220 protein-coding genes, 1 tRNA gene, 1 pseudogene and 3 riboswitches (2 of these 225 running past the window's edge) are annotated in these 227,931 nt (G+C 62.2%); of the genes and pseudogenes, 103 read left to right on the top strand and 119 right to left on the bottom strand.

Going from position 1 to position 227,931, the window contains the following annotated elements:
* Together LDN90_RS21700 and LDN90_RS21695 are read left to right on the top strand one after the other, a co-directional pair.
* On the top strand, positions 1–103 hold the final stretch of the coding sequence (locus LDN90_RS21700; protein WP_223947087.1) for a helix-turn-helix domain-containing protein. 584 nt of this gene lie to the left of the window's left edge; 103 of the gene's 687 nt are visible here — the last part of the coding sequence; the start codon falls outside the window, past its left edge; it ends in the stop codon at positions 101–103.
* Complete coding sequence (locus LDN90_RS21695; protein ID WP_223947086.1) at positions 93–419, top strand: hypothetical protein; 327 nt, start codon at positions 93–95, stop codon at positions 417–419. Before LDN90_RS21700 ends, LDN90_RS21695 begins: the two co-directional genes overlap by 11 nt.
* Positions 420–489: 70 nt before the next feature.
* Here the strand turns inward: LDN90_RS21695 and LDN90_RS21690 are convergent, their stop codons facing one another.
* Together LDN90_RS21690 and LDN90_RS21685 are read right to left on the bottom strand one after the other, a co-directional pair.
* A complete protein-coding gene (locus LDN90_RS21690; RefSeq protein WP_223947085.1) occupies positions 490–1,263 on the bottom strand; it encodes a TIM barrel protein in 774 nt (257 codons plus the stop codon).
* Between the two features lie 173 nt (positions 1,264–1,436).
* Complete coding sequence (locus tag LDN90_RS21685) at positions 1,437–2,291, bottom strand: LysR substrate-binding domain-containing protein (protein WP_216927132.1); 855 nt, start codon at positions 2,289–2,291, stop codon at positions 1,437–1,439.
* A gap of 156 nt (positions 2,292–2,447) precedes the next feature.
* Between LDN90_RS21685 and LDN90_RS21680 the strand changes: the two genes are divergently transcribed.
* Positions 2,448–3,833 (top strand): MFS transporter, encoded by a 1,386-nt coding sequence (locus LDN90_RS21680; RefSeq protein WP_223947084.1) that lies wholly within the window; start codon positions 2,448–2,450, stop codon positions 3,831–3,833.
* A gap of 78 nt (positions 3,834–3,911) precedes the next feature.
* Here the strand turns inward: LDN90_RS21680 and LDN90_RS21675 are convergent, their stop codons facing one another.
* The 3 genes from LDN90_RS21675 to LDN90_RS21665 all read right to left on the bottom strand — a co-directional run bounded on the left by LDN90_RS21675 (position 3,912) and on the right by LDN90_RS21665 (position 6,303).
* Complete coding sequence (locus LDN90_RS21675) at positions 3,912–4,373, bottom strand: nuclear transport factor 2 family protein (protein WP_216927136.1); 462 nt, start codon at positions 4,371–4,373, stop codon at positions 3,912–3,914.
* Between the two features lie 260 nt (positions 4,374–4,633).
* A tRNA-Gly gene (locus tag LDN90_RS21670) sits at positions 4,634–4,704 on the bottom strand.
* A gap of 78 nt (positions 4,705–4,782) precedes the next feature.
* Positions 4,783–6,303 carry a M15 family metallopeptidase gene (locus LDN90_RS21665; RefSeq protein ID WP_223947083.1) on the bottom strand — a complete coding sequence of 507 codons (1,521 nt, stop codon included), beginning with the start codon at positions 6,301–6,303 and terminating at the stop codon, positions 4,783–4,785.
* A gap of 215 nt (positions 6,304–6,518) precedes the next feature.
* Here LDN90_RS21665 and LDN90_RS21660 point away from each other — a divergent pair, with 215 nt between their 5' ends.
* Complete coding sequence (locus LDN90_RS21660) at positions 6,519–6,962, top strand: SRPBCC family protein (protein WP_216927140.1); 444 nt, start codon at positions 6,519–6,521, stop codon at positions 6,960–6,962.
* A gap of 15 nt (positions 6,963–6,977) precedes the next feature.
* On the opposite strand, the gene LDN90_RS21655 is transcribed toward LDN90_RS21660, so the two are convergent.
* Both LDN90_RS21655 and LDN90_RS21650 read right to left on the bottom strand, forming a co-directional pair.
* Positions 6,978–8,204 (bottom strand): CAP domain-containing protein, encoded by a 1,227-nt coding sequence (locus LDN90_RS21655; protein ID WP_223949357.1) that lies wholly within the window; start codon positions 8,202–8,204, stop codon positions 6,978–6,980.
* A gap of 25 nt (positions 8,205–8,229) precedes the next feature.
* Complete coding sequence (locus LDN90_RS21650; RefSeq protein ID WP_223947082.1) at positions 8,230–8,625, bottom strand: hypothetical protein; 396 nt, start codon at positions 8,623–8,625, stop codon at positions 8,230–8,232.
* A gap of 444 nt (positions 8,626–9,069) precedes the next feature.
* Here LDN90_RS21650 and dcd point away from each other — a divergent pair, with 444 nt between their 5' ends.
* Positions 9,070–9,645 carry a dCTP deaminase gene (dcd, locus tag LDN90_RS21645; protein ID WP_216927188.1) on the top strand — a complete coding sequence of 192 codons (576 nt, stop codon included), beginning with the start codon at positions 9,070–9,072 and terminating at the stop codon, positions 9,643–9,645.
* A gap of 46 nt (positions 9,646–9,691) precedes the next feature.
* Here the strand turns inward: dcd and LDN90_RS21640 are convergent, their stop codons facing one another.
* The 3 genes from LDN90_RS21640 to LDN90_RS21630 all read right to left on the bottom strand — a co-directional run bounded on the left by LDN90_RS21640 (position 9,692) and on the right by LDN90_RS21630 (position 12,849).
* The gene (locus tag LDN90_RS21640) at positions 9,692–10,891 is read right to left on the bottom strand and encodes a cation:proton antiporter (protein ID WP_216927150.1); all 1,200 of its coding nucleotides are present in this window, start codon (positions 10,889–10,891) and stop codon (positions 9,692–9,694) included.
* A gap of 6 nt (positions 10,892–10,897) precedes the next feature.
* Positions 10,898–11,380 (bottom strand): cation:proton antiporter regulatory subunit, encoded by a 483-nt coding sequence (locus tag LDN90_RS21635; protein WP_223947081.1) that lies wholly within the window; start codon positions 11,378–11,380, stop codon positions 10,898–10,900.
* Positions 11,381–11,445: 65 nt separating this feature from the next.
* Positions 11,446–12,849, bottom strand: coding sequence for an MFS transporter (locus LDN90_RS21630; RefSeq protein ID WP_216927154.1), 1,404 nt, complete (start codon positions 12,847–12,849; stop codon positions 11,446–11,448).
* A gap of 203 nt (positions 12,850–13,052) precedes the next feature.
* Between LDN90_RS21630 and LDN90_RS21625 the strand changes: the two genes are divergently transcribed.
* From LDN90_RS21625 to mnhG, 6 genes are read left to right on the top strand one after another with little or no spacing between them, the layout of a single operon-like run.
* On the top strand, positions 13,053–16,055 hold the full coding sequence (locus LDN90_RS21625; protein WP_223947080.1) for a Na+/H+ antiporter subunit A: 3,003 nt from the start codon (positions 13,053–13,055) through the stop codon (positions 16,053–16,055).
* Positions 16,052–16,552 (top strand): Na(+)/H(+) antiporter subunit C, encoded by a 501-nt coding sequence (locus tag LDN90_RS21620; protein WP_216927158.1) that lies wholly within the window; start codon positions 16,052–16,054, stop codon positions 16,550–16,552. The genes LDN90_RS21625 and LDN90_RS21620 overlap by 4 nt, the downstream gene beginning before the upstream one ends.
* Entirely contained in the window at positions 16,549–18,117 is a 1,569-nt protein-coding gene (locus LDN90_RS21615; RefSeq protein WP_223947079.1) for a Na+/H+ antiporter subunit D, read from the top strand. Before LDN90_RS21620 ends, LDN90_RS21615 begins: the two co-directional genes overlap by 4 nt.
* Entirely contained in the window at positions 18,114–18,680 is a 567-nt protein-coding gene (locus tag LDN90_RS21610) for a Na+/H+ antiporter subunit E (protein WP_223947078.1), read from the top strand. Before LDN90_RS21615 ends, LDN90_RS21610 begins: the two co-directional genes overlap by 4 nt.
* Complete coding sequence (locus tag LDN90_RS21605) at positions 18,677–18,955, top strand: monovalent cation/H+ antiporter complex subunit F (protein ID WP_223947077.1); 279 nt, start codon at positions 18,677–18,679, stop codon at positions 18,953–18,955. Before LDN90_RS21610 ends, LDN90_RS21605 begins: the two co-directional genes overlap by 4 nt.
* A complete protein-coding gene (gene mnhG / locus LDN90_RS21600; RefSeq protein WP_216927171.1) occupies positions 18,945–19,334 on the top strand; it encodes a monovalent cation/H(+) antiporter subunit G in 390 nt (129 codons plus the stop codon). The genes LDN90_RS21605 and mnhG overlap by 11 nt, the downstream gene beginning before the upstream one ends.
* A gap of 92 nt (positions 19,335–19,426) precedes the next feature.
* On the opposite strand, the gene LDN90_RS21595 is transcribed toward mnhG, so the two are convergent.
* Together LDN90_RS21595 and LDN90_RS21590 are read right to left on the bottom strand one after the other, a co-directional pair.
* Positions 19,427–19,687 carry a DUF4235 domain-containing protein gene (locus LDN90_RS21595; protein ID WP_216926797.1) on the bottom strand — a complete coding sequence of 87 codons (261 nt, stop codon included), beginning with the start codon at positions 19,685–19,687 and terminating at the stop codon, positions 19,427–19,429.
* A gap of 36 nt (positions 19,688–19,723) precedes the next feature.
* On the bottom strand, positions 19,724–20,401 hold the full coding sequence (locus tag LDN90_RS21590; RefSeq protein ID WP_223947076.1) for an NUDIX hydrolase: 678 nt from the start codon (positions 20,399–20,401) through the stop codon (positions 19,724–19,726).
* Positions 20,402–20,602: 201 nt separating this feature from the next.
* Positions 20,603–20,739: riboswitch (TPP riboswitch) on the top strand.
* A gap of 78 nt (positions 20,740–20,817) precedes the next feature.
* On the opposite strand from LDN90_RS21590, the gene LDN90_RS21585 reads away from it, so the two are divergent.
* The 5 genes from LDN90_RS21585 (at position 20,818) to LDN90_RS21565 (ending at position 26,768) form a co-directional block, all read left to right on the top strand.
* On the top strand, positions 20,818–21,438 hold the full coding sequence (locus LDN90_RS21585) for an ECF transporter S component (protein WP_216926795.1): 621 nt from the start codon (positions 20,818–20,820) through the stop codon (positions 21,436–21,438).
* Positions 21,438–23,036, top strand: a complete 1,599-nt coding sequence (locus LDN90_RS21580; RefSeq protein ID WP_223947075.1) for an ABC transporter ATP-binding protein — start codon at positions 21,438–21,440, stop codon at positions 23,034–23,036. The genes LDN90_RS21585 and LDN90_RS21580 overlap by 1 nt, the downstream gene beginning before the upstream one ends.
* The gene (locus tag LDN90_RS21575) at positions 23,033–23,827 is read left to right on the top strand and encodes an energy-coupling factor transporter transmembrane component T (RefSeq protein WP_223947074.1); all 795 of its coding nucleotides are present in this window, start codon (positions 23,033–23,035) and stop codon (positions 23,825–23,827) included. Before LDN90_RS21580 ends, LDN90_RS21575 begins: the two co-directional genes overlap by 4 nt.
* 94 nt (positions 23,828–23,921) lie before the next feature.
* Positions 23,922–25,445, top strand: coding sequence for a UDP-N-acetylglucosamine 1-carboxyvinyltransferase (locus LDN90_RS21570; protein WP_223947073.1), 1,524 nt, complete (start codon positions 23,922–23,924; stop codon positions 25,443–25,445).
* 108 nt (positions 25,446–25,553) lie between these two features.
* Complete coding sequence (locus LDN90_RS21565) at positions 25,554–26,768, top strand: glutamate--cysteine ligase (protein ID WP_223949356.1); 1,215 nt, start codon at positions 25,554–25,556, stop codon at positions 26,766–26,768.
* Here LDN90_RS21565 and LDN90_RS21560 read toward each other — a convergent pair.
* Genes LDN90_RS21560 through LDN90_RS21545 form a run of 4 tightly spaced genes read right to left on the bottom strand, consistent with a single transcriptional unit; the run spans position 26,765 to position 29,254 of the window.
* Positions 26,765–27,361: a hypothetical protein gene (locus LDN90_RS21560; protein ID WP_223947072.1), complete on the bottom strand. Its 597-nt coding sequence runs from the start codon at positions 27,359–27,361 to the stop codon at positions 26,765–26,767. The two genes, LDN90_RS21565 and LDN90_RS21560, sit on opposite strands and share 4 nt — an antisense overlap.
* A 10-nt stretch (positions 27,362–27,371) precedes the next feature.
* A complete protein-coding gene (locus tag LDN90_RS21555) occupies positions 27,372–28,580 on the bottom strand; it encodes an O-succinylhomoserine sulfhydrylase (protein ID WP_216926790.1) in 1,209 nt (402 codons plus the stop codon).
* Positions 28,581–28,991, bottom strand: a complete 411-nt coding sequence (locus LDN90_RS21550; RefSeq protein ID WP_216926789.1) for a rhodanese-like domain-containing protein — start codon at positions 28,989–28,991, stop codon at positions 28,581–28,583.
* Positions 28,988–29,254: a DUF1737 domain-containing protein gene (locus LDN90_RS21545; RefSeq protein ID WP_216926788.1), complete on the bottom strand. Its 267-nt coding sequence runs from the start codon at positions 29,252–29,254 to the stop codon at positions 28,988–28,990. The genes LDN90_RS21550 and LDN90_RS21545 overlap by 4 nt, the downstream gene beginning before the upstream one ends.
* 14 nt (positions 29,255–29,268) lie before the next feature.
* Positions 29,269–29,380, bottom strand: a riboswitch (SAM riboswitch).
* Between the two features lie 166 nt (positions 29,381–29,546).
* Between LDN90_RS21545 and LDN90_RS21540 the strand changes: the two genes are divergently transcribed.
* From LDN90_RS21540 to LDN90_RS21525, 4 genes are all read left to right on the top strand, one after another.
* The gene (locus LDN90_RS21540) at positions 29,547–30,875 is read left to right on the top strand and encodes an NtaA/DmoA family FMN-dependent monooxygenase (RefSeq protein ID WP_346346994.1); all 1,329 of its coding nucleotides are present in this window, start codon (positions 29,547–29,549) and stop codon (positions 30,873–30,875) included.
* Positions 30,876–30,877: 2 nt separating this feature from the next.
* Positions 30,878–32,491, top strand: a complete 1,614-nt coding sequence (locus LDN90_RS21535; RefSeq protein WP_223947070.1) for an aromatic amino acid ammonia-lyase — start codon at positions 30,878–30,880, stop codon at positions 32,489–32,491.
* Complete coding sequence (locus LDN90_RS21530; protein WP_223947069.1) at positions 32,488–33,540, top strand: cysteine synthase family protein; 1,053 nt, start codon at positions 32,488–32,490, stop codon at positions 33,538–33,540. Before LDN90_RS21535 ends, LDN90_RS21530 begins: the two co-directional genes overlap by 4 nt.
* A gap of 184 nt (positions 33,541–33,724) precedes the next feature.
* The gene (locus LDN90_RS21525; RefSeq protein ID WP_223947068.1) at positions 33,725–34,213 is read left to right on the top strand and encodes a carboxymuconolactone decarboxylase family protein; all 489 of its coding nucleotides are present in this window, start codon (positions 33,725–33,727) and stop codon (positions 34,211–34,213) included.
* 249 nt (positions 34,214–34,462) lie between these two features.
* Here the strand turns inward: LDN90_RS21525 and LDN90_RS21520 are convergent, their stop codons facing one another.
* Entirely contained in the window at positions 34,463–35,911 is a 1,449-nt protein-coding gene (locus tag LDN90_RS21520) for an amino acid permease (protein ID WP_223947067.1), read from the bottom strand.
* Between the two features lie 251 nt (positions 35,912–36,162).
* Positions 36,163–37,104 (bottom strand): aminodeoxychorismate lyase, encoded by a 942-nt coding sequence (locus LDN90_RS21515; protein ID WP_216926782.1) that lies wholly within the window; start codon positions 37,102–37,104, stop codon positions 36,163–36,165.
* A gap of 83 nt (positions 37,105–37,187) precedes the next feature.
* Between LDN90_RS21515 and cls the strand changes: the two genes are divergently transcribed.
* The gene (gene cls / locus LDN90_RS21510) at positions 37,188–38,660 is read left to right on the top strand and encodes a cardiolipin synthase (protein WP_216926781.1); all 1,473 of its coding nucleotides are present in this window, start codon (positions 37,188–37,190) and stop codon (positions 38,658–38,660) included.
* A gap of 52 nt (positions 38,661–38,712) precedes the next feature.
* Here the strand turns inward: cls and pabB are convergent, their stop codons facing one another.
* From pabB to LDN90_RS21495, 3 genes are all read right to left on the bottom strand, one after another.
* The gene (gene pabB / locus LDN90_RS21505; protein ID WP_223947066.1) at positions 38,713–40,746 is read right to left on the bottom strand and encodes an aminodeoxychorismate synthase component I; all 2,034 of its coding nucleotides are present in this window, start codon (positions 40,744–40,746) and stop codon (positions 38,713–38,715) included.
* Positions 40,743–41,324, bottom strand: coding sequence for a low molecular weight protein-tyrosine-phosphatase (locus LDN90_RS21500; RefSeq protein WP_223947065.1), 582 nt, complete (start codon positions 41,322–41,324; stop codon positions 40,743–40,745). Before LDN90_RS21500 ends, pabB begins: the two co-directional genes overlap by 4 nt.
* Positions 41,325–41,434: 110 nt before the next feature.
* Complete coding sequence (locus LDN90_RS21495; protein ID WP_223947064.1) at positions 41,435–42,073, bottom strand: TetR/AcrR family transcriptional regulator; 639 nt, start codon at positions 42,071–42,073, stop codon at positions 41,435–41,437.
* 99 nt (positions 42,074–42,172) lie between these two features.
* Here LDN90_RS21495 and LDN90_RS21490 point away from each other — a divergent pair, with 99 nt between their 5' ends.
* Positions 42,173–42,526, top strand: a complete 354-nt coding sequence (locus LDN90_RS21490) for a hypothetical protein (protein WP_223947063.1) — start codon at positions 42,173–42,175, stop codon at positions 42,524–42,526.
* 82 nt (positions 42,527–42,608) lie between these two features.
* On the opposite strand, the gene LDN90_RS21485 is transcribed toward LDN90_RS21490, so the two are convergent.
* Genes LDN90_RS21485 through LDN90_RS21475 form a run of 3 tightly spaced genes read right to left on the bottom strand, consistent with a single transcriptional unit; the run spans position 42,609 to position 46,047 of the window.
* The gene (locus tag LDN90_RS21485; protein WP_223947062.1) at positions 42,609–43,580 is read right to left on the bottom strand and encodes a ribokinase; all 972 of its coding nucleotides are present in this window, start codon (positions 43,578–43,580) and stop codon (positions 42,609–42,611) included.
* A complete protein-coding gene (locus LDN90_RS21480; protein ID WP_223947061.1) occupies positions 43,577–45,031 on the bottom strand; it encodes an MFS transporter in 1,455 nt (484 codons plus the stop codon). Before LDN90_RS21480 ends, LDN90_RS21485 begins: the two co-directional genes overlap by 4 nt.
* Positions 45,031–46,047 (bottom strand): nucleoside hydrolase, encoded by a 1,017-nt coding sequence (locus LDN90_RS21475; protein WP_223947060.1) that lies wholly within the window; start codon positions 46,045–46,047, stop codon positions 45,031–45,033. The genes LDN90_RS21480 and LDN90_RS21475 overlap by 1 nt, the downstream gene beginning before the upstream one ends.
* 190 nt (positions 46,048–46,237) lie before the next feature.
* On the opposite strand from LDN90_RS21475, the gene LDN90_RS21470 reads away from it, so the two are divergent.
* A complete protein-coding gene (locus LDN90_RS21470; protein ID WP_223947059.1) occupies positions 46,238–47,272 on the top strand; it encodes a LacI family DNA-binding transcriptional regulator in 1,035 nt (344 codons plus the stop codon).
* 17 nt (positions 47,273–47,289) lie between these two features.
* Here the strand turns inward: LDN90_RS21470 and LDN90_RS21465 are convergent, their stop codons facing one another.
* Positions 47,290–47,916 carry a LysE family transporter gene (locus tag LDN90_RS21465; RefSeq protein ID WP_223947058.1) on the bottom strand — a complete coding sequence of 209 codons (627 nt, stop codon included), beginning with the start codon at positions 47,914–47,916 and terminating at the stop codon, positions 47,290–47,292.
* 167 nt (positions 47,917–48,083) lie between these two features.
* On the opposite strand from LDN90_RS21465, the gene LDN90_RS21460 reads away from it, so the two are divergent.
* Positions 48,084–49,157: a DNA polymerase IV gene (locus tag LDN90_RS21460; RefSeq protein WP_223947057.1), complete on the top strand. Its 1,074-nt coding sequence runs from the start codon at positions 48,084–48,086 to the stop codon at positions 49,155–49,157.
* 22 nt (positions 49,158–49,179) lie between these two features.
* Here the strand turns inward: LDN90_RS21460 and LDN90_RS21455 are convergent, their stop codons facing one another.
* From LDN90_RS21455 to LDN90_RS21435, 5 genes are all read right to left on the bottom strand, one after another.
* Entirely contained in the window at positions 49,180–50,163 is a 984-nt protein-coding gene (locus tag LDN90_RS21455) for an aldo/keto reductase (protein WP_223947056.1), read from the bottom strand.
* 18 nt (positions 50,164–50,181) lie between these two features.
* On the bottom strand, positions 50,182–51,402 hold the full coding sequence (locus LDN90_RS21450; protein WP_223947055.1) for a DUF6596 domain-containing protein: 1,221 nt from the start codon (positions 51,400–51,402) through the stop codon (positions 50,182–50,184).
* Between the two features lies 1 nt (position 51,403).
* Entirely contained in the window at positions 51,404–51,763 is a 360-nt protein-coding gene (locus tag LDN90_RS21445; RefSeq protein ID WP_216926769.1) for a YciI family protein, read from the bottom strand.
* 205 nt (positions 51,764–51,968) lie between these two features.
* A complete protein-coding gene (locus LDN90_RS21440) occupies positions 51,969–52,784 on the bottom strand; it encodes a class I SAM-dependent methyltransferase (protein WP_223947054.1) in 816 nt (271 codons plus the stop codon).
* 29 nt (positions 52,785–52,813) lie between these two features.
* Positions 52,814–53,323: a MarR family transcriptional regulator gene (locus LDN90_RS21435; RefSeq protein ID WP_223947053.1), complete on the bottom strand. Its 510-nt coding sequence runs from the start codon at positions 53,321–53,323 to the stop codon at positions 52,814–52,816.
* Between the two features lie 162 nt (positions 53,324–53,485).
* Here LDN90_RS21435 and LDN90_RS21430 point away from each other — a divergent pair, with 162 nt between their 5' ends.
* Positions 53,486–55,657, top strand: coding sequence for an MMPL family transporter (locus LDN90_RS21430; protein ID WP_223947052.1), 2,172 nt, complete (start codon positions 53,486–53,488; stop codon positions 55,655–55,657).
* Positions 55,658–55,661: 4 nt separating this feature from the next.
* Here LDN90_RS21430 and LDN90_RS21425 read toward each other — a convergent pair whose 3' ends face one another.
* The 4 genes from LDN90_RS21425 to LDN90_RS21410 all read right to left on the bottom strand — a co-directional run bounded on the left by LDN90_RS21425 (position 55,662) and on the right by LDN90_RS21410 (position 59,669).
* Positions 55,662–57,929, bottom strand: coding sequence for a PEP/pyruvate-binding domain-containing protein (locus LDN90_RS21425; RefSeq protein ID WP_223947051.1), 2,268 nt, complete (start codon positions 57,927–57,929; stop codon positions 55,662–55,664).
* A gap of 36 nt (positions 57,930–57,965) precedes the next feature.
* On the bottom strand, positions 57,966–58,448 hold the full coding sequence (locus tag LDN90_RS21420; protein WP_223949355.1) for a GNAT family N-acetyltransferase: 483 nt from the start codon (positions 58,446–58,448) through the stop codon (positions 57,966–57,968).
* A 74-nt stretch (positions 58,449–58,522) separates the two neighbouring features.
* The gene (locus LDN90_RS21415; RefSeq protein WP_223947050.1) at positions 58,523–58,870 is read right to left on the bottom strand and encodes a metalloregulator ArsR/SmtB family transcription factor; all 348 of its coding nucleotides are present in this window, start codon (positions 58,868–58,870) and stop codon (positions 58,523–58,525) included.
* 58 nt (positions 58,871–58,928) lie between these two features.
* A complete protein-coding gene (locus tag LDN90_RS21410) occupies positions 58,929–59,669 on the bottom strand; it encodes an MIP/aquaporin family protein (protein WP_223947049.1) in 741 nt (246 codons plus the stop codon).
* 45 nt (positions 59,670–59,714) lie between these two features.
* Between LDN90_RS21410 and LDN90_RS21405 the strand changes: the two genes are divergently transcribed.
* From LDN90_RS21405 to LDN90_RS21385, 5 genes are all read left to right on the top strand, one after another.
* Entirely contained in the window at positions 59,715–60,389 is a 675-nt protein-coding gene (locus LDN90_RS21405) for a metalloregulator ArsR/SmtB family transcription factor (protein ID WP_223947048.1), read from the top strand.
* Positions 60,390–60,560: 171 nt separating this feature from the next.
* Positions 60,561–60,983: an arsenate reductase ArsC gene (locus LDN90_RS21400; RefSeq protein WP_223947047.1), complete on the top strand. Its 423-nt coding sequence runs from the start codon at positions 60,561–60,563 to the stop codon at positions 60,981–60,983.
* A gap of 40 nt (positions 60,984–61,023) precedes the next feature.
* The gene (gene trxB, locus LDN90_RS21395) at positions 61,024–62,001 is read left to right on the top strand and encodes a thioredoxin-disulfide reductase (RefSeq protein WP_223949354.1); all 978 of its coding nucleotides are present in this window, start codon (positions 61,024–61,026) and stop codon (positions 61,999–62,001) included.
* Between the two features lie 26 nt (positions 62,002–62,027).
* Positions 62,028–63,404 (top strand): FAD-dependent oxidoreductase, encoded by a 1,377-nt coding sequence (locus tag LDN90_RS21390; RefSeq protein ID WP_223949353.1) that lies wholly within the window; start codon positions 62,028–62,030, stop codon positions 63,402–63,404.
* A gap of 99 nt (positions 63,405–63,503) precedes the next feature.
* The gene (locus LDN90_RS21385; protein WP_223947046.1) at positions 63,504–63,926 is read left to right on the top strand and encodes a low molecular weight phosphatase family protein; all 423 of its coding nucleotides are present in this window, start codon (positions 63,504–63,506) and stop codon (positions 63,924–63,926) included.
* Here LDN90_RS21385 and LDN90_RS21380 read toward each other — a convergent pair whose 3' ends face one another.
* Together LDN90_RS21380 and LDN90_RS21375 are read right to left on the bottom strand one after the other, a co-directional pair.
* A complete protein-coding gene (locus tag LDN90_RS21380) occupies positions 63,927–64,784 on the bottom strand; it encodes a prephenate dehydratase (RefSeq protein WP_223949352.1) in 858 nt (285 codons plus the stop codon).
* A 144-nt stretch (positions 64,785–64,928) separates the two neighbouring features.
* Entirely contained in the window at positions 64,929–66,341 is a 1,413-nt protein-coding gene (locus tag LDN90_RS21375) for an aldehyde dehydrogenase family protein (RefSeq protein WP_223949351.1), read from the bottom strand.
* 162 nt (positions 66,342–66,503) lie between these two features.
* Between LDN90_RS21375 and LDN90_RS21370 the strand changes: the two genes are divergently transcribed.
* Entirely contained in the window at positions 66,504–67,154 is a 651-nt protein-coding gene (locus LDN90_RS21370; protein WP_223947045.1) for a LysE family translocator, read from the top strand.
* A gap of 15 nt (positions 67,155–67,169) precedes the next feature.
* On the opposite strand, the gene LDN90_RS21365 is transcribed toward LDN90_RS21370, so the two are convergent.
* A complete protein-coding gene (locus LDN90_RS21365; protein WP_223947044.1) occupies positions 67,170–67,760 on the bottom strand; it encodes a TetR/AcrR family transcriptional regulator in 591 nt (196 codons plus the stop codon).
* Between the two features lie 124 nt (positions 67,761–67,884).
* On the opposite strand from LDN90_RS21365, the gene LDN90_RS21360 reads away from it, so the two are divergent.
* From LDN90_RS21360 to LDN90_RS21345, 4 genes are all read left to right on the top strand, one after another.
* Positions 67,885–69,861 (top strand): primary-amine oxidase, encoded by a 1,977-nt coding sequence (locus LDN90_RS21360; protein ID WP_223947043.1) that lies wholly within the window; start codon positions 67,885–67,887, stop codon positions 69,859–69,861.
* A gap of 16 nt (positions 69,862–69,877) precedes the next feature.
* Complete coding sequence (locus LDN90_RS21355; RefSeq protein ID WP_223947042.1) at positions 69,878–70,321, top strand: hypothetical protein; 444 nt, start codon at positions 69,878–69,880, stop codon at positions 70,319–70,321.
* 173 nt (positions 70,322–70,494) lie between these two features.
* Positions 70,495–71,799, top strand: a complete 1,305-nt coding sequence (locus tag LDN90_RS21350; RefSeq protein WP_223947041.1) for an amino acid permease — start codon at positions 70,495–70,497, stop codon at positions 71,797–71,799.
* Positions 71,774–72,586: a hypothetical protein gene (locus LDN90_RS21345; RefSeq protein ID WP_223947040.1), complete on the top strand. Its 813-nt coding sequence runs from the start codon at positions 71,774–71,776 to the stop codon at positions 72,584–72,586. The genes LDN90_RS21350 and LDN90_RS21345 overlap by 26 nt, the downstream gene beginning before the upstream one ends.
* A 94-nt stretch (positions 72,587–72,680) precedes the next feature.
* On the opposite strand, the gene LDN90_RS21340 is transcribed toward LDN90_RS21345, so the two are convergent.
* Both LDN90_RS21340 and LDN90_RS21335 read right to left on the bottom strand, forming a co-directional pair.
* Positions 72,681–73,589 carry a sigma-70 family RNA polymerase sigma factor gene (locus LDN90_RS21340; protein WP_216926756.1) on the bottom strand — a complete coding sequence of 303 codons (909 nt, stop codon included), beginning with the start codon at positions 73,587–73,589 and terminating at the stop codon, positions 72,681–72,683.
* 17 nt (positions 73,590–73,606) lie between these two features.
* Positions 73,607–74,065, bottom strand: a complete 459-nt coding sequence (locus LDN90_RS21335; protein WP_216926755.1) for a carboxymuconolactone decarboxylase family protein — start codon at positions 74,063–74,065, stop codon at positions 73,607–73,609.
* 93 nt (positions 74,066–74,158) lie between these two features.
* Between LDN90_RS21335 and LDN90_RS21330 the strand changes: the two genes are divergently transcribed.
* Positions 74,159–75,196 carry a zinc-dependent alcohol dehydrogenase family protein gene (locus LDN90_RS21330; protein ID WP_223947039.1) on the top strand — a complete coding sequence of 346 codons (1,038 nt, stop codon included), beginning with the start codon at positions 74,159–74,161 and terminating at the stop codon, positions 75,194–75,196.
* A 78-nt stretch (positions 75,197–75,274) separates the two neighbouring features.
* On the opposite strand, the gene LDN90_RS21325 is transcribed toward LDN90_RS21330, so the two are convergent.
* From LDN90_RS21325 to LDN90_RS21265, 13 genes are all read right to left on the bottom strand, one after another.
* A complete protein-coding gene (locus tag LDN90_RS21325; RefSeq protein WP_216926799.1) occupies positions 75,275–76,501 on the bottom strand; it encodes a pyridoxal phosphate-dependent aminotransferase in 1,227 nt (408 codons plus the stop codon).
* Positions 76,502–76,553: 52 nt separating this feature from the next.
* Positions 76,554–77,483 (bottom strand): PASTA domain-containing protein, encoded by a 930-nt coding sequence (locus tag LDN90_RS21320; protein WP_223947038.1) that lies wholly within the window; start codon positions 77,481–77,483, stop codon positions 76,554–76,556.
* A gap of 54 nt (positions 77,484–77,537) precedes the next feature.
* Positions 77,538–78,014: a hypothetical protein gene (locus LDN90_RS21315; RefSeq protein WP_223947037.1), complete on the bottom strand. Its 477-nt coding sequence runs from the start codon at positions 78,012–78,014 to the stop codon at positions 77,538–77,540.
* Between the two features lie 6 nt (positions 78,015–78,020).
* On the bottom strand, positions 78,021–78,626 hold the full coding sequence (locus tag LDN90_RS21310; protein ID WP_223947036.1) for a phage tail protein: 606 nt from the start codon (positions 78,624–78,626) through the stop codon (positions 78,021–78,023).
* Positions 78,619–81,252 (bottom strand): baseplate J/gp47 family protein, encoded by a 2,634-nt coding sequence (locus LDN90_RS21305; RefSeq protein ID WP_223947035.1) that lies wholly within the window; start codon positions 81,250–81,252, stop codon positions 78,619–78,621. The genes LDN90_RS21310 and LDN90_RS21305 overlap by 8 nt, the downstream gene beginning before the upstream one ends.
* Positions 81,249–81,683, bottom strand: a complete 435-nt coding sequence (locus LDN90_RS21300; RefSeq protein WP_223947034.1) for a GPW/gp25 family protein — start codon at positions 81,681–81,683, stop codon at positions 81,249–81,251. The genes LDN90_RS21305 and LDN90_RS21300 overlap by 4 nt, the downstream gene beginning before the upstream one ends.
* A 13-nt stretch (positions 81,684–81,696) precedes the next feature.
* Entirely contained in the window at positions 81,697–82,035 is a 339-nt protein-coding gene (locus tag LDN90_RS21295) for a hypothetical protein (RefSeq protein WP_223947033.1), read from the bottom strand.
* Positions 82,036–82,038: 3 nt separating this feature from the next.
* Entirely contained in the window at positions 82,039–83,559 is a 1,521-nt protein-coding gene (locus tag LDN90_RS21290; protein ID WP_223947032.1) for a phage baseplate assembly protein V, read from the bottom strand.
* 13 nt (positions 83,560–83,572) lie between these two features.
* Positions 83,573–84,331 carry a hypothetical protein gene (locus LDN90_RS21285; RefSeq protein ID WP_223947031.1) on the bottom strand — a complete coding sequence of 253 codons (759 nt, stop codon included), beginning with the start codon at positions 84,329–84,331 and terminating at the stop codon, positions 83,573–83,575.
* Between the two features lie 1,154 nt (positions 84,332–85,485).
* On the bottom strand, positions 85,486–85,965 hold the full coding sequence (locus LDN90_RS21280; protein WP_159708998.1) for a phage tail protein: 480 nt from the start codon (positions 85,963–85,965) through the stop codon (positions 85,486–85,488).
* A gap of 1 nt (position 85,966) precedes the next feature.
* Complete coding sequence (locus LDN90_RS21275; protein ID WP_223947030.1) at positions 85,967–87,421, bottom strand: phage tail sheath subtilisin-like domain-containing protein; 1,455 nt, start codon at positions 87,419–87,421, stop codon at positions 85,967–85,969.
* A gap of 34 nt (positions 87,422–87,455) precedes the next feature.
* Positions 87,456–88,109 carry a hypothetical protein gene (locus tag LDN90_RS21270; RefSeq protein ID WP_223947029.1) on the bottom strand — a complete coding sequence of 218 codons (654 nt, stop codon included), beginning with the start codon at positions 88,107–88,109 and terminating at the stop codon, positions 87,456–87,458.
* A 158-nt stretch (positions 88,110–88,267) separates the two neighbouring features.
* Complete coding sequence (locus LDN90_RS21265) at positions 88,268–89,200, bottom strand: NAD-dependent epimerase/dehydratase family protein (RefSeq protein ID WP_223947028.1); 933 nt, start codon at positions 89,198–89,200, stop codon at positions 88,268–88,270.
* A 137-nt stretch (positions 89,201–89,337) separates the two neighbouring features.
* On the opposite strand from LDN90_RS21265, the gene LDN90_RS21260 reads away from it, so the two are divergent.
* Genes LDN90_RS21260 through LDN90_RS21250 form a run of 3 tightly spaced genes read left to right on the top strand, consistent with a single transcriptional unit; the run spans position 89,338 to position 91,863 of the window.
* Positions 89,338–90,090: a TetR/AcrR family transcriptional regulator gene (locus tag LDN90_RS21260; RefSeq protein ID WP_223947027.1), complete on the top strand. Its 753-nt coding sequence runs from the start codon at positions 89,338–89,340 to the stop codon at positions 90,088–90,090.
* A 41-nt stretch (positions 90,091–90,131) separates the two neighbouring features.
* On the top strand, positions 90,132–90,938 hold the full coding sequence (locus tag LDN90_RS21255; RefSeq protein ID WP_223947026.1) for an oxygenase MpaB family protein: 807 nt from the start codon (positions 90,132–90,134) through the stop codon (positions 90,936–90,938).
* Complete coding sequence (locus LDN90_RS21250; RefSeq protein ID WP_223947025.1) at positions 90,931–91,863, top strand: DUF817 domain-containing protein; 933 nt, start codon at positions 90,931–90,933, stop codon at positions 91,861–91,863. Before LDN90_RS21255 ends, LDN90_RS21250 begins: the two co-directional genes overlap by 8 nt.
* A 21-nt stretch (positions 91,864–91,884) precedes the next feature.
* On the opposite strand, the gene LDN90_RS21245 is transcribed toward LDN90_RS21250, so the two are convergent.
* Entirely contained in the window at positions 91,885–92,451 is a 567-nt protein-coding gene (locus LDN90_RS21245; RefSeq protein ID WP_223947024.1) for a hypothetical protein, read from the bottom strand.
* 253 nt (positions 92,452–92,704) lie between these two features.
* On the opposite strand from LDN90_RS21245, the gene dnaK reads away from it, so the two are divergent.
* The 6 genes from dnaK (at position 92,705) to LDN90_RS21215 (ending at position 98,174) form a co-directional block, all read left to right on the top strand.
* A complete protein-coding gene (gene dnaK / locus LDN90_RS21240) occupies positions 92,705–94,570 on the top strand; it encodes a molecular chaperone DnaK (RefSeq protein WP_216926739.1) in 1,866 nt (621 codons plus the stop codon).
* Between the two features lie 2 nt (positions 94,571–94,572).
* Positions 94,573–95,232: a nucleotide exchange factor GrpE gene (locus tag LDN90_RS21235; protein WP_216926738.1), complete on the top strand. Its 660-nt coding sequence runs from the start codon at positions 94,573–94,575 to the stop codon at positions 95,230–95,232.
* Between the two features lie 178 nt (positions 95,233–95,410).
* Positions 95,411–96,388: a DnaJ C-terminal domain-containing protein gene (locus LDN90_RS21230; protein WP_223947023.1), complete on the top strand. Its 978-nt coding sequence runs from the start codon at positions 95,411–95,413 to the stop codon at positions 96,386–96,388.
* 10 nt (positions 96,389–96,398) lie between these two features.
* Complete coding sequence (locus LDN90_RS21225; RefSeq protein ID WP_223947022.1) at positions 96,399–96,821, top strand: helix-turn-helix transcriptional regulator; 423 nt, start codon at positions 96,399–96,401, stop codon at positions 96,819–96,821.
* A gap of 123 nt (positions 96,822–96,944) precedes the next feature.
* A complete protein-coding gene (locus LDN90_RS21220) occupies positions 96,945–97,712 on the top strand; it encodes a carboxymuconolactone decarboxylase family protein (protein WP_223947021.1) in 768 nt (255 codons plus the stop codon).
* A 159-nt stretch (positions 97,713–97,871) separates the two neighbouring features.
* Positions 97,872–98,174, top strand: coding sequence for a DUF3040 domain-containing protein (locus LDN90_RS21215; RefSeq protein WP_216926734.1), 303 nt, complete (start codon positions 97,872–97,874; stop codon positions 98,172–98,174).
* A gap of 42 nt (positions 98,175–98,216) precedes the next feature.
* On the opposite strand, the gene LDN90_RS21210 is transcribed toward LDN90_RS21215, so the two are convergent.
* The gene (locus LDN90_RS21210; RefSeq protein WP_223947020.1) at positions 98,217–98,675 is read right to left on the bottom strand and encodes a hypothetical protein; all 459 of its coding nucleotides are present in this window, start codon (positions 98,673–98,675) and stop codon (positions 98,217–98,219) included.
* Between the two features lie 86 nt (positions 98,676–98,761).
* Positions 98,762–99,382: a hypothetical protein gene (locus LDN90_RS21205; protein ID WP_223947019.1), complete on the bottom strand. Its 621-nt coding sequence runs from the start codon at positions 99,380–99,382 to the stop codon at positions 98,762–98,764.
* Positions 99,383–99,491: 109 nt separating this feature from the next.
* On the opposite strand from LDN90_RS21205, the gene LDN90_RS21200 reads away from it, so the two are divergent.
* Entirely contained in the window at positions 99,492–99,830 is a 339-nt protein-coding gene (locus LDN90_RS21200) for a hypothetical protein (protein ID WP_216926732.1), read from the top strand.
* Between the two features lie 236 nt (positions 99,831–100,066).
* Here LDN90_RS21200 and LDN90_RS21195 read toward each other — a convergent pair whose 3' ends face one another.
* The 5 genes from LDN90_RS21195 to LDN90_RS21175 form a co-directional block, all read right to left on the bottom strand.
* Positions 100,067–100,756: a hypothetical protein gene (locus tag LDN90_RS21195; RefSeq protein ID WP_223947018.1), complete on the bottom strand. Its 690-nt coding sequence runs from the start codon at positions 100,754–100,756 to the stop codon at positions 100,067–100,069.
* On the bottom strand, positions 100,753–101,685 hold the full coding sequence (locus LDN90_RS21190) for a carbohydrate ABC transporter permease (RefSeq protein WP_223947017.1): 933 nt from the start codon (positions 101,683–101,685) through the stop codon (positions 100,753–100,755). Before LDN90_RS21190 ends, LDN90_RS21195 begins: the two co-directional genes overlap by 4 nt.
* On the bottom strand, positions 101,685–102,611 hold the full coding sequence (locus LDN90_RS21185; protein ID WP_223947016.1) for a sugar ABC transporter permease: 927 nt from the start codon (positions 102,609–102,611) through the stop codon (positions 101,685–101,687). Before LDN90_RS21185 ends, LDN90_RS21190 begins: the two co-directional genes overlap by 1 nt.
* A gap of 103 nt (positions 102,612–102,714) precedes the next feature.
* Positions 102,715–103,998, bottom strand: coding sequence for a sugar ABC transporter substrate-binding protein (locus tag LDN90_RS21180; protein WP_216926729.1), 1,284 nt, complete (start codon positions 103,996–103,998; stop codon positions 102,715–102,717).
* Positions 103,999–104,059: 61 nt separating this feature from the next.
* Positions 104,060–105,073 (bottom strand): hydroxyacid dehydrogenase, encoded by a 1,014-nt coding sequence (locus LDN90_RS21175; RefSeq protein WP_223947015.1) that lies wholly within the window; start codon positions 105,071–105,073, stop codon positions 104,060–104,062.
* 165 nt (positions 105,074–105,238) lie between these two features.
* On the opposite strand from LDN90_RS21175, the gene LDN90_RS21170 reads away from it, so the two are divergent.
* The 4 genes and pseudogenes from LDN90_RS21170 to LDN90_RS21155 form a co-directional block, all read left to right on the top strand.
* A complete protein-coding gene (locus LDN90_RS21170) occupies positions 105,239–107,179 on the top strand; it encodes a heparinase II/III family protein (RefSeq protein ID WP_223947014.1) in 1,941 nt (646 codons plus the stop codon).
* Positions 107,176–108,327, top strand: a complete 1,152-nt coding sequence (locus LDN90_RS21165; RefSeq protein ID WP_223947013.1) for a LacI family DNA-binding transcriptional regulator — start codon at positions 107,176–107,178, stop codon at positions 108,325–108,327. The genes LDN90_RS21170 and LDN90_RS21165 overlap by 4 nt, the downstream gene beginning before the upstream one ends.
* A complete protein-coding gene (locus LDN90_RS21160) occupies positions 108,327–110,213 on the top strand; it encodes a DUF2264 domain-containing protein (RefSeq protein ID WP_223947012.1) in 1,887 nt (628 codons plus the stop codon). Before LDN90_RS21165 ends, LDN90_RS21160 begins: the two co-directional genes overlap by 1 nt.
* Before the next feature lie 67 nt (positions 110,214–110,280).
* Positions 110,281–110,505, top strand: a pseudogene (locus LDN90_RS21155) (GNAT family N-acetyltransferase); the annotation flags it as partial.
* 136 nt (positions 110,506–110,641) lie between these two features.
* Here the strand turns inward: LDN90_RS21155 and LDN90_RS21150 are convergent.
* A complete protein-coding gene (locus LDN90_RS21150) occupies positions 110,642–114,127 on the bottom strand; it encodes a glycoside hydrolase (RefSeq protein WP_223947011.1) in 3,486 nt (1,161 codons plus the stop codon).
* A 315-nt stretch (positions 114,128–114,442) separates the two neighbouring features.
* Between LDN90_RS21150 and LDN90_RS21145 the strand changes: the two genes are divergently transcribed.
* Together LDN90_RS21145 and LDN90_RS21140 are read left to right on the top strand one after the other, a co-directional pair.
* A complete protein-coding gene (locus tag LDN90_RS21145) occupies positions 114,443–115,108 on the top strand; it encodes a GntR family transcriptional regulator (RefSeq protein WP_223947010.1) in 666 nt (221 codons plus the stop codon).
* Positions 115,105–116,283 (top strand): MFS transporter, encoded by a 1,179-nt coding sequence (locus LDN90_RS21140; protein WP_223947009.1) that lies wholly within the window; start codon positions 115,105–115,107, stop codon positions 116,281–116,283. Before LDN90_RS21145 ends, LDN90_RS21140 begins: the two co-directional genes overlap by 4 nt.
* Positions 116,284–116,298: 15 nt before the next feature.
* Here the strand turns inward: LDN90_RS21140 and LDN90_RS21135 are convergent, their stop codons facing one another.
* The gene (locus tag LDN90_RS21135; RefSeq protein WP_223947008.1) at positions 116,299–118,383 is read right to left on the bottom strand and encodes an FG-GAP-like repeat-containing protein; all 2,085 of its coding nucleotides are present in this window, start codon (positions 118,381–118,383) and stop codon (positions 116,299–116,301) included.
* Between the two features lie 158 nt (positions 118,384–118,541).
* Positions 118,542–121,991: a DEAD/DEAH box helicase gene (locus LDN90_RS21130; RefSeq protein ID WP_223947007.1), complete on the bottom strand. Its 3,450-nt coding sequence runs from the start codon at positions 121,989–121,991 to the stop codon at positions 118,542–118,544.
* A 165-nt stretch (positions 121,992–122,156) separates the two neighbouring features.
* Between LDN90_RS21130 and LDN90_RS21125 the strand changes: the two genes are divergently transcribed.
* Positions 122,157–123,005 carry a hypothetical protein gene (locus LDN90_RS21125; protein WP_223947006.1) on the top strand — a complete coding sequence of 283 codons (849 nt, stop codon included), beginning with the start codon at positions 122,157–122,159 and terminating at the stop codon, positions 123,003–123,005.
* A gap of 217 nt (positions 123,006–123,222) precedes the next feature.
* A complete protein-coding gene (locus LDN90_RS21120; protein WP_223947005.1) occupies positions 123,223–124,188 on the top strand; it encodes a hypothetical protein in 966 nt (321 codons plus the stop codon).
* A gap of 144 nt (positions 124,189–124,332) precedes the next feature.
* Here the strand turns inward: LDN90_RS21120 and LDN90_RS21115 are convergent, their stop codons facing one another.
* Positions 124,333–124,881, bottom strand: a complete 549-nt coding sequence (locus tag LDN90_RS21115) for a hypothetical protein (protein ID WP_223947004.1) — start codon at positions 124,879–124,881, stop codon at positions 124,333–124,335.
* A gap of 161 nt (positions 124,882–125,042) precedes the next feature.
* On the opposite strand from LDN90_RS21115, the gene LDN90_RS21110 reads away from it, so the two are divergent.
* Positions 125,043–125,540, top strand: a complete 498-nt coding sequence (locus LDN90_RS21110) for a sigma-70 family RNA polymerase sigma factor (RefSeq protein WP_223947003.1) — start codon at positions 125,043–125,045, stop codon at positions 125,538–125,540.
* On the top strand, positions 125,537–126,211 hold the full coding sequence (locus LDN90_RS21105; protein WP_223947002.1) for a zf-HC2 domain-containing protein: 675 nt from the start codon (positions 125,537–125,539) through the stop codon (positions 126,209–126,211). The genes LDN90_RS21110 and LDN90_RS21105 overlap by 4 nt, the downstream gene beginning before the upstream one ends.
* Here LDN90_RS21105 and LDN90_RS21100 read toward each other — a convergent pair.
* The 4 genes from LDN90_RS21100 to LDN90_RS21085 all read right to left on the bottom strand — a co-directional run bounded on the left by LDN90_RS21100 (position 126,200) and on the right by LDN90_RS21085 (position 128,741).
* Positions 126,200–126,682, bottom strand: coding sequence for an SRPBCC family protein (locus LDN90_RS21100; RefSeq protein WP_223947001.1), 483 nt, complete (start codon positions 126,680–126,682; stop codon positions 126,200–126,202). The genes LDN90_RS21105 and LDN90_RS21100 overlap by 12 nt on opposite strands.
* The gene (locus tag LDN90_RS21095; RefSeq protein WP_223947000.1) at positions 126,683–127,066 is read right to left on the bottom strand and encodes a hypothetical protein; all 384 of its coding nucleotides are present in this window, start codon (positions 127,064–127,066) and stop codon (positions 126,683–126,685) included. It lies immediately after the preceding gene.
* A gap of 22 nt (positions 127,067–127,088) precedes the next feature.
* Positions 127,089–127,994 (bottom strand): tRNA (guanosine(46)-N7)-methyltransferase TrmB, encoded by a 906-nt coding sequence (trmB, locus tag LDN90_RS21090; RefSeq protein WP_223946999.1) that lies wholly within the window; start codon positions 127,992–127,994, stop codon positions 127,089–127,091.
* Between the two features lie 126 nt (positions 127,995–128,120).
* Positions 128,121–128,741, bottom strand: a complete 621-nt coding sequence (locus tag LDN90_RS21085) for a hypothetical protein (protein WP_223946998.1) — start codon at positions 128,739–128,741, stop codon at positions 128,121–128,123.
* A 563-nt stretch (positions 128,742–129,304) separates the two neighbouring features.
* On the opposite strand from LDN90_RS21085, the gene LDN90_RS21080 reads away from it, so the two are divergent.
* Positions 129,305–130,558: an MFS transporter gene (locus LDN90_RS21080; protein ID WP_223949350.1), complete on the top strand. Its 1,254-nt coding sequence runs from the start codon at positions 129,305–129,307 to the stop codon at positions 130,556–130,558.
* Positions 130,559–130,626: 68 nt separating this feature from the next.
* Here the strand turns inward: LDN90_RS21080 and LDN90_RS21075 are convergent, their stop codons facing one another.
* Together LDN90_RS21075 and LDN90_RS21070 are read right to left on the bottom strand one after the other, a co-directional pair.
* The gene (locus LDN90_RS21075; RefSeq protein WP_223946997.1) at positions 130,627–131,919 is read right to left on the bottom strand and encodes an MFS transporter; all 1,293 of its coding nucleotides are present in this window, start codon (positions 131,917–131,919) and stop codon (positions 130,627–130,629) included.
* 31 nt (positions 131,920–131,950) lie between these two features.
* Positions 131,951–133,168, bottom strand: a complete 1,218-nt coding sequence (locus LDN90_RS21070) for a M20 family metallopeptidase (protein WP_223946996.1) — start codon at positions 133,166–133,168, stop codon at positions 131,951–131,953.
* A gap of 140 nt (positions 133,169–133,308) precedes the next feature.
* On the opposite strand from LDN90_RS21070, the gene LDN90_RS21065 reads away from it, so the two are divergent.
* Positions 133,309–134,346 (top strand): Lrp/AsnC family transcriptional regulator, encoded by a 1,038-nt coding sequence (locus tag LDN90_RS21065; RefSeq protein WP_223946995.1) that lies wholly within the window; start codon positions 133,309–133,311, stop codon positions 134,344–134,346.
* A gap of 60 nt (positions 134,347–134,406) precedes the next feature.
* Here LDN90_RS21065 and LDN90_RS21060 read toward each other — a convergent pair whose 3' ends face one another.
* A complete protein-coding gene (locus LDN90_RS21060; RefSeq protein ID WP_223949349.1) occupies positions 134,407–135,195 on the bottom strand; it encodes a class I SAM-dependent methyltransferase in 789 nt (262 codons plus the stop codon).
* Positions 135,196–135,318: 123 nt separating this feature from the next.
* Between LDN90_RS21060 and LDN90_RS21055 the strand changes: the two genes are divergently transcribed.
* Complete coding sequence (locus LDN90_RS21055) at positions 135,319–137,298, top strand: FG-GAP-like repeat-containing protein (protein WP_223946994.1); 1,980 nt, start codon at positions 135,319–135,321, stop codon at positions 137,296–137,298.
* Here LDN90_RS21055 and soxR read toward each other — a convergent pair whose 3' ends face one another.
* On the bottom strand, positions 137,299–137,760 hold the full coding sequence (soxR, locus tag LDN90_RS21050) for a redox-sensitive transcriptional activator SoxR (RefSeq protein ID WP_223946993.1): 462 nt from the start codon (positions 137,758–137,760) through the stop codon (positions 137,299–137,301).
* A 68-nt stretch (positions 137,761–137,828) separates the two neighbouring features.
* On the opposite strand from soxR, the gene LDN90_RS21045 reads away from it, so the two are divergent.
* Both LDN90_RS21045 and LDN90_RS21040 read left to right on the top strand, forming a co-directional pair.
* Positions 137,829–139,223, top strand: a complete 1,395-nt coding sequence (locus LDN90_RS21045) for an MFS transporter (RefSeq protein WP_223946992.1) — start codon at positions 137,829–137,831, stop codon at positions 139,221–139,223.
* Between the two features lie 391 nt (positions 139,224–139,614).
* Positions 139,615–141,360 (top strand): DEAD/DEAH box helicase, encoded by a 1,746-nt coding sequence (locus LDN90_RS21040; RefSeq protein ID WP_223946991.1) that lies wholly within the window; start codon positions 139,615–139,617, stop codon positions 141,358–141,360.
* Between the two features lie 19 nt (positions 141,361–141,379).
* On the opposite strand, the gene LDN90_RS21035 is transcribed toward LDN90_RS21040, so the two are convergent.
* The 5 genes from LDN90_RS21035 to LDN90_RS21015 form a co-directional block, all read right to left on the bottom strand.
* Positions 141,380–142,030 (bottom strand): MBL fold metallo-hydrolase, encoded by a 651-nt coding sequence (locus tag LDN90_RS21035; RefSeq protein ID WP_223946990.1) that lies wholly within the window; start codon positions 142,028–142,030, stop codon positions 141,380–141,382.
* Positions 142,031–142,039: 9 nt separating this feature from the next.
* Complete coding sequence (locus tag LDN90_RS21030; protein WP_223946989.1) at positions 142,040–143,047, bottom strand: aldo/keto reductase; 1,008 nt, start codon at positions 143,045–143,047, stop codon at positions 142,040–142,042.
* A gap of 227 nt (positions 143,048–143,274) precedes the next feature.
* Positions 143,275–143,661 (bottom strand): multidrug efflux SMR transporter, encoded by a 387-nt coding sequence (locus tag LDN90_RS21025; protein WP_223946988.1) that lies wholly within the window; start codon positions 143,659–143,661, stop codon positions 143,275–143,277.
* Between the two features lie 2 nt (positions 143,662–143,663).
* On the bottom strand, positions 143,664–143,978 hold the full coding sequence (locus tag LDN90_RS21020; RefSeq protein WP_216927523.1) for a multidrug efflux SMR transporter: 315 nt from the start codon (positions 143,976–143,978) through the stop codon (positions 143,664–143,666).
* 9 nt (positions 143,979–143,987) lie between these two features.
* A riboswitch (guanidine-III (ykkC-III) riboswitch) is annotated at positions 143,988–144,053 on the bottom strand.
* 58 nt (positions 144,054–144,111) lie between these two features.
* Positions 144,112–144,741: a HutD family protein gene (locus tag LDN90_RS21015; protein WP_223946987.1), complete on the bottom strand. Its 630-nt coding sequence runs from the start codon at positions 144,739–144,741 to the stop codon at positions 144,112–144,114.
* Between the two features lie 97 nt (positions 144,742–144,838).
* On the opposite strand from LDN90_RS21015, the gene LDN90_RS21010 reads away from it, so the two are divergent.
* The 3 genes from LDN90_RS21010 (at position 144,839) to LDN90_RS21000 (ending at position 146,636) form a co-directional block, all read left to right on the top strand.
* Positions 144,839–145,435 (top strand): phosphoribosylanthranilate isomerase, encoded by a 597-nt coding sequence (locus tag LDN90_RS21010; RefSeq protein WP_223946986.1) that lies wholly within the window; start codon positions 144,839–144,841, stop codon positions 145,433–145,435.
* A 262-nt stretch (positions 145,436–145,697) separates the two neighbouring features.
* The gene (locus tag LDN90_RS21005) at positions 145,698–146,147 is read left to right on the top strand and encodes an SRPBCC domain-containing protein (RefSeq protein WP_216926601.1); all 450 of its coding nucleotides are present in this window, start codon (positions 145,698–145,700) and stop codon (positions 146,145–146,147) included.
* 87 nt (positions 146,148–146,234) lie between these two features.
* Positions 146,235–146,636 (top strand): YccF domain-containing protein, encoded by a 402-nt coding sequence (locus tag LDN90_RS21000; protein WP_216926600.1) that lies wholly within the window; start codon positions 146,235–146,237, stop codon positions 146,634–146,636.
* Positions 146,637–146,707: 71 nt separating this feature from the next.
* Here the strand turns inward: LDN90_RS21000 and LDN90_RS20995 are convergent, their stop codons facing one another.
* The 3 genes from LDN90_RS20995 to LDN90_RS20985 all read right to left on the bottom strand — a co-directional run bounded on the left by LDN90_RS20995 (position 146,708) and on the right by LDN90_RS20985 (position 149,804).
* Positions 146,708–147,472: a 2-phosphosulfolactate phosphatase gene (locus LDN90_RS20995; RefSeq protein ID WP_223946985.1), complete on the bottom strand. Its 765-nt coding sequence runs from the start codon at positions 147,470–147,472 to the stop codon at positions 146,708–146,710.
* A complete protein-coding gene (locus tag LDN90_RS20990; RefSeq protein WP_223946984.1) occupies positions 147,469–148,338 on the bottom strand; it encodes a DUF4031 domain-containing protein in 870 nt (289 codons plus the stop codon). Before LDN90_RS20990 ends, LDN90_RS20995 begins: the two co-directional genes overlap by 4 nt.
* A gap of 131 nt (positions 148,339–148,469) precedes the next feature.
* On the bottom strand, positions 148,470–149,804 hold the full coding sequence (locus tag LDN90_RS20985) for an FAD-binding oxidoreductase (RefSeq protein WP_223946983.1): 1,335 nt from the start codon (positions 149,802–149,804) through the stop codon (positions 148,470–148,472).
* Positions 149,805–149,991: 187 nt separating this feature from the next.
* Here LDN90_RS20985 and LDN90_RS20980 point away from each other — a divergent pair, with 187 nt between their 5' ends.
* From LDN90_RS20980 to LDN90_RS20965, 4 genes are read left to right on the top strand one after another with little or no spacing between them, the layout of a single operon-like run.
* Positions 149,992–150,402: a TOBE domain-containing protein gene (locus LDN90_RS20980; RefSeq protein ID WP_223946982.1), complete on the top strand. Its 411-nt coding sequence runs from the start codon at positions 149,992–149,994 to the stop codon at positions 150,400–150,402.
* Positions 150,399–151,223 carry a molybdate ABC transporter substrate-binding protein gene (gene modA, locus LDN90_RS20975; protein WP_223946981.1) on the top strand — a complete coding sequence of 275 codons (825 nt, stop codon included), beginning with the start codon at positions 150,399–150,401 and terminating at the stop codon, positions 151,221–151,223. The genes LDN90_RS20980 and modA overlap by 4 nt, the downstream gene beginning before the upstream one ends.
* A gap of 19 nt (positions 151,224–151,242) precedes the next feature.
* A complete protein-coding gene (locus LDN90_RS20970) occupies positions 151,243–152,061 on the top strand; it encodes an ABC transporter permease (RefSeq protein WP_223946980.1) in 819 nt (272 codons plus the stop codon).
* On the top strand, positions 152,058–153,137 hold the full coding sequence (locus tag LDN90_RS20965) for an ATP-binding cassette domain-containing protein (RefSeq protein ID WP_223946979.1): 1,080 nt from the start codon (positions 152,058–152,060) through the stop codon (positions 153,135–153,137). The genes LDN90_RS20970 and LDN90_RS20965 overlap by 4 nt, the downstream gene beginning before the upstream one ends.
* A 3-nt stretch (positions 153,138–153,140) precedes the next feature.
* Here the strand turns inward: LDN90_RS20965 and LDN90_RS20960 are convergent, their stop codons facing one another.
* Positions 153,141–153,758, bottom strand: a complete 618-nt coding sequence (locus LDN90_RS20960; RefSeq protein WP_223946978.1) for an MSMEG_1061 family FMN-dependent PPOX-type flavoprotein — start codon at positions 153,756–153,758, stop codon at positions 153,141–153,143.
* A 175-nt stretch (positions 153,759–153,933) separates the two neighbouring features.
* Between LDN90_RS20960 and clpB the strand changes: the two genes are divergently transcribed.
* Positions 153,934–156,591, top strand: a complete 2,658-nt coding sequence (gene clpB / locus LDN90_RS20955) for an ATP-dependent chaperone ClpB (RefSeq protein WP_216926589.1) — start codon at positions 153,934–153,936, stop codon at positions 156,589–156,591.
* 8 nt (positions 156,592–156,599) lie between these two features.
* Here clpB and LDN90_RS20950 read toward each other — a convergent pair whose 3' ends face one another.
* Positions 156,600–157,535: a hypothetical protein gene (locus LDN90_RS20950; RefSeq protein ID WP_223949382.1), complete on the bottom strand. Its 936-nt coding sequence runs from the start codon at positions 157,533–157,535 to the stop codon at positions 156,600–156,602.
* Positions 157,536–157,778: 243 nt separating this feature from the next.
* On the opposite strand from LDN90_RS20950, the gene LDN90_RS20945 reads away from it, so the two are divergent.
* From LDN90_RS20945 to LDN90_RS20935, 3 genes are all read left to right on the top strand, one after another.
* Positions 157,779–158,003: a DUF3073 domain-containing protein gene (locus LDN90_RS20945; protein WP_024818182.1), complete on the top strand. Its 225-nt coding sequence runs from the start codon at positions 157,779–157,781 to the stop codon at positions 158,001–158,003.
* 343 nt (positions 158,004–158,346) lie between these two features.
* Positions 158,347–159,129, top strand: coding sequence for a VOC family protein (locus LDN90_RS20940; RefSeq protein ID WP_223946977.1), 783 nt, complete (start codon positions 158,347–158,349; stop codon positions 159,127–159,129).
* On the top strand, positions 159,126–159,896 hold the full coding sequence (locus LDN90_RS20935) for a VOC family protein (protein ID WP_223946976.1): 771 nt from the start codon (positions 159,126–159,128) through the stop codon (positions 159,894–159,896). The genes LDN90_RS20940 and LDN90_RS20935 overlap by 4 nt, the downstream gene beginning before the upstream one ends.
* A gap of 232 nt (positions 159,897–160,128) precedes the next feature.
* On the opposite strand, the gene purM is transcribed toward LDN90_RS20935, so the two are convergent.
* From purM to LDN90_RS20905, 6 genes are all read right to left on the bottom strand, one after another.
* Positions 160,129–161,286 carry a phosphoribosylformylglycinamidine cyclo-ligase gene (gene purM, locus LDN90_RS20930; RefSeq protein WP_223946975.1) on the bottom strand — a complete coding sequence of 386 codons (1,158 nt, stop codon included), beginning with the start codon at positions 161,284–161,286 and terminating at the stop codon, positions 160,129–160,131.
* Complete coding sequence (purF, locus tag LDN90_RS20925; protein ID WP_223946974.1) at positions 161,283–162,908, bottom strand: amidophosphoribosyltransferase; 1,626 nt, start codon at positions 162,906–162,908, stop codon at positions 161,283–161,285. Before purF ends, purM begins: the two co-directional genes overlap by 4 nt.
* A gap of 134 nt (positions 162,909–163,042) precedes the next feature.
* The gene (locus tag LDN90_RS20920; protein ID WP_223946973.1) at positions 163,043–163,387 is read right to left on the bottom strand and encodes a hypothetical protein; all 345 of its coding nucleotides are present in this window, start codon (positions 163,385–163,387) and stop codon (positions 163,043–163,045) included.
* Between the two features lie 90 nt (positions 163,388–163,477).
* Positions 163,478–163,819: a hydroxyisourate hydrolase gene (uraH, locus tag LDN90_RS20915; RefSeq protein ID WP_223946972.1), complete on the bottom strand. Its 342-nt coding sequence runs from the start codon at positions 163,817–163,819 to the stop codon at positions 163,478–163,480.
* A complete protein-coding gene (gene uraD / locus LDN90_RS20910) occupies positions 163,816–164,325 on the bottom strand; it encodes a 2-oxo-4-hydroxy-4-carboxy-5-ureidoimidazoline decarboxylase (RefSeq protein ID WP_223946971.1) in 510 nt (169 codons plus the stop codon). Before uraD ends, uraH begins: the two co-directional genes overlap by 4 nt.
* 154 nt (positions 164,326–164,479) lie before the next feature.
* The gene (locus LDN90_RS20905; RefSeq protein ID WP_223946970.1) at positions 164,480–165,310 is read right to left on the bottom strand and encodes a phosphatase PAP2 family protein; all 831 of its coding nucleotides are present in this window, start codon (positions 165,308–165,310) and stop codon (positions 164,480–164,482) included.
* Between the two features lie 186 nt (positions 165,311–165,496).
* Here LDN90_RS20905 and LDN90_RS20900 point away from each other — a divergent pair, with 186 nt between their 5' ends.
* A complete protein-coding gene (locus LDN90_RS20900) occupies positions 165,497–166,591 on the top strand; it encodes an alanine--glyoxylate aminotransferase family protein (protein WP_223946969.1) in 1,095 nt (364 codons plus the stop codon).
* A 107-nt stretch (positions 166,592–166,698) separates the two neighbouring features.
* Here the strand turns inward: LDN90_RS20900 and LDN90_RS20895 are convergent, their stop codons facing one another.
* The 14 genes from LDN90_RS20895 to LDN90_RS20830 all read right to left on the bottom strand — a co-directional run bounded on the left by LDN90_RS20895 (position 166,699) and on the right by LDN90_RS20830 (position 180,480).
* Complete coding sequence (locus LDN90_RS20895) at positions 166,699–166,971, bottom strand: hypothetical protein (protein WP_223946968.1); 273 nt, start codon at positions 166,969–166,971, stop codon at positions 166,699–166,701.
* Positions 166,972–166,979: 8 nt separating this feature from the next.
* Entirely contained in the window at positions 166,980–167,984 is a 1,005-nt protein-coding gene (locus LDN90_RS20890) for a C2 family cysteine protease (RefSeq protein WP_223946967.1), read from the bottom strand.
* Between the two features lie 159 nt (positions 167,985–168,143).
* Positions 168,144–168,698, bottom strand: coding sequence for a hypothetical protein (locus LDN90_RS20885; protein ID WP_223946966.1), 555 nt, complete (start codon positions 168,696–168,698; stop codon positions 168,144–168,146).
* A 194-nt stretch (positions 168,699–168,892) separates the two neighbouring features.
* Positions 168,893–169,312, bottom strand: a complete 420-nt coding sequence (locus LDN90_RS20880) for an ATP-binding protein (protein WP_216926573.1) — start codon at positions 169,310–169,312, stop codon at positions 168,893–168,895.
* Positions 169,305–169,637, bottom strand: a complete 333-nt coding sequence (locus LDN90_RS20875; RefSeq protein ID WP_223946965.1) for an STAS domain-containing protein — start codon at positions 169,635–169,637, stop codon at positions 169,305–169,307. The genes LDN90_RS20880 and LDN90_RS20875 overlap by 8 nt, the downstream gene beginning before the upstream one ends.
* Positions 169,627–171,633, bottom strand: coding sequence for a glycosyltransferase family 2 protein (locus LDN90_RS20870; RefSeq protein ID WP_223946964.1), 2,007 nt, complete (start codon positions 171,631–171,633; stop codon positions 169,627–169,629). The genes LDN90_RS20875 and LDN90_RS20870 overlap by 11 nt, the downstream gene beginning before the upstream one ends.
* Before the next feature lie 18 nt (positions 171,634–171,651).
* Complete coding sequence (locus LDN90_RS20865; RefSeq protein ID WP_223946963.1) at positions 171,652–172,812, bottom strand: SpoIIE family protein phosphatase; 1,161 nt, start codon at positions 172,810–172,812, stop codon at positions 171,652–171,654.
* A gap of 178 nt (positions 172,813–172,990) precedes the next feature.
* Complete coding sequence (gene bcp, locus LDN90_RS20860) at positions 172,991–173,458, bottom strand: thioredoxin-dependent thiol peroxidase (RefSeq protein WP_216926569.1); 468 nt, start codon at positions 173,456–173,458, stop codon at positions 172,991–172,993.
* 99 nt (positions 173,459–173,557) lie between these two features.
* Positions 173,558–174,292 (bottom strand): winged helix-turn-helix domain-containing protein, encoded by a 735-nt coding sequence (locus LDN90_RS20855; protein ID WP_223946962.1) that lies wholly within the window; start codon positions 174,290–174,292, stop codon positions 173,558–173,560.
* A gap of 11 nt (positions 174,293–174,303) precedes the next feature.
* Complete coding sequence (allB, locus tag LDN90_RS20850; protein WP_223946961.1) at positions 174,304–175,653, bottom strand: allantoinase AllB; 1,350 nt, start codon at positions 175,651–175,653, stop codon at positions 174,304–174,306.
* A complete protein-coding gene (locus LDN90_RS20845; protein ID WP_223946960.1) occupies positions 175,646–176,821 on the bottom strand; it encodes a glycerate kinase in 1,176 nt (391 codons plus the stop codon). Before LDN90_RS20845 ends, allB begins: the two co-directional genes overlap by 8 nt.
* Positions 176,822–176,846: 25 nt before the next feature.
* Positions 176,847–178,622 carry a glyoxylate carboligase gene (gcl, locus tag LDN90_RS20840; RefSeq protein WP_223946959.1) on the bottom strand — a complete coding sequence of 592 codons (1,776 nt, stop codon included), beginning with the start codon at positions 178,620–178,622 and terminating at the stop codon, positions 176,847–176,849.
* A 128-nt stretch (positions 178,623–178,750) separates the two neighbouring features.
* Complete coding sequence (locus tag LDN90_RS20835) at positions 178,751–179,629, bottom strand: 2-hydroxy-3-oxopropionate reductase (protein WP_263426271.1); 879 nt, start codon at positions 179,627–179,629, stop codon at positions 178,751–178,753.
* Positions 179,630–179,676: 47 nt separating this feature from the next.
* Positions 179,677–180,480: a TIM barrel protein gene (locus LDN90_RS20830; RefSeq protein ID WP_223946958.1), complete on the bottom strand. Its 804-nt coding sequence runs from the start codon at positions 180,478–180,480 to the stop codon at positions 179,677–179,679.
* A 361-nt stretch (positions 180,481–180,841) separates the two neighbouring features.
* Between LDN90_RS20830 and LDN90_RS20825 the strand changes: the two genes are divergently transcribed.
* From LDN90_RS20825 to LDN90_RS20810, 4 genes are read left to right on the top strand one after another with little or no spacing between them, the layout of a single operon-like run.
* Positions 180,842–181,402, top strand: a complete 561-nt coding sequence (locus LDN90_RS20825) for a hypothetical protein (protein WP_223946957.1) — start codon at positions 180,842–180,844, stop codon at positions 181,400–181,402.
* Entirely contained in the window at positions 181,399–182,013 is a 615-nt protein-coding gene (locus tag LDN90_RS20820; RefSeq protein WP_223946956.1) for a hypothetical protein, read from the top strand. Before LDN90_RS20825 ends, LDN90_RS20820 begins: the two co-directional genes overlap by 4 nt.
* The gene (locus LDN90_RS20815) at positions 182,010–182,462 is read left to right on the top strand and encodes a hypothetical protein (RefSeq protein WP_223946955.1); all 453 of its coding nucleotides are present in this window, start codon (positions 182,010–182,012) and stop codon (positions 182,460–182,462) included. Before LDN90_RS20820 ends, LDN90_RS20815 begins: the two co-directional genes overlap by 4 nt.
* On the top strand, positions 182,455–183,678 hold the full coding sequence (locus LDN90_RS20810; RefSeq protein ID WP_223946954.1) for a hypothetical protein: 1,224 nt from the start codon (positions 182,455–182,457) through the stop codon (positions 183,676–183,678). The genes LDN90_RS20815 and LDN90_RS20810 overlap by 8 nt, the downstream gene beginning before the upstream one ends.
* A 200-nt stretch (positions 183,679–183,878) precedes the next feature.
* Here LDN90_RS20810 and aroA read toward each other — a convergent pair whose 3' ends face one another.
* The 6 genes from aroA to LDN90_RS20780 all read right to left on the bottom strand — a co-directional run bounded on the left by aroA (position 183,879) and on the right by LDN90_RS20780 (position 190,087).
* Positions 183,879–185,192, bottom strand: a complete 1,314-nt coding sequence (aroA, locus tag LDN90_RS20805) for a 3-phosphoshikimate 1-carboxyvinyltransferase (protein WP_223946953.1) — start codon at positions 185,190–185,192, stop codon at positions 183,879–183,881.
* Between the two features lie 157 nt (positions 185,193–185,349).
* Complete coding sequence (locus LDN90_RS20800; protein WP_223946952.1) at positions 185,350–186,417, bottom strand: Gfo/Idh/MocA family oxidoreductase; 1,068 nt, start codon at positions 186,415–186,417, stop codon at positions 185,350–185,352.
* Positions 186,414–187,535, bottom strand: coding sequence for an ROK family protein (locus LDN90_RS20795; protein ID WP_223946951.1), 1,122 nt, complete (start codon positions 187,533–187,535; stop codon positions 186,414–186,416). Before LDN90_RS20795 ends, LDN90_RS20800 begins: the two co-directional genes overlap by 4 nt.
* Complete coding sequence (locus LDN90_RS20790; RefSeq protein WP_223946950.1) at positions 187,532–187,981, bottom strand: type II 3-dehydroquinate dehydratase; 450 nt, start codon at positions 187,979–187,981, stop codon at positions 187,532–187,534. Before LDN90_RS20790 ends, LDN90_RS20795 begins: the two co-directional genes overlap by 4 nt.
* A gap of 34 nt (positions 187,982–188,015) precedes the next feature.
* Positions 188,016–188,666: an HAD family hydrolase gene (locus LDN90_RS20785; protein WP_223946949.1), complete on the bottom strand. Its 651-nt coding sequence runs from the start codon at positions 188,664–188,666 to the stop codon at positions 188,016–188,018.
* Positions 188,663–190,087, bottom strand: coding sequence for an FAD-dependent oxidoreductase (locus tag LDN90_RS20780; RefSeq protein ID WP_223946948.1), 1,425 nt, complete (start codon positions 190,085–190,087; stop codon positions 188,663–188,665). The genes LDN90_RS20785 and LDN90_RS20780 overlap by 4 nt, the downstream gene beginning before the upstream one ends.
* Positions 190,088–190,453: 366 nt before the next feature.
* Between LDN90_RS20780 and LDN90_RS20775 the strand changes: the two genes are divergently transcribed.
* From LDN90_RS20775 to LDN90_RS20730, 10 genes are all read left to right on the top strand, one after another.
* Complete coding sequence (locus tag LDN90_RS20775; RefSeq protein WP_223946947.1) at positions 190,454–192,091, top strand: nucleotidyltransferase family protein; 1,638 nt, start codon at positions 190,454–190,456, stop codon at positions 192,089–192,091.
* A gap of 245 nt (positions 192,092–192,336) precedes the next feature.
* Positions 192,337–193,959 (top strand): ABC transporter ATP-binding protein, encoded by a 1,623-nt coding sequence (locus tag LDN90_RS20770; RefSeq protein ID WP_223946946.1) that lies wholly within the window; start codon positions 192,337–192,339, stop codon positions 193,957–193,959.
* Positions 193,952–195,727 (top strand): ABC transporter ATP-binding protein, encoded by a 1,776-nt coding sequence (locus LDN90_RS20765; RefSeq protein ID WP_223946945.1) that lies wholly within the window; start codon positions 193,952–193,954, stop codon positions 195,725–195,727. Before LDN90_RS20770 ends, LDN90_RS20765 begins: the two co-directional genes overlap by 8 nt.
* Positions 195,728–196,343: 616 nt before the next feature.
* Complete coding sequence (locus tag LDN90_RS20760; protein WP_223946944.1) at positions 196,344–197,339, top strand: LacI family DNA-binding transcriptional regulator; 996 nt, start codon at positions 196,344–196,346, stop codon at positions 197,337–197,339.
* Between the two features lie 199 nt (positions 197,340–197,538).
* Positions 197,539–198,849 carry an ABC transporter substrate-binding protein gene (locus LDN90_RS20755; RefSeq protein ID WP_223946943.1) on the top strand — a complete coding sequence of 437 codons (1,311 nt, stop codon included), beginning with the start codon at positions 197,539–197,541 and terminating at the stop codon, positions 198,847–198,849.
* Between the two features lie 3 nt (positions 198,850–198,852).
* Positions 198,853–199,812 (top strand): sugar ABC transporter permease, encoded by a 960-nt coding sequence (locus tag LDN90_RS20750; protein ID WP_223946942.1) that lies wholly within the window; start codon positions 198,853–198,855, stop codon positions 199,810–199,812.
* Entirely contained in the window at positions 199,809–200,708 is a 900-nt protein-coding gene (locus LDN90_RS20745) for a carbohydrate ABC transporter permease (RefSeq protein ID WP_223946941.1), read from the top strand. The genes LDN90_RS20750 and LDN90_RS20745 overlap by 4 nt, the downstream gene beginning before the upstream one ends.
* A 42-nt stretch (positions 200,709–200,750) precedes the next feature.
* A complete protein-coding gene (locus tag LDN90_RS20740) occupies positions 200,751–201,854 on the top strand; it encodes a Gfo/Idh/MocA family oxidoreductase (RefSeq protein ID WP_223946940.1) in 1,104 nt (367 codons plus the stop codon).
* Between the two features lies 1 nt (position 201,855).
* Positions 201,856–202,602, top strand: a complete 747-nt coding sequence (locus LDN90_RS20735; protein WP_223946939.1) for a ThuA domain-containing protein — start codon at positions 201,856–201,858, stop codon at positions 202,600–202,602.
* A gap of 33 nt (positions 202,603–202,635) precedes the next feature.
* On the top strand, positions 202,636–203,877 hold the full coding sequence (locus tag LDN90_RS20730; RefSeq protein WP_223946938.1) for a Gfo/Idh/MocA family oxidoreductase: 1,242 nt from the start codon (positions 202,636–202,638) through the stop codon (positions 203,875–203,877).
* Between the two features lie 294 nt (positions 203,878–204,171).
* Here LDN90_RS20730 and LDN90_RS20725 read toward each other — a convergent pair whose 3' ends face one another.
* The 4 genes from LDN90_RS20725 to LDN90_RS20710 all read right to left on the bottom strand — a co-directional run bounded on the left by LDN90_RS20725 (position 204,172) and on the right by LDN90_RS20710 (position 206,927).
* Positions 204,172–205,068 carry a nucleotidyl transferase AbiEii/AbiGii toxin family protein gene (locus LDN90_RS20725; RefSeq protein WP_223946937.1) on the bottom strand — a complete coding sequence of 299 codons (897 nt, stop codon included), beginning with the start codon at positions 205,066–205,068 and terminating at the stop codon, positions 204,172–204,174.
* On the bottom strand, positions 205,065–205,601 hold the full coding sequence (locus tag LDN90_RS20720) for a hypothetical protein (protein ID WP_223946936.1): 537 nt from the start codon (positions 205,599–205,601) through the stop codon (positions 205,065–205,067). Before LDN90_RS20720 ends, LDN90_RS20725 begins: the two co-directional genes overlap by 4 nt.
* Before the next feature lie 158 nt (positions 205,602–205,759).
* On the bottom strand, positions 205,760–205,945 hold the full coding sequence (locus tag LDN90_RS20715; RefSeq protein ID WP_223946935.1) for a hypothetical protein: 186 nt from the start codon (positions 205,943–205,945) through the stop codon (positions 205,760–205,762).
* An 88-nt stretch (positions 205,946–206,033) separates the two neighbouring features.
* Positions 206,034–206,927, bottom strand: coding sequence for a LysR substrate-binding domain-containing protein (locus tag LDN90_RS20710; protein WP_223946934.1), 894 nt, complete (start codon positions 206,925–206,927; stop codon positions 206,034–206,036).
* A 113-nt stretch (positions 206,928–207,040) separates the two neighbouring features.
* Here LDN90_RS20710 and LDN90_RS20705 point away from each other — a divergent pair, with 113 nt between their 5' ends.
* Genes LDN90_RS20705 through LDN90_RS20695 form a run of 3 tightly spaced genes read left to right on the top strand, consistent with a single transcriptional unit; the run spans position 207,041 to position 210,758 of the window.
* On the top strand, positions 207,041–207,805 hold the full coding sequence (locus LDN90_RS20705) for an enoyl-CoA hydratase/isomerase family protein (protein ID WP_223946933.1): 765 nt from the start codon (positions 207,041–207,043) through the stop codon (positions 207,803–207,805).
* Positions 207,806–207,843: 38 nt separating this feature from the next.
* Positions 207,844–209,439, top strand: a complete 1,596-nt coding sequence (locus LDN90_RS20700; protein ID WP_223946932.1) for an AMP-binding protein — start codon at positions 207,844–207,846, stop codon at positions 209,437–209,439.
* Complete coding sequence (locus LDN90_RS20695) at positions 209,436–210,758, top strand: MFS transporter (RefSeq protein ID WP_223946931.1); 1,323 nt, start codon at positions 209,436–209,438, stop codon at positions 210,756–210,758. The genes LDN90_RS20700 and LDN90_RS20695 overlap by 4 nt, the downstream gene beginning before the upstream one ends.
* Positions 210,759–210,821: 63 nt before the next feature.
* Here LDN90_RS20695 and LDN90_RS20690 read toward each other — a convergent pair whose 3' ends face one another.
* Positions 210,822–211,178, bottom strand: coding sequence for a hypothetical protein (locus tag LDN90_RS20690; protein WP_223946930.1), 357 nt, complete (start codon positions 211,176–211,178; stop codon positions 210,822–210,824).
* A gap of 130 nt (positions 211,179–211,308) precedes the next feature.
* Here LDN90_RS20690 and LDN90_RS20685 point away from each other — a divergent pair, with 130 nt between their 5' ends.
* The 13 genes from LDN90_RS20685 (at position 211,309) to LDN90_RS20630 (ending at position 221,247) form a co-directional block, all read left to right on the top strand.
* The gene (locus LDN90_RS20685; protein WP_223946929.1) at positions 211,309–211,809 is read left to right on the top strand and encodes a hypothetical protein; all 501 of its coding nucleotides are present in this window, start codon (positions 211,309–211,311) and stop codon (positions 211,807–211,809) included.
* A gap of 144 nt (positions 211,810–211,953) precedes the next feature.
* On the top strand, positions 211,954–212,304 hold the full coding sequence (locus LDN90_RS20680; RefSeq protein WP_223946928.1) for a DUF5655 domain-containing protein: 351 nt from the start codon (positions 211,954–211,956) through the stop codon (positions 212,302–212,304).
* A 219-nt stretch (positions 212,305–212,523) separates the two neighbouring features.
* Complete coding sequence (mpaB, locus tag LDN90_RS20675; RefSeq protein ID WP_223946927.1) at positions 212,524–213,543, top strand: daptide biosynthesis RiPP recognition protein; 1,020 nt, start codon at positions 212,524–212,526, stop codon at positions 213,541–213,543.
* The gene (gene mpaD, locus LDN90_RS20670; RefSeq protein WP_223946926.1) at positions 213,540–214,820 is read left to right on the top strand and encodes a daptide-type RiPP biosynthesis aminotransferase; all 1,281 of its coding nucleotides are present in this window, start codon (positions 213,540–213,542) and stop codon (positions 214,818–214,820) included. Before mpaB ends, mpaD begins: the two co-directional genes overlap by 4 nt.
* Positions 214,817–216,040, top strand: a complete 1,224-nt coding sequence (gene mpaC / locus LDN90_RS20665; RefSeq protein WP_223946925.1) for a daptide-type RiPP biosynthesis dehydogenase — start codon at positions 214,817–214,819, stop codon at positions 216,038–216,040. The genes mpaD and mpaC overlap by 4 nt, the downstream gene beginning before the upstream one ends.
* Positions 216,037–216,180 (top strand): daptide-type RiPP, encoded by a 144-nt coding sequence (locus LDN90_RS20660; RefSeq protein ID WP_223946924.1) that lies wholly within the window; start codon positions 216,037–216,039, stop codon positions 216,178–216,180. Before mpaC ends, LDN90_RS20660 begins: the two co-directional genes overlap by 4 nt.
* Positions 216,181–216,229: 49 nt before the next feature.
* The gene (locus LDN90_RS24235; protein WP_256449754.1) at positions 216,230–216,355 is read left to right on the top strand and encodes a daptide-type RiPP; all 126 of its coding nucleotides are present in this window, start codon (positions 216,230–216,232) and stop codon (positions 216,353–216,355) included.
* 63 nt (positions 216,356–216,418) lie between these two features.
* Positions 216,419–216,556 carry a daptide-type RiPP gene (locus LDN90_RS20655; RefSeq protein ID WP_216926539.1) on the top strand — a complete coding sequence of 46 codons (138 nt, stop codon included), beginning with the start codon at positions 216,419–216,421 and terminating at the stop codon, positions 216,554–216,556.
* 82 nt (positions 216,557–216,638) lie between these two features.
* Positions 216,639–217,457, top strand: coding sequence for a daptide-type RiPP biosynthesis methyltransferase (mpaM, locus tag LDN90_RS20650; protein WP_223946923.1), 819 nt, complete (start codon positions 216,639–216,641; stop codon positions 217,455–217,457).
* Positions 217,454–218,671 carry a YcaO-like family protein gene (locus tag LDN90_RS20645; RefSeq protein WP_223946922.1) on the top strand — a complete coding sequence of 406 codons (1,218 nt, stop codon included), beginning with the start codon at positions 217,454–217,456 and terminating at the stop codon, positions 218,669–218,671. Before mpaM ends, LDN90_RS20645 begins: the two co-directional genes overlap by 4 nt.
* 11 nt (positions 218,672–218,682) lie before the next feature.
* Positions 218,683–220,380, top strand: a complete 1,698-nt coding sequence (mpaP, locus tag LDN90_RS20640; RefSeq protein WP_223946921.1) for a daptide biosynthesis intramembrane metalloprotease — start codon at positions 218,683–218,685, stop codon at positions 220,378–220,380.
* 55 nt (positions 220,381–220,435) lie between these two features.
* Positions 220,436–220,621, top strand: a complete 186-nt coding sequence (locus tag LDN90_RS20635; protein WP_216926535.1) for a hypothetical protein — start codon at positions 220,436–220,438, stop codon at positions 220,619–220,621.
* The gene (locus tag LDN90_RS20630) at positions 220,618–221,247 is read left to right on the top strand and encodes an NUDIX hydrolase (protein ID WP_223946920.1); all 630 of its coding nucleotides are present in this window, start codon (positions 220,618–220,620) and stop codon (positions 221,245–221,247) included. Before LDN90_RS20635 ends, LDN90_RS20630 begins: the two co-directional genes overlap by 4 nt.
* Before the next feature lie 8 nt (positions 221,248–221,255).
* On the opposite strand, the gene ggt is transcribed toward LDN90_RS20630, so the two are convergent.
* The 6 genes from ggt to LDN90_RS20600 all read right to left on the bottom strand — a co-directional run.
* Entirely contained in the window at positions 221,256–223,097 is a 1,842-nt protein-coding gene (gene ggt / locus LDN90_RS20625) for a gamma-glutamyltransferase (protein WP_223946919.1), read from the bottom strand.
* Positions 223,098–223,310: 213 nt separating this feature from the next.
* Positions 223,311–224,399, bottom strand: coding sequence for a type I restriction endonuclease (locus tag LDN90_RS20620; protein WP_223946918.1), 1,089 nt, complete (start codon positions 224,397–224,399; stop codon positions 223,311–223,313).
* Positions 224,400–224,474: 75 nt separating this feature from the next.
* The gene (locus tag LDN90_RS20615) at positions 224,475–225,056 is read right to left on the bottom strand and encodes a dTMP kinase (RefSeq protein WP_223946917.1); all 582 of its coding nucleotides are present in this window, start codon (positions 225,054–225,056) and stop codon (positions 224,475–224,477) included.
* A gap of 86 nt (positions 225,057–225,142) precedes the next feature.
* On the bottom strand, positions 225,143–225,979 hold the full coding sequence (locus LDN90_RS20610) for an enoyl-CoA hydratase/isomerase family protein (RefSeq protein ID WP_223946916.1): 837 nt from the start codon (positions 225,977–225,979) through the stop codon (positions 225,143–225,145).
* Positions 225,976–227,205 (bottom strand): CoA transferase, encoded by a 1,230-nt coding sequence (locus LDN90_RS20605; RefSeq protein ID WP_223946915.1) that lies wholly within the window; start codon positions 227,203–227,205, stop codon positions 225,976–225,978. The genes LDN90_RS20610 and LDN90_RS20605 overlap by 4 nt, the downstream gene beginning before the upstream one ends.
* A 43-nt stretch (positions 227,206–227,248) precedes the next feature.
* Positions 227,249–227,931, bottom strand: partial view of an SLC13 family permease gene (locus LDN90_RS20600; protein ID WP_223946914.1) — the final stretch only. The gene runs 697 nt beyond the window's last position; only the last 683 of its 1,380 coding nucleotides appear in the window; its start codon lies beyond the right edge, outside the window; its stop codon occupies positions 227,249–227,251.

The raw sequence follows: 227,931 nt of genomic DNA, 5'->3' as shown, positions 1-227,931 counted from the left end.
CGAACTTCCCCCACTGGTGGTGGCGGCAGACTTGGCCGAGCGGCCCGGTGTCCGTGAACAACAAGCCGCACGCGAAATCCTCAAGAGCGTCCATGCCCATTGAGCTTCCTGCAATGCTCGCCGAACAACAGGGGGCGTGGCAGGCTGTCTTCGAAATCCATAGTGCGATGCCGCAGGGTTGGGTTCTGGTCGGCGGCCAAGCGCTCTTCCTGCACCCCCTATGGCAGCGACACATCGATGACTTCCTTACCTTGGCCTCTGTTGTCCGGGCCTCCGACCTTCGTAACGTCACCTACAAGCGCGCTGAGCGGGACCACTTGGCGAACATGCTTGGTCGCCTTGCCAATGAACCGGAGCTCATGGAACAAGTGCCGGAAGGTGCCGAGGGCGTGGAACGTCTGCGAATCTCGCTGAACTAGGTGTCGACGGGACGGCGGGATTAGCCGGTCGGCGGTTACGCTCCCCAACGGCATTTGAATCGAAGTGGCGCTAGTCTTCCCCGAGCGTGATGCTGTGCAGGAATGCTGCGTCGTTGAGCACGTTGTCGGGCAGGTCGCCCTCAACGAACTCCAACATGATGTCCATGTCCTTGCCGTTTCCCCGCAGGGCGTCCGACACCGTCTGCCACAGCAGCTTCCTGTTCCGGAGCGGGAACCGTTCCGCTTTGGGTCCCCAGGAAAAGCAGTGGACGCCAACGACGTGGGGCAACACCCGGTGGAGCGACTCAAGTGCCTGTTGGTCGGAAAGCCCGACGGCGGGTTGCCAGTACGTGCCGACGTTGGAGTGGTTGACGCGTCGCAGGAGCTCAAGTGTTGTTTCGGGGGAGTCGGTGAGGGTGTTGCCGTGATACTCGAAGGTGACGGCTATTCCTCGCTCGGCCGCCAGGTCTGCCACCCGTTGCGTGTCCTTTACGACAGCATCCCAATGATTGTCTTGGGCGTCTGCCGAACCAAGCTCTCCAGCCCAGATGCGTATTCGAGGTGCGCCCAAGGTCGCCGCCAGCTCCAAAGTCGGGCCGAAATCGCCGAAGTCGCCAGCGCGGTAGTAAGAGCCAAGCGAAAGGACCGTGAGGCCAGCCGCTTCAGTGGCTTCCTTGGCGTGGGCAGCCGATGCGGCGTCACTGACGTGGACATCAGTGCCCCACTCGATGCCTGCCAAGCCTGCGTCGGCAGAAATACGGACGACGTCGTCAATCTCCGAATCCCGTAGGGTGACGGAACAAATGCCGGGCGTGAGGTCCGCCAACGTAGTGAGGTCGATCATTGGTTCAGGATAGCTGGAATGCGCTTACCCGATAAGGGCGTATCGCCTGTTGAACAGATATCCAAGGCCAAGAGGAACCGCTGCCACAACACTCATCCCGTGTTCGGGCGTGCCGGCGACATGCTCCCGGCTGGGCACCCGCGGCACTTCGGTACGGTGAAATCGAAACAGCGTTAGTTCGACTTACTCAGGGTCCTCCCCATGATCGCCTGTGTCAGGGCATCGATGACCTCAGCGTTGGCCAGGGGATTTCGGATCAAGGTGAAATCGACGTCGCCCACGGGCGGGAGGTCGAAGCGCTGGGTGATCACCTTGAGGTCTTCAGGAACCAGGGATGCGGGCATCACCGCAACGCCAATGCCCGCCCGCACTGCGGCCAGCACGCCGCTGATCTGTTTGGTGCTGCACGTGATGCGCCACGTGCGCCCTGCCGCTTCCAAAGCATCGATCGCCAACTTTCGGCTCAGGCTTGGCGCAGGGTAGGCAATCAGCGGCACCGGAGCACCCGGCTCAAGGAGTGTTTGCTCGACGCCAACCCACGCGAAGTTGTCATGCCGGACCACGGTGCCTTCCTTGGCGCCAGCCACCCACTTCACGAAGACGAGATCCAGCTGGCCGGCGTTGAGGCGTTTGTAGAGTTGGTCGCTTTGGCTGACGGTCAGTTCCAGGTTGATCTGCGGATACAGTTGCCGGAATTCGCGCAGGATCCGCGGGAGGCCTGTGATTGCGAGGTCGTCCGCAGTGCCGAACCGAAGACGGCCCCGCATTGCGGAACCGGAAAAGTATCGTGCGGCGGAGTCGTGGGCCGCAAGGATGCTGCGGGCGAAACCAGCCATGGCGTCACCGTTGTCCGTCAGCCGGACTTCCCGGGTGTCACGGGCCACCAGGACCCGCTTTGCGGCGGCTTCGAGCTTGCGGACGTGCTGGCTCACTGTTGGCTGGGCCAGCCCCAATCGCTCGGCTGCCTTGGTGAAACTCAGCGTCTCAGCGACGGCCAGGAAGGAACGGAGCTGGACAGGTTCAAACACGGAACTCCTCAAGCGCTGGGTCGAATTAGTGCGGAAGTACGGGCGCATCATTGCAATCCGCAATGCTAGTTATAGGCGCAATACGCTTCCATAATTGCTGCTGGCAACCATAGCGTTAAAGGCATCCCACCGAAACTCTCGATCCGAGGACTATCTTTGGCACCCCCACCGCCTTCAGCGGCAAATGTCAGCCAGCCCGTCATCGATTCCCTGTCCGCGCCGCAAACGCCGGACACCGTCACCCAGCCACTCGCCGTCGTAAGCGAAAAGCTGCCCTGGCGGCACACCTTTATCTCCCTGAAGGTACCCAACTTCAGGATTTTCGCAATCGGCCACTTTATTGCCGTGATTGCGATCTGGATGCAACGCATTGCCCAGGACTGGATGGTGCTGCAGCTCTCAGGCTCCGTCACCGCCGTCGGAATTACCGTGGCCCTGCAGTTCATGCCGTCGTTGTTCCTTGGCCCGTGGGGCGGCATGATGGCTGACCGCTTCGCGAAGCGAAAGATCCTCATCATCTGCCAGTCCGCGGCTGCCGTTCTTGCTGCGACATTGGCGGCGCTTTCCCTCAGCCACCGCGTAGAAGTCTGGCACGTCTACGCGATCGCCCTGGTCCTGGGCTTTGTAACCGTGCTGGACCAGCCGGCGCGGCAGGTATTCGTCAACGAACTCGTCGGTCCCAAGTACCTGCGCAACGCCATCAGCGTCAACTCAACAACCTTCCAGCTCGGTGGCCTGATCGGTCCGGCACTCGCGGGATGGCTGCTCACTGCTGTGGGCGCTGGTTGGGCGTTCGCGGCCAATGCAGTCGCATGTTGCTCGACCGTCGCTATGCTCCTGATCCTCCGCAAAGACCAGCTGCACCTTAGCCGGCCGACGCCTCGCAAGAAGGGCATGCTGCGCGAAGGCCTCCAGTACGCCCTCAGCAAACCCACTATCTACTGGCCATGGCTGATGGCCGGATTCATAGCTGTTTTCGCGATGAGCCTTCCGGTGCTGCTGGCCGCCTTTGCGGACCACGTGTACGACGCCGGGGCCGGAGGCTACGGCCTGCTGAACGCGATGGTTGCGCTCGGCGCACTGACGGGCGCTGTGACGTCCACTCGACGTCGTCAGCTCCGGTTGCGATCGGTGGTGCTCTCGGCCGGGCTGTATGGCTTGATGCTCTGCCTATCGTCAGTGATGCCGTCCATGGTCTGGTTCAGCGTCTCGATGGTCCTGGCTGGATTCTGGTGCCTCATGTTCCTGACAGCGGCAAACCAGATGGTGCAGACCAGTTCCAACATGAGCATTCGAGGCCGGGTCATGAGCCTGTACTTGGTGGTGCTCATCGGCGGCCAGGCAATTGGCGGCCCCGTCATGGGTTGGCTCGCCGAGCACCTGGGGCCGCACTTGGCCATCCTTGTGGCTGGCGGTGTGCCGGCAGCGGCGGCGGCTGTGGTCGCCGTCGTGCTGGCCCGGAAGGCTTCCCTGCACATCAAGGTGGACCTGCATGACCGGCGTCGCGTACTCCGGATCGTTGACCGGACCCAAGCGGCATAACCGGATCGGGGCCGGGCGTCAGCGTGGGCTGACGACCCCTGGCTCTGAACTCACTGGCTTGGATCTAGTGACCTGGACTCACTGGGCGGGCTCGACGGCGGGCCGGCCATGGGTTACCCGGTGGCTGACACGGTCCGCGGTGTCGTCAACGCGGACGAAGTGCTCCACAGGCTCCATGTAGAACCGGGCACTGTTGATGACGCCCTCTTCCACGCCGAAAATGATGACGCCCGTGAGCTCATGTGGCGTGCCATCCCGCCAAGCGCCCTGCATATGCAGCTCGGTCCAGGCCTGGTGGCCGGACACGCTGTGGGACACCATCCGAACCTTGATGTCCGGCACTCCCGTGAAGAGCTGTTCCCAGTTGCTACGGATAGCGTCCCTGCCCGTAAAGCCCCTGGTGGGGTGGGCAGGCGTCTCATTGACATAGCCAGGCGCGAAGCATTCGGCCAAGGCTTCAAGATCATGCTTGTTCGTGGCTTCCAGCAGGCGGTGGATGACGGCGAGTGGACCCGCCTCAGCATCGTCGGTGAGAGTCATTGGAGGACCTCCCGGATAGGTGGATGTATCTACGAGTTTAGGCTCGGTGGCCGCCCGGGTCGACGGGCGCAGGGCCTTATCTGGTGAGTGCCGCCGTCGTGATTCCCAGCTGCGTGGCTTCCTGACCGACTTTGAATTCGGCGACAACCACAATGCGTTGATTTGCCGGTATTTCGCCGGGGTTCGCCGCCAAAGAGGGTCAGGACCATACGGGTTCTTAACGAGATGACCCCCTGCCCGGAGGCAAGGGGTCATGAGTGAGCGGGCGACGGGAATCGAACCCGCGTATCGAGCTTGGGAAGCTAGCGCTCTACCATTGAGCTACGCCCGCGTCGCTCCGGGTATTCGCCGGAGCGAGTCCTAGCTTAGCGCAGTTCCGGCGGTCCTCATGACAGGCGCGCGACCATGTCTATTTGAAGAGCTTCAGGCCGTTCCAACCGGATCCAACCTGCGCGTAGGTGGTCCAGGAACCCCTGCCGAGGCCGTAGTTGTAGAGGTTGCCATCAGCAGTCTGCGCGGTGACGCCGCGAGCGCCCGCGCCGGTCAGCCCGAAGCTCGGCAGCAGCGTGCGCATGTACTGCCAACCCGTGCCCACGGTGGTGGCCGGGCCAAAGAAACCAGCCCAGCCGTCTCCGCGATAATTGATCAAGGAACCGGAAGCTGTCCTCGCCAGGATGTCATTGGCTCCGTCGCCCTCCCAGTCGGCCATGGTCAGTTCCAGGCCGTTCCAGCCCTTGCCGATGACCTGCGGAGCGCTCAGCGCACCGCCGAAAGTGTTGGGGTAGTAGCGCAGCACACCATCCGGAAAATACCCGACGACGCCGGGCCGGGGGTGCGCGTGCGTCCACTTGCCCACGGTGATGGTCATGCGATCCCAGCCGCCGTTCCCCACGACAACCTGACCGGCGAAGCCGCCGCCGGGAAGGCCGCGGTAAACGCCGAGGACGCCGTTGTTCCACTGCGCAAGGATGTCGTAAATGCCATCAATGTCCCAGTCCACCACGAACCCCTGCTTCAAGCCGGTCCAGCCCGAACCGATCTGGAGGGGTGCCCCATACCCGCCTGCCGCCGTCGCGGGGTAACGCAGCATCCGGCCTGAAGAGTCGGCGGCTACGAGGTCGGCTCCGGACTTGATGCTCGCGGCCGCCGCGGGGTTTCCAGCGAAGTAGTCCTCCAGCGTCGGGAATCCGCGCCGGTTCATATCAGTGGCCAGTGCGACGCCAACGTAGCGCAAGTGCCAAGGCTCGTAGCTGTACCCGGTGGTGCCCGTGTAGCCGTTTGGGTATCGGACGATGAAGCCGTACTTGTGGGCGTTGGCTGCCACCCACTTGCCGGCTGCTGTATCTCCGAAGCAGGTGCTCAGGCCACAGGAACCAGCAGCATTGCCGATGTCCATGGCGAGGCCCGTCTGGTGCTCGCTATACCCGGGACGTGCCGAGATGGTGTCCGCATAGGCCTGGCCGTAAATGCTGACGTAGTAGGCATACACTTCCTGCTGCTGGGCATACGAACGGTAGCCGCTCACGATCGACAGGCCGCCGGTACCAGCGTCGGCTGCCCCTTGGAAGAGGCCGTTGAGCCAGACGGCGGCTTCAGCCCGCATGTACTGGCCCGAGCCGCGGGCATTGATGAGATCGCTGGGGGCGTAGCTGACGGGATTCAGTGGCCGGGATTTGTTGACCAGGACAGAGAAGCTAGCAGGGTTCCCGATGGGATCCACGCTGGGCAGGGGATTCACGGTGGTGGGCGCTGCCATTTTGTTCGCGATTGCGGATGCCGCTGCCACGGGAGCCGTTGTTGGAAGCGGCGTTGCCGACGACGGCGCGGCGGTGATGACTCCGCCAGCCACAGCCATGGTGAGGAATGCTGCGCAAGCGGCCAGCCGTCGTCGTGCCTTGCCATGGACAGACGGATGTTTCAGTACTCGCATTACGCCCCCAATTTGGTTTTTGCCAGCGGCACGAACTCTACCCGGCCCGGGACTATGTGTCAGCTGTGTCTCAGATACACCGCCAGGTAACCATTCGGTCAAGGCTCGTTTGTCGTGTGTCGCAGGCAAGCGCGGCTGACTATTCTGAAGGTGTTAGCTGCAGTGTATGGGGAACCGGGCTACGACATTCGAACCGTACGCCGAAAGAGGTTTCCGTGGCATTTGCAGCTTATGAAGTGGTGATCAGCAGGGATGCCATGACCGTCTATGGATTCCTCATGGATGGTATGAACAACTCGCTCTGGCGTTCGGGCGTGCGCAGCATCTCGCTTCGATCCGGTGTCCGTGGCCAGAAGGGCGCGGTTTATCAGCAGACCCTTACTGGCCCGGGAGGACGGCCGATCGCCGCTGACTTCGAGATCACGGAGGCCCGGCCGGGCGCGGAAGTCCGCTTCGCCGTGGTGGCCGGACCCGCCCGGCCCACCGGCGGCTATTACCTCAGCACCGAAGGCAAGACCACCCGGCTCAGGTTCGCCCTGGAGTACCACCCCAAGGGCTTGCAAAAACTCATGAACAGCATGATCCAAAAAACCATGGAAAGTGAAGTTGCCCAGTTGGAGCAGCTCAAGACCGTGATTGAGTCCGGCCAGACGGTTTGATCGCTGGGTTGTTCACTACTGGGCGAGCTTGAAGCCGCTCCAACCGCCCCCGACGATGACCGGCGTCGTCAGTCCTCCCGAGGTGAGGTCCCAATACTCCAATACTCCATTGGTGCCAAGGCCCGCGACGCCCGTGGTGTTTGAGCCGGTCACTCCTTGAAGTGAACGCAAACCGGTGTAGTCGGTCCACTCCGCACCCACCACAGGCCTGGCCTCCTGCTTCGGGATGGCCAGCCCGCTGCCGCGGTACAGCCTCAGGTAACCATTGGGCTCGACCGTGAGGAGGTCCTGGAAACCATCGGCGTTGTAGTCCACCATGCTGAGCCGCACGGCCTTGTTGCCTGTTCCGATTGCTGCCTGGGTTCGTATGTACGTCATTCCGGAATTCTTGTAGAACCAGAGGCCGCCGGATGCATCCATGGCCACAATTTGCGGGAGACGGTTGTTTGCACACCAAGTACCCACGGCTATGTTCAGGGACTCCCACCCCTGGCCCAGGACTCCGGGCGATCCGAAGCCGCCTGACTGCCTGCCCGGGTACACCAGGAGCGCTCCGTCCAGGCGTTGGGCGATGAGGTCAAAGACGCCGTCGCGGTCCCAATCGGAAACGAACAACTCCTTCAACCCGGTGAAACCGATTCCGATCTTGCGGGCCGTGCCGTATTTGGCGTTACCCAGGGACGGGTAGGAATAGACCGTTCCGTCCGGGCTGATGGATACAAGGTCTGCAGCGCTGCGGATGGCCGCCGCACTCAGATCCACGGTAGGCGGCTGGTACTTGCCGCCGGGTTCGCACACACCCACAGGATCCGTGGGCGGCGTGACAGTCCCGCCTGGGCGCGTAGTGGTTCCGGCGGGCAGCGTGGTGTAGCCGAAGAAGTTCACCACGCCCCACAGTGTGTAGCGGTTGGGCGTTGTTTGCCAATTGCCGTCCGTGTACGTGATTCCGATGCCCATCACATTGAAGCGCGGATCGCGCAGCAAGGCGTCGTGACCGGGGGAGCCCTTCCACCACTCCACCAGTTGGGCAGCGTCACGATCCCATCGAACGGCAATGACCTCACCCGCACCGTTGGTCGGGTTAAGCGCGCGTGGGTCCGTCCAGAAGTTCGGCCTGTGCTGGATCACTTCGCGGCTGGCGATGCTGTTCGACCATTCCTGCGCCATGCTCGCCACGGTTGCGTGGTACTTCACCGGGGCCAGACCCAAAGAAGCGCGGTAGCTGTTGATGGCGTTGAACACGGTCAAGATAGCCGCGGTGTTGTCGTCAGGGAGAAGCGCGAGGGCACCGTTGTCCGGATCCGCATCGCTGTTCGGGGTCTTCCCGGGGAAGGGCGTGGGGGTTGGTGAGGGTGTGGGTGGGGCTGGCGTTGAAGATGGTGAGGGTGTCGGTGGGGTTGGCGTTGGTGACGGCGCGGAAGCCGTTTGTGACGGCGTAGATGTTGGAGTTGCTGAGGGTGTTGGCGGTGACGTGGTTTGAGTTGGTAGCGCTGTTGGCGTCGGTGACTCCGACGGGCCAGGTCCCGCGGCGGGTGCCGTCGGCGTTGGAACGGTGGGAGGAGCCGACGACGGTGCAGAGGCGGGAGGACTCGGGACGGCTGGTTCGTTGGCCTCCGGACTCGCGGAGGGAGTGCCGTACGAGGAAGGATCGTCCGGGCCCCATGAGGGCCCGATGTTCGGCACCGGAGGGGGCGTCTCAACCATCGGATCTACTGCGACCGGTCTGCTCGGCGCACCACTTTCGGAACCGGGAGCTGTCTCCGGGCCCGTTGTAGGGTCACCAGCTTCTTCGCTGGCGGCGGGGGTCGCGTCCAACGGTGCGGGGGCCGGCGTCGTACTCGTTTCAGGGGCCGTGAGGCCGGAAGGGACGCTGCCCGAAGAAGTAGTGCCGCCGCCCGGTAGGGCCTCTGTAGCTGGCAGGATTTGGCTGGACGCGGCTACCAATATGGCAAGCGCGCCAGCCAGCACGATAGCCGCAGGCGCTGACAATTTCCCCACAATAACCCCGCGAATGCTCGTGGCCCCCAAGTACGGGCGCGGCTTTACATGTCCGGGAACTATAGTCCCATGGGGCGGCGCGGACAATGCATGGGGTATTTTTGATGCTGTGCTGATCTCTGACCGCGATATTCGTGCCGAAATAGACTCCCAACGGATTGTCCTTGAACCGTACGATCCCGCGATGGTTCAGCCGTCTTCCGTGGACGTGCGGATCGACCGGTTTTTCCGGCTCTTCGACAACCACAAATATGCCCACATCGACCCCGCCGAGGAGCAGCCCGAACTGACCCGGCTGGTGGAGGTTGAAGGCAATGAGCCTTTCATCCTGCACCCGGGTGAATTCGTATTGGGGTCAACCTATGAGACCGTCAGCCTGCCTGATGACATCGCTGCCCGGCTTGAGGGTAAGTCTTCCCTCGGCCGGCTTGGTTTGTTGACGCACTCCACCGCCGGCTTCATCGATCCGGGGTTCTCCGGACACGTCACGCTGGAACTTTCCAACGTGGCGACGCTGCCCATTAAGCTATGGCCGGGCATGAAGATCGGCCAGTTGTGCTTCTTCCGCCTGACGTCCTCAGCGGAACACCCCTACGGTTCCGGTGAGTACGGCAACCGCTATCAGGGCCAGCGCGGACCGACCGCCAGCCGAAGCCACCAGAATTTCCACCGGACGGCGATCTAGCCGGAAACAGGCTGGGCGTCAGGCGCCAAGCGTTCAGCGCTACCCGTCAGGCGCTGGCGCGCTCGGCAGTCCGCGGCGGTGTGCGCGGGCTCCTGCGCAGTGCCTTGACCACAGGTTCCACGAAGCGAGCCGCCAGCGGACCCGTGATGGCCATGATAAGGACGTAAGCCGTAGCCAAGGCTGCGACCTCGTCCGGTACGGCTCCCGAGGCCACCGCCAAGCCAGCAATGACGATAGAGAATTCACCACGCGCAATCAGGGCCGCTCCCGCACGGAAGCGGCCCGGCATTGCGATGCCTGCGCGTTTGGCTGCCCAGAATCCCGTGAACATTTTCGTGGCAGTTGTCAGCAGGGCGAGGAGCAGCGCCCAGCCCAGGACCGGCGGGATGGACGTTGGGTCCGTATTGAGGCCGAAGGCAACGAAGAAGATTGCGGCAAACAAGTCCCTCAGGGGTTCAAGGATGCGGGTCGCATTGTGGGCCGTGGCGCCGGAGATGGCGATGCCCAACATGAATGCACCCACAGCGGCTGAGACCTGCAGGGCGGAGGCGATACCGGAAACCAGGAGGGCCAGGCCGAGCACGTTCAGCAGAAACACTTCCGAGTTCTCGCTGTGAACGGCTTGGGAGACGCGGTGCCCGTGTTTGAGCGCGATCATCAGGACTACCGTGACGACAGCCAGCGCGATGCCCACCGTCTGCAACCCACCCAGGAACCCAACACCGGCCAGGATGGCAGTGAGAATGGGTAGGTATATGGCCATGGCCAGGTCCTCGAAAACGAGGATGGAAAGCACCACGGGAGTTTCGCGGTTACCGATACGCCCTAGGTCCGTGATGACCTTCGCCGCGATTCCTGAGGACGAGATATAGGTAACGCCACCCATCACGATGGCGCCCACAAGACCCCAGCCCAGAAGAACGGCAATTCCGGCGCCGGGGAGGAAATTCAGGACGAAGTCCAGGACACCGGCCTGCCATGAGCGTCTGAGTCCGGTGACGAGTTCGGATGCGGTGTATTCCAATCCGAGCATCAACAGCAGCAGGATGACGCCGATTTCGCCCGAAAGATGGGCGAATTCATGCATGCCATCCAATTTGACGAAGCCGCCTGCACCGAAGGCCAAGCCACCCAGCAGGTAAAGCGGAATGGGGGACATGCCAATCCGGCCCGCTAGTCGAGCAAGGAGACCGAGGCAGAAGACGACGGCCCCCAGTTCAACGAGGGCTAGTGCGAGCGGATCCATGGTGGGTCAGCCGTTGCGGAGGATATCGGCCGCCGTGTCGAGGCCTTCCTGGGTGCCAACCGCAACGAGCAAATCACCCGTGTGAAGTACGACGTCGGGTGCGGGCGAGGGGACGACCTCGCCTTCGCGCATAATCGCGACGATCGAAACGCCACTGCGGGTGCGGACCTGGGCTTTGCCCATGGGCTGGTTCACGAACGGGGAGTCAGGGGTGATGGAGAACTGGCGGGTCACGATGCCTGGTATCTCCCGGTGGGCCTCTGCCAGGCGCATGGCGATGTGTTGCCCGCCCAGGAGGTTGCCCAGGGTTGCGGCTTCATCGGCCGTAAGGGGAATGGACGCCTGGCAGGTGTCCGGGTCATCCCAAGTGGACACGAAGAGCTCCGTCTCGCCCTCGCGAAGCTCCACGACACCGATGCGACGGCCAGAGGCCGTGACGAAATCCTTACGGACCCCAAGGCCCGGGAGTTCAGTCTCATCCACGTTCATATCTCCACCCTAACTCTGTTGGAACTGCACTGGTACGGCGTTCGCGCTCAGCTGTTGCAGTGAAGTCAGTGATCCGGTACCACGGCGATTTGGGTCTTGCTGGGCGGCTTCACTGGCAGGATCACCAGGAGGCCGGCAAGCAGGACAACCATAATGCCGAGGATGCCCCATCGCTGGGCTCCACCTTCTTCAACAATCGGAGCGGCAATTGTGATGCACAGGGTGAAGAGGGTGGGAGCCAGGAAGCTGACAGCCCGGCCCGTGGTGGCGTATAGCCCGAAGAGTTCTCCCGACTCGCCGTCCGGGGCTAGCCTGGCCAGGAAGGCCCTTGACGAAGACTGGGCTGGCCCAACAAAAAGGCACAGCAGCAGGCCGAAGATCCAGAACGTATTGGCGGCAGGCCAGCTGGTTCCAAAGAACACGTAGTTTCCGTTGCCAAGCACCAGGATAAACGTGCCCGCGATCAGCAGACCCACCAAGGAAAGCACGATGACTGCCTTGGGTCCGATCTTGTCGTCAAGGAAGCCACCGATGATGGCGCCAACCGCTGCCACGACGTTGCCGAAAATCGCGAAGAAGATAACTTCCTTGAGTTCGAAACCAAAGGTCCCGGCCGCGATCACCCCGCCGAACGTGAAGACTGCAGCAAGGCCGTCGCGGAAGATCGCGCTGGATAGCAGAAAGTAAATGGTGTGGGGACTGGTGCGATAGATGGCCGCGATGCGCCGGAGCAGCAGCTTGTACGACGCTATGAATCCCAAGGACGCAGAGTCCTTTTTCACGGAAACTTCCGGAACGGCGAACAGCACGGGAAGGGCGAAAATGAAGAACCACAGGGCCGAGAAAATGGCCACAAGCCGGATGTTCAGTGATTCTTCCGTGGATGCACCGAACCATTCGAAAGACGGCTGGACGAACAGTTGCAGGACCAGCAACAACGCCACGATCCCACCGAGGTATCCCATGCCCCAACCAAAGCCGCTGACCTTGCCGATGTTTTTGGGGGTGGAGATTTGGGCCAGCATGGCGTTGTAGTTCACGCCGGCAAACTCAAAGAAAATATTGGCAAGCGCAATCAGGCAGACACCTAGCAGGAGGAATCCTGGCTGCGGGAACACAAAGAAGCACAGGGCCGTGAGGACGGCTGTGGCCGCAGTGTTGACTCCGAGCCAGAGCTTGCGTCGGCCGCCCGCATCCGAACGTTGGCCCGTCACCGGTGCCAGCAACGCGATGGCCAGGCCCGCGACGGCCAAAGCGGCACCTAGCGCGGCAGATGCAGCGTCCTCGCCGCCGAAGGCAGAGGAGGTCAGGTACACCGTGAAGACGAACGTGGTCATGATCGCGTTAAAGGCAGCAGAGCCCCAGTCCCAAGACGCCCAGGCAAGGATTTGGCCCTTCTTGGAGGAAGCAGGTCCGGAGGCAAGCTCGGATGCTGGGTGGGAGGCTTCGGGAACTGCGGCCGCGTTCATAGCCTGAATGCTATCGGGACTCTGACAGCGACGGACAGATGACAGACCGCTATGTGAATAACGCAGGGGGAATTCATCCGCAGGCCCCATCGGCTCCGGCCAAAAACTGTCCGGGCCCCTTGATAAACTGGTCCAACTGAACCCAACGTATGACCGCCTGCTCCAACTTTTGACAATTCGTTTCTGACTTTGCGGAGAAAACAGTGATCACAGTTCTCGCCATCACCTTTGTAGCGGCAACTGTGGCGCCCTTGATCTTTGGCAAACTTGGTCGGAACGCCTTCTATGTCCTCGCAGCGGTTCCCGCGGTGGCCTTCATTTGGCTGGTCCTCCAGCACGCTCCCGTATATTCCGGCGCCGGCATAGAAGAAGTATTCCCCTGGATTCCGAACCTGAAGCTCGAGTTTGCCTTCAGGATGGATGCGCTCGCCTGGGTCATGTCACTGCTCATCCTCGGCGTTGGCTCTTTGGTGCTGGTCTATTGCGCCCGGTACTTCAAGAACAAGGACCCTGGGCTCGGTGGGTTCGGCGCCCAACTCCTGGCTTTTGCCGGTGCCATGTTCGGCCTGGTGACGTCCGACGACCTCCTCATGATGTTCATCTTCTGGGAGCTCACCACTGTCCTGTCCTACCTGCTCATCGGCTATGCCCGCACCCGCCTGGCCGCACGGCGTTCTGCACTGCAGGCGCTGATGGTGACGACGGCGGGCGGGTTGGCGATGTTGGTGGGTCTCATCATCCTGGGCCAAGCCGCAGGAAGCTACCGGATCTCCACCATCCTCGACCAAGCCGGGACGCTCGTTAACGGCACCACAAGCGGGATGGTGGGGGCCGCCGTCGTTCTCATCCTGGTGGGTGCCGTGACCAAATCGGCGCTGGTCCCCTTCCACTTCTGGCTTCCGGGTGCCATGGCGGCTCCAACGCCAGTAAGCGCCTACCTGCATGCCGCAGCCATGGTGAAGGCCGGTATCTACATCGTCGCGCGCCTGGCGCCGGGATTCGCCGAATCGCAGTTCTGGCTCCCCGTGGTCCTGGGCCTCGGCTTGGCCACTATGTTGGTGGGCGGATACAGGGCCCTCCGCCAGACCGATATCAAGCTCATCCTGGCCTACGGAACAGTGAGCCAACTGGGTTTCCTCACCATGGTGGTGGGCCTGGGCAGACCTGACGCCGCCCTTGCCGGGCTTGGGCTTCTGCTGGCCCACGGCTTGTTCAAGGCGGCGCTGTTCCTGGTGGTCGGCATCATCGACCACCAGTCCGGGACGCGCGATATCCGGAAACTCTCCGGCGTCTTCCGCTCCTCACGAGCCCTGGGGGTTGTGGCCGCGATTGCGGCTGCATCCATGGCGGGGGTGCCGCCGCTGGCGGGTTTCGTGGCCAAGGAATCCGTCTTTGAAGCCTTCGTGCACTATGGAAGTGGTCATGACGCACCGGGCTGGGGCATCTGGATCCTCATCGGTCTCGTGATCGGTTCCATCCTCACCTTCGCTTACAGCGCCCGCTTTATGTGGGGTGCCTTTGCCACGAAGCCGGGTATAGAGCGCACGCCCTTCAAAGCCATCAGGCCCGCCTTCCTGGCCGCGCCCGCGCTCCTGAGCTTCCTCACCATTGTTTACGGGCTGTGGCCCGCGCCGGTCGATAGTTGGATCCAGCCTTACGCAGCGCTGTTCGCGGATGGAGAGGAAGCCGTCGACGCCGGACATCTGGCTTTGTGGCATGGGCTCACGCCCGCCCTGGGACTGACCGCGATCACCTTTGTGGCCGGTGCCGCAATGTTCTACGGCCGTAACGTTGTTGCACGGGTGCAAAGCCTGGTTCCCGATTGGGTGGACGGCGACCGCGCCTACCGACACACGATTGGCGCTTTGGACGACGTCGCAGTGTGGGTCACGGGCCGCACCCAGCGTGGTTCACTGTATTTCTATCTGACGGTCATCCTCACGGTTGCCTTCGCAGTGCCGCTCGCGGCTCTGCTCCTGAACAACAAACCTTTGCCCGACGACGTCTATTTCATCGATCCGAACTCTCCGCTGCAGTTGATCGCGGGAGTGGGTATCGTGGTCGGCGCCCTGGCTGCTGTCCGCGCCAACAAGCGGTTCCTGGCGGTGCTCATGGTGTCTGTTACTGGTTACGGCATTGCGCTCATGTTTGCCCTGCAAGGTGCACCTGATCTCGCACTTACCCAGATGCTGGTGGAGACCATCGTGCTCGTGGCCTTCGTTTTGGCAATGCGCAGCCTACCCGCCGAACTACGGGACCGGACAGGTGGCCGCCTCCGGGTGATCCGCGTGATCATCGGCGCGGCGTTCGGTATCACTATGATCTTCGTGGCTATCTACGCCATGGGGGCCCGCGTCGCCCCTCCTGTCTCCCTTGAATTTCCACGGCTGGCCTACGAAGGCGGCGGCGGCTTGAACGTGGTCAACGTGACCCTCGTGGACATCCGCGCGTGGGATACCTTCGGCGAAATCTCGGTCCTAGCGGTTGCCGCTACGGGCGTTGCCAGCCTGATCTTCGTGCGTAGCCGCGGCGATCGCATCAGAACCTCAGAGGCAGTGCCGGAAGGCAGCGTGGGGCGCCGCACCGGCGTCGACCGTGACTCCCGCGACGGCGCCCGGCTGGCCCTGGCGAGAAAGTTCACGGACGTGACCCGTGATGCCTGGCTCGTTGCAGGCAGGACGCTGGCCCCCGAGCGGAGATCCATCATCTTCGAAGTGGTCACCCGGCTGATTTTCCACTCGATGATCGTCTTCTCCATCTATCTTCTCCTTGCGGGCCACAACCTGCCCGGGGGTGGCTTCGCTGGCGGCTTGACCGCAGGCCTCGCCCTCACTATCCGCTACCTTGCCGGTGGACGCTTCGAGTTGAGCGAGGCGGCGACAGTGAGTGCCGGAACGTTGTTGGGGACGGGACTTGCGACCGCCGCAGCGTCCGGTTTCGTGCCCCTTCTCCTCGGCGGACAGGTGTTCCAGAGCGCGATCATCGAGTTTTGGCTGCCCGTATTCGGGGACGTCAAGTTCGTCACGTCCACGATCTTCGATATCGGCGTCTACATAGTGGTGGTGGGCCTGGCGCTCGACGTTCTACGCAGCCTGGGCGCCGAAATCGACGAACATTTTGAAGAGAAGGGCGCGAAGGCCGGAAAGACCAGGGTCGCCGAGTCTGCGCCCGCTGAAACTGCCGCCTCCGGGAAGGGCAACCCATGAGCATCAACCTGACCCTCCTGATAGTCATGGGTGTGCTGTATGCCTGCGGCATCTACCTGATTTTGGAGCGGAGTCTGACGCGCGTCCTCCTTGGCTTGATGCTGCTTGCCAACGCCACCAACCTCCTGATCCTCAGTACGGGAGGGTACGCCGGCCTTGCTCCCCTGTTCGACAAGGAAACAGCCTCCACTCAGTACAACGACCCCCTGCCCCAGGCGTTGATCCTCACATCCATCGTCATATCATTCGCCGTCACTGCCTTCATGCTTGGCATCATCTACCGCACCTGGGCCTTGGCACGGCAAGACGAGATCCAGGATGACCTCGAAGACCGCCGCGTAGCCCGGACTCCCAGCTTCGACGCGGAAGACGACGCGATTGTCCCGCTGGAAACATCGGAGTTCGTGGTGACTGCGTCCACCCCCGAGGAACGGCTGCACCCAGAGGCGACGGAAACACCCAAAACGGCATCCAGCCGGGAAGGAGGCAGCGCGTGAATCTCGCAAACCTGTCGCCACTGGCTGTCCTCCTTCCGATCCTCGGAGCAGCCCTCGCGTTCGTGCTGATCAGGCACACGGCTGCGCAGCGGGTAGTCAGCATCGTGATACTCAGCGCGACACTCCTGCTCGAATGCCTGCTCCTGGCGTCCGTGTGGGAGGGAGGCACCACATCCGTCACGCTCGGTGGTTGGCTGCCGCCGTGGGGCGTGGTGTTGGTGGTGGACCAGTTCTCCTCGCTCATGCTGGTGGTTTCCACCGTGGTAAGCCTCGCGGTCCTGATCTACGCCACCGGTCAAGGCATGGCTGATGGCGACCAGGAAGCGCCCGTCTCGATCTTCCACCCCACCTATCTGATCCTGGTGGCGGGCGTCTCCAATGCCTTCCTGACAGGTGACCTTTTCAACCTGTACGTGGGTTTCGAAATCCTGCTGACGGCAAGCTACGTGCTGATGACCCTGGGTGGGACGGGGCCCCGCATTCGTGCCGGCGTCACTTACGTGGTGGTGTCCGTGGTGTCGTCGGTCCTGTTCCTCATCGCAATCGCCATGATTTACGGAGCTACAGGGACCATCACCATGGCGGACCTCGCCATCAAGCTGGCCGAGCTGGATCAAGGAACCCAGAATCTCCTACACGTGATGCTGCTGGTGGCCTTCGGAATCAAGGCGGCAGTATTCCCACTGTCGTTCTGGCTTCCCGACTCCTATCCAACCGCTCCGGCTCCTGTCACAGCCGTGTTTGCCGGTTTGCTGACCAAGGTTGGTGTTTACGCCATGGTCCGTACCGAGACACTCCTCTTTCCCGGCGACACCCTCAACGTGCCCTTAATGGTGGTGGCGCTGCTGACTATGGTGGTGGGCATCCTGGGTGCCTTGGCGCAGAGCGACATCAAACGTCTCCTGTCCTTCACCCTGGTCAGCCACATCGGTTACATGGTGTTCGGCCTGGCAATGTCCTCCATCACGGGCCTTGGCGCGGCCGTGTTCTACGTGGCGCACCACATCACCGTGCAGACAAGCTTGTTCCTGGTCACTGGTTTGATTGAGCGGCGGGGCGGTTCGTCGTCCATTGACCGCTTGGGTGGCCTAGCCAAGCTCTCGCCACTCCTTGCCCTGTTGTTCTTCGTCCCGGCAATGAACCTTGCGGGCATCCCGCCGTTCTCGGGTTTCCTGGGCAAGCTCGGGCTTCTCCAAGCAGGCGTGCAACTAGGTACGCCGCTGGCCATCGTTTTGGTGGTGGGTGGTGTGGTCACCAGCCTTCTCACCTTGTTGGCAATTGCCCGTGTTTGGAACAGGGCATTTTGGCGCAAGCCCGAGGACGCCGAGTACCCGGACCCGGTGCTTCAGACCCCAGGCAACGTGGGGGTACTTCCCCGGACAATGGTGGGCTCCACCGCTGGCCTTGTCGTTTTCGGTGTTGCGCTCACAGTCTTTGCGGGCCCACTCTTCCACCTGGCCGACGGTTCGGCGGAAATCATGTTGGACCGCACCGCCTACATTCATTCAGTCCTGGGAGACTCCGCGCAGGTACCGTCCGTAGGTCAGTCAGGGGCTGCCAGATGAGCCGAAAACCGATCTCCTTCCGCACTGAACTGCCGCTGCTGGTATGGCTGGTCATCGTCTGGGGCGCCCTGTGGCGGGACTTCAGCCCGGGCAACCTGCTGTTCGGTGCGCTCATCGCTGTGCTCGTGGCCAAGTTCTTCTATCTTCCGCCGGTGGAGCTCAGCGGCAGGTTCAATGTTCTCCGCGCTATTTCCTTCGCCCTGGTATTCCTGGGCAAAGTGGCGGCAGCGAGCTTCCTGGTCCTCTACCTGGCCGTAGTGAAGGGGCCAAAGGTGCGTAGCGCCGTCGTCGCTGTTCCGTTGCGCAGCCATTCGGACCTCATAGTGACGGCAACCGGGCACGTTATTTCGCTGATCCCGGGCTCGTTGGTGGTGGAAGTGGACCGCTCGACGTCCACGCTTTACCTACACGCGCTCAATATTTATGAGGAAGCCGGAATCGCCAAGATCCGTCAGGAAGTCCAGAACATCGAGGCCGCGCTGATCCGGATCATGGGAACGCGCGAGGAACTCGACGCGCTCCAGGATGAACCAACCCCGGGCCTGGAAGGAGCAGCTCTGTGAAAGAACTCGTTCTGCTGGTGACGGCTGTCACCCTCAGCTTGGCGGCGGTGGGAGCGATCATCCGTATCGCCATAGGCCCCTCCTTGTTGGATCGCGTGCTGGCATCGGATGTCCTGCTGGCCATTCTCGGCGCAGCGCTTGCGATCGATATGGCGATGAACCGGCACCTGAACAACCTGGTGTTGCTCGTGGCGCTCGCGGTGATCGGCTTCGTAGGCTCCGTAACTTTTGCCCGATTTGTAGCAGATCGGAGGGATCAGGGCAATGACTCCTGAAGCCACCGGTGTGGATGCCGTGATCGACGTAGTGACGGCAGTGTTTCTTGTGGTGGGTGCCCTCATGTCGCTCGGAGCCGCAATTGGCCTCCTGCGGTTCCCCGATCTCATGAGCCGCATGCACGCGGCAACCAAACCGCAGGTCCTGGGTCTTTTCCTCATGCTCGCGGCCATGGGCCTGCAAATGCGTACATGGTGGGTCTGGCCGGTTCTCGTGGTGGCCTGGATTTTCCAGCTACTCACTGCACCGGTCTCCGCACACATGGTGGGCCGCTCTGCTTACCGAACCAAGCATGGGCACCGCGAACTGCTCACCAAGGATGAGCTTGAAGCGGTTGTCCAAAGGGCGGCCGGCGACGGTTCCACCCCGGACGCTTAGAACAACCCGGAACAACGCGGGGTCACTTACGCGCCCTCCCGACGGCGGTGAGGGAGCCTAAGTGACCCCGCGTTGGAATGCCTATGCGCGGCCTAGACGATATCTTGCGTCTTGGCGAAGCGGGCGATGGCACGCTGGGTGCCACGGCTCGCGAAAACCTGGATGAGCGTGCTGACGAAGGCCGAAATCAGCGCGAACGACAAGGCAGAGCGGAGGCTCGTTTCCATATCGTCGTGGCCTGTGGGCGGCTTGTTACCCGTGGCCTTTTCCCAGCCCTTGTTGACCAACTTGGTGCCGACGAATCCGGCTGCAAGGCTTACTCCTGCACCCAGCAGCTTGAAAAAGAGGTTCATGCCCCCAGCCTAGCCTCACATCCCGGTGGGGTGGGACTAGCGACGGTTTTCCCGTTCTTTGAGGAAAGCTGCCATGGAACCGCGTGGTGCAAGGACAGGGACAACATCGTGTTCGGCTTCCCAGACGGCATCTACGGTTCCGAGACCGGCAATTTCCTTGAGCAGGTAATACGTGGGTGGCATCAGCTGCAATTGACCGGCTGCCTCGGCCGCCAGGATCCCATCCACCGGCATCCAGAGTGATTGCCACGCTTCCGTGGTTTGGTGCTGGGGTGCTGCTTCCGGAGCAGGCTTGGCTACATAGAAGTACGTGTCGAAGCGCTTGGGCATGTCCGTCGGCGTGACCCAGTTGGCCCAGGGACGAAGGTCTGAGGCATTAAGGCGAAGCCCGGCCTCCTCCCAAACCTCGCGCAGGGCTGCGGTGAGAACCATGCCTGACTTTGCCGGGGCTTGTTCGGGATCGACGGCGATCGAGCTGAGGTTCCAGTCTGCGGCATGCCGTTCCAGCAGCTCAGCCGGATATTCCCATCCATCCTGGTCGGCGGCATCAACCCGGCCTCCCGGAAAGACCACCATGCCGGCGGCGAAGTCCATGGTGGCAACCCTGTGCTGGACGAAGGCTTCGAGGCCGCCCGGAGTGTCGCGGAGCAGGATAACGCTCGCAGCCAGCCGCGGCTCGGGAACCGGGTTGTCCGTAGTGGGAAGGTCCGTCATGAAATGCCCCTTTGCCGCGTCGATTCTGCTGGATCATTGTCTCAGGTCTGGTTGCGGGGCCTGGTGTGCGAGCTAAGTCGTGAGAATCGGGCGCGGAGCGGACGCCACAACGCAGGGAAGGCCAGCCAACCGCTTTGTGACCAACCCCAGCGCGCACGAACACCGACAGGTGTAAACTGAACCACGCCCATAAGGGCAGATTAATAACGACAGGGGAGCGCCGCCGTCGGACCTTGCAGAGATGCAGGAGACGCGAGGGCGCTGAGAGTGCGGACAGCCGCAGACCCTCGAACCTGATCCGGTTAGTACCGGCGCAAGGGAGTCGAGCTTCTCAGAGTGTCCGGATCCGGGCGGCGAAGGCTGGCCGGGGGTTTCCGGGGAGCACTTTCCCCTCCTGTACCTCAGGAGGCAGAAAAATGACCACGGCAAGCGTGAAGAAAACCAGTTATAACTGGCGTGTTGTAGACATCGTGGTGGCAGCTTTGATTGCCATCGCCGGCGGCGTGATCTTTTGGGCCTGGTCCCAGGGCGCCGCAATCGTATCCATCCCCATGAACGCCACGTATCCTCCGCTCACCGGTTTGATCGCCGGTGGCTGGATGATCCCGGCCGTCCTGGGCATGCTCATCATCCGCAAGCCGGGCGCTGCCCTGTTCTGCGAAGCCGTCGCCGCAACCGGCGAACTCATCATGGGTTCCCAGTACGGCACCACCGTCCTCATATCCGGCATCCTCCAGGGACTGGGTGCGGAACTCGTCTTCGCTGCGTTCCGGTACAGGAAGTTCGACCTCTCCGCTGCACTCCTCGCGGGTGCGGGCTCGGGCCTCTTCTGCGGTCTCAACGATTCCTTCCTGCCTTGGGGCTGGAACATCGCCTACGAAGCAATCGACAAGCTGGCCTACATCGCCTTCACCACGCTCTCCGGTGCGATCATCGCCGGCGCGCTGTCCTGGGTTGCCACCCGCGGGCTGGCCAAGACCGGCGTCCTGAGCTCCTTCGCGTCGCGCAAGGCTGCTTCGGAGCCCGTCTTCAACTAATGCCTGCCACGCAAAGCAGCAACCACGTGCGGCCCGCCGCCATCACCGCCCAAGGGTGGGGATGGCGGCATGCCGGGCGTTCCACACCTGCCATCCAGGACCTCGACCTCCGGATCGAGCCCGGCGAGCGTGTGCTGTTGCTGGGTCCATCGGGCGCAGGGAAATCGACACTTCTCCATGCCCTCGCCGGTGTGCTGGGTGATGAGGAAGACGATTCCGACGAGACCGGCTCGCTGTTGATCGACGGCGTCGCTCCCCGCGAACAGCGCGGCCGCGCAGGTCTGATGCAGCAGGATCCAGAAACCCAAGTAGTGCTCTCCCGTGTGGGTGACGACGTCGCGTTTGGCGCCGAAAACCTTGCCGTTCCCCGGGATGAAATTTGGGCCCGCGTCCATGAAGCGCTCGACGACGTTGGGTTGCGCACCGCTGCAGGCGGCGGTTTGGCGCTGGATCACCCGACGGCGGCACTCTCCGGCGGGCAGAAGCAGCGCCTTGCGTTGGCCGGCATCCTGGCGATGCGGCCCGGGCTGATCCTGCTCGACGAACCTACGGCCAACCTGGATCCAGTGGGTGTGCTTGAGGTTCGGGACGCCGTGGAGCGATGCCTGGACAAGACCGGTGCCACTTTGGTTGTCGTGGAACACCGTGTGTCCGTGTGGAAGGACCTGGTGGACAGGATCGTGGTCCTCCAGCCCCCTTCGGCTGGGGGCGGCGTGCTCCTGGACGGCCCACCGGATCAGGTGCTCACAGAGGCCCGCACCATGTTGATGGCAGCGGGAGTATGGGTGCCCGGGTACGTTCCGGCTACTCGCGCCCGCAGGACCACAACTCAGGAAACGGGCGGCCATGAATCCACCGCCCAGTTCCTCCTCGTGGCACAGGACCTGGCTGTTTCCCGTGAGAAGCCTCGCCGTCGCCGGTTCAAAACCATCCCACCCGTTCCCGTGCAATCGGGTATCAGTGCACAAGTGCGGGCTGGCCAGGCACTTACCATCACGGGTCCGAACGGTGCAGGCAAGTCCACCTTTGCTCTCACATTGGCCGGACTTCTGGCGCCTGTGGACGGCAAGGTGAGTGCCGCCGTCGAGCTTTCCGAGGGCGCTGGAATCGACCCGTTCAAGTGGAAGGCGGATCAGCTGATTTCGCGCATTGGCACCGTGTTCCAGGAACCGGAGCACCAGTTTGTGACGGGCAAGGTCCTGGACGAGTTGATGTTCGGACCAAAGCATCTGGGGCACGGTGAAGAACGCGTGGATGAATTGGTGGAGCGTTTGCGGCTCACGCATTTGGTGGACGCGAACCCTTACACCTTGTCCGGTGGCGAGAAGCGCCGGTTGTCAGTGGCCACGGTCCTTGCGGCCCATCCTAAAGTGCTGGTGCTGGACGAACCAACGTTCGGCCAGGACGCCAACACCTGGGCAGAGTTGGCATCGTTCCTGTCCGAACTGCTCGACGCCGGAACGGCCGTTGTGTCCGTGACGCACGACGAAGAATTCAGTGCGGTCCTTGGCGGCACGGAGCTCCGGCTGGATCCGGCGACGCCGCGCGTGCCTGACTCACAGAGCGAGTCAGCCCGCCAGGAAGCCGGTGCCGCATGAGGGACGCCTTGAACCTGCGCGGCAACCAGGCCCTCCTCACGCGTGCCAACCCCTTGGTGAAGTTCGTGTCCGTGTTCCTTATTTCGCTGGTGCTGGCGTTGTCGATCGACTGGGTATCCGCTTCAACGGCCCTCGTCGCCGAGCTGGCCCTGTTCCCGCTGGCTGGCCTCACGCTGGGGCTTCTATGGCAGCGGGCCTGGCCGCTCATCATCGCTGCAGCGATTGGTGGCTGGAGCACCGCAATCGTGGCGGCTGACAGCGGCGCCGTACTGCTCGACGTCGGACTCTGGTCCATCAGCGAAGGTTCCCTTCAGCTGGGGCTGGGTTTCATGTTGCGCGGCTTGGCGATCGCACTGCCCGCGATCCTGCTGATGACCTGTACAGATCCAACCGATCTGGCTGATGCGCTGGCACAGAAGGCAAGGCTGCCACACCGCTTTGTCCTCGGTTCGCTGGCCGCGATGCGCTTGGTGGGTTTGATGGCTGAGGAATGGCAGACCATCGGCATGGCCAGGCGTGCCCGCGGAGTGGGTTCGCAGGGTAGCCCGCTGCAACGGCTGAAGGCAACGCTTGGACAGAGCTTCGGGCTGCTGGTCCAGGCGGTCCGGCGGGCCTCCCGGCTGGCCATCACCATGGAGGCACGGGGTTTCGGCGGCGCGCAGCGAACGTGGGCCCGGGAATCCACTTACTCCCTCCTGGACGTCTGGGTACTCCTCGGCGGTCTCGTCATCGCTGCCGCTGCGGTACTGACAGCAGTCGGCGCTGGAACGTGGAGTTTCGTCTGGCGTTAGCCAAGATATCGCACTATACGGGTACTCTGTGATCTTTGCCGCTGAATCGGCGATTTGTTCAGCGCTTCTAACTCATTTGTGATATTTCTTGAGTATGACGCAACCTACCGCCGAAAATGTGGGCCTCCTGCTCCGCGACGCACGAAGCGAAAAGGGCTGGACGCAGGGGCAGTTGGCTTCCGAGCTGGGAACCAGCCAGAGCGCTATCGCCCGGATGGAGCAAGGCAAGCAGAATCTCAGCCTCAGAATGATCGAACGGCTGGAGGCCATCTTCGGCCGTTCCATCGTCAAGGTAGGCAAGCCGCAGATGACCCACCTCCGGGTAGAGGGCGGCCACACGCTGTCCGGCGAAGTGGATGTCAACAGCAGCAAGAATGCCGGTGTCGCCCTGCTGTGTGCCAGCCTGATCAACCGGGGCACCACCACTTTGCGTCGTTTGGCGCGCATTGAGGAAGTCAACCGGATCGTTGAGGTGCTGACGTCCATCGGCGTCGAATGCACCTGGCTCAACGGCAGCGACCTCCGTATCCGCAGGCCCGAAGTCCTGGACCTTGAATCAATGGACGTGGAGGCAGCTCGGCGCACCCGCAGCGTCATCATGCTGCTCGGCCCGCTCCTGGACGAGACCGACGAATACCTGCTTCCCTATGCGGGTGGATGCGACCTCGGGACGCGCACCGTCGAACCACACATGCAGGCACTGCGCCAGTTCGGGCTCACGGTGGGCGCGAAGTCCGGCTTCTACTCCGTGGTGGCACCCCCGGCCGATGGGGACGACCGTTCCTTCGTGCTCTCCGAACGTGGCGACACTGTCACCGAGAACGCCATTATGGCTGCCGCACACCGCGAGGGCACCACGGTGATCCGCAACGCGAGCCCCAACTATATGGTCCAGGATCTTTGCTTCTACCTGCAGGGCTTGGGCGTGACCATCGAGGGCGTCGGGACCACGACGCTGAAGATCACTGGCCGGTCAGCCATAGACGTGGAGATCGAATACTTCCCGTCCGAGGATCCCATCGAAGCCATGAGCCTGATCACCGCAGGCATCGTAACGAACTCCGAGGTCACCATCCGCCGGGTTCCCATCGAATTCATGGAAATCGAGCTTGCCACCCTGGAACAGATGGGCCAGAAGCTCGAAATCTCAGGCGAATACATGGCCCGCAATGGGCGGACGCGTTTGGTGGATGTCACCACCAAGCCCTCCGAGCTCCACGCCCCACAGGACAAGATCCACCCCATGCCGTTCCCGGGGCTCAACATCGACAACCTGCCCTTCTTCGCCGTGATCGCGGGCAACGCCGAGGGCCAGACCATGATCCACGACTGGGTCTACGAGAACCGTGCCATCTACTTGACGGAACTCAACAAGCTGGGCGCCCAAGTCCAACTCCTGGACCCGCACCGGATTTACGTCAACGGACCCACCAAGTGGCGGGCCGCGGAGATCGGTTGCCCGCCGGCGCTGCGCCCGGCAGCGTGCCTGCTCCTGGCGATGCTGGCTGCCCGTGGAACCTCGGAGCTTCGCAACATCTACGTCATAGAACGCGGCTACGAGGACCTGGCCGAGCGACTGAACACCATTGGCGCCAAGGTGGAGTACTTCCAGGACTAGGCCCACCTGCAACGCGGGGTCACTTAGAGCCCATAATCGACCCTCACATGGGCCGTAAGTGACCCCGGGTTGCTGTATCCGGGATGCCGCATGAAGCAGAATGGTGCCATGCGGATTTTCGGGGTGGAGGAAGAGCTACTCATCGTCGATTCTGTGACGGGCGAGCCCTTGGCCCTCGCGGATGCGCTGCTCGCGGACGCGCTGCTGGCAGGACCGGAAGCGGCGCCTGAAACCGGGATGGGGCTCAGCCACGAACTGAAGCTGGAACAGATCGAAACCCAGACCCGTCCGTGCCATACCCACACCGAGCTCCTCCAGCAGATCCGGAGTGGCCGTGCCATGGCCAACGACGCCGCCAGGAAGCACAACGCCCGGGTGGCCGCGATTGCCACATCGCCCCTGGCCAAGAACACACATACCACCCCGGATCCCCGCTTCGCGGTGATGCTTGAACGCTTTGGGTTGACGGCCCATGAGCAACTGACCTGCGGTTTCCACGTGCACACCGCCGTGGAGTCACCTGAAGAGGGCGTGGTGGTCCTTGATCACATCCGCGACAAACTTGCTGTTTTGACGGCCCTCAGCGCCAATTCCCCCTACTGGCGTGGGCTGCCTACGGGTTTCGAAAGCTATCGGATCCAGGCCTGGAACCGATGGCCGACGTCCGGGCCTTCAGCCGTTTTTGGCTCGTTGACTGCCTACCGGCGCATGGTCCAGCGCCTCCTGGACACGGGAGTTCTCCTTGACGAGGGCATGATCTACTTCGACGCCCGCATCTCCCGCAACCATCCGACCGTGGAAGTCAGGGTGGCTGACGTCTGCCTCCGTTCGGAGGACGCAGCCGTAATTGCAGTGCTGGTGAGGGCATTGGTCGAGACCGCATCCCTGGAAATGCTCGACGGCGTTGAGCCCGCCTCGGTGCCGACGGCCCTGCTCCGGATGGCGAGTTGGCAAGCGAGCAATTCGGGCCTTGGCGGAGACCTCCTGGACTTTGGCGATTTTCGTCCCCAACCCGCAGCGGACGTGGTCTGGGCTTTGGTGGATTACCTGAGCCCTGTCCTGGACGACCAAGGTGAACTGGAGCTCGTGAAGGCCGGAATCTCGGACATTCTTGAGCGCGGAAACGGAGCCCGGGAGCAACGCGAAGCAGCGGAACGTTTCAACAACCGGCAACGTGACGCCCAAAATCCGCCGGGGAGTCCGCCCAGCAATGAGGCCTTGGGGGCGGTGGTTGGGCATGCCGTGAAGGCGACGATTCGTGGCGCTACCGCAGGCTCGGCCAAGGACCCGGTGCCCATCATGACCAGGGTCCGCAGGGCCTAAGCTTCTGCGGAGTCAGTCTCTTCCCACGTCATCAGGTACGCCCCCGCTAGGCCTTCCACGAGGTAAAACACGAAAGGCGGGATGTCCTTCTTGGCCACAAGGATGGCGCCGTAGATGGGCGCGCTGGCTGCAGCAGTCACTCCGATCCATCGTTTGGCGGGGGATGCCAGGAGGCTTCCGCCCAGCGCCGCCAAGGCAAGAACGTGGAGCCCAGAGTAGGCCAGGAATGGCGCATTGGATCCGCGGCCGTAGGCAAAGCGTTCCAGGTCCGAGGCCCGACGCGACAAACTGGATACAAAGAGCGGGGCACCTGCGAGCAAGGCGGCCGCGGCCGGAACAGCCCACCGCTTTGCCCGTCCGCCCGGAAGACGACGGGCAAAAGCTGCGAATCCCACCGGCACCGCGACGGTTCCAGCAGCAGCGAGGTGCTGCCCGATAACCCAGCCACGCTGCCCGGCCTCGAGCATACGAAGACGTTCGGCGGCATCGGGGGTGATGTAGACGCGGGAGACCGGTGAGATCCCTGCCAACCACACCGCCGTGCCGGCAACGATGACCGTTCCGGCACGGCGATAGGGATGCTTCACGCTCATGGCATGAAGGTTAGACCTGTTTGAGGGCCTTCTCCAGATCCAGGATGAGATCGTCCACGTCTTCAAGCCCCACGGACAAACGGACCACGCCGTCTGAAAGGCCGATTGCTGCGCGCCCTTCGGGCCCCATGGCCCTGTGCGTGGTGGTGGCCGGGTGCGTGATGAGGGACTTGGAGTCGCCCAGGTTGTTGGAAATGTCGATGACGCGCAGTCCGTCCAACAGCGCGAACGCGGCGTCCTTGGCGGAACGCCCGGACGAGGGCAGCAACTCGAATGTCAGCACGGTACCGCCGGCCTTCATTTGCTTGGCTGCGAGCTCGTACTGAGGGTGCGATTTCAGCAAGGGGTACTTGACCCAGTTGATGGCGGGTTGCTGCTCCAGCCATTCCGCGATTTTCAAAGCGGAGGCCGAACTGTGGTTCACGCGCAAGCCAATGGTTTCCAGGCCCTTGGTCAACACCCAGGCGTTGAACGCGGAGAGCGACGGACCGGTGTGGCGCATCAGCTGCTTGACCGGGCCATCGATGAATTCCTTGGTGCCCAGGATCGCACCGCCCAGGACACGCCCCTGGCCATCGATGTGCTTGGTGCCGGAGTACACGATCACGTCCGCGCCCAGCTCGCCGCAACGCTGCAGCAGGGGAGTGGCAAAGACATTGTCGACGACGACGGTGGCTCCCGCAGCATGCGCCAGCTCGCTGACGGCGGCGATGTCCACGATTTCCTGCATGGGGTTGGAGGGCGACTCGAAGAACACGGCGGTGGTCGGTTCTGAGAGGGCAGCACGCCACTGGTCGAGGTCGGGACCATCGACGAATACCGTCTCGACACCCCAGCGCGGCAGGATCTCGTTGAGGATCACGAAGCAGGAGCCGAACAAGGAACGGGCTGCGACCACGCGGTCCCCGGCTGCCAGCAGGGCACCCAAGGCGGTGAAGACCGCAGACATGCCGGACGCCGTCGCAAAGCATGCCTCGGTTCCTTCGAGCAGCCGCAACCGCTCCTGGAACGTGGCCACGGACGGGTTGCCGTAGCGGGAGTAAACGAAGCGTTCGTCCTCGCCGGTGAAGGCGCGTTCGGCGGCTGCAGCGGATTCGTAGACGAAGCCGGAGTTCAGGAAAACGGGTTCGGACGTCTCCTGGAAGTTGGTACGGTCAAGGCCACCGCGTACTGCCTGTGTGTCAGGGCTCCAGCTGGCGGCATCGGGATTGAAAGTCACTTAGTCGTTCCCCAGGTTCGTTGGCAGGCCGCGGTTTTTCCAGCCGTTGATGGTGCGTTCGCCGTAGCGGTCCGGGTCACCTTCGAAGCCCTCAAGCACGTTGTAGGCAGTGAACCCGGCCTGCGTCGCGGCGATGGCGGCGGAGATGGAGCGCTGGCCTGAGCGGCAGATGAAAACGAGTTCCACGCCCTCGCCCTCGGGTGCCTGCTGCTGCAGGTCCTCGATGAAGCGGGAGTTGGGGATGCCACCGGCAAGGTTCCACTGAATGAACAGGGGATCATTCTCTGTGGCCTTCGTGTCGGGAATGCCGATGTGGGCCCACTCGGCCTCGGTGCGGACGTCCACCAGGATGGCGCCTTCTTCAAGCTTGGCCCACGCGTCCTGCGGGGTCAGGTCACCTGCGTAACTCATGCGTGTCCCTCGAATGCTTCTTCGTCGTCGTCGTTCTCCAGCTGGTCAACGGCATTCGCGACGGCGGCGTCTGCGTTGGCGATGGCAGCGGGCAGGACGACCGCCTGCGCCACGATGACATCCGTGCCGTTGAACGTGGCTGCCGGGCTGCCATGGAGCACGTAGCCGTCGGCGAGGGCCGTGGTGATCCGCTCGCAGAATTCACGGGTGTCCGGGCCTGTAATCAGGCGGTAGGAGAGTTTTTCTTCAGTGGGTTCAGGCATTGGCTGGTGCTCCTCAGTCACGCTTGCAGTTCGAAGTGTCGATACGCCGAGTAGTCACCTGAGGCACCCCGCCGGAGAGAGGGTTGCCGACCAGCAAGTCAGGGCTTTGCGCTGGTGCTCATTACTCAAGAAAAAAGTAGCATCCCGCGGTGGCGGCCCGCACTTGCAGGCGGTTACGTGCTCGTCATGTTGCGTAACCGGCCGGTGCTGGAGTAGCGGCCCAAATATGACGCCCCGGGAGCATAATTGACGCAGTACGACCCCCTGTAACTTCGCAAGAAATCAGGTCGCGGTGAACGGACAAGGCAGTTCTACACTCAAGCCCATGCTGCATTTTGGATGGTTCGTGGGGCACGGTTTCGGTGTCCAGGGATGGGGAACTCCCGGCTACAGCCTGGGTTACGACTGGAAGAAACCTGCCCTGTATCAAGATGCCGTGCGCGCGTTTGAGCAATCCGGCCTTGACCTTTTCATTATCGAGGACTCCCTTACTGTTCCTGATACCTATGGCGGCTCCGCCGAGGTCTCGCTGGCCCACGCCTCCTTTGCGCCCAAGCATGATCCTTTGGCGCTGGTTCCGTACCTCCTTTCGGCCACCAAACACATTGGAATTGTGCCGACGGTCAGCGCATCGTTCTACCCGCCTTTCACGGCCGCCCGGCTCTTGGCCACGCTGCAGCACTTCTCGGAGGGGCAGCTCGGCTGGAACGTTGTCACCTCCGGCAGTGACCTCGCAGCACAGAATTACGGTTTGGATCAGCAGATTGAACACGACCTTCGGTATGAGAAGGCGGAAGAATTCGTCGACGTCGTCCGGCAGCTTTGGCGCAGCTGGGAACCCGACGCCGTGCTTGAGGACGCTGAGGCGGGCGTGTTCGCCGACCACACCAAAGTGCATCCGATTAACCACCAGGGCGACTTCTTCAAGGTCAGGGGTCCACTAAACACGGCGCCCCTGCCGGAGGAGCCCGTACTGGTGCAGGCCGGTGCTTCTCCTCGGGGCAAAGCGTTCGCAGGTGGGCATGCAGATGTGGCGATCGCCTTGGCGCGTGGCGTTGACGGCATGGAGGCTTACCGGGATTCCATCCGTGCCGAGGCTGCGAAGGCGGGCAGGAACCCCGACGACGTTAAGGTCCTTTTCGTGTTGAAGCCCACCGTGGTTGGTTCATCAGCGGAGGCCGAGGAGTTGCGTGCGCAGCGCCGTGAGCTTACCCAGCGTGATATCGACAGCCAGCTCAACTCGATCTCCTATCTGTCAGTGATCGACTTCAAGCAGTTCGACCTCGATGCGCCGTTGCCTGAATTGAGCACCAACAGCAACCAAGGCACGTTGGAGCACTTCGCCAAGGCAGCGCCTCCGGGGTCTACCCTGCGCCAGATCCTGCAGGCACGAAGCGGTGGTGCCGGCGATTCGATTATCGGCACGGTTACCGAGATCGCGGACTATCTTCAAGAAACCGGCGAGGCCGTGGGCGGCGACGGCTTCCTCTTCTCCGGCTTCGTAGACCCCGTGACTGTGCACGGCGTGTTGGACAAGCTCACCCCCGAACTGCGACGCCGTGGCCTGCTGAGGAAGAGTTACGGCGACGGTGGCTTCCGCCAGAATCTTCTGGACTTCTGACGATGTCCTCCGAACCCAGGACCCTGGTGATCGGCACATCGCCCGTGGACCCTGCAAGCGTGGCGCAGGCTGCCTTGAATCCGGCGTTTCACGTGAAACTCAACCACGATGCGTTGTCTTTGATCGGCCGCTCACGCGAAGTGCTGGAGCGTGCTGCGACCTCAGGTCAGAGAGTCTACGGCCTCAACACCCTCCTCGGATCCGGACGCGATACGGCTGTGGAGGAGAGGTCGGTCCTTGCCTATCAAATCCAAGTAGTCAGGTATCACAACAGTGGCGTGGGCGACTATCTGGACCGACCCTCCGCCCGCGCCGTGATCCTCTCCCGGCTCATCGGCTTCAGCCGCGGCGGCTCCGGTGTACGCCCGGAGACCGCCCAGTTCTATGCGGAACTACTCAACCGTGGAGTTCTTCCCGCCATCCCCCGCGAAGGCTCAGTCGGCTCATCGGACCTCACCCAGCTCGCCGCCGTCGCCGCCGTCGCCATCGGTGAAGGTGAAGCGATCGATGGGGACGGCACCCTGGTACCCGGGGCGAAAGCGCTCGCCGACGCCGGACTTCAGCCGCTGCGACTAGCTCCCGGTGAGGCCCTTGCAGTGGTCAGCGCCAACGCGTACTCCGTAGGCGCCGGCACCCTCGCCTTGGTGCGCCTGCAGCAGCTGGCGGAACTCGCCGACGTCGCGCTGTCCCTCTCGCTTGAGGCCATCGCAAGGTACGACGGCGGCGGGAACCTCAGCCCGTTTTCGCCGACTATCCAAGCGGGCAAGACGGTGGACGGGCAGAAGGACTCGGCCGCCGCGGTTCGTTACCTTTTGCGCGGCGGCTGGTTGGAGGACGTTCGTCCCGAGGTCTCGGTGCAGGATGCTTTGTCATTCCGTGCTGCGCCCCAGACGCATGGCGCTTTTCGCTCCTTAGTTTCGCAGCTCGGCGCTGCGCTGAACGTGGAGCTCAACGGACGTGGCGACAACCCTTTGGTTGATATTGAAACCGGGCAAATGGTGTCCGGCGGGAACTTCCAACCGATGCAGCTGGCTCTTTGCTTTGAGGGCATGCGGCTTGCGTTGGCGCACGTGGGGATTTCCAGCGAGCGGCGCATCGCCAAGCTGTATCCGCCACAACGGGTGATCCGGGCCAGGCATCTGGAGGCTGCCGCCGGACACCTAGAGGCTTCGTCGTCGGATGCAGTTTCTGAATCCGGACCGGCCGCAGGCCTTGTGCAGGAGGAATTGCCCGGGCTGCTTTGGTACTCGGCAGCGGGACTGCTGTCCGAACTGAAGTTCCTGGCAGCGCCGGCGACGCTCGGGGCACCCACCCTCTCGGCCGACGTCGAGGACCACTCCACTTTGGCGCCGCTGGCGTTGCAGCAACTCGAAAGGTCGTTGGAGGCCTTGGAGAAATTGCTTGCTATCGAGGCTCTCACGGCGTCGTATCTGCTGCTTGAAGCGGGAGCCGCGCAGCCGCTCGGGAAGGGGACGGGCGCCGTCGTGGGCCGGCTGGCTGATGTGCTGGCGGATCGGCCGTCGGCTCCGGACCTGGTGGAGCGCGCACGACGTGAATTGCGTGATGTGGTGGCGCTGGAATTGCCGCCTATGGCGGAAAGGGAGGGGACCAAATGAGTACTGCAATCCGCAAACACGGCGCACACTCGGCGGCAGGGCTGCCGGACGGCCTGGATGCCTCCGTCCTGGACAAAGTGGGCAACACTCCACTGGTGAAATTGGAGACCCTGGGCCGTGGATTGCGCAGCACCATCCACATCAAGCTTGAGTCCGAGAACCCCGGCGGATCCATCAAGGACCGCACAGCGCTGAGCATGGTCCGGGCGGCCGAGCGCTCAGGGGAGTTACAGCCGGGCGCAACCATTGTGGAGAGCACATCCGGCAACACCGGGATCGGGCTGGCGCTTATTGGCCGGCTGACTGGGCATCCCGTCGTGGTGGTTACCGGCGACACCATCTCCCAGGAGAAGCTCGCCGCGCTCCACAGCTATGGTGCGCGCGTGGTCCTGACGGACTGGAGCGCGCCCTCGGAATCGCCTGAGAACGCCCGCGCCGTGGCAGCGCGAATCACGGCGGAGACGCCTGGTGCTTGGCGGCCCATGCAGTTCGACAACCCTGCCAATCCCGCGGCGCACTACCAAACCACCGGACCGGAGATCTGGGAGCAGACCCACGGCCTTGTGACGCATTTCGTGGCCGGGATCGGAACCGGCGGGACCATCAGCGGCAATGGCCGGTTCCTGAAAGAGAAGGTTGCAGCATCGCGGCCGGGCGGGCACCTTGAAGTTGTGGGTGCCGACCCCTACGGCTCCGCCTACAGCGGTGGACACCCCGGGGAGATCCTGGTGGACGGGGTGGGTAACTCCTGGCCCCAGGCTGAATGGCCCAAGGCCTTTGACCGCTCCATTGTTGACCGTTTCCTGCGCATCCCCAACGACGAGGTCTACTCCACAGTGCATCGGCTCCTCGACGAAGAAGGGCTTGCGCTGGGTCCATCATCCGGGCTCGCTGTAGCCGCCGCCCTGCGGGTAGCCCGGGCCGCACCCCACGGTTCGGTGGTGGTGGCCATAGCGCCCGACGCCGGAACGAACTACCTGAGCAAGGCTTTCAACCCGGTGTGGCTGGCAGAGAACGGAATCCACCTGACCCGCGACGCCACCGAATAGGTTCCTCTCTCACGTCCCGCGGTGTTTTGGCGCTTCCTCTCTCACGTCCGGCGGCGTTTTGGGGGTCCCTCTCTCACGTCCGGCGGCGTTTTGGGGGTCCCTCTCTCACGTCCGGCGGCGTTTTGGTGGTCCCTCTCTCACGTCCCGCGGTGTTTGGCCTGATGTCCTGCGCTAGGCTCCAAGCATGCCTGAACAGGAAACAAAAGGACGTCTCGCCGGCTATCTGGATAAGCAGCAGCCCGAGCTCTACGCAACACTGAGCCACTATGCCCAACAGGTGGTTGGAGAAGCCGACCGCACAGGTGTGCCGCGGCGGACCATCGAACTTCTGAACTACCTTGCGTCGCAGATCAATGGCTGCGCATTCTGCCTGGACCTCCACCATCGCCGCGCCTTGGGGTACGGCGAAACGGAACAACGCCTGTCCTTGGTAGCCGTCTACAAGGAAGTGACGCTGTTTGAGCCGGCTGAGCGGGTGGCCATGGAAATCACTGAGCAGATCACCCGGATGAGCACGTCACGGCCGAGCCCCGAACTCTTCGAGCGGGCCCGGGAACACTACAACGACGAGCAAATCAGTGTCCTCTGCATGGCCGCGATTGGGATCAACGCCTTCAACCGGCTGTCCATCCTGAGCGAGCACCCTGTCAGGACGGCCAAGCCGAAGTCGTGAATTTGGTGGGCCGTGTGGGGTCCTGACCTACTTTCAAACAACATCAGCCCCTGGGCAACCCGAAATGGTTGCGCAGGGGCTGATTTGTCGCCAAAGAGGGTCAGGAAGCCACGGCCGCTGGACGCCGGGGTGAGTGCCGCCGTCGTGAATTTGGGTGGGCCGTGTGGGGTCCTGACCTGCTTTGAAACGAGATCAGCCCCTGGGCAACCCGGAATGGTTGCGCAGGGGCTGATCTGCAGGCAAAGAAGGTCAGGAAGCCACGAGAATCTTGGACCGTCGTCCGTACTTGAAGTAGAAGAACGCGTAGCACGCCCCCACAAACGGAACGCCGAACAGCAGCGCCGCCACCTGGTTGGGGTCGAACGCTATGCCGATCAAGGACACAACGCACAGTGCGAACGCCAGGATCGGAACCAGCGGGAAGAGCGGCGCTTTGTACGGGAGCGTGCTGAGGTCGCCGCCGTTCTTGATAAACGTGCGCCTGTACACGAAATGCGAGGCCACAATGGACATCCATACGCCCACAGTTGCAAACCCGGCGATCGAAACGAGCACCAGGTACACGGTTGCCGGTGCCACAATGCTGCTGATGAGCGAAGCCAGGCCGCCGAGCATGCTCACGCACAGGGCAATCATCGGGATCCCACGCTTGGTCAGCTTCCTGAAAGCCTTGGGTGCGTGTCCTTCGTCGGCCAGCGAGAAGAGCATGCGGGCGCAGGAGAAGAGTCCGCAGTTTCCAGCAGACAACAGCGCAGTAATGATCACGAAGTTCATGATGTCGGCGGCGAACGGAATGCCGAGCATCGAGAAGACGGTGACGAACGGGCTCTCGTCCACGCTGACCTTCTCATAGGGGATGGTGGCCGCGATGACGGTAATCGCGCCGACAAAGAAGATCATGAGACGGATGACCGTGGTCCTCATGGCCTTGGGGATGTTGGCGCCCGGATTGGATGTTTCGCCGGCGGCGACACCGATCAGTTCGGAACCGGAGAAGGCGTAGAAGACTGCCAGGCAGGTGACGAAGACGCCCGTGAAGCCGTTGGGGAACAGCCCTTCGGGTGTGCTGAAGTTGCTAGTGAGCGACGGGTATTCGCCTGCGGCGAGCGGGTGGAAGCCCATCAATGCGGCGCCGCCCAGGATAATCAGGCCGACGACGGCGGCAACCTTGATGAGCGCGAACCAGAACTCTGATTCACCGAAGACGCGCGATGAAATGGCATTCAGTGTGAACAGGACGCTGGCGAAGATGAAGCACCAGATCCAGACGTCGACGCCAGGGAACCAACGTTGCATGAGCAGGCCGGCGGCAGTGAATTCCGAACCCAACGCCACCGCCCAGCAAAGCCAGTAGAGCCAGGCCGTGGCGAAGCCGGTGGCAGGTCCGATGGTCCTGGCGGCGTAGATGTGGAAGGCACCTGAAACGGGGAACGCAACGGCGAGTTCCCCGAGGCATGCCATCACCAGATAGACCACCACGGCTCCGATAAGGAACGCGAGAACGGCGCCCAAAGGGCCCGCGGTGGCAATGGTGTAGCCCGAGCTGACGAACAGGCCTGAGCCGATGACGCCGCCCATGGCAATCATCACCAGGTGCCGGGCCTCCATGGACCGGCGAAGTCCTGTCTGCGAGGTGCCAGTCGGCGACTGTACCTCCGGTGCCGACGCCTCGGCTGTTGTGGGGGAGCTGTGTCCCATATTCCCTCCGGGAAGTTAGCCAGCAAAGTTTGAAGTGGCATCAGTTGGACGTGATCCAACTAACACGAGAACAAGATTCATCACATGACGAACACCCAGTGCAAGGAGGATAAGGAACGCGATTGGACCCCTAGGGAGCTCGATGCTGAGGCCAAGAATTCCTTATCAATGAGTCATGCGAGCAATTACTCTACTTGTCATCTGCTAAGTTCCAAGCGGAGCAGAGTAGCCCTCAGTCTGGCCGGCCGGAATTACTCGATTCCGGCGAACAACTCATTCAGTTCTTCGGTGAGCTGCTTCCGGACAGCGGGAGTACCGATCTCGTGGCCGTTAATGTGGTTCACGGGCGCGATCAAGCGGATGCTCGAAATGAGCCAAACGGCGTCTGCGTCGAACAGGTCCTGCGGCACCAGCGGCCCGTATCCGAGCTCCCACCCTGCAGCCTTCGCGGCGGCGAAGAGCGCGCCCTGCGATGTCCCGGGAAGGATCCCGCTATCGTGCTGCGGCGTGATGAGCCGGCGAACCGTCCTAACGGAACCGTCGCCGTCGTCGACGGTGTCAAGGTGGGCGAGCAAGACAGTGGACGTCGGCCCTTCAAGGACACGGCCATCTGTTGAGGTGAAGATGGCGTCATCGGCACCCTGCTTGTGCGCGTAACGCAACGCCGCCATGTTGACGGCATAAGACAGTGTCTTGGCTCCCAACAGCAGCCACGGCGCACGCTCGCCTGCTTCGGTGTCAAAACCGCGGTCCAGAAGCACGACGTCGATGCCCGTCTCGCGCTGCCGGCGGCTGCCCGCGGGTGAGGGCGAGGCCTGTACCCAGCATGTGGGGCTCGCCGCACCTTCAATGCCACGGGTCACGATCAGCTTCACCACGACTTCGTCCTCCTCGGGCGTTGGCGCCGGGTGGACTGTGCGGAACTCCGCGATGGCGGTGTCGATTGCTTTTCGCCAAACATCCTGCTCCGGGATCGCCAAATCCAAGGCCGCTGCGGAAGTGCCCAGCCGGTTCAGGTGCGCCTGTACTTTTCGGGCCCTGCCCTGGACTGCCAAAAGGGACTCGAACACGCCATCCCCACGGGTGGCACCGAGGTCAGTGGCCATGAGTTGGGGCTGGCTGGAATCGGCAATGCGGCCGTTTTCGAAGGCGGGGTCCAAGAAAACAAGGACCGTGGGGGCAGGAGAAGTCATGTTCCCAGCTTAGTGCGGCCCTCCAAACGGGCGGGCGGATAGGCTGTGGTGACCGTTAGTTCTTGAACCGTGGGGGTTGTGGAGTGCTTTTTCCTTTTCCGATAGGCGCGGAATGGACCTGGCTCCTGGGTGCTTGGGTCATTGCGGAAGTCATCATGCGCATCGTGCTGCTGGGCATCATCCCTGGCAACCGTCGCCCCACTACGGCCATGGCCTGGCTTCTGGCTGTTTTCCTCGTCCCGACCGTTGGATTCGTGCTCTTCCTGCTTTTTGGCAATTTCCGCTTGTCCAAGCGGCGGCGTGAGCAGCAGGAACAAGTTAATCATCGCGTTCGCGCCGTCACCTCTGACCTGGCCGATCCCGTGAGCACTTATCCCGGCCCGGAGTGGGTGAAGTCAGCGGGCGAGCTGAACCACCGCCTTGGCTCGCTGCCCATGGTCGACGGCAACAAGGTGGAGCTCATTCCCGGCTACAAGGAGTCCATCAAAGCCATGGCCGAGGCGGTCCGGGGCGCTACGGACTACGTCAACGCGGAGTTCTACATCATGAGCAGCGACTTCGTGACGGACGAGTTGCTCACCGAACTCGAGAAGGCTGCCGAGCGCGGAGTCACCGTCAGATTGCTCTTCGACCACATTGGAACGCTGCGCATCAAGGGCTACCGCCGGCTGGTCCGCCGGCTCAAGGCAGGCCAGATCCAGTGGAAGCGAATGTTGCCGCTGTTGCCTATCCACGGCCAATGGCGCCGCCCGGATCTCAGGAACCACCGCAAGATCCTGGTCATCGACGGGACGTTGGCGTTCACGGGTTCGCAGAATCTGATCGAGCCGTCCTACAACAACCCGAAGCATCGCCGTGCGGGCCGTCAATGGGTTGAGCTCATGGCCCGGCTCGAGGGTCCCATTGTGGCCACCCTGAACGTGGTTTTCGCCACGGACTGGCTCAGCGAAACCGACGAGTCACTCGAAAGTCAGCTTCGTCTTCCCTCCCAGCCCTCCCCGGGACACGTCACGGCCCAGGTGGTCCCGAGTGGTCCGGGGTTCGCCACGGAGAACAACCTGCGCTTGTTCAATACCTTGATCTACTCGGCGCAGCACAGGATCTCCATTTGCAGCCCGTACTTCGTGCCTGATGACTCCCTGCTCTATGCGATCACCACTGCTGCCCAGCGGGGAGTGGATGTGGAACTCTTCGTCTCCGAAAAGGGTGACCAATTCCTGGTCCACCACGCCCAACGCTCCTACTACGAAGCGCTCCTCGGGGCAGGTGTCCGCATCTACCTGTACCGCGCGCCGTACGTGCTCCATGCCAAGCACTTCACGATCGACGACGAGGTTGCGGTTCTTGGTTCCAGCAATATGGACATGCGCTCCTTCTCCCTGAACATGGAGGTCTCGGTGATGCTCCTGGGCGCCGAAACCGTGAACCTCATGCGAGCCGTGGAGTCCACGTACCGCGAGGTATCCCGTGAGCTTACGTTGGACGACTGGATGGACAGACCCCCGTTGGCCAAGTATGTGGATAACGTCGCGAGATTGACCGCGACGCTCCAATAACTTGCGTAACATGTGCGGCCCTCAAAGCGAGAGCCGATGGCTATACGCAAACTCAGCCCGGGAAGCCAGCCCCGAGCGTCGACAACACGCCAAACGCCTTGGTCCGGATCTCTTCGTACTCGTCGTCGGCCACGGAATCAGCGGTGATTGCCCCTCCGACCCCAAGGCTGAGCGTTCGCCCGCCGTCGCCGTCGGGATTCACCACGAGGGTACGGATCACCACCGCAAGGTCCGTGGCAGCGTTCAGCGAGAAGTAGCCAATTGCTCCTGAATAGATACCGCGGGGACCCGCCTCAAGCTGGTCAAGAATGTCCATGGTGCTGATCTTCGGCGCCCCGGTCATTGAACCAGCGGGGAAAGCGGCGGCCAAGGCTTCTGCCCGCGGAGCGCCCGGGCGAAGGTGCGCGTCCACTGTGCTCACCATTTGATGCACCGTGGCGTAGCTTTCGATCGCGCATAGCCTGCTGACCGTCACCGAGCCCGGAATGGCGAAATGGCTCAGATCATTGCGCAGCAAGTCCACGATCATGATGTTTTCCGCGCGGTCCTTCAGCGATGTTTCCAGGTCGCGGCGCAGTTCGGCGTCCTCCGTGGGATCGGCGGAACGCCCACGCGTCCCCTTGATCGGCTCGGCCCGCATGCCGCCGTCGGAGAGAATCCGCAGGAAGCGCTCGGGAGAAGTGCTCGCGACAACCAGCTCGCCGAACCGAAGATAACTGGCAAATGGTGCCGGATTGCGGCGGCGCAACGCCAGGTAGCTCTGCCACGGGTCAAGCCCGCCGGCAGGGGCTTCAAGCATGGTGGTCAGGCAAACCTCGTACGAGTTGCCTTCGCTGATTTCATGCTGGGCGTCGGCGATTTTGCGCTTATAGTCCGTCGCGCTGTCACGGCAAGTGAATTCCGGAGCCGCCTCGGAAACAGGCTCGACGGCGGAAGCAGGGGCGGCTGAAGCAGCCCCGACGGCGGTTCGAGCCTCGTGCAACCACTCATCGGCGTCGGGCGCGTCCAAGGCAAGCAGCCACACTGTTTGCTCGCGATGATCCAGCACCACGGCCCGCCCAGCGAACAGCAGGGCGGCGTCCGGAGTCCCGGCTTGGACGTCGTTCCCCCCGGTTTCCCGCTTGAGCTCGTAGCCCAGGTAGCCCAACCAACCGAGCGTGAACTGGCCATCGTAGCCGCGGGGTGCCCGCACGGCACGGCGTCCCCATACGGAATCGAGCCAGCGGAAGAAGGGTCCGGCGGTTTCCACCGTGGCTGTTCCGGCCGTCACTTGGGTGGTTCCCTGACGGTGCTGGACGGACTGTCCGAACGTGCCGCCGTCGTCCGCCAGGATGCTGAAGCGGCTGCGGGCAGCGGCCTGGGACGTCCCTGAAACCACGGATGCGTTGGAGGAATCGAGCCAAACAGCGTTGGTCGAGGAACCGTAGAGGTCCTGAAAGAGGGTCTCGGCGTCAGGAGCGGCGCTGATCTTTTCGGACCGGAGCTGCAGGCCGCGACGTGCGCTGAGTTCCGGCGAGAGGATCGCTGCCAGTGACGGCAGGTACCGCATGGCCTGCAGGACGTCATCCGGGGCGTTGCCATCCGCGAGGTTCTGGACGCGGATGTCTGCTGCGCCCATGACCGGGTCAGCTTCGAGCCAAACATCTTCCTGCGCGGCCCAGGTGTCCCAGTACGGTTCGTAGGTGTTTCCGTCACGAGCCAAAGCCCGGCGCCGGCGGTCCTCACCGGGGGATTCGACCCAGACGACGGCGTCCAACATGGGACGGGCGGCGTCCGCTGCGGCGCCAACGCCCTCCACGATCACGATTTCGGCTGGCAGCGTTACGTGCAGCGCGCCGTCGTAATGCCGTTCCCAATCCCAGCTGACCCACTCTGCTGCCTCGCCCTGGCTCAAAGGTGTGAGGACCGTTGCGATGTATCTTTCGATGCCTGTGGCAAGGCCGTTCCATCCGGGATAGATATCTTCCAGGTGGAAAAGGGAAACCTTGTGGTGCTCCCGAAGGCGGGCCGCCAGCTCAACGGCCAGCGTGGTCTTGCCCGCGCCGGACCGCCCGTCGACGGCGATGATCACGGGTGCAGGGGTCATGACATAGAGGTTACCTGCTGGTGCTCGGTGGCTCCGTCTCGGGAGTCGCTGGCGCTACTCCCGGAGTCTTCCGCAATTTCAGCGCTCACGTGGCGCACAATGCCTGGAATAGCGGCTTTGATAAGGGTCCAGGTGTTCTCGAAGTCGGTGTGGCCGCCATACCAAGGATCCTCGATGCCCAAATCCAGGGAACTGCGCCCAATCATCATGGGATCGAAGCTGCGCAGCATCCGGACTTTGGCCAGCGATTCGCGATCCGGCGCGCCCTCCTGAAGCCAGCCGAAATGATCGACGTCCAGTGCCAGGATGAGATCCCGCTCAGCGAACCACTCGCGCCGCCACTTGCGTGCGACGTGGTCCTCGGACGCGATGTGGTGGGCGGTTAGTTTGCGGGCCGCCCGGGGATCGATGGGGCGCCCCACCTCGTACCCGGTGGTGCCCGCTGAGTCGACCACTACCAGCTTGCCGAGCCCTTCCGCTTCGAAGGCTTCGGTAAGCATGAGCGCTGCCATGGGCGAGCGGCAGATGTTTCCGGTGCAGACCGTGATGATGCGGTATGGGCTCGTCGTTGAGTACATGCAGCAAGCATGGTTGATGGCACCCCTTCTTGGCTAGGGGCCACTTCACAACGAAGTCACTTTTCCTGTCAAAGCTGTCACAGGGTGTATGGGGCGGGCAGTGAATGTGGCTACGGGACCACTGGAGCAGGCGCAATTTCTGTGGCCGACGATCCGGAAGATGCTGCCTCGGTAGCCAGCGCGGAGGCGGCCAGGTAAACGGTACGTACGACGGCGGCGCGTCGCCTCTTGAGGCGGCCGGGATCGTTCCCAGCCATGAGTCCATCGAGTGCGGGCAGCACGGGGGCGGTATCGCAAAGACTCACGATGGTGATGAGGAGATCACCGGCATCTTCCCTTGATATTCCGGGAAGGGCTGCAATGGTGCTGTTGACCTTGGACGCACAGTTGGCCATCCGTTTGGGCAGGCCCACAACTTCCGTGCCGCGTTCCAAACCTTCCCAGAAGAGGAGCCGCGGTGCGGTGGCGTCCTCTTGATGATGATCGAACAGGCGGCCCGCATAGTTGGCCATGGCCTCTGGTCCCTCGCCGTGGATGGGAACTTCATCCATGAGGGAGCTGAGAGCGGCGACGATAACGGCGTCAAAAAGGCCGTTCTTGTTGCCGAAGTACTGGTAGATGCGTTCTTTGTTGACGCCCGCCTCTGCGGCGATGCGATCAATGCGGGCTCCGGCAAGTCCCCGCGTGCAAAACTCGGACGTCGCCGCCTCGAGCAGCAGTGACTTGGTGCGTTCTATGTCCCATGCCATAAATACAGATTACCATTTCCCAACTAAGTAGTTGTATTTGGTGTCGAGTGCGGTTATGGTGAAACCAAGCTAATTGCAACTATCTGGTTGGAGAATGCCATGACCACTCAAGCTGCTACCGAAATCGACGCTGCCGAGCCGGCGACTGCCCCGGAGACCATTGCTTCTGCGCGGCCTGAAGCGCCGTCGCAGGCGCGGCCCCAGGCGCCGTCCGTGCACATGCGCGCCCTGATCACATGGATCGCGATCTTCCCCTTGGTTTCCATCGGCATGCTCTTGCTCGGGCCGATCATGGAGCCATGGCACCCGGTGCTGCGCGCGCTCGTCCTGACGGCGTTCGTTGTTCCCACGGCGGTCTACTTCGTCGTCCCGAGGCTGTTCGCGGGCCACGGCGCGCTGAGCCGCAAGGCAGCGGAGCGCTCAGCCCAGCGCGCAGCGCGCAAGGCCGGCTAACCCAAGCCTTATCCAACCAGGGGACAACACCCGCTCCATTGACGCCTTAGCAGAACAGGTCCTGTCCCCTAATTGTGTGGGACTAAACCCCCCGCAACTGCTCTACCTGGGCAAGCGTCGGGTAGGCGGCCTGGGTGCCCTTCTTCGTGGCGGCCAACGCGGCAGCCACTGAGGCAAAGCCGGCAGCGTCCGCGAGGGATTCTCCGGCAGCCAGGCGTGCCGCGACGGCTCCCGTGAAGGCGTCGCCGGCACCGGTCGTGTCTACGGCGGAAACCCGGGTAGGGGCAATCCGGGTGATCTGGTCCTGTGTGCCCTGGGCCAACGAATCCAGCACAACAGATCCGTGGGCGCCCAGCGTCACAAGCACGCGCTGCAAACCCCTGTCAGCAAACTGGCTCCGTACCGGTTCCCAGGCTTCGGCCTTCGCGTCGGCGTCAGGAACGTCGGCTTCGCCACCAAGGAACAGTGAGGCCTCGTGCGCATTGACCAGCAGCACGTCGCTCAACTCGGCCAGAACCTCGGGTACCTCCGCATAAGGCGAGAGGTTCAACAAGACGGTAGCGCCGGCGTCGTGCCCTGCTTGCGCAGCGGCGATCACAGTATCGATCGCGACTTCAAGGCAGAGGCAGACCACCGCAGCATTCTTGATGGCGTCCGCTGCCGCGCGCACGTCTGCCGGGGTTAGGGTCCCGTTTGCCCCGGCCGAGATGATGATGCTGTTCTCGCCGCTGGCATCCACCGAGATGACCGCGACGCCGGTCGCGGCGTCCGAGCGCCTGACGCGGGTGACGTCCACGCCGGCGTCGGCGGTGGAGTCCAGGAGCATGCTGCCGTTGGCGTCATCGCCCACTGCGCCCACCAGGCTGACCTGGGCGCCGAGCTTGCTGGCCGCCACCGCCTGATTGGCGCTCTTGCCGCCGGGGTTTACGGCGAAGCCATTGCCGTGGACGGTCTCGCCGGGCTTGGGAAGGCGGTCGCAGTAGATGGTCAGATCGGCGTTCAGGGAGCCGACGACGACGATCCCCGCCGTTGGCGCGCTGGTATCGGTGCTCATTTGGCGATCTCAGCTTCGATCGGCTCTGCCTCTGTAACCTCTGCGTCGAGTGGTTTGGGGATCAGTAGCGAGGCGGCGAAGGCGGCAAGGGTGATGGCTAGACCCACCACCACAACGGTGAGGTACGACGCCTTTGCGTCACCCAGTGCGGACGTCGCAACGAGGACCGCGGGCAGTACCAGGAAGCTTAGGCCGGCACCAAGGTTGAAAGCGCCCGCGTTCATTCCGGGGAGGAAGCCCGGGTTGCCTTGGGGCGAGAGGACTACGCCCAGTCCGTTCAGCATGATGTTGACGGTACCGGCGTACATGATGCCCAGCAAGGCCGTGCCCACGATCATCATTGGCAGGTTGTTGAGGCCGAAGAACGCGATAATTCCCAAAGCCACGAGGCTGCCAAGCAGGCCGATGCGAAGGACCTTCGTGTAGCCGAGGACCGGGGCGAGCCTGCCGCTGATCGGGCCGAAGAGCCAACCCAGCAGTGCGTACGGGGTGAGGATCATGAGTGACATCTCGGTGGGGCCGACGCCGAAGCCCGGTTCGGCTGCCTGAACAAACGCCGGGACGATCCCATTGATGACCGCAAAGATGCCGGTCATGGTCAGTGTGGTGGTCAAAAGCGGTGCCCACGTGGAACGCTGCCGCAGGTGTACGGTTTCCACCATGGGCTGCTTGGCGCGCTTTTCAACGGTCCAGAAGGCGAAGAACGCGACGGCGGCAACCAGGATCAGGCCAATGGCCAGCGTTAATGTTCCCGCGTCGAAGGCCGTGGCCAGTTTGGAGCCTTCGTTCAAGGCTGTCAGGAGGGCGCCCACCGCGATCACGATGAAGAACACGCCCAGCCAGTCCATAGTGGTTCCGGCAGCAGGCTTGCTCTCGCCCGCAAGGACGGCAATCAGGACTGTTGCCACCAGGGCCAAGGCGACCATGAGCCAGAAAATGCTGCGGAATCCGAAGTTCTCGGCGAAGTAACCCCCCACGAAGGAGTCGACGCCGGCAACGCCACCGTTGACTGCTGTGATCAGGCCCATGAGGGTGCCGTATTTGCGCGGATTGCTCACTGCGGAGCGGAGCATGATGAGGCAGAGCGGGACAGTGGGACCGCTGACGCCCTGGATGATGCGGCCTACGAAGAGCCACGTGACATCGGGTGCGAGTGCCGCAACGACCGAACCGACCGCCATCAGGAGCATCATGCCCACAAGGATCTTCTTGCGGCCCACGATGTCGCTAAGGCGGGGGAGGAAGAGGGAGAACAGGGCTGCGGCGGTGAAGAACCAGGTCTGGGAGAGGCCGATGGTGGCTTGGTCAGTCTGGAGCTCGTTGCCCATGGTGACCAAGGCAGGGCTGAGCATGGAGGCGTTGAGCTGGAACGCAACGCAGGCTGCCAGCAGGGCGACCATGAGCGCGGTTACGTTGCCGCGGGAGGACTTGGTTTCTGCGAGCGAAGACATTACTTTGCCTCTCCTGCGAGTACACCGGCGGTTTCAGCAGCAGCGGTGGCTTCAGCTCCGCCGTCGTGCGTTGGTTCGCCAATCCTGACAATCGCGTCGGTGACCAGATCCCAGAACTTCTTGTGGTCCAGGTCAACCGCAACCGAGGTGTGGCAGTCTTCAGGAGCGGGTGCGCGGAAGTCGGCCACCGTCATCCCGAGAGTGAGCTTGCCCTGCAGTTCGATGTCCACCGGGACCTTGCGCGTGGTCATCACGGTGGGGTCGATGACGTAGGCCACCGCGCACGGATCGTGGACCGGCGGGAAATCGAAGCCTTGGGCGTCCTTGTAGGTCTTCTTGAAGAACTCCATCAGTTCAAGCACGAATTTGGCAGGCTTGGTTCCGATGGACGCGATCCTGTCCACTACCTCGTCCGTAGCCAGCGCTTGGTGCGTGAGGTCCAGGCCCACCATCACCACGGGCCACTTTTCGTTGAACACAATGTGGGCGGCCTCGGGGTCGATGATGATGTTGAACTCCGCCACGGCGCTCCAGTTGCCCACGTGGTAGCCGCCGCCCATGAGGACAACTTCCTTGACGCGCTCCACGATGCGTGGTTCCTTGCGGGCAGCCATGGCGATGTTGGTCAGCCCTGCGGTGGGGACCAGGGTGACTGTGCCGGGCTCATGTGCCATGACGGTTTCGATGATGAGGTCGACGGCGTGGCGCGGGTCCAGCTCGATTGCGGACTCGGGTTGCTCCGGACCATCCATGCCGGAGTCGCCGTGGATGCTGGGTGCCGTTTCGATGGTGCGGACCAGGGGACGGTCGCAGCCGGCGGCGAACGGGACGCCTGTGATGCCGGCAATGGTGGCTACCGAGAGGGCGTTGCGTGTGACCTTCTCCAGGGTCTGGTTTCCCACCACGGTTGTCACTGCCAGGAGCTCGATGTCCGGGTTGCCGTGGGCCAGAAGCAATGCCACGGCGTCGTCATGGCCAGGGTCGCAGTCAAGAATGATCTTCTTGCGTGCTGTCATGGGTTTAGGGTCCACGTTTTCTCTCCACGTCATTGGGGCCTGCCAGGTTCTTGCCGGAAGCAGGGCGGTAAGCATTCAGGGTGATTCTGGCACTGCATCATGAGTTACGTCAAACGCTTAACGTGGATTGCGTCAAGCGCTTGATGCCATGCGGCATTTGTGAGGGCTGCAACGACGCTACGATCGATGCATGGATACCTTGGACCGACGGAACGCCCGTGCGCCCCGTGTGACCGCTGCCATGGTGGCGGCACGGGCCGGCGTTTCAACCGCCACTGTGTCCTTGGTGGCCAACGGCAAGACGCAAGGACGGGTCTCCGAGGACAACATCTCCCGGGTCCGCTCCGCGATCGCCGAACTTGGCTATGTGGTTGACAGCATTGGAAGTTCGCTGGCTCGCGGAGTCAGCTCCATCGTTATTCTCGTGACGCCGGACGTGTCCAACCCCTTCTTCGCCAACGTCATCGCCGGAGTGCGGGAATCTCTCGGCCCGGAATACCAACTGCTGCTCTCGGTGACCGACGCCGGGGAGTCGCCGCAGGCCGAGGATGTCCGCAAGTTGTTGGCACTTCGTCCGGCTGGCCTGCTCGTGGGCGCCCCGAGTGCTAAGTTTCTTCAGGACCTGTCCGCGGCCGGACCACTTGTGCTCCTTGATGCCCCCGGCCTCGAGTCCTACGCCCCGTCCGTAAACCTCGACGTCGCGCAAGGCGCACGTGAGTTGGCACGGCACCTCGCAGCGTCTGGACATACCCGCGCCGCCTACGTGGACGGCATTACCGGCACCACCACTTTCCACCTGCGCAGGGAAGCCTTCCTTGAGGAGGCCGCCGCGTGCGGGCTTTCGGTAGCCGATGGGCACGTCATCAGTACCGCGATCGACGTCGGTGCTGCCGCCGCCGCGTTCGCCGACGCTTGGCCCACGTGGCAGCGTGAGGGGGTGACCGCCGTCGTCTGCGGTACCGACACCCATGCGTATGGCGTGCTGCAGGAAGCGCGCGTGGCGGGCGTACGGATTCCTGCCGAACTGGCTGTGGCGGGCTTTGATGACCTCCCGTATTCAGCCACCAGCAATCCCAGTCTCACAAGCGTGCACCTGCCCGCGACCCCGCTTGGACGAAAGGCCGGTGAGCAACTCCGCGGGCTGATGGAAGGCCGGGATTTGGTGGAGCCCCACGTGACGCTGGAGAGCTCACTGGTGGTTCGCGGTTCTACGTCGCTGGGCTAGCGCGCCTTTTGGTTCGGTTAGTGGATGGTTGCGAGCAGGATACCGACCAGCACGAACAGGCAACCAAAGATCCGGTTGAGGACCTTCTGGCCTCGCTGATCGTGGGTGAAGCGCTGGAAGGAACGGGCGGCTAAGGCAAAGAAGAACCACATGACCATGATGTCGATCGCCAGGACGGTGGCGGTCAGCACGGCGTATTGCTGAAGCAGGGGTTGGTCCGGGCGGATGAACTGCGGCATGAAAGCCAGGAAGAAGACGATTGCCTTGGGATTGAGCAGATTGACCCAAACACCCCTCTGGAACATGGACAGTGCGGGCTCGTTCTTCTTGTCATCGATCTGCTCTTTGTCCAGATCAGGCTTGTGCAGGAACTGCCGGATGCCAAGGTACACAAGGTAGGCAGCGCCGGCGTAGCGGATGACGTTGAAGATCACGGGCGAATTGGAGACGAGCACACCGACGCCCAAGGCCACGATGACGATGTGGATAACCAAGGCCAATTGCTGGCCGAGGATGCCCCAGATGGAGCGTCGGAATCCGGAATTCAGCGAGTTGCTCATGGTGAAGATCGCGCCGGCGCCGGGAGTGAAACTGATCAGGGTGCCGGCACCAACCAGGGCCAGCCAAAGTGAAAACTGCACCATCTCAGCTTATGCGGGTGAGGCGGGTGCCTGGGACACGTTGGGTCCTGACCTTGTTTGGCGGCTGACCAGCCGATATGCACCCCAGATAGGTTGATTTCAGGAGCTACTGGGCTCAAAGAAGGTCAGGAAGCTACAGTCCAAGCCGCGGCTTGGGGCAAACTGGTGCCGTGAGCGGAATCCCCTGGGTACTGCACGTTGACCTCGACCAATTCATTGCGGCCGTCGAGGTCCTCCGGCGCCCGGAGCTCGCAGGCAAACCCATCATTGTGGGCGGCCGGGGAGACCCCACGGAACGTGCTGTGGTGTCCACGGCATCGTATGAAGCCAGAGCGTTCGGCGTGGGTTCTGGAATGCCGCTGCGCATAGCTGCCCGGAAAGTGCCAGATGCAGTGATCCTTCCCGTCGACCAGGAGGCTTATCTGGCGGTCTCGGACGTGGTGATGTCCACCCTGCGGGAGCAGCCCGGCGGAACCGTGCAAGTGCTGGGCTGGGATGAAGCCTTTGTGGGGATAGAGACCGCGGACCCTGAGGCGTACGCGCGGCGGGTGCAGGCTGCTGTCCTGGAACGAACGCGCCTCCATTGCAGCATCGGTATCGGCGACACCCTGGTCAGGGCCAAGGTGGCCACAGGGTTCGGCAAACCTGCCGGGATCTTCAGGCTCACCGCGGAAAACTGGCTCACGGTCATGGGGAACAGGGCCACCAAGGAGCTGTGGGGAGTTGGGCCCAAGGTGTCTGCCCGGCTGGCCAAACTGGGGATCACCACAGTCGCCGAGCTTGCAGCGTCCGATCCCCAGGACTTGGTGCCGGAGTTCGGGCCCAAGATGGGCCCTTGGTATGCGCAGCTCGGTCGAGGTGAAGGTGCCAATGAAGTGGACGACACCCCGTGGGTTGCCCGGGCACACGGCCGCGAGACCACGTTCCAGCAGGATCTCACGGAGCCCTCCCAGATCAGCGACGCCATCAAGGAGCTGACAGCGCGCGTCCTTGAAGACGTGGCAGCTGAGGGGCGGCCGGTGGTGGGGCTGACCCTCAAAGTCCGGTATGCCCCGTTCTTCACCAAGACCTACGCAAGGAAGATTCCAGAGACCTTCGACCGGGACGAAGTTCTCGCGCAAGCATTGGACGTCACGACGCGGATCGAGCCCGACCGTCCCATCCGGCTTCTGGGACTACGCGCCGAAATGTCGATGCCCGATGAGGCCCGAAAGGGGCACACCCCCACCCGCAGCGGATGGTGACAGTCCGACGGCGGCAGGCCGGCTACCAGCGTGGGTGGATCGCTGCGCGGAAATAGCGATCGTAGATGTCCTGGACCCCAGCGATGAGCCCTGCACCTACGGACTGCATCGCTCCCGCCTCAGCGTTTGCATGAGCCTGCACTGAAGATCGGGCACCAGGGATGACCGTGCTGACGCCGTCCTGGGCGATGACCCAGGCGAGGGCCGCCTGGGCGGTGCTGACGCCGTCGGGCACTAATGCGCTGAACTCTTGGGCGGCTTTTACACCGGTGGCGAAATCGACGCCCGAGAAGGTCTCGCCGACGTCGAATGAGGAGCCGTCGCGGTTGTAGTTGCGGTGGTCGTTCTCCGGAAACTCGGTTTCCGGAGTGTACTTTCCGGACAGCAGCCCGGAGGCCAGCGGCACTCTGGCGATGATGCCCACGCCGGCTTGCTTTGCTGCTGGGAGAACGTCATCGAGGGGCTTCAGCCGGAAGGCGTTCAGGATGATCTGAACGGTCGAGGTATTCCCGCGGTTAATGGCTTCAAGGGCTTCGTCAGTCCGCTCGACACTGACGCCATAGTTGCGGATGACGCCTTCGCTGACGAGGGTATCCAGGGCGTCGTAAACCTCGTCCCGCGTGTAGACGGCGGTGGGAGGGCAGTGCAATTGGACCAGGTCCAGGGTGTCCTGCTGCAGATTCCGCCGTGAACGGTCAGTCCACGCGCGGAAGTTGGCGAGGGTGTAGTTTTCGGGCACCTGGTCCACGCGCCGGCCCATCTTAGTGGCGACCGTCAGGTCCAGCCCGGGATTAGCGCGCAGGAAGCGTCCAATCAGCTGTTCACTTCGGCCATCGCCATAGACGTCGGCTGTGTCGAAGAAAGTGACGCCGCCGTCAACCGAGGCCTCCAGGACGGCAAGTGCGTCTTCCTCTGTGACGTCGCCCCAGTCGGCTCCGAGTTGCCATGTGCCTAGTCCAACGGTGGACACCGACCGGCCGGTCCTACCAAGTATGCGCTGTTCCATGGGTTCGACTATATGGCGTCAATGCTCGTCCATTCGCGCAACTTTCCCCATCAAGTACCGTCGCTCCTGCAGGCTGCCTGTCTTTTTGGCCGCCACGAGGTAAGCGGCGCGCGCGTCCACATAGGAGCCTGCCATCTCATGCAGATGGCCCCGCACGGCAGCCAGGCGGTGAGACCTCCCGATCGCGGAATCCAGCCCGGCGAGCAGCTCAAGCCCGGCGGCTGGCCCATTCACCATGGCCACGGCAACAGCACGATTCAGCGTCACCACGGGACTGGGCGCCACGGCTTCAAGGACCGTGTACAGGGCGAGGACCTGGGGCCAGTCCGTTTCGGCATCAGACGGCGCCTCCGCATGAACGGCCGCGATCGCGGCCTGGAGTTGGTAGGGCCCTGCCGCGCCGCGGCCGAGCACGGAAGACAGCAACGCGATGCCTTCCTCTATCTGCCCGCGGTTCCATAAAGTCCGGTCCTGTTCGGACAGCGGCACGGGCATTCCGTCAGCCAGGGTGCGGGCGGCACGGCGGGAGTCCGTCAACAACATCAGCGCGAGCAAACCGGTGGCCTCGAACTCGGCCGGTGCGGCACTCACCAGCAGGCGTGCCAAGCGGATGGCTTCCGTGGTGAGGTCTTCGCGTTGCAGCGAGTCGCCCGAGCTTGCTGCGTAGCCTTCGTTGAAGATCAGGTAGAGGACGTGAAGTACGACGCCGAGCCTCGCCTTCCGCTCGGATTCCGGCGGCATGTCGAAGCGGGCGCCTGCCTTCTGGATCCCTTGTTTCGCGCGGCTGATGCGCTGTCCCATGGTCGCCTCGGGGACGAGGAAAGCAGAGGCGATTTCCGCCGTCGTGAGTCCTCCTACGGCCCGCAGCGTCAAGGCGAGTTGCGAGGGCGCACTTATGGAGGGGTGGCAACACAGGAACATCAGGGTCAGCGTGTCGTCGGCTTCGGACGCAGTGTTGTCCTGGAAGCTGATTTCCATTGCGGCGACGCGTTCCTCCCGGGCTCGGCGCGCGCTTTCACTGCGCCACACATCAACCAGCCGGCGGGATGCGACAGCCAACAGCCATCCTTTGGGATTTGTTGGTAGCCCCGATGGCCATTGGAGTGCGGCCTCAATGAGGGCTTCCTGCACCGCATCCTCGCAGGCGTCGAACTGCCCGTGGTTGCGTGCCAGCACGCCAAGGACCTGCGGCGCCAAGGTGCGCAGCAGGTCCTCGATGTCGCGTGGGGGAACGGCCAAACTAGACCTCCGGGGGACCGTCCGGGATAGCGCGGAGTTCCACCACCTGCGAGTACTTGACGATGCTCGAGCAGATTTCCACGGCACGTTCCTCGCTGGCCACATCCACCACCCAGTACCCGATCAGTGATTCCTTCGACTCGGCGTATGGGCCGTCCGTGGTGATGACGCCGTCCGGGGTCTGCTTGACGAGCTTCGCTGTGCTTCCGTCAGCCAGGCCAGCATTGAAGACGAGTTCACCGGAATCGCGGAGATCCTTGTCGATCTGGATCATGAACCCGATCATTTCCTTGACCCACTCCGGATCGGCGGTCTCCATCATGCCCTCGGCGGACCCGAACATCATGATCATGTATTTCATCTCAAACTCCTTATGAAGTGGCGCCCTGTTTGGGTGCTTTCACTCATGGGTCGGAACTGCGGGGCACTTTTCTACATGGTTCGGCAAAGTTTTTTGGAAAGTACCTTCCTGACCTGTTTTGATGACGCCTCGGCCTTTGTGAGACCTGAAGAGGTTGATTTCAGGTCCCACTCACGTCAAACAAGGTCAGGAAGCCACGCGCATCCTAGGCCCGGGCGATCACCTCGCCGTTGGGAATGAGGAAGTAGCCATCCTCCGTGGCTCCCCAACGGTGCCAGCCCGCAGCGATCCGGGCGAGGTCGGCCTCATTCGCGAATCCGTATTCGAGGGCTTGCTCGGCAAAGGCGGAGTGGAGGACACGTTCGCTCCACACCCGGGATTGCCATGCCCGTTGTTGGGCTGTGGCATAGAGCCAGTTGCTGCTGCTGGGTGCCACTTGGGCAAAGCCTGCCTGCTGTGCCCACGAGACCAATCGACGGCCGGCATCCGGTTCGGCACCGTTGCGCCGGGCGATCCTCTGGTAGAGCTCCATCCAGTCGTCGAGCTCGGGAACTTCCGGGTACCAGCTCATGCCGTGGAAGTCGGCGTCGCGGACGGCCACGATCGCGCCCGGTTTGGCCACGCGGCGCATCTCACGCAGGGCGGCGACGGGGTCAGTCAGATGCTGGAGGACTTGGTGGGCGTGGACGAGGTCGAAGGACTCGTCCTCAAACTCGAGATCGTAGATGTTGCCGGTGCGGAACTCTACGTTCTCCACGCCACGGTCCTTGGCCAGCTCCGTTGCCTGGGCAACGATGTCCGCCGAGCGATCCAAACCGATGACCTGCGCGGGTGCAACCAGCCCCGCGAAATCACACGTGATGCTGCCTGGTCCACACCCGACGTCGAGGACCGACGTCCCCGGGGTGAGATGCGGAATGACAAACGCGGCCGAATTCTCGGCCGTCCGCGAGGCGTGGGCCCGGACAACCGACTCGTGGTGCCCGTGGGTGTAGACATCTTCAGGCTGCTGCGCGTTCATAGGGAAACGCTACAACTTCGCCGGTGGATTTAGGCGGAATGCGGTTGGTTGCCGTTCTCCGCGGTTTCCGTGCGGGCCGCTATGGTGGCCTCGATCATGTCGGTCATGAAGCGACGGACGACATCCAACTCAGCGTCGCTGTAGCCACTCATGGCTTGGCCCATCCTCATGGCCAGCGGCATGAACATGGCGCTTCCATCCTGGTAGGCCTTGGGGGTCATGTGCAGTTGGACCTGCCGACGGTCGGTGCCGAGACGGTCACGGGTGACGTGGCCGGAAGCGTGCAGCCGGTCAACCAACGCCGTGGTGGCGGGGGAGCTAAGGCGCAGTTCACTGCGAAGGACCCCCGGCGTGACAACACGCCCGGCAGCGGAGTGTCGCATGATGACGGCCAGGGCGTTGAGGTCGGTCCGATGCATGTCGTTTTTGCCGCCCGCGGCGTCCACGTAGTGGTTGGCTTCTAGGGTGAAGTCCTGCAGAAGGCGCACCAGGTCCTGGGGCGCGCCAGCCTCCGGGCGCGGGTTTGATGCGTCCGACATGACGTCCTCCCGCCTGCTTTGTCCTTCGTAACTGCCTTCCGGATATTACTCGCAGCTTCCGTCGAATCCGGTATTGGCATCCACCTATGCTTGGAATACTTCCATCATAGAGATATTCTGTGGTGGAATAAAGAGACTATCAAGCTTCCGGAAGAAGGACCCATGAACCCGCAGAAGGTACCGTTTTGGCTTCGATGGCTGGTGCCGGTGGTGCTCGTCATCACATGGCTTGGCATTGCCGGTATTGGGGGCCCAACGTTCGGGCGCTTGGACGAAGTCTCCTCCAACGATCAGGCTTCGTTCCTCCCAGCAGGCGCCGAAGCGACGGAAGCTGGCGACTGGCAGGCGAAGTTCCGGGACTCCAAGGAGATCCCCGCGGTGGTCATCGTTGAGAACGGGACCGCCTTCACCCCGGCCCAGCTTGGCGAAGCAGCCCAGCTTAAAGCGGACATCGAGGCACTCAGGCTGGGTGACGCCGTCGTCGGGCCTCTTCCCTCGGCGGACGGCAAAGCGGTCCAGTTCATCGTGCCGATAGCGTCCTCGGATGAGCTGCGTGACAAAATCCAGGAACTGCGCGACGTGGTTCAACCCGGCGCCCAGGAAGGAATGCGGGCGTTCGTCACGGGTCCCGCCGGCCTGACGGCTGATCTGGTGAACGCGTTCGGCGGCATCGACGGAATCCTCCTCCTCGTGGCGCTTGGCGCCGTGTTTGTCATTTTGCTGCTCGTGTACCGCTCGCTCGTGCTGCCTCTAGCAGTCCTTCTGACATCGGTGTTTGCGCTCTGCGCGGCCATTCTCCTGGTATTTGCGATGGCCAAGCTGGGCTGGATCCAGCTGAATGGCCAGAGTCAGGGCATCCTGTCCATCCTGGTGATTGGTGCGGCCACCGACTACGCGCTGCTCTACGTGGCGCGATTCCGTGAGGCCCTGACCCACACCACCAACCGCACGAGCGCAATGATCACGGCATGGAAGGCCTCCTTCGAACCGATCCTTGCGTCCGGCGCCACCGTCATCATCGCCCTGCTTTGCCTGCTCTTCTCCGACCTGAACTCCAACAAGGCGCTGGGTCCTGTGGCAGCTGCCGGAATCCTGTGCTCGCTCTTCGCCGCGCTTACCCTCCTGCCGGCGCTCATGGCCCTGCTGGGACGCGCAGCCTTCTGGCCTTTCCGTCCCAAGCTCCTGCCCGACGACGAACGCGAACCCGAGCTGGTTACTGGACTTGAAGGGCAAAAGGGTCTGTGGCGGGCGACTGCTTCCCTGGTTTCCCGCCGGCCGCGCGTCGTGTGGGTTGCTTCGGTCCTGCTGCTCCTGGTGGCCTCCGCCGGTGTTCTGCAATTGAAAGCCAACGGAGTCCCTCAAACGGACGTCATCCTCTCGGCGTCCGATGCCGTGGACGGCCAGGACGCGCTGGCGCGGCATTTTGACGCCGGCAGCGGCAGCCCCGCCGTCGTGGTCGCCTCCGAAGATGCCGCGAAGGAAGTGCTGGACAAGGTCAAAACGGCCGACGGCGTGGGCGACGCCTACCTCCTGGCTGAGTCCAACGTGCCAATCACCGGCGCGCCCGGTGCGCCTGCCGAACCTGCCGTTCGCGATGGAAAAGTGCTGATCAACGCGACGCTCGACTCTGCCGCTGACTCGATTGAGGCGGAAGAGGCCGTGAAGTCGCTGCGGGTTTCGGTCAAAGAGGCCGACGCCGACGCCTTGGTTGGCGGGGTCACGGCCACTGCGCTGGACACCAACATCACCGCGCAGCGCGACTTGGTGGTCATCATCCCCATCGTCCTGGTGGTCATCCTTTTCATTCTGATGCTCCTGCTGCGTTCCGTTGTGGCGCCTGTGCTGCTGGTGTTGTCCGTGGTCCTGTCCTATGCGGCAGCCATGGGTGTTTCAGCTTGGGTGTTCAACGGCGTCTTCGGATTCCCAGGGGCCGATGCCACGGTTCCCCTCTTCGGGTTCGTCTTCCTGGTGGCATTGGGTGTGGATTACAACATCTTCCTGATGAGCAGGGTGCGCGAGGAATCGTTGAAGCACGGGACGCGACCCGGAATCCTGCGTGGCTTGGGTGTCACAGGTGGGGTAATTACGTCCGCGGGTGTTGTGCTGGCTGCTACTTTTGCCGCGCTCGGAGTCATTCCCATCATGTTCCTGGTGCAGTTGGCGTTCATCGTGGCCTTCGGGGTGCTGCTGGATACTATTCTGGTCCGCTCACTGCTGGTGCCAGCGCTCGCCTACGACATCGGACACCGGATTTGGTGGCCAGGGAAGCTTGGCCGCCAGCCTGATACGGTGACGCGTCCCCGCGAGGAGGAACAGGCGGCGGTGGGGCGGTAGTTCGTTATTCGGTCACGACGACGTAGCCCGCACCTCCGTCCACGGTGACTCGTTGGCCCGTCTTGAGTAGCCGGGTTGCGTTGCCGGTTCCAACGACGGCCGGTATCCCGTACTCCCGGGCAACCAGCGACGCGTGGGCGGCGAGGGTTCCGCCGTCGGTGATCACGGCGGCGGCTCGAGCGAAAAGGGGCGTCCATGCCGGTGCGGTGGATCGGGCCACGAGTATCTCGCCATCGAGGAAGCTGTCGAATTCCTCCAGGCCTGACATAACCCGCACCCTGCCCGTCGCGCGTCCGGTGCTGGCCGGGTGGCCGACAATCGCACCCGCGGGAACCTCGCGGGTTGTCCTGGCTGCGTCAACTGCGCTTGCCAAGGGATCAGCTCCAAACCTGCCGGGTTCCCCAATGATGAGTGGTGCGTCCAGGCGCCGTTGCATCTCCCAGGTTGCCCGGCGGCTTCCTACCAGCTCCCTGTGGTCCGCCGAGGGGTTCACTACTTCACCCAGGTGGAGGAAATGGATGTCCTGCGGATCCTCGATGGCTCCTGCGGCAGCTAGGTTTTCTCCCAACCGTTTGGCGCAACGGCGCAAAACCGGCCATCCGAGAGTGAGGTAAAGGGACTGTTCCTCCCGTAGGGCGGCGTAGTACTGGGCCATCGTGAGGAGGGAATCAAAGCGGGTGAGGATCCTGGGATTATCAAGCAGCACCTCCCTCGCTGCGGCTTCGGCTGCCTTTCGCTGTGCGTCAAGAGCCTCCTTGCCTGAGGTGGTTGAATCCGTTTCAGGCCTTCGGATGCCGGCCTCTCCGAGGGTCTGGTGGTACCAGTCGAGGGAATAAACGGCTGATTCCGGTGGTGTCGCAGTGTTGCCTGTGAGACCGCTGCCGGTGAGGCCTGTGCTGCCTGTGAGACCGCGGAGGAGCGCCTGATGGCCGAGCCGCCCTTCCGGGATGTCGCTCAGGGGAGTGGCTAGGTGCCTTTGCCAGAATCTGGCCAGGGCCACTTCCATTTTCCAGGCAGATCCGCCCACCACGGCCAATGACCACAGGTAGATTCCCGCGTGCTGGGCGATGGCATCTACAAGCTCGATGAGCCTTGCCGGGGGAGCTGTGTCCACCTCTTGCTCTGCACTGCGCACGAGCTCCCGATAGTCGGGCAGCAGTTGCTGGCGCCATTTCAGCTCCAACCCATGGAGAACAGCGCGGTGTGCCGCAGCCGGATTGTGGGAGACCCGGAGAAGGACGTTGAAAAGGAACCACGGCAGGCGACCACGGCTTCGAACTATCAACGGCACCACAATCCGTGGGGACGGAATCGGCGGGGCGTTGTAGTACCAGCCGTTGACGGAGCCGTAACGAAATGGCACCCGCACCTGAATGTCGTCCTCCATGCCGTCGAGATACCCGGCCTCGATCCGTCGTAGAAGCCAGTCCTCGAACAGCGGCGTCATGGGATCTGGAAGCCATTCACCGAGGCGGAAGTTCCTGGCCCATAGGCCTTCGCCCGGAGCTGTCCAAACTGCTGGCAGGGGAAGCGCCGTCATCGGGCGGGCCTGAAGGAGGAAGAGTGCGCCGTCATGGTCCAGCGCCCACTCGATGTCTTGCGGCACTCCTGCTCGTTCGTGGATCCGACGGGCCAGTGCTGCTACTTGCAGTGCTTGGTCCGAGGTGAGGATGTTGCCGTCCCCGTTGCGCGTGGTGTCGCTGGCGCGGACTGTCCATTGCTCTCCGACAGCTTCACCGGATACCAGCGATTCCCCAAGACCGGCGACCGCAGTGACAATGGTTTCGTCGCGGTCACCGGTCAGTGGGTTGGCAGTAAAGGCAACGCCTGCGGCACGAGGCTGTACCATCTGTTGAACGAGTACCGCCATGGAAGGGCTTGCCGCATCGCCCCGGGACGCTGCTCCGAGAGCAGTCTCATACGCCGCAACTCTGTGCTCCCCCGCGGAAGCGAGGCATTGCCCGACAGCATGCTCGAGGTCATCCCGCTCGACATTCAGCAAGGTTTCGTAGAGGCCGGCGTAGGAAGCCCCGGCGAGGTCTTCGGCGGCGGAAGAGGACCTGACCGCGTACGGGCCCGGGCCGATTTTGGCGGCGGCAACTTCCAGCGCATTGGCGAGACCGTTGCCGAGTTGCCCGACCACCTCCGACGTGACGACGAACCCCGCTGGGACGTTGAAACCCGCTGCCGAGAGCCCGGAAAGCGTGGCTGCTTTGCTGCCCAACCCCGTCTGGTCCGCGCTCGCAGAGCCAAGCTGCGGAAACTCGCTCATAGCCATGACCCTCCCTCTGCGCAGACACTTCCGGTTTCAGACCGTCGCGGACCGTCTTTCGATCATTATGGTGTCGCGCCATTGCCCCGCGAGTGGGCCAAGAGGCATCCGGGCGATTCGATTCCGCCGCCCGACAATCGTGAAGCCCTCCACAGCATGCAGCCGGAGGCTTGCTTCATTCTCGGGAAAGACGCTGGCCTGGATCGTCCAGATTCCTGCTTCTTCAGTGGACGTGATCAATGCGCGGAGAAGGGCCTTGCCTACACCCAAACCGCGGGCTTCCCCGGCCACGTAAATGGAATGCTCTACGACACCCGCATACGCTGCTCGCGAGGAGATGGCGGATACTGCGGCCCAACCGAGGATCCGTCCCTCTGCTTCCGCGACCAGCCGGTGATCCTTGAGTCTTGTAGCGTCGAATTGCTCCCACTCGGGAGCAGCGGGCTCGAACGTGGCGTTCCCGGACGCGATGCCTTCAGTGAAGATCTCCCGGACCACCGGCCAATCGGGACGGGTCATTTTGCGGATCCGGACCTTGCTGTTGGTCAATGCCGGTTTTGTACGTATCTCCCTTGTCCCTGCAGTCTCGCTTGTCACAAGGTCTCCAGCAGGCCGGAAGTCCGCTCAATGGAACCCGGGACCAACGAGTAGTAGGCCCATGTTCCCCGCTTTTCGCGGTGCAGAAGTCCCGCATCCACAAGGATCTTTAAGTGGTGTGAGACTGTCGGCTGGCCGAGGTCCAGGGGCTCGGTGAGATCGCAGACGCACGCTTCGCCGCCGTCTGCGCTTTTGACGATGGACAACAGGCGAAGGCGGTTGGGATCGGCCAGCGCCTTAAATACGGAGGCGCGGACCTGAGCCTCATAGGCATCGAGGGACCCTGTTGATGGTGGACAGCAGTCCTTCTCCGTAGCCGGTTCGAGGAGTGGCAGCGAGGTCATCTATCCATTATGCCGCAACATTGACATTCATCAATGTATGCTCTTCGCGCGTTCGCCGTTAACGCTCGGCGCCTTCGGCTGCTTGAGGGATGGCCACTTCGCTGGCGGCACGCCCGGCCCCTGGAAAGAACAGGAGCAGAAGCGCTAGGCCCGACGCCGCCCCTACTAGCTGTGCGGCGATGAATGGAGGCGCGGATGCTGGTGCGATGCCGGCAAACGTGTCGCTGAAAATCCGGCCGAGGGTTACGGCTGGGTTGGCAAATGAAGTTGAGGACGTGAACCAGTACGCGGCGCCGATGTAAGCGCCCACGGCTGGGGCTGCCAGGACACCCCTATTCGTGGCGGCGAGGGCGAAAATCAAGAGGATCAGCACTGCGGTGGCAACGATCTCGGCCAGTAGGTGCCCGGGCGTCGCGCGTTCCTTCTTGGAAATGGCCGTCCCGACCTCAAACATGGCGTTCGCCAGGGTGCTGCCGCAGATTGCGCCAAGCATCTGGGCGGGTATATACGCCCCGAGGTCCCGAAGAGTCAGTCCGGACCCATTGCGCCGCCCCAGGAACCAGTCCGCCAAGGACACTACGGGGTTGAAGTGAGCACCACTGATCGGCCCGAATACCAGGATCAGCACTGTCAGCCCGAGAACTGTTGCCGTGCTGTTTTGCAGCAGCTGCAGGCCGGTGTCAGCTGGGGACATCTGTTGAGCGGCAATCCCGGACCCGACAACGACGGCAACCAGCAGACCGGTACCTAGCAGTTCGGCAATGGCGCGGCGCCATAGGGGCGGCTGGAGTGAAGTCATGGGAACAGCTTGACGCAAAGAATTAACTCAGTCAAAATTGAACCAATGAGTATTGAAGCAGTTGAGATGTTCCAGGCCAGGGTCGCCAGGCATGCCGCCCTCGCCGATCCAGCGCGCCTGCGCATAGTGGACCTGCTTACCTTGGGGGACCTTTCGCCAACGGAACTGCAAGCTGAACTGGGCATGCCCTCCAACTTGCTCTCCCACCACCTGCGAACCCTCGAGGAAGCAGGCTTGGCAACCCGTCGCCGCTCGGAGGCGGACAAGCGCCGTAGCTACTTCCGCCTCGCCAGCGACGCCTTTGAGGGTCTCGTGCCTGGCATCGCCCACGACGCACGCCGCGTCTTGTTCGTTTGCACCCGCAACAGTGCCCGCTCCCAACTGGCCGCAGCCCTTTGGCGGCAGGCCAGCACGGTACCCTCGGCCTCCGCTGGAACGCATCCCGCGGACAGTATCGCCCGCGGAGCCGTCGAGGCAGCCCGGCGACATGGTTTGGATCTGCCGGATGCTGCTCCGCGCGCGCTTGATGAAGTGGCGGATGGCGCCGACTTCATTGTGACCGTCTGCGACAACGCCCACGAGGAGTTGATCGGCCTCGGTGGAATCCACTGGTCTGTCTCCGACCCCTTGCGGGTGAATACTCCGGCGGCCTTCGACAAGGCCTTCGAGGATATTGCCCACCGCGTCACGGGGCTCGCCGCGCGCGTCGTCGCCGCTTGAGGTCGTGGTCCTGAAAATCAAATATTGACAATCATCAATTTATCGCCCGATACTTCTCTATATCGATCATCATCAATATCTATCGATCGATACGATTTGGAGAGCTTTACGGTAAGGGCGCATGACTCCACACCACTCACTCATTCGCACAACACTTCCAGGAGAAAACCCGTGAGCACCGAAACCGCCAAGAAGCCCTCCGTCCTGTTTGTCTGCGTCCACAATGCGGGCCGGTCCCAGATGGCGGCCGCGTTCCTGACCACCCTCGCCAAGGGGGAAATCGAGGTCCGCTCCGCCGGTTCCCAGCCCGCCGACAAGGTCAACCCGGCCGCCGTCGAGGCCATGGCCGAACTGGGCATCGACATGTCCGCCGAAATCCCGAAGGTACTCACCACCGAGGCCGTCAAGGAATCCGACGTCGTCATCACCATGGGCTGTGGCGACGAATGCCCGTACTTCCCCGGCAAGCGGTATGAAGACTGGGTCCTGGAAGACCCAGCTGGCCAGGGTGTTGACGCGGTACGGCCCATTCGGGATGAAATAAAGACCCGCATCGAGGGCCTGATCGACTCCCTCATCCCTGCGTCCAAGTAATCCGGCTTCCCGCATAGGAGAGATTCCCGTGAGTAATGACATCAGCGCCGAACAACTGATTATCATCGGCTCGGGCCCGGCCGGCTACACCGCGGCCATCTACGCCGCCCGGGCAGGGCTCAAACCGCTCGTCCTGGCGGGCTCGGTCACTGCGGGTGGCGCTTTGATGAACACCACCGAGGTCGAAAACTTCCCGGGCTTCCCGGCCGGTATCCAGGGCCCTGAGTTGATGGACGGACTCCAGGAGCAGGCCGAGAAATTCGGCGCCCGCATCGTGTTCGACGACGTCACGGAAGTCGACCTAAAAGCTCACCTCAAACGGGTGGTCACCGGCGCGGGGGAGACGCACGAAGCGCCCGCCGTTATTCTCGCGACTGGCTCGGCCTATAAGGAACTCGGACTGCCGGAAGAGAAAAAGCTTAGCGGACACGGCGTGTCCTGGTGCGCCACGTGCGACGGCTTCTTCTTCCGGGAACAGGACATCATCGTGGTTGGCGGTGGAGACTCTGCCATGGAAGAAGCAACGTTCCTAACACGGTTCGGCAAGTCCGTGACTGTCGTGGTCCGCAAGGGTGAACTCCGTGCCTCGCGCATCATGGCCCAGCGCGCCAAGGACAATCCCAAGATCAGCTTCGCCTGGAACTCTGCCGTCACCAAGATCCACGGCGACACCAAAGTTACCGGAGTGACTCTCACAGATACCCGCACTGGAGAAACCCGCGAACAGGCTGCCACAGGGATCTTCGTTGCCATTGGTCATTTGCCCCGCACCGAGCTTGTCGCCGGGCAGGTAGACCTGGACGCTGAGGGTTACATCAAAGTCGATTCGCCCACCACCTGCACCAATCTCTCCGGGGTCTTCGCGTGCGGCGATGCGGTTGATCACCGTTACCGTCAGGCGATCACCGCCGCCGGCACAGGGTGTGCTGCAGCGCTGGATGCTGAGCGATTTCTGGCGGCACTTGAGGACGCAGACAGCATAGCTACGGCACTGGTGGAAGAACCCACCCACGCCTGAGGATCTTAAGGATGAAAGAGGACACCATGGAGTCAGCTAAGAACCTTCCCGTCGCGGTGATCGGTGCCGGCCCGGTCGGTTTGGCCGCAGCAGCGCACTTGCTCGAACGTGGCCTCGAGCCAATCATTTTTGAAGCTGGGCACTCCGCAGGTGCGGCCATCGAACAATGGCGCCACATCCGGCTCTTCTCGCCCTGGCGTTTCAACATCGATGCAGCCGCCGTCCGCCTCCTGGAGCAAACGGGCTGGGAATCTCCCCGCCCCACGGCGCTGCCTTACGGTGGGGAACTCATCGACAAGTACCTCACCCCGCTGGCAGACATGCCGGTCATGGCGTCCCGGCTGCAGACGGGCGCTCGAGTTATCGCGGTTACCCGCCTAGGACTGGACAAGACCCACGTCCGTGGCCGGGACACCACTCCTTTCCTGGTCAGGGTGGAGCACGCAAACGGCGAAACCCGTGATCACGTTGTTGCTGCCGTCATCGACGCTTCAGGAACGTGGTCAACCCGCAACCCACTGGGCACCTCAGGCCTGCCCGCCATTGGCGAAGAGACTGCGGCGGTCCGCATATCCTCGCCCCTTCCTGACGTCACAGGGCGGGACCGGACCAGCTTTGCCGGCCGTCGCGTCCTTGTCGTGGGCGCTGGACACTCAGCTGCGAACACCCTGATCAATTTGGCCGACCTCTCCAAGGACGAACCCAACACCCGGATCCTGTGGGCCGTGCGAGGTAGCTCTGCAGATAAGGTCTACGGTGGCGGATCCGCGGACGGATTGCCCGCCCGGGGCCAGCTCGGCGCCAGGCTCCGTCGGCTCGTCGAAGCCGGAAGCATCGAGCTGCACACACGTTTCGGCATAGCTGGCCTGAAAACGCTCGATTCCGGAGTGAGCGTTGAATCTGTCGACGGCCGCACGCTGGATGTCGATGTCATCGTTCCGTGTACCGGCTTCCGCCCGGACCTGGAGATCCTGCGCGAACTCCGTCTCAACCTCGATCCTGCTGTTGAGGCACCCACCGAGCTCGGCCCACTGATTGACCCGGAGTTCCACTCCTGCGGCACGGTGCCTCCGCACGGCGCCAAGCTTCTCTCCCACCCGGAGAAGGATTTTTACATCGTGGGGATGAAGTCCTATGGCCGTGCCCCCACTTTCCTGCTGGCCACGGGCTATGAGCAGGTCCGTTCCGTCGCTGCTGCCCTGGCCGGTGACCACGAGGCCGCGGACTTGGTGCAGCTGGAATTGCCGGAAACCGGAGTATGCTCCACGGACGCCGGGACCAGTTGCGATGTTCCCGCAACGGGCATCAACGAAGAAGCGGAGTCGGGCTGCTGTGCTTCACCCGAACCGGTCCTGATCGGATTCCCGACTGGACTCGCCCACGGACGCTCCGGGCAAATCTAACGGCCGTCCACCAGAGAGTCCGATATCGCGGGATCGCGATGAAATCCGCCACCGGATCAAGGATTTGATGGCGTCCCTCACGAAAGAATCAGTGCCTACATGACACACAAGAAACCAGCTGTCCTCTTCGTCTGCAGCAAGAACGGTGGCAAATCCCAACTTGCTGCAGGGCTTTTCCGCGATCTTGCGGGGAACACCATCACTGTTTACTCAGCGGGTACCAAGCCTGGCCCATCTCTGAACAGTCAAGCAGTGGACTCCCTGACCGAGTTGGGTATCGACATTACGGGCGAACACCCTAAACCGGTGACGGACGAAGTCCTGGATCTCGTGGATGCGGTCATCGTCCTCGGAACCGAAGCGAAACTTGATCCGCCTTTCGGCAAGCTGTTCGAGATCTGGGAGACCGACGAGCCATCCGAACGTGGCATCGAGGGCATGGAACGCATGCGCTTGGTCCGGGACGATATCAAAGCCCGGGTTGGGAAACTGTACGGCGAGCTTGCTGACAGTGGGGCATAGCTAAACGTTGACGGTGCTCCGTTCGCGATAGCCATCGGCGGCGTAGACGCCCAGGATCCGCACCTCCGTGGTGAAGAATTCCAGCTCCTCCAGCGCCCGGCGGAGACGTGCGTCCGCAGGGTGCCCTTCGACGTCGGAGATGAACATGGTGGCCGCGAACTCGTTGCCCACCATGTAGCTCTCAAGCCTGGTCATGTTCAGGCCGTTGGTCGCAAAACCACCGAGCGCTTTGTAGAGGGCCGAGGGGACGTTGCGAACACGGAACACGAAGCTCGTGATCGCGGGACCCGGGAGCTCCTCCTTGGTGGGGATTTCGCGTTCCCGCGCCAGAACCACAAAACGAGTGGTGTTGGTGGGGTCATCCTCGACGCCGGAGGCCAGGACATCCAGACCGTACAAGCCTGCGGCCAGTGGAGGAGCGAGGGAAAGCTTGCGGGGATCGTTCCAGTCGCGCACTTCCCTGGCTGATCCTGCCGTGTCTCCGGCGATAACTGGCTTCAGGCCAGCTTCCCGAATGATCTTGCGGCACTGGCCCAAAGCGTGGATATGGCTGTGAACCTCTGTTGCGCCTTCAATGGTGCTGCCTGGAATGCCCAAGAGGTCGAATCGGATCGGCAGGAAGTACTCGCCCACGATTTGCAGCTTGGACTGGGGGAGCAGCACATGGATGTCAGCCACACGTCCGGCGATGGAATTCTCAATCGGGATCATCGCCAGCTCGACTTCGCCCGTGGAAACCAGTTCGAACGCGTCCTCAAAGCTGGCGCACGGCACGCTTTCGAGTTCGGGGAACATTTCCTTGCACGCGAGATCCGAGTTGGCTCCCGGTTCACCTTGATACGCAATCTTCTGGGCCATGGTGCTCATGGTTTCACGCTGAGCACCCAGCAACCCAACCGGGTCCACCCTGTGACCGGCAACCCAACTAAGTCGCAGTTGAGCGCGTTTTGAGGGGTCAAAACGCGCTCAACTGCGACTTAGTTGGGCCAGGAAACCGGGAAGTCAGCCGTTGATGATCTGCGGAACTCCCAAGGCTTTGAGGCCCTCCGCGCCGAACTCCAGCCCGTAGCCGGACTGCTTTGCGCCGCCGAACGGGATGCGGGGGTCCACGGCGCCGTGCTTGTTGATCCACACGGTTCCGGCTTGGATACGGGAGGCGACCTCGCGGGCGGCAGCCAGGTCGGAGGACCAGACTGAGGCGCCGAGTCCGACGTCGAGCGCGTTTGCTTTGACGACGGCTTCGTCAACGGTGCTGTACTTGATGATCGGCAGGGCAGGGCCGAACTGTTCCTCGGCCACGAGCGGGTTTTCGTTGTCGATGTCGGCTACCAGCGTGGTGGGGTAGAAGTTGCCGGGCTGATCGGCGTCGGGGTTACCACCGAGCAGGATGCGGGCACCGGACTCGCGGGCGGCCTCAACCAGCCGGGCCACGATGTCGTACTGCTGGCGGTTCTGCAGCGGGCCAAGGACGTTGTTCTCGTCCAAGCCATTTCCCATCGGCATCGCAGCAGCAACGGCGGCCAATTCTGTGCACACGGCCTCGTAGTGGGACTCGTGCACGTAGAGGCGCTTCAGCGCGGCACAGGTCTGGCCGGTGTTGATGAACGCACCCCAGAACAGGCCTTCGGCGATGGCTTTGGGGTCGGCGTCAGGGAGGACGATGCCGGCATCGTTGCCGCCGAGTTCCAGCGTGAGGCGCTTGACCGTATCAGCCGACGAGCGGATGATCGCCTTGCCAGTGGCCGTGGAACCGGTGAACATGACCTTGCCGATTGCCTCGTGCGCTGCCAGGGCCTCGCCGACGTCGCGGCCACCGGACACCACCGATAGCAGGCCCTCGGGCAGTTCCTGGTTGATGATTGCGGCCAACGCCAGCACGGACAGCGGAGTGTATTCGGAGGGCTTGACCACCACGGCGTTGCCCATCCGGAGGGCAGGTGCGATCTGCCAGACAGTGATCATCATCGGCCAGTTCCAAGGGCCGATCGCACCCACGACGCCGATAGGTCGGTAGTGCAGTTCGGCACGGGTTTCGCCGTCGTCCACCACCGTCTCAGGGTCCAGCGGCGTGGCGGCAGTTGCGCGGAGCCACGCTGCGCAAGCGCCGACTTCGAAGCGGGCGTTCGGGCCGTTCAGGGGCTTGCCCTGCTCGCGAGAGAGCAGTTGGGCGAGCTCTTCAGCAGAGCGTTCGACGGCGTCAGCGGCCTTCATGAGTGCAGCGGACCGCGCGTCATGGCCCAAGGCAGCCCAGGCTGGCTGTGCAGCTGCGGCAGCTGCAACAGCGGCGTCAAGATCTTCCACGGTGTGGACGGGGGTTTCACCAACAGCCGCACCCGTTGCAGGGTCAAGAATCGTGCGGCTGTTCTGGCCGGGGGCTGCGGTAATCGAGGCCAGCAAGGCGTCGTAAGTCTCCATTGGTACTCCGCTCGGGTAGTAAGTCTTGGCGGCCGGTGAGGCGCGCGGCGATGATTCCAGTGTGGTCGGCGTCACGCAGAGTCGCCTTGTCTATGCACGAACAGCCCTTGACGGGAAGCGAACGCTTTCCGGCAGCCCCGTTCGTACCGGATAATTTGGCGGGTGACTCTTGCATCCCTCGCCGCCTTCGCTGGTCTCTGCCTGGTCCTCTCCGTGACCCCGGGCCCGGATACGTTCCTGGTGCTGCGTATTGCCCTGAACCGGCCCAGCGCCGGGATCGCTGCGGCGGCTGGATCGGCAGGTGCCGCGATTGTGTGGGCTGCCTTGGTGGGTATCGGATTGGCCGCGCTGTTGGAACAGTCGGCGGAGCTCTTCCGGTGGCTGAAGATCGCGGGCGGCTTGTATTTGCTGTACCTCGGCGTTTCTTCGTTCATCAAGTCCCGTAAAGCTGCCAAGGCGGCCAAGGAATCCGTTGAGGGAGCAGGCGCTGAGGCACCCCTGCCGTACAGCCGGCTCGCGGCGCTGGGCGCAGGAGCGCTCTCCACCCTGCTCAACCCGAAGGTGGGCCTGTTCTACCTGGCCGTCGTCCCGCAATTCATCCCGCATGGCGGCGACACCATGGGCACATCACTCATCCTGGGCATCGTGGTTGCCGTCATTGCCTTTGCCTACCTCTCGATGATCGCAGTGGTGGCGTTCAGGGCAATGAGGTGGCTCAAGCGCCCCAAGGTGAGTACCGCCGTCGAGCGTGTCAGTAGCGGGGTTATTGCGGGACTGGGCGTCGGCGTGGTGGCGTCGGGCGCCAGCAGCTAGGCAGCCTGCTCGTAGTTATCCCGCCAGCAGCCTCATGTAGTTGTCCAGCTGCCCCTCAAGGTCCTGGGCAAAGTGCTCTGCGGGGGACAGCGCTGCCACGATCTGGGCGCCCAGCATCATGTTGAGCAGATGATCGGCGACGGCGGCGTCCCCGATGGGGGCGGCAATCTCGCCGGCCGCGCGGGCTGCTGCTGTATGTGCCGTGATGGTGCTGTGCCACTGGTTCATCGACTCGCTGTGCAGGGTGGCCATCGCTGCGTCATTGAGTGCCTTCTGCCAAAACGGGATCACGATGCGCGCTTCGTTGACGCGTTCCTCGTCCAGCGGCAGGACCTCGGCGCAGAAGGCTCGCAGGGCGGCGACGCCGGCCAAGCCCGTGGTCACGGCGGCTATGCGCTGGTTGGTGCGGTTGAAAACGTGTCCGAAAGCTGACGTCAGCAGCAGATCCTTGGTGGGAAAGTAGGGCTTGAGGGCGCCATTGGCAAAGCCGGCTTCTTCCGCAATTTCCCGCATGGTTGCGCCTTCAATGCCCAGCCTTGCAATGATCCGCCAGGTTGCGTCCACCAGTTCGAGGCGTCGTTGATCGTGGTCCACAATCTTTGGCACTGTGCGGAGCTCCCGGAGAAATATTTGGCGGACAGGTCTTGTGACTCATCTTACGTTCTGGTTATTCTCTACATCTATAGAAAATAAATCCTGACCCATAACAGGTCCCTGACAAGAGGCAGCCATGACGCCCACAGCAACCCAGACAGCAACTGAAGCAGCCGTTCAGGAAACCCAGTACCGACTGGCAACAGGCGCCGAAATCTCCGAGGTGCAGTGCCTCCTGCAGGCTGCCGGATATCTTGGCCACGAGCAGCGGATCGCCTACCTGGGCCTTGTGGATCCGGCCCGTGGGCAAGCACAAGAAGACCGCCGCTTCCGTGTGTTCATCCACGACATCTCCGGCGGGGCTCCTGCCGATGTCCTGGTGTCGGTGACGCGCGGCCAGATCCTGTCCGCAACAGAGCTTGATACCAAAGTCTCCGGCGAACTTCCCGTGCTGGAGGAAGAGTTTGAGGTCGTTGAGACGCTGCTTGCCACGGATGAACGGTGGCTTGCCGCCCTGGCAGCACGGGATCTGGATGTGGCCAAGGTGAGGGTCGCTCCGCTGTCCGCGGGCGTGTTTGAGTACGACGACGAGAGGGGCCGTCGGATCCTGCGGGGCTTGGCTTTTGTGCAGGATTTCCCGGAGGACAGCGCTTGGGCGCACCCGGTGGATGGGCTGGTGGCGTATGTGGATGTGGTCAACAAGGAAGTCACCCAGGTGATTGATCTTGGCGTCATGCCGATTCCTGAAGAGCATGGAAACTACACCGACCCTGAACTCACAGGCCCGCTCCGGACCACCCAAAAGCCCATCAGCATTACCCAACCCGAAGGTCCGAGTTTCACGGTTACCGGCGGCAATCATGTGGAGTGGGAGAAGTGGAGCGTGGACGTCGGCTTCGATGTCCGCGAAGGAGTGGTCCTCCACAACCTTGCCTTCAGGGATGGTGACCGGCTCAGGCCCATCATTAATCGCGCGTCGATCGCGGAGATGGTTGTGCCCTACGGTGACCCGTCGCCTATCCGGTCTTGGCAGAACTACTTCGACACCGGTGAATACCTCGTGGGCCAGTACGCGAACTCCCTGGAACTGGGCTGTGATTGCCTGGGTGACATCACCTACCTCAGCCCTGTCATCAGCGATGCCTTCGGCAACCCGCGGGAAATCCGCAATGGCATCTGCATGCACGAGGAAGACTGGGGCATCCTTTCCAAGCACACCGACCTCTGGACCGGGATCACCTACACGCGACGCAACCGCCGCCTGGTGATCTCCTTCTTCACCACCATTGGCAACTACGATTACGGTTTCTACTGGTACCTCTACCTGGACGGCACCATTGAGTTCGAAGCCAAGGCCACCGGCGTCGTCTTCACCTCTGCCTTCCCGGAAGGCGGCTCGGACAACATCTCGCAGCTCGCACCCGGGCTCGGCGCACCGTTCCACCAGCACCTTTTCAGCGCCCGGTTGGATATGGCCGTTGATGGTTTCACCAACCGCGTGGAGGAAGAGGACGTGGTCCGCCAGGCCATGGGTGCGGGCAACGAACGCGGCAACGCCTTCTCCCGCAAGCGCGTTGTGCTGGCGAAGGAGTCTGAAGGCGTCCGTGAAGCAAACGCTCGTGCAGGCCGGACGTGGATTATCTCCAACCCCGGGTCCCGGAACCGTTTGGGCGAGCCCGTTGGCTACAAGCTCCATGCCGAAAACCAGCCCACCCTTTTGGCCGATCCAGGTTCCTCCATCGCGAAGCGCGCCGCATTCGCCACGAAGGACCTCTGGGTTACGCGTTACTCCGACGAGGAACGGTACCCTACGGGTGACTTCGTGAACCAGCACGCCGGCGGAGCAGGTCTCCCGGCATTCGTGGCCCAGGACCGCGACATCGACGGCCAGGACATCGTTCTCTGGCACACCTTCGGCCTCACACACTTCCCCCGCGTGGAGGACTGGCCGATCATGCCCGTGGACACGGTTGGCTTCAAGCTCCGCCCCGAAGGCTTCTTCGATCGCAGCCCCGTGCTGGACGTGCCCGCCAACTCTTCAGGTTCCAGCTGCCACACCGCAGCCGCCGCTGCAGACGCGGACAGCTCAGATCAGCACGGCCACTGCCACTAAACGGATCCCCGGACACATGACCACCACGACGGGACGGGTCCGGTCAACCGGGCCCGTCCTCCATCCACGGATCTGCGCAGTCCTCACTGCTGTCTCATGCCTGGTCCACCTCTGGGTCGCGGCATGGGGGAACCATGGCGTGTGGCTTGGCGTCCTCATGATTGCTTTGGCAGCAATCTGCGTCCCCTGCACTGTTCACATCTGGCGCCACAGCCGCGTCGGGGCTCTTCATCAGGTGACGGTTTCCGCTGTGGCAATGATTGCCGTTCATTCCGTCTTGCTGCTGGGAGCGGGAGGTACCGGACACGCGCACGGTGGGGGGCCGGCGTCGAACGCTGTTGATACTTCCGGCGCCGCCGGACTATTGCTGGTGATCGGACTGGAAATCGCGACGGCGCTACTCGCCGCTACCTTGGTGGCGCGGCTTCGGCGTCGGGTACAAATGGCCGCTGCTTCCTGACTCTCTTTGGCGTTGGTACGGCGGATAATCAGCCCTTTTGGGTTGCACAGTGCCCCGCCAAAATTCAAAGAGGGTCAGGAAGCACAAGCGCAGCAAGAATTCGGCAGGATATTGCCCTGAGCAGGCAGTTTCCGTGCTTGTTGCACCTGCCCCGAACGCTGTTCAGTAGAGGTGTGAGTAGGGCTGTCAGTAATTCGGGTAAATCCGGCCTTGGCTTGTTCAGGGCCACGGGAATCTATGTAGGTGCCATTCTGGGGTCGGGTGTGCTGGTTCTGCCTGCCATCGCCGCCCAAGTTGCAGGGCCGGCGTCGTTGTTAGCATGGGCGCTGCTGTTGGTGTTCTGCACCCCGGTGGCGTTCAGTTTCGCTGAAATGTCCAGGCAGCAGCCCGACGCCGGTGGGATCGCCACGTTCGTGACCCGCGCTTTCGGGCAACGGGCCTCAGTTGTGGCAGGCTATCTCTTCTACTTCGCCATCCCGTTCGGGGCGCCCGCCACCGCGGTGATCGGCGGGGAGTACATCGCTCATGCCATGGGCGGTGGGCGGGAGACGGCCCTGATAGCAGCGGGGCTGATCCTGGCGGCAGGTTTCGTGAGCAACGCGGTGGGGATCCGTGTCTCAAGCAAACTCCAACTCCTCCTCATGGTGTTGCTCGTGGCGTTGCTTGCGCTCGCCGTAGCCGTGGCGGCGCCCTACGCCAAGGCAGAAAACTTTGTACCCTTCGCCCCCAACGGCTACTGGGCAGTGGGCGGTGCAGCGAGCCTGCTCTTCTTCTGTTTCGCCGGCTGGGAGGCCGTGACGCATCTGGCCGGCGAATTCCGCCACCCCGAACGCGACCTGAAGCGGGCCACCTGGCTAACGCTCGTCGTCGTCGGGGTTGTCTACATCGGCTTGGTGGCGGCGTGCGTCGCTGTTCTCGGTCCAGGACTCTCCGGCAGCAGCGTGCCGGTGGCCGAATTGCTGGCGAAAGGACTGAGACCGGCGGCGGCTCCGGTGACGGCCGTGGCGGCAGCCGTGTTGACGTTCGGACCCCTGAATACGTTCGTGGCTGGGGCCAGCAAGCTTGGCGCCAGGTTGGCGTCCGACGGCGTGCTGCCGCGGCCCTTGGCGCGTGGCGTGGGTGCAGGGGAGGTGCCTTCCGTGAGCTTGACGGCACTCGCTGTCATGACGTCGCTTTCCTTTGCCCTCGCAGCTGTGGGGTTCCTCAGCATGGAATTCCAAATAGGCGCAGCCTCGGCATGCTTCACGGCTGTGACCGCTTTTGGTCTGGCCGCGGGCGTCCTCCTGTTGCCCCGCGGAACCGCGGCCTGGTGCGGCGTGATCGTGGCCGCCGTCGTGATGCTCGTGGTCTTGCTCTTCAGCGGGTGGGCGTTGCTGGTTCCGGCCGTGCTGGGTGCTGCGGCATTGTTGGTGGGGCGCTTGTATTTGAAACCCCCGGTGCCACAATTGAGCCATGGCCGCAGCGTGGTCAATTCGTGAGGGGTTCCGCAGCGGGCCAGACCCCGATGCCCTGCGCCGTCCCTTCTTCATTGCAGCCGTCGTTGTCTTTGCCCTGGTAGTCCTGGCCGAGGTAGGGATGTCGCTCCTGCTGGGGCAGACCGCCGTCGACCCCATCTCCGCACGTGATGCCAACAACCTGGGCGTTCCGCTGGATGTCTTCCTCAAGACGCAGCGGGCCGATGCCGAACCGCCAGGCGCGGGCATTGGATTCCTCGCATTCCTGGATGGCTTGCTGCTGTTCACCGTGGTGATGCTGGGGCTCAGCCTGATCATCGACCTGCGAACGTATGGCCGTATCCAGGGCCTCACGACGTTCATCGTGACGCTGCTCTGGGTTATCGCGGCTTTCCTTACGGCGATGTTGGCTTTGGCGAAGCTGTTCCTGATGATCGGGTTGTTCGTGGCCACCCCGTTTGGAACCATTGCGTACCTGGCCCTGTGGGGGAGCTTTCCGAAAGGGCAGGCAGCGGGGATCCTGGGTTTGCTGCTGGTCCTGAAAATCGTGTTTGCCATGCTGCTGATCCTTAGCCAACCCAAGTTCCTCAAAGTCACAGGGCTGGTGGTGCTGCTGGTGGTTTCCGTGCTGCTTCAGGTGATCCTGGGGCTGATCCATGGGTTCCTGCCCGGACCGCTGGTGTCCATTGGGGATCAGTTCTGGGCGTTGATCACTGTGGTGGTGGCACTCGTGTGGGCACTGATCATGCTGATTGCGTCCATTCCCGCGATCATCAACGCTCTGCGCGTGAGCGGCTCGGCGGGGGACTAGCCTTGCCACCAGTCCGGTGACTTCGCGGGAAGCCTGCCAATTCGCAGGGAAGTTTCCCCGCGAACGCGCAGCTTTCCCGCTACCTCGAGCCAACTCACAGCGAAACCCGCGTCAACTTGTCAGGATTCGAGATCTGCCGCAACCCGCGGATGGTGCCGTCAGGGCCGCCGTCCAGCGCCAAGACATCGAGTACCAGGACGTCGGCACGGCCCGAGTGCCGGAGTACCAGCGCTGGTTCCCCGTTCACAGCGATGAGCTCGGCGGTGATGGGCTGTACGGGATCGAAGGCGGCTGCCTTGCCGAGGATGCCCACGAAGAACCGCCCGATTCGTTCGGCCCCGAACACCGGGTTCATTGCGCTCTTGACCTTGCCGCCGCCGTCGGCCCAGAGAACAGCGTCCCGATCGAGCATGGCCACTACCGTGTCAATGTCACCTTGCTCGATGGCCCCTACCAGCTTCTCCAAGGCCGCGCGGTCCTTGGTCCTGGGCGCGGGAGCGTCCGGGTCGATGTCCAAACGGCGCTCGGCCCTGGAAATCATTTGGCGTACGGCAGCGGGGGTCTTTTCCAGGATGTCCGCGATTTCCGGCGCGGACATCCCAAAAGCGCGGTGGAGCACAAGCGCCGCACGGGCCTCCGGCGCCAGCTGCTCAGCCAGGTGAAGCAAGGTCAAGGACAGGAGCTCGCGGTTGGCCACGGTTTCCTCCGGAAGCCTGGAAGTGTCCACAGGCTCCGGCAACCAAGGCCCGGTGTAGTCCTCGCGCACAGCGGCGAGTTGCCGCACCCGGTCAACCGAGCGCCGAACGCACACCGTTGTCAGCCACGCGGGCCAGGACTCCACTCGGCGGCCATCGGTTTTCCGTTCCTGCCGGACGGCATCGATGGCAACCTCGGAGACGACGTCCTCGGCATGGCCGAAATCTCCCAACATCCGGTAGGCGATTCCCAGCAAACGATTCCGCTCGCTCTGCCACGCGGCCGTGGCCGATACCGCAAGACTCATGCCCTCCACGCTACCCCTCAGACGATCGGGTTCTTCTCATCTACCGGCGGCTCCATTTGCGTGCTCACGGCAATCCTGTTCCACACATTGATCGTGGAGATGGCCAGGACCAAACCACCCATCTGGCTGTCGTCGAAATGGGTGGCGGCCGCGTTCCAGACCTCGTCGGTGACGGTGTCCGGCCCCAGCTGGGTTATGGCGTCGGTCAAGGCCAGCACGGCCTGCTCGCGGGCATCGAAGAACACCTTCGAATGCTGCCACGCTGCCACGGCATGCAGCTTGCGGGTGGGAATCCCGCGCTTCCGGCCGTCGGTGGCATGCATGTCCACGCAGAAACCGCAGCCATTAAGGATGGAGGCGCGGAGCTTGATGAGTTCGTACAAATCGGGATCAACCGACTTCCGGGCGTAGCCTTCCAGCCCGATGACAGCGGCGTAGCCGAGTTTGTTGCTATGGCCGATATTGATGCGGGTCATGCTGTTTCCCTTCTGTGGTGGTGCCTTACATCAGGGATGTCGTAAGGGAGGGCCGAAGTGTGACAGCCTTGAGGACCTTGTTAGAGTCGGTGCGTGCGAGCAGTGATATTTGATGACGTCCGGGCCCAGCCTGAAGTGCGGGAAGTAACCACGCCTGAGGCCCCGGCCGGTGGAGTGGTGGTGAAAGTCGAGGCCACTGGCATGTGCCGCAGCGACTGGCACGCCTGGGCCGGACACGACGACATCGCCTTTCCCCACGTGCCCGGCCACGAGCTCGCCGGTGTCATTGCTGCCGTGGGCGAAGGCGTCCAGCGCTGGAAAACCGGCGACCGCGTCACTGTTCCTTTCGTCTGCGGATGCGGCAAATGTGAGTGGTGCTTGGCAGGAGAAGCCCAGGTCTGTCCGGAGCAGCAACAGCCAGGCTTTACCCACTGGGGATCCTTCGCCGAGTTCGTCGCCCTGCATGCCGCGGACAGCAATCTGGTGGCAATCCCTGACAGTGTTGAATTTACGACGGCGGCCAGCCTCGGCTGCCGCTTCGCCACCGCCTACCGGGCGCTCGCTGCCCGGGCAAAGGTGAAGAGCGGAGAATGGGTGACCGTCGTTGGCGCCGGGGGCGTGGGCCTGAGCGCAGTAATGATTGCCAAGGCGCTTGGGGCGCGGGTCGTGGCCGTGGACCGTAACCCTCAGGCGTTGGCCGTGGCAGCACGCCTGGGTGCCGAACACACCGTCCTTGCTGACGGCTCGGACATTCCGGAAGCCGTTAACCGGCTGACCAGTGGTGGCAGCCACGTGGCGATTGACGCCGTCGGAAGTGAACAAACGTGCGCCGACGCGATCCTCAGCCTTCGTCGTCGTGGAAGGCATGTCCAGATCGGCCTGTTGCCTTCCATCAACGGGCACCCGCGCGTCCCGATGGATCGCGTTATTGGCTGGGAGCTTGACCTGCTCGGCAGCCACGGCATGGCCGCAGTTGATTACCCAGGCATGATGGCGCTCATCGAACAAGGCTTGCTGCAACCACAGCTGCTGATTGAACGCACCATTGGCCTGGAGGAAGCGGCGGTCCTGTTGCCGAGCTTCGATACAGCGACCGTGGCCGGGATGACCATGATCGACCCGGCCCGCTAACTGCCTGGCACCCCCAACTAGGTCGCACTTAAGCGCGTTTTGAGCCGTCAAAACGCGCACAAATGCGACCTACTTGGGTTAGTCCACCGGGCGGTTCCGGTACGCAGCGAGGAAGTGTTCGATCCTGCGCACCGCTTCCTCGATGTCCTCCACGGTCGGCAGGATCACGAAACGGAAGTGGTCCGGTGTGGGCCAGTTGAAGGCCGTTCCGTGCGAGACGAGGATCTTCTGTTCCTGCAGGAGTTGGAGGACAAACTTCTCGTCGCTTTCGATGGGGTAGATCTCCGGGTCCAACCGGGGGAACAGGTACATTGAGCCGGCCGCGGGGACGCACGAAACGCCGGGGATCGCCGTCAACAACTTCCACGCCAGATCCCGTTGCTCACGCAGGCGCCCGCCGGGACGAATGAGTGCTTCGATGCTCTGGTATCCACCCAGGCACGTCTGGATGGCGTGCTGGGCGGGAACGTTGGAGCACAACCGCAATGAGGCCAGCAGCTCCAAGGATTCCCGGTAGGCAGCTGTTGCGGTCAATGGTCCCGTCACGGCAACCCAACCTGCACGGTAGCCGGGCATGCGGTAGGCCTTGGAAAGTCCGCTGAACGTGAGAACCGGGATGTCGTCCGCCACCGCGGCGGTATGAATGTGCGGGGCGTCGACGTAGCGGATCTTCTCGTAGATCTCATCGGAAAACAGGACGAGATCATGCTTCCGCGCCAACGCCGCGAATTGCTCAAGGATGTGCCTGGGGTAGACGGCACCCGTGGGATTGTTCGGGTTGATGATCACGATGCCGCGTGTGCGCGGCGTGATCTTCGCTTCGACGTCGGCCATGTCCGGCCACCAATTCTCGTCCTCATCGCAGAGGTAGTGCACGGCTTTGCCACCCGTGAGGGTCACGGCCGCGGTCCAGAGCGGGTAGTCGGGTGCCGGGATGAGGATCTCGTCGCCGTTTTCCATGAACGCCTGCAGGGTCATGGAAATGAGTTCGCTGACGCCGTTGCCGATGAAGACATCCTCGACGCCGATCGTCATCAGTCCGCGCGTTTGGTAGTACTGCGAGATCGCGGTCCGGGCGGAGAAAATGCCCTTGGAATCGCTGTAGCCTTGGGCCCCACGGATGTGGTGGATCATGTCCACCACCACTGACTCCGGCGCTTCCAATCCGAACGGTGCCGTGTCCCCAAGGTTCATCTTGAGGATGCGGTGTCCCTCGGCTTCCATGGCCTTGGCGGCCTGGAGGATGGGACCACGGAGTTCGTAGCGGACATTCTGGAGTTTGCTGGAGTGCTGCATCGGACGCATGGTTGATCTTTTCATGGCAGCTGCCCCGGCAGGCAAACGTGTCCGGAAATAGTCACGGGTTCAGTCGCACCTCGCAAAGTTGGGGGTTGCTCAGACAGATGTTCACCGGATCAACGATGATGCTGGACCTTAATTCAGTCCGTACCAAAACGAGCGCGTTGACGTTGACCTTGGTGCCGACGTCGGGATTGACGCCCACCACTACGCACCTCACCAGGGAGAGGGGCGGCGAGCTTTGGCAGGCGGAACCCTGGGTGAAGTCCAATTGCAGTTGTGCCGTCTGGAAGGCGTTACGGGCTGTTTCAATCCGTGATCCCAGGACGCTGGGCACGGTGGCCTTCACGGGAACCGCAATTTCCAGGTTGACCGTGCTGCCGCGCCCTACCTTCTCGCCGCCGGCGGGACTCTGGTTGACTACCGTTCCTTCAGGCGAGGCGCTTTCGATTTCCGTCGTGGCCGCTTTGAAACCGGCGTCCGTCACGATCTTGACCGCCTCAGCCTGCGGTTTGGTTTTCACATCCGGAACGTTGGCGTCCTTGAACATGAAGTACAGGATCACGCCGATAACCGCCAGCAGCACCACACCCCCGATGATCACCCACAACCACGGGAATCCCGGCTTGGGCTTCTGCTTTTCGGCCGTCGGAACAGTCAGTGTGACCACATGCGCCTGGTCCGCGTAGTCCTCAGGTGCGTCGTCGGCGGAGTAGGCGATCAACTTCACCGGGTAGCTGCCCTCGGAAGCTCCTGCGGTGTCGAAATTGACCACGTACTGTTCGGTGGCCCCGGCAGCGATGGTCCGCAGAGGGTTGGGGATGGTGGTGTACGTTTTCGACGGCGGATTGGTCACCTGCCCCGGGAAGGCGCCGAGCACCACACGCTCCGAAGTGGTGGAGCCGTTGGTGACGGAAGCTGTCAGCGATCCCTTCCCGTCGTTAAGAACCACATCCGGGGAGCTCAACGTCATGGTGATGGCAGTCATGGCACAACAACTCCTGGGATCGCGGTTTGTAGTTTCGGTGCATGGCAGCACATCTCAGCCTCCGGCTTCCTGGATCAGCAACACACAGGTCCCCAGACCGGGACAGACGATTCCCAGCTGTCCGCCCGAGGTCCCGAAGGTCAGGTCCACGGTTTTCCCTGGGCCTGAATTCTGCTCAGCCCGCGTGCCCTGCACCAACAGCGAGACGGTGACCGCCTGCTGCGGGGCGAGCCTTGCCCGCTTGGTGGGAGGTCCGAAATAGAACAGGCCTCCACCGAATTCCTTCACATCGAACACACACGCGCCCGTAACCACCAGTTGGGTATCCGATGCCGAACACGAACCGCCGTGGGCAGACAGGTCTGCCGAAGTGAGTTTCGCGCCCGCGGCTGCGCCGGAGAATCCGCCCTGCCAGTCCCGTGCTGCATCGTTGTTCCCGCCCCCGCAACTGACGCCGAACACCAGCACTAACAGCGCGATCACTCCACAGGCGACCACCACGAGAATTGGGGTTCGGTTCTCCTTATTCATGCCGGGTCATCCATTTGCCTGCACCGTGACCTCATCCGTCACGTGCGCGGGTTTCATGCCTTTGACGATCCGCCGGATCAACTCCAGCTGCCCGCCCGCCTCCGCAGGAACCAGCACCCTGATATGAAAGGCACCCGGAACGGATTCCACCTCGAAGCCCGGCACGCCCGTGGCCAGGTGCAGGAAACGGGTGAGCCCGTCCACAGTGCCGCGCCGTGCGGAGAGCTGCGCCGCGGCCGCGATGAGGTCCCGCTGCCGCGATATGGGAATGGCACCGGTCCCGGGAATGGTGCCGGATCCAGCGCCGCCCTCCGGACCGGGAAGCGTCAACCAGTCCAGATCCACCCAGCGCGAGAGAAAAGGAATCAACGACGACGGCGCGCGCCCGGGATCGGGAACGGTATGGATGCGGTCCAAGACCTGCCGGACGGGCCCATGCATATCCTCGGCCACAGCAAGAAGGGCCTGCAGGGGAGAGCTGGTGTCGGCGGCAACCTGGAACACTTCCGGCAGGACCCTCAGCAGCTTGGACTCCTGAGGCACATTGGACGCCTGAGGCACATTGGACTCCTCAGGCACGTTGGACTCCTGAAGCCCATCGGACTCAGCCATTGCCATGGACCACCTCGATCCTGTGTTCACCCGAGCAGAACAGCCAGGTGTCAGGCAGCGTCACAACATCCTCTACCACGCGCCGGGTGCAACTTTCCCACTGAACGGCGTTGTCCCAGCTGCGATAAACGCCTTTCGGGCCGGCAGCAAGGACCACGGGCTTGCCGCCAAGGATGGCGCCGGACACGGAACGGACAGGCTCGAACCGGGTACGGTCCCTCAACGGCAGATTGCAGTTAACGTCCGGCACGCTCCATTGCGCAGACGCCTGGCCCAGCTGCAGCCGTAAGACCCCGCCGCTCTGGGTAGCGGCGTAGGCAGCGTCACCCATCACGTGGACACCCCAGCAACTGCCCCCGGTCCAGCCAGCGCTGAACTGCTCCCACGAATTCATGAACGACTCATCAAAATCCGTGCGGCCCAACTCGTCGATCTTCAGCCGCAGGCATCCCGTCCCGGCCCCTTCCGGCACTGCGCGGCCGAGCCACACGTAGCTCGCACCGCCGTCGTACTGGATGGTCATGCAGCGGATGTCCTCGCCAGCGGCCTTGACCTGCTTGAAGCTGTCCGCTGTACCGGCATCGGGGGAGAGCCAGACGCCTGCCGAGGCCTCGGCGGCCACCACAACACCCGTCCGCCCGCGGACGTCCACCAAGGCGTCCACGGCGTAAAAGCCACGATCCGGCTGGGACGTGTCCACCACGTTCTGTACGGGAATGGCACCCTGGCTCATCGGAAGTTCGTAAAGGCCGCGTTCGCCTGCCAGCAACAGCAACGGCTCACCCTGGCGGTCCACCCAACACAAATCCGCGACGACGAACCCCAGTTCCGCTGCTCTGCGCCACGATTCCCCGAGGTCCTCGCTGAGATAAATACGGGAACCCGTACCAGTCACCGTGCTCACGGCCACCATGCCCGGGTGCCGCTCCGGACCCAGCCGGCCCGGTGCGGGGGAACGGAACGGGGCGATGGCCCGGACGGTTTCTTCCGCCTGGTCGCCGCCGGAGGGAACACCAAAATCCGCACAGGCTTCCCAGCCGTCGGCGGCGTTGGTGGTGCGGAACAGGGTGCCGCCCTGGGCCACGAACCACGTTTTGTCCTGGCCTTCAGCCTGGACCAAGGACACGGCATCACTGTCCGGAACTTTGTCCACTTCCAGCCTGACCCGGTCCACATACTGAACGCCAGGCTCGGCCTCCTCCATGGCGCGGTACAGATTGGAGACACGCAGTGGCTTCCCAAAGCCGGATCCGTAACTGGACGAATCCGGGCTCAGCGGACTGATCCCTTCAGACAGGCGGCCCACGATCCTGGATTTCACGGCCTCGGCATCCTCGTCGGGACGAACAACGATCCGCGCATCCACCAGCACCTGTTTGTAGAGGCCCCAGCGCACTACAGGCTCGGCGCCAACCGTGGACCGCCTGCGGAGATATTGTTCCACTTCGATTCGCACTTCGTCGCGTGCGTGTGACATAAGGTCCGCTGCGCGTAATGGTTGGGCCGCGCCTGCTCCGCCGCCGGGAACGAATGGCACCAGCACAATTTCCACTTCCCCGGGCCGGGCAAACGCCCACAGATCCTTGCGTGTGAAAGCCCTCGCACGGCCCACACCGCCGTGCCGCCGTGCCAGGACCTCGTAGTCCCGGACGGTAACTGCGCGGTCGCGGGCTTGAAAATCCTGAGGCGCGCGCCTCAGGGCGTTCTCCAAGGACTCGCCGTCGCGGCCTCCCGTTGCCGGCTCCGGATTGGTGACCTTGGCTCCCGGGACAGGGGAACGCAGCACCGTGAGCTGACCCGCGCCGACGTTACCGCCGGAACCACCACCGCTGCGGTACCAAGCGCGAACTTCGGCACCTGCCCCTGGTACCAATGGCCCTTGCCCGGTTTCCGTCCGCGTCCTGGACTCTTCGTCCCACCACGCGAACACCGCGACGCCGGCACTTCGGTCGATCCGCACCGGCATCTCACCAGGCCTTGCGTCGGCGAACGCCTCCACTTCCCTGCAGTACCGGAAGGGTTTTCCGTCGACCAGCACAGCCTCGCCACTGCTTAGCCGCGTCCCTGCCGGAACTTCGACGGCGATTGCCAGCCCTGCGCCCGAGACGATCGGCGCGTTCGGGATCACGAAGCTCTGGCCCGGCCTGCCGGTCCCGGTACCAATCGGTACGGCGTCGTACATGGTGACATCGGCTGCGGGGACCAGGACGCTGCTCTCGCCGGGAGCCAAAGTGGCTGCCGCCGTCGTCGTAAACACCGGCTGGGGTGAGCCAGGAACGCCCGGTGGGCAGCTGACCTGCGTGCCTCGGGGGATCCGGATCTCCTGGCCTGCGGTTGTGCCTGTGGCGGATGAGCGGCTGAACTCCAGCATCGTTTCGGCCGTGCTCGGCGGGTACAGCGACGTGCCCAGGAGGTTCAGGTAAACGGCGTAAAGCTTGTCCGGCACACGGTTGAGCCGGTACATGAGCGTGTCCGTAAGGTAGGCGAAGGCCTCCACGATGGTGATGCCGGGATCGTGGACCGAGAGGTCCGTCCACTCAGGGGCGATTTGCTGGATGCGCTCGCGGGCGCCGGCCACGAGCTCCGCGAAGCTGCGATCGTCCAGGTTGGGCACGGGGATACTCATACTGCACCTCCGGATTCCACGGGCAATGCGATGGCGATCTCGTCCTCCAGCTGGGTGGTGCGGACACGGTATTTCAGCCGTACCTCGAGAACCTCGGGATCCTCCGGCGAGCGTAACGCGTCCAGTGAAAGGACCGTGATGCGTCGCTCCCACTGCTCCACCGCGCGGGCCACATAGTGGATGGCCAGCCCGGCGGTGGTGTCGTCAGCCGGAGCGAATGCCAAGCGGAACAAGTGGCAGCCGTAGGTCGGGCGGTTGACGCGCTCGCCGGGCCTGGTGCTCAGCAGGAGGAGGAGGGCCTGACGGATGGAGGCTGCGTCCGTAACAGTCGCCAACCTGCCTGCCGCGGTGATGCGCAGACCGGGGACGCCGGCTGCTGCGTCGAAATCCGGATGGATGAAAGCAATCGATGTGTAGCGTGGGGCGCTCATGACTGTCCCTTTTTCATGAACCCGACCCCACCAACGTTTGTCCGGGCCGCCGCACCTTGTACTTCACGGCGCCCGGGGGTGTGCCGTCGGTGAAGCCCTCCACAGTGTCAAGGCAGACGGCCTTGCCCCCGATTCTGATGAAGGTTGAATAGCCTTTGGTCACCGGCAGCGTCTTATTGCACGGTTTGATGTTGATGCCAATATGAGGGCACATGCTGATGTCCCGGCCTTGGGGATCGTTGTCCACCAGCACCGGCGACCCCTTGACACGGACCCACTCCTGCGAGGGGACGTTCTCCACTTTGCCGTCGTGCCCGCACCGCAGGATAGCCTCCTTGACCAGGATCCTCATGGCTTAGGCCTCCTCGAAGTCGATTGATTTCGCACGGATTTTCATGGCTTTGCCCGGGGCTTCCAGCACCAGGTCCGTGGCAGCGGTGATGCGGAGCTTCTCCGGCCCCAGCTCCACTGACGAGCCGTGGCCGTCCGTGAAGCTCACGGTGCGCGCACCGCCGTCGAGCATTATTTGTTGGCCGTCCGCACTCCGGAACGTGTACCGGCTCTCCCGGGGAGTGTTGACGCGGTTGTCGGGCGTCTGTTCGCTGCCGTACAGGCCACCGAGGATGATGGCCTGAGCCGGATCCGTGGCGGGAAGCAGCACCAGGACGTGGTCGCCGGGAGCTGGCGGTGTGACCATCCCCTTGCCAGGACCAGCTGCTGCCGTGAGCACGGGAGCCCATGCGGTCTGCAGGTCCGGGTAGGCCGGTAGTTGCACACGCGCACGCCCACGGGCCTCGGGATCGTCAACGTCCACCACCGTGCCCAGAGTGAAGACGTCCGGGCGCCTTTCGGGAATCGGGCTCGGTGGTCGCGTGGTAAGGGTGGTTTCGTAGCCCGTGCCATCCAAACGGTGTGAGGCGCTCGCGATCAGGTACGTTCCTTCGATGGACGGCGCCACCCCCTTGATCCGCACGCGCCCACCCGCCCTGAGCCCGGGATTGCCCTCAGCCACGAACACTGCCGTGACCTGCCCGGCTATCCTGACGTCCAGCTCGGACTGCGCCAATCCATTCGCCTCCTGGGTGGAGTCGAGCACTTCGTTGTCCCGCCGGAGTTCGCCGCCTGCGCCCACGCTGGCCAATGCTGGGTCAGCTGCCACTTGGGCTTTGGCATCGCTGCTGCTCGTTTCGGCCTGGTGGACTGAAGCGTCCTCGCCACGCCAGCCGTTGATCATTGCGGACGCGTACGCGGGTTCCTGGCTGACCTCGATCTCTGCCGAATGCAGGGACTCCCCGAGGCTGAGCTCCAAGGGTTCGCCTTCGCCGTCGAGTCCTGTGAGCCTGAGGGTGCCGTCGTGCACCACAGGGTAGGCGCCCACCCGTGCACTCTGTTCAATGAGAAGGCTCAGGTCCGTGCGGGCGCACTGGTAGACCTGCCCGAGCTTGGCGCCGCCGCCCACTACATCCAGTCCGGTGCCCTCGCAGAGTTTCCTTGCCAAGGCAGCGAGATCGACGTCCTCGTGCAGCCTGGTGAATTGGCGTTTCCTCAGCCGGTGCAAGGCATCGTAGGCCCTGATACGGATTTCCTGACCGAGGTTGGCCCCGTAGCTGTACTCCACAACGGTCACCTCCCCCACGAAGAGCGGGGTCCGGTGGCCGCCGAGCTCAACCCGCAAGGCGTCACCAGGGCCCGGATCGACGCCACCCCTTGCGGCGGCAGTCCTGCCCGGACCGGGCCGCCAGCTGATGAGGCACTGGGCCGGCCTCGCCAGGGATCCCAGCACCTGGACTGAAACGATGGCTGCCGTCTCCGCAGTTGTCAGTCTTCGCCTGCCCAACGTCACGACGAGCTCGGGAAGGCCCTGGACTTGCCTCATGATGCTTCACGCCTCATGGTGCTTCACCAACCGGAGGGACGGCGAGCGGCCCGCTGAAGTGAGCGGGGTCGTCGATATCGTTGTACTCCAGGAGCAGCTTCCAGAGCAGGGGCGTCCCGAAGGCTTCAACGGAAAGTCGCCCCAACTCAGCCGGCGGCACCTCAGGAAGGAGCTCGCCGCCGTCGGGCATTGCTGCGGCCCTGTCCGTGCTGCCGTCGCCCGTGACCGCCAGCGTGTCCACCGGTGGGGCGGTCAGATCCACGGCAGGGACCCGCTGGGCGAGCTCGTAATTCTCTCCGCCTTCCTCGTCAGCGGACTGGCCAACGCGAACAAAGACCATCCGCATCCAGGACCTGAGCGGTGAACCGTCCGGGGCGAAGCGATCGAAGCGCTCCGCCACCTCGGTCACGATTCCCGGCACATTCCACGCACGGCCCCACACAAAGCGGACCGACGGCGGCCTCCGCTGGCGCTCCACCTCCGCGCTGTTCTCGGCGAGCGCCCAGATGGGCCTGGTCATTTGCCGCACGTCCTGCACATGAAGCGACGCCGGCGCGAGGTCGACGTCGAAGAGCAGATCCAGCCTCAGCTCGGTGTGGCCGCCTCCCGTGAAGAGCAGGGGGTCATCGGCCAGTCCGCTGCCGCTGAGTTTGCCGCCCGCACTTCTCCGGGGCTCCACGCCGGCCGAGCGCTGCATGACCACCGTTTCCGGGTTGAGCAGGCAGCCGAGGTGTTCCCCGGTGTCCTCGATCAGGAAGGCGACGCGCTCCATGTCAGACCGCCCGATGTTCGTCGGTGAGCCGGGCTTGGCGGGCGATCGCTTCGGTTACAGGGGCGGTTGCCGGGTTTGCCGTGGGCGCGGGCCGAGTGGCGAGCTCCGGCCAGGCTCCCTTGAGCGCCGGTGCGGGTGTGTGGGTGGGCGTGTGTTGTGGGGAAGGGGTGCGTTGTGAGGAAGGCGGGCGTTGTGGGGCCTGTTCTGCGCTCCATTTTTGGCTTGAAGCACGCATTTCGGGCCCCGCAACGAGGGGTGTTTCGGTTCGGTCCGTGCGGAGGCGGAGCCTGTGGGTGTCTTGCGGGGCCTGTTCTGCGCCCCATGTGGGCCTGGAATCGCGCATATCGGGCCCCGCAACGTGGGTGGGGATGTGTTGTGGGGCCTGCATTTCGCCCCATGTTGGCCCGGAAGCACGCACATCGGGCCCCGCAACGTGGGCTGTTTCGGGTCGGTCTGTGCGGAGGCGGAGCCTGGGGATGTGTTGTGGGGCCTGCTCTGCGCCCCATGTTGGCCCGGAGTCGCGCATATCGGGCCTCGCAACGTGGGGTGTTTCGGGCCGATCTGTGCGGAGGCGGAGCCTCGGGGTTTGTTGTGGGGCCTGCTCTTCGCCCCATGTTGGCCCGGAGTCGCGTATATCGGGCCTCGCGACGTGGGGTGTGGTGCTGGGGGTGTGTTGTGGGGCCTGCTCTTCCTCCCATGTGGGCATGGAATCGCGCATATCGGGCCTCGCGACGTGGGGTGTGGTGCTGGGGGTGTGTTGTGGGGCCTGCTCTGCGCCCAATGTGGGCCCGGAGTCACGCATATCGGGCCTCGCAACGTGGGGTGTGGTCCTGGGGGTGTGTTGTGGGGACTGCCTTGCGCGCCAAGAGCGTCCCCAGGCACGCAGAGTGGGCCTCGCAACAGGAGGGGTGTTGGTCGGAACGGCAGGAGGAACCAACCCGGCTTCGCGCAGTAACTGAACCCAGTGCTCAGGTGCGCCTTCCACGTTCAGGCCGCGCACCGGCGTCGAACTTTCCCACGAAGAGGGCTCCGAACCCGAAGGTGCCGGCGCGCCGGCACCCGGAGAACCCGAGCCCCGGCCCGACCCACGGTCCAGCCACGCAGCCACACCTCGCAACCGGTGCGCAGCCGCCCGCCGCCACGAGAAGCCAGGCTCAGGCGACGGGAGCGCGGGCATCGTCGAGCTCCAGGCGGTCGTATGCGATGCTGAGGGATTCGATGGCGAGATCCTTGCCCAGGGCGTCAAGGGGTGCGCCGAACCAGTCGCACGGCCAGGCCCCCAGGAGGTTCCAGCGGCGGACTTCCACGGAACCGGCATCGTTGAGCATCGCGATGGAGACGTTCCGGCGTTCCACCTTTCCGTCTACGGCTTTGAAGAGCCACTGCAGCATCTCGGTGGAGTCCGTGAGCCCGTACTTCAGAGTCACCGGGGTGTATTCCACTTGCCCGGGGATGACGCGGACTGTGCTGTTTTCGCCGCCTGAGCGGTAGAGGATCCGGTCGATTTTCAGGCCGAGGCCCTCCACTTTGGTGAAGTGGCCTTGAACCACGCCTTGGATGACGAGCTTGAAGTTGTAGGCCCGGTATGGGTCCACCACGTTGCCGGGCTGCGCTGCAGGTGTTGGGGTTGTCATGTCAGGCTCCTGCGCTCTCTGTCTCGCTGGTGTTGTCCGCCGACTGCATGAGCTTGAAGATCACAAACTCGGCCGGTTTCACGGGCGCGATCCCGATCAGCGTGACCACTTGCCCGGCGTCGCGGACCTCTGGAGGGTTGGTTTCTTCGTCGCACTTCACGAAAAATGCCTGTTGAGGAGTAGTCCCGAGCAGGGCGCCGTCCCGCCACACGTTGGTCAGAAACGCCCCGATGTCGCGCCGGATCGACTTCCACAGCGTGTGATCGTTGGGCTCAAACACCACCCAGCGCGTCCCGTCCGCCACCGACTCCTTGATCATGTTGGTTAGGCGACGCACATTCACGTACCGGTATTCGCTCGCTTCGGGAGCTTTGGTCCTGGCGCCCCAAATCCGGATGCCCTCGCCCGGGAAGTACCGGATGCAGTTCACGCCCGCCGGATTCAGGACCTCCTGCTCACCGCGGCTCACGCGCCGTACAAGATCGATCGCGCCTTGGATGGGCTCGTTGGCTGGCGCCTTGTGGACGCCGCGCGTCGCGTCAACGCGCGCCCAAACGCCAGCAATATGGCCCGACGGCGGCTGCGTCACCTTTTTCCCGGACACGGGATCGATCATCACGATCCAGGGGAAATACAGGGCCGTGTATCCGCCGGGGGATTGCGGGGCGCCGAGGTCCTGCTGCTCGCCGGCTTCGGTAGTTGCCCCTTCCTGACTAGCTGCGGCGGAGGGTCGTGGTGAGTCGGGCCAGTCCGGGGCATCGGAGGAAACCGCGGAGGAGGACGACGGCGTGCTATCGCTGCCTTCCGTGTCCACGGCTTCCTCAGACGCGTCTTCGGCTTCGCCCGAGCCGCCATCATCACTTGGGCGGGCGTCGTCCGAGCCGCCATCGTCGCCGCCCGGGCCTTCATCCGCCGTCGTCCGCTCGTCTGCGGCGCCGGGATCCCTCGCGCCCACCGGAACGCCGGACGTCGCGGCCCTGGTGAGCGCCCCGACGTCGTCGACTTTTTCCACCGTGTCCATGATGGCCATGCGATCTTGGCGGAGCGGGTGCTCCACATGCGCCGCTAGTGCCGCATAAGATTCAGCATCCGCGAAGCCCGGCGCGGCCACCATGGAGATGTCGTCCACGGCTTCGAAAAGCGTGAGGCCTGTGGGCTTGGTGGCCGTGCCCGTGAGGCTGCCGTTGGCCCCAATGTTCACCACATAACAACGGCTTCCTCCGTTTGAGAAGAAGCCGTAAACAGCGTTGGAGAGCGGTGTGCCCGCTGTCGCGTTGCCGACATATTGGTCCACGAACTGGGTCCAGTTGTCCAGCACACGGAGTTCATCCACCAACGCGTCCTGGTCCGGAGCCACGCCTACGAACGCCGCGATGCTGGTGTTGACCTGCCCAATGGCACGTGCGCCGCTGGGCACTTCCTGAACATAAACTCCCGGCGCCTGATAGTTCGCCATGGTGCTCTCCCTTTCCTACCCGCAAGCAAGCGGGTCAGGTCCACCGGATGATGACCGGCAGGCTGCTGGTGCTGGCCGAGACTTCCTTTTCGGTGCCGCTTACTGCTACGGCAAAGTGCTGGAGTTCATCCGCCGAGGCCAGGACCTCGAAGTGGCCGGTCGCATCGCTGACGACTGCCGTGGCGGAAGAATGGGCATGGATGTAGGCGTCCGGGATGCCTTTGTTGTGTACGTCCACGAGCCGTCCGTGGATTCGGCGGGCAACGCCGGTCTTGGCAATGAGCGGTTCAAGGACAGGCGGGCCGGCAGGTTCTTCGAAGCGCAGCGCCACGGGGATCCGGACCAGGAACCCGAGCCCTTGCCGGATGGCTCCGGAGTACTCCTCGGGACGGAATTCCCCGGTGGAAACTACCGAGTACTGGCTGTGGCGTTCCACGGCGAGGAGCAGTTGCTCCATGTTGTCCAGTTGTTGGGGGCCATGGCATTCCACTGCTACCCGCAGTTCGAGGTCCAAGACCGGGCCATCGCGACGCGACCTTCCCACGCGGTTGAGCGTGACTGCATGCACGGTGACCGGAGCGTCCGGGGTGGCAGCGACGGCGTCGGGGGAGCCGTCGTCGAACCTTACGCGCTGGGGAGTGACGGCGTCGGAAAGTACCCCCAGGAGGTCGGTCAACGACGAACGCACATAGCCCACGGCAGAACCCAGAACTCGAAAGGTGACCAGAATTGCAACTGGGACTAGGTTACTCCCGCTGTTGCGTGTAGTCACTGGGGAATCAGGAGTAACTCCATTCGATTGAATCTGCAGGTGGGCGCCCGCCCACGAATACTTCAGTTTGCTGCCTACTTCAATTCCCGGACTGCGTCCCGCCACCACGCCACTGTTGCTGCCGCAGCTTCCGGAAGGGGCGTCGGTTCGAGGCCCAGGAGGCGCTGGCTCTGCGAGGAATCCATCACGAACGGCCTCTCGAACTGGTAGAGCATTTCAGCAAGCTCGCGCATATCGGTCGAAAAGAGACCCGCGGTCCTCAATACCCATCCGGGAACAGCACTCACCTTCGGAACGGAAACGCCGGCAGCGTCAGCGAACGCCGTAGCAAGTTCGCGTTGGGTTAGCGCCGGACCGGTCGGAGCGTGGAGCACGGTGTTCCAAAGCTTTGGATCCCGGGCTGCCGCGATCATGGCGGCTGCCAGGTCAGGGACAAATGTGAACGAGTGCGGTTGCCCAGCGCTGCCAATCACCTGGACCGACTTTCCCTCCACAACCAGCGGGACCATTCGTTCGCCTGCATGCGCCGTCCGCACCAGCGGACCGAAGAAGTCGCCGGCCACAACACTCACAGTATTTGCAGCGTGCGCCTGCCGCGCGTTCAGCAGTTCCGTGCGGATGCCTCGTTTGCCTCCATCCGCCGCCCGTGGACCCGCTTCGGTCATCACACTGTCCGGCCGGCTATAGGAGTAGAGGCTCTCTGGAGATACGACGACGGCGCCCGCGGCTGCCGCTGCATCCATCACCACTTGTTCGGCTTGCGGAAGCTCGGCCGCCCACGCTGCGGCCCGGTATGCGGATCCGTGAATGCAATGGAAGACCGCGACAGCGCCGTTGAGTGCTTGGCCCAACTGCTGGGCATCGGAGGCATCGACGCGCATCCGTTCAATGAGGGGATGGTCCGGGCCGCTGCCGGACCGGGTGAGAATGCGGACGTTTTCCCCCTGCTCGGCGAGTTGTTCGGCGACGGTCCAACCAACGGGTCCTGCTCCGGTGACGACGTGCATGTTGATCTCTTTCCTCTAAGTCCAGTCCTAATGAGAGAGCACTGCTCTCTGAATCCAGAATGGCGGTCAACCACGTCAAAGTCAAGAGCGGTGCTCTCATTTGTTGATGGTGCTCTCTTTTGTGGCAAGCTGGTTGCATGCCTTCCACAGCACCGGATGCCGAAGCTGCCCCTAAAACCCAGCCGAAAGCCAAAACCCCGACTCCCCGCGAGCGTGCACGTGCACAAACCATCGCTGATATCGTCCGTCTCGGCCGGGAGCACCTGGCGGTCCACGGTGCGGCCGGGCTATCGCTGCGGGCTGTTGCACGGGACCTTGGCGTCGTTTCTTCGGCCGTTTATCGCTACGTGGAAAGCAGGGACGAACTTCTCACGCTCTTGCTCATCGACGGCTACAACGAACTCGGCGATGAAGTGGATACAGCGGTAGCGGCTGTTCCTGAGAATGATTTCGCAGGCCAGTTCCGTGCCTTGGGTAAGGCTGTTCGTGCGTGGGCGCTCAGGGAACCAGCCAGCTACGCCCTGCTCTTCGGCAGCCCAGTTCCCGGATATCAGGCGCCCGGTGAACGAACCACGGTCCCCGGAACGCGTGTCATCTTTCGCCTCGTTAGCATTTTTGACGCAGCCCATCGCGCGGGCGCCCTGAAGACGCAGGCGAGTCCCGCCGTCGTTATCCCACCAGCCTTGGCAGCAGACATGGTGAATATCCGGACTGAACTTGGGATCACGGTGCCCGAGTCTGCGCTGGCGCGGGGCGTGCTGGCGTGGACGTCCGTCTTCGGGGCTGTGAGCTTTGAAGTGTTCGGCCAGTACGGGCGCGATACATTTTCCGCGCGCGAGGAATTGTTCGAGCACCAGCTGCTCGTCCTCCAGGGCATGGCGGGGCTGTGACCAGCGAGCCTGTGACCAGCACCAGACGGTAAAGTATCAAGATGGTTCGAGGGCTTGCTGACATCGGCGCGGAGGGCATATTGCTCGCCGGAGCCGGGCGCGCCATCCTCCTTCAGATCGCTGATCCGAGGGTGGGGCACGGCGTCGCCGATCACAGCGACTTTGCCCAACGGCCGCAGGATCGTTTACGAGCCACCCTGACATACGTTTATGCGATTGTTTACGGTTCAGACGAGCAAGTTGCTGCGGTTCGCCGCGCCGTCAACCGCGCCCACGCTCCAGTGCGCCGGAACCCTGATGATGCGACAAAGGGCTACAACGCTTTCGATCCCGAGTCGCAGCTTTGGGTTGTCGCCACCCTGTACGACACCGCCGTCACCGTTTACGAGCAAGTGCATGGACCGCTCGACGACGAGACTGCCGACCGCATGTACCGAGACTATGCGCGCATCGGGACGGCGTTGCAGCTTCCCGCGAATATGTGGCCGCCCGATCGCGCGGCCTTCGCCCGGTATTGGGCATCGCACGTGGATCGGCTTCGACCCGATGAAAAAGCCCGCAAGATCGCCAGGGGCCTGCTGTATCCGGCGGGTGGGCCGGCACCCATGCGCCTGGCGATGCCACTTGCCCGCTTCCTGACCGCCGGTCTGTTGCCCGACCACTTGCGCGAAGGCTTCGGCTTGGAGTGGACTCCCATCGATGACCGCCGCTTCGAGCGGACCATGCGGTGGCTGGGACGCGTATATCCCAGGATCCCGAAGCGGATACGGCACTGGCCCAGGGACTACTACCTCAGCCACCTGGAAACCGCCCCGTTCAAGACGAAGGGCGGGGCAGGGAATGCGTAATTCGACCTCGGTGGAGCAAGCCATCGATGACCTCGCCCACCGCTATCTGGACCGCGCCCATAGGGGCCCGCTCCGCCTACGGCTAACCGAGTTCGTGGTGTTCGGGCTGAAGCAGGCGTGGGCCTGCGTCTTCGGCGCAGCACTGCTCGCGGTGATCATCGCAGCCCGTCTCTGGTATCCGGACGACGCCGCCTTGGCCCGGAATGACTTCCTGACCATCTCCGCCGTCATCATTCAGGTCCTGATGATCAGCTTCAAACTGGAGACGCTGCGCGAATTGCGGGTGATCGTGCTGTTCCATGCGGTGGGAACGGTCATGGAGTTGTTCAAGACCGATGTGGGCTCGTGGTCTTACGAGGCCGAGGGCTTCCTCCGGGTCGGGGCTGTTCCGCTGTTCAGCGGGTTCATGTATGCGGCCGTTGGCTCGTACATGGTTCGTGTGTTCCGGCTCTTTGACCTCCACTTCGACCACTACCCGTGGCGCTGGATCACCGCACTCGTGGCGGCTGGGATCTACGTCAATTTCTTCTCCCACCACTACATCTTTGACGCGCGCTGGTTGCTGCTTGCCGCCGTCGTGCTTGTCTACGGGCGGTGCGTGATGCACTTCCGGGTGTTCCGTAAGCGCTTCCGGATGCCCATTCTGGTGTCTTTCCTCTTGGTGGCGCTCTTCATTTGGTTCGCCGAGAACATCGGCACGTGGTCCCATGCGTGGCTCTACCCCAACCAGTTGAATGGCTGGCAGGCGGTCTCGATCGATAAGCTCCTCGCCTGGTTCCTGCTGATGATCATCTCCGTGGTGCTCGTGGCGTGGGTGTATAAACCTGAGCCGCCGCCCAGCCGGACAAGCGCCACGCAAATCCCTGACGCCACGCAAATCCGCCAGGGACATCCGGATATCCGTGGCGCCCGCCCGCTGGACTGACGTCGGTGCGTTTGCGTGTCGTCACGCTTCGCCGCGGGCGGCCTTGAGCGCCGCGCGCCTGGCTTGGAGTAGAGGCTCGACGTCGGGAATCTGCCTGAGTTCCATGGCTTGCATATCGCTACGGTGGCCCCGCGCGTCGATGACGATTCCGTAGCCGCCCGCACTCCCGGCCGCGAACCAGTAGTCGGTTCCGTTCCAGAGGGTGAAATCCGCAGGGATACCGTCCACTATGGCGCTCAGGTGCTCTGTAGTGTGTGCCGCGAATCCCGCGGACTGGCTCTGCCATTCCTCCAGCGACTTCGGCGGCCCGGCGATGGCCTGCCACCGGTTTCGCACTACCTCCAAGGGATCACGCGTAGTTGTGACCACTTCCATAAGCGGATCGGTGGCTGGGTTCGCAGGAAACGCGTTGCCGTGCACCACGCCACCCTCAGTGGCGTCCATCTGCCATGAACCAAGCATCAACGGCCCCTCCCAGTCCACAAGACGGAACAAGGGGAGGCGCCCGGCGCCCTGCCGGACCCTCTCTTCCAGCTCGTCGTTCATAGCCCAGAACGCATCCGGCGGCACGAATCCAGCGAACTCCATCGCGCAAGTCTGCCAGTTCACGCAGGGCGAAACCAGCTCTGGAAGCCGCGTACTTCCGGGGCAAATTTGAGCATGAAAGCCAAACTTGAGCGTACTTCACTCAACTTTGGATTGACATTGAAACGAGGCTGAGTACAGTTGAGTGCAGAACGCTCAACTAGCCGATTGTTGAGTGGGCTCCCAAAAACCCAACCGCCTGGCGGGCCGGTGCCGGGGGCAATCTCCAACATCGGCCATTGAAAGGAAACAAGATATGTCACGTGCAGTAGGTATCGACCTCGGAACCACTAACTCCGTGGTCTCTGTCCTTGAAGGTGGCGAGCCCACCGTCATCGCCAACGCAGAAGGCGGCCGCACCACGCCATCGGTCGTTGCGTTCTCCAAGTCCGGCGAAGTCCTGGTCGGCGAGATCGCCAAGCGCCAGGCCGTCAACAACATCGATCGCACCATCGCTTCGGTCAAGCGCCACATGGGCACCGACTGGTCCGTCGCCATCGACGACAAGAAGTACACGCCGCAGGAAATCTCCGCGCGTATCCTCATGAAGCTCAAGAACGACGCCGAGAGCTACTTGGGTGAAAAGGTCACTGACGCCGTGATCACCGTTCCGGCATACTTCAACGACGCCGAGCGCCAGTCCACCAAGGAAGCCGGCGAAATCGCAGGCCTCAACGTCCTCCGCATCGTCAACGAGCCCACCGCGGCTGCACTGGCCTACGGTCTGGACAAGGGCAAGGAAGACGAACTCATCCTGGTCTTCGACCTCGGTGGTGGTACCTTCGACGTCTCCCTCCTCGAGGTCGGCAAGGACGAAGACAACTTCTCCACCATCCAGGTCCGTGCAACCGCAGGTGACAACCGCCTCGGTGGCGACGACTGGGACAACCGCGTCGTCGAGTGGCTGCTGAACCAGCTCAAGATCAAGGGCATCGATCTCTCCAAGGACAAGATCGCCCTCCAGCGTCTCCGTGAAGCTGCAGAGCAGGCAAAGAAGGAACTCTCCTCCTCCACCAGCACCAACATCTCCCTCCAGTACCTGTCCGTCACCCCCGACGGCCCGGTCCACCTGGACGAGCAGCTGACCCGTGCCAAGTTCCAGGACCTCACCAAGGACCTGCTGGACCGCACCAAGAAGCCGTTCCACGATGTCATCGCTGAAGCCGGCATCAAGGTCTCCGACATCGATCACATCGTGCTCGTCGGTGGCTCCACCCGTATGCCTGCTGTCTCCGAGCTCGTCAAGGAACTCGCTGGTGGCAAGGAGCCCAACAAGGGCGTCAACCCGGACGAAGTTGTGGCCGTCGGTGCTGCACTCCAGGCCGGTGTCCTGAAGGGTGAGCGCAAGGACGTCCTCCTCATCGACGTCACGCCGCTGTCCCTCGGCATCGAAACCAAGGGTGGCGTCATGACGCACCTCATCGAGCGCAACACAGCTATCCCCACCAAGCGTTCCGAGACCTTCACCACCGCAGACGACAACCAGCCGTCCGTGGCCATCCAGGTCTTCCAGGGCGAGCGTGAATTCACCCGCGACAACAAGCCGCTGGGCACGTTCGAACTGACCGGCATCGCTCCGGCACCCCGCGGTGTCCCGCAGGTTGAGGTCACCTTCGACATCGACGCCAACGGCATCGTCCACGTGTCCGCCAAGGACAAGGGCACCGGCAAGGAACAGTCCATGACCATCACCGGTGGCACGGCACTCTCCAAGGAAGACATCGACCGCATGGTCCGTGAAGCCGAGGAGCACGCTGCAGAGGACAAGGCCCGCCGCGAAGCTACGGACACCCGTAACTCCGCCGAGCAGCTCGCCTACTCGGTGGACAAGCTGATCGCCGACAACGACGACAAGCTGCCGGAAGAGGTCAAGACCGAGGTCAAGGCCGACGTCGACGCCCTCAAGTCCGCGCTGGAAGGCACCGACGACGCCGCTGTGAAGACGGCCTTCGAGAAGCTGCAGGCTTCCCAGACCAAGCTCGGCGAAGCCATCTACTCGCAGGCAGCCGCAGCTGACGCTCCGGGTGCCGGTGCTGAAGGCGCTCCGGCCGGCGAGAAGACTGCAGCAGACGAAGACATCGTCGACGCTGAAATCATCGACGAAGACGAAGCGAAGAAGTAGCCATGCCCCACCACGGCAACGAAGCAGAGCACTCTGAAGGCAACGAGCCGCGCAAACCCGTAATCCGGGACAACCGCAAGGTTGACCCGGAAACCGGGGCTGCCCGCCACCCCGAAGGCGAAGCTGCTGCTCACACCGAAGGCAACGCCGCCCCCACGGAAGGTGACGCTCTCTCCCAGGCTGAGGAAATCCTCAACGGGGTAGAAGTCCCGGCCGAGGAATCGGTAGCCTCCGGCGCCGCGGCTGAAGCCCAGGCAGCGGAGCTCCGCAACGACCTCCTTCGCCTTCAGGCTGAATACGTCAACTACCGCAAGCGGGTCGAACGCGACCGCGCCGTAGCAGGGGAAATGGCCGTCATCGGCGTCCTGAACTCCCTGCTCCCGGTGCTGGACGACGTCGACGCCGCACGCCAGCACGGTGACCTCGAAGACGGCCCCTTCGCCGCCATCGCCACCAAACTGGAAAACGCGCTGAAGACGTACGGACTGGAACGCATCGCGGAAACCGGTGTCGAATTCGACCCCACCATCCACGAGGCACTCATCCAGCAGCCCGGCGAGGACATCGACGTGGACACGGTCAGCCAGGTGCTGCGCTCGGGATACCGCTCAGGTGAGCGGGTTCTGCGAGCAGCCCAAGTGATCGTGGCTGTGCCGGCGTAGTCTCACGCTCCGCCTTCGCGGATGAGGGGGCGCCGCCCCTACGCCGGGTGGCTTGGGATCTTCGATCCAAAGCCACCCGGCTCCGGTAGGCCCGAAGCCACTCCCGGGCCCCCTCATCCGCTACGGCTAAGAGGTAGTCTCGCCGTACGCTTTTGTTAGTTTTAGAAAGGAAACGCTCTTGGCCAGCCAGGACTGGGTTGAAAAGGATTTTTACGCGATCCTTGGTATCGCCAAGGACGCGTCCGACGCGGATATTAAGAAGGCTTACCGCAAGCTGGCGCGGCAGCATCATCCGGATACCAATTCCGGGAATGCTGCTGCGGAGAAGAAGTTTAAGGACATTTCCGAGGCCTATTCGGTCTTGTCGAATCCTGAGGACCGGCAGCAGTACGACGCCATCCGTGCCATGGGTGGCGCCCGGTTCGCTCCCGGTGCGGGGGCGGGGCGTGGCGGCGGTGCTGGCGCCAACGGTGGGTTCGAGGACCTGTTCGGTGGTTTGTTTGGTGGCGGCGCGCGTCAGCCTTCGGGTGCCGGTGGCATCCCTCCGGAGTTTGCTGACCTGTTTGGTGGCGGCTTTGGTGGAGGCCAGACCGGGTTCCAGCGGGCACCGCAGAAGGGCTCGGATCGCACTGCGACGACGTCCATCTCTTTTGCTGGTTCCATCAAGGGCACTACTGTGAGCCTGCGTGAAAGCAACGGCCACGTGATCGACGTCAAGATCCCCGCAGGCATCAAGGACGGGCAGAAAGTCCGGCAACGCGGCAAGGGCAACGTTGGCCCAGCCGGAAACGGTGACCTCATCATCACGGTGAACGTCAAGCCGCACGAGTTTTTCCAGCGCGACGGCGACAACATCCGCATCCACGTGCCCGTCACGTTCGCGGAAGCTGCACTGGGCGCGACCATTGAGGTTCCAACGCTCGACGGCGACACCGTCAAGGTGCGTGTCCCGGCCGGAACACCGTCGGGTCGTACCCTCCGGGTCAAGGGCCGGGGCGTGAAAACGTCAAAGGCGACCGGTGACCTCCTGGTGACTATCGACGTCGCCGTCCCCCAGAACCTGAACAAGGAAGCGGAGGAGGCCGTGAAGGCATTTGCTGCCGCGACCACCGACGCCAACCCGCGTCACGACCTGGCCGCGAAGGCCCGGTTGTAAGGAGACGGTCATGGCAATCGACGTCAACCAGCCGATCTTTGTCATCTCCGTCGCCGCGGAGCTTGCCGACATGCATCCGCAGACGTTGCGCCAGTACGACCGCCTGGGCATCGTCTCGCCCAGCCGTGCCCCCGGGAAGTCGCGGCGGTACTCCCAGAACGACGTCGAAAAGCTGCGGGAGGTCCAGCGCCTCTCGCAGTCCGGCGTTTCGCTCGAAGGCATCAGGCGCATCCTGGACCTTGAAAACCAGGTAGCGGCGTTGCAGTACCGGGTGGCTGAGCTCACAGAAGAACTGACCCGCCGTCGAAGTCCCTTGGACACGCGCATATTCGCAGCTGGAGCAGCCGGCGACGTCGTCAGTCTGGCCCGCGGCCAACGACCCCGCGCGCGGTCGCAAGCCGTTGTGGTGTGGAGGCCCCGGCCGGGGGAGTAGTCACTCGGCCGTGGTCGTCACAGAGAGAACTTGCTGGGCGCTCACTCTATTGGGCTGGGCGGCTCTATTGGACTGGGCGCGGAAAAGGGGTGTCATTTAAGGTGACGAAAGAGAGGCCCCAAGATGTCACCCACCGAAACGGCCCGACGGAATCACCACGACCTCTTTCCCGGTCAGCTCCCCGCCTTGGCGGTCACAGACCCCGAACTCGTGGAGGTCTTCAACAACTTCGCCTTTGACGAGGTCTTGAGCCACGGGAGACTGGACGCCCGGACAAGGCTCATGGTCCAACTCGCATCCCTTATCGCGTCACAAGGAATGCGTGAATACCGTGCGTTGCTCGGCGCCGCCCTTACCGTTGGGGTGACCCCGGTGGAGGTGAAGGAACTTGTCTACCAAGCCGTCCCGTACGTCGGCATGGGCAAAGTTTCCGATTTCCTGCACGCCACCAATGACATCCTCAAAGAATTCGGCGTGGAACTGCCTGTTCCCGGCCAGTCCACCACGACGCCCAAAGACCGGGCGGAGAAAGGGCTGGCGATCCAGAAAGAGATCATAGGCGCCGAAAGCATCGACGGGATGCGTGCCGCAGCGGCATCAGATGAGATGCACATCCAGGACTACCTGGCCGGTAACTGTTTCGGCGATTACCTGACACGTACCGGCATTGACGTCCCGAGGCGTGAACTCCTCACGTTGTCCATGCTTATCTCCCTGGGAGGCTGCGAACCACAGGTCAGGGGCCACGTCCTTGCCAATCTGAACGTAGGAAACAGCCGCGGGCTGATGCTCGACGTCATCACGCAATTGCTGCCCTACATCGGGTATCCGCGTACGCTCAACGCGCTGCGAATACTGAACGAGGTGGCCCCGGCACATGAGGACCAGTAGGCCTGAGGACCAGTACGACTGTTCACCTGGGTTCAGCTGTGGATAGTGGCCACAAAAGGACGATAATGAAGTCATGGCACGGCAAGAAGGGCACGTGCTAGTGGTTGGCGTGTAGGCGCTGGAAAGCGTCCCATGCTCGTGTAGTGAGGGAAGATTCCGATGTCGTTGTCGGATGAAGAACGCAGGAGTTTGGAAGAGCTTGAGCGGGATCTCGCTTCATCGGATCCTGACCTGGACCTCCAGCTGAAGTCGGGGCGCCCGCGCGGTGCGGTGGCGCGCTCAGTTTTTGGTGTCCTGGCAGTTTTGGCCGGTTTCGCGATGGTCATTGCCGGGATCATCACACAACTCGTCCTCGTGGGTGTGGTCGGGTTCCTGCTCGCTGGAACAGGCGCCTACTTACTGTTCAGCAGGATGGTCCTCAGGAGAAGGACGCGACGACACGATGAAGCCAAGCCTGACTAGCCCGGCAGGAACCGGACCAGCCGGGCACTAATCCGACCTGCTTCAGTAAGTCTCCGGCGGCACCTCCGGAGACGGAGCGGAAGCGCCATCCTGTGGGGAAGGCTTGGTGGTCTTCATGGCCTGCTCGGCAGGAGCCGGCTCTCCGGGAGGCACCATCATTCGCCATGCGAGCACGAGGCCCGCCCCGACGCCAGCGACTGCTAAGGCAACCAACCACCCGGCACGCGGGGAACTCCGCTGGCTGGTTCGACGACTCAAAGTTTGCGTTGTCCTCTTGACCGCTCTGGCAGCGGTGCGCTGAGCCCTCTTTGCAGCTTTACGGTTCCCGGTCAGCGTGAGCATTACGCCGTGTACAACAGACGGGACATCGGCGTGATTGATCCGGGACAACGCCCAACCCACAACCGCGTCAGCTTGTGACGACGTGCCCTCCGCTGCGTGCTTCACCCACTCGGCTGCGAGGTCCTGTGCTGCGGGAATGATGTTTTGTGCTTTGTACATGTGAACCCCTCACGGAGTAGATGGCCCCGTTGCCAGACTACGCTGCGGGGTGCGCGACCAAAAGGTGCCCGAACGCAGCGCTCTTTTCAGGCCGGGATTATGGCTGCCAGCTCCACGGGGTTCTCCAGTCCGGCCCACGTGCCGCTGAGGGTCAACTCGCTGTGGAGCTCAGTTGCGACTTCCAGAACCCTGGCGACCTTCAAGCGCACTCCGCCTGCGTCGATAATCGTCACACCCGTGCCCGAAACCGGGGCCGAGGCACTCAGGGCGGGGACGCCGCCGTCGAGCGTTCCGCTTCCCTTCACGTTAACCGTGCTGGGCCGGGGCTCGGGCTCGCCATCCACGATCAGTGCAGCCTCTTCCTGGCCGGTGAGGATGGCGGTGGCGAGCGCCTTGACGTAGACGGGGTCGGCGCAGGCGTCGTAGACCCACCGCTTGCCAAGGACGGAGTGATCCATGGTGCCGATAAGCCATTCCTGGGCGCCTGCCAGTTCATATCCCCTGTAACTCAGGGGGACCTGGTAGATGCGCTCACCTGCGGCGACGACGTGCGTCTCGAGGCCGACTTCGCCGGCGGGATCGTCAAAACGGTAGGCCCCAATAAGCTCGGGAGCGCCATCCTGGATGAACCAGGGCTGCGACGGCAGGTATCCAGCGATGAGTTCGAGCTTGGACGGGGACAGGGTTGCCTTGTGAATAATCGCCATGATCTCCAGCCTAGGCCAGTGCACGGTCCCGTTCGATACGGGGCCCAATGCGCGGCCTTGCCCCTGCACTGTTTACAATCGAAGGGACGCGCCGACTATTGAGGGAATCATGAAGAAACTCACCACTGTCTTGATCGCTGCCGGGCTGCTTGCCACGGCTTCAGCATGCTCTTCGCCGCAGCTGACCACCGCAGAAACGTGTGACCGGGTGGGTGTCGCCGTAGCCAGCCTCCCGAGCAACGCGAGCAAGACTGCGACCATTCGCGTCGCAAACGCCATCCGCCCCATTGAACCCGTTGCCTCCAACGAGATGAAGCCCGTGGTCACGGCCATCCTTGAATACTCGGATGAACTCGTGAAGGAATCCCCGGACGAGAACAAGATGGGCGAGCTCTCCGCCGCCTACCAGGAAGCCGGCACCAAGTACGGCGAGCTCTGCCGCGGCTAATGACGCCCGCGGCCTAGCGGCCACTGAACGCGAAGAAGGGGACCAGCTGAGCTGGTCCCCTTCTTGCGTCGGGATGTGCGAGAGTAACCGATTCGGGTCAGGCAACCCTGGATGCTCTCTCACATCACAGCCCTTAATCCGGAACGTTCTCTCACATTATGTGAGGGAGGAACCGGGAAAACGCGTCAGGATGTAAGAGAGCATCGGAATTGGCGCGCACGCTGTCGCGCCCTGGGCTATGCCGCGCGCAGCACGGCGTGGAAAGCGTAGGAGGCGTTGCTCCAGATCACGAACAGCAGCGGCGCGGGCGCCAGTGCGATGCCCAGGACTGGTTGGAGCACGGCCGCGGACACGATGATTCCCAGCAGGACCAGCATGGCCAGGCTCAGGTACCAGCGCTGAATCACTAGAAACAACGAGGCCTTGAGGATGCTTTTGAGCTTCGCTTCGGGCAAAAGTACGACGCCGGCAATCGCCGTAACGGCCAGGCTCACCGTTACGGCGGCTACTACGACGATCAGCGGTACCAGAACTGCAGCTGGCATGGACTGGATAATGGCCAGGTCCACTCCCAGGAACAACAGCAGCGCCACCGCGCCCAAACCCAAAGGCGCGGAACGAGTGAAGCTGCGCTTGTATCCCCGAAGGAACGCGGCAACCGGCATGACCGCGCCGCCGTCGTCGTTCAACGCCTTGAAGGCAGTGAAAATGCCGGCGAGCGATGGGGCTATGGTGACCGAGAGCGCCAGGAAGAACGGCCATGCGGCCGCGGGGTCTGCAACCAACGCGAGGCAGAGCACCAGTGGCGCGTTGGCCACCGCGAGCAGGACGTTTCCGGCCAGGAAGGTGTAAATGAACCCGAAGATGCTTCCGAAGGTTTCGAATCCTGGCCCGGTCCAGCGCCGGGGAGCGCGCAAGGTACTCATCCCTTCATCCCGCTCGTCGCGATGCCCTGGATGAAGTAGCGCTGTCCGATGAGGAAGATGATGAGGATCGGGATTACCGAGATCACGGAACCGGTCATGATCATGGCGTATTCGGCGTCGAACTGGCCCACGAAGGAACGCAGGCCCAGCTGTACGGTCCAGAGCCGGTTGGACGTGAGGTAGATGAATGGGCCCATGTAGTCGTTCCACGTGTTCACGAACGTGAGCAGGGCCAGGCTGGCGAGGGCGGGCTTGGACAGCGGGAGGATAACGCGGGCCCAGATGCCGTACTCGCTCAGGCCATCGATGCGGGCAGCTTCGCAAAGTTCATCCGGGATGGTCATGTAGTACTGGCGCATCAGGAACACCCCGAACGCGCCGAAGGCCTGCAGCAGGATCAGGGCGTTGAAGCTGTTCGTAAGGCCGAGCTGCTGCATCATGATGTACTGCGGCACCATGTAGGCCTGCCACGGAACGGCGATGGTGCCGATGTAGCAGAGAAACAGCACGTCGCGTCCGGGAAAGCGGACTTTCGAGAATCCGTAGGCGGCGAGTGAGCCCGTGAGGACCTGGAGGCACGTGATGACCACTGCGAGGTACAGCGAGTTCTGCAGGTAACCCATCATGGGGATGCGGGTCCAGATATCCGTGTAATTGCTCCACACGAATTCGGAGGGAATCCACTGGATGGGGACGGTCAGGACCTGGTTGTTCTCCTTCAACGACGAGGAGAGCATCCAGATGAAGGGCACCATGAGCGCCACCACCAGGACCACGAGCACGCCGTAGATAATTACGTTCGCGGTGCGCTTCTTCTGCTCGCGCGGGGAGCGCTTGCGGTCAGTACGACGGCGGTCTTCCGCAGCTTCCGTGATCCTGGTACCGAGGAATGGAGCCTCGGCTTTGAGGTCTTCGGCCATGTTGGTCATCAGCGTTCCCTCCGCTGTTGGATCTTGAATTGCAGGACGGTGACCGTCAACACGATGATGAACAGGACCAGCGAGATGGCCGAGGAGTAGCCGAACTTTCCTTCGCCGATGCCTTCCTGGTAGATGAGCTGGGACAGCACGGTAGTGGACCGTCCGGGACCACCACCGGTCATGACCACGATCAGGTCGAACACCTTGAAGCTGGAGACGGTCAGCATGACCACCACAAAGAAGGTGGTGGGGCGCAAGGACGGAATGGTGACGTTCCAGAAGCGCTGCCAGGCGCTGGCGCCGTCAACTTCGGCTGCTTCGTACAGCTCGGTAGGGATGGCTTGCAGGCCGGCCAGGTACAGCACCATGTAATAGCCCATGTCGCGCCACACGCTGGTGATAATCACTGCCGGCAGTGCCCAGTCGGAGCTGGAGGTCCAACCGGGCGCGTTGGCGATGCCAATCGAGTGGAGGAACTGGTTGATGGGTCCGCTGTCCGGGCTGAAGAGCATGTTCCAGACGACCGCGACAGCCACCAGGGAGGTGATGTACGGGAAGAAGATCGCCACCCGGAAGAAGCCGATGCCTTTGAGCTTTCGGTTCAACAGCATCGCCAGAATGAGGGCGAGCGCCATGGTGAGCGGGACGTGGCCAAGAGCATAGACCACTGTGTTGCGCAAGGCGATCCAGAAGGAGTCGCTGGCGAACATGCGCTGGAAGTTGGCCAGGCCAACCCATTTGGGGGCGCTGAACGAGGTCCATTCCATGAAGGAGAGGGCAAAAGCCGCCACAACGGGAATGAGGGTGAAGGCCAGGAATCCAAGGAAGTTCGGAAGGATGAACGTCCAGCCGATCAGCGTATTCCGCCTTGCTTGCTTCCTGTTGCCGCGGCTGTGCACGGGGGCAGGCACCTGGGTGATTGTTTCTGTAGTCATGATGACCGCTCCCGGGGCGGAAGCGTTCCTCCATTTCAGGATCAGGAGAGTTCAGGGTCCGGTCCCGGTACCGCGTAATGGGGCGGTACCGGAACCCGGGAGGCTATTGACCGAGGACTTCGCTTTTGACGCGCTTGCCCATCTCAGCGATGCCATCTGTCACAGACTTTTCGCCGACCATGATCAGGTCGTGCTCCTGGTTGAGGACCTTGTCCGTTGCGGCGGATTTGTCGCTGACGGGCATTTCCAGAGCAGTGGCGTCCGGGGTGAAAGCCTTCTTGGAGAGATCGTCCGTGGGCATGCCGTCGAGTTTGAAGTAGGCGTCCTTGACAGCGTCGTCCTGCAGGGCAGGGACTACGCCGATCTTGGAGATGGCCTTGGCGCCCTCTTCGCCGGCTGCCCATTCAATGAACTTCTTGGCTTCATCGGAATGTACAGCGTTCTTGTTCACAGCGAAGGCTGTGGGGGAGCCGAATGTGGTGACCTTGCCGTCGTCGTTCTTTTGCGGCATGGGAGCCAAGCCCCAGTTGACGTTGGTCTTGCCGTCCTTCTTGGCCTGGAGGATGCCGGCGATGTACCAGGTGCCCATGGGCATCATGGCTGTCTGGCCCGTTTCGAACATGGTGCGGTAGCTGGTCTTCTGGCTCTTGGCTGTGCCGTAGTCCAAGGTGGCGCCGGACTTCTGCAGGTCCAGGGCGGTGTTGTACTGATCTTCGAAGTAGCCGTAGTCGCCGCTGGTCTGGTCCTTGCCGTTCTGCGCTGCGGAGATCGCTTCCACCACGGAACGCCAGATGTGGTGGTAGGTTCCATACACCTTCTTGCCGTCAGCGCCGGTTGTGGTGAGCTTCTTGGCCAATGCCGTGTACTGGTCCCACGTCAGGTCCTTCGGGTCATCGACACCCGCAGCCTTGAAGAGGTCTTTGTTGTAGTACAGGAGCCAGAAGTCCTGGCGGTAGGGGGCGGCGAAGTATTTGCCGTCCATGTCGAATGCGTCCAGGCCAGCCAGTTTGTCCTTGCCAACCTTGTCCACCACACCGTTGATTTCCTGCAGTTGGCCGTTGTTGGCGTAGCGGGAGTAGTCGATGACGTTCTTCATGGTGAGGACGTCAGTGGTGTCGCCCCCGGCCAGCATGGTGGTGACCTTCTGGGGGTAATCGTCAGCCAGGATGTCTACGGGTTCAATGTCCACGTTGGGGTTGGCGGCCTCGTAGCCATCAAACAGTGCCTTGAACTCCGGGGTGCCCTCGTAGTTCCAGACGGAGACGGTAAGGCGGGTCTTGCCTTCGGCCGCCTTGGGTTCAGCAGGACCAGCGGCGCCGGCACAGCCGGTGAGTCCGAGCCCTGCTGTCACCGCCAGGGCGATTGCGGCGAGGGTTGTGCGCTTCATTGCGTTTCTCCTTAGTGGGGTGTTTAGGTCTGCCGCAGCTGCGGCTCCGGGGTGGGAGGGCCTAGGCGCTGAGGCCAAGGTCGTCATGTACTACTTGGGCGAGGAGGTCCTTGCCGGCGAGATATCGTTCAAGGTCGTCCAACGCGGCATCGGACATCCGTCTGGTTTCGGTCCCGAGGGAGCCAGCAATGTGGGGTGTGATGATCACGTTGGGGAGGTCATACAGTCGTGAGTCCGCCGGGAGCGGTTCTGGCTCTGTGACGTCCAGGAGGGCAGTGATTCTTCCAGTGGCACACTCTTTTTCCAGCGCTGCGGTGTCCACCAGTGAGCCACGTGCGGTGTTGATGAGCGTCGCGTGGTCTTTCATGGACTGCAGTTCTGCCGTGCTGATCATGTTCCGCGTTTCCGGCAGCGCGGGCGCGTGGATACTGACGACGTCGGACACTGGCAGGAGCTCGTCAAGGTGTACTAACCTGCCGCCGGCCGCAGCTACCTCGCGGGGATCGGCGTACGGATCACTGACAAGGCAGGTGACACCCTGGAGTTGCTGGACCAGTTGCACCACCCGGCGTCCGATTCGTGAAAAGCCAATGACACCCACCACACGGCCGATGTTGCCCACTTCACCGCGGCCGGTGATGTAGCTCCAGTCCTCGCGGAAGGTGCGGGCATCGTTGGCCAGGACGTGAGCCTTCTTACCTGCCAGGACGATCGAGGCAAACGTGAATTCGGCCACCGGGATCGCATTGGCATCGGCCCCGTTGGTGACGGTGATTCCGCGGTCCCACAGTTCGTCGCTGACAAAGCTTCTGACGGTTCCTGCACAGTGGAAAACAGCCCGAAGTTTAGGCATGAGTTCCAAACGCTCAGCGTTCAGGCGCGGAACGCCCCAGCTGGTGAGAAGGATCTCCACCTCCTCCAACCGCCCTGCGAGCCCGGGTGCGTCAAGGGAATCGGTCCAGGGATTTTCACCAAGATCGACGAGTCCCGCCAGCCGCTCCAGTCGCGCTGAATCGAACTGGTCAGCAAAGGTTCCGCTATTCATGACCAGCAGTGCCTGGGGCTTGAGCGACATTGAGGGGATCCTCCCTTCGGAATTTCAGCCGGCCTGTTCGACCGGACATTTATGTGTTGCATCACATCTAATAATCAGTACATACTCATGAACAAGACAGTTCATTCAACTCAATCGAGATTGATCTAAAACATTCAGACTCGAACAAATGAGAGAAGAATCCCTATGGCAACCGGCAACGCTGCCGTCGTAGCGCCACCTCTGCTCGCCGAATGGTCCGGCAAGACCGACGCCCCATCTTTGGCCCGAATCCTACGCGGCGCCCGGGAGCGCCTGACGGTTCGTCCAGCGTCCGACGCCGGGTGGCAGCACTTGAAGTTGGCGTCACTTGGGCAGCTGGCCACGGAAGCTGTCGAGGAGAAGGGCACGGCTTGGCCCCAACCGCTCGTTTCGCATTACGCCCGCTACTTCCGCAACGGAAATCGCACGGCTTATGAGGGACTCGTGGCGCGAAGGCAGCAGCGGCTGACCCGCGCCGTCGTGATGGCCGCTGTCTCCCAAGAGCCTGACTGGCTTGATGAAGTGATCGATGGCGCGTACCTGCTGTGCGAGCAAAGCTCGTGGAGCTGGGCGGCGCACGACGACGTGTTTACCCGTACCGGCGACGTGGTCCCAGACCCCACCCGTCCGTACTTGGACCTGGGTGCAGGCGAGGTTGTTGCCCAGCTTGCGTGGTTGGATCTGGTGCTCGGCGATGCACTGGATGAGCGGGCCCCGGGCCTGCGGAAACGCATCCGATTCGAGACACACGAGCGCGTGATCCGGCCGTTCCTGGACCGGCTTGACTGGCATTGGCTAGGCCTCAATGGGGACGTGCACAACTGGAATCCGTGGATCCACTCGAACATCATCGTGGCCGCGCTGTTGCTGGTGGAAGATGCTCAGTTGCAGGCGCAGGCCGTGGGCCGCTGCATCGAGGGATTGGACCGCTTCCTCGCTTCCGTTCCGGCGGACGGCGCGATCGACGAAGGCTTTGCGTACTGGTGGAATGGGGCGGGCCGCGCACTGGAAGGGCTTGCGCTGTTGGAGGAGGCTACGGCAGGCGTTCTCAACCCGGATCTTCCCATTATCCGCGAACTGGTGGCGTTCCCGCACCGCATGCACCTCGGTGGCAGCTGGTTCCTCAACGTCGCCGACGGACCAGCCCGCGCCCAACAGGGACTCCCCTGGGACATGCTCCACCGCTGGGCCGTCCGTCTCGGGGACTCCGACGCTGCCGCCTTCGCCGCAACCTTCATGGATGCCGCGCCCGAACCCAACGCCGCATCCGGACTGGGCCGCGTCCTCGCCCAACTAAGTAGCAGCACAGCGCGTTTAGAGCCCTCAAAACGCGCACAACTGCGACTTAGTTGGGGGACGTGGCTGCCGTCGGTCCAGATCATGGTGGCCCGGCAAACTCCCGGGTCTACAGAGGGGCTCACCCTTGCGGCTAAAGGTGGACACAACGGCGAGCACCACAACCACCGGGACGTCGGCTCGGTTGTGGTGGCAGTGGATGGCATCCCGCTGCTGGTGGACGCCGGCCAGCCCACCTACACGGCCAAGACGTTCGGCCCCGATCGCTACGGCATTCGGGCCATGCAGAGCGGGTGGCACAGCGTCCCCGCACCGTTTGGTTTGGAACAGGGGACCGGCCAGGAGTTCGCGGCTACAGTCCTTCAGGCGCCCACATCCGAGGAACCTACCCTTGCGCTCGGCCTCGGTACTGCGTACGGACTGGACCACCCCGAGCAATGGATCCGCACTTCGCTCCTGAACCACAAGACGGGATCTGTAGTCATTGATGACCGCTGGAACCTTCCGTCGCCCCCGCCTGAAGGAACGCACGACGTCGACATCACCTACCTTCTCGCCGGCACCGTCCGCGTCGGTGACGATGCGACGGCGACTGTCACCCCCGTCGGGATTCCCACAGTCAGCAGCACCAAAGGACTGCACTTGCGCTGGAAGCCGGCCACCGCCGTCGTGCTGGTGGACGAATGGCACCTGGACGATCCGCTCCTCAGCGACATCTGGGGCGAAAAACTTACCCGGCTGCGTTTCCGAATGCCCTATGAAAACCACGCTGCAGGCGTGTTTACGCTCACCCTGGAGGAAAATTCATGAGTTCCGAACAGACCCCGGAAGCGGGCGGCAAATCGCTGTTCTCCTTGCAACGTCGTGAACGGCTGATGGACGAATTGCGTGCGCATGGAGCCATCACAGTCAGGGACATAGCCGCGAAATTGGGCGTCAGCGAGCTGACTATCCGCCGCGATGTGAACATCCTGGCTGACGAAGGACTCGTGTCCCGGGTGCATGGAGGCGCCACGCTGCCGAGTCCCCTGGATCGCTCCGTGGTGGCGGGGCGGGCGTCGTCACACAGTTACTCGATTGGCATGGTGGTTCCGTCGCTGGACTACTACTGGCCGCAGGTCATCAGTGGCGCGCGTGGCGAAGCGGAGGCCCAAAACCTCAGGATCGTGGTCCGCGGCTCGGCCTATGATGCCGACGACAACCGCCGCCAGGTCCAAGCGTTGCTTGACACCCAAAACATCGATGGGCTCATTGTCGCTCCGGACATGGGTGGGGAGCATGGCAAGGAACTGCTCCGGTGGCTCAACGCCCTGCCGATTCCGGTGATCCTGGCCGAACGCCGCGCCCCGTCCGAGATCCCTGCCCACAAGCTCGAATGGGTGGCCACCGATCACGCATTCGGCGCCGGGATGGCCGTACGGCATCTCTGGCAGGAAGGCCACCGGAAGATCGGCTGCCTCACGGATTCCACCAGCCCCACCAGTCCGCACGTGGTCCGGGGCTGGAAGCAGGCCCTGGCTGCGCTGAAAATTCCGCTGGACAAGTCCATCCATGAGGACTCGGCCAAGCTGGACAACGGCGATCGGGCCAAGCACTTTGATCGTGTCCTGGAACTGTGCGAGTCCAGCGGAACTACCGCCATGCTGGTCCACTCGGACACTCAAGCGGTTGCTTTTGTGCAGCACTGTGTGGATCGGGGCGTGGACGTTCCCGGCAGCATGGCGATTGTGGGATACGACGACGAAGTGGCCTACCTGGCTGAGCCTGCCATCTCTGCGGTGCGGCCCCCAAAAAGCTATGTCGGCAAGGTAGCGGTGCAGCTCATGGCTGCCCGCCTGTCCGAAGGAAGGATGCGACCCGTGCATCGAATTGACCTGAATCCAGAGCTGATTGTGCGGGAGTCATCCGTTGGTGCCCCGCGATTGCGCGCCGATGCTGCACTGGAGGATTCCCTCTAATGCTCGTATTGCCGCCGCCGGACTTTTCCCTCTCGCCGCACACCGGCCTCACCCGTTCCCACTGGACCGCGTATGCCGACTATCTACTCCGCTCCGCACAGCGTTTTGGGACCGATGACCACGCCAATATCTACCTGCCCGGGGCCAACAGCCGGTACGGTCCGCGGAGTGATTCGCTGGAGGCCTTTGCCCGGACGTTCCTGTTGGCGTCGTTCCGGATTGCGGGTGACCCGTTGAACACGGGCTGGATCGCAGACTGGTACGCGCAAGGTCTCGATGCCGGGACCAACCCCGCGAACCCCGACCGGTGGCCGACGCCTGGTGAGCTGGGGCAGGCGAAGGTGGAGGCGGCGTCGTTGGCTGTTGGCTTGGCGCTGACCCGCGACGTGCTGTGGGACAAGCTGCCGCACCGCGTGCAGGAGCAGCTCATCGCCTGGTTCGAGACGGTGATTGGCGAGGAATATCCACCCATCAACTGGGTGTGGTTCCAGATTGTGGTGGAGACCTTCCTGGCCTCAGTTGGCGGACACTACTCCGACGAGGACATCGACGCTGGCCTCGCCATCCATGACTCGCTGTATCGGGGCGGTGGTTGGTTCGCCGACGGTCACGAACGCGCCTACGACCACTACGTCGGCTGGGCTTTCCAGGTCTACCCGCAGCTGTGGGCGCTCATGGCGCCTAACGATCCGCGGGTTGCGGCCAGGAAGAAAGTCGACGGCGATCGGCTGGCTGATTTCCTCGACGACGCTGCCTATCTTGTTGGTGCCAACGGGGCTCCTCTCATCCAGGGCCGCAGCTTGATCTATCGGTTCGCCGCAGCCGCCCCATTCTGGGTGGGGGAGCTGTCCGGCCACACCCGTTTGGCCCCGGGCCTGGCTCGTCGTGCTGCCTCGGGGATGCTAGATTACTTCGCGCGCCATGGCTCCATCACTTCAGATGGGCTTCTCTCGATCGGTTGGCATGACGAGTTCGCTGGAATGAAGCAGGCGTACTCTGGTGCCGGTTCTCCATACTGGGCCGCGAAGGGGATGCTTGGGCTCGCGTTGCCGGCGGACCATGCCGTGTGGACGTCCGTTGAAGCACCTTTGCCCGTTGAGCTTGGCGACACACAACGGCTGATATCGGCGCCCGGCTGGCAGATGGATGGGACCCAGGCAGACGGGGTAGTGCGGATCCGGAACCACGCGACGGATCACGCAAACGTTGGGGTTGCCGCGGCCGACTCGCCCTTGTATGCGCGGCTTGGCTACTCCACGCACACATTCCCGGACCTCACCTCTGAGTCTCTGGATAACGGCGTAGTCTTTGTTGATCCCGAGCGTGGGCAGACGCATCGGACGGGGTTCGAGTACCTGGGGTCGGGTTCCGTGGACGGCGTGCAGGTGGGGGCTTCGCGTTTCACGGCCAATTGGATCGAGCCCGATCCCGCCGCCGGGCCCGATCACGGCAGCGGCGTCTCCGGGACGGCGACTCCTGGTCCCGTTGTGACTGTGGTTTCCGCAACGCGTGGTGCCGTTGAGCTGCGGCTGGTTCGCATTGAGGGCGCGGGGTCCTCCGGAGCTTCACTGCGGATCGGCGGGTGGCCGGTGGATGCTGGTTCTTCCATGGTGAGCTCCGTCCGGGAAGTGCCCGGGTTCGGCTCTGCTTTGGTGGAGTCCGGGACGTTCGTCCGGCCCGGCGCGCACCCGATGGGTTCTGAACTGACCATCCCCTGGGTGGGAACCTCCGGCCCGGCGCACGACGGCGACTACGCCGCCGTCGTGATTCTCGCCGGTGAGGGAGGTCATTCGCCGGATGCCGGGGTCAGGTATGCCGGAGGCCGCTTCGAGTTTCCCGATGGCACCCGCATCTCCGCCGAGGCCCTCGCCCGTTTCGGGGCTTAGCTGCGCATTCGACGTTGCGCGCGGCATGGTGTGCAGCAAGCCATCGAAGCGGTTGACTACCTAGGGTGCGGGGCGCCTTGAGCCCGTCCCCGGCACGAGCTTTGCCGGGGTCTGGGGCGGTGCGACGCTCGAAGAATGGCGCGGCCGGGCGATCTACCGTGCACTCACTGCCCGCCGTGCCCAATCCGCGCTCAACATGGGCAAGACGCTCATCCACAGCGACTCGACCGAATTCTCCCGCCCGATTCTGGAACGTTCAGGCCTGCTCAAAGTCTCTACGACTACCCCGTAGCGATGGGAGCGTGGCTAGCGAGTCCGGGACGGCTCAGGACCAGGACGGTGAGTTACGACGTCCTTATTGCATTTAGGCCCTCGGGTCTCCTCCAACACGCAATTGGAGGAGACCCGAGATCGAGGCGAAGAGGAGCTTACATCCCCGCCGCGAAGCTGCTCACGCACTGCCCCTGGTTTGCAAACACAGGCGAGGGACTCCGCTTCCACCCATCGTCCTTGCACGCCTCCTTCCCGGTCGAAATCGTCACACGATATTCCTTCACGGTCCCGTCCGGCGCGGTCACGGTGACTACCGCCGTCGGGCTTTCAGCTGTGGGCTGCTGGACCGTCACCTTGGCGTTCGTATCCAATGGGTAGCCAGCGACGGCGGGAGTCGCCGTCGCCGTCAGCGCACTGTAGCCGGTGGTTGCCGGGCCGAAACCAACCACGGATGCCTGGTTGACGAGGAGGCGCCCAAGGTCCGCCAGCCCGGCATCTGCCAAGCGGGACCCGGCAATCGCAACCTCGGCCACCTTGGTGTAGGAGCCCGTGGTCACGAATGAGACGCGGATGGCGCGTGTGGTGACCGGATCGAAGGAAACGGTAGCGTGTGCAGTAATGGAAAGCCCCGTAACTGCCCCCGCAGACGTGTCCTTCCACGCTCCCGTTGCATCCTGGTACTGCACATTGAGGCTCTGCGCGGCCTTCTCCGCAGACGTGACGGTCACTGAAGAAACGGTGTAGTCGCGGCTGAATGAGTAGCTGAGGGAGTCGCCGTTGCGGCCACCACTCACCCAGTTGGACCAGCGCGTTGAGGTGTTGGTATCGCAGGTGTTCCTGGCGATGTAGGAGCCCTCGGTGTAGCTGGCGGTGACTGATGTGCCGGGATCGTCCTTGCAGATGTTCACGGAAAGAACCCGGTCCACCACAATCACAGTCAGTGTTGCGGGGAGTCCGCCAGCGGTGCCCGAAACGCTCACGGCACCAACGGACTGAAGTGCGGACTCAGAAAGCGAGGCCCAGTTCCACGTCACCGCAAGGGGATTCCGCGCTGGACCGTCGGCGATCTGACCGGGGACGCTGGTTGGAGCGGCAGCCTGAACGGCCGCAACAGACGATCCAACACCCACAGTCGCCGAGACAGGATCCGTCGCGGCGTAAGTGCCCACTGTCACGGTCAAAACAGCCTCGAACGCCTGCCCGTAGGGATCGACGCCGAAACCATACAAAGTCACTTTCCCTGCCTTCTGCCAGGCAGTCGGATCAACGGAGGTCCACGTAACAGGCAGCGGCCTGCCCGGACCTGCCTCGTAAACCGGAACGACGGTGGCTGGCAGGACAGGCAGGGCGCCAACAGGCGTGCTCACGTCAATCGGGGAAACACCGAGGAGCTTCAAATCGGCGATGTCCGTGAACGCCCAGGCCTGGTGGGGGCTTGCTGAAGCAGTAGCCGTAGTCCCCGAAGACGAAGCCAACGCCACACCCGTACCGGCGGCGGTCTGGTTGCCGGAAACCTGCAAGGCAATCGCGGCGCCGGCGTTCACCAAGGTCCATTGCTTCCCGTTCTCCGTGGTCACAGTCCACTGTGCGGAAGGGGTCGCCTTAGCCTGTTCGAGTGACAGGGAGGCAAGCGAAGCAGCACCCGATTGGCTGCCATTCATGACTCCACCACTGCCCGTGAGCACCCGTCCCTCCTTGTTGGTCAGGACCCATCGGCGGTCATTCGCGAACTCGTCGTCAGCATTCACAGCGTTGAAAGTCCAGATCTGCGGAGCAACGCCCGCAGCGTCCACACCTAGCTCCTCGATTGACACCGCACCGTTCGCGCCACCCTGAAGGTACTTGCCGCTAGCCTCACCGGTGAGGTGGTAGCTGTGGCCGTCGCGCACAGGTGCCGCATCGTCCGATACCCCGCTGACGCCGTCGACGACGAACGTCACCACGGACGCTGCAGGCACCTCGAGTGTCGCGGCCTTAGCCGAGGTATCGACGGCGACAGGCTCGCCTTTCACAAGGGCGTTCTTCTCGATGTCGTCCAACGGGGACTTCGTGGTGACCACGGGGGTGACCTTGGCGTCTGGCGCGATGGACCCGAAGCGACTGAGATCGATGGTGACCTTTTCCGGGGTCGCGGTGTCATTGAAGTGGACCAGAGTGGCTCCAGTGCCGTCCGCACGGAGGGCGCTTGCGGTCTTGGCGTTGTCGTTCGGGACGAGGAAGTCGCCCGGTCGGATGTAGTGAGTGAAGTTCCGGGTGGTGTTGTACTTCTGGTTGGTCAGCACCTTGCACTTGGCTGCATCCAAGGTAGCGCCGTCATTGAGCCGGCGGTTGGAATAGCCCTCACGGCCAGCGTAGTTGCAGTCGAAATCGACGTAGATGGAACCCCAGCCTTTGTCGGCCTTCTCCTGCTTATACGTGTCCTCCACCGGCTGCCAGAAGACCCAGGCGTTGGGATCCAGCTCGCGGAGATCGTTGACCATGCGGCTCGCGATGCCCAGACCGTTGGTGATGTTGGAGCGGTCCCAACCGCTGGTGGAATCGCCGAGCGCCGGGTTGCCGGTCCAGAACCCGCCTACCTCGCTCATCCACAGCGGCTTGTCGGTGGAGCTGGCCAGGTCGCGGACCCGGCGGCGGTCATTGGTCCCGTAGGTATGGACGTTGAGCTGCGAGACGGCGTCCTTGGCTTCCTGGCTGTAGCCGTTCCAGTTGGTCATGAACTTGGTGGGGTCAGTCTCGTCCATCGCGGAGATGACCGCGCCTGTGCTGCCTTTCGTGAGTTCGGCAGCCAAAAGCTTGGTGACGCGGTCCTGGGCGGCTGGATAGATCAGCGAACCTTCCTGCTTCTGCGTGTACGTCGTGGGCGGCTTGCCGGTGGTGGCGTTGATGTCCGTGCCCCAGTAACCGGAGTTGGGTTCGTTGAACGGATCGATGGTGTCAACGGTGATTCCACTGCCCTTTTCAAGGAGTTCTACAGCGTGCCTCATGTATGCGGCGAACTTGCCTTCCGCTTCCGGCAGGAGGTTCTCACCCTTGTTGGTGTTGACCTGGCCGGAGACGTAGCCGCTTTTTGTCATGAACCAAGGCGGGGAGTTGCTGAAGGCTTCCCAATGGGTAATCTGCTGATCTTGGGCGAGCCGCTCCACCCACCAACGCTGGTTCTGGTCTGCGTCGGGGTTGTAGGAGGCGGGATCGTCCGGGTCCCACGCGTTGAGGAAGGCCAGCTTGTTGGCCTGCGTCTTGTCAACGGTTCCGTCAGGGTTGTAAAGGTTCGACGCCGGCTGGCCGGGTTGAGCTTCTGGGACCGGTTTCCACCATCCCTCTACGGCGCTGCCGTCGTTGAGGTAGTTGGCAACGTCCGAAGCGTTCCCACCACCCACGTTGTAGCGGGCGATATTGAGGTTGAGCCCGTCCTCGCTGAAGACCTTCTGGTACAGCTCCTCACGCAGCTCGGGAGAGTAACCCGCGGTCGCATTCGCGAACCAGACGAGGCTGGTTCCCCAGCCTTCGAACGCTTCGCCGCGGCTGGCGGGGTTCGGAGTGATGGTGACGGCGGTTGCGTCATCTGCGTGGGCTTGCGGTGCTGTTGCGGGCACCAGAGCAAGGCTCGCTGCCGCCGTGGCAGCTGCGGCCAGTACGGCCACTGGCTTTCGGAATCTTCGCGGGGTAAACGCCATAGGAGGACCTCATCGTCGGGTTTCGGTGTTGTAGGTGGGTGCTTTTTGCCCGGCTTCCGTCGCCGCCAGGCAAGCCGAGACTATGAGGGCGCCGGGGGAGTCACAAGGCACTCGAACAGCCTCGGTCGCGATTGGTCAGAAGTGGTCGCCCTCGACTGCAACGCGGGGTCACTTCCGGCCGGTTAATGCCGAGAACATGGGCCGTAAATGACCCCGCGTTGCTTTGGCTCCGCGTGCAATGTATAGATGTATACAAGTACACATTTTCTAGCCAAGGTAGCGATGGCAGACACACAACCGCGGAACACCGGGGCCTACCTGGTCTACAGCGAACTCAAACGGCGCATCCTTAGCCTCGAGCTCAAACCGGGCGAGCGCATCTACGAACCCGCTATGGCCGCTGCGCTGCAAGTCAGCCGCACGCCTCTACGGGAAGCCATCCGGCGGTTGATTTCGGAGAGCCTCCTGGAACAGCAAGCCACCGGGGGAGTGGTGGTTCCGCCGCTGGACGAACAAGTGATTTCCGAGCTCTACGATGTGCGTGCTGCATTGGAGTCATTGATGGCACGCGAAGCTTGCGCCCGGGCCACTCCCGCCGATATCGAGGAACTTCACGGGATCCTCGAGCGCAACGCCGCCATGGTCGGGTTTGCGGAAGAAGCCATGAAGTATGGAGTGACACTGCACGCTGCTATTGCCAGGATCGCCGGCAACTCCTGGGCCCGGCGCTTCCACGATCAGATATCGAGCCAGGTGGAGCGCTATCGGCATTTCACCAACAACTCGCCCGATCGTCGTGAGGAGGCTCTTGCCGATCATCGAGTGCTGGTGGAGGCCATAGCTTCCAAGGAGCCTGATAAGGCGGCGAAGATCGCTTTCGACCACGTCATAGCCGCCCGGGATGAGACTCTACGGGCCATTGCTGGCCAGGGGCTCGTAGCCGAATGATCGGCGAACTCGGTTGGCGCTCGTCCACGGCTCTCCTGCTGCATTCGGCCCTTATCCAGGCAGTGACGTTCCTCGTCCGTCCAGCTGCTACTTATCGGGCACTCGAACTCGACGTTCCCGCGTTCGCACTTGGGGTCCTCGCTGCCAGTTATGCGGTCTTCCCGTTGCTGCTTGCCCTGCCTATCGGTTCCTTGGTGGACCGGTTGGGTGAGCGTCGGCTCATGGCGGTGGGGTCCGCCGTCGTCCTCGCTTGTTCTGCGTTCCTGCTGTTCTGGGGGACGTCGGTAGCGGCACTGATCGCCGGCACAGCGCTGCTCGGCGCGGGTCAGTTGGCGTGCGTCGTGGGTCAGCAGGCCGTGGTCGCTAATAATGCGGAATCGACGCGGCTTGATTCAGCCTTCGGATACCTGACGTTCGCAGCCTCGCTTGGTCAGGCCCTTGGTCCTTTGGCTATTTCGCTGGTTGGCGGGGCATCGGTACGCCCCAACACGCAGGCAATTTTCATTTTGTCCGTTGGCATGAGCCTAGTTCTTTTCCTCGCGACGTTCGTTGTGTCCTCCCGCGTCAGTAGGCGGAAGCGGGTGGCGAAGGGCGCTCAACGAAGTAAGGGCAGTGCTGTCTCACTGCTCAAAACCCCGGGCGTCGTCAGGGCGTTGGCTACAAGTGCAACGGTGCTGGCTGTGGTCGACCTGACAGTGGTCTACCTCCCGGCCCTGGGCGCCGAACGGGGGATCACGGCGGCAACCGTAGGCCTGATGCTGGCTGTCCGGGCAATGTTTTCGATGGTGTCCCGGCTCGGCCTCGGACGCGTCTCCAGAAAGCTTGGGCGGATGCGGGTGCTCGTCCTGAGCCTCATCGTCTCAACGGCTTCGCTGGCCGTCGCCGCCATCCCTATGCCCGTGTGGCTGCTGTTCATCGTCATGGCATTCCTGGGCCTGGGCCTGGGAATCGGCCAGCCGCTGACCATGTCATGGCTCTCCGCCCAAGCACCCGAAGGCCAACGCGGCCGTGCTCTGGCTTTGAGGCTCGCCGGCAACAGGGTGGGACAGGTGGTCCTGCCAAGCGCAATCGGCGTCGTGGCGGTAGGGCTCGGCGCGGCGGGGGTGTTCCTGGCGTCCGCTGTGGCCGTGGGCGGAACCATGCTGTTGCTGCGCGGGGTAAGCCTGGACGACTAGATCCCCGTGGTTCGATTACAGAACCGCCGTCATGACACCCCAGCCCCACCCCACTGCGAATCGGGGCAACCAACCGCCCCTGCCGTCACCGGGGTAGTGCCAGAGGATGCCGTCCTTGTCGCGGGCCAGGAGATCCGCGGTGCCGTCCGGCGGGAAGTTGCTGTTGAAGTCGCCCGGACCTACGACGCCGGTCATGTAGTCCCAGCCCGAGCCCACCTGTACTCGAGGGAGCCAGCCAGCCCTGCCGTTGCCGGGGTAGAGCCACAAAGCGCCTGCGGGGTCGGCGGCGATAACGTCATGGTTGCCGTCACCATTGAAATCGCCGGGGCCGACGATCTTGTCCATGGCATTCCAGCCTGATCCGACCGGGGTGCGGGCTAGCCAGCCTCCGGTTCCGTTGCCGGGGTAGAGCCACAGAACTCCCGCGGAGTCTCTGGCCAGGATGTCGTGTTTGCCGTCGCCGTTGAAATCGCCGGGGCCAACTATTGAGGTCATGACGTTCCACCCGGCGCCTACTTGCAATCGCGGGAACCATTCACCGTAGCCGTTGCCCGGGTAGAGCCACAGGACACCTGCCGTATCGCGTGCCAGGACGTCCGCTTTGCCGTCGCCGTTCAGGTCGCCGGGAGCCACCAAGGAGGTCATTACATTCCAGCCCGACCCCACCTGGATTCGTGGCAGGAAGTGCCCGCCGGTGTCACCGGGATAAAGCCACAGGGTGCCTGCTGCATCGCGGGCCAGCGTGTCGGCCTTCCCGTCGGAAGTGAAGTCGTTCTTGGCAGGGTTCACGGTAATCGAAAACCACTTCGTGAAAGCCGAGGGGCTCACTCCGTTGGTGGCGGCGACCTGGACCTTGTAGGTTCCGGCCTTGTTGGCGATTCCGGAAAGAACGCCGGTCTGCTTGTCCAGGGTCAGGCCTGGAGGCAACGTGCCCGCGTAGACAGAGAATTTAGGTGCTGGAGAGCCCTTCGCTTGGAAGGTGTATTTGTAGGCCGAGCCTACCGTTGCCGCTACCGGAGGCTGGCTTGCCGTAAATGCCGGAGGAGCGTCAGCGCCGTCGATGACTGAAAGTGTGCCGCCGCTCTGGTTTGCGACGTAGGTCCTGTTCGTCGCCTCGTTTACGGCCGCTACCTTGGGCCAGTTGCCGACTTGGATGATCTCCGTGGTGCCCGTGCCGGCGCGAAGTACTATCAGCTTGCCGCGGTTTTCAATGACGCCGTAGACCTTGTTGGTGGTTTCGTTGACCACCAGGCTGACGGGGGAATCAAGGAAGTCGCCGTACTGGAATCTCTTGACCTTGTTCGTTGCCCCGTCCAATTCGGACAGGTAGTAGGCACCCGTGGAAATGTAGACCTTGTTGGTTTTCTTGTTTACTGCAAGGTCACCAGGTGCGTCAGTAATGCCAATATCAGTAATGGTGTTGGTGACGCCGTCAATGACGTTAACGATGTATCCGCTACTGAGGCTGTTTTGCTCATTGCTCACATAGATCTTGTTGGTGGCGGAGTTCACGGCAACGTGAATAGGTCGCTCCCCTACCGCCACTGGAATCGACGTTTTACGGGTCCCGTCGACGACGAAAACTGTGTTGCTGTCCGCATCCGTTACATACGCCTTGTTAGTGACAGGATTCAGGGCCATGTCGGACGAGTAGGTTCCCACCGCCACTGTCGCGCTTGCCTTAGTGGCGGCGTCGAAAATGAGAACACTGTCGGGTCCGCCGCCTCGGGCGAAGATCTGGTTGGTCGTCTCGTTGACCAACAATTTCCCAACACCAGGGCCCGAGTACACAACGGCGACAGCTTTGCTTGCGCCGTCGATGGCAAGGATTGTTCCGTTCACGGATGCATAGACCGTGTTGGTGACAGTATTGATGGCCAGGCCTGTAGCCAGACCGGGGAGCGGGATGTTTGTAGCAACATTGGTGGCCCCATCAACCACCAAGATGTAGGGGCTGCCCAGATGCGAGACGTAGATTTTGTTCGTCACTGGGTTCACTACGGTGGTGTCCGGCCCGCTGCCTGTCACGATGTCTGCGATTCGCACGTCCGCCTGCGCCGGCGAGGCCATTCCGAACAGAGCGGCGGCCGTCAGGCTCACGGCAAGCAGCGTAGCGGAAAGAGTCCGTAGGAGTCCCTTCGAACGGGCCCTCAAATGTTCATGCGTCGAAAACGGCAGAGTGGTCACTGCGGCTCCCCCTATTAATGTGCCAGCGACCACATTCTTGGTCCAAAGGAGAGTCTATAGCCAGTCAGCGACTACTCCGCGAACAGCGCCGCCAGGTCCTCCGCGGTCAACGAGCCGCCAGCGAGGGCATCGCCTTCCATCACATCCGCGAACAGCTGCGACTTCTTGGCCTTCAACGCCATTACCTTCTCTTCGATGGTGTCCTTCGCAACCAACCGGTAGACCATCACGTTGCGGGCCTGCCCAATGCGGTGCGTCCGGTCCACGGCCTGAGCCTCGGACGCCGGGTTCCACCATGGATCCAGCAAGAACACGTAATCCGCCTCAGTGAGGTTGAGCCCGAAGCCACCGGCTTTCAGCGAAATCAGGAACACCGGCGCGGCACCGTTCTTGAACTCGCTCACCACATCCCCGCGGTTGCGGGTGCTGCCATCGAGGTAGCAATACTCCACGCCCTCGGCATCCAAACGCTCCCGAACCTTGCCCAGGAATCCGGTGAACTGGCTGAAGATCAGGGCCCGGTGGCCCTCGGAGATCAAATCCTCCAACTGTTCGAACAGCACATCGAGCTTGGACGAGCGCACTCCTGACAACGACGAATCCACCAACGACGCATCCAGGCTCAGCTGACGCAGCAACGTCAAGGACTGGAAGATCGTGAAACGGTTTTTGTTGACGTCGTCGATCAGTCCAAGGATCTTCTGCCGCTCGCGCTGGAGGTGCGTCTGGTAAACCTTCTGATGCCGCGGGTTCAGCACGACCTCAAGGACCTGTTCCTGCTTAGGCGGCAAGTCCTTGATGACCTGTTCTTTGGTGCGGCGCATCATCAGCGGACGGACACGACGCCGGAGCTTGGCCAGCTGCGCCGAGTCACCGTTCTTCTCCACCGGCTTCTGGTAGTTTTCCGCGAACCGCTTGGGACTCGGGAACAGGCCGGGCGCCACGATCGACGTCAGTGCCCAGAACTCCATGAGGTTGTTCTCCAGCGGAGTACCCGTGATGGCCAGTTTGAACCGGGCCGGCAGCTTGCGCGCGCACTGGTAGGCCTTGGATTGGTGGTTCTTCACGAACTGCGCCTCGTCCAGCATGAGCCCAGCCCACTGGAACGATGCGTAGGCATCGTAATCAATGCGGAACAGCGCATAGGAGGTAATAACGACGTCGGCACCCGCCAACGCGTCGACAGGTGACAGCCCGTTCTTGGCAAAGGTTTCACCGACGGTCCGCACCACAAGCCCTGGAGCGAAGCGTTGCGCTTCCGCGGCCCAGTTGCTCACCACGCTGGTGGGCGCAACCACCAGGAACGGAGCGCGGGGTGTCAGCCCGGCCGAGGAATCGGGTGCCACAGCCGCAGCCAACTCCTTGGCCGCACAGATCAGCGCGATCGCCTGCACAGTCTTGCCCAGGCCCATGTCATCGGCCAGCACGCCCCCCAGGCTGTGCTTGAACAGGAAGCTGAGCCAGTTGAAACCGTCAAGCTGATACGGACGCAGCTCGGCGTTAAGGCCCGCCGGCAGCGGTAGCCCGGTCACGCCGTCGTCGAGCAATCCGCCCACGGCCTCACGCCACGCGGCGGCCTGCTCGTCAACGATGCCGAGTTGCGCGAGCTCATCCCAGAGCCCGGCCTGGAATCGGCTGATCTGCAGGGTGCCGTCCTTGTTATCCGGGTTGTCCTGCAGGGACCTGGCTTCGTCGATCAGTGCGCGCAGCTGGTGCAGCTCAGGCAGGTCGAGGGAGAAGTAGGCGCCGCTGGGCAACAGCATGCGGCTCATGCCGGCAGCGAGGGCGGAGAACACGGCGGCGAACGAGACGGGCTCGCCTTCGAGGGTGATGACGATGCCGAGATCGAACCAGTCGCCGCTCGCCGTTTCCTTCGTGGAGATGGAAACGACGGGAGCTTCGGCGGCCTCGCGGTAATCAGCGATGTCGCCCGAGGTCTCTACGACGACGTCGGGCAGGTCCTTGAGTGTCGGCAGGATCTCCTCGGTGAAAGCCAGCGTGTCCAGACCGGAAAGCTCAGCCGAGGCCGCGAGCCGCGGAGCGCCCCAGCCGCCGGTAGCGGATTCCGCCAACGCCGGAACCACGTCCCACGGCCGACCGATCGAATCCAGGATCCGAGCTTCCTCGACGTCATCTCGGTAGCCACGGTCATCCGGGTGCCGCCACAAGGGCTGCGCGGTGACCAACGTGCCGGACTTGTAGTGCCATTCCCAGTGCAGGCGCACCTTGTGATCAGTGCCGTAATTGGCGAGCAGAGAGAGCGTCGGGACCGCCAGAGTTGGCAGTTCCACGGATTCATCCACTGCCTTGACGGGCGTCGACTGCCGCAGCTTCGGGTAGAACGAGGTCAGGAAGCGGCTCTCATCTTCGGCCGGAATCAGAAGCGTCTCGCCCTCAGTGACAAACTCGAGCAGTTCGTCACTGATACCGCCCTCAATCGGGGCGAGCGTGATCAGGTTGTTCTGCTGCGGCACCCCGGGCAGGGCTTCGACGCCGGAATGCGTGAAGAAGATCCCGTACGCGGGCTTGCCCAGGAAGCCCACAGTTCCGGCATCAATCTGCTCACCGCCCACCGCAACCGACGGCGCAAGCTGCAGGCCGCCGTCGGGCGTTTTCATTCCGTCTTCGGCGCCCTGCGCTTCAAGGCGCGCCAAGCTGAGTCCGACGACGGCGGGTTGGGTCTCGACGTGGACGGGCTCGCTACCAGCGGCGTGAATCAGCGGAATGCCGGCTTTTGTAGCGTCGGCGAGAAGGGTCCAGAGGTTCTTGGCAGCGAAATCATTCAGGCTTAACCACATGGCGCCCGACGGTTGCTGGCGACCATTACTGGAACCATGGGCAGCGAGGAAAGTCTGAAGCCACTCGACGTGTGCCTCATTGAACTCGCGGCGGAAACTGATGTAGCTGAGGTTGTTCCAGGAGACGTCGCCGCGGATCCACTTGCCCTTGGCGCCCATCATCACGGGCCGTGCCTTGAGTTGCCGGACACTGCGCATGGGGTCGCGGCGGCCTGTGTAGGAGAAGTGGGCTGCCGGTTCCTCAACCTCGAACTGCAGGGCGAGTGGAATGCCGGCAGTGCTCGGCGCAGTGCCCGGCTTCGCGATGAGCCTGTTGAGGGCTTGCTCCCAAGCCGGCCGCGCCGAACCGCCCTGCTCGGAGGAACCAAGGCGCGAGGTCTGGATCCCGGGAGCCTGGGACAGGAGCTGGGCACGGATGGTGGGGTGGTCTTCAGCGGTGAAAAGCAAGGCGGCCACGTGCTTGCAGTCCTTGCGAACAGGGCAGCTGCAAATACCTACTGTGCAGCTCCAGCCGCTGGGCTTGCGAACCAGCTTTGCCGACGTCGAATATGGTTGCGGACCGGTGCCGCGGACCTTGCCAAGCAAGAGGCCGGTGGCCGAATCGAACGAAATTCCGCTCACGCGGCTGCCCATGGCATAGGCCAATCCGGCCGCCAAGGAGCGGTCGTTTATGGCAGGAGTCTGAATGGCCAGTTCCCAGGTTTCGTCTGTGTGGGACGGCATGCGTCGGGCTACTTTCGGCAGGAGGTTATCTGCTCAATCTTAGTCAGCAGAAAACGGCTCCCAAACTTCGCCCTCTGTTAACCTCTACCTCGATTGCCGCGCCGCTCCCGCGCGTACGTTGAAAGGGTCCGGAGCACCAACAGCTTTTAGCAGTGAGGATTTCCCATGACTACCAACGAATACCCCGTCGTCCTGAGCAAGACCAGCTTCGAAGCAGGCAATGCGGATGTTGTGGATTCCAACGTCAACGTCGTGAACCAGATGTATGCGGAGCTCCTCAACAGCGACGAAATCTCGACCCCTGCGCTCAACAGCTACTTTGTTGATTTCTACCTGACCCAGGCGTTGGCCGGGGGATTTGCCCAGTACGTGTTCACCGCCCCGGAACGTGAAGAGGTGGACGCCTACGTGCGTGCCGGTCTGGAAGGCATGGGCGCCACCCGGCACCTGGACCTGTTCAACCGCACCGCTGCAGCCTTTGATGCGTTGAGTGAGGACGACGCCGAGGCCTACCTCGACGGCGAGCTGGACGATTCCGAAGCGCCTCTCGAGGCAGTTGTTGTCCTGGATGAGCTCGATGGCGAGTTTGAAGCGTTGCTGGAGGAAGAGGACATCATCGACCTCAACGCCGCTTACCTCCGGAACCAGCCCGGGCTGTTGGTTCTCTCCGACGACGAGTTGGAAGCACACATTGCCAAGCGCGTTGCCCTGATTCCGGACCTTGCCGAGCGCCAGGCCGAAGCAGACGAAGAAGCCCTGGCAAACGCTCCTGAGTTCGAGGTCATCATCCGAGAGCTGTGCGATGTGGCAGGCTACGCGCTGCAGAAGATCACCATGGGAGACCCCAACTACGAGCACGACGGCGTGAAGACCCTCGCCTGGCACTTCTCCACCGACCACGGCGACTACATCATGGTGGAGGACGACGAGGAAGCCTTCATGATCCACCCGGAGACCAAGGAAATCATCGCGGCGGTGGAGTTCGAAGAGTCGGACGAGTTCGCGGACGCGTAGCCTTCTCCAGGGCTGGACGGCAGGCAACCTTTGCGGGCTGGACCCCGCTGTTCGGGTGCCTGCCGTCCCGCCCTTGCCACGACATCGCCGGAAAACTGCGACAGCCCGGGGAACCTTCCCGCGAGTTCGCACTGTTTCCGCGGTTTCGCTGGTCGGATGTCCACATAGGCCGGCCATCCCCTTACGTCACTCAAGGCGCCGCGGCCATCCTGAACCGATGGAAATAGAATCCAACGCACCCGCACCCATGTCCGTCCGCGCCTTGCCTGAGCGTGGTTACATGTGGCGGACCGACGAATTGCTTCGCTTTGGGCACAGCAGCCGAAGCATCAAGGCATTGGTAGATGCCGGCCAACTGCACCGAATGAGGTATGGCTGCTATATAAGGTCCAGTACGTGGCAAGCGCAGGGTCCTCGGAGGCAGGCCATGGAGCGGATCATCGCACACGCCCATGGCACACTCACCACGTCTACGGGTGGCTTCGTCTACAGCCACCTTTCGGCTGCACGACTTCACGGTCTTTTCGTGTGGGGTGTGGACGACAAAGTCCACATCCTGCACCCCTCCAGGCCTTCGTCGGATCGGTGGGGCATGGACGTTCGGGGACACACGGGAATCTGCGATGAAGACGACGTCGCCACAGTTAGGGGACTACGGGCGACAACGCTGGAGCGCACCATAGCCGACTGTGCCATGATGCTCAGCTACCCCAAAGCACTGGTGATCATGGACCACGGCCTGCGGCTGGGTGCCGACGCCACCCTGTTGGCCCGCATGGCAGCCGCATCCGCGGGAAAACGAGGTGTCCGAACCCTTCGGAAAGCTCTGGACAACGCGGACCCCAGCTCTGAGTCCGCCGGGGAAACGATGACCCGCAACCTCATACAAAGGCTGCGAATCAAACCTCCACAGCCACAATACGAGGTCCAGTCCCGCGTAGGTCTCTATCGCATGGACTTCGCATGGAAGGAGGAAAAGCTGGCATTGGAATTCGATGGACGGACCAAGTACTTCGACTTCAAACCCACCGACGAGGTCATCTTTGAAGAACGGCGCCGGGAGAAAGCCCTCATCGAGGAAGGCTGGCGGTTCATCAGGATCGAATGGAAGGACCTCTTTCAAGAGCGCGCGTTCAAAGAGCGCATCCTTCGAGCGTTGCGGGCTTCACCCCCGCAGGGCTGAGTTCGCGGGAACCCGTCACACTCGTAGGGAAACTTCCCTACGAAATGGCAGGATTCGCGGGAACCCGTCACACTCGTAGGGAAACTTCCCTACGAAATGGCAGGATTCGCGCGAACCCGGTGAACGAGCCCGAAAATGAAGCCGTCAGTAGCCGGCTGCAGCGCCCTTGATCATCTCGCCGCTGGGGCTTACCAGGTACCAGACGTTCATCACGCCCTGGCCGTTGACATCGCCCGGAGCCTTGTCCTTGGCGTAGTAGTACAGCGGCATGCCGTTGAGGGTGACCTGCTTCTTCCCGTCAGGGGTCGCTATGGTTCCCACGGTGCCGCTGACGCCGTCAACGGTTGGCTTGTCCGACGTCGTCGTGAAAACGGGCCAAGCCGTGAGGCAGGCGCCGGTGCATGCGCTGGTTCCTGAGTCCTTGACGTCCTTGGTGAAGAAGTACAGGCTCATGCCCTTGCTGTCCACAACGATCTGCCCGGAGCTGGATGACGCTACTTTCATCTCTGCGCCCGCCGCCGCCGGGCTGGACATGGCATCCGTGCTTGGCGACATAGACGTAGGGGCCGTAGAGGAAGTGGCGGCTGTGGGCGCGGCAGAGGACGAGGTGCTTGTCCCGGGGCTTCCGGCGCAACCGGCAAGAGCCACGGCGAAAACCACGGCGCCGAGTCCAACGCTGAGTCTATTTCTCATGTTTAGCTCCTTTGACGGGCCGGCCGGGATGGGTCGGCGCTAACCCCTACGACGCCAGCAGGGGAAGAATGGTTCAAGCAACTGAACCTTTTCCCCGCGCGTGGCGTCGTATGGGGGTAGGGCAGGGTAGGGCAGCGGGAAACACAGCGAAGGAGGTGGCTATGCCGTTGGACGAGGACGTCGTTGCGGCAATCTACCGCGATCACGGCGTGGCCCTGAAACGCTTTGTGCTCAGCTGCATCTCGGACACGCACCAGGCCGACGACGTCGTGCAGGAGACCATCCTCAAGGTGTGGCAGCACGCGCCGCAGATTACAGGCAGCCTGCGCAGCTACCTCTTCCGGACTGCCCGCAACGTCATCATCGACAACTATCGGAAGTCACAGCGTCGCCCTGTCGAGGCTGGCGAGCACGACCTTCCAGACCATGTTGCGACGGAACGCGTTGATGAGCTCCTGAACCGAGTCCTTATGGAAGAGGCGCTCCTGCGGCTCAGCCACGAACACCGCGAGGTCCTTGTTGCCCTGCACTACCAGCGGTTCACCGTCAGTGAGGCAGCACTGCAGCTGAACATCCCTGCCGGCACTGTGAAATCCCGGGCTTTCTATGCTGTGAAAGCCCTCCGAACGATCCTTGATGAAATGGGGGTGGAACGATGAACGGCAATCCCGTCCACCAACTGCTGGGCGCCTACCTGCTGGGCGGGCTCGACTCCGAGGAGGCTCGCACCTTTGAAGAGCACCTCGCCGGATGTGCTGCGTGCCGGCGCGAACTTGAGGAGTTGGAAAGCCTCCCCGCGCTGCTCGACGCCGTTCCTGCCTCCGACGCCGTCGCTCTCACCGCGACGGGTACCGCCGGTGCCCTGGCACCATTGGCACCGGGCCGGGAAGCACTGCCGCAGAAGATCCTGGTTGACCTTTCGGCTCGTAGGAAGAAATCACGACGCCGGTGGGCGGGTTTGGTGGGGGCAGTCGCCGCGGCGTGCCTGGCACTTGGATTCCTTGCCGGTCCACTCTTGAACCAGCCACCGAAACCCGATGCCAGCTACTCTGTACAGGCTGAAACAGGCCTGCAACTGACAGTGGGCATGGTGAAGAAGACCTGGGGCACGGAGCTTGAGGTGGAGGGCAAGAGCATGCCGCTCGAAGGAACTCTTTACTTGTGGGTGAAGGGCAGGGACGGAGCGGAAGAGCGTACCTGCGGCTGGACGGCGACGCCGAGTGGTCGCATCAAGATCACAGGTGCTACGCCCGTGCAGCTTGGCGGCATAGCCGGTGTGGAGCTCCGGGATGAGGATGAAAAGACAGTGGCGTCGATTTCAGTCCCGTAGGTTTGCCCGCACCTCTGCTACGAGGGCCGGGTCCTCGCATGCCCGGGCAAACGCCTCTATTCTCCGTTCAATCTCGCGGCCCAACAGCCAGCTCCCGATCTTCTCTGCCAAAGGCTTTAGCGCAGCCGGGCGGCAGGAAAAGGTGTACTTCCAGACTGCCCGAGTGCCGCCGTCGTCGGGGGTGAACCGCCAGCCACCGCCGAAGTTCTCGAAGAACCAAGGCCCGGACACCATGGTCATTCCTACATTGCGGGGCGGGGTGTAGGAGACGTACTCACTGACCATCTTCAGCCCCATTCTGGAGACGGTTCGTGTACGTACCCCCTTGCCGGCCGCCTTGGCTCCGTCCACGAAGCTTTGCGCTGAAATGAACGGATCCCATCTGAGCCTGAATTCGCCAGTGGTCTGCGAAAGTGCGAAGGCTGTCTCGGCATCCAGTCGGATAAAACGTTCAGCGCGAACCTGTGGCATTCAGGACCCCTGCCCGGAACCGAGCACCAAGAGCACCATGAAGGCAACACCAAAAACGTTGACCGCCATGATCGCCAGGCCGATGATTCCGGTAACGCGTCCAGCATTCATACGCCCCGCACGGAAGACGGCAACAAGCCCACAGACGATCGCCACGATGGACAAGAGAACTGCAAGCGCGGCAAAGGCCAATGCGCCAATCCACCAAGCATCATTTCCCTGGTTGTATCGGCTGATCTGGGACGCGACTGCCGCAACGCCCAGGGGAATGCTGACCACCGCGGCCACTGGCGAAAGTACAGCCGAAACAATACTCGTGATGCCCGCACCCAAACCGGGTGTTCTGGACCGATGCTGGTACTCAACCGGTGGCTGGTAATTCATAACTCCCCCCAAAGTCCGTGCGCTAGATCTTGCGATACGTGAGGTCGAAAATCATTCGGCCGGCCTCGTGGGCCTTGTTTTCAAAGCTTGTGCGGATACGGCCCTCGAAGCGGGGAGCCCAGCCGCCTTCCTCGTCCACGCCCTCGTTCGGACCCGTGTGCTCGGTGCTGACAGGTGCGCGACCTTCCCGCACCGGCGCCCCTCCCACAACAGATTCGACGCCGGATTGCCACACTTGCGTCAGCGGGCTCTCCTCGCCGCTGCGCTCGCCTTCGTGCATGTTTTCAAATTCCGTCGAGCCTGCCAGGACCTCGCGGACGTGCACTGCGTAATTGGACCAATCGGTGGCAATCCGCCAGTAGCCACCCTTTTCCAGGGCCTTGGCAGCTACGGAAGCGAAAGCCGGCTGGATCAGGCGGCGCTTATGGTGGCGTGCCTTGTGCCATGGATCGGGGAAAAATACCCAGAGCTCACTGACTGAGCCCGCCGGAAGCATCGACTCCAAAACCTCGGGTGCGTTTGCTTCCACCACCCGAACGTTGGTCAGGCCACGGCTGTTGATCTTAATGATGGTGTTGGCCAGGCCGGGAGTGTAAACCTCGACGGCCAAAAAGTCCTTGTCCGGATTCTGTTCGGCGGCATGGACCACGGCGTCACCCAAACCCGAACCGATCTCGACGATCAGGGGAGCTTTGCGTCCAAAGACGGCCTCGGCGTCAAAGGTGTAATCGGGGTGCACCGAAGTGTTGGCTACATGACGCGGAACCTGGACGGCCCAACGCTCGGCGTGCTCCTCCCACGCGGCCTGCCTGCGGCCCTGCAAACGGGTGCCGCGGCGCACGAAACTGACCGGCCGGCCGCCGTAGGTTCCGAAGGAAGCCTGGCTGCCGGGCGTTACTGGTCGCGGGGAATCTGGGGTTTCACTCATCCATTCCAGAATACTTTGGTTCCGATGGACGCTTCGCAGAGGCGGTCGCCTGATGTGGCTCAGTAAGAAGTATTGAGGTGCATACAGGTGTCAAAAGGATTGCGCCTAATAGCTCGAGGCCGATGGCTAAGGAAGCTTCACGTAGCTGCCGAGGCTCTCCCAGGTCTGGGTCTCGTTGTTGAGAACCGTGGCTTCGGCACCGGTGCCTTTCACCTCTCTTAGACCATACTGATACCCGGTGATTGAGTACTCCTTGAGGCTTCCGTCTTTGGCGGTTTGCGGCTGAAGGAAGGCGACATATTCTTTGCCAACTTCGACGTCGATGTCGTCCGTGATCTTAGCCTGAACGTACTTCGCGTCAGTCGGTTTTTGGCCCCGGTTCAACTGAAGTATCTTTTCCCGCTGTGCTTGATTGAGACTGTTCCAGTAATCGTCGTAGGTGACAGTTCCGCCAACCCTTGAATAGTTCACTTGAGTGTCAGGCTCATGGTCGCCCTTGTAGACCTCCCGGACGGACATCTTTCCAATAGTTTGCGGGAACACATACTGATCGGAAATCGGGCTGAACGATCGCCCGCTGTCGATGGAATCGATGTGTACACGAGCCACGGCGGGGTACTTGTCGAATCCGTAAAATGCATCCTTCGGTTCCCAAATAAAGTCAACGTCGGTGCCAGCTTGTTGTATCTGGTCAGGTGGAATGTTGGCGTATGCGTCATTCGGACTCGGAGGGGTGGCCTGCTCCACTTGCTGACTTGGTCCCGGGTCGAGAGGTTTGGTGATTCCCGGGGCGCAAGAGGACAGACTGATGAGTAGCAGCACGCCCGCCGTAACAGAAGCTCTTGACCTGTTCATTTCGTGGACGCTCTTCCTGGATTATGGGATTGACGGCCTGTCTGGCTTTTTGCCGCAGCGCCGGGCTGGACGGAAGAGGTGACTGGTCGGCTTTTAGTGTCTTCTTTCTTTCAAGTGCTCATCTTCTTTAGATTTGCATTGCATTCGAGCACTGTTTTGCAGGTTCTTTAAAATATCTAGAGTTTTTGCGTCACGTTTTGCGGGTGATCGCCACTAAAGCAAATTTCACGGCTCTCTGATGTGTCCGCTGAGACCGTCAAATCGCCTCTTTGGCAAGACCGTGAGAGCAACTTCGGCAACCACATGCGTGGCGGAGGCGGGTAAAACTGCTGCGGAGAGGCCGTCGCGGTCACATCACGCCCTTGAGCAGTAGATCGGACACGGCTGACAGAATAGGACGCGTGACCTCCTCGAACAGGCCCGGCGTCGAAGATGCAAGCGGCCCGGCAGAACCGATCCGCTATCAGGCCCTTCGCCCTGAGATCGCTGTGGATGCCGAGATCGACGACATCCCGGCGGCGGCCCCCACCCAGCTGCGCTCGCAACGAGGCCTGATCTACCTCGGCATCTGTCTGGTCCTGATCGGCCTGAACCTCCGGACGGTCTTCTCGAGCTTCTCGGCCGTCCTTCCGGAAATAACGTCCGACGCCGGGCTGCCGGGCTGGGCTGTGGTGGTCCTGACCACCGTTCCCGTGACATTGCTGGGTGTTTTCGCACCTCTTGCGCCGGTACTGGCGAGACGATTCGGGGCAGAACGGGTACTGCTCGGAGCGATGGCTGTCCTCACGGCCGGACTCTTGCTCAGGCCAACGGAGGTCCCCGGAGCAGGGCACCTTCCAACACTCCTCGCCGGCACGGCAGCTTGTGGAGCGGCCATCGCTCTCTGCAACGTCCTCCTGCCGGGCGTCGTCAAGAGAGACTTCCCGCATAGGCTCGGGTTGATGGGCGGCCTGTACACCACGGCGATCTGCGCATCCGCAGCGCTCGGTGCAGGCTTCACGTATCCGGTTTTTGCGGCAACCGGCCAGTGGACTTCGGCGCTGTGGTCATGGGCGGTGCCTGCCGGCGTCGTGCTTTTGGTCTTCCTTCCGCTGGCCATCCGCCAGCATCCCGTGCGGCACCAGGCGGTCCGCGGCGGTGTGAACGTGTGGCGATCCGCAGTGGCCTGGCAGGTCACGCTGTTCATGGTGCTGCAGGCCATGATGTCGTTCAGTGTTTTTGCGTGGCTTGCGCCGATCCTGAGGGACCGGGGCATCGAGGGTGGGACGGCTGGCCTGATTGTGTCGGTGTCGATCGTGCTTCAGATGCTCGGTTCACTCTTTGCCCCTGCCTTGGCCACGCGATTCATGGACCAGAGGGTGATCAACACCGTGGTTGCCCTGATGACCGGCGGCGGTTTCGCCCTCAGCATCTTCGGGCCCACTGAGCTGATCTGGATCTGGACCGGACTGCTGGGATTGGGACAGGGATCGCTCACCGCTGTGGCCCTCACCATGATCATGGTCCGCACCCGAGATGCCCACACAGCCGCCCACCTGTCCGGAATGATGCAGGGTGTCGGCTACGGAGTGGGCTCGGTGGGAACGTTGCTCGTGGGACAACTCCACCAAGCCACGGGTGGATTCACCGCCGCGGGCGTCCTGTTCCTGGTGGTCGGAGCGCTGGCGGCGTTCTTCGGCTACCGCGCGGGCCGCAACAAATTCGTTTAAGCGCGTTGTGAGGCCCGCTCTACGCCCCAAAGTACGAACTTAGGGCACAGAGCGGGCCTCACAACGAGCTAGGCCGTCAGGTCCTTGCCCTTGGTCTCGGGGATCGAGAAGGCGAAGGCGATGCCGATCACCAACAGGATTACTGCGTACACGTTGAACAGGTAGCCCTGGCCAATGCTGCCGAGCCAGGTCTGCAGGTACGGAGCCGTGCCACCGAAGGCCGCGACGCAGATGGAGTACGGCACGCCTACACCCACAGTGCGAATGTGCGTCGGGAAGAGTTCGGCGTAGACGGCCGGGACAATCGATGCGCTACCAGCGATGAAGAACAGCATCACGGACATGGACACAGCCAGCTGCCACGGGGAGTCCTTCAGCAGCCACGTCATGGGGAAGTGCATGACCATGGCACCGATGGAGGAACCGATGAGCACCGGCTTGCGGCCGATCCTGTCCGACAGCTTGCCCCAGAAGGGGAGTGCGGCAATGAACACGACGTTGGCGATCACGCCGGCCCAAAGGGCAGCGCCCCGGTCCATCTTCAGCGTGGTGGCTGCGTAGCTCGGTGCCACGACACCCCAGATGTAGTAGACCACCGTGAGGCCAACGGTCAGGCCGATAACCTGCAGCGCCTGCTTGCGGTACTTGACGATCTGTGGCCACATCGGCAGGCGCTTTTCCTTGGGCGTCTCAGCCTCGAATGCGTGGGTTTCCTTCATCTTGGCCCGCATGAACAGCGCATAGATGCCCAGTGCTCCACCGATGAGGAACGGAATACGCCAACCCCAGGCGCTCATGTCGTCCTTGGACAGGACAGCAGTGAGGATCGCGCCGAGCACTGTTCCGGCCAGGATGCCGGCGGTGCCGGACGTGTAGATGAGCGTCGCCCAGAAACCGCGCTTTTCCTTGGGTGCCATCTCGGACAGGTACGTCTGCGACGACGGCAGCTCACCACCGTGGGCGAGGCCCTGGATGAGCCGGGCGAGCAGGAGCATCACGGATGCGAACGCGCCAACAGCCTGGAACGTCGGAGCGATGCCGATGAGGAGGCTACCGAGAGCTCCGAGGGCAACGGCTACCGTCATGGAGGTCTTGCGGCCGATGCGGTCGCCGATCCAGCCGAACACGAAACCGCCGAAGGGCCGAGCAACAAACCCGACGGCGAAGATCGCCAAGGTGGACAGCACGGCGGACGTAGGGTCGGCCTGGCTGAACAAAGCACTCGCGATGAACGGCGAGAACGTGGCGTAAATGGCCCAGTCATACCATTCAACGGCGTTGCCGATGCCGGTTCCGACGAGCGTGCGCAGATGGGACTTGTGGACCTTGACTTCGGTGGACGTTCCAACGGTGGCGGTCATGTGTTTCTCCAAGGTGGGATAGGGCTGGGAGTTAGTTGGCGGCGAGGGCCGCGATGCGGGACACCGCGAGCTCTGCATACAGGGCAGCGCCGTCGGTGAGGACGCCGTCGTCGAACGTTGCGTAAGGCGAGTGGTTGAAGGGCGACGTCGCGTGGTCGGTGCCGGGGGCAACGGCACTGAGCCCTACGAATGTTCCCGGGACCTCGGCCAGCACCCGGGAGAAGTCCTCGGAACCACTGAGGGGAGTTGCCATCCGGGTCAGCCGGGACTCGCCGAACATGCCGGCGATGACCTTCTCCGCCGTGGTGGTTTCGTCCTCGTCGTTGATGGTGAGGGGGTATTCCTGCTGGTAGTCCACATCAACCTCCAGGCCGTGGGCTGCGGCGATGCCTTGGAGCAGCTTGGGTACTACATCCATCATCTTCTGCCGTGACTCTTCCGAGAAGGTCCTGATGGTGGCTTCGATGCGGGCAGTTTCAGGGATGACATTCCGCTTGGTACCTGCGTGCAGCACACCAACGGTGAGAACTACGGGATCGAACATGTTGAACTGGCGCGTGATCATGACCTGAAGGGCGGTAACCATTTCCGCTGCTGCGGTCACGGGGTCCTTGGCTGAATGTGGGGCAGAGCCATGCCCGCCGGCACCGAGCACGGTCACTACGAGCCCGTCGGAGGAACTGAGCATCACGCCGTTCTTGGTGACGAACTGGCCGTGGGGTTCCAGCGAGGAGAAGACGTGCATGCCGTAAGCCGTATCTGCCCGTCGCCCGGCAGCATCCAGGACGCCTTCGTTGATCATGTAGCTGGCGCCGTCGAAGCCTTCCTCGCCGGGCTGGAACATGAGTACGACGTCGCCGGCCAGCTTGTCGCGACGCTCAGCCAGCAGGGTAGCGGCTCCGGCGAGCATGGAGGTGTGGAGGTCGTGTCCGCAGGCGTGCATCGCTCCGTCTATACGGGACGTGTAATCCACACCGGTTGTTTCCTGGACGGGAAGGCCGTCCATGTCTGCCCGCAATAACACCACCGGCTTCTCAGCCGAAGCGTAAGCTGCACCACCGCGAAGAACCGCGGTGACCGACGTCGTGTCCTTGCCGAGTGTGATCTCATACGGGAGTCCGTCCAGCGCCTTGAGCACCTTTTCCTGGGTGCGGGGGAGCTGCAGGCCGATCTCCGGTTCGCGGTGGAGGTCGTGGCGGAGGCGGACGATGTCGTGCTGCAGTTCCTTGGCGTCAGCGGCGATGGTCATGTGTTCTCCTGCTCTTGCTGGGTTATGGGTTCTTCTTGCAATTCTGTGGTGACTTGACTCACAATCCTGAAAACATCTGTAAAAATGCATGGAAACCCCAAAAACGCAGGATTCATGCACGGTTGAAGGAGAATGTACGCATGGAACTCAGCGAAGAGGATCTGCGCCTCATCAATGCCCTGCAGATTTCTCCTCGTATCAGCTGGTCCGATGCCGGCGAGGTCTTGGGCGTCCACGCCACAACCTTGGCCGCGCGCTGGGACCGCCTCAAGGCTGCCGGTGCGGCCTGGACTACGGCCCATCTCATGGGTGACCCGAAAAACATGTGCCTTGCCATGGTGGACATCGACTGCGAGATGGACCTCCGGCCGCAAGTCACGGCGGCCTTGGCAGAGCTCCCCGAGGCCATCACCATCGAAGAAGCGGCGAGCAATCGCGACCTCACACTCACCGTCATCACCCAGGACCTCGATCAGTTCAGCACCAGCCTGCTGCCGCGGCTCAAGGAAGTCCGCGGACTTACCAAGTACCACACCTCGCTCTGCACCCGGATCCACACCAGCGGCTACGCATGGCGGCTGAATGTGCTCACCAAGGGGGAACAGCAGGCGCTTCGGGCAATGGCCGGGCCCGAATCGGCCAACCCGTCTGCTCCCGACGCCATCGTCGTGCCGCTACCCGAGAGCCATCTGGCGCTGATCCCGCTCCTATCCCGGGATGGCCGGGCTTCTGCTGCTGAGATAGCCCGGGCTTTGGGGCGGCATCCCGCCACGGCGCAGCGTCAGTTGGGGCGGGTGCTGAACAGCAGAATGTTGTCTTTCCGCTGCGAGATAGCCCAAAAATTCTCCGGTTTTCCCATCACCGTCCAGTGGTTTGCGAACGTTCCGGCGGGCCAGCACGAAGCCGCCGCCACGGAACTGCGTTCCGTCAGGAATGTCAGGTTTTCAGCGTCCACCACCGGCCGTACCAACTTCACCATGATCATGTGGTTGCGGTCGCTGGCCGAGATCATGGAAATGGAACTCGCCATCCAGCAGCGGATCCCGGGCATCGAGCTCGTGGAGAGCGTAGTTATGTTGAATACGGCCAAACGGGTTGGCTGGATGCTGAACCCGGATTCAACGGCCACAGGAACCGTGGTGGCACCGTATGGGGAGTTGCTGCCGGAAACAGCGTAAGTTTCTTGCTTGAGCTCACGACGACGGCGAGTCCGGCCTGGGTGCCGGTTCCCGCCAGTATCAGGGGTGCTTCGTGGCCCGTAGGACCGTGTCCAAAACGGTAGCCGTCCCGCCCTCTGGACCGGTGATCGTGCGTTCCCGCGAAGTCAGGACGTTGACGAACCACGGCTCGCGGTCCAGGCGGAGCGATCCAGCCAACTGTTCCGGCGAGAAGAACATGCCCGTTTCACGGTGGTGGCTCCACGGAGCGAGCCCATGAGGATGATGTCCTACCACGAGCAACGTGCCGCCCGGCGCCACTGCGGCTGCCGCCGAAGCTACGGAGTCGCGCCACGGCAGGAGGGGGCTGTGGAGGAACTGTGCTGAAACGAGGTCAAAGATGGGTTCCGGCTTCCAATCGGCCAGATCCTGTTGCTGCCAGGTGATCCGGTCAGCGTGACCGGATTCCTCTGCATGGGCTGCCGCACGTTCAAGCGCGACCGCCGAAACATCCATGCCGGTGACCATCCAGCCCTGCCCGGCGAGCCAGATGGCGTCTGCACCTTCGCCGCAGCCAAGGTCCAAGGCCGTTCCCGCGTGGAGCCCGGCTACTTCGGCGACCAACTGTGGATTCGGATTTCCGCTCCATACTCGTGGACGCTCCTTGTACATGCCGTCCCACATGTCGGCGGCGTTGTCGGCGTCTTCGTGAAGGTTGAGCCCGCCATGCCTCGGCCCGCTGTGGTCAGTGTCTTGATGGGTGTCCTGGCGGGCGTTGCCAGAGGTGCCATTCGTGGCGTGGGGAGTGCCGCCGTCGTGAGTGTGTTCAGCCATAAGCCAAGCGTGCCGTGAGCAGGCCACTAAAGGCAACGCCCGTTGCTGCTTCGGCAAAACACACATACGAACAAAATGATCTGGTTTTTCCATTTGATGGTGACTAGCGTTTGAGCCAAGCGCCGGACACAAGTCATTGGCGCATGAAACGGGGGATTCATGATGTTCCGGACGCTTACGTTCACTGCGCGTGCTGCCGTTGTGGCTTTGGCGGCGGCCTTTACGCTCATGGCTTCAGGGCTACCGGCCCAGGCCAATCCGCTAAAGCCCGACGCCGTCGCGGGAGCCACCGCGCCAACCATCAGTGCGCCAACTATCACCGCACCTATGGCGACTTTCGGGACGCCGAACAGGATCGAGGTTCCGAGCCCACACTTTGCTGAGGCAAGCCCGGATGGCCGCAAGCTTTTCACAGTGTCCGCATCCGGGGCTTTCGCCTCGATCGACGTGGCCACTAGTACTGTGACTGCGAGCATTGATGTTCGTGATGTTACTGCCATGAAGGTCAGCCCGGACGGCGGCAAGGTCTACCTGGCCACAAGCGAGTTCCAGGAATACTTCCTCACGGTCGTGGACACCGCCGCCATAACGGTCGTGGACATACCGGTGGACGGCCCGGTCTTCAGCCTCGCATTTACCCCTGACGCGTCCAGCGTTTACGCGGCTGTGTACGGAACGCCGGCGGACACGGGCTCGACGCCGGGATCCGTTGCAGTCATCGATGTGGCGGCGGCGTCCGTGGTTTCCTCCATTCCCGTTGGTCGCGAGCCAACGCAGATTCTTGTGACGCCGGATGGGGCCAAGGTGTTCGCACTGAATCTCCTGGACCAATCGTTGTCCGCCATTGAGACGTCTACCAACACCGTGACCAGCACCATTCCGCTCGGCGGGACGTCAACCGGAGGGTCCATGTCCCCGGACGGATCCAAGCTGTATTACCCCAAGCTCGAAGGCGGCATCGCCATCGCAGGCGTCGCCACGGACACCGTGATCGGGGAAGTCATGACCGAATCCGTGGCCACTGCGCCAAGCTTCACTCCGGACGGATCCCGGGCATTCGTCGTGGACCAGAGTCCGAATGACAATTACGTTGCTGAAGTCGATCTGCAGGGGAATTCGCTGACACGGGTCAGTCTCGGTGAGGGCCCAGTCATGAACATGGGGCACCTCACGGTCCAGGTCAGTCCCGACGGTGCGCGGCTTTATGTGCTGGGCCACGACATCAACGTTCTCAGCCTGCCGACGCTCAAACCAGCAGGGGTCATCCTGTTGGAAGATGGGTTGCTTCCCCGTCAGCTGGTCATGCTCCCGGACGGATCCATGGCGTACGTCGTTCCGGGCAACCAGGGCGATTACGTCATGGCTGTTAGTACGGCGGATCCGGAGAATGTGTGGAAGGACTACAACTCCGATGGCACCACGGATGTTCTGGCGAGGGACTCCGCCGGCGGGCTCTGGCTGTATCCCGGAAACGGCAACAGTGGCTGGCTGCCCCGCTCACAGGTTGGCTCCGGTTGGAACATCATGAACCTGTTGATGGCGTCAGGCGACTTTGACGGTGACCGCAAACCGGACGTCCTGGCACGCGACGAGGCTGGTGATTTGTGGCTGTATCCGGGCGACGGCAATTCTGGTTGGCTGCCCCGCTCCAAAGTCGGCGTCGGCTGGAACGCGATGACCGCCGTCGTTGCCCCAGGCGATTTTGATGACGATGGCAAAGCCGATGTCCTTGCCCGGGATAGTTCCGGTGACCTCTGGCTATACCCGGGGAACGGCTCAGGCGATTGGCTTCCCAGATCGAAGGTGGGCACGGGCTGGAACGTGATGACGGCCATCATGGGCCCCGGGAACCTGCGGAATCCGGGGCGCGACATCCTTGCCCGCGACACCTGGGGCACGCTGTTTCTTTACGAGCCCGACGGTTCGGGCGGTTGGTTTCCACCCTTGCTGGTTGGCATCGAGTGGAACGTCATGTCTGCCATCGTCACCCCGGGCGACTTCGACAGCGACGACGTGCCGGACATCCTGGCCCGCGACGCCAGCGGCACCCTGTGGCTTTACCCAGGACAGGGCTTCGGCGGATACTCGCCGCGGGTACAGGTGGGAGTGGGCTGGAATGTCATGACGGCGATCATCTAACTATCCTGGCTGGTTCCAGCGCTGCGCTCCCGCGCCGGTGGCCCCCAGTTCGTCGGCTGGATTCTGAAGCGTGCATGATTTCAGGCTCAGGCAACCACAGCCGATGCAACCATCCAGATCGTTCCGCAGGTGTTGCAGGGCCGCGATCCGTTCGTCGAGTTCCCTGCGCCACCGCGACGATAACCGTGTCCAGTCCCGCTTGGTGGGAGTCCGTCCGTCCGGCAGGGAGTCCAGCGCCTCCCGGATGTCCTTCAGAGGAAGGCCAACTCTTTGCGATGTTTTGATGAAAGCCACGCGCCGCAGCATTTCGCGCCGATACCGCCGCTGGTTGCCGGCCGTACGTTCAGCCGTGATGAGCCCATTGCGTTCGTAGAAGTGAAGGGCCGACGCCGATACTCCGCTGCGCTCGGAAAGCTCACCGATGCTGAGGGGCCGGTGGGCGCTGCCTGGAACTTGTGGCAAGGCTGGTCCTCCGGTGGTGGGCGTGGTGGATTGACCTCAACATTAGTTGAGGTTCTAGGGTAACGTCCATGACCTCTGATACTTCAACGGCCGGGATACTCCGCCGTCCATATCTGCTGGCCACCATTGGTGCGTGCGCGCTCGTTTTCCTCAGCGCCTTCGAGTCCCTGGCGGTAACCACCATCATGCCGCTCGTCAGCCGGGACCTGGACGGAGCCACCCTTTACGCGCTGGCCTTCGCCGGTCCGTTGGCGACTGGTGTGATGGGGATGGTTGGGGCAGGTAATTGGTCCGATCGTCGTGGTCCTGCAGCGCCGCTGTATGCATCGGTGGCACTGTTCGTTGCTGGGCTGCTGATCGCAGGAACAGCCGGGAGCATGGAGGTCCTGGTGCTCGGCCGGCTCGTGCAGGGACTTGGTGGCGGTGCCATGACCGTTGCCCTGTATGTCTTGGTGGCACGCGTCTACCCGCCGACTCTGCATCCGAAAATCTTCGCCGCGTTTGCCGCTTCCTGGGTGATCCCTTCACTCGTGGGCCCGTTCGCCGCGGGCATCGTGGCACAGCTCAGCAGTTGGCACTGGGTGTTCCTGGGCGTGGTGGGGTTGGTTGTTCCGGCACTGCTGATGGTGGTGCCGGCTGTGCGGGGGATGGACTCGGAGCCCGTCACCGAAACCGTTCCGTGGGCGTTCGGACGCATGGGGTGGGCGGCACTGGCTGCCCTGACCGTCCTCGCGCTGAACTTGTCAGCAGAGGTGCCGGGCGTGGGCGGGGTGATTGCCGTCGTCGCACTTGTCCTTGCCGTGGTGGCGGTCAGGCCGTTGGTCCCGCGCGGAACACTGGTTGCCCGCCGAGGACTTCCCAGCGTGATCCTCACCCGCGGTCTGGCGTCGGCGGCGTTTTTCGGCGCGGAGGTCTACCTGCCGTACCTGCTGACCGAACAGTACGCCTTCACGCCGACGTTTGCCGGGCTCACGCTAACCGGCGCCGCGCTCGCATGGGCGGGAACATCCGCTTTGCAGGGCCGGTTGGGTTCGAAACTGGCTGATGCCCTCGCCGTGAAGATTGGTGCCGCGCTGGTGCTGGTGGCAATCGTGCTGGCGCTGGTGACTGCGGCATTGGCACTGCCGGCAGCCATTGCTATTGGCGGTTGGATCCTCGCCGGCGGGGGCATGGGGCTCATGTACCCACGGCTGAGCGTCATGACGTTGGCCCTCTCGACTCCCGATAACCAAGGCTTCAACAGTGCAGCAATGTCCATCTCCGACTCCCTGGGCGGGGCGCTCGCTCTCGCTGCGACGGGACTTGTCTTTGCCGCATTTACGACGACGAATCCGTTTGCGGGGGTCTTCGCACTGACGGCGGTGATCGCCGTCGTCGGGGTTGTCATAGCGCCACGGGTCGCCAGCCGGGCGGGCGCCTCCGAAACTCACGACGCCCAGCCAGAGCCCTCGCTCCATCAGTAGCCCGACGCCAGGTTGGTGTGCCGGCCGACTGCGGCGGTCCGTTCGACTTGTGGGGCCTGCTCTGCGCGCTATTTGGGCCCGGAAGCACGCAATCCGGGCCACGCAACGCAGCCCTGCACCAGCCCGATGCAGGGCTGGACGCCGAACACTGCTAGAATGGGAACACTTGATGTGCGGTGACGCCCTGAAGCAGGTGGCCCAAAAGGCCACGTGACGGGGCATTTTTCATGTGAGAGGCACATCCTGCGTCGATGAACGCTTCCATTTGGTCCCGGCCAACGCTCCAGCAGTGAACCGGTAGACCACCTGACTTTTCCTCGGCGAACCCCTGGCCCAACCGGCGTCGGGGGCCGATGTCCGCAACTGGACACCGCCCGAAAGACATAAGTACATGACTACTTTTGCTGCCCTTGGCACGCCCAAGGCTATTGCTGATTCCCTCGCCGCAGACGGCATCGAAGAGGCATTCCCCATCCAGGTGAAGACCCTCCCCGATACGCTCGCAGGCCGCGACGTCCTGGGCCGAGGCCGCACCGGCTCCGGCAAGACCATCGCTTTCGCCATCCCTCTTGTGGCCCGTCTGGCCGAGCGTGAAGCCAAGCACTTCCGCAAGCCGGGCCGCCCCATGGGCCTCGTCCTTGCTCCGACGCGTGAACTTGCAACCCAGATCAACGCCACGATCGAGCCGCTGGCCAAGGCCATGGGCCTGAACACCACGGTGATCTACGGCGGCATTTCCCAGGCGCGCCAGGAAAAGGCGCTGCGCGCCGGCGTCGACATCGTCATCGCCTGCCCGGGCCGCCTCGAAGACCTGATCCGCCAGCGCATCCTGACCCTCGAAGCCGTTGAGGTCACCGTGCTGGACGAGGCAGATCACATGGCTGACCTCGGCTTCCTTCCGGTAGTCAAGAAGCTCATGGACATGACCCCCACGCAGGGTCAGCGACTGCTCTTCTCCGCGACGTTGGACAACGGTGTTGACAAGCTGGTCAACCGTTACCTCTCCAACCCGCTGACGCACTCCGTGGATGACCCGCAGGCTGCCGTCACCACTATGGAACACCACGTCCTGGTAGTTAACGATCAGACCGTCAAGAAGCAGCTCATCGTCGAACTGGCCTCCGGCGCTGGCCGCCGCGTCCTCTTCATGCGGACCAAGCACCACGCCCGCAAACTTGCCAAGACCCTCACGGACGCCGGCATCCCCGCCGTCGACCTTCACGGCAACCTGTCGCAGAACGCCCGCGACCGCAACTTGGCCGAGTTCTCCAACGGCGACGTTCGCGTCCTGGTGGCAACCGACGTCGCAGCCCGCGGCGTGCACGTGGATGACGTCGAACTCGTCATCCACGTTGATCCGCCCACAGAGCACAAGGCGTACCTCCACCGCTCAGGCCGCACGGCCCGTGCTGGCTCCGATGGCACAGTTGTCACGCTGACGCTCCCGGAGCAGCAGAGCGACGTCAAGAAGCTCATGAAGGCTGCCGGCGTCGACGTATCGTTCGAGCGCGTCACTGCCAACTCGCCGTTGGTCGCCGAACTCGTGGGCGACATCGCTGACAAGGTTGATCCCCGCACCCGTGCAGCGCTCCTCGCGGCGAAAGCCCCGCAGGGCGGCGGCACGTCCACTGGCGCCAACGCCCAGCGCAAGCGCGCACGCCGTACGGGCGGCCAGGCTGCACCCACCGCGGGTGGCCGTGGTGGTCGCGGCGGACGCGGCAAGGTGGCAGCTGAGCCGGTTCGCACCGACATCAACCGCGCCGATCGTCGCGCAGCAATGAACGACGACGTCGCCCGCAGCCCACGTGGTCGCGGCAAGGCTGGTGCCACTCACCGCAACGACGTTCCCGGCTCGCAGGGTCAGGGCGGCCGCAGTGGTCGTCCGGCTTCGGGCCAGCGTGCTGCTACCGGTGGCCAGCGATCAGCTTCGGCCCCGCGCACGGCTTCCACCACGAGCACCCGTACTGGCGGAAACAAGGCTGTTTGGTCCTCGGCAACGGGCGCTACATCCGGCGGATCCTACGGTTCGGGTGCCTCCGGCAACTCAGCTCGCGGGGGCTCCGGCGCCGGTCGTCCGGCACGCAGCGGTCCTCGCCGTGCATCCGCTCCGGCTTCGAACGAGCGTCGCGGCCGCTAACGCGCGGTCCCGGCGGGGCTCACCAGCCGCGGGCGCGCCACTCCTCAAGGTGTGGCCGCTCGGCTCCGAGGGTCGTGGGCAATCCATGGCCCGGGTGCACCACGGTCTCGTCCGGGTAGGCGTCGCACAGCCGCTCTTTCACGTCGTTCAATAGTGAAGTGAAACGTGAAGGATCGCCCTGTGTTTTGCCGACGCCTCCGGGAAACAACGAGTCCCCACTGAAAATGTGGGCGGGCCCATCCGGATCCTGGTAAACGAAAGCAATCGAGCCAGGGGTGTGTCCGCGCAAGTGGACCGCCGTGATCTCGAAGTCGCCGAACCGCTCGACGTCGCCGTGACCAAGCCGGACATCTACCGGAACTGGCAGCGCATCGGCGTCGTCCGCTCCTGCAGAAGTGCTGGCGCCCGTAGCTGACACCAGCTCACCCAAGGCGCGGATGTGGTCCCAGTGCTGGTGGGTGGTGGCGATTCGGACGAGCTTCGGCACTTCGGAAGTATCCGTTTCGCTGTCCTTCAGGAGTTGCTGAATGGCTGGAAGGTCGTCGGCGGCGTCGATCAACAGCTGCACGCCTGTGGACTTCGAGGTCAACAGGTACACGTTGTTGTTCATCTCGCTGACGGAGATGCTCCGGATGGTGACGTCACGCGATGAGTGAATAAGCGAATCCATCGGCTCAGTCTATGCAGTGGTCGTGTTGGCTTCGCGGCCTTGTGACACCCAGTTGGGATCGGCAGAACGCGAACCGACGACGGCGTCCGCGGCTTGGTCGAGCACCTCAAGTTGCGCACTTCCCAGTTGCAGGGACAGCGCGCGAAGGTTCTCGTCGATGCGGTGCGTTTTGCGCGTACCGGGGATGGGGACCACCGGCAGCCCAAGGCGCTTGCCTTGGGCGAACAGCCAAGCCAGTGCTACCTGGGCAGGAGTTGCACCCAGGTCATCGGCTACCTCGCGAACCGCGGCCACGACGGCCTGGTTCGCATCGAGGGCCTCGCCATCAAAGCGGGGAATCTTGTGGCGGAAGTCGTTTTCGCCCAAGTCGCTCGCGCTAATGGTTCCCGTGAGGAACCCTCGGCCGAGCGGCGAATAAGGCACAAAGCCGACGCCGAGTTCCTTCGCTGCAGGAACAACGTTTTGCTCAACATCCCTGCTCCAGATTGACCATTCACTTTGGACCGCGGCAATGGGATGGACGGCGTTGGCCTGCCGAAGCTCCTCGGCTGTCACCTCAGACAGTCCCAGGTGCCGAACCTTGCCCTCTCGGACCAGCTCCGCCATGGCCTCCACGGTTTCCACTATCGGAACGCGGAGGTCACGGCGGTGCAGGTAGTAGAGGTCAATCACGTCAGTGTCCAGGCGGCGGAGGCTAGCTTCTGCCGCCTGCCTGACGTAGGGCGCATCGCCGCGAACTCCCGTGTAGCCGTTCGCGGCGTTGCCCTCTATTCCGAATTTTGTTGCCAGCTGGATCTCGTCACGCCGGCCTTTCAGGAGCTGCCCCACCAACTCCTCGTTGCTTCCGGCGCCGTAAACATCTGCGGTGTCGATGAAAGTGATTCCCGCATCCACCGCATGCCTAAGGGTTTGCAGGGCTTCAGCGGGGTCGATTCCCCCATAGACCGGTGTCAGGGCCATGCCGCCAAAGCCAAGGGGGCCGACAGTAAGGCCATCGCCGAGTTGAACTGCAGTCATGAACTTCTCCCATGCGTGTTGGTATTCGAAGTGCCCTTTGGTGGCGTGAACTCCGCCGCGGGCTTTGGTATTCCTGCTGGTTCTTCGGGTGTGGCCGACGCTCCTTCCCAGTTGGTCCGGATAGCACCCGGCACGCCTGCATGCCCGCCCCTGTGATTTCGGGGTTTCTGCCGCTGGACGAGGGGTGCCGGGGGAGGCAACTGGGAAGGAGCGTGGAGGAGTGCCGTCTACTCAGCGGGCGCCTGGGGGTTGTCGGACGGCAGCGCCTTCAAACCTGCAGCGCAACCCACGATTCCGGCGATGAAGAGCAGCTTCAACGGACTCGCGGGTTCGACGCCGCTGAGCATGGCCCAGCCAACAGTGAGCGCCGCGCCGATTCCAACCCATACCGCGTATGCAGTGCCCAAGGGGATTCGTTTCACGGCGATCCCGAGTCCGAGCATGCTCAATGCTGCTGTCACCGCGAATACCAATGTGGGAATCAACTGGGTGAAGCCGTTGGAGAGTCCCAGAGCAGTGGCCCACACGGCTTCGAGGACGGCTGAAGCAAGGAGAACCAGCCAGAAGACGCCGTTCTTCGCAGAGTTCTGGGTCGTGGTGGTTGTTGCGGCCATGGCTACGCCACCACCTTCAGGCCAACCACGCACGCGCCGATACCTGCGAGCAGCAGCAACCGGGCCGTCGTCGCGCGTTCCACCTTGGTGACCATGGCGTAAGCCGACGTCAGGACGACGCCGACACCCACCCACACCGCATACGCCGTACCCGTGGGAATGGATTGCATGGCGATCGCGAGTCCGGCGGTGCTGGCGACGACGCTGACCAGGAAAATAACGGTGGGGACTGGCTTGCGGAAGCCCTTTGATCGGTGAAGTGCAGCGGCCCAAACGGCCTCAAGGGCTCCGGAGAGAATGAGAATTAACCACGACATGACAGATCCTTTGGCCAGTCTTGTCGCGTGCCGGGTACTGAACCGTCGTCCGGAGGCTCCAGAACGGAACCTTCATTTCAGGCTAGCAACTCCTGCAGACCGTGGCCACTTTGGGTGGCGAAAGTCACCAGTCTTAGGCGTTTGGGGAGTCCACTTTGTCGATGGATATCACGGCAACAAAACCCCGGCCCGAGATCTCGGGGCTCCGTGTATCCGAGCCCACCACGGCGTCGTAGCGGTTCAGCTCCACCGGCTCGGCCGCGCTGGGAGTCGGGCTGGCGCCGTCGGACTCGTCCTCCAGATCTGCCCCAGGCGAAACCGTCGCCTTGCCTTCCAGGAGGACGGCCAACTGTCCCTCGAACACGGGGTGTGCGCGTTTCTTGGAGATCTCGACGATGGACGTGTACCCCTTGAACGCGCTGGCGCGAACGATGACGTTGAGGTCGCGGATATCCCCCGTGGGTAGCGTGGCTGACGACGCTGCCTCTCCCGAGAAACGGAACGGACGATACTTCTCGAGCGGGTGCTCTTCGCCGTCGATGGTCAGGAGCAGCAGCTCACCGTCAATGATGGTGATGACCCGTTCCATGCCGGGAAAATTGGAGAAGTCCCCGGCCTTGGAGACATCGGCGATGCTGACGCGCCAATCCCAGGCGCCGTCCTGGGCCGAGGCGACTTTCGGGTGGCTGGCGAGTTCGCGCGTCACCCCGCCTCCGTTACGCCACGGTTCGGGGTGGATGTCGGCAAAGCGGATGATCTCCATCCGACCAGCCTAGTGGTGGACACAGCTTCTGCGTTGTCATTGCGGCTTGCTAACGTCATATGTGGAAAACGTTTGTGAATACGGCTGGAGGCACGGAATGTTCGTCAAAGTGTGCGGCTTGAGCACGCCGGAATCCGTGCGCTCCGCCGTCGACGCCGGCGCGGATGCGGTCGGCTTCGTGCTGACTTCGAGCCCACGTGAAGTCAGTCCTGACCAGGTGCGTATCCTGCTGCCGCTGGTGCCCGCACATGTTAATGCTGTGGCTGTTTTCCGGCATGAGCCTGCCTCCGACGCCGTTTCTGTTGCGCGCGCCGCAGGACTCACCTGGGTTCAGCTGCACGGCACCCGGACTGCCGAGGACGTCAAAACAGTGCACGACGCCGGGATGCGGCTCATCCGGGCCGTCACCATGGGTGCCGCGCCGGACCAGTTCAGCGATCTGGGCGAGGATCTGCTCTTGATCGATGCAGCCGTGCCGGGTTCGGGAGAGTCCTGGGACTACGGGTCAGTGCGTGCGAAGGGACTTGGCGGCCGGGAGTGGTTGCTCGCAGGCGGACTCGAACCCGGCAACGTTGCGTTCGCTGCGGCTGCCGCGGATGCCTGGGGCGTGGACGTTTCCTCAGGTGTGGAGGCGTCCCGGGGAGTAAAGGACCTGGCGAAAATCCGCGCGTTCGTGGAAGCCGCAAAGGCCTGACGTTCTCTCACATCCAACGGCTTTTGGCGCGTTCCTCTCTCACGTCCTGCAGCCGGAAACCCTGGATGGGTTCATGATGTGAGAGAAGGTTGGGCAATTCGGGTGATGATGTGAGAGAGCATCCGACTTGGCACTGGCAGCCTGGACTCGCTGACGGCAACACGATTCACTGGAACACGCCACTGGACTTTACACACGTAACCAAACACGGAACCAAACACGGAACCAAGCCAACGGACCACACGGAACCAGGAGCCACGCAATGAGCACGGAACAGCACACCCTGACCATGATCCGCGAGTTCGACGCCCCGCGTGAGCGGATCTTCGACGCCTGGATGGACCCCGATCAGCTGACCAAGTGGTTCGGGCCCGTGGAAGTGGACGCGCCACGCGACAAGATCATCGTGGAGCCCCGCGTAGGCGGAATCTGGCAAGTGGTCATGGCATGGACGGACGACGAGGGGGAGCAGGAAGCTCCCATCGAAGCTGTCATCACGGAGCTGGACGCTCCTGCCCTGTTGGTGGCAAGAGCAAAGGCTGCTCCCGACGCAGATCATGAGTACGAGGAAATGCACCTCGAATTCGAAGACCTCAATGGACGCACCCGGATGCATCTCACCCAAGGCCCCTTCGCATCGGAAGAATGGGTGGAAATGACACGGGACGGCTGGGGAACCTCGTTCGACAAGCTGGACGCGTTGTTGGACTAAATCGCTCTTGATACGTCATCAAAGTCAGGGCCGATTCAGGGCAGACCCTTGGGCTTAATGTCGGTCCGGCAAGGGAGAATTGAGACTATGAAAACGCTGCTCAACATCATTTGGCTGGTCTTCGGTGGTTTCTGGTTGGCATTGGGCTATTTCGCAGCAGGCATTATCTGTTGCGTGCTCATTGTGACCATTCCTTGGGGCATCGCTTCGTTCCGGATCGGCGCTTATTGCTTGTGGCCGTTTGGCCGGATGGTGGTGGAGAAGCCCGGCGGAACGGGTGTCTTCGCACTTCTGGGCAACGTGATTTGGTTGCTCGTGGCGGGTATCTGGATAGCGATCGGCCACGTGGTCACTGCTTTCGCCATGGCCATCACCATCATCGGTATTCCGCTGGCAATCGCCAACCTGAAGCTGATCCCGGTGTCGCTGATGCCTCTCGGCAAGCAGATTGTGCCGACCAACCAGCCGTTCGTCAGCACCTATCGCTGAGGTGATCCGCTCCATTTAGACGACTCGCAGCCCGGCAGACGATTCCTACCGTCTGGCCTGCAGCGAGTCGTCTAACCGGTGGCACGGACGCCCTGAAAAGCCCCATCCGTCAGCAAAGCGACCATCGTGCTGCCATCCAACTCGGCGGCGATTGCCACGTCCTCAACGAAGCCCCCATCGATCAGTTCCCGCCCGCTGGAGCAGCCGCGCAGCACCGAGGCCAGCTTGGGCTCGGCGGCGTCGAAGGCCGCGGCCGCAGATCCGGCTTCCGGCGAGAAATTGCCGCGCCCCGATCCTGCTAGTCCGGCGATGAAGGCTCCTGCTCCGAGCTCGTCCTCCAAAGCTGGCCGCAACGAACCGTTGGTCCACTTCTCACCTGCGGCGATGACAGCAATTACGGCGTCATCCGGCAGGTTCGCATGGACCCAGTCGGCGGTCGCCGCGGCGTTGCGTAGGCACACAGCCACTACTTGCCGGGCCGAGTCGGCGAGCTCATGGCTGAGCGTCGAGCCGTTGGGCGAGGGCAGGACCACCCGCTCAAGATGCGGCGCATGACGCAAACTCGCTGGAGACAAACTCAACCCCTCCCCGCCACGCGGCCCGGCCAAGGCAGCGTGACGATGAGCGGCGAACTCACTCGCGGCAGCATCCCTCATCGGGTAGGGAAAAACGGCAGCCCCACGATCCACGGCGACGCTCACGCACGTCGTGAACGATAGAACGTCAACCACTACCGCAAGGTCCGCACGAGGCACTATGGCGCGGGCGCCGTCGAGACCCCATTCAAACCGGACCGAGTACGGCAACTGCCGCTGGGGCGCTCCGGCTTCGCTCATGCGAGTTCGGCCGTGAGGTTGCGGCGGGCCGCGTCGAGCCAAAGCGCCTTGGCCCGTTCGCCATGGAAGAGCGGGTCAAGTGACAGCAGATGACGCACGACGGCGGCACGCCCCTTGGCGAAGTCGTCGTCACTGACGTGAACGTAGTCTTCCCGGACGGCGGCCAGGTAACGGGCGTAAGCCTGTTCGTCGCCCCCGAGGACGGAGAGATCAGCGTCGCAGAGGAGGGCTCCGGCATGGTCGTCGGGTTTGGGATTATGTTCGGATGTGAGCCGAACCAGTCGGGCTACCTCGGCGACGTCTTCCGGGGCAAGCCGCGCAGCAGTCAGCCGGTCCTCGGCAAGGAGCGCGGACTCTTCCTCGTCCTGCCCTGCGACGCCTTCATAGACGGCGTCGTGGAACCAGGCCGCGAGTGTGACTGTGCGGGCAGGGAGGGCCGGCTCCGTCAAAATGTCCAGGGCTTCGAGGACGGCGAGCAAATGGGTCCGGCTGTGGTACTTACGGCTGGCGTCCCCCCACCTTTCCAGGAGTTCCAAGCCCAGTTCCTCGTGCCCGGGGTAGGTGCTGTTCCAGCGCTCCATCAAGGGAACGGTGAGGGCTTTGCTGCGTTCGCGCGCTGGAATGCGAAGGCCGCTCGCGATGAGTTTCCGCACCAGCACCCTTGCCTCCACGGGAATGGCGCCAGCCGCGACGAGGTCGTTGTAGCGACGTTCAGGAACGTCGTAGTGGTCGCCGTCGAACGCCCTTTCGGGAACTCCGGCCGCCGCGGCGAAAGCGTGGAGCTCGTCCAAGGACTTGTCCGATACCAGATGCGAAAACACTGTGCCGTGGGCGGGCCAAAGGGGCGGATCGACATATACGGCCATGGCCAAAGTGTAAGCCAAACGATCCTTCCCAGTTACCGGTCATCGGAGCGGCTACCGCCGAGCGTCCGCCCCGGAAACACGGGCTTCACTGCCTGTGTGGTTCACAGCAACTGGGAAGGAGCGTAGGGGACTCAGCGCTCCGCCGGCAGGATGTTCTGGTTGCCGCGGAACACGTTGTCAGGATCGAACGCGGCCTTGACCTTGGAGAGCCGTCGATAATTCTGCTCTCCATAGGCCGCCATGATCCGGTCCTGGCCTTCGTCACCGATGAAGTTCAGCCACACTCCGCCCGTGGTGTGCGGAGCGATTTCCTGGCGGAACTGCTCGACCCAGGCCTTGGCTTCCTGACCGCCCTCACGGGTCTCGGACAAGCCAAAGGGGTGGCTGACCCAAGCGGCGCCACGGTGTTGCAGTGGGGTGTTCGCAGCCGCCGGTCCGCTCACTGCTCCTCCCCAGCGTGCAATGAGCTGCTGTGAGTGCGCACCTGGCAGCCGGTGCGCGGAGGCTACGAAGAGATCCAGGGCATCGTCGTTGAGTTCGTTGTGATAGTCGGCGCTCCAATAGTTGTAATGGTCAGGAGGGTCATCGATCATGCACTGGAAATCGGCGTACTGCATGGGCGAGACGAGGTCTACTGTTGGCCCGAGTTCCCGGAATGGTTTCGCATGCTGTTCTCCGGCCTCAAGATCGCCTGCATACAGGTAGGCCATTCCGACGGCGAGTTTGCCCACCATGTCCTCCGGCACGAACTCTTCCGGCGGGGCGGTGAGGTACACGAGGGCTGTCCCGACGGCGTCGGGAACCTCAAGTGCCAATCCCCGGAAGGCGCGGGACAGGCCCGTGGCTTCCTCGCCGGGGAACAGCATGAGCCCGGCCATGACTGTAGGGCCGAGGTCGTGGAGTTGGAAGGTGAGCGAGGTCGCCACGCCGAAATTGCCGCCTCCGCCGTGGAGTGCCCAGAACAATTCCGAATTCTCGCCCGCATTGGCAGTGACACGTTCGCCGGACGCAGTCACCAGGTCGACGGAGAGCAGGTTGTCGCACGCGAAACCGTAGGAGCGCTCAAGCCACCCCGAGCCACCGCCCAAGGTGAAACCGGAAACGCCCGTGGTGGATGCGCGGCCACCCGTGACTGCGAGCCCATGCTGCTGCGTGGCGCGGTCGAACTCGCTCCACGTCACTCCCGCGCCCACCGTGGCAGTCTTGGCCTCGGGGTCAACGCTGATGGATTTCATGGGACGGACGTCCACTACCAATCCGTCGTCGTTCGTAGACATGCCAGCCACCGAATGCCCGCCGGAACGCACGGCGACATCCAGATTGTGGGTCCGTGCATAGCTGAGCGCTTCGGCCACTTCGGCGGGATCTGAACACTTTGCAATAACGGCCGGTCTGCGGTCGATCATCGCGTTGAAGAGCTTACGGGCTTCGTCATAATCCGGGTTGTCCGGACGAATCCATTCCATGGGACGCTCCTTCGCGTCTGAGACTCTCTCCCTAGAACAGAGTACGGCTGCGGCCCCCGGCGGGCTATGGGTAATGCTTACGGAACGCTTTCGCTTCACCTCACGGGGTTCGCCAAGGGGCAGTAATATTTTCGTTTGCGGTGAAATCACGACTCCTAATCCGCATCTACGGATCTAGACTCATCTCATGCCGCAAATACGAATTTCCGAGGCTGCCCGCTTTTTGGGAGTCAGCGATGACACAGTGAGGCGCTGGGCGGAGAACGGGACCCTGACCGCCCAAAGGGACGCATCGGGCAGGCTAGCTGTGGATGGGCTGGAACTCGCCAAGCTTGCACGCGACCAGTCGCACCTCCCCGATGACCTTGCCCGGTCTGGAAGTTCGGCCCGCAATCGTTTTGTGGGCCTCGTTGCGGGTATCACGGCGGACAAAGTCATGGCCCAGGTAGAGCTTCAGTGCGGACCGTTCCGCGTCGTTTCCCTGATGAGCAGCGAAGCCGTCCGTGAACTCGGGCTCGAGCTCGGCTCAGTCGCTACGGCCGTGGTCAAGGCCACCACCGTCATCATCGAAACACCCCCAGGAAAGAGCATCGTATGAGCATCACCCGCAAGAACGTCGGGACTTTCCTCGCGGCCGGCACCCTCGCCGCCAGCCTCGTGGGCTGCGCCTCGGGAGCCCCCGGCACGGCAGCATCAAGCGGCACGGCGGCATCAAGCGGCACAGCCAGTTCCACACGAACCTTGACCAGGGAGATCACCGTCTTTGCTGCGGCCTCGTTGAAGGCAACGTTCACCAAGCTGGCCAGCGACTTTGAAGCGAAGAACCCGGGCACCAAAGTTAAACTGAACTTCGCCGGTTCCTCTGACCTGGTCACGCAGATTACGCAGGGTGCACCGGCGGACGTCTTCGCATCCGCCGACACCAAGAACATGACCAGGCTTTCGGATGCAAAATTGGTCGACGGCAATGCAACCAACTTTGCCACCAACGTCCTGGAGATCGCCGTCCCGCCCGGCAATCCGGCGTCGATCGCTTCCTTTGCCGACCTCGGCAAGCCGGGTGTAAAAGTTGTGGTCTGCGCGCCGCAGGTTCCGTGCGGGTCTGCCGCCGAAACCATTGAGACGGCGACCGGAACCACGCTGAAACCGGTCAGTGAAGAGTCGTCGGTAACCGACGTGCTCGGCAAGGTCACCTCGCAGGAGGCCGACGCGGGCCTTGTCTACGTCACAGACATCAGCAACGCAGGCGACAAGGTCAAGGGCGTCCCTTTCCCGGAGTCGGACAAAGCCGTGAACACCTACCCGATTGCTACAGTTGGCGCGAGCAAGAACAAGGAACTCGCCCAGGCATTCATCGGCATGGTTACCAGCAGCGAGGGCAAGAAGGTGCTGAACGACGCCGGATTCGGCACCCCGTAGGGATCCCGGTAAGGACTTCATGAACAGTCGCAGTGGCACCGGCTATACCGGCGTTCCACCATGGATTTACGCCATCGCAGCAGCCGGGGCACTTTTTGTCCTGCTGCCGCTGGTTGCGATGGTGGCCAAGGTCAACTGGCCGCAGTTCATTCCACTGATCACGTCGGAATCCTCAGTCACAGCGCTCGGGCTGAGTCTCCGCACGTCTGCTGCGAGCACGGCGTTGTGCATCATCCTAGGCATTCCGCTGGCGTTGGTTCTTGCTCGCAGCCCCTTCCCTGGCCAACGGTTGCTCAGGGCGTTCGTCCTGTTGCCGCTCGTGCTGCCGCCCGTCGTCGGAGGTATAGCCCTCTTGTACACGTTCGGCCGCCAAGGCCTGCTGGGGAAGTCGCTGGAAGTTGCCGGTATCCAGATCGCTTTTTCCACCACCGCCGTTGTCCTCGCCCAAACCTTCGTGGCTTTGCCGTTTCTGGTGGTCAGCCTCGAAGGGGCGCTGCGAACAGCAGGGAATCGCTACGAGTTGGTCGCCGCAACCCTGGGCGCGCGTCCCACAACCGTCCTGCGCCGCGTGACCGTGCCGCTCGTCTTGCCGGGATTGGCTTCCGGAGCGGTGTTGTCGTTCGCCCGGAGCCTGGGCGAGTTTGGCGCTACGCTGACGTTCGCCGGCAGTTTGGAAGGCGTAACCCGAACCCTTCCGCTGGAAATTTACCTGCAACGCGAGACCGACGCCGATGCCGCCGTCGCATTGTCGCTGGTCCTCGTGGCAGTCGCAGTGGCGGTTGTAGGACTCAGCTATGGTCGTCGCAATGCTGGCGCCCGGGTGGAGGTTCAACCGTGAGTTTTGAGGTGCGGACACGCCTTGATGCCAGGGATTTCGACATGTCCCTGAGCCTTGGTCCTTCGGAAACCGTGGCGGTTCTGGGGCCAAATGGCGCCGGAAAATCAACGCTTCTTGGCGTGATTTCGGGTCTGCTGCGGCCGGATTCGGGACGTGCACAAATTGGCGGCAGGCAGCTTTTTGACCTCGACGGCGGCAACCACCGGTGGAGTGCCCCGCACCTGCGCGGCACTGCGCTGCTCGCCCAGGAGGCGTTACTGTTTCCGCACCTGAGCGTGCTGGAAAATGTCGCCTTTGGGCCGCGCAGCAAGGGCGCATCGAAGGCTGCAGCCCGCGAAACCGCGCGGCTGTGGCTGACAGAGGTGGGGGCCCTTCACCTCGAATCCCGTAAGCCGGCAGAGCTGTCCGGTGGTCAAGCGCAACGCGTGGCCGTAGCCCGCGCGCTCGCCGCCGAGCCCGAGTTGCTGCTCCTCGATGAGCCAATGTCAGCCTTGGATATCCACGCGGCGCCGCTGCTGCGCCGCGTCCTCAAACGGGTATTGGCCGGACGCAGCGCCATCATCGTTACCCACGACGTCCTGGACGCCTACATGCTCGCCGATCGCGTCGTCGTCGTAGAGAACGGGCGCATTTCCGAGGAGGGCCCAACCCGCCAAGTTCTCGAACGCCCTCGAAGCCACTTTGCAGCCGGACTTGCGGGGCTCAACCTCGTCAGCGGAATGATCACAGAGCAGGGAATCACGACGCCGGATGGCCAGTTTTTCGCCGGACAGCACGATCCGGGGTGGTCACCTGCTCCCGGCCAGGAAGGCGTGGCGGCCTTTCCGCCGTCGGCCGTTTCCGTTTTCCTTGGCGACGTCCACGGAAGCCCGCGCAACTCGTTTCCCGTAACCATCAGGGATCTGGAGCCGCACGGCGACCAGATCCGCGTCAGGGCGGCCGGGTCGGGTACGGGGGAGCGCGGCACGTTGTCAGCCGATATCACTCCTGCGGCCTCTGCCGATCTCGGTCTGGTGCCCGGCATGAACGTGCGGTTCGTCGTGAAGTCCGCGCTGGTTTCGATCTATCCCGCCTAGGACCTACTCCCGGTAAAGACGCTCCGCGTAGCCGGGCCCGTAGTAGGTTTCAAGGTCCTCCAGGGGAGCCTCGGGCTGGACATAGGTTTTGGAGAGCATCGCGATGCTCGGCAAGCCCTCCGAGTCCCAGGTTGACGGTTCCCACAAGCCGCTGCGCATGAACGCTTTGCCGCAGTGCGTGAATACTTCTTCCACGGAGACCACGACGGCGGCGCGCGGCCGGTGGCCTTTGACCGTCATCTTCTCGAAGAAGTCGGCGTCGCTGACGATGCGTGCCGTTCCGTTGATTCGCAGCGTGTCCGTGCGTCCAGGAACCACGGACAAAATCCCGACGTTCGGGTTTTCCAGGATGTTGCGAAAGCCGAAGGCGAGCTTGTTTCCTGGGCGCTCCGGGATGGCAATAGTGGAGTCATCCAGGACCTCGATGAATCCTGCAGGGTCGCCCTTTGGTGACGCGTCCACCCGGCCTTGGGCATCCGCCGTCGAGATGACGCAGAAAGGACTGGCGGCCAGCCACTGCCGGTCGAAATCGCTCAGTGAGGTGCGCACTTTTCGGCGCACGCGGTCCAAGGGTAGACCGATCAATTGTTCCAGTTGTTCCACAGTGGAGATTGATTCCATGGCCTCAGCCTACGGGTGAGGGCTTCTGGCCCCCTGTTATTAACATAGCTGTGGTTTTGTCTGGACAGAGGTTTCGCCGTGGGCAAACATGGAAAGCAGTGGACCACAAAGCAAAGTTGAGCGTAGTAGACTCAACTTTGAAAGTATTGGTCTCACTCCAGAAAGGGAGCTCTCTTTGGACGTCAAATTCACTACCAAAAGCCAGGAGGCCCTTTCTGCGGCCGCCATGAATGCCTCCACTGCGGGGAACCCGCAGCTGGAGCCGGCGCACCTGCTGAAGGCGCTCATGGATCAGCGCGAGGGAGTTGCTGTTGCTCTCCTGCGCGCCACAGGTGCTGATCCGGATGCCGTCAGTGTTCAGGCCAGTTCGGCCATCAAGGCGCTGCCGTCCTCGTCCGGAAGCTCGGTCCAGCAAGCCCAGCTCTCCCGGCAGTCCATGCAGGCCATCCAGGCTGCCCAAAATGAGGCCGACAAACTCGGTGACTCCTTCGTCTCCACCGAGCACCTTTTGCTGGGGCTCTCCGCCGGCAGTGACGCCGTCGGAAAGTTAATGCGCGACGCCGGCGCCTCCCATGAAGCGCTCCTCGCCGCCTTGCCGGGTGTCCGGGGCGACCGTAAGGTCAACTCGCCGGATCCCGAAAATACGTTCCAGGCCTTGGAGAAGTTCGGCACGGACCTTACTGCTATCGCCCGTTCAGGGAAGCTGGATCCGGTGATCGGGCGCGACAGCGAGATCCGACGCGTGGTTCAGGTCCTGAGCCGGCGCACCAAGAACAATCCTGTGCTCATTGGTGAGCCTGGCGTTGGCAAAACCGCCGTCGTTGAAGGCCTCGCCCAACGCATGGTTGCGGGCGACGTCCCGGAGAGCCTCCGTGGCAAGACCCTCATTGCCTTGGATATGGCCTCCATGGTTGCTGGTGCCAAATACCGCGGCGAATTCGAGGAACGGCTCAAGGCAGTTCTTGAGGAGATCAAGAACTCCAATGGCCAGATCGTCACGTTCATTGATGAAATCCACACGGTTGTTGGCGCTGGTGCAACGGGTGACAGTGCAATGGATGCGGGCAACATGCTTAAGCCGATGCTGGCCCGTGGCGAGCTGCGCCTCATTGGTGCCACCACGCTGGACGAGTACCGCGAAAACATCGAGAAGGACCCTGCCTTGGAGCGCCGTTTCCAGCAGGTCTACGTGGGCGAGCCCAGCGTCGAGGACACCATCGGCATTCTGCGTGGGCTGAAGGAACGGTACGAGGCCCACCACAAGGTGGCTATCGCCGACTCCGCCTTGGTCGCAGCAGCAACCCTGTCCAACCGCTACATCTCTGGCCGTCAGCTTCCGGACAAAGCGATCGACCTCGTGGATGAGGCCGCATCCCGGCTTCGCATGGAGATTGACTCAGCGCCGGAGGAGATCGATCAGCTCCGCCGTTCCGTCGACCGCTTGACCATGGAAGAACTGGCCCTTCAGGGCGAGACCGATCCTGCTTCCGTTGAGCGGCTGGCTGCCCTCCGCGCGGACATGGCGGACAAGAAGGAAGCACTCAGGGCCCTGAACGCCCGTTGGGAAGCCGAGAAAGCCGGACTCAACCGGGTCGGTGACCTCAAAGCGAAGATCGACGAGCTGCGATCTGCCGCCGAAAAGTACCAGCGCGAAGGCGACCTTGAGTCGGCCTCGCGGATACTTTATGGCGAGCTGCCTGCCCTTGAACGTGAGCTCAATGCGGCTGCCGAAGAGGAGTCCGCCCGGGGCGATGCAAAACCGGACCTCATGGTTGCGGAAGATGTGACCGCAGACGATATTGCCGAGGTCATCTCCGCGTGGACCGGCATCCCCGCTGGGCGCATGCTGCAGGGTGAATCCCAAAAGCTGCTGCACATGGAAGAAGAACTCGGCAAGCGCCTGATCGGCCAAACCAAGGCCGTGCAGGCAGTTTCGGACGCCGTCCGCCGTGCCCGGGCGGGCATTAGCGACCCCAATCGCCCCACGGGTTCGTTCCTGTTCCTGGGTCCAACCGGCGTCGGCAAGACCGAGCTGGCAAAGGCCCTGGCCGACTTCCTCTTTGACGATGAACGCGCCATGATCCGGATCGATATGTCCGAGTATGGAGAGAAGCACTCTGTAGCGCGCTTGGTCGGTGCCCCTCCGGGATATGTCGGCTACGAGGAAGGCGGCCAGCTGACGGAAGCCGTTCGTCGTCGCCCGTACTCTGTTGTGCTTCTCGACGAGGTGGAAAAGGCCCATCCAGAGGTGTTCGACATCCTCCTGCAGGTCCTGGACGATGGCCGCCTCACAGACGGTCAAGGGCGGACGGTGGACTTCCGCAATACGATCCTGGTGCTGACGTCCAACTCCGGAAGCCAGTTCCTGGTGGACCCGTCCCTGGATGACAAAGCCAAGCGTGATGCCGTCATGGCGGTGGTGCAGGCCTCGTTCAAGCCGGAGTTCCTGAACCGTTTGGATGAGATCGTTCTGTTCGACCCCCTGTCCGTGGACGAGCTTGCCCGGATTGTGGAGCTCCACGTTGCCGAACTCACCAAGCGACTGCGGGACCGCCGCCTGACCCTCGAGGTGACCGACGGAGCCCGCGCCTGGCTCGCGATGTCCGGCTATGACTCCGCGTACGGTGCACGACCCCTGCGGCGCCTTGTCCAGCGCGAGATCGGCGATCGCTTGGCCAAGGAAATCCTTGCCGGAACGATCACCGATGGCGACACCGTTTTGGTCGATACTGCGGCCGACCTTGATGAACTCACCATTGACGGACTCGAGTCACTGACAGGTCCCGACGGCGGCCCGTCCGTGGGCACAGGCCTACTGGTTCGGAAGAAGTAACTCGGGAGCTACCTGCTGAGGAGGTCTTCCTTGATGGTGTTGCCCGAATCCACAACGATGAAGCAATCAACGCGGCGGTCGCCCCGATCCCAACTGGTGGTGCTCGGGTAGACGTTCTGCTGAAGCAGTACGTACTTATCGGCCGCCTCGTGATTCAGCTTTACGTTGCCGCAGACTTCACGGCCCTTGTCCTTCAGCGCGTTCGTGCCGGGAAAGGAATCATCCGCGGGGTATATGTGGACGGCGCCCAGTTGGGCTGAATGCTCAGTGTCACAGGGAACGGCCCTGGCCTTGGGAGCATTGGGGTCGAAGTCGGCAAAGCAATCGCCTACCTGGAAGTCCTTGGCTTCTGTATCCCGTGGTAACGGGCCAAGGCTCACGGTGGGGCTCGGGGTAGTGACCACAGCCTGCGGCCGGGTACCCAACAGGTTCAACAGCACCCAGATCACGACACCGATGAGCACCAGGACACCCACCACGATTCCGCCGATGACAAGCCGCTGGCGTTTCACAGGGTCCCCGTGCGGAGGGTTTTGAGGATCCTGGGCGGGATCCCCTGGCTGGTAGGAACCGGGTGGCTGGTAGGGGCCTGCTGGCTGGGCCGGATGCTTTGGCTGGTCAGGATATTCTGGCTGGCCTGAGGGCTCTGGCTGGCCGGAGTAAGCGGGCAGCGCAGGATCAGGCTGGTCGCTGGGATTGGGCACGAAGTCCGGGTCAAGGTCGGGCGCAGGATCGGGCTGGAGGCCTGAAGCCTCGGGCTGTGTTCCCGAAGGTTGCTTCGGCTGCTCTCCGGGGGCACGCGGCGGCTGGTCTCCGGGGGCACGCGGCGGCTGCTCTCCGGGGGCCTGCGGCGGCGTGGGCGGTACCTTGGGCGCAGGCGGCACTCCGGCCTCGCCTTTATCCCGCGGTGAATCATCACGTGGTGGGGTGTTGTCCTCGCTCATATCCCGGAGTCTGCCTTCCTGCTTTGGAGCCGCATTGAGGCAGACTCTACCCAATTTTTGGGTGTATTGGAGGTGGTGGGGAGCGGTTTGGGCTGCAGTTGTACCCGACGCAGGTCCAAGGTGGCACACAGGCACCCCCGAAAGCATGTAATCTAGACATACGACAAATTGACCAAACATTCCGGGGCCTCACCGATAGCCAAGGTGACCACCTCCGGTCCAAGTACAAAAGGGGGTCACGCCATGGGGCGCGGCCGTCAAAAGGCAAAAGCTACCAAGCAGGCTCGGGACATCAAGTACTACTCCCCGAACACTGACTACTCGGCACTTGAGCGTGAGCTCACGGGCCCATCCAGTCGTGTAAAGAGCCACTTCCCCGAAGATCCCCCGGAGCCGGACTACTCGGCTTATGAGGACAAGTACGCGGAAGACGATGACGACGAGGTAGACACCCGCCGTATCGGATAGCTGTCGCAAACAATCGGTGCCTCTGGCGCTGACATGCGTACCGCCGTCGTACATTAAGGTCGTCGCGCATCTCCGGATGCCGAATATCTCTGAAAGAGGCCCGTAGGGCACGCCAGTCGTTGGTGTACCCGCGGGCCTCTTTTTTGTCTGGAAATTTGGATCTTGCCAATGGCTCCCATCGGGCGGCCTCCCTCGAACCCGCGTAATCAGGCGTACGTATGGCGCAAGCAGTGGAAGCGCCATAGCGTAGTCCCCATGGACTCCAACGCGGGGTCACTTAGGGCCCATTCCAGGCCTCAACATGGGCCGTATGTGACCCCGCGTTGCTAGGAAAGGGAACGGCATGCCGGTGGTCGAGAGTTACAAGCAGGGGACTCCGTGTTGGGTGGACCTGTCCTCCACCGACGTCGAGGTCTCAAAGAAGTTCTACACCGAGCTCTTTGGCTGGGAACTGGATCCCATGGACGCCGGTAACGGCATGACGTACTACATGGCGAAGCTCCACGGACGGAAGGTTGCCGGCATGATGCAGCAAATGCCGGATGCTCCGGAGGGAATGCCGTCCTATTGGGCCAACTACATAGCCGTGGACTCCGCGGATGACGCGGCGGAACGGGCTGTGGCGGCAGGCGGGTCCATCTTGTTCGAACCTGACGACGTGCCGAACGGCAGCGGACGGATGTTCTTCGCCATAGATCCCACGGGGGCACAGATCGGCTTCTGGGAGGCTGGAACCCATCCCGGATCCGGCTTGGTAAATGAGCCCGGCACGATGATTTGGAATGAACTACAGACTGACGACGTCCCCAAGGCCGTGAAGTTCTACGAGGCCGTGACGGGGTGCAGCAGCGAAACCGCACCAGCAGGAGATCTTCAGGAGTACACCAGCCTGCTGGTGGATGGAAAGCGGATTGCCGGTGCCCTCAAGCTGCCGATTGAAGGACTCTCGCCTTTCTGGATGACGTACTTCGGCGTCGAGGACGTGGATGCCGGAGTGGCACGGGCTGTTGAGCTTGGAGCACACGTCATCGCTCCGGCTTTCGATGTTCCAGGCATCGGGCGAATGGCTGTGCTCATGGACCCGGCCGGCGCCGCATTCAGCATCATGACAGGACTGGCCGCATGACTTCCCGGACCCATTATTCAAGCGGAGAACCCTGCTGGGCCGATCTGCAGACCCCCGATGTTTCCGCGGCCAGGGAGTTCTACAGCAAGCTGTTCGACTGGAACTTCACTGACCTGCCCACCCCTGACGGCCGAAGTTACGCTCAGGCTTTTGTCGGCAAGGACCTGGTGGCGGTCATCGCTCCGCAGAATCCCCTGCAGGAGGCTGCTGGCAAGATTGGCCAATGGAACATCTATCTCGCTGCAACGGACGCTGAGGAGATAGCGGAAGACGCCGTCCATGCTGGTGGGAAGCTCGCGTTCGGCCCGGAGCAAGTGGCCGATACAGGCGTCCTGGTATTCATCGAGCCACCCGGCGGCGGGACTACGGGGATCTGGCAAGCGGGTACCCACATTGGAAGCCATCTGTTCAATGAGGCCGGCGCCCTGGCTTGGGCTGAGCTGCTGACTCCAGAACCTCAAGCAGCCATCGCGTTTTTCCAGCAGCTTTTCGGACATGAAGTCACCGAATATCCCCAAGACGACGGCGGCAGCTACAGCACGCTGATGGTCAAAGGCGGGGAAGTGGCGGGGGTTGTCCCTGCCGAAGAGGGCGAAGAAGCCGGTTGGCAGATCTATTTCGGCGTGGCGGATGTTCGTAAAGCCGCCGAAGCAGCGCTAGTCGCAGGTGGAGTGGTGCTCGTGGAGCCGGAAGACAAGCCAGAACCAGGATCTCTGGCTACCATCCAGGATCCCCAGGGCGGCGTTCTCAGCTTGATCCAGGTCTGAAAATCCAGGCGCCGGGGAAAATCTCCGCAGCTTTGGGATGTTGGCTCGGGGAGGAACGTGGCGTCCTGACCCTGTTTGAGCCAGGACATCCCAGGACTCGCCGGGGGTTGCGGCGTGTCGGCAGGCCTGAACGATCAAAAAGGGTCGGGACCATACAAGCAGCAAAAACAAAAGAGCGGCCGTGCAGTTGAGTTCAACTGTCCGGCCGCTCTTTCACTAAGAGGAAACGCGCCTAGGCGTAGGCGTTCACCAAACGTACGGCACCGCCGTCGACACCCTTGGCGCCCTGGACGTAGTCCGGGCCAGTCTTGTCGATCGAGTCGGAATCCGCAGTAACCGTACCCATGATCCAGGACGGCAGGCCGCGCTCGTTGAGGCGTGCCACGGCAGCGTCAGCGGCTTCCGGGGACACGATGGCTACCATGCCGACGCCGAGGTTCAGCGTGCGCTCAAGGTCGGCGAGGGGCACGTTGCCGAGCTCGGACACCAGCTTGAAGATCGCCGGCAGTTCCCACGTGTTGCGGTCAACTGTGGCCACCAGACCCTGAGGGAGGACACGCGCCAGGTTGGCAGCGAGGCCACCACCGGTGACGTGGCTGAAGCCGTGGACGGCTGCGCCGGCTGAGACGGGGAACGTGCGGGCGAGGTCCAGGCAGTCGGCTGCGTAGACGCGGGTCGGCTCAAGGAGCTCTTCGCCAAGTGTGCGGCCGAGCTCGGAAACCTGGCGGTCCAAGGCCCAACCGGCGTGGTTGATAACGCGGCGGACCAGGGAGTAGCCGTTGGAGTGCAGACCCGAGGAAGCCATGCCGATCACCACATCGCCGGCGCGGACGCGGTCCGGACCGAGCAAGGCGTCAGCTTCGACAACACCCGTAGCGGCACCGGCGACGTCGTATTCGTGCTCACCCAGCAGGCCCGGGTGCTCAGCGGTCTCGCCGCCAACCAGGGCGGTGCCGGCAACGGAGCAAGCAGCTGCGATACCGCGGACGATGTCCGCAATGCGTTCCGGGACAACCTTGCCGCAAGCGATGTAGTCCGTCATGTAGAGGGGCTCAGCACCAACCACAACGATGTCGTCCACAACCATGCCCACGAGGTCGAAACCGATGGTGTCGTGGATGTCCATGGCCTGCGCAATGGCAACCTTGGTTCCCACGCCGTCAGTGGACGTGGCTAGCAACGGCTTCTTGTAGGTGAGCAGCTTCGAGACGTCGTACAGGCCAGCGAAACCGCCGACGCCGCCAATCACCGAGGCGTTGTGGGTCGCCTTGACGGCGTCCTTCATGAGCTCGACTGCGCGGTCTCCCGCTTCGACGTCGACACCCGCGGAGGCGTAGGTGATGCCTGTTGAATTCGGGGTGCTTCCAGCGGCGGGGGTTGCGGAGGTCATACAGACTCTTTCTTGTCGGCGTCGGTCAAACGATCAGCGTCGGTCAGCAGGTTCTCGAATTCAGCATCCGGGCCCGGATCGCAGCCCGTAGCTCCGGGCTTCTCGGCCGGATCCTCGATGTCATCGGCGGACTCAGCAGCGGGGGGCAAACCGCCGAGGTCCGTGCGCTCCAGCAGGTTCTTGCCCAGCTTGTCAGCATGCGGCAGCTCAATCGGGTACTTGCCGGTGAAGCAAGCCGTGCAGAGGCGCTCGCGCGGCTGCTGGGTTGCGCCGATCATGCCGTCTTCGGAAATGTAAGCCAGCGAGTCGGCACCGATTGCCTGGGAGATTTCCTCGATGGTGGCGCCGTTGGCGATCAGCTCTGCACGCGAGGCGAAGTCGATGCCGTAGAAGCAGGGCCACTGGACCGGGGGGGAAGAAATCTTCACGTGGACAGCCGCGGCACCTGCTTCGCGGAGCATCCTTACGATGGCGCGTTGCGTGTTGCCACGGACAATCGAGTCATCCACCACAACAACGCGCTTGCCCCGGATGACTGATTCCAAGGCGTTGAGCTTCAAGCGGATGCCCAACTGGCGCAGGGTCTGCGATGGCTGGATGAAGGTGCGCCCCACGTAGGCGTTCTTGACGAAGCCATGTGCGAAGGGGATGCCGGACTGCTCGGCATAACCAACTGCGGCTGGCGTGCCCGATTCCGGGACCGGAATGACGATGTCGGCCTCGTGGGTGTTCTCGCGGGCCAACTGGCGGCCCATTTCAACACGGGCTTCGTACACGGAGCGGCCGGCAATGGCCGCATCCGGCCGGGCAAGGTAAACGTATTCGAAGACACAGCCAGCGGGGGTTGCCTCGGCAAAACGCTGGGAGCGGACGCCGTCCTCGTCGATGGCAATGAACTCGCCGGGCTCGATCTCACGGATGAAGCTCGCACCAACCGTGGCAAGGCCAGCTTGCTCGGAAGCTACAACCCAACCGCGCTCCAGGCGGCCCAGGCACAGCGGCCGGATGCCGTATGTATCGCGGGCGGCGTAGAGGGTTCCTTCATCCATGAAGACGAAGCAGAAGCCACCCTTGATCTTCGGCAGCAGCTCCAGAGCGGTCTGCTCCAGGGTTTTGCCCTCCTCGCCCTCAAGGAGTGCGGTCACCAAGGCGGTGTCCGAGGTGTTGCCCTGCTTCATTTCACCGGTCAACTGGCCATCGTTGCGCTCGAGGATCATTTCCCGGAGTTCAGCAGTGTTGGTCAGGTTGCCGTTGTGGGCCAAGGCAACCGTGCCGGTCGCGGTTGCGCCCAAGGTGGGCTGCGCATTGGCCCAGTGGCTTGCACCAGTGGTGGAGTACCGGCAGTGGCCAACGGCCAGGTGTCCGGTAAGGGTGTTCAGGGTTGTCTCATCGAAGACCTGGGATACAAGGCCCATGTCTTTATAGACATTGATGCGCTTGCCGTCACTGGTAGCAATACCAGCCGACTCTTGTCCGCGGTGCTGCAGCGCATACAGCCCGTAATAGGTGAGTTTTGCTACTTCTTCACCGGGAGCCCAGACCCCAAAGACGCCACAAGCGTCCTGAGGGCCTTTTTCGCCGGGGAGAAGATCATGAGAAAGTTTTCCGTCGCCACGTGCCACTGGTCGATTGTCTCATGTTGTGGCCGTGGTAAGTTCCCGCTCCGGCTTTGTGACCCCATGAACACGCCCGATTCGGCCAAAATGCGGTGTGTCTCACAGTGGTACCCCCGAAAGCGGTGCGCTGGGCTGGGTGCCTAGCGGGCGCCGTCGTGCTCTGGACCCTCATCCGGGACCGAATCCGGAACGGCCTCCACTACTGCCCGCTTGGATCGCTTGACGCTGATCCGGTCCAGGACCAGCGCGAGGATGGAGAACAGGATGACGCCACCGGAAACGCAGGCCACCAGGAAGAAGCCGAAGACGGTGTTGGCGTCGAAAGCGGGGTCCGCAGGACGGCCGTACGCGATGAAGGCGGCGGCGATTGCACCCACAATGGCACCGAGAATCATGAACGGAACGAACCTGGGTGCGCGGCGAACTGTAATTTCGCGGCGGGCAGTGCCATTTCCGGATTGGGCGTTGGTGTCCTCAGAAGCCATGCCTTCCAGCCTACCGTTCCGGGTTTGTGTACAGATAATGCCCCTCAGATTGCTCTGGAGGGGCATTAGCTGCAAACAAATTAGGCGGAGTCAGCTGCCGCGGTACGTCGAAAACGCGAAGGGGCTCAGCAGCAGCGGCACGTGATAGTGCTCGCCGGCATCGGAAACGGTGAAGTTCAAGTCGACTTCAGGGAAGAACGTTTCCGCGCCAAGACCCTCGTAATAGGCGCCAGTGGCGAAGTTCAGACGGTAGGCGCCGCCGGGAATCCGCTCCGGACCGAGATCCTTGATACGGCCGTCGGCGTCGGTCTCGCCCTTTGCGATCAGAGTCCAGTTGTCACCTTCGCGGACGTAAAGTACGACGGCGACCCCCGCCGCCGGCCGTCCGGAACCGGTATCCAGGATGTGCGTGGTTACCTGTGAAACAGTCATGCATTTTCTCCTTCGCTGATCACGCCTGCGAGTCTCAGCAACGCGATCTCCCGCAGCTGGCCAGCCACGATTGCGTCTTCTTCTTCGGGGGTGTGGGTGAGCCGCTCCTGAAGCGAACTAAGGATCTCCTGGGCGCTGCGTCCTGCCGCGCGGATCAGAAAGACCCTGCCGAACTTCTCTTCGTAGGCGCGGTTTCCCTCGGCGAGGGCGGCGGCTGTGCCGTCGTCGCTGGGGTCCACTCCGGCCTGTTCCGAACGGGACATGGCCGCTTCGGTAGTTTGGGCCTTGGGCCTTTCGCCGATCCGGGGGTGGTGGGCGAGCGCGGACTCCACCTCTTCCGGCGTGAACGGCTCGGCTGCTTGGCGGGCCTGCCCCAGCAGTTCGTCGACGCTCGTGAAGGGTCGGGCGTCTGCGACGTCCTCAACCCAGCGGCTGATGTCCAGGCAAGGGGTCAGGGTCCTGATGGCCTCGTCCCGGTCAACACTGTTGAATACTGCAAGCTCCATGCTTGTGTCATCCTCGTGCAAATGCTGGCATCCATGGTGTGGGCTATGCGGAACTCCTGCTTTCCAGCAGGAGGAAGCTTGCTTCTAGTCTTCCGCATCATGGAACTGTTATTTCAGCATACGTAAATAGTTAAGCCGAGCACTTGGGCTGGTGTCAAGAGAGTACCGCGTTGGAGCGCCGCGTTCTCACAGTGAGATAGAGGCGGTGCGCCGTGATGACCAAAGCAAGCCAGGCTATCCCGAGAATCCAGGCGGCCAGGACATCAGTGAGCCAGTGGTGCCCGAGGTAGACGCGACTCAAGCCCATGGTTGCGGCAAACGCTGATGCCACCACCACCGTGATGGCTCTGGTCTTGGCCGTCTTGAGGCGAAGAATGATCAAGTAAGCCACGATGCCTGCGATCACTATTGAATTCAGGGAGTGGCCGCTGGGGAACGACGCCGAGTGCTCGTACGGCGGAATGGCGTCCGCGAGGTCAGGGCGGGTGCGGCCAAACAGGGGCTTGCCTAGGACGGTCATGAGGAGTGAGCCCAGCCCCGCTGTCAGCATCAGGATGACAGGCGTCCAAGAGCGGCGCTTGGTGGCCAGGGCGATCATGATCCCCACCGCGATGATGGGCATGCCAACCGTGCCGCCGACGTTGGTGTAGGCCGTCACTGCGAGGTCCAGGCCAGGGGATCGAACTGACTTGGCGGCGTCAAGGACCGGGTGGTCAAGACCCGCAACCCCGTCGGCTTCGGTGACTGACTCGTAGACCTCGCCGAAAGCCACCGCAAGGGACACGGCAATGACAAGCCCCACGGCCAACGTGATGATCAGCGCTGCATACGGGCCCAGCAGTGTGGTGATGCGCTGTGCAGCTCCCGCGATGACGCGGCCTACAGGGGATTTCCACCGTGTGAGGTCCTTCCCTGCGACGAACCGGTCCTGGCTTACCTCGCCGCGGACGCCCTGCTCCGGCTGCTCTTTTCCTTCAGTCGTCACCCTTGTCCCCTCACCGGAGGCTTCCCCTCACCGGAGGCTTCCCCTCACCGTGGTGGCTGCCCCCACAGCTGCTGCCTCCGTATTGGTGAGCAACCTTAGCAGTCTGGGCTGGAGGATTGGCGGCCACGGGCTCGCCCCGGACAACAGGCTGGGGCAGAATGACGAGAACCAGCTGAAGGAGTGCACATGCCAGACATACTGACGTCCAGGTTCCTGTTCGGTCCCGGCCCGAGCAATTGCTACCCCGAGGCCATGGCCGCGCTGGCCTACCCGGTGCTCGGGCATTTGGATCCGGTCTTTATCGAACGCTTGGACCGGACGTGCGAGGGCTTGCGGGCCGTCTGGGGTACTTCGAATGCGCGCACGCTCCCGCTGAGTGCCACAGGTTCAGGCGGCATGGAGGCCGCTTTCGTGAACACCGTCTCCGACGGCGACGTAGCAGTGATCGCTGTCAATGGACTATTCGGGGCGCGCATGTGTGAGGTCGCTCGGCGTTGCGGTGCAACTGTCGTTCGGGTTGACCACGAGTGGGGCCAGCCGGTGGACGCGGATCGCGTGCTCTCGGCCCATCCGAATCCGAAGGTGATCGCGGCCGTCCATGCTGAAACGTCCGTCGGCGTCCTCTCCGACATCGCTGCGCTCGGGGCAGGGAAGGGCGACGCCTTGCTGATCACCGACGCCGTGACGTCCATCGGCGGCCTGGAACTCCTGGCAGACGACTGGGGGATCGACGTCGGATATGCCGGAACGCAAAAGTGCCTGGGCGTTCCGCCGGGACTGTCGCCGTTCACTGTCTCGGACCGAGCGTTCGAACGGCGCGTCAAGGATCCCCGTTCGTGGTACCTGGATATCGGCCTTCTCGGCGGCTACGTAGGCGCTGCCAGCGGTGCCCGCACGTACCACCACACCGCGCCGGTCACCATGATCGCAGGTCTCGAAGCCGCGCTGGACCGCATCCTCGCCGAGGGGCTCGACGTCGTCCAATCCCGCCACCGCGCTGCCGGCGCCGCCTTGCAGAGCGGACTGCAGGAGATGGGACTTGAGCTGTTTGCCGCTGAAGGCGCCCGGCTGCCCAGCCTCACCACGGTGAAAGTGCCCGACGGCGTCAACTCGGCCGCCGTCCGCTCTTACCTTCTGGAGAACTTCAGTATGGAGATCGGTTCCGGCGTGGGTGAGTTCGCGGATACGGTCTGGCGCATCGGAGTGATGGGGCCGAACGCGAACAGCGCCTCGGTGACCCTGGTGCTGGGCGCCCTCAAAGAGGCCATCGACAAGGCGTAAGTGAGCGAGCATTCCGGGAAATCGGCAATTATTTGAGAGAACATCGGTCCTCGCTCACATCCCGACGGTTTTCTGGCGGATGCTCGCTCACATCCCGGCGGCGGCGATCAATCGGTGACGTGACCGGCGTCGTACGCCAGAGTCGCCGAAGCCGGGGTGGTGCCATCGGCGGGCTGGATCGAAGCGACCGTCAGGAGGCCAGCCCCCGGAAGGGCGACCGACTGACCTGCGCGGAAGGCCTGCTTTCGTTCCTGTTCGGCGGTCCGGATCCAGAACTGGATGGCGGGAGCACCGTCGGCAATACCGATCTTCACAACCCCAACCCTGACGCCGTCAAAAGTGGGCTGCATGCCTTGCTTGACTGTAACTAGCTGTTCCACGGTCATCCTTACTTCACGCCCACGGAGTACACGGAGTCAAAGTTTTCCTTGTACTCATCCTCGGTCAGTTCCAGGGTTCCGGCCTTCTGCTCACCATTCAGCTCCCCACCTGCAGGACCCCAAGGGTTGGCCAGAACAACGACTTTCTCGCCGTCGTCGTTGGTCTTTACGTCCACCACGATGTAGGCGTGGTTGGGGACGACATCGGTGCGGCTGACCTCGTCCGGCTCCCAGAACCAGTCAAAGTCGTCGTCCTTGACGTCTTGGGTGCCAACCGAGACCGCCTGACCGTCAGCTAGTTTGTCTTCGATCTCCTCAAGGTCCAGTTCGCCGTCCTTATCCGCCGACTGTCCCGTCATGAGCTCCATTGCATCGTTGCTGAACCCGCCATCAATGTCATCGTATGAACCGCCACGGTGCTCGGCCGCAGCACGTTCATAAATGGAAAGCCAGTTCGGCTGGCCGTCGGCGCCTCGGACTCCGCCCTCAGTGGACTTGGCCTCCACCGTCACTTCGACGGGTTCGCCGTCTTCGTAGAGAGTCACAACCCAGTGCGTTGGGGGATCTCCTACGGGACGCATATGGGAGGCAAGGAATTCATCGAGTTTGCCTTCGCGCTCCAACGTCTGCGCCACAGAGCCAATGCCTGCCAAGAGCCAGCAGTCGCCGATTTGCCCTTGGTGGATATCGGCCGGATCACCTGCATCGGGGTCTTTACGGACGTCGCCTGGAACATCCACATCCGAAGTATTCGGATCCAACGGCCCCGGATCGCCGGGAGGATTTGAATCCTGTTTGCCTGCGTCGCCGGAACGGGTGCCTTCGGAACTGGTCTTGTCCTGCTCGTCCGCATTGCGGCTCAGCTCGTTGGCCTGGCTTTGCAACTCGCCGGAAATCAGCTTCAGCATCGGGCGGTGCTCCGACTCCCAAGTCGTCCGGAACATCACTGCGTCACGGCCGTCCCATGGCGCGCTGGATATGAGCTGGCCCAATTCCAGCGAAAGCGTGCTCATTTTTTCCGAGTGCCGGGACATTGTCTTGGCGAGCGCCCGAAGTTGATCAATGTCAGCACCGTAGAATCCCGGCATCTTTCTGTCCCCCTATGTTTGAACCTGAAGCCTTAGTCAAGTTACCCGTGGGAGCTTGCGCATGGCGATGGGTAGAACTTCCCCTTAGCTCGCGGGAATCTCCGTAGGCTCGCAGGTCTTGGAATCCACGGGAACGTTCATGCGCAGATATGCCGGGCTTTTGGACTCAAGGATTACTGTGGCCCCGGTTGCGTCCGTGCTTCGGGTTACTGTCCAGCCGCCGGGAACCGGATCAATTCCACCGAAGGCGGGGAATTCGTGCTGCTTGAGGATGGGATCGGCCGTAGCGAAAACGGCTTCATAATTCTTGGACGGCTCCACAATATCTGCACTGCTCTTCATGCTCGCGGGGTGGAAAATGCACCGGCCGTCGTTGGTCAGGGTCATGGTGGCGGGCTTGTCCACAGCCCAGGTGATTGCCGGCATCGTCTTCTCAAACGCCGCGATCAGCTCCCTGCGCAGGGCGTCGTACTTTGCGAAGCTCTCTGTAACAGGGGCAGGCTCAGCAGTCACGGGAGGGGGACTGCTGGGTTCCGTATGGGGGCCGTCGGGAGCGGAGCAGCCCACCATGGTTGCCGCCCCAAGTATCAGGCCAGCTGCCAGTACTTTCCGTGAAGTGCGGCCCGTTCGGCGGTCCATGTCATCCCCCAGTTTCATCAAGCCCTCGACGTCGGGCGCTCACGGAATGCTTTCACAGTTGCGTCATGTCTGGCGATGGGCAGAACACCCCACCCTGCGTCCGGGACGTGGCGCGGGAGGTGAGAGAGGATTGCTTGAAAGCCTGTTGGATGTGAGAGAAGATCGCCCGAAAGCCTGTGGGAAGTGAGCGAGGATCAGGTTTCGCGGGTCAGGATCCACGTGTTGGTGCCGTCCTGGCGCTCGAAGGTCACTGTTGTCACCAGCATCTCGATGAGCGCCAGCCCACGGCCGGACTCGGCTTCTTCGTCCGGCAAGTCTGCCTGCATGTCCTCGGCGAAGGGCTCCCGGGCATTGTGGGCACTGACCCTTGCCACGAGACGGGTGGGCTGCACGGTGATGTCGACGTCGATCTCCACCGGCTTCTCGCCCACGGGCTGCGCGTGCTGGACGATGTTGGCGGCGGACTCGATGACGGCGGTTGTGAACGTCATCCGGTCCATCTCCGGCACGAATGAGGCGTCATCCCACAGAGCGTCCAGCTCGGTGTGGATGGCCTCGATCGCGTCGTCGTCGGAGGGTCCCCTGTAGCCCCTGCGGGCGATTACTTCAGTCATTTCCGAACGCCTCCTCCGCTGAGGAGTACGCGGTCAATACCCGGTCCATGTTGGTCAGCTCCAGGACCATTTTGACCTGCGGCTGCACACCCGATATCCGCAAGTCGCCGCCCGCCTGGCGGGCGGCCTTGAGGCAGCCGATGAGTGCGCCAAGCCCCGATGAGTCCATGAAGTCGGTTTCTGCAAGGTTGACCACTACACGGCTGGATCCGCCGGCCACCACCTCGGCCACCACCTCACGCAGCTTCGGGGCTGCCACCATGTTTAACCGGCCAACGCCCTTCACCTCCGCGTAAGTGTCTCTGACTTCGTAGCTAAACTGCATCAGCATTCCTCTCTTCGGGGCGTTCGGGACGTTCGGGGCTTTCAGGACCTTCTGGAGCCGCCAATTCCTCAGGCACAAAGCCCTTGTACAAAACTGCCTTGACCAGGACGCTCAGGACCACCAGGTCGAAGGTTACCCACGCTACGTTCACCAGCGTTCCCAGCGGCTCCGACATACCGGAGAGGAGGCGAAGGACTCCAACCACCATGGCCAAGGCCAGCAACGCAGCGACGATGATCTGCGGACGAATCAGGCTCCAGCTGGGTCCGCCACTTTGCCGTGCCTTGGGGGTGACAGCGAATCCGAGGGGACGGCCAAACCAGACGTTACGCGCCGCCGTCGTGCAGGCCTTGATCCAAGTGGGGAACAGCGCGAGGCTGTACTGTTGCCCGCGCCAGGTGGGTATCCCGTGCCCGGCGATGACGAACAGCATCTGGTTCACCACCATGAACGGTATGAAACGGATGAAAAAGTCGAAGCTCAGGCTGGTCACCGGAAGGATGCCGAGCGTCAGGTAGATGATGGGCGCCGCGAAGTACACCACGGCCGCGAAGCCGCTCAGGTAGCTCCACATGGTGGAGAAGTACATGAGCCGCTGGCCCCAGGTAAGGCGGCGTTGGACCAGAGGGTTTTCGCGCAGGAGGACCTGCATGGTGCCTTGGGCCCAGCGGAGGCGCTGGGTCAGCATGGTCTTGATGTCCTCGGGAGCCAGCCCGTTGGCGAGGATTTCGTGGTGGTACACGCTCTTCCAACCAAGTGCATGCAGGCGCATCGCTGTTGCCATATCTTCGGTGACCGAGATGGTGGCCAAGGGCATGATCGGCTGGGCTTCGTCGGTGCGTTCCACGGAGATGGCGTCCAGGACTGCGTGGACGGACTCGAGGGCACCGAGCGGTGACCAGTCGCGTCCGGACATACGGTCGACGGCGTCACTCGCCACAGTCGTGACGCCAGACTCGCCGACGTGGGCCAGTTCCATTGCCGCGATTTCTTCGAGGTCCGATTGGAGCGCCGAGAAGTCGGCAGCCACCAGCGTGCGAACGGCGTCGTCCACTTTGCGGCGTACGCGGTACGTGATCTCGCTCAAGGATGCCCCGGCTTCGAGCTCCTGCTGTGCACTTTCAGTCGCGGCTTCCACCTCGTTGAGCATTTGCTCCACCAGCGGGTTCTCCGCCTCCGCCGAGCGCCGGGCCTTCTTGATGGCAGAGCGCGACGCAGCCAGAGCACGGCGCACACTCTTCTCCGTGGCCTTCACGTAGCCCACCAAGCCGAGCTGCATCAGGGCTTCCCTGCGCAGGATTGCGTTGGAGCCGCAGAAGAACGCCGCGTTCCAGCCGTCCTTGCCCTGCTGGATGGGGCCGTAGAAGAGGGGTGCCTGGCTACCCAGGGGATCGTCGGCAGGAACGTTGATGAAGTACTGGGGCGTCTGGACCAACGCCACGCGGTCATCGTTGAAGTAGCCCAGCGTCTTGTCCAGGATGTCCGGTTCGGGGATCTGGTCGGCGTCGAGAATCAACAGGTATTCGCCCGAGGTGACCATGAGCGCGTTGTTCAGGTTGCCGGCCTTGGCGTGCCGCGGCATGTCCGGTGTCCAATCGGCACCGCGGGTCACGTAGCCGATCCCGTTCGACTCGGCGAGCTCGCGCATCTCAGGCCGGTTGCCGTCGTCCAGGATCCAGGTACTGTGCGGCCAGCGGATGTCCTTGGCGGCGAGGGCCGTGGTCATCACCAGGTCCAAGGGTTCGTTGTACGTGGTGATGAAAACGTCGACCGTAGCGGTGTCTGGCGCCGCGGGCGGTGGCTTGCGAATCTTCAGGTTCCACACAGTCAGGCCGAAAAGCATGACGTCAATGAGGCTGTAAGTCTCGGCAATCACCAGCGGTACAGCGATCCACCACGCCTCCCAGTTCAGCGAAGCCAGCCAGCGCCACGCCACGTAGTTCACGCCCAGAATGACCGTTAGGACAACACAAAGCCGAGTCCAGAATCGCGTCACGTTCCCCCCTTTTTGTGACTAGTACCGGATGGTCTGAGCAACTCCGCCGTCGTTGCTTTCCAGCCGGCCAATCTCACGCCGTCGGTGAACCACGACGGCGGTCACGTCATCTTCCGCTGTGTCCGCCGGTGCCAGCTCGAGCAGGGCAGCGCAGACGTCGTCCGAGGTGCCCCCGCTCCGCGCCGCCTTCTCTACATTCCTCACGAACTCTTCAAGGGAATCGTGCGCGTCGAGCACGCCGTCGCTAACGATCACCAGCGAATCGCCGGGCTCCAGCTGCAGTTCCGCGGCCGGCCATTGCTGTCCGTCCATGATCCCGACAGGTGGCCCGGCGGAAACCAACCTCCGTGCCGCCCCCTCGACCGGGACGTGCAGGCCAAGTCCGTGACCGGCGTCGATATAGCTGAGCTTGCCGGAAGCGCTGTCCAGTCGCCCGTGGAACATGGTCACGAAAGATCCGGACTGGTCCAGATCGGCGGTGAGGGTGGCGCTGGCGGACTCAAAAGCGTCAGCAATAGCCGGGGTGTCAGCCACGGACCGCATCACGGCGCGGACTGTGGCAGCTATCAAGGCTGCGCCCATGCCCTTGCCCATGGCGTCCGCGAACGTCAGGTGCATGCCGTCGCTGGTTTGGTACCAGTCGTAGAAGTCCCCACCCACGCTGCGCGACGGGCGGAAGGCGCCAGCGACGTCGTAATCGTTCAGCCGGACTGTTTCCTGCGGGAGGAGGCTCTTCTGCACCACCGCAGCGCGCGCGAGTTCGTCAGTCTGCCGCGTGTCCTCGGCGGGTGCAGCGGGCGTCCGGGCGCGGCGGAACAGCGCCCGGATGCGGGCCTGCAGTTCCTTGGGGCTGAACGGCTTGTTGATGTAATCGTCCGCCCCGGTGTCCAAACCGTTGAGCCGGTCAATCTCGTCGGCACGGGCCGTCAGCATCATGATGTAGGCGTCCGAGAACTCACGCATGCGCCGGCAGACTTCCATGCCGTCGATGTCCGGAAGGTTGATGTCCAGCGTCACCAGTTCGGCATTGGTGTTACGGACAGCCTCGACGCCGGAAAGACCGTCGGGCGCTTCTGTCACCACAAAATCCAGCTGCTCAAGAATCAAAACGAGGAGGCCACGGATGTCGGCGTCATCTTCGACGACTACAGCATGGCGCGGGGACACGGTTGAGACCATGGCTCCATTAACTACTGCCGCGGGGCTTTTGTCACGTTTAGTAAAGAGACGTGTAACGCCCGCTCATAATAGTGAGCGGGCGTTACAAAAATTGTGCAGTTATGTGCGAGAGGGATTCCCTGAAACCCGCAGGATGTGAGAGAGGAATGCCCTGAAACCCGCAGGATGTGAGAGAGGGTTAGACGCCCAGCTCTTCCTTCAGGGCCTGGACGTGGCCCTGCGCAGAAACCTGGTACTGGGTGAGCTTGACGGTGCCTTCGCCGTCGAGCACAACCGTGGAGCGGACCAGGCCTTCGACGATTTCGCCGTCAACCAGCTTCTCGCCCCAGGCACCGTAGGCCAGGGCCACGGAGTGGTCCTCATCGGAGAGCAGCGGGAAGGTCAGCGCAAATTCACCAGTGAACTTGGCGAGTGCCTCGGGGGCGTCCGGGGAGATCCCGATGACGTCGTAACCGTTGCCCTGCAGGCTGGCGAGGTTGTCGCGGAAATCGCAGGCCTCCGTGGTGCAGCCGGGGGTGGCTGCCTTGGGGTAGAAGTACACAATGACGTTGCGTCCGCGGTAATCGGACAGCGAGACCTTGGTGCCGTCGGCGTCGAGCAGCGCGAAGTCAGGTGCTTGCGTTCCGACGAGGAGTTTCTGGGTCATGGCGATCCTTTGCGTTTCACCGGCGCGCAGCCGGCAGTCATTTAAAACAACAGCGGTCATTCTAGAATTGCGGAGCATTGATGCTTTACAACAGCCAAACTAGATGCTGTATTCCGCAGGTCCGCGCACGGTGGCATAAGGCCCTGGCACGAACTGGTAGCCACCACCACGGACGGTGGCGACAGTGTGGCGGGCGCTTCCGAGCTTCCGCCGCACCCTTCCAACATAAACGTCAATGGAGCGAAATGCCGCGCCGGGGAGGTCAAATGACTCCAGGAAGCGTTGCAATTCTTCACGACTGATGGCGCGCGAGCAGTTCACCACGAGGTAGCGCAACAGCTTGTATTCCATGCCAGTAAAGGCAACCGGCTCGCCGTCGAGCAGCACTACTTCAGCAGCGAGGTCGATTGCAAGTTGACTACGGCGCCCGGCCAACATGACGGGCTCGACGGCGGTGCTGCCGCCACTCCCGGCGTCGCGGTCCTGTCCGTCCGCGAGAGCCTCGGCGAGGGACAGGGAAGGGTGGGTACCGGCGTCGGCGGCTTCCTGCGGAGTGCCGCCCCAGGAAGTATCGCCGACGCCGGAGTGTTCTGCCCCGATGGCGGGCCAGATGCGGACTTCCGCCTCCGGGGCAAGTTTCATGGCCCGGGCCAGCACAAGGCGTGCTGCCCGTTCCCAGACTGCTGGATCCATCTCGTCGCCCCCGGCCGGGTCGACCCAGAGGGCGAGGCCCCGCGCGCTCAGGCCGGGCTGTGCCTTGAGTCCCGGACGCCGGCCCCTGGCCCGCGCTGCCGGGTCACGGAAAGGCGGCGGCCCGTAGGCATTGACTGCCATGGCGGTTGACCCTAAACGTTGCCGCGGCGGAGCAGCTTGCCGCCGGGGTTCTGGCCGTCGATCGGGGTACCGCGCAGGTAGGTCTTGCGGACGACGCCGGCCAGCGGACGGCCGTCGTACGGCGTGATCGGGTTCTTGTGCTTGAGCTTGGTGACGTCCACAACGAAGGCTTCGTCCGGGGCGAAGATCGAGAAGTCGGCGTCGTAGCCCAGGGCGAGCTGGCCCTTGTTATGCAGGCGGGCCAGGGCGGCAGGCTTCTCGGCCATCCAGGAGACCACCTGTTCCAGCGGGATGCCGCGGTGGCGGGCTTCGGTCCAGATCAGGGACAGGCCCAGCTGGAGCGAGGAAACGCCACCCCAGGCCACAGCGAAGTCGCCGTTTTCCAGGTCCTTGAGGTCCAGTGTGGAGGGGGAGTGGTCCGAGACGATGCAGTCGATGGTGCCGTCCTGCAGGCCCTTCCACAGGAGCTCGCGGTTGGACGCTTCGCGGATGGGCGGGCAGCACTTGTACGCGGTTGCGCCGTCCGGGATCTCCTCGGCCATGAGGGTCAGGTAGTGCGGGCACGTCTCAACGGTGAGGTTGACGCCGTCGCGCTTTGCCGAAGCGATCATGGGCAGCGCGTCCGAGGAGGAGAGGTGCAGGATGTGGGCGCGGGCGCCGGTCCAGCGGGCGCGCTCGATGACCTCGGCGATGGCCTTGTTCTCGGCGCCGCGGGGGCGGGATGCGAGGAACGTTTCGTAGTGGTCGCCGCCGGGGTGCGGGGCGCGGTCGATCGCGTGGGAGTCCTCAGCATGGACGATCATGAGGGAGTCGAAGGACTTGAGCTCCGCCATGTCCTCTTCCATCTCATCCGCGTCCAGGTGCGGGAACTCGTCCACGCCGGAGTGCAGGAGGAAGCACTTGAAGCCGAACACGCCTTCGTCGTGGAGCGGGCGGAGGTCCTTCTTGTTGCCCGGGATGGCACCGCCCCAGAATCCGACGTCCACGAACGCCTGGTCCTTGGCGACGACGCGCTTCTGCTCCAGGCCGTCCACGCTGGTGGTGGGTGGGATGCTGTTCAGCGGCATGTCGATGATGGTGGTCACGCCACCGGCAGCTGCGGCGCGCGTTGCGGAGGCGAAGCCTTCCCACTCGGTGCGGCCGGGCTCGTTGACGTGGACGTGGGTGTCCACCAGGCCGGGGATGAGGGTTTCGTCGTCTGCGAGTTCGATGACCTCGTTGCCCGTCAGGCCGTTGCCCAGGGGCTCGATGGCGACGATGATGCCGTCGCGGATGCCAACTTCGCGCGCTGCGAGGCCGGCGGTGGTCAGGATGCGCTGGCCCCGGATAACGAGGTCATAGGCGCCGATTGCTTCAGACATTGAGGTACTCCTTATTGTCGGTGGTGCCGGTCCGTTCCGCCAGGTACACGCCTATGTGCTTCCCTAATTGTTCAAGCAACGGTCCTGCTTCAGCGATACATTTTTGGACATCTTTTTCCAAGTCGGTCAGGGCATGGACCGTGTGGAAGCCGGCATCCGCGAGTTGTTCCCGGCTCAGGGTACTCCGGCCGCAGACTGCGATCACGGGAACCCCGTTCCTCTGTGCTGCGCGCGAGACACCCATGGGCGTCTTGCCGAGCAGGCTTTGTTCGTCCAGGCTGCCTTCTCCGGTGATCACCAGGTGGGCGCCCTTGAGCCTCTGTTCAAGGTCGGTGAATTCAAGCACGACGTCGATACCCGGCCGCCGCTCTGCCTTCAGTGCCGCTATCGCTATGTAGCCAACGCCGCCTGCTGCTCCAGCGCCCTCTGCCTTGGCTGCGTACTTGGCGTGTTGGCCGGTTGTTGCAGCGAGGACGTCGACGAAGTGGCTTGCTGCGGCATCCAGTTCGGCGACGTCGTCCGGCGTCGCGCCCTTTTGCGGACCGAAGATGGCTGGGGCTCCGCTGGCCCCCAAAAGGGGATTGTCGACGTCGGACGCCAACACGAACTCTGTGGCTTCGACGCGGACGTCGAAGTTGGAGAAGTCGATGCTGTCTATTTCCGCGAGGGCGGCACCGCCGCCGGGGAGTTCGTTGCCGTGCTCGTCCAGGAAGACGGCGCCGAGGCCCTGGAGGACGCCTGCGCCGGCGTCGGTGTTGGCGCTGCCGCCCACACCCAGGATGATCTTGCGGCAGCCGAGGTCCAGCGCGGCGCGGATCAGTTCGCCCGTTCCGATGCTGGTGGCCTTCTTGGCCGTGTCGCTGCTGGGACCCTCCGGCAGGAGGGCGAGGCCGGAAGCTGCCGCCATTTCGATGACTGCCTCCGTGCCCTTGACTGCGAAGTCGGCCTTCACCGGTTCGCCCAGCGGGCCCGTGACGGTGGTGGTCCGGCGGGTGAAGCCGGAGCCGATGGCGGCGTCGATGGTTCCTTCGCCGCCGTCGGCCACCGGAATGCGTGTTGCCTGTATGCCCTGACCGAAGCCCGCCAGCAGTCCTGTTGCGAGATGCTTGGCGACGTCGGGCGCGGACAGCGAGCCCTTGAATTTGTCCGGGGCGATGACAACACGCATTCCGGTGCCTCCTTACTGTTTCTCTTTAGGCCTTGGTGAGGATCGCGGTGGGTGCGTCCGCCGCGGACTCTGCCAGCTCTTCGAACTCGTTCACGCCGTTGATTTCAACACCCATCGAGATGTTGGTGATCTTTTCCAGGATCACTTCAACAACCACGGGAACCTTGAACTCGCCCATCAGTGCCTTGGCCTTGTCGAAAGCGGCAGGCAGGTCGTTCGGGTTTTCAACGCGGATGGCCTTGCAGCCCAAGCCCTCGGCAACCTTTATGTGGTCAACGCCGTAGCCGTTGGTTTCCGGGCTGTTGATGTTCTCGAAGGCCAGGGAAACGTTCTGCTCCATGTTGAAGCCGCGCTGGCTCTGACGGATCAGGCCCAGGTAGCTGTTGTTCACCACAACGTGGATGTACGGCAGGTTGAACTGTGCGCCCACGGCCAGTTCCTCGATCATGAACTGGAAGTCGTAGTCACCGGACAGGGCAACAACGGTGGTATCCGGGGTTCCACGTACAACGCCGAGTGCAGCGGGAGCGGTCCAACCCAGCGGGCCGGCCTGGCCTGCGTTGATCCACTTGCGGGCACCGAACACGTGCAGCATCTGTGCGCCGGCGATCTGCGACAGGCCAATGGTGGACACGTACGTGGTGTCGCGGCCGAAGGCCTTGTTCATCTCCTGGTACACGCGCTGCGGCTTGATGGGCACGTTGTCGAAGTTGGTCTTGCGGTGCAGGGAGCCCTTGCGCTCCTGGCACTCGGCAACCCAACCCGAGTAGTCCGGCAAGGACTTTGCTGCCTGGCGCTCGCGTGCCAGCTCGATCAAGCCAGTCAGCGCCGCACCGGCGTCGGACGCAATGCCCAAGTCCGGGGAGAAAACGCGACCGATCTGCGTGGGCTCGATGTCGATGTGCACGAACTTACGGCCGGCCGTGTAGGTGTCCAGGCCGCCGGTGTGGCGGTTGGCCCAACGGTTGCCGATGCCGATCACAAAGTCGCTCTGCAGGAACGTCTCGTTGCCGTAGCGGTGCGAGGTCTGCAGGCCAACCATGCCGGCCATCAGCTGGTGGTCGTCCGGGATGGCGCCCCAGCCCATCAGCGTCGGGATAACCGGAACGTTCAGGATCTCGGCCAGCTCAACCAGCTGTGCCGAAGCGCCGGCGTTGATGATGCCGCCACCGGCAACGATCAGCGGGTGCTGGGCTGCGGTCAGCATGTCCAGGGCCTTTTCCAGCTGCTTGCGGGAAGCCTTGGGCTTCTCGATGGGCAGGGGCTCGTAGGCGTCGATGTCGAACTCGATCTCGGCCATCTGAACGTCGATGGGCAGGTCCAACAGAACCGGGCCCGGACGACCCGAGCGCATCAGCTGGAACGCCTTCTGGAAAGCGCCGGGAACCTGGCCCGGCTCCAGGATGGTCATGGCGAACTTGGTGAGCGGCTTGGCGATGGACTCGATGTCCACGGCCTGGAAGTCTTCCTTGTGCAGCTTGGCAACGGGTGCCTGGCCGGTGATGCAGAGCATGGGGATCGAGTCCGCCTGCGCTGCGTAGAGGCCGGTGATCATGTCCGTGCCGGCAGGGCCTGAGGTGCCGATGCAGATACCGATGTTGCCATCAGCTGCGCGGCTGTAACCGTCTGCCATGTGGCTGGCGCCCTCAACGTGGCGGGCCAGCGTGTGGCGGATGCCGCCGTGGGCACGCATTGCTGAATAGAAGGGGTTGATCGCTGCGCCTGGCAGGCCGAAAGCCTCGGTGGCGCCTTCCTTTTCCAGGATGGCGACTGCCGCGTCAACGGTGCGCATCTTAGCCATGGTGTACTCCTAATTTGGTGCCCTTACGGACGAAGTCTGGGGTGTTTTTGGGTGTGGTGAGGGAGCCGCCGTCGTTTTTGATGTACGACGGCGGGTTCCCTGCTTGTGTTGCTTGGGCGCCTTTTGGCTTACTTACGGCCGCTGAGCTGGAGAACCTGCTTGAAGAGGCCCGAGTGGTCGAGGCCGCCGTCGCCCTGGTTGACGGTTGCGGCGACGAGCTGGGCGACGACTGCGCCGAGCGGGACAGCGACGTTCGCTTCGCGAGCTGCGGAGGTGACGATGCCGAGGTCCTTGTGGTGGAGGGCCAGGCGGAAGCCGGGGTCGAAGTTGCGGTCGAGCATCTTCTGACCCTTCTGGTCCAGGACCTTGGAGCCGGCCAAGCCGCCGCCGAGGACCTTCAGTGCTGCGTCGGTGTCTACGCCGTAAGCCTCGAGGAAGGCGATGGCCTCGCCGAGGACCTGGATGTTGACGGCCACGATCAGCTGGTTGGCTGCCTTGACGGTCTGGCCGGAGCCGGAGGGGCCAACGTGGACGATGGTTTTGCCCACTGCGTTGAGGACATCCTGTGCTGCCTCGAAGTCTGCAGCTTCGCCGCCGACCATGATGGACAGGACGGCGTCGATTGCGCCCTGCTCGCCACCGGATACGGGAGCGTCGAGCGGGCGGATGCCGGCTGCGACTGCGTCTTCCGAGAGGCGCTTGGCGACGTCCGGGCGGATGCTGGACGCGTCGATCCAGAGGGTGCCCTTCTTCGCGTTGGCGAAGACGCCGTCCTTGCCGCTGACAACACCCTCAACATCGGGGGAGTCCGGGACCATGGTGATGACGACGTCGGCGTCCTTGACTGCGTCCGCAACGGAGCTGGCGCCCTGGCCGCCTTCGGAGACGAGCTTGTCGATCTTGTCCTGGCTGCGGTTGAAGCCGGTGACCGTGTGGCCGGCCTTGACGAGGTTGATGGCCATGGGCAGGCCCATGATTCCAAGGCCGATGACTGCAACGTTGCTCATTGTGGTTCTCTTTCTGAAAGTCTGTTTTAGCTCAGGTGTGCTGGAGGCTAGTTGGCGTTGGCGCGCTGGCGGATGGCCCAGCTGAAGGCCGTTTCCTGCGGTTCCTTGTACTCGAGGCCGATGTAGCCGTCGTAGCCGAGTTCGCGGCTGCGGGCGATCCATTCGCCGAGGGGAAGGTTGCCGGTGCCGGGTGCGCCGCGGCCGGGGTTGTCGGCGATCTGGATGTGGCCGAAGTCCTTGGCGTGGTTCTCGATGACGGATTCGACGTCGTCGCCGTTGACTGCCAGGTGGTAGAAGTCGGCGAGGAGTTTGATGTTCTGTGCGCCGGATTCTGCCTTGACGCGGGCGATGACCTTGAGTGCGTCTTCGGCGGTGAGGAGCGGGTACTTGGGTGCGCCGCTGACCGGCTCGAGGAGGACGGTGCCGCCGATGCGGGCGACGCCTTCTGCTGCTGCTGCGAGGTTCTTGATGGCGAGTTCGTCCTGCTCTTCAGGCGTGAACTCGTCCTGGCGGTTGCCGTAGAGGGCGTTGAAGGCCTTGCAGCCGAGGCGCTCACCGATGCCGGCTACGACGTCGATGTTGTCCTTGAACTCGGAGCAACGTCCCTTCCAGGAAACCAGGCCGCGGTCGCCGCCGGGCATGTTGCCAGCGTTGAAGTTCAGGCCCGTGAGCTGAACGCCGGCGTCCTTGATGGCGTTCTCGAACTCGGTTACTCGGGTGTCGCTAGGGACGGAGGTATCGAAGGGCCACCAGAACTCGACGGCGTCAAAACCGGCTGCCTTCGCGGCGGCGGGGCGCTCGAGCAAGGGCAGCTCCGTCAGGAGGATGGAGCAGTTCACTGTGTACGTCATCGTAGGTCCTTCCGAGGAGGGGCTTTGATCTATCTTCCCTGTGCTTTGCGTGGGCCTTGGCGCTTGGCCTCGATTTCCGCTTCGTGGAATTTAGATTCTGCTTTATGAAAAGTTTAGGGAAGGTGGGGGTGCGAGTCAAGGGGGTGGGTGGGGAGTCGCGGATTTGGGATACCAGCGCCTAGCGTGTGGTGAGCGCATGGGCGGAAATTACCGCCCATGTCCCAGTAGGCTGCCCGATCCAGGATCATGTGGGATTCACGATATGCTGCAGGTTGCAGCCAGCCAGGTATCTTGCGTCCTAATAATCGTCAGTGGTTCAGAGGAGGATGTAGGAACGTCGAGAGAGAAGCCGGAGGTAGTCGTGGGCAACCTGATAGAGATAGACGATGCCATTGTCCTTCTGCTAGGGACGCGCGTCGCAGGTGCGCGACCGGGCGAGATTCAAGGAATCACTCGGCTGGAAAAACTTGTGTTCCTACTTGAGCGAGAGACCTCCAGTAAGTCGTGGCTGTCGCAGGACGCTGGCTTTGAGCCCTACAACTTTGGGCCGTTCTCGCAGAAGGTGTATCAGGCTGTGGATATGCTTGCGGCGGCCCAGCTGATTGAGGATTCCTCTTCACCGTCACCCGATGTCACAGACATATGGGAACAACGCGAAGGGATCGGCCTCGATACGGGCTCGGCCGGGCAGAGCAATGATCCGTACCGGACCCGAGATTTCAGATTGACGGAGCGCGGATGGAAGTACTTTGAGGCGTTGACGAGAGAACTGCCGCGTGGGGCGGTGGCGGAACTGCAACAGTTTAAGCGTCAGTTTGGATTCCTTCCGCTGCGCCAGCTCATTCGTTACGTTTATACGCGCTATCAGGAGTACACAACAAAATCCGTAATTCGTGATGAGATATTGGGGCCAAATACGTGACACTGCACCTTGACGCCGTTACGGTAGCGGCGCAGTTGCCCGATCCCGCATGGGGTTTCGGCTTTGGGGGAGCCGTTTTTATATTGAGCGCTCCCGCTACGTGGGCGAGCTTGCATCTCCGCGGAAAAACGCATCTGCGACTGCGGAAGCCGGTGGATATCGCCTTCGCTGGACTCACTGAACGCGCTGTTGAAAAGTTGCAGGATTTGCAAGCACGTTTGAATGCCGTACTGCCTGATTCCTCCCAGCCTTTCAACCCAGGTGATGTTGTCGTCGACCCATCCTCGCTGCAAAAGCCGGTAAAGCATGGCATTAGGGCGCTCAAAGAGCGGAACGCTATACATCGGCAATTTCGTTGGATACTCAGGGTTTGCTCAATATTGAAAACAGTGGCTATTGCTTTTACCTCCCTAGTTCTTGTGTCTACCGCCCTGTACTTTTTTGCATTTACAAGTACTTGGCTGTGGCAAGCATCCTGTTGGATTTCGGCTGCAATGTTTGCCATTGCCGTTATTCTTGTTTCCTCCTATGCGGTCCTTGATGCGAGAATTCAACAATCAATTGAGCATGCTGATCCGATAGAAACTCATTCAGGTGATGATGCCGCATGATGAGATTTATTGAGCATGACAAGGCATTTGATACGCGGGGCGAATCCCGAATGATGCCCGACCTTGTGAATTGGCTCAAGCGTTCTAGGTGGGTTAGAGAAGATTCAATAATTGTGCGCGAATTTCCAATTAATGGACGTCGTGCTGATCTTGTCACGATGACAAGATCAGGAATTATCTCTACCTTTGAATTAAAACTCGGCGGCTTCGGTCGTGCCTTAGAGCAAGCAGCTTACAATCGACTTAGCGTCGATCGCTCCTGGATGGTATTGGGAAGCCGTCCCCGTGCTAGTAGTGTGGCCGAAGCGGAAAAGTTTGGCATCGGAATTATTGCAATCGATGGCGGCCAATTAATGGTTCTATGCCGACCTGGCAGCCCAGGGTTTGATCCTGAGTCGAAGCGAAGAGTGGGGGCTCGTTTGAGCGAGATTGGAGTGGCTTGTGTTTGAGAGCTTTCAGCATTACTTAAGCTATGGCTCCACGGACCAGCAGACGGTCCGAGACCTCTCTGAATACTTTGACGGTTTGCTGGTTCCGGGGACTATCGCTGCATTTCAGGCTGAAGGAACTAAAGGCTTCGTCCTGTCCCTGTCTGCTCGCTCTGCGGAACCTTACGTCATCGATTCGCGGTTTCCGTTGTTTCAGAACGTTCTGCAACGTCCAAAAAAATCGCATCAGATGCTCGCGGATCTTCTCGGCGTGCCGTCACTGGTGAGCCAATTTATTGCACCCGATCCGGCAAGTTTCACTGATTCCATGATAGAGCAGATTTCGTCTAATTGGATTGATTTCAATGTTGGATTCGAAACTGTCCAAACAAAGACATTCGATAAGTATGCTGCAAGGCTGGGTGAGCCAGTCCTCCCAGAGAATCGGCAGGATCCTCTCTTTATTCTTCCGCCTTATACGATGGTGGGAAATTCAGCTGACAATTGGGAAGGTGTTTCTCAGCGTCTTTGGGAGGCGTCGCAGTCATATGCCAAGCTAAGAGGGGTGGATGATAAGCTACGACGAGTCATCGCAGCAGGATCGGCCTCAGAATGGGATCGGCTTGCATCTTTGACCGTCGAGCGCCAAATTATTGCTTGGATAAGTAATTTGGATGAGTTTAAGTTAAGTTCGGAAGCGGAACTTGTCCAGTACGGTGAATCCTTGAAGTCTTCGACAAATAGAGGGCAGCAGGTGTTTGCCCTCTATGGTGGGTTCTTTTCGGTGCTGCTTTCGCGGTATGGCCTCACTGGTTCCTCCCACGGGATTGGATTCGGTGAGCATCGAGACTGGGTTGAGCTTCCTACGTCGGGGGCCCCACCCGCGCGCTATTATGTGCCTCGTCTTCATCGTTATGTAGGAGTGGATATTGCCACGACGATCTGGCGCCAGTTCCCGGACCTAGTCTCTTGCGATTGCTCGGAGTGCAATAATGGATCGCCCTCGAATTTGGATTATCACTCTTTGATGCGACACTCGGTTCGTGCGCGAAACAAGGAGATTTCAGAGTGGCTTGAAATGCCGTCCGCTGAAGTTTCCAATTTGCTCGAACGGGATTATATTGCCTTTCGTAGTGCCGCGCAGAGCCTATCGGCGCCGACGGCTGTTGCCCGAAAAGTTGAAGAGTCGTGCGGGCATCTGTCCATGTGGTCAAGGGTTATCAAAGTGCTTGGCTAGGATTCTTGTTATAGTAGGGAATTAGTCGCGGCTATTTCGACAGGTCATTTCAGGTGGTTCAGTCGATTCATGTCCAGATTTTGACTTATTTTATTTGGCCTGTCCGGATACTTTGATATTTCCGTGGAGCCTGCGTGCGATAACGGGTGCCCTTCTTTCACTACTGGAAGCTGGTTAAGTGTCACGTGTATGCGTGGTTTTTAGATGGTAATGTTTGCTCCCAAATCAGCTAGGAGCGCATAGAAGTCCGGGCAGGTCTTGCTAACACACGACGGCTGGTCAAGTCGAACACCGGAGCCTGCCAGGCCGACTACGGCCAGCGCCATCGCTACCCTATGGTCGTCGTGTGTAGCAACAGAAGCGAAACTGGGTGACGAAGGCCAGATCTTCCATCCATCGTGGCGCTCTTCGACTCTGATAGCCATTGCCGTTAGGGCTTGGGTCATGGCGGCGATGCGATCGCTTTCGTGATGCCTGATATGTTCCACGCCTTCGATAGTGACGGGAGAATCAGCGAAAACAGAGATTGCGGCGACGGTAAGCGCGATGTCTGAGCAGTCGTTCAGGTTAAATTTGTGTCCACCCTTGATCCTCGTGGTCTCTCGCGGTCGTTCAACTACTACGCCGCCGGTCTCGATCCAAGATACGGAGCAGCCGAACGCCTCGAGAATCTCCAGGAATCGAATATCTGGCTGTTTGGTCCTTTTAGAGATGTTGGACAAGAGAATCGAGCCTCCGACTATCGCTGGCAGGGCCGCGAAGTATGAGGCCGTTGACGCATCGGCTTCAACAGCAATGTCCGTTGGATGATAAGCTCCCCCTTTAACCTTGAGAGTTTTTAGACCTTCGGTAGTCTCAACTTCGGCTCCGAAGGACCTCATGCAGTCAATAGTCATGTCCACATACGCGGACTGCACAACTCCTCCTGCAGTTGAGACAGAAAGTCCTCCGGTGAGGAGCGGCGCGGAAAGCAGTATGCCACTCAGATACTGGCTGGAAATATTGCCCTCAACTGACAAGCTGTTGGTCTGGTGGCGCCCTCCCCTGACTGCGAGCGGGTACCGACCAGGAAGTTCAAGGCATTCGACCAGCCCACCCAATTGACCAAGGGCGCTGAGCAGACCGCTCATCGGTCGTTTGCTCATCTGTGGGCTCGCAGTCAGGTCCCACTCGCCTGCATCACCAAAAGCAAGCAAGCAAGGCAGGAATCGGGCGATTGTCCCAGCGGAGCCGACGTTTAGGACATTGCCTTGCTTTGGACGGCGCCGGCCGATGCCTCTTATGCTTACGCTGCCGGGTTCCCTATGAACCTCGCATCCAAGGTCTTCCGCCACGGTTAACCCATAAAGTGTGTCATCGCTATAGAGCGGGTTCTCTATAGTGCTTACTCCGTCTGCTGCGATAGCGAGGATGATGGCCCGGTTGGTGAAACTCTTAGAGCCGGGAATCTTGACTTCGCCCGCGATCTCGTGGGTCAGGGGATGAACTAAAGCGGCCTTAAAGCTGTTCTGCATTCGGTATGCCTTCTGGGTTCGTCAAATAAAAGGGGTCTGCGGTATCGCAACCTCGAGGATGCGACACGATACATGAGCGAAGCCAGGCACGGGTCAAAAGTTCGTGCCGGAGTACATGCTCGGATCCTGGTTTCGGACAGTTGCTGTTATGTAATTGCTATTTCCTCCCCCAGACACGCGAAGAGCGCCAAACCTCATGACTAGCTACTATCTGCTGTGCCGCTCCAGCCAACGACTCGAGTTGTTCCCAGGATTGGCCCAAGTTTGCCGGAAGAAAATGACCATTGACGAAGTCGGTGACCATCCGGGCGTGCGCGACCCCTCGAGCCTTAGGCGGGAGTTCCTTTAGGAATTTCCGCCCGCGGACGCTCGATTCGATATTCGGGACCTGCGACAAGGACTGGGATAGACCGAAAAGAGTCGTAAGACGGCCAAAGCCGGTGCTGTCCCCCACTTCAATCGTTACCCGATCCCCCGACATTGTCGATCTCCACGCTGTCCGTAGCTCCACCGAAACCCCGTTCTCATTGGTGAACGAAATTTCGGACATCGTGTCCACGTCAATTGATGAGATCTGAAGGTCGCTTCGATGCCACGAAGCCCTGCCCGCCCCTTGCGTACCCGGATCGCAATCGAATTGTGCGTCTAAACACTGAAGTGGAGCGTAGCCAACAAGTTCCATGACACTTTCAAGCAGGTGCCACCCTAGATCCAGACATGACCCGGCAACGGCATGTTGGGACTGCGTATGCCAGGGAGAATTAGGGATGCCGTTCTCCCTCAGCCAAGAAACTTTCACATAGGTAGGCTTACTCAGGCCCACCTCCTGAAGATGTTCCCGAAACTCGACCAAATGGGGGTCATACCGGCTGCTGCAGCTGCGCAGCAATTCGCCGCCACCGTTGGATGCTGCTTGCTGCAACAGCTTGAACTCGTCCACACTTACGCAAATGGGCTTCTCAACAACGACTCGAAGCCCCCGCTCCAATAGCTCCGCGGCCACGGCTGAATGCGTTGCATTTGGGGAAGCAACCACCGCGACGTCGTAGGCGGATGACGAAATACCAGAGACATTCTCGTGGCGCCGTATCTGTTTCCCTGTAACGGCGGCCATGTCGGCATGCTGGTCTATCACCCCGAACGTACCGAATCCTGCCGTCGCGAGGGCTGGTACCCAGAGCTCTCGAGCTGCCCATCCGAAACCTAAGATCAAGGCACTTTTCACTGTCGGTTCTTTCTCACGGACTGGACGGCTTCATCTATCATCTGGGCCACTCGCTGCAAATCATCGGGCCCGGACAGCAGCGCTCGATGATGGATGCTGAAACCGGTTTGCCCAATCAACACGGCATTCGGACATCTCTCGACCAACTGCTCGAAGGTGGCCCCTGGTTCCGGTGTCCGGCCGTACGCCGGCAATTCGAACAATGGCGGATAGGCGCGGTTGATTGGGACACCGGCAGCTTGAAGTGCTGAAACGAACTGATCCCTGTCGGAGGTGCTGGCCCCGGGAAAGGCGAGCCTCCCTTGTACTAAGTAGCCCGACTCACGGTCCAGAAGAAGCGCACCTGCCAAGGGTGCGTTGGACACTTCGCCGGAGAGACGGATCTCGGGAGACCACGCGTCGTGTCCAACAAAGTTCCGGAGGTCGGACAAGAGTTGTTCGCCTGTCGCGGTCCCCCCGGTGACGAGCCGACCGCCGAGCGAAACCACACACCGTGGAAACATCCGGGACAGTGTGACGAGTAGCGCTCCTACTTCCCGAACGAGATCACCGAAACTGAGGCGTCCATCCTGGAAAGCGATCCAACCCGCTTGAATGCAGCCTCTGCGACCGCAAACACAAATTTCCCCGTGTGGGTTGGTCACAATGTGCCCAAGCTCCGGGTTCAGCGGACCCAACTGCGCGACGTCCCCGTCATCGACAACACCACCGGCAACACCGGTTCCGAAAAAGAGCGAAATGTAATGCACGTCGTTCCGAGGGCCAGCATCAACTAACGCCGCTGCGGCGCCATCAGCAAGCGCCACGACCGGGCTTTCCAAAACGGATTGAAGGGCATCCATCAACGGAAACCCACCCCAGTACGACCGGTTCGGCCAGGAAAGCACTCGTCCTGCCTGCAACGTCGGAGCGACACAAATGACGGGAACTCCCCCAAAAACCCGATGGTCCTCGTCCAAGAATTCCGCTATCGCCGCAAACTCATTCTCGGCACTGCCCAGCCACGGGATCTGCTTGACTGATGGTTGCCACGCTGTCCGACCCCCCGAGACGCAATAAGCAAACTTCGTTGCACCAAGATCAAGCGCAAGTCTCTGGTCCGATGGTCCGACCTTCATGCTTGGCCTTCCGCGTTCCGTAGCCCACCCATCAGGACCTCGAGGGCAGCTGAATAGCCAGCGACGCCAAGACCCGAGATGAACCCGTCCATGACGTCGGCCAGTACCGATGACCTTCGGAAATTCTCTCTAGCGAAGACGTTTGAAATGTGCAGTTCGATTTTTGTCCCGGTGAAGTCCTCAAGACAATCCCGTAGGGCCCAACCCGACATCATCAACGCGCCAGGATTCAAAATTACCCCAGCCGCAGCCCGCTGATCGTCAATGAAACTAATGATCTCCCCCTCAAAATTCGACTGAAAACAGATAACCTCGAATCCAGAGACAAGTCCCTGGGCTCGCAATTGCGTCTCCAGTTGCACGAGAGTGGTGCGCCCATAAACTTCGGGCCTGCGCAGTCCAAGCCTGCCCAGGTTCGGCCCGTGCACAAGAAGGATCCGTTTCACGACGACTTCACCTGCAGTGTCCACAAGGCTGCCCTCAGCCCTGCCGGGTTGCTGGCAACCCGGCAGCCCAAGCCTTCAAGCAGCGCCGGCTGCCCAAACCACACTTCACACCAATGAAGCGAACCCCCGCCCTCTGAGCACACCAGAAGTCGGCAGGAGCGTCACCGACATAAGTCGTCCTGTCCGGCGTCGAACCGCAGCGCAGAATCAGCTCTCGCACCCCTGCCGGTTCGGGTTTTCCCGGCAAGGCATCATCCCCGCACACCGTTGACTCAAAAAGGTCGTGCAAGCCGAACTGGGCGAGGATCTGAACGGATCTGGATCGGTCCTTACCGGTGAGCAGTGCCAAAATGACGCCTTCTCCGGAGAGTTCCCGAAGAATGCTCTCCATGCCGGGGAAGACCCGGACGGAACCCATTCGTCGTCTGCTTTCCTCAATGAATGCGGCCGGTAGCGCCGCTGACCATCCCATCTCCTGACAGATCGTGGGAAAGGGGACACCTTGGCGCTTGCGCAGCTCCTCGAAGGGCACCCCATCCTGCTGACCATGAACGCGGGAAAACGCGGCTCGGAAGGATGCCTCCATTGAAGCTGAGCTGTCGATTATCGTTCCGTCCAAATCAAAGATCACCACTTGGCGACCCTCGGAGTCGGATGAAGAATACTCACACTCCATCTCGGTCATCGCTGGGTGACTTCATACATGAGGAGTGGCATGGCTTCACTGATGGGGTATCGATCGGTCAGGTCGCGATACAGCGCGACCAGTTCCGTTCCGCCTTCCAGGTTGAGGGCGCCTTGGAGGAAGGCACGCAATAATCCCTCGAGCTCCGCAGCACGGTTAAAGGGAAGGTTTCCGTCAGGCTCCTGCATGAAAGAAACCACTTGCTTCAGACTGCCCAGCATGATCGCTTCCATGTCCCGATCAGAGAAGAGCTTTTGCCGCTCGACCGGGGAGAAGGCATTTGTTGGTTGTGGGGCCGACCCTGCAACCTCGAGTGCGACAGTCCTTGCGATCTCGGGCGCCATGAGTATGCCGTTGCGATACGTCCCTGTGGCAACAAAGACGTGAGGGTGCGCTGTTTGACCGTAGATAGGGTATCCATCAGACGAGATTGGCCGATACCCTGCCCTGATTTCAGTCACCTCAGCTGTCCTGAAATGGACATTGATCTCGTTGGAGAGCGAGTGCGCAATCGAATGCAGTTCACCCAAGGTGGCTCTGGGGTTGAGGAATGATTCTGTTTCCAAGCGGTTCGTAGCGCCCAGATAAGTTCGGCCAGAACCAAGAGGAACAATGTGGGTTCCACAAGCGAAATCGCGATTGGGTGTACGCAACACCCCCGCGAACGCCAGATCACCCGTTACTATTGCGCTAACGCCCTTGCCCCCGAGAAGCTCCGGAACACCCAAAGAGAACGGCAGATGAAGTTGGCGCAACAGCTTCGTGCTTTCTGCCCCCGCAGCGACAACTAGGTCCGCGGCCGAATAGACGTGACCAATGCTTGAAACTACAGTGGGTGTTGCTCCCTCAATCGTGACCTTAACTGCGGTTTCGCCAACCACTGTCGCCAAGGGATTCCTGATAAGGGCCTCGTCGACAGCATCGCGCAAGACGCCACTATCTATGTACCCCTCATTCGGCAGCGCAAGAACCTTCTGGGCTCTGCACAAGCGATGCGGGTTCAGCCCATCAACATCTCGCGGGTCCACCCATGAATGCGGTTCGCCGAACTGGCTCGCACGCTCCTGAATGAACTCAACGTTCTCCACGTCCTCGAGGCCCGTATTGGTGGCCACGATGAAGGTTCCCCGACGAACGCCCCCCTCGTGGGATATGCCGTCGGTGATCTCGTCGTACCAGGACTGCCAACGGCGCCCAGATCTGATACGGAGTTCGGCCTCCTGACGATCCGCGAAGTCGTCTTTTCCCTTCGTGAACTCCGCGAAAGCACCAAGCATCGCGCCGGCCGCGCTACTGGCACTCCTCCGGGCCAACTCGGGCGGGGCGAAAACAACAACAGACTTTCCAAGCTTGCAGAGTTCAAGAGCAGTTGCTTTTGCAAGCACCCCCGCCCCGATGATGGCAACGTCGTGTTGGCTCATCTGGGCACGCCCTGAGAACTAACAAACATTCGGCCTCCTTTGAAAGAACACGCATCCAGCGTGCTGGTGTATTTGTTGGCCCCCTGGACGGATACGACATGGAGGGTCGAGCACCCTGCCAGCGAGGCTTCCAACGACATCGTCAGAGCCCCGAAACGCAAGTCTCCCGGTATCGATCGAACACGGCTGCCACAACTTTGACGACAGACTACACTGTTTCGTAGGATCTGAGAAAACGCTTTCTCATGACGTCCTCCTCCAGACGAGGTGAATCACTGGCCCAGCGACTGCCTGAGATGCACACGACCGGAATTGGAATCAGGAAGCCGAAAGGCCAGCTCGGTGGAGCGAAACGACAGACCTCAAATGAAATGGGATGAAATGGAACTGTTTGAATTTCTTTGTGTTGTGGCCGGTCGAAAAATCAAGGACGATAGGGTAATTCCGGTCACAGTCAACGCGTCCCGCGAAGTTGTTCTTCAGGCACTGATTCGGCATCGACTGGTTGGGCGGCTTCAACGTCTGCTGAATGACCGCGCGATGGTCCTCGATGATGAGCAACTGATTGTCGAGGTTCAAGAAGAACAACACCGCGTAGAGTCGCGAAACGACTTCTATCTACAGGAAATTTCCCGGGTCCAGCGCCACCTCACGCGTAAAAGTCTCGAATCAGTCCTCATCAAGGGACCCACGGCTTCACTGATCACTGGAGAAAGCTCCCCGATCCGAATGTATGCCGATATTGATTTGGTGGTTCCGCAGGCGAGTCGTGGCAAAGCTGACCTCTACTATGAACCCCTGCGAGAAATCAATCATGTTCTCCGGCCGGACTGGCCTTGCGGTATTCACGAAGCGGGACACTTCGCCCGAGTCCTGACAACGGGTGAAGCCGAAAAGGCCGGATTCGGGCATTACTCCCTGGACCTGCATCACTGTTTTCCGATCTGGGGATACCCGGCATTGGAGGTCGTCGATCTCGCAAAGCCTGGCCGCATAGACATCGACGAAGGCGCTGAATCCCAGCCCGCCGACAGGTCCGAGATTACCTTCGATGCCCTGTTCGGGAACTCCACGAACATCGAAACCAGCCATGGGCCAATCAGGGTGCTGAAGGCAGAAATGTCCGCTCTGATAATTTGCGGCAATCTCCTTAAAGACAAACTCAAGCCCCACTGGCTGACAAACCACACCATTCGTCTTAGTGAACTCGCGGAGTTGGCAGATCTTATGTCCAGAGAGGAATTTGATGTCGTCCTCTTCCGCGACTTAGTTACCGAATGGGAGGCCGAAGATGCTGCAGGATTTGCTGCGGCGGCTTGCGAGGAATATTTGCGTATACTTCCCTGGCCTTTGATGGCCTATCAAGGGCAGGCGGTGAACCACTATGTAACCCTTTGGAGCCGGGATCACTTCCCCTTCCTCCTTCGGACTGTTCCCGGTCTGTTGGATGCCTCCGAAGAGATCATCAGAACACAATCATTGGAACATTCAGCTGCCAAGTTGGGCGGGAAGGTTCTAAAGCTCGAACCGGGCCGCCCCACGCCGGATATAGCGACGGAAAACCCCAACATCCGATCCTTTAACCATCGCCTTCAAGGCAGGAACATCTCTGCCTTTTTTACATTCGCCTGGACCAATGAGTCACTCTCGGTCGAACTGCGGCTGGACTCAGGCTCGCTATGGGGCCATTGTGTAGCTCTGTTGAATTTCGGGAACCCAGCGGTCGAAATTTACCATTCCTATCCATACGCAGCCACGCGTGTCAGGAATCGCGCCCCGGGAGGTGCTTCAACCGAGGAGGCCATCACCGCAGAGTGGACGGAGGAGGGAGTCGACGCCAACCGGCTCGTGTTGAGGGCCGAACTTCCTTGGGCGATATTCCCTTCCTACAAGCCAGACGCCATGACCCACTTGGATGCTTTTGTCGGGTTCCAAGACATCAGCCCGACAGATCCTGCCCGCAACGCATCGGTTATATTCCCGCTCCGCCTAGTCGCACCGTGATGGGCGCCTCTGGGCCTCATCCAGGGCAACCCTCCGCGAACAGGACAAACGCTCTTGGCCCCCGGATACTTCACGCCGGGACAAACCTCGCCCGGGAACGTCTTGCCCTTCTCAGACTTCTGATGGCTGGTTCTTCAGGGCCTCTCGGCATACTCCTTTGTTGCACTGCTTGTTCGGTTGCGGCTGGGCCGCTCTCAGCATTCCTTACCCACGAAGTCGTCCATAGCCTTACTGAACGAGCAGATTTGCTCTGGCCCGCTGCCGGGCTGGCGGGGGTCCTGCTGGCGCGACAAACTGCGGAAATTGTTTCGAAGTCGATGAAGGTTTCGGTGATAAAAGGAATCGACGGTGCTGTGCGCTCAAGGGTCAGGGAGCTGTCCCTTCGAAGAACCGAAATCGGGCACCTTGAGGATCCCGCATACAGGGATCTACTTGAAAAGGCTGGAGATCAGGGCCTCACGTGGCGGCTTCGTTCGCCTGGAACAGCTGCAACCGGGCAGCTTGAGATCACAGCTCGCGTCCTCAGCGCCGTCCTCATGAGCGCGGTCCTTGCGCAATGGTTCCCGCTTCTGGCCCTCGCGCTCCTCATCCTCTCGTTAGTCATCAGGTCGATCACCAGGCGCCAGTGGATGTTTCTCGAAGGGGTCAAAGACGCTGCTACACCAGAACGTCGGAAAGTCGATTTCTGGGCAAATCTTGCCCTTGGTCCTGCCGCAGGGACGGAAGTCCGTCTTTTTGGCCTAGGTCCGTGGATCAGCGAGCGCCGACTGGAGGCTCACTATTCGTGGATGAAGGACTACTGGCGCATACGTAGGACAATCCTGAACCGCCAATGGGTCAACGCAAGTCTTGCATTGAGCGCAGGGACCCTGGGGCTGGGGATTCCCGGGCTGGCCGCCCTTGCCGGTGAACTGTCCTCCGCCCAACTTACATCTGCACTCGTTGCCGTGCTGGGCATCTTTGCCATCTCAGTCATGGGGTCAGAAGCTTTCGACATCGAATACGGAAAATCTGCTGTGGAGGCCCTGCGTGCGCTCCAAAACGAGGATGCCCTTGAGCAGAAGGGAAAACTGAATTCCCCTGCTAAGGCCGCCACGGTCCGGTTCGAGAATGTGTGCTTCCAGTACCCAGGACAGCACCATCCCGTATTCCATGACCTTAATCTGACTATCCGACCAGGAGAGAACCTCGCCATCGTAGGCAGCAACGGCGCCGGTAAGACGACGCTGATCAAACTGCTTGCCGGGCTCTACCACCCAACTTCCGGACGAGTAACCGTCAATGGAACCGACATGCGCGACCTCGACCCATCAGGATGGCGCCGCAGGATATCGGTCCTCTTCCAGGACTTCGTGCACTACCCGCTCGCCCTACGGGAGAACATCAGATTATCCGCGCCCGAAGCGGAGGTCACCGACTGTCAATTAATCCAGATAATGAATAGATGCGGGTTGGGAACGCTGCTGGGTGACCTCGATGCAACTCTGGACACCAAGCTGTGGCAAAACGCCACAGGCGGACGTGATTTATCAGGTGGTCAGTGGCAAAAACTGGCCGTTCTTCGATCGGTCTTCGCCTCTTCACAAGGCAGAAATCTGATAGTTCTCGACGAGCCCACGGCCAACCTCGATGTTCGCTCGGAAACATCGTTCTTCGAACAAATCATTGGGCTGATTAAGCCGGCATCCGTAGTCCTGATCTCCCACCGGCTCTCAACCGTCAGACCCGCAGACCGCATCGTCTTCTTGGCAAACGGTCAGATCATCGAAGAGGGATCCCACGACGATCTCATCGCATTACAGGGCCGCTACGCAACGCTATTCCAGCTACAAGCGTCCCGGTTCGAAGAGGAGGGAACCCATGACTAAGCACACCGGTATCAAAGCGGCCTACGACACCATGGTCCTAAGTTTTCGAGCGGACCGTAAGATCACGCTGGCCGTGGGCGCCTTCGTCTTGCTTGGGTCAGGAACAGCCGTAACCCTGGGCCTGTCGCAACGGTGGATAGTCAATTCTGCCAAGGGACAGAACGAAGGTGGGCTGCTCTGGGCCATCGCGCTGGGTGCGGTCGCCTATGCGCTCCAACTGGTCGGCCAAAGGTTCTCCCACAACTATCGAAACGATCTCGGTAATCGAATCCAGCTTGCCCTGGAACAGGAGATCACGGAACTTTCGGCCTCAATTCCCACCATCGTCCATCTGGAACGTGGGGAGTACCTGAACAGGATCACGATGCTCCGACGTGGTCTGGTGGCCCTGACCAACACAGGCTGGTCGGCCGTCTATGCTGCAGCTGCCATACTCAGCATCACCCTGAGCACAGTTGCCCTTGCGATGGTGCATCCGATTCTCACGCTGCTGGCTCTATGCGCCATTCCGATCCTGCCACTAACGAACAGAGCCAAGAAACTCCAGCGGACGGCCGTGGACAAAGGAGTCGAGTCGCTCCGCAACGAAGAGGCCGTCCACAACCTGTGCCTGAACCCAGATGCGGCCAAAGAGATTTTGATCGCCAACAATGGATCTGAGCTCAGCCGCCGAGCAAAAGAACTTTGGAACACGGCAGCACTCTTCGAAACAAAGGCGCGATTCAAGGGGACCGGCGGCGAAATATCCGGCTGGTTACTGTATTTTGCGGCGCTGGCAGCGGGCTTGGTCTTTGTCGGCTGGCTCTACACATCAGGGCATACGGGTCTTGGCGATGTCATTCTCGTCATTTCCCTTGCAGGACAACTCCGTCTCCAACAGCAACAAGCGATAGACGCCGTGACAGCTTTTGCTGACGGTGGAAGAGTCGCAAAACACCGGCATTGGCTTCTTGCCTACGGAAAGCGCACCGCGAAACACGGAGCCACAACAAACATCCAGCCAACTCAAGGGCTGGAACTACGGGACGTCTCGTTCACCTACCCAGGTTCAGATAAGCCCGTACTCGAAAGCATAAACCTCAAGGTAGCTGCCGGAACGTCACTGGGAATCGTTGGTCTGAACGGGGCCGGGAAAAGCACCCTCATCAAGCTGCTCCTGGGAGTACATGAACCCACAACAGGACAGATTCTTATTGACGGTGAGCCACTTACGCAAACTCATCCGGAAGCCTGGGCTTCCGTGTGTACGGGTACGCTGCAGAACTTCCTCCGGCTGGAAGTCTCTGTCCGCGAAGGTATCCAGGCCGGGGACCTTCACGACCGAAACGGACAGCTCCCAGAAGACGCCCTCAGAGAGGCTGCCGGTGAAGGACTGCTTACCAACCTTCCTCGCGGCTTAGACACACAACTTGGACGAACCTTCGGAGGGACGGAACTTTCGTTCGGGCAATGGCAAAAGATTGCCTTAGCACGAGGTCTCATGCGGCCAACAGCGGCCCTACAAGTTCTTGACGAGCCAACGGCCGCGCTCGATGCGCAAGCTGAACACGACCTGTTCGAACTGTTCACTCAGCAAGCACGGAGACATAGCAAGGGGGGTGCGATTATGGTCCTCGTATCCCACCGATTTTCAACTGTTCACGCAACTGATCAAATCGCAGTGCTATCTGGGGGTCGTCTGACAGAACAAGGTACCCACGCCTCCCTGTGCGCTGCGAATGGCGAATACGCGCAATTATACAAAAAGCAATTGTCGGCCTACCAATGATCGTGAGGTTTTACCGCATTGATTTTGTTCCCATGATCTGAAATGACGTGTCCCCTCAGCGCTGACATTCTTGCCCATTAGAGACGCGCGATTGTTTCTGTTGCTTGCGAAAGTTTGCGGACTATTCATCCACCGCGTCGATGCGGAGAAGAATGATCTCGAGGGGCGCATAAAACGGAGAGTCAACCGCGACTCTCATTGCAGTCGTACCCTGACCATCTTCGCCCCGTCCCTCGGCGACGCCTATATCTCAGGTCCGAGATGCCGACCCCACTGCGCGGGTGGCCCGGCCTCGATCCGAACGGGCCTCCCGGCGCCAGTGCGCGAGGACCTTGATGTCGTATGTGGCGCGGAAGCTCATGAGAGTTCTGGGGTGCCACGGGAACTGACATCTTTGGGCCCCACTCCGGCACGGAGTTGGCAGCACTGAACATAGGTGTGGGGGATCCGCCGATCGCCCGCGTAGGCAACTGCAGGACCGTCTAAGACCCAATTCGACCGTTTGCTCAACGGCTTTGATGTGCGTATTCGCACTGCAGCTATGCTGGGGAGCGCCGCTGGGTGTGCCACGGCCATTGCGCAGAAGTGCCGGACGGCTCACGGGAAGGACTAACTAATGGCACGGCCGACAGTTCAGGACGTCGCCAGGACGGCGGGTGTGTCCGTGGGGACGGTGTCGCGCGTCTTGAACGGAAGCTCGGCTGTCAGTGCATCGGCCAAAGAAAAGGTCAACGCCGCCATCAAGGAGCTCAGCTATCGTCCTCTTGCTTCGGCGCGAGACCTAAGAAGAGACCGCACCATGCGTGTCCTGGCCCTAGCCAAGAACCTGGACTCGCTCGTGATCAGCGAAGTATTCCGAGGAGTCGGCGACGCGGCGGCTGACTCGGGGTACGTCAGCCTCATCGCGGCCACGGACGGGGACCGCGATCGCGAACAGCAGTTGGTGGACATGCTCCGCAACGGCTCCGTGGACGGCCTGGTCATCTTTTCGCCAACCATGCCGGACGACGATGTCAACACGGTCGCCGAGCAACTGAGCGTGGTCCAGGTCTGCGAAATCGTGGACGCCGAGGCAGCATTCGGGGTGTCCATCGATGACCGCCAGGCAGCCTACGACATCACCAAACACCTCATCAACACCGGCGCCAAGAAGCTGGCAATGCTCGCCCACAGGGGTGCCCGGTCGGGCCAGCTCAGGGAAGAGGGTTTCCGCCAAGCACTCACGGAGGAAGGCCTGGAACCAGACACGATCCTCCTCGGCGAAGGCAACTTCGGGTTCCACGCAGGCCGTGAGCTCACCAAGAAACTCCTGGAAGCCAAAGACCTCCCGGACGCCATCTTCTGCGGTACCGACGTCGTCGCAGCCGGATGCGTCCGTGAACTCACGGATGCCGGACTGCGAGTTCCACAAGACATCGCCGTTGCAGGTTTCGACGACTCCGCACAGGCAGAAATGTGCGTCCCGGAACTGACCACGGTGAGGCAGCCGGCGTACGAGATGGGCCGCGTAGCTTTCGCCGAACTGCTGGAACGCATGACCGTCGAAGGCGCGCACCGTAAGGGCAGGACCTTCCTCCCGCACCAACTCGTCATCCGAGACTCCACAAAATAACGAGGGTTGACAGCTCCGCGTGGCGACTGTCACACTACTTTGGAATCGATTCCACGGCCGGAAGGCCGTTTTATAAGAACACTTTTGGAATCGATTCCAAAAGGGCAACAAGCAACACCGGCAATGAAGCCAGGCTCAGGACGCAACACAGCCAAAGCAACCTGAGTCACCATCCCCACAGACACCAAAGGAGCCACTTGTGGACTTGAACCGACCTGCTCTCCCGCTCCAGAACAAAGCCGCACGAAACAAAGCAGCCCTCGCCGCCAGCGCAATCGCAGTCGCCCTCCTCCTCAGCGCGTGCGGCGGGGGAGCAGCGCCCCAAGGTGCAGAACAAGCGGCAGCTGCCGACCCGGCGTCGGGCGCTAACGCCAGCGGTGCCGTCAACATCTGCGGCGTCAAGGACGCAAGCGGGATCTACAAGGGCACGGCGGAAGCGTTCACCAAGGCGAACGGCAAGGTCACGGCCAAGTACACCGAGATCGGCGCCACCACGGACGAAGCCCGCACGCAGATTGTGCAGCGGCTCGAAGGCAAGTCCACCGAGTGCGACATCTTCCTCTCGGACGTGATCTGGACTTCCGAGTTCGCGTCCCAGGGCTGGCTGCTGGACCAGACCGAGCTGGTGGAAGCCAACAAGGACCGCCTCATTCCCTCCACTGTGGAAACCACCAAGTACCAGGACAAGTACTGGGCCTCGCCGTTCTTCACCAACGCCGGCCTGATCTACTACCAGAAGGACAAGGTGGCCAAGCCCGAGACCTGGCAGCAGCTCTACACCGAAGCAGCCAAGGCACAGGGCAACGGCTTCGTCTACCAGGGCAAGCAGTACGAGGGCCTCACCGTGAACTTCCTCGAAATGCTCTACAGCGCAGGCGGCGAAGTCCTCGATGACCAGGGCAACGTCAAGATCGACTCCAAGGAAACCCGCGACGTCCTCGACTTCATGAGCAAAGGCCTCAAGGACGGCTCAGCCGACCGCGCCGTCCTGACCTACAACGAAGACCCCGCCCGCCTCGCCTACGAGTCCGGCAAATTCGGATACCAGCGCAACTGGCCGCACGTGTACCGCCTGCTGAACGCGACCCCGCTGGCAGACAGCTTCGGCGTCGCGCCGCTGCCGGCATGGGAAGGCGGCAAGGCCTCGGGCGTGCTGGGTGGCTGGAACCTGGCGATCTCGGCGCACTCCACCAACCAGGCCGGGGCTGTTGCCTTCATCGACTTCGCCACCACGCCGGACTGGCAGAAGCACGTGGCCATGGACTACTCGCAGGCACCGGTCAACGAGGCTGCGTACTCGGACCCGGCCGTCCTCGAGAAGATGCCGTTCGCTACCGAACTCCTGGCCTCGGTTAAGGGGGCCAAGCCGCGTCCGATCTCGCCGGTGTACCCACAGATCTCGCAGGCGATCTACAAGAACGTGTACGCCGTCCTCTCCGGCACCGACTCCACCGAGGACGCCGTGAAGAAAATGGCCGACGAAATTACCACCGCTAAGGCGAGCTTCTAAAACATGGCCACCAAAACCATCGCGCCAAGCGCGCCCCCAAGCGCGCCCCCAAGCGCACCAAGAACGAACGCCCGCGACCGTGCCGAACGCCGCCTCGCCTTCCGCATGACCGCCCCGTCGCTGATCCTGATGGCGCTCGTGGCGGCGGTCCCGATCGGCTACGCAATCTGGCTCTCGCTGAACCAGTACAGCGTCCGCACCGCAGGGCTCTCGCGGTTCGTCGGCCTGGATAACTACATCGCCGCCCTGACCAGCCAGGAGTGGTGGGCGGCCTTCGGGCAGACCTTCACCTTCGCGGCCTTCTCGGTCACCTTGGAGCTGATCCTTGGAACGGCCATGGCGCTACTGCTCAACCTCGCGTTCAAGGGCCGCGCGGTCCTGCGCACGGTCGTTTTGCTGCCTTACGCGATCATCACCGTGGTCAGCGCAATCACTTGGCAGACGATGTTCCAGCCCAACCTGGGCCTGGTCACCAACGTCCTCTCCACACTCGGACTGCCCGGCGGCGACGTCGTCTGGCTCGGGGAGCACGGCTACGCCATGGCCGTGATCGTGATGGCCGACGTCTGGAAAACCACCCCGTTCGCGGCGCTCATCATCCTGGCCGGCCTGCAGGTCATCTCCGCCGAAACGTACGAGGCCGCAGAACTCGACGGGGCCAGCAAATGGCAGACCTTCCTCCACATCACCCTGCCGCTCTTGCGTCCGGCGATCGTCCTCGCCGCGATCTTCCGCACCATGGACGCCCTCCGCGTCTTCGACCTGCCGTTCGTCCTCACCCGCGGCGCCAACGGCACCGAATCCATGTCCATGCTCGCCTACACCCAACTCCGCGAAAACCGGCTGGTGGGCGAAGGCTCGGCGCTGTCCATCCTGACCTTCCTCACCGTCATGGTGGTCTCCGTCATCTACATCCGCTTCGGCGGCGGCAACATCCGCGACGTCGCGAAGGAGGAACAATGAGCACGCTGACAGCAGAACGCACGACGGCGGCACCCGCCACCGGGACCAAGTCGCCGAAGCGCCGGCTCAGGGGCGAAGCGAAACTCCACCCCTTGGTGTGGGTGTTCGTGGTGGCCGTCATGGGCTTCTCGCTCATCCCGTTCTATTGGCTGGTGAACACCTCCCTTAAGAAGGGCGCGAGCCTGTCCCAAGGCGAGCTCTTCCCGAGCCAGCCGACCCTGGAGAACTACCTCGTGGTCTTCCAGAACCCCGAGTTCCTCCTGGCCCTGCGCAACTCGGTGATCATCGCCGTCGTAACTACAACAGTGGCGCTGGTGTTCGCGTCCTTCGCCGCGTATGCGCTGGCGCGGCTCAAGATGCGCCGCAAGGGAATGATCCTGACGCTCATCCTGTCGGTGACCACGTTCCCGGCCATCGCGATCGCGGCCCCCATGTTCTCCATCTGGCGCGAAATCGGCTTGTACGACACTCTCTTGGGCCTCATCATCCCGAAGTTGACGTTTGCCCTGCCGCTGGCGATCTACACGCTGACGTCCTTCTTCAAGGAGATCCCGCGCGAACTCGAAGAATCCGCGTACATGGACGGTGCCACGCCGTTCAAAGCGTTCCGCAAGGTCATCCTGCCCCTGGCAGTCCCGGGCCTGGCGACCACGGCGATCCTGGTGTTCATCTCGGTCTGGAACGAATTCCTCCTGGCCGTCACGCTGACAACGTCACCGGAAGCCCGTCCGGTCCCGGTCGCGATCGCGTTCTTCAGCGGCACCAGCGAGTTCGACCAGCCGCTCGGCACCATTAGCGCCGCTTCAGTGATCATCACCGTCCCGCTCGTGATCCTCGTGCTGCTGTGCCAGAAGCGCATCGTCTCCGGCATGACCGCCGGCGCCGTCAAAGGCTAACCCCAAACCGCCCCCAAGAACCCCACAAAGAACAGGAACAAAGTGAGCATTCAGCAGCAGGCCCCGTCCGCAACCCTCAAGGTGGGAGTTGTGGGCATCGGTTGGGCCGGGCAGCAGCACCTCAAGGCATACAGCAACATCGACGGCGTCGAGATTGTCGCCGTTGCCGGTATGGAAGCGGACCTCCTCGCCCAGATGAAGGACGAGTACAGCATCCCGCACGCGTTCGCGCGCTGGGAGGACATGATCGAGCTCGAAGATCTCGACGCCGTCAGCGTCGCCGTGCCCACCTTCCTCCATGCACCCATCGCGATTGCTTCGCTTGAGCGAGGGCTGCATGTGCTGAGCGAGAAGCCGATCGCACGCAACGCCGTCGAAGGTCAAGCGATGGTGGATGCCGCCCGCAAAGCGGGGCGGGTCCTCGACGTCGCGTTCAACCACCGCCGCCGCGGCGACATCCAGGCGCTCAAGGAAGTGATCGACGCCGGTACGCTGGGCCGCCCGTACTACGCCAAGGCGTCGTGGCTCCGCCGCCAGGGCATTCCGATGCTCGGCAGTTGGTTCACCAACCCTGAACTCGCTGGCGGTGGTCCGCTGGCAGACATCGGCGTGCACGTCCTGGATTACTCGCTGCACCTCCTGGGCGAACCCAAGGTCCTGGCCGTCTCGGCGTCGACGCATTCCGAACTCGGCCCGCGCGGCCTCGGCGGCAACGCACGGTATACGGCGTCGAACTCCAGCCATAAGTTTGAAGTGGAGGACTTCGCCTCCGCGTTCATCCGCTTGGAAGGGGGTGGAACCCTGATCCTGGAAGCGGGATGGGCCACCTACCGCGACGAGCGGGACCTGATGGACTTCACCGTTTACGGGACCGACGGCGGAGCGGACTTGCGCTCTGTCGGTGCCTCCGAGAACCCTGTGGCTGACGTCCACGTCTTCACCGAGAAGGACGGCGAGAACGCGGACTTCGAGGTGGTGGCCGAGCCCGGGCGAGCCCACCAGGCCGTCGTCGACGACTTTGTTGCCGCCGTACGCGGCGGTGAGACCGTGTGGGGAAGCCACGACGGGTCCCTCGCTCTCAGCCGTGCACTGGTCCTTGATGCTTGCTACAAATCCGCCCTCGAACAACGTGAAGTGGTGCTCTGAAATGTCTGATTCAAAACTCAAGATTGTTGTCTGGAATGAGGCCGTCCACGAGGCCCGCAACCACCCGGAAACCATCGGCGAAATGTACCCGGAGGGGATCCACGGCGCTATTGCTGCAGGGCTCCGCGGTTTTTATCCGGACTCCGAAATTACCACGGCAACTTTGGCCGATCCCGAGCATGGGCTCTCCGAGGAAATCCTTGCACAGACTGACGTGCTGCTGTGGTGGGGACACATTGCCCATGAGGAAGTCGCTGATGAAGTGGTTGAGCGCGTACGGCGACACGTGCTCGGGGGCATGGGCCTAGTGGTTCTGCATTCCGGGCACTTCGCCAAGATCTTCACCCGATTGTTGGGGACCACTTGCTCCCTGAAATGGCGCAACGAGGGCGAACGCGAACTCGTTTGGACGGTCAAGCCTTCCCACCCGATCGCAGCTGGCATTGAAAGCCCAATCGTCATTCCCCAGCAGGAAATGTACGGCGAACTGTTCGATATTCCGGAACCCGATGACTTGATTTTCATTAGCTCCTTTGAAGGCGGCGAGGTGTTTCGCTCAGGCGTGACCTTCTCGCGGGGCAAGGGCCGGATCTTCTACTTCAGCCCGGGCGATCAGGAGTACCCCGTGTACCACCAGCCGCAGATCCAGAAGGTTATCGCCAACGGCGTTGGTTGGGTTGCCCAGCCGGGTGTCTTCCGTGAGGCGCCCGAGGTTTCCAACCCGCCCCGGGGCTGGTTCGAGGCTTAAGCCCTTCTTCCGCATTCACTTCAAGGAGCACGCATGACCACTTCCACTCTTCCCTCTGGCCGTCCTTTGGGTGTTGCCGCGATCGGTTATGCCTTTATGGGGAAGGCCCATTCGAATGCGTGGCGGAATGTCGCCAGCTTCTTCGACGTCCCCGCCTTCGAGCAGAAAGTGCTCGTGGGCCGGGACGGTGAAGCCGTGGCGGAGGCCGCCGCCAAGTACGGCTGGACCGAATCCGCCACGGACTTGCGATCAGTGATTGAGCGGGACGATATAGACATTGTTGATATTTGCGCTCCGGGCTGGATGCACGCGGAAATCGCCATCGCAGCTTTGGAAGCAGGAAAACATGTGCTCGTGGAGAAGCCGCTCGCTAACACTTTGGGTGAGGCTGAGTTGATGGCATCCGCAGCCGCCGCGGCCCAGGCTCGCGGAGTGCAGTCCATGATCGGGTTCAACTACCGTCGCGTTCCGGCGCTCGCCTTGGCGCGGGAGTTGATCGCGGACGGCCGTCTCGGCATCGTCCGGCACGTGCGGGCTGCATACCTGCAGGACTGGCTATCCGACGTCGAAACCCCCATGAGCTGGCGGCTCCGGAAGGAGACCGCCGGCTCCGGAGCGTTGGGCGATATTGCCTCACACGCCCTCGACCAGATCCAGCACCTCACAGGGCAAACCGTTACTGAGGTGACCGGAACGCTGAGGACTTTTGTCACGGAACGTCCCGGACCCAACGGTCTTGAGAAAGTGACAGTCGACGACGCCGCCTGGGCCACCCTTGGAATGACAGGGAACATCAGTGCGTCGGTGGAAGCGTCGCGGGTTGCCACGGGCCAGAAGAACTCGCTCAAGCTCGAAATCTATGGCTCACTCGGCTCGCTCACTTTTGACCTCGAGAACCTAAATGAACTGAATTTCCTGGACGCCAGCCTCCCGGTGCGGGAACAGGGGTTCCGGCGGATACTCGTGAATGAGCCGGAGCACCCTTACCTTGAAGCGTGGTGGCCCCAAGGTCACATCATCGGCTGGGAGCACACGTTCACGCACCAGATCCGGGACTTTCTGCTTGCGATTCGCGACAGTGAGGCACCGTCGCCGTCGTTCGACGACGGGCTCCAGATCCAGCGGGTGCTGGCCGCCGTCGAGGAGTCGGCGCGGAACAGGAGTGTGGTGACGGGTGTTGCTCAGGGTGCTGAATCTGCGAGGGGCGAGGCCTCACCGCCGACCCCGGCCGACTCTGCCCCAGATCAGCCCGCGTTGACGGCTTCAACTTGGTAGTGTTGTTTCATCACGATCAGCCCGCTCGCCTCACGGCTCGGGCTGATTTTCTTTTCTCGGGCTGATTTCCTCTAGGGTGCGGGGGGGTCGTGGCGGATTACAACAAAGAATGGCTATCAGATGAGGAGTAGCTCAAGAAGCTTGAGTCGCGGGGTGTTGTGGTTTCTGACGACCACCCTATATTGCCTCTAGAGGGCTTTGGACATGTTTTATTAGGCCCGAACGAACGATCTCCGCAAGTTCTTTGACCTTGTCCTTTGCCACGAGGCTGTACAGAATGCCTGGTGGATAGCCTTACCCCTCCCCGCCCGCCTCCACGGCCGCTACAGTCGCCTCCGTCTCAGAGAGCGACGTTTTATCGTTCGGCGATGCTTGGTCTATCACGGCAATGAACTGGCGCAGCCACTCAATGGCGGGAGCGACATCAGGGACGACATCGAGGCCTTCGGCCGCCTCAGCGTAGAGGGTTGCCCAGTCCGCACCCTCGATAACTGACGGTGGCCAAGAGTGAACCTTTCGGTAGTCGAACAGACGAAGACAAGCGGTCCGGACCATCGATAGGTCCAGCTCCTCACGGGCACTTAAGAGTTGGAGGTCGACGAGGTCGCGGGCGCGGTCGCTACTGGGCGCTGTGGACGCGTGTATCTTTTGGGCTATTTGGTGATCAGCGGGCATCACCGCCACTGGCCCTGGAGCGGAGAGACCCACAGAGGTGAACAGCTCGCTGATGCTGGGAGCCAGAGCGAACTCGGGATCGTCGGCATCACCGATTTCATTGTGTCCGAGTTCGAAGGGGACTGTGCACCACGGCTTTCCCTCGTAGTCGAGCTTCACATCGAAAGGTTTCATCACATACGGGGCCGGAATGCCCTTGGGTTTCGGAGCTTTCCGCTCGATCAGGCGTCCACTAAACCCGCCCCACCCTTCCCGAAGCCGCTCTTCGAAGTCGGCGCGGAATGTCGCCAGACTTCCCGTGCGTGCGGCATCAACGTCACGGGTGAACCTTGTATCGGAACCATATCTCAATGCCATCGCGCTCCCACCTTTCACGGCGCCCTCTGGAAGCATTTGGCCTATCACCACCAGAGCCATGGTCGTCCGTCGGCGAACGGCGAGGGTCTCGTCTACTTCCAAGTTCTTCAATCGCTGGTTGAGAGCGGCGAGATTACGAGGTGGGGTGTCATAACTCATGCGGCGAGTTCCTTGCGTACACGGTTCCACTCCGCCGTAGTCAGTAGTCCCTCAGCCCGGGCCTGGGCTGCGGCATCCCGCAGTCGTGTGGCCGGGACACGCCCAATGCATTCGAGGAGTGCTTCGCTGAGTTGTTGGGCGCGGATCCCGCGGTAGCGCGTGACCTTCATTCCGGCTTGTGTCTGGATGACTTTCATGTACGCGGGCATTGCTCGGCGGACACGACGGCCGGTTCCTACTGTGATCTTCGTGGGATTCACGTCCCCAAGGCCGAGGAGGGCAAGGACGGATTCTCCGCGGATGTAGGCGTCGTCTCCTGCGCGCAAGGTCGCTTCGGCGAATTGATCATCGTCGGTCGGCGGGATGTCAGTCATGCGGTAGAGACCATATCCAACGTGATCTAGGCCGCCGCGGGCTGTGAGCTTCGGCAATTCGACGACGGGTACGCCCGCCTCCACTGCTTCCGCAGTGGTGACATAGCCATAGTTGCCGTAGGCGATCTCACGCAGTACGTCTCGATATGTTCTTCGCATGTCAAAAGTCTACCGTAACGGTATTGTTTTGTCCGCAATCCCCGCGATTCCGCCCCGTCAGAACCATACCGATTTCGGTATGGTTCTGACTGGGGTGACTGAGCGATGGCCGTGAGTCAGTGATCCACATCGCAGGGCGTGGGAGAGGCCAGCAGTAATTAAGCCCCTCGTCGGGAACTGCGGCGCGAAGCTACCCGGGCGTCGATTGCCAGAGCGGCTGCGGCCACGACGATGCCTGCACCGAGCGCAGGCAATACGCCGAAGACCGGCTGGAAGACTGCAAAAGAGATGAATCCCGCGAGAAAGACGATTGCACTGCGACGCATTCGAGGTGTCACTTCCATGGGATGACGCTATCACTACATAAATGCTCATGGCCGCCTTCATCCTGAACGATCGACGCACCAAGAGATGTCCACGCTGTGCAGATTTTTACCCATGCCCGCCCGCCGCCAATCCCGCCCCCACTGCCGCAACAAACGCATCCGTTTCCGCTGACCTGCGGCTCTTCAGCCACAGTGCCGACGTCCGCCAAGCCAACGGATCCCCAACCAGCGGCCTCCACACGATCCCCGAAGGCAACGGAGTCCACGGTTCCTCGTTGAAGTGCACGCCCCGCCCGGCCAGGATCAGACCGTGCGTGAAGTGCTGGTTCCGCGCATGAACAATGGCCGCAGGCAGATACCCAGCGTCCCGGCAGGTGTGCAGGAACGAGTCGTACAAGGTCGGGGCCATGTGTCGCGGGAAGATGATCAGCGGACTGCCGGCCAAGTCGCCCAAACGAACGGAAGACGAAGAAGCCAGCGGATGTGAAGCATTCAGCACCACACCCAAAGCCCGCGAGAACGCCGGCCCCGTCTCGAAACCCACGCTGCTCAAAGGGTGACGGACCACCGCCACGTCCAGTTCGCCGTCGCGCAATCGTTCAACCTGCTCAACGGTGGTGAGCTCGTGCAGGTTCAGCAGCACGTCCGGCGCAGACGAAGCAAACGAAGAGGCCATCGTGGACAACGCAACAGGATTCGTGTCCGGCGGCACCGCCACCTGCAGAACACCGGAAGCACCAGGACGGATCCGCCGCATCGACTCCTGCGCCATCGCCACATGATCCAGCACCCCGCGGGCGTGCTCCAACAGCAACGCCCCGGCCTCGGACAGCTCCACACCAGTCCGTCGCCGGTGAAATAACAAAACCCCGAGTTCCTTCTCCAGGTCCTTGATCCGCTGCGACAGCGGTGGCTGGGCCATGTGCAAACGCTGTGCCGCCCGGCCGAAGTGCAGCTCCTCGGAGAGCACCACGAAGTACTTGAGATGGTGGAGATCCATCCGCGCACCATATCAGTTTGGTATCACGGCGAGTAGATATTGATGTTAGACGGGTCACAATCCCCGATGGTCTGATGGGACTCAAGAAGCCGCAACAAGCCAAAGGAAACACCGTGTCCCAAGATGTCCTCTTCGAACAGAACGGCCCCACTGCCACCATCACTCTCAACCGCCCGGACAAGCTCAACGCCTGGACCAAGGCTATGCGTGACGAACTCATCGCCCACCTCGAAGGCCTCAAAGGCAACGACGAAATCCGCAGCGTGATCCTCACTGGAACGGGTCGGGCCTTCTGCGCCGGACAGGACCTCGCCGAAACCGCCGGCATGAATCCCGAAGACCACGCATCCGCCGAGGCCTGGATCGATGGCTTCGACCGCCTCTACCGCGCTGTCCGCAATCTCGACCAAATCACCATCGCCGCGGTCAACGGCGTCGCCGCCGGCTCCGGCTTCCAGTACGCACTCCTCGCGGACCTCCGCGTTGGCGATTCCCAAGTCCGCATGGGCCAGCCCGAAGTCCTCTCGGGCATCCCCAGCATCACGGGCATCTGGGCGATGTGGAGCATCCTGGGCAAGTCCAAGACCGCGCAGTTCGTCCTCACCGGAGAACTGGTCAACGCGGAAGAAGCTCAGCGTCTCGGCCTCCTTAACTACGTGGCCGACGACGGCGGCACGCTAGCTTACGCCCAAGACCTCGCCTCGCGTTTGAGCCTCCTTCCTCCGGGCGCGGTCCGCCTGACCAAGAACCGCCTGCGCAGCCTCGAAGACGACGACCTCACCGACGCCATGGCCGAAGCCAAACGCGTCCACCGCGAGGCGTACGGCACCGGCGAACCGCAACGCGAAATGGCCCGCTTCCTCGCTGGCCGCCGCTGATCCGCGGTGCGCTGAAACAGAACCAGAGGAGACAAACCATGACAACCACCGCAACCCAAGACCCCTACACCGAACTACGAAACTCCCACCGCTGGGAGGTGCCCGACCTTTACAATATGGCCGTCGACGTCGCCGACCACCACCCGAGGGACAAGCGGGCACTCATCCTGGAGTCCGCCGTCGAGGGTCAACGCGAGGTGAGCTGGGGTGAAATCCAGGACCGTTCGCGGCAAATCGCGGTCACGCTCCAAAGGGCTGGCATCAAGAAGGGCGACCGCGTCGCCGTCCTGCTGCCTCAGCGTTCCGATACTCCCGCCGCGTATCTGGGCGTGCTGCGGACGGGTGCGATTCTGGTGACGATGTCCCTCCTCTGGGCCGCGGAGCCGATCCGTTTCCGGTTGGAGGACAGCGGCGCGTCGGTGATCATCGCGGAAGAGTCTGCGAAGCACTTGTTCGAGGGTTACGAGGGTACGTTCATCGATATCGACAGCCCGGAAATCGCCGCCGAAACCACGGACTTCGAGAGCGTCGAAACCAAAGCTGACGATCCCGCACTCATCTTCTATACGTCCGGCACCACCGGCCGCGCCAAGGGAATCGTCCACGCGCACCGCACGCTCCTCGGCCACAATGAATTCGAGTACTGCCACCAACTCGGCGATGGCGACGTTTTCTACGGCGCCGGGGACTGGGCTTGGTCGCTCGCCAAGCTGATGGGCCCGCTCCGGCTCGGGGCCACGCATCTGGTCTTCCGTCCGCAAGGCGGCTTCGACCCCGCAAACCTCCTGGACGCTATGAGCCGCCACCGAGTCACCAGCGCGCTGGTCAATCCGACGTTCCTGCGCAAGATGCGCGAGGACGTGCCCGACGCCGGTACCCGCTTCCCGCTGTCACTGCGGACGGTCTGTTCGTCCAATGAGCCGCTGACGCCGGAGTTGATCGAATGGTTCGGCGAGCAGTACGGCGTGACACTCCTGGATTACTACGGTTCAACGGAGTCGTACCCGCTGCTGGGGAATTACCCGGACGTGCCCGTAAAGCCGGGCTCGATGGGCAAGCCGCTGCCCGGTTGGGAAGTTCGCCTGCTGGACGAGAACGAGCAAGAAGTGCCCACGGGCGAGACCGGCGAGATTTGCCTCCGAGCCCGCTCCAACCCGCAGTTTCCCTTGGGATACTGGAACTTGCCGGAGGCGTCCGCCACCGCATTTGGAGGCAACTGGTACCACACGAAGGACCAGGCCTACACCGACGAAGATGGCTATTTCTGGTTCCTGGGGAGGACCGACGACGTCATCAAAACCTCCGGCTATCGCGTGGGGCCGTACGAATTGGAGGCCGTGATCCGAGAGCTCGATCCCGTCCAGGACGTGTCAGTGACAGGCGTTCCGGACGAACTCCGCGGCCAGTCCATCAAGGCCTGGATCGAACTCATGCCAGGCCACTCCGGGGGAGCGGACCTGAGTGAACGGATCGTGGCACATGTGAAGGAGAAGTTCTCCCGCTTCGCGTATCCGCGGTTCATTGAATACGTCGCCGACCTGCCGAAGTCGGCGACCGGCAAAGTCCAGCGGGCCCAGCTCCGGGCTCTGCCACACACCACCCCTTCTCCCCATCTCGAAGGACAGCCATCATGAACGCCATGACCCAGAACGTCGCTGAAACTGAGTCTTCACCCCGGCGCAGCCTCAAGCGCGTGGCCGCGGCAGCCGCCGTCGGAAATTTCGTGGAGTGGTTCGACTCTGCCGCTTATGCGGTCATGTCAGTGACCATCGCGAAGCTCTTCTTCCCCGATTACTCCACGACGGCGTCACTTCTGGCCGTGTGGGCGATCTTCGCCGGCGGCTTCATCGCCAGGCCGCTCGGGGCGGCTTTCTTTGGACGCTACGGTGACCGGATTGGCCGCAACAAGATGCTCGGTCTGTGCGTGGTGATCATGAGCGCGGCCACGTTCTGCATCGGCATCCTGCCGACGTTCGCCGTGATCGGCGTGTGGGCTCCGATCCTGCTGTTCTTGTTCCGGGCAGTCCAGGGATTCACGACCGGCGGCGAGTACACGGGCTCGTCGGCGTTCATCGTGGAGTATGCGCCGGAAGGCAAGCGGGCAACGTACGCAAGCATCATCCCGGCCACGGTCGGCTTGGCTTCTGTTGCCGGCGCTCTGCTCGGCGCGGCCATTACTGCAACTTTGAGTCCCGCTGACCTTCAGGCTTGGGGCTGGCGAATCCCCTTCCTGCTCGCTGCACCGCTGGGTCTCATCGGTTTGTACATCCGATCCAAGGTGGACGACACACCAGTGTTCCGCAGTCTGGAGAAGAAGGGCGAAGTAGCAAAGAAGCCGCTGGGCGATGCCATCCGGCTCTGCGCCCGGCAGATCTTCACACTGTTTGGCTACAGCATCACCAACGCGATCGCTTACTACCTGATGAGCAGCTACATGATCGCGTACATGACCTCGAGCCTTCACTACTCAAGCACTGAATCGATGATCACGAGCGTAATCACGATGCTGGTGTACACGGCAGTGTGCCCTCTGGCCGCGCGTGCCAGCGACCGTTACGGCCGCAAGCGGATGCTGCTGGTGGCGTGTGTTGGCTTTGTGGTGATGACCATTCCGGCATTCTCCATCATGCCTTTGGGGCTCGGTTTCGCGATCCTGGGCACCAGTGTCCTGGGTGCTTTGGTAGCGGTGATTGGCACGTCCAACGTTCCGGCCCTGGTGGAGATGTTCCCATCATCGGTTCGTGCTTCCGGGTCTGCGATCGGTTACACGCTGGCCTACGTGTTGTTCGGTGGGACGGCTCCGTTCGTGGCAACCGGGTTGGTGGCAGGATTCGGGACTCCGTTGGCGCCGGCGTTCTACCTGATGGGGATGGCCTTGGTGTCCGCGGTGGTGGTGGTGTTGTTCTTCCGCGAGACGAAGGATCTGTCGTTGTCGCGGACGACGGTTTTGTAATTCGTTCCATGGCGAGGGGCTGGGTTGGGCGCACATCCGCGTTCGGCCCAGCCCTTCTCGTATTCAGTGCTGATGGATCCTGCCCCGCCTGGCGAGCCAGAAGTACAAGGCAGCAAAGGTGATCAGTCCCAGAAGGGGCCCCGCCCAAGCTGCGATAACGGATCCGTGGATCAGGATGGCAGCCGCGCCGAAGGTGGAGCTCAGCAGTCCCAGTGTGGCGCTATCCGTTCCGGGTTCAACCCGGTCCTTGTGTTCTGCGCGCCCATGGAATCGCTGCAGAATGAGTAGCAGGACAAAAGCGGCACCTGCGATGAGCGGCCAGGGCCATTCGGTGATCACCACAACCGTCAGCGTTCCGCCATACGCAGCGGGCACCGCCATCCAGTAGTTCTTCGCCTTCTTGCTGGGCTTCGCTGTCATTGATTTCCCCCAAAATCGTTCGACGATGCGGAACTCAAAGTAACATATTCAAATCGTTGGACAAATTAACTGCCCGGCGCACAACTCTTCCCGTAAGGTCCCTTGGATGGGGAAACCAGGATCATGGCCGGTGCCAGCGGCACTCACCATTACCGCCGTCGTGCTTTCCGCAGTGGTGGGGTGCGCAGTGCCGGGGACGGCGGCCTCAACCTCAACCAGCCCCTCTCCGACGCCAACCGCCGCTTGCCCGAGCGCCGGCACGGAACTTCGGACGGACAGCAACTGTGTGCAGTACGACGGCGAAGCGGCCATGGCAGCGAACGAAACCTACCGTCAACGCAGGAAGTTGACCCCGGAAATGCTCGCACAGCTTGACGCGCACGTCGGTCCCGCGCGCCAAGCGCTGGATGCGCTCACGAGGCCAGCAAACGCCGATGACGTCGAAACCGCGTTCACAGCCTTAAGCCTCAAGGAAGTACAGACGGACGACGGCGGCAACGGCGTCAGGTTCGGGGTCACAGTACCCAGCGGGGGCTGCCTGTACGGGTATGTTCCGCTCACGGGCCCGGCCACAGTGGAGACCGGTGGGAGCATCATGGACGGCGGCTGCCTGGAGATGTTCGGGCACTAACCGGGAACCGCACTTCTAGAGCGCGAAGGGTAGACTCACGCCACCCTCTCCGACGGCTCGGCACCCCGGGCTTCCCGCCGAAGTGTGGCGCGCCTGGGATAACGTCCCATGCGTCATGTGTTCGGTTGCGCGTAGGCTTTCTCCATGGCTCGGACAGCTCGTGAACGCATTGATGGCGATTCCGTTTCCTCTGAAGTTCTCGCAGCGTTAGTGGAAGCCCTGACGTCGGTGGGCCCGTTTGACGTTGAGGAAAAGCAGACGTCGTTCCACGTCATGAACGGCCGCGCATTTCTTGGTATCCATCCGCGTAAGGGCGGTCTTCTGGTCAACGTGGTCTTGGACCATGCCTTGGATACGGATCGCTTGCATCGGTCGCAGCAGGTCTCGGCTTCCCGATGGCATCACGAGTTCGTGCTGGGCTCACCGCGAGATCTCGATGCCGAGTTCCTGGGCTGGGTCAAAGCGGCCTATGGGCTGACCGTGACAGCGAAGTAGCGTCCAGACGGCGTACAGCTCAGCTACCACCTAGACCCCCTTGAGCCAGCACCTAGGTGGCCCCTAACACCACCTAATTTTGGCCCTTTCGCCACCTAGTTCCAGTTTTTCGCGGCAGGTCCGTTCAGCGCGCCCATAGTGTCCTTCTCAAGGACGAGCCCTCGAGCAAGCATCGAGGGCCGCCCACAGGAACGTGCACAACTATTGGGGGTTGGGTAATTGACGCTGAACGAACAACAGACCACTGCCGCGGCGGTAGATCAGTGGATCACCGGGATCCCCGGGCGAATTCCCGGATGCACAATTTTTGTTGAGAATTCCGAGCATGTGCCGTACGCGAAGGAGCTTGCAGGTGAGCAATGCGTTGTTCTTGTCCTGAACGGTGATGCGGACGATGAACGCCTTATTCCGGTGTCCGGGACTTTCGATGTTTCCGGGGAAGAGCTCCTGGTGGACGGCACGCTCAGCCTGGAGATCCAGGACTACGTAGCCATTCCCTTCGTGAATCTTGTGGGGGTCACGCTTGTCCGCATCACCTCCGATGATGACTGGCTGGCATTCTTCGACGACGCCGACGAAGCCCGCCGTTCGGGCCACTTTATTCGGCAGCTCATCGAGGTCAACGCAGTCTTGGCAGAACGCGGATTGTTGGCCGGACAAAGCTCCCAACATCTTGCGAGGCTGCACATAGCGGCCGACGGAACAGTCCTCAGCGGTCCGTACGGCGCTAAGATCGGCCGAATCGGCGATCCCTTTCACGATCTCCAAAGAAAATCGCTCGCGCTTCAGCCCGAGGCTGTGGTTGCTTCGATACGCGACCCCCGGAGCGTTCGCGACTCGCTGGCAACCAGGCCATGGATCCCGCGCTACCTTGCAGCATTGGATGCCTGGAAGTTCATACCCCGGGAGGACCGTGCCAGCACTCAGCTTGCTGGCTTCGGCCTAAGCCTTTACGGAGCCTCCGCAGATGGCGAGCTGCCATCGCCAGGCGCACCGTTCATCATTCGGCACGGTGGTGAGCACAGTCTTTTGGACACCACGTCCGGCCGCATCTTCAGAATCGGGATTGACGCGGCCACTATCATCGAGGCCGTCTCGAACTTCCGGGACGCCCACGCAGCCGCTGCAGTCATAGGGCCAGCCCTCAACGTCTCCGAATCCGTGGCAGCCGGTGCCGTGACGGCGGTCTTGAACCAGTTCGAACAGCTGGGCATCGACCTCATCGGCGCAACCCGATGAGCGTATCCTCAACGCCCAAGACACAGCTCCCGCTCTGGGTCCCACTCGTCAGTCAGAACGGTTTCGAAGCAACAAGTTACACAGCCGTCAGCGCCCAAGGGGTCCATGTAACTTTCGAGGACGGGCAACGACGTCTCTGCGCGAAGAGCGGCCTGTGGAACGCGAACCTCGGCTACGGCAATGCACAGATTGCCGGGGCCATAACCAAGGAACTGGAAACAGCGTCCTACCTCCCGCTCTTCCGGACGGCGCACAGCAGAGCCCTCGAGGCATCCAAAGCACTCCTTGAACTGCCCACCCACAAGTTCCAGCGAGTTCTCTTCTCCACGTCAGGCAGCGCCGCCAACGACGCCGTCATGAAGCTGGCCCGCCACTACTTTGTCCTGGACAAGCAACCCGAACGCAAACTCATCATCGGGCTGAGTGGCAGCTACCACGGGCTCACCTATGGCAGTCAGGCACTCAGCGGCGACGACCTCGGCCAAGCGGTGTATGGAGTGGACAGGCGGAACGTCCGGCATATCCGGTTCGACGACGACGGCGCGGAGCTGGCCCGACTCCTGACACGGGAGGGACACCGCGTCGCGGCGATCGTCATTGAGCCCGTCCTTGGTTCAGGCGCGGAATTTGTGCCGGACGCTTTCGTGGCCGCAGTCCTCAGGCACAGGGAGGAGCATGGGTTCCTTGTTGTCGCTGACGAAGTCGCCACAGGGTTCGGCAGGGTTGAAGGGTGGTTCGCTTCAGATAAGTGGCGGCACGCTCCGGACGTCGTTGTCACTTCAAAGGGTCTGACCAACGGCACAAGCGCATGCGCCGCGCTGCTGATCGGCCCACGCGTAACCCGGCTCTTCGATGTGAACGAGGCCATCTTTGTCCACGGCGAAACCCAAGCCGGAACTCCAGCTGCCTGCGCTGCGCTTCTCAGCACGATTTCCGAGATGAAAAGGCTGGATCACCACGCCCTGACTCAGCGGGTGTCAGCAGCCCTGGACGAGCTCATTTCCAGACTCCGAAGCAATCCAGTGGTGGGCGGATCCTCAGGCCGGGGCTGCATGCGGGGCATCAAGCTCCAGTCGGACAAGGGGCTGCCCCTATCACCGAACCAGGTCATGGCCGTCGTCAGGCGAATTCATCAAGCAGGCGCCATTGTGCAGCCCGGGCCTGGACGGATTCAACTCCTTCCTGCGCTGATCTACACCACGGAGAACTTCGAGGAACTCCACACAGCCATTCAAGCCGGGATAACAAAAGCTGAGCGCGACGGAGTGTTCGCATGACCGCCGACCGCGTCTGGCGGACGCGTTGCGTCGTTCTGGGGGAAGGAATCGCGCCCAAGTACGTTGGCGGACTCACGCGGGGCCGGACCGGACTGGTGGTGGACAAAACGCTTGCGGGACAAAGAGATGCCCTCTTGGCCGGCGACTTGAGTGGAGCGCCAACCCTGGAGCTGAACGCGGCCCCCGTCACCGTAGAGACACTGCGGCATGTAGGCAGGTTCATTCGCCAGCATCGAATTCAGACCGTTGTGGGACTTGGCGGCGGTTCCGTGATGGACGCCGTGAAACTCGCGGCGCTGTTCACCGCAGACCCAAGCCTGACGATCTTCGTCGAACGCCATGCCAAGCGCTCGGGCCTTATAGTCCTGCCTCCCGTTTCTTATCCAAATGAGCGTCCCCGGACCGTCCTCATGCCGTCAACGGTGGGGACCGGTGCCGAAGTCAGCGCTGTAGCGTGCCTGGACACCTCCGTCGGGCGCCGTTTGATCGCCTCACGTCACCTGTCGGGTGACGTAGCAGTGCTCGACGCCGGCAATCTCGCCACCCTGCCCACGCACCTGCTCTTCGAAGGATTGCTCGAGGCATTCCTCCGGGTGGCAGGGACCTTGATTGGCAGCAGTTCCAGCATTTTCGATGACGACGGTTACTCACTTTTGGTGCGGATTGTCCGGCTCGGGAATCGGCTGATGCGTGAGGATGTGCCCGAGCTGCGGCTCATAGCTGCCCACCTCAGTATGGAGACGCATACCGGTTGGGCGCTGGTGGGCCGCGACCCATACGGAGCGAAGCACTGGTATGTCGCCAACGAACTTGCCCATGTCACGGGAGTTCGAAAGATGACCGCCACTGCCTCCGTCATCGGCCCCATCTGGGCGGAGGTGGCCAACGGAAGCGCAGCCTGGGGTGACGGTGGCCGGCTTCTGAAGCTCTGGTCCGTAGTAGTAGAAGCGGATCCTTCGCTGGACCCCAACCCGGCCAAGGGCATCAGTGAATTGATGCGGCGGTGGGGCATCGCTGGCATGGACATCATCAGCCAGGAGGCATTGGTGAAAACTACTGACGCTGCCCTCCGAAACTGGGGCGGTGGCTTGCCGATGCTGCGGGGCCTTGATGCCATGCAGGTCCAGCATGTCCTCTTCGAGGCATCACTCGACCAACAAGAACTTGCCAGGCCCAGTGGGCGAGCTACCAGCGGTAAGGGAAAGGGGGTGAGCACATGAGCAACATGCCTGCACCCAGGACTTTGGATCTCAACGTCCAGGAACTGGAAAGCCTCGATGTCCCTGACGACTGGAGCGAACGCATCCACGGGGTCACCGTGGGCCTTGCGTTGATCGGGATCGCCGTCACCATCACCTGATGAACCCGCGCCGTCCAGTCAACCCCGCAATGAAGGGAGGTGAACGCAAATGCAGAAACAGCTCAACATCTCCATCCAGGAAATCGAATCGCTGGATACCCCGGACTTCAACAACTGGTTCATCGGAGTGTCCCAGGGAGTTGCCATCGGCGTTATCGCCGTCAGCATCACCTGACCCGTCCTGGAGACCGAATAGTCCAAGAACAGGACGATCCACAACAGAAGAAAGGAGAACGCAATGATCGCAACCTCGAACCTTCAGCTGAGCATCGAAGAACTGGAGAACCTCGACACCCCGGACGATACACCGTGGTATGTCCGCGTTGGTGACGTCATCATCATCGCCGGCATCGTCGTCGGAATCGCCGCCACCTAGGTTGTGCACGCGGGTGGCGCGACCCTTCGCTGCCGCCCGCGTGTATCGCGGACACCTACCAACTCCCGGAGAACACGAGCTGATGAATACCCCACCTGACAAGTCTGCTGATGCCATCCTGCGCGTCCTTGGCCACCTGGATCCTCCTGAGGATTTGTACAGCGTTTCAGGGGCCCGCCTTTACGACCAGATCACCGCCGGGGACCTGACCGAACTTCCCGAGATCCTGGCCGCTGCCCGCCAAACCACCGGACCCATCCTTGAGTTGGCTGCAGGATCCGGCCGGATCACCCGCCCGCTCCTTGCCCTCGGAAGACCCCTGACCGCCGTCGATTCTTCCCCGGAAATGCTCGAAATGCTCGCAGAAAGGATCGCAACCAAAGCCTTTAATCCCCGCGGAGTGTCAACAGTATTGGTCGAGGCGGACATGTCCCGGTTTGAGGTCGACGGCGGCTTCGGTTGCGTCGTTCTAGGTGCCAGTTCCATCACGCTTCTGGACACTCTGGGCAGGAAGGAGTTGTTCCGCCGCGTCCGCAACGCCTTGGCGCCGGACGGCCGTTTCCTATTGACGGTACTCAACGCCGACAGCCACCATCCATCAGAAGGACACGACGGCGGCACCACAATTTCAGCGTTGGGCGACGACGCATTCCTCATCACCGTGGAAAGCCGTGATCCGGTCAACGGTGCCCGGCACGTAACCATGATTCACGTTGGCTTCAATGAAGGAGGTACGTACCGCTCGTCCGCGTATTCGAGCGATATCGCCTTCGTCAGTAACGCTCTCATCGAGGAAGAGGTACTCGCGGAGGGCCTCACCATCCTGGAGCGTCGTCCGGTTCGACTGGCAACGCAGGTACCCGGCTTGAATGACATCGAGTTGTGGGTGGGTGGCAGATGAGCGTCGATCCCGTACTTACGCTTGATCCGTCGCTGGGACTCGTGTCCTCGGCGACCGTCTACTTACCCAACGACGTGGGGCTCTGGAGAACCGTAGCGTCGCCCGCAAATGGGCGGCCACGTGGGGAGGGTTTTGCAACCGCCGTCGGAGCTTTTGATGTGAAGAAACGGGCCTCCATAACGCGGGGCGCAGGGGAGGCCGTAGAACGTTTCGCCTTAATGCCCGCCGAAGCCGACGTCGAACACCTTGTTGTTCCGAGGGATCAGACGGAAGGGCAGATCGATTTTGTCAGCGCAGGGTTGGGACGCGCCTCTGCCCTCGCTTTTGAGTTCCCCTGGTACCGGGCCACCAACTTGCTGACTGGCCAGGAATCATACGTACCGGCGCCAACGGTGGACTACACGGCCGGTGGATCTGCGGACAGGGATCCATGGAGCGGGTTCTTTGATCCTTCGCCGAACGGTGCCGCTTCGGGTCCGGCGGAACGCTTTGCACAAGTGTCCGGCATCGGAGAAGTCATTGAGCGCGATGCCTTCCTTTCTGCATGGCGTCGAAGGGCTCCGCTTAACGAGTTTGTGGCCGAGGAGATGCCCGCAGACGTACGTGACTCGCAGGGGACACTGGCTTTGTTCTTGCTCGTGGACTCTGCCCGCGCTGCGGGCGTTGACTTCACCCTCGCCTTCATCCCGCAGGATGACAGCCCCCTGCACGTAGCGGTCTGCATCATCACCGGCCATGCCGGGAATGGGCAGTTTGGCGCTGTTGGACTCAAAGCGGCAGCCGGCCCCATCGTCGCCCTGAGGGGAGCACTCCAGGAAGGCCTGCAAATTCGCGAACTCTTCCTGTCTCGGACGCCGTCTGCGGCTGCATCTCCAGAGGTAACAGACGACGAATCCCGTGCGGACTTCTGGACCACCGAGCAAGCCTTGGCTGAACTGTCTTCCTGGCTCCGATCGTTCAAGCCAGCCCGATTTCCGGCGTTCAAACCCACACCGGAAGTGAAGGACTTGGTGAAGTATCTGGCCCGGCGCGACATCCAATCCCACTGGGTCAGCCTTACTCACCGCCTCCCGGCGGCAATTCGGGAGCTTGGTTGGATAGCCGGTAAAGCAATCTGTCCGGGAGCGGTTCCTTTGACCATGGACGAAACCAAAGCGGTCCTTATTCCGCACGGTCCTGCTGGCTTGTCCTTAACACCGCACCCACTGATATGAGAAAGCTCGCTATGTCCGGATCGCGCAAGGTTCCGGCCGTTGCCCAGTGGCCAGTTCAGTTGATCCCATCGGCATCTGTTGATGAGCCCTTGCACGACGGAGGGCCGTGGATTATTGCCCTGAACAATGTGCCCAAGGCCCGAATCTCAGCAGATGTAGCTGCTGTGCTCAGGGCAGTTGATGGCGAGAGGGACCCGGCCCAGATCGCCCGACTCCTGGGGTTGCCGTGGACGGCTGCCGACGTCATGGGGATCGTTCGCCAGCTGGCCCACACAGGTATTTTCGACGACGGTGCGCACGAATTGAGGGCGCAAGGATCGAGGAGGCAGGTGAGGACGGACCGACGTGTTCAGTTCCGGGCACCGCTGACGGTGCAGTTCACCTTGTTCAACCCGGCGCCACTCCTGCTGCTATTCCGTCCTGCGGTTGCCGCCATGGCGAGGCCGATAGCTGTGGTGCCCCTTGCCTTGCTTTTCCTAGGCGGCATACTGGGGGCCTTGGCTGCTGGCTCAAGCATTTGGCGGGTCATGGCGACGCCGCTAGCACTTGAGGTATATCTCGCCGTGGCCGGTGCGATGTTTGCCTCCACGTTGCTGCATGAACTCGGCCACGGAATGGCCCTCACCTACTTTGGTGGCGCGCCTCGGCGTATTGGCATCATGCTGTTCTACCTCTCTCCCGCCTTTTTCTGCGACGTAACCGATGGGTGGCGGTTGAACTCCCGAAAGCAGCGGGTAGTGATTGCTTTGGCCGGGCCCTTGGTGCATCTGGGCCTGGGGAGCATTGCGCTGGCGGTCCAGACCTTTCTTCCGGCATCCTCAATTAAAGACGCGGCCCTTCTCTACGGAGTCATTTGTTGGGCTGTCGCCATTTTGAATCTTTTCCCGTTCATCAAGCTGGACGGCTACGTTGCCTTGATGTCGGCCGTGGACATTCCGCACCTTCGCCAGAAATCCGTCAAGGCACTGGCTGACGTGGTTGGCTCCCGGCTTCTCGGCGCCCGATCCACTTTTCGCGGCAGCGGTTTGCTTCCATGGTTCGGACTGGCGAGCTCCGTTGCCGGCGTCGGCTTTATGCTCGTGGGCTTCCAACGCATCGTGCCCATCTTCCTGGCGCTCGGCTATGCAGGGCACATCGCGGTCGTTGCCCTCCTCTGCCTGCTCGCGGTGATGGCGAGCAGGAGCATCATCCAGTTCTTCCGGGTGGCCGCGGAAAACGGCAGCCCATTGTGGCGGCGTGCCCTTACTACGCTTCTGGGCTCTCTTGCGATCGGGACGCTTCTCGCCGTGCTCCCTGTGAACCAGGTGACCATAGCGGGCTACACCTATACGGATGGTCAGTTGTTGATCGTGACGCCCAGCGAAGCTGAGGATCACTCGTTGGAACAGGGCGACAACGTCGCCTTGCAGTCGCAGGGAATGATCTTCCACGAAAATCTGGGCCGGGCCAGCATCGGCGACCACCCGCCGTCGTCATCCATGGCGCCAGTGGACGCCATCGTTCCCATAGCGCTCGCAGACACCACTCTGCCTGTGCTGGCCTACGCCGGTCAGGTGGAAGAAAGCACTTCACTTCCCGCGTCCGGGCGGGCGGAAGTAACCAGCCAGCGCCAGACAAATCTGGGGGAGTGGCTCTGGCAGGCCGTTTCACGTTCCCCGTTATGGCCCGGACAACCCGAACGCGGCAACTCCACGGGAGGGCACTCATGAGAATCGAAGCCAGCTTCGACGGATTCAGTTCTACCAACAGATCAAGGAACTCACTGTGAATGTAAAACCGATGACATGGCTTCTTCTCGCCCTAACCATGGCCTCCTATGCTGTCTACATTTTCCTCTCAAGCGGCAGCGAGTCTGTTTGGTCCCTTATTTCCGGAATCATCATTGCAGTAGCTTCGTTGGTGATGGTGTGGAGATTCTGCCGGGAACTCAAGACCAACCGCCAAGAGTGAACGATTCGAACGAATTGTGGCGGAAGCTCTGGTCTACGCGTGCGTATAAGGGTTTTGTCACCATCAACCAGGACACGTACCTGGAAGCGGATGGCACGGTTTCAACATGGGACATCATTGCGGGACCGGACTCCGCCGCGGTCCTCGCCTTCACCGAGGGCGGAACCGATGTGGTGCTGTTTGAACAGTTCCGCGTCGGGCCCGGGAAGACATTGCTGGAGCTGCCCGGGGGCTACCTGAACGATGACGAATCGCCGGTGGAGGCAGCCCAACGCGAGCTGGCCGAGGAAACAGGCTATGCATCGTCGGCCGTGTACTACGCAGGATCCGAGTGGTGGTCCGCCAACTCGTCCAGGAGAAAGCACATCGTCATCGCAGCAGAAGCCCGCCCCGGCGGCGACCCTTCGTGGGACGCGTCCGAGGCGGGCTTTGTGCGCCTACTTCCAAGCGACGAACTGATTGAATTTCTGCTGAGCGGCGAGCTGACTGACGCCGGACTCGCATGTCGCGGACTCATGAAATTCGCTGCCAGCACCAGAGTCGCCGGCACCCAAGCTGCCAGCACCCAAGCGAACCCGGCCTTGCACAAGCTGCAGGCAACAGTCCGAGGCCTGTTTCCGGGCTAATGCATCAGTCACGGCCCGTCGGTTGGTTTCAGTACCATCGCGGATCCTCCTCCACGACGCGTCGGCTCGGCTGCGGCGGTGAGCTTTCCATCTTCGCCAAACTCAATTGCCGTGGCGGCACCAATTTCGGCTGCCGAGGTGAATGCATCGCCGGCAGGGACCAAATCATGCCCTAAGGATTCCAGCGCGGGACCGTAAGCATCAATGAATGCCGGCTCGGAGCTCACGGTGAGCCCGTTTCGGGGAGCAGCACGCGGGGCGGCGATGGCCTCGGAGATGTCCATCCCCAGATCAACGCGGTTCAGGATGGTCTGCAACACCGTGGTGATGATGGTGGATCCGCCGGGGGAGCCGAGCGCCAGGAAGGGGTCGCCGTCCTGAAGGATGATGGTTGGCGACATCGAAGAACGCGGACGCTTGCCTGGCTGGATCCTATTGGGGTCAGTGGCGTTGTACACGGCGCTGAAGTCGGTGAGCTCATTGTTCAGCAGGAATCCGCGGCCTGGGACGACGATTCCGGAACCGCCTGTCTGCTCAATGGTCAGCGTGTACTCCACCACGTTGCCCCATTTGTCGGCGACCGTCAGGTTGGTGGTCGAAATGTTCTCAGTATCTGTCTCGTCGGCGAGCGGTGCCGCCTGGGCCGGGCACACGCCGTCGTACGTTGTTATGTCTCCCGGGCTAACCGGCTTGGGGGCTGCCGCGGTCGGATCAATCTTGCAGGCGCGTTCCTTACCGAAAATCGGGTCTGTGAGGACATCAGTGGGTACGTCAACGAACGCCGGGTCGCCCACATAAGCGCCGCGGTCCGCGAACGCCAAGGAGCTGGCCTCGAAATAATGGTGCAGTGCGTCTACGGACTGCATGTCCTTGAGTTGGAAGTTTTCAAGGATGTTCAGCGACTCGCCAACGGTGGTGCCGCCGCTGCTGGATGGTGCCATGCCGTAGACGTCATAACCGCGGTACTTCACGTGAGTCGGATCCTGGTCCACTGCCTTGTAGGCAGCCAGATCGTCAGTGGTCATGAACCCCGGTGGCACGGGAAGATCAGTGTCACCCGACGTCGGGGGCTTCTTTACTGCAGACACCATCTCTTCTGCGAGTGGACCGGTGTAGAAGGCACCGCTGCCTTCCTTCGCCAGCAGGCGGTAGGTCTCCGCCAGTTCGGGGTTCTTGAAGATACTTCCGACGGCGGGAGCGTCACCGCCGGGGAGGAACAGGTCCTGGGTGGAGGTGAAGGTGTTGAAGCGAAACTTGTTGTCCAGGGTCTGGTTTCGGAACGTATCGTCCACCACGAAGCCGCGGTTGGCTACCTTGATGGCGGGTTTGAGTGCCTCGCCCAGGTTCAGGGTGCCCCATCGCTCAAGTGCTCGTTCCCAGGTGGCGGGAGTGCCGGGGACGCCTACGGAGACTCCGCCTGTTGGCAGTTCCGGCCTCTTGGTCGTGAAGAGGTATGGCTTGCCGGTGGCGGGATCGATGAACGCATCGTTTGGCATGGTTGCCGGCGCGGTTTCGCGGCCATCAATGGTGCTGACTTGCTTGGTCTTGGCGTCATAGAAAACGAAGTAGCCGCCGCCTCCAATACCGGCGCTGTATGGCTCGGTGACGCCGAGGGTGGCGGCCGCAGCGACAGCGGCGTCGGCTGCGTTCCCACCCTTGCGAAGGACCTCAATGGCGGCCGCCGAAGCTTCCGGATCCACCGTGCTCACGGCACCGCCGTATCCGGTGGCTGTGGGGTTTTTCTCGGTTTCGCGAGGATCGGCGAAGGCCGGACTGGCTACTGCTCCGCTTGTCACGCTTAGGGCCAGGGCTGCGGTGACCGCAGCCAATTGGCGTCTCACATGTGTCATGGTTCTCCCAGTATTTTCCCAGACGATGATGTGGTTGGACGGTCCGGCAACCCTATCCGGGGCTTTGGGGAGTTTCAACGGTTGTAATTCTGGTTGGACAAGGGGTAAAAGGCTCAGCCCAATAGAAGAGCGGGTTACTCCATCCGGAGTAACCCGCTCACTGCAGCAGTGATCACGCGTGGGAAGAAGCTACATTTGCGTAACTGCGCTGTTTTAGAGGTAGCTCTTTACACTCCCGCGAAGTGCCTCCGCGTGGTCGTAGATTTCTTCCAAGGAGCCAATCGGTACTCGTGTTTCCTCTTTGTTGGCGTCGAACAGCCCGAGGTACTTCTGGCTTCGATTGAAATGAAGCCGAGCGATCGGTTTACGGTTGTTATCGTCAAGGAGAACGGCGAAGTATGACTTAGCGTCCCTTTGCACTACACGGGTAGGCTTCACCTCGCTGCACACGATGGCCCGCACGATTTGGTAACCCTCGATTTCTTCCAGTGTCGTCTCAATGGCGTCGGCTTCTACAAGGTCCGCCTCGGCGACCGGTCGACTGGAGACAGCAGCAGCGGCCATCTCGTCGGTTGCTGTGTAGGCCTGGGCACCGAGAGCTTTCTTGAGTCGCTCATTGACTTGGTCATTCAGGAATTGCTTGGTTGCTTTCCCCACCAACATGGTGAATTGCTCGCGAACACGCTGCGTATATGGCCCCGTGTAGACGCGTGTGGTGAGGAACTTGACCCATTCATCTTCCGGCTCACGGAACTGTGCGGCAAGTGTTCTTTTGAGTTCTCCGATGTACTTCAGTTCACTCGCTGCCCCGATGATGGAATCAAGATCAAAAACGTCCTTGGATAGCTTTTGGAGTTCCGGTAGGAGAGTCTCGTCAATATCGTTTAGATCAAGGACTAGGAACGGTTTGGCATCCATCCGGTTGGGCGCGTCGAGGTCCGTGAAAAACTGGTAGGTTTCGCCGTTGGTGAGAATCGCGATTCTTGCGTTGGTCACCGCAAAATAGCGGAAGAGCTGGGATGCGTGTTCGATCTTTACTGGCTCGACGGACTTCTTGCACTCGATGAGGATCTGAATTTCGCCATCCTTGACGATGGCATAGTCAATCTTCTCGCCCTTCTTTACGCCGACGTCGGCCGTGAACTCCGGGACCACCTCCAACGGGTTGAAGACGTCGTAGCCCAGAATCGACGAGATGAATGGCATGACGAAGGCATTTTTCGTCGCTTCTTCTGTCTCGATAACCCCGCGCTGTTGGCGGACCTTTGCCGCCAGAGCGGCAAGCCGTTCTGCAAATTCCATTTGACCCCCATGGTCCCAAATCGACAAGTGAGCCCACACTAGCCGAGTGCTGGCACAAATCAGAAGGGATGGGGTTCAAACCCGCACGGGTTCCTTTCCGGCGATTACCGTGTTCAGCAGGGCGAGCGTGTCCTCGGGCGTTCCGTTGGCGTCAACGACCACAGAGTCGCCGAACTCCGGGAGCGAGCGGTAGGCACTCCGGAACGCTTCCAGATTTGCCAACTCTTCGTGATCGGTGCCGCGCGCCATGACCCTTTCGAATGCATGCTGCGGATCAACATCGAGGTGGACCGTGAGGTCCGGATCAGGGAGCTTTTCCAGCAACCACGGAAGCAGCCGGCCCCGGCTCAATCCAGCAGCGCGGCGCAGGGCAAGTTGGCAGTACAGATGCCTGTCCATGACCACCAAGCCGTCGAACCGCAGGGCTCGCGCATGCGAAACAAGGACGTTGACCACGCGGATGCACGTCTCTACAAAATCGGCCCCCCGAGGCGGCAAGCTCCACCCAAACCGCTCCGAAAAGAGCGACATCCGTCGGCGTGCAGCATGGTTACTCAGCAGCAGCGCATCGTGCCCCTCGGCGCGAGCCGAATCCACCAAGGCGCGGGCCGCCGTCGTCTTTCCTGAACCGTCTATTCCTGTCAGAACAATGAGCATGGGCCTCCCGTCGTCTCTCTTTCAACGGAGGGGAGGCCAGCCTTGTCCCTGATTGAGGCATAGATCACGCCTCGGCGGCGCCGCAGTCAGCCATGGGGCCGCCACATAAACTGCGGTTGCTCACGGTTCAGGAACGCGCTGATGCCGATTTCCATGTCAGGACCATCAGGCATTGCGGACCAAGCCGCAGCCCACTCCTGGTCGATGTCAGGCTGCCCGGCATCCGAGGCATCCAGGTCCACCAGCCGCTTCATGGAATGCACCGAGAAGCGCGAACGGCTCCGCAGGGAACCAAGAAGGGCGTCGCAGTGTTGGTCAAAGGACGCTGAAGGAACGACGTCGGCCACCAAACCCAGCGACTGGGCTTGCGTTGCGTCAAATGTTTGCCCGGTAAGGAGGATGTATTTAGCGTTGGCATGCCCCACCAGCCGGACCAGCCGTTCGATGCCGGGGCGTGGGTAGATGATGCCGATCTTGGCCGGAGTCAGCCCGAAGACGGCGCGCTCATTGGCGATGATGAAATCGCAAGCCGAGGCGATCTGCCACCCTCCGCCCATGCAGGCGCCGTCAATCAGTGCCACCGTAGGCTTGGAGACCGATGAAATGGCGTGATCGGCCCGGCTCAGCTGGTCAACAACCGAACCGTCCGGCTGGGCGTCCAACAACACGGACGAGAGCTCGCTGATGGAAGCCCCCGCGCAGAACGTGTCGCCCGCACCGCGTAGAGCCACCACGGCAATATCGGGATCGGCGTCGAGCGTGGGCATCAGCTCCTGGATTTCCAGGCATATGGCCTTGGTTAGGGCATTCCGCTGCGCAGGGTTGCAGATTTCCACGGTCGCTATGCCATCAGCAACGGAAACCGCGATGCGGCCCACAAGGCCCTCAGGGGAAACACGGTAAGCCTGGGAAACTGTGCTCATCGCAGGACTCCAATCTTTGCCGAAACCGACGCCGGCCCGCACAGAACGCGACCCTCGCGCTCAAGCCGGGCGACGTCGTCGTGGGTCATGCCCAGTTCCATGAGTACTTCGGTGGTGTGTTCGCCGAGAAGCGGCGGGGGCGACAGGATTTCGCTGGCCTCGCCGTCCAGGCTCAAAGGCCCGCGTAGGAGCGGAAGCTCAGAGCCGTCCCGCCGCTGGCTGTGCTGGACAAGACCCAGAGCTGCAACCTGCTCAGAGGCGAGAGCCTGTGTGTAGTTGTAGATGGGGCCGCAGGGGATCCCTGCGCCGCTGATCAGCGGCACCCATTCAGCGGCTGGTTTGGCCGTCAAAGCAGCTTCGATGAGTTCCGTAAGCAGCTGCCTGTTGGCCGAGCGGTCCGCCCCCGCGATGAAGCGGGGATCCTCTACGGCCAAGGGAATGCCCAAAAGGCCACAGAATGCCTTCCATTGTTTGTCGCTGCCCACGGCAATATTGATGGTTTCCGTGGCGGTAGCGAACGTGCCGTAGGGGGCGATGACTGGGTGGTTGTTGCCCTGAGGCGTGGGCGCCTCACCGAGGCTGAGCGCCTTCTGTCCCTGAAAAGCAGACAGGTTCAACGCGGTTTCCAAAAGCGATGTGGACACCCTGCTGGCGTTCTCACCATTGCGGGCTCCGAGCAGCGCTGCGAGGATCCCGAACGCGCACACCATTCCGGAGGTGATGTCCACGATCGGGACCCCGACTCGGTACGTTTCACCAGGGCCGGCTCCCGTGACCGACATCAGGCCGGACATTCCTTGGATGACCTGATCCAGTCCGGCGTCGTCCTTGAGGGGCCCAGTGCTGCCGAACCCGGTGACGGATCCGACGACGAGCCCGGGATTGAGCTCTTCCAATCGTGGAGAGTCGAACCCCATTTTCGCCAGGGTTCCGGGCTTGAAGTTCTCCACCAGGACGTCGGCTTCGGCAATCAGCGTGGAGAGGATGTCGCGTCCCTCGGCCGAGTAGAAATCGACACATACAGAGGATTTGTTCCGGTTCACAGAATCGAAGTAGAGGCTGTGGCCGTCCTGGAACGGCGGCCATTGGCGGGAGGTATCGCCCCCGTTGATGCTTTCAACCTTGATGATCCGGGCACCCATATCGGCCAGGAGTGCGGTGCAGTAGGGTCCCGCGAGGGCTCGGCTGAGATCGACCACGGTGATTCCGCGGAGTGGTTTGAGCATGGTGGGCACCTTTCGTGCGTAGTAAAGCAAACCGGTAGGAAAACTAGAGGCTGGATGGAACCACCAGCGCACCGACCAACAGGAGGGGTCCAATCACCACCATGGACAAACCCCACCGGGTGAGGAGCCTGGTGATGCGGGGCCGCTCTTCTGCATCTGCCGTGGCCACGACTGTTGCGCCGACGGTCGAGAACGGTGAGACGTCCACAATCGAGGAGCACACGCCCAGCGCTGCAATGACAGCCCACCCGGCAATGTCCCCGGAGGCCACGAGTGGCAATGCCAGCGGCACGAGCGCCGCGAGCATTCCGGTGGTGGAAGCGAACGCGGAGATGAGTCCGCCGATCCCGCAGATCACCAGCGCGGCCAGCAGGGGAGTCCCGACGGCGCCCGCTGCTTCGCCGAGCATAGCGACGGCTCCCATGGTCTGAAGGACTCCGACGAACGTGATGATCCCGCCCACCAGCAACACCGTGGACCAGTCGATTTTGGCTACAGCCGATTTGCCCGATTGTGGATCGCGGAGGGTAAGGACTGAGGCGAATGCGAAGCAGAGAACGCCGATGTCCGGATTTGAGCCTAGGACCGACATCAGAATGACGGTGACAACCAGCCCCGCCATGCACAGCACCGTGATGATTTGGTTGCGGTTGAGCTTTGAGGCCGATGCCGGTACCTCCGTCGCCGCGGCAGGGTCAAGGACCTGGACGGCTGCTTGCTTGCCTC

The organism is Arthrobacter sp. NtRootA1, from assembly GCF_019976975.1.
GTDB classification, from domain to species: domain Bacteria; phylum Actinomycetota; class Actinomycetes; order Actinomycetales; family Micrococcaceae; genus Arthrobacter; species Arthrobacter aromaticivorans.
Note: the sequence above shows the minus strand (reverse complement) of the source record. Positions and strands in the feature narration are given on the sequence as shown.

Coding starts and splice junctions, on each gene's coding strand:
- aroA (WP_223946953.1), bottom strand. CDS start 185,192: ATGCAGAACAGCTTTAAGGCCGCTTTAGTTCATCCCCTGACCCACGAG.
- LDN90_RS21200 (WP_216926732.1), top strand. CDS start 99,492: ATGAAGAAACTCACCACTGTCTTGATCGCTGCCGGGCTGCTTGCCACG.
- LDN90_RS21205 (WP_223947019.1), bottom strand. CDS start 99,382: ATGGCGATTATTCACAAGGCAACCCTGTCCCCGTCCAAGCTCGAACTC.
- LDN90_RS21425 (WP_223947051.1), bottom strand. CDS start 57,929: ATGAGCGAGTTTCCGCAGCTTGGCTCTGCGAGCGCGGACCAGACGGGG.
- bcp (WP_216926569.1), bottom strand. CDS start 173,458: ATGACCCAGAAACTCCTCGTCGGAACGCAAGCACCTGACTTCGCGCTG.
- LDN90_RS20835 (WP_263426271.1), bottom strand. CDS start 179,629: ATGAGCAACGTTGCAGTCATCGGCCTTGGAATCATGGGCCTGCCCATG.
- LDN90_RS20960 (WP_223946978.1), bottom strand. CDS start 153,758: ATGGAATCAATCTCCACTGTGGAACAACTGGAACAATTGATCGGTCTA.
- LDN90_RS20880 (WP_216926573.1), bottom strand. CDS start 169,312: ATGACTGAAGTAATCGCCCGCAGGGGCTACAGGGGACCCTCCGACGAC.
- LDN90_RS21210 (WP_223947020.1), bottom strand. CDS start 98,675: ATGTACAAAGCACAAAACATCATTCCCGCAGCACAGGACCTCGCAGCC.
- LDN90_RS21015 (WP_223946987.1), bottom strand. CDS start 144,741: ATGGAGATCATCCGCTTTGCCGACATCCACCCCGAACCGTGGCGTAAC.
- LDN90_RS21315 (WP_223947037.1), bottom strand. CDS start 78,014: ATGAATAAGGAGAACCGAACCCCAATTCTCGTGGTGGTCGCCTGTGGA.
- LDN90_RS21570 (WP_223947073.1), top strand. CDS start 23,922: ATGACGCAACCTACCGCCGAAAATGTGGGCCTCCTGCTCCGCGACGCA.
- uraH (WP_223946972.1), bottom strand. CDS start 163,819: ATGACTGTTTCACAGGTAACCACGCACATCCTGGATACCGGTTCCGGA.
- LDN90_RS21190 (WP_223947017.1), bottom strand. CDS start 101,685: ATGACCAACATGGCCGAAGACCTCAAAGCCGAGGCTCCATTCCTCGGT.
- LDN90_RS24235 (WP_256449754.1), top strand. CDS start 216,230: ATGCAGAAACAGCTCAACATCTCCATCCAGGAAATCGAATCGCTGGAT.
- LDN90_RS21095 (WP_223947000.1), bottom strand. CDS start 127,066: ATGAATTACCAGCCACCGGTTGAGTACCAGCATCGGTCCAGAACACCC.
- LDN90_RS21300 (WP_223947034.1), bottom strand. CDS start 81,683: ATGAGCGCCCCACGCTACACATCGATTGCTTTCATCCATCCGGATTTC.
- LDN90_RS21010 (WP_223946986.1), top strand. CDS start 144,839: ATGTTCGTCAAAGTGTGCGGCTTGAGCACGCCGGAATCCGTGCGCTCC.
- LDN90_RS20655 (WP_216926539.1), top strand. CDS start 216,419: ATGATCGCAACCTCGAACCTTCAGCTGAGCATCGAAGAACTGGAGAAC.
- LDN90_RS20970 (WP_223946980.1), top strand. CDS start 151,243: ATGAACAGTCGCAGTGGCACCGGCTATACCGGCGTTCCACCATGGATT.
- LDN90_RS21420 (WP_223949355.1), bottom strand. CDS start 58,448: ATGACCCGTCCCGATTGGCCGGTGGTCCGGGAGATCTTCACTGAAGGC.
- LDN90_RS21500 (WP_223947065.1), bottom strand. CDS start 41,324: ATGTACTCAACGACGAGCCCATACCGCATCATCACGGTCTGCACCGGA.
- LDN90_RS21580 (WP_223947075.1), top strand. CDS start 21,438: ATGCCTGCCACGCAAAGCAGCAACCACGTGCGGCCCGCCGCCATCACC.
- LDN90_RS21335 (WP_216926755.1), bottom strand. CDS start 74,065: ATGACCCGCATCAATATCGGCCATAGCAACAAACTCGGCTACGCCGCT.
- LDN90_RS20875 (WP_223946965.1), bottom strand. CDS start 169,637: ATGCAGTTTAGCTACGAAGTCAGAGACACTTACGCGGAGGTGAAGGGC.
- LDN90_RS20660 (WP_223946924.1), top strand. CDS start 216,037: ATGAGCAACATGCCTGCACCCAGGACTTTGGATCTCAACGTCCAGGAA.
- LDN90_RS21195 (WP_223947018.1), bottom strand. CDS start 100,756: ATGAGTACCTTGCGCGCTCCCCGGCGCTGGACCGGGCCAGGATTCGAA.
- LDN90_RS21280 (WP_159708998.1), bottom strand. CDS start 85,965: ATGACAACCCCAACACCTGCAGCGCAGCCCGGCAACGTGGTGGACCCA.
- LDN90_RS21225 (WP_223947022.1), top strand. CDS start 96,399: ATGGCAATCGACGTCAACCAGCCGATCTTTGTCATCTCCGTCGCCGCG.
- LDN90_RS21620 (WP_216927158.1), top strand. CDS start 16,052: ATGAGCATCAACCTGACCCTCCTGATAGTCATGGGTGTGCTGTATGCC.
- LDN90_RS21690 (WP_223947085.1), bottom strand. CDS start 1,263: ATGATCGACCTCACTACGTTGGCGGACCTCACGCCCGGCATTTGTTCC.
- purM (WP_223946975.1), bottom strand. CDS start 161,286: ATGACCTCCGCAACCCCCGCCGCTGGAAGCACCCCGAATTCAACAGGC.
- LDN90_RS20990 (WP_223946984.1), bottom strand. CDS start 148,338: ATGGCCGTATATGTCGATCCGCCCCTTTGGCCCGCCCACGGCACAGTG.
- LDN90_RS21275 (WP_223947030.1), bottom strand. CDS start 87,421: ATGGCGAACTATCAGGCGCCGGGAGTTTATGTTCAGGAAGTGCCCAGC.
- LDN90_RS21345 (WP_223947040.1), top strand. CDS start 71,774: ATGGCCGCAGCGTGGTCAATTCGTGAGGGGTTCCGCAGCGGGCCAGAC.
- LDN90_RS21115 (WP_223947004.1), bottom strand. CDS start 124,881: ATGAGAAATAGACTCAGCGTTGGACTCGGCGCCGTGGTTTTCGCCGTG.
- LDN90_RS21465 (WP_223947058.1), bottom strand. CDS start 47,916: ATGGTGCAGTTTTCACTTTGGCTGGCCCTGGTTGGTGCCGGCACCCTG.
- mpaC (WP_223946925.1), top strand. CDS start 214,817: ATGACCGCCGACCGCGTCTGGCGGACGCGTTGCGTCGTTCTGGGGGAA.
- LDN90_RS20715 (WP_223946935.1), bottom strand. CDS start 205,945: ATGGAAGTGACACCTCGAATGCGTCGCAGTGCAATCGTCTTTCTCGCG.
- LDN90_RS21610 (WP_223947078.1), top strand. CDS start 18,114: ATGAGCCGAAAACCGATCTCCTTCCGCACTGAACTGCCGCTGCTGGTA.
- LDN90_RS21290 (WP_223947032.1), bottom strand. CDS start 83,559: ATGAGGCAAGTCCAGGGCCTTCCCGAGCTCGTCGTGACGTTGGGCAGG.
- LDN90_RS20980 (WP_223946982.1), top strand. CDS start 149,992: ATGCCGCAAATACGAATTTCCGAGGCTGCCCGCTTTTTGGGAGTCAGC.
- LDN90_RS21355 (WP_223947042.1), top strand. CDS start 69,878: ATGACCACCACGACGGGACGGGTCCGGTCAACCGGGCCCGTCCTCCAT.
- LDN90_RS21480 (WP_223947061.1), bottom strand. CDS start 45,031: ATGTCTTCGCTCGCAGAAACCAAGTCCTCCCGCGGCAACGTAACCGCG.
- LDN90_RS21320 (WP_223947038.1), bottom strand. CDS start 77,483: ATGACTGCCATCACCATGACGTTGAGCTCCCCGGATGTGGTTCTTAAC.
- LDN90_RS20745 (WP_223946941.1), top strand. CDS start 199,809: ATGAGCACGCTGACAGCAGAACGCACGACGGCGGCACCCGCCACCGGG.
- LDN90_RS20945 (WP_024818182.1), top strand. CDS start 157,779: ATGGGGCGCGGCCGTCAAAAGGCAAAAGCTACCAAGCAGGCTCGGGAC.
- LDN90_RS21675 (WP_216927136.1), bottom strand. CDS start 4,373: ATGACTCTCACCGACGATGCTGAGGCGGGTCCACTCGCCGTCATCCAC.
- allB (WP_223946961.1), bottom strand. CDS start 175,653: ATGTCTGAAGCAATCGGCGCCTATGACCTCGTTATCCGGGGCCAGCGC.
- LDN90_RS21520 (WP_223947067.1), bottom strand. CDS start 35,911: ATGGGACACAGCTCCCCCACAACAGCCGAGGCGTCGGCACCGGAGGTA.
- LDN90_RS21180 (WP_216926729.1), bottom strand. CDS start 103,998: ATGAAGCGCACAACCCTCGCCGCAATCGCCCTGGCGGTGACAGCAGGG.
- LDN90_RS21545 (WP_216926788.1), bottom strand. CDS start 29,254: ATGCCTGAACCCACTGAAGAAAAACTCTCCTACCGCCTGATTACAGGC.
- LDN90_RS21560 (WP_223947072.1), bottom strand. CDS start 27,361: ATGAGCGTGAAGCATCCCTATCGCCGTGCCGGAACGGTCATCGTTGCC.
- LDN90_RS21405 (WP_223947048.1), top strand. CDS start 59,715: ATGAGTATTGAAGCAGTTGAGATGTTCCAGGCCAGGGTCGCCAGGCAT.
- LDN90_RS21530 (WP_223947069.1), top strand. CDS start 32,488: ATGAGTACTGCAATCCGCAAACACGGCGCACACTCGGCGGCAGGGCTG.
- LDN90_RS21220 (WP_223947021.1), top strand. CDS start 96,945: ATGTCACCCACCGAAACGGCCCGACGGAATCACCACGACCTCTTTCCC.
- LDN90_RS21100 (WP_223947001.1), bottom strand. CDS start 126,682: ATGCCACAGGTTCGCGCTGAACGTTTTATCCGACTGGATGCCGAGACA.
- LDN90_RS20645 (WP_223946922.1), top strand. CDS start 217,454: ATGAGCGTCGATCCCGTACTTACGCTTGATCCGTCGCTGGGACTCGTG.
- LDN90_RS21590 (WP_223947076.1), bottom strand. CDS start 20,401: ATGACGGACCTTCCCACTACGGACAACCCGGTTCCCGAGCCGCGGCTG.
- LDN90_RS21640 (WP_216927150.1), bottom strand. CDS start 10,891: ATGGATCCGCTCGCACTAGCCCTCGTTGAACTGGGGGCCGTCGTCTTC.
- dnaK (WP_216926739.1), top strand. CDS start 92,705: ATGTCACGTGCAGTAGGTATCGACCTCGGAACCACTAACTCCGTGGTC.
- LDN90_RS20765 (WP_223946945.1), top strand. CDS start 193,952: ATGACTAAGCACACCGGTATCAAAGCGGCCTACGACACCATGGTCCTA.
- LDN90_RS20815 (WP_223946955.1), top strand. CDS start 182,010: ATGATGAGATTTATTGAGCATGACAAGGCATTTGATACGCGGGGCGAA.
- LDN90_RS20680 (WP_223946928.1), top strand. CDS start 211,954: ATGGCTCGGACAGCTCGTGAACGCATTGATGGCGATTCCGTTTCCTCT.
- LDN90_RS20605 (WP_223946915.1), bottom strand. CDS start 227,205: ATGCTCAAACCACTCCGCGGAATCACCGTGGTCGATCTCAGCCGAGCC.
- LDN90_RS21415 (WP_223947050.1), bottom strand. CDS start 58,870: ATGACCTCGCTGCCACTCCTCGAACCGGCTACGGAGAAGGACTGCTGT.
- LDN90_RS20730 (WP_223946938.1), top strand. CDS start 202,636: ATGACCACTTCCACTCTTCCCTCTGGCCGTCCTTTGGGTGTTGCCGCG.
- LDN90_RS21535 (WP_223947070.1), top strand. CDS start 30,878: ATGTCCTCCGAACCCAGGACCCTGGTGATCGGCACATCGCCCGTGGAC.
- LDN90_RS21435 (WP_223947053.1), bottom strand. CDS start 53,323: ATGTCGGACGCATCAAACCCGCGCCCGGAGGCTGGCGCGCCCCAGGAC.
- ggt (WP_223946919.1), bottom strand. CDS start 223,097: ATGACACATGTGAGACGCCAATTGGCTGCGGTCACCGCAGCCCTGGCC.
- LDN90_RS21255 (WP_223947026.1), top strand. CDS start 90,132: ATGGTTCGAGGGCTTGCTGACATCGGCGCGGAGGGCATATTGCTCGCC.
- mpaD (WP_223946926.1), top strand. CDS start 213,540: ATGAGCGTATCCTCAACGCCCAAGACACAGCTCCCGCTCTGGGTCCCA.
- LDN90_RS21495 (WP_223947064.1), bottom strand. CDS start 42,073: ATGGCATGGGACATAGAACGCACCAAGTCACTGCTGCTCGAGGCGGCG.
- gcl (WP_223946959.1), bottom strand. CDS start 178,622: ATGGCTAAGATGCGCACCGTTGACGCGGCAGTCGCCATCCTGGAAAAG.
- LDN90_RS20775 (WP_223946947.1), top strand. CDS start 190,454: ATGAAATGGGATGAAATGGAACTGTTTGAATTTCTTTGTGTTGTGGCC.
- LDN90_RS20935 (WP_223946976.1), top strand. CDS start 159,126: ATGACTTCCCGGACCCATTATTCAAGCGGAGAACCCTGCTGGGCCGAT.
- LDN90_RS21455 (WP_223947056.1), bottom strand. CDS start 50,163: ATGGAACAGCGCATACTTGGTAGGACCGGCCGGTCGGTGTCCACCGTT.
- LDN90_RS21470 (WP_223947059.1), top strand. CDS start 46,238: ATGGATACCTTGGACCGACGGAACGCCCGTGCGCCCCGTGTGACCGCT.
- LDN90_RS21250 (WP_223947025.1), top strand. CDS start 90,931: ATGCGTAATTCGACCTCGGTGGAGCAAGCCATCGATGACCTCGCCCAC.
- LDN90_RS21020 (WP_216927523.1), bottom strand. CDS start 143,978: ATGTCGTGGTTAATTCTCATTCTCTCCGGAGCCCTTGAGGCCGTTTGG.
- LDN90_RS21575 (WP_223947074.1), top strand. CDS start 23,033: ATGAGGGACGCCTTGAACCTGCGCGGCAACCAGGCCCTCCTCACGCGT.
- LDN90_RS21160 (WP_223947012.1), top strand. CDS start 108,327: ATGCTCGTATTGCCGCCGCCGGACTTTTCCCTCTCGCCGCACACCGGC.
- LDN90_RS20855 (WP_223946962.1), bottom strand. CDS start 174,292: ATGGCAGTCAATGCCTACGGGCCGCCGCCTTTCCGTGACCCGGCAGCG.
- LDN90_RS21105 (WP_223947002.1), top strand. CDS start 125,537: ATGAACGGCAATCCCGTCCACCAACTGCTGGGCGCCTACCTGCTGGGC.
- LDN90_RS20890 (WP_223946967.1), bottom strand. CDS start 167,984: ATGAGCACGCTTTCGCTGGAATTGGGCCAGCTCATATCCAGCGCGCCA.
- LDN90_RS20610 (WP_223946916.1), bottom strand. CDS start 225,979: ATGAGCACAGTTTCCCAGGCTTACCGTGTTTCCCCTGAGGGCCTTGTG.
- LDN90_RS21295 (WP_223947033.1), bottom strand. CDS start 82,035: ATGAGGATCCTGGTCAAGGAGGCTATCCTGCGGTGCGGGCACGACGGC.
- LDN90_RS21030 (WP_223946989.1), bottom strand. CDS start 143,047: ATGACTGCAGTTCAACTCGGCGATGGCCTTACTGTCGGCCCCCTTGGC.
- uraD (WP_223946971.1), bottom strand. CDS start 164,325: ATGGAGCTTGCAGTATTCAACAGTGTTGACCGGGACGAGGCCATCAGG.
- LDN90_RS20720 (WP_223946936.1), bottom strand. CDS start 205,601: ATGCGAAGAACATATCGAGACGTACTGCGTGAGATCGCCTACGGCAAC.
- LDN90_RS20735 (WP_223946939.1), top strand. CDS start 201,856: ATGTCTGATTCAAAACTCAAGATTGTTGTCTGGAATGAGGCCGTCCAC.
- LDN90_RS21515 (WP_216926782.1), bottom strand. CDS start 37,104: ATGACTTCTCCTGCCCCCACGGTCCTTGTTTTCTTGGACCCCGCCTTC.
- LDN90_RS21075 (WP_223946997.1), bottom strand. CDS start 131,919: ATGACCGCCACCGTTGGAACGTCCACCGAAGTCAAGGTCCACAAGTCC.
- LDN90_RS20985 (WP_223946983.1), bottom strand. CDS start 149,804: ATGGAATGGATTCGTCCGGACAACCCGGATTATGACGAAGCCCGTAAG.
- LDN90_RS21380 (WP_223949352.1), bottom strand. CDS start 64,784: ATGGCCCAGAAGATTGCGTATCAAGGTGAACCGGGAGCCAACTCGGAT.
- LDN90_RS21475 (WP_223947060.1), bottom strand. CDS start 46,047: ATGACAGCACGCAAGAAGATCATTCTTGACTGCGACCCTGGCCATGAC.
- LDN90_RS21485 (WP_223947062.1), bottom strand. CDS start 43,580: ATGAGCACCGATACCAGCGCGCCAACGGCGGGGATCGTCGTCGTCGGC.
- LDN90_RS21170 (WP_223947014.1), top strand. CDS start 105,239: ATGGCAACCGGCAACGCTGCCGTCGTAGCGCCACCTCTGCTCGCCGAA.
- LDN90_RS21165 (WP_223947013.1), top strand. CDS start 107,176: ATGAGTTCCGAACAGACCCCGGAAGCGGGCGGCAAATCGCTGTTCTCC.
- LDN90_RS21000 (WP_216926600.1), top strand. CDS start 146,235: ATGAAAACGCTGCTCAACATCATTTGGCTGGTCTTCGGTGGTTTCTGG.
- mpaM (WP_223946923.1), top strand. CDS start 216,639: ATGAATACCCCACCTGACAAGTCTGCTGATGCCATCCTGCGCGTCCTT.
- LDN90_RS20760 (WP_223946944.1), top strand. CDS start 196,344: ATGGCACGGCCGACAGTTCAGGACGTCGCCAGGACGGCGGGTGTGTCC.
- LDN90_RS21185 (WP_223947016.1), bottom strand. CDS start 102,611: ATGACTACAGAAACAATCACCCAGGTGCCTGCCCCCGTGCACAGCCGC.
- LDN90_RS21585 (WP_216926795.1), top strand. CDS start 20,818: ATGACCACGGCAAGCGTGAAGAAAACCAGTTATAACTGGCGTGTTGTA.
- LDN90_RS21025 (WP_223946988.1), bottom strand. CDS start 143,661: ATGGCCGCAACAACCACCACGACCCAGAACTCTGCGAAGAACGGCGTC.
- LDN90_RS21550 (WP_216926789.1), bottom strand. CDS start 28,991: ATGAGTTACGCAGGTGACCTGACCCCGCAGGACGCGTGGGCCAAGCTT.
- LDN90_RS21055 (WP_223946994.1), top strand. CDS start 135,319: ATGATGTTCCGGACGCTTACGTTCACTGCGCGTGCTGCCGTTGTGGCT.
- LDN90_RS20920 (WP_223946973.1), bottom strand. CDS start 163,387: ATGGCTTCTGAGGACACCAACGCCCAATCCGGAAATGGCACTGCCCGC.
- LDN90_RS21340 (WP_216926756.1), bottom strand. CDS start 73,589: ATGAGTCTTGCGGTATCGGCCACGGCCGCGTGGCAGAGCGAGCGGAAT.
- LDN90_RS20780 (WP_223946948.1), bottom strand. CDS start 190,087: ATGAGCCAACACGACGTTGCCATCATCGGGGCGGGGGTGCTTGCAAAA.
- LDN90_RS21310 (WP_223947036.1), bottom strand. CDS start 78,626: ATGGCTGAGTCCGATGGGCTTCAGGAGTCCAACGTGCCTGAGGAGTCC.
- modA (WP_223946981.1), top strand. CDS start 150,399: ATGAGCATCACCCGCAAGAACGTCGGGACTTTCCTCGCGGCCGGCACC.
- LDN90_RS20940 (WP_223946977.1), top strand. CDS start 158,347: ATGCCGGTGGTCGAGAGTTACAAGCAGGGGACTCCGTGTTGGGTGGAC.
- LDN90_RS20785 (WP_223946949.1), bottom strand. CDS start 188,666: ATGACCGAGATGGAGTGTGAGTATTCTTCATCCGACTCCGAGGGTCGC.
- LDN90_RS21325 (WP_216926799.1), bottom strand. CDS start 76,501: ATGCGTCCGATGCAGCACTCCAGCAAACTCCAGAATGTCCGCTACGAA.
- LDN90_RS21565 (WP_223949356.1), top strand. CDS start 25,554: ATGCGGATTTTCGGGGTGGAGGAAGAGCTACTCATCGTCGATTCTGTG.
- LDN90_RS20950 (WP_223949382.1), bottom strand. CDS start 157,535: ATGAGCGAGGACAACACCCCACCACGTGATGATTCACCGCGGGATAAA.
- LDN90_RS21375 (WP_223949351.1), bottom strand. CDS start 66,341: ATGGAGACTTACGACGCCTTGCTGGCCTCGATTACCGCAGCCCCCGGC.
- LDN90_RS20620 (WP_223946918.1), bottom strand. CDS start 224,399: ATGGAATTTGCAGAACGGCTTGCCGCTCTGGCGGCAAAGGTCCGCCAA.
- LDN90_RS21130 (WP_223947007.1), bottom strand. CDS start 121,991: ATGCCGTCCCACACAGACGAAACCTGGGAACTGGCCATTCAGACTCCT.
- LDN90_RS20615 (WP_223946917.1), bottom strand. CDS start 225,056: ATGCTCATTGTTCTGACAGGAATAGACGGTTCAGGAAAGACGACGGCG.
- LDN90_RS21245 (WP_223947024.1), bottom strand. CDS start 92,451: ATGGAGTTCGCTGGATTCGTGCCGCCGGATGCGTTCTGGGCTATGAAC.
- LDN90_RS21065 (WP_223946995.1), top strand. CDS start 133,309: ATGGAACTCAGCGAAGAGGATCTGCGCCTCATCAATGCCCTGCAGATT.
- LDN90_RS21490 (WP_223947063.1), top strand. CDS start 42,173: ATGACCACTCAAGCTGCTACCGAAATCGACGCTGCCGAGCCGGCGACT.
- LDN90_RS20885 (WP_223946966.1), bottom strand. CDS start 168,698: ATGGACCGCCGAACGGGCCGCACTTCACGGAAAGTACTGGCAGCTGGC.
- LDN90_RS21110 (WP_223947003.1), top strand. CDS start 125,043: ATGCCGTTGGACGAGGACGTCGTTGCGGCAATCTACCGCGATCACGGC.
- LDN90_RS21260 (WP_223947027.1), top strand. CDS start 89,338: ATGCCTTCCACAGCACCGGATGCCGAAGCTGCCCCTAAAACCCAGCCG.
- LDN90_RS21045 (WP_223946992.1), top strand. CDS start 137,829: ATGACCTCTGATACTTCAACGGCCGGGATACTCCGCCGTCCATATCTG.
- LDN90_RS21430 (WP_223947052.1), top strand. CDS start 53,486: ATGAACCCGCAGAAGGTACCGTTTTGGCTTCGATGGCTGGTGCCGGTG.
- LDN90_RS21650 (WP_223947082.1), bottom strand. CDS start 8,625: ATGGGGCCCGGACGATCCTTCCTCGTACGGCACTCCCTCCGCGAGTCC.
- pabB (WP_223947066.1), bottom strand. CDS start 40,746: ATGACCCCTGCACCCGTGATCATCGCCGTCGACGGGCGGTCCGGCGCG.
- LDN90_RS21410 (WP_223947049.1), bottom strand. CDS start 59,669: ATGACTTCACTCCAGCCGCCCCTATGGCGCCGCGCCATTGCCGAACTG.
- LDN90_RS21695 (WP_223947086.1), top strand. CDS start 93: ATGCCCATTGAGCTTCCTGCAATGCTCGCCGAACAACAGGGGGCGTGG.
- LDN90_RS21595 (WP_216926797.1), bottom strand. CDS start 19,687: ATGAACCTCTTTTTCAAGCTGCTGGGTGCAGGAGTAAGCCTTGCAGCC.
- LDN90_RS20865 (WP_223946963.1), bottom strand. CDS start 172,812: ATGGTCTCAACCGTGTCCCCGCGCCATGCTGTAGTCGTCGAAGATGAC.
- mnhG (WP_216927171.1), top strand. CDS start 18,945: ATGACTCCTGAAGCCACCGGTGTGGATGCCGTGATCGACGTAGTGACG.
- LDN90_RS21120 (WP_223947005.1), top strand. CDS start 123,223: ATGGAAATAGAATCCAACGCACCCGCACCCATGTCCGTCCGCGCCTTG.
- LDN90_RS20795 (WP_223946951.1), bottom strand. CDS start 187,535: ATGAAGGTCGGACCATCGGACCAGAGACTTGCGCTTGATCTTGGTGCA.
- LDN90_RS20900 (WP_223946969.1), top strand. CDS start 165,497: ATGCCAGACATACTGACGTCCAGGTTCCTGTTCGGTCCCGGCCCGAGC.
- LDN90_RS21390 (WP_223949353.1), top strand. CDS start 62,028: ATGGAGTCAGCTAAGAACCTTCCCGTCGCGGTGATCGGTGCCGGCCCG.
- LDN90_RS21125 (WP_223947006.1), top strand. CDS start 122,157: ATGACTACCAACGAATACCCCGTCGTCCTGAGCAAGACCAGCTTCGAA.
- LDN90_RS21445 (WP_216926769.1), bottom strand. CDS start 51,763: ATGAAATACATGATCATGATGTTCGGGTCCGCCGAGGGCATGATGGAG.
- LDN90_RS21235 (WP_216926738.1), top strand. CDS start 94,573: ATGCCCCACCACGGCAACGAAGCAGAGCACTCTGAAGGCAACGAGCCG.
- LDN90_RS20695 (WP_223946931.1), top strand. CDS start 209,436: ATGAACGCCATGACCCAGAACGTCGCTGAAACTGAGTCTTCACCCCGG.
- LDN90_RS21630 (WP_216927154.1), bottom strand. CDS start 12,849: ATGAACGCGGCCGCAGTTCCCGAAGCCTCCCACCCAGCATCCGAGCTT.
- LDN90_RS20690 (WP_223946930.1), bottom strand. CDS start 211,178: ATGACAGCGAAGCCCAGCAAGAAGGCGAAGAACTACTGGATGGCGGTG.
- LDN90_RS20830 (WP_223946958.1), bottom strand. CDS start 180,480: ATGACGTACACAGTGAACTGCTCCATCCTCCTGACGGAGCTGCCCTTG.
- LDN90_RS21175 (WP_223947015.1), bottom strand. CDS start 105,073: ATGTCGCTCAAGCCCCAGGCACTGCTGGTCATGAATAGCGGAACCTTT.
- LDN90_RS21665 (WP_223947083.1), bottom strand. CDS start 6,303: ATGCGAGTACTGAAACATCCGTCTGTCCATGGCAAGGCACGACGACGG.
- mpaP (WP_223946921.1), top strand. CDS start 218,683: ATGTCCGGATCGCGCAAGGTTCCGGCCGTTGCCCAGTGGCCAGTTCAG.
- LDN90_RS21440 (WP_223947054.1), bottom strand. CDS start 52,784: ATGAACGCGCAGCAGCCTGAAGATGTCTACACCCACGGGCACCACGAG.
- LDN90_RS21265 (WP_223947028.1), bottom strand. CDS start 89,200: ATGCACGTCGTCACCGGAGCAGGACCCGTTGGTTGGACCGTCGCCGAA.
- LDN90_RS20750 (WP_223946942.1), top strand. CDS start 198,853: ATGGCCACCAAAACCATCGCGCCAAGCGCGCCCCCAAGCGCGCCCCCA.
- LDN90_RS21140 (WP_223947009.1), top strand. CDS start 115,105: ATGATCGGCGAACTCGGTTGGCGCTCGTCCACGGCTCTCCTGCTGCAT.
- LDN90_RS21035 (WP_223946990.1), bottom strand. CDS start 142,030: ATGGATTCGCTTATTCACTCATCGCGTGACGTCACCATCCGGAGCATC.
- LDN90_RS20995 (WP_223946985.1), bottom strand. CDS start 147,472: ATGAGCGAAGCCGGAGCGCCCCAGCGGCAGTTGCCGTACTCGGTCCGG.
- LDN90_RS21360 (WP_223947043.1), top strand. CDS start 67,885: ATGACGCCCACAGCAACCCAGACAGCAACTGAAGCAGCCGTTCAGGAA.
- LDN90_RS20725 (WP_223946937.1), bottom strand. CDS start 205,068: ATGAGTTATGACACCCCACCTCGTAATCTCGCCGCTCTCAACCAGCGA.
- LDN90_RS21525 (WP_223947068.1), top strand. CDS start 33,725: ATGCCTGAACAGGAAACAAAAGGACGTCTCGCCGGCTATCTGGATAAG.
- LDN90_RS20845 (WP_223946960.1), bottom strand. CDS start 176,821: ATGCGTGTTGTCATCGCCCCGGACAAATTCAAGGGCTCGCTGTCCGCG.
- LDN90_RS21635 (WP_223947081.1), bottom strand. CDS start 11,380: ATGAACGTGGATGAGACTGAACTCCCGGGCCTTGGGGTCCGTAAGGAT.
- LDN90_RS21215 (WP_216926734.1), top strand. CDS start 97,872: ATGTCGTTGTCGGATGAAGAACGCAGGAGTTTGGAAGAGCTTGAGCGG.
- LDN90_RS21070 (WP_223946996.1), bottom strand. CDS start 133,168: ATGACCATCGCCGCTGACGCCAAGGAACTGCAGCACGACATCGTCCGC.
- LDN90_RS21145 (WP_223947010.1), top strand. CDS start 114,443: ATGGCAGACACACAACCGCGGAACACCGGGGCCTACCTGGTCTACAGC.
- trmB (WP_223946999.1), bottom strand. CDS start 127,994: ATGAGTGAAACCCCAGATTCCCCGCGACCAGTAACGCCCGGCAGCCAG.
- LDN90_RS20700 (WP_223946932.1), top strand. CDS start 207,844: ATGACAACCACCGCAACCCAAGACCCCTACACCGAACTACGAAACTCC.
- LDN90_RS20710 (WP_223946934.1), bottom strand. CDS start 206,927: ATGGATCTCCACCATCTCAAGTACTTCGTGGTGCTCTCCGAGGAGCTG.
- LDN90_RS21385 (WP_223947046.1), top strand. CDS start 63,504: ATGACACACAAGAAACCAGCTGTCCTCTTCGTCTGCAGCAAGAACGGT.
- LDN90_RS21285 (WP_223947031.1), bottom strand. CDS start 84,331: ATGGAGCGCGTCGCCTTCCTGATCGAGGACACCGGGGAACACCTCGGC.
- LDN90_RS21005 (WP_216926601.1), top strand. CDS start 145,698: ATGAGCACGGAACAGCACACCCTGACCATGATCCGCGAGTTCGACGCC.
- LDN90_RS21040 (WP_223946991.1), top strand. CDS start 139,615: ATGACTACTTTTGCTGCCCTTGGCACGCCCAAGGCTATTGCTGATTCC.
- LDN90_RS21305 (WP_223947035.1), bottom strand. CDS start 81,252: ATGAGTATCCCCGTGCCCAACCTGGACGATCGCAGCTTCGCGGAGCTC.